Origin of the sequence: Pseudotabrizicola sp. L79 (assembly GCF_036553525.1) — a bacterium.
Classification (GTDB): domain Bacteria; phylum Pseudomonadota; class Alphaproteobacteria; order Rhodobacterales; family Rhodobacteraceae; genus Pseudotabrizicola.
Genome location: NZ_JAZHDA010000040.1, coordinates 1 through 230686, shown reverse-complemented (window position 1 = coordinate 230686; position 230686 = coordinate 1). Strand labels below are relative to the sequence as shown.

General features: G+C 60.6%; 206 protein-coding genes, 3 tRNA genes and 3 riboswitches (1 of these 212 cut by a window edge). Of the genes, 101 read left to right on the top strand and 108 right to left on the bottom strand.

Annotated elements, in window-relative coordinates; translation table 11 throughout:
* From gltB to V3C85_RS02385, 6 genes are all read right to left on the bottom strand, one after another.
* Positions 1-2580 carry the 5' portion of a glutamate synthase large subunit gene (gene gltB / locus V3C85_RS02410; protein WP_331793476.1) on the bottom strand. It extends 1959 nt beyond the left edge of the window, so only the first 2580 of its 4539 coding nucleotides appear in the window; it begins with the start codon at positions 2578-2580; its stop codon lies beyond the left edge, outside the window.
* 4 nt (positions 2581-2584) lie between these two features.
* Positions 2585-3214, bottom strand: a complete 630-nt coding sequence (locus V3C85_RS02405) for a hypothetical protein (RefSeq protein WP_331793475.1) — start codon at positions 3212-3214, stop codon at positions 2585-2587.
* Entirely contained in the window at positions 3201-3914 is a 714-nt protein-coding gene (locus V3C85_RS02400) for a hypothetical protein (RefSeq protein ID WP_331793474.1), read from the bottom strand. The genes V3C85_RS02405 and V3C85_RS02400 overlap by 14 nt, the downstream gene beginning before the upstream one ends.
* Positions 3915-4050: 136 nt before the next feature.
* The gene (locus V3C85_RS02395; RefSeq protein WP_331793473.1) at positions 4051-5487 is read right to left on the bottom strand and encodes an NAD(P)-dependent oxidoreductase; all 1437 of its coding nucleotides are present in this window, start codon (positions 5485-5487) and stop codon (positions 4051-4053) included.
* Between the two features lie 161 nt (positions 5488-5648).
* Positions 5649-6449, bottom strand: coding sequence for an undecaprenyl-diphosphate phosphatase (locus V3C85_RS02390; protein ID WP_331793472.1), 801 nt, complete (start codon positions 6447-6449; stop codon positions 5649-5651).
* Positions 6450-6452: 3 nt separating this feature from the next.
* Entirely contained in the window at positions 6453-7439 is a 987-nt protein-coding gene (locus V3C85_RS02385; RefSeq protein WP_331793471.1) for a complex I NDUFA9 subunit family protein, read from the bottom strand.
* A 171-nt stretch (positions 7440-7610) separates the two neighbouring features.
* Between V3C85_RS02385 and V3C85_RS02380 the strand changes: the two genes are divergently transcribed.
* From V3C85_RS02380 to V3C85_RS02350, 7 genes are all read left to right on the top strand, one after another.
* Positions 7611-7695: transfer RNA gene (locus V3C85_RS02380), tRNA-Leu, on the top strand.
* Between the two features lie 55 nt (positions 7696-7750).
* The gene (locus V3C85_RS02375) at positions 7751-8365 is read left to right on the top strand and encodes a ribonuclease D (RefSeq protein ID WP_331793470.1); all 615 of its coding nucleotides are present in this window, start codon (positions 7751-7753) and stop codon (positions 8363-8365) included.
* Between the two features lie 91 nt (positions 8366-8456).
* Positions 8457-9062, top strand: coding sequence for an LPS export ABC transporter periplasmic protein LptC (gene lptC, locus V3C85_RS02370; RefSeq protein ID WP_331793469.1), 606 nt, complete (start codon positions 8457-8459; stop codon positions 9060-9062).
* 35 nt (positions 9063-9097) lie between these two features.
* Positions 9098-9589, top strand: coding sequence for a lipopolysaccharide transport periplasmic protein LptA (gene lptA, locus V3C85_RS02365; RefSeq protein ID WP_331793468.1), 492 nt, complete (start codon positions 9098-9100; stop codon positions 9587-9589).
* Positions 9586-10347, top strand: a complete 762-nt coding sequence (gene lptB, locus V3C85_RS02360; protein ID WP_331793467.1) for an LPS export ABC transporter ATP-binding protein — start codon at positions 9586-9588, stop codon at positions 10345-10347. The genes lptA and lptB overlap by 4 nt, the downstream gene beginning before the upstream one ends.
* Positions 10348-10592: 245 nt before the next feature.
* Positions 10593-11168 carry a ribosome hibernation-promoting factor, HPF/YfiA family gene (hpf, locus tag V3C85_RS02355; protein ID WP_331793466.1) on the top strand — a complete coding sequence of 192 codons (576 nt, stop codon included), beginning with the start codon at positions 10593-10595 and terminating at the stop codon, positions 11166-11168.
* Positions 11169-11201: 33 nt separating this feature from the next.
* Positions 11202-11666 (top strand): PTS sugar transporter subunit IIA, encoded by a 465-nt coding sequence (locus tag V3C85_RS02350; protein ID WP_331793465.1) that lies wholly within the window; start codon positions 11202-11204, stop codon positions 11664-11666.
* Here the strand turns inward: V3C85_RS02350 and V3C85_RS02345 are convergent.
* The 7 genes from V3C85_RS02345 to cysQ all read right to left on the bottom strand — a co-directional run bounded on the left by V3C85_RS02345 (position 11663) and on the right by cysQ (position 20057).
* Positions 11663-13018, bottom strand: a complete 1356-nt coding sequence (locus tag V3C85_RS02345; protein WP_331793540.1) for a sulfotransferase family 2 domain-containing protein — start codon at positions 13016-13018, stop codon at positions 11663-11665. The two genes, V3C85_RS02350 and V3C85_RS02345, sit on opposite strands and share 4 nt — an antisense overlap.
* Before the next feature lie 42 nt (positions 13019-13060).
* Positions 13061-14758: a DUF5927 domain-containing protein gene (locus V3C85_RS02340; protein ID WP_331793464.1), complete on the bottom strand. Its 1698-nt coding sequence runs from the start codon at positions 14756-14758 to the stop codon at positions 13061-13063.
* Positions 14755-15765 carry a glycosyltransferase family 2 protein gene (locus tag V3C85_RS02335; RefSeq protein ID WP_331793463.1) on the bottom strand — a complete coding sequence of 337 codons (1011 nt, stop codon included), beginning with the start codon at positions 15763-15765 and terminating at the stop codon, positions 14755-14757. Before V3C85_RS02335 ends, V3C85_RS02340 begins: the two co-directional genes overlap by 4 nt.
* A gap of 38 nt (positions 15766-15803) precedes the next feature.
* On the bottom strand, positions 15804-17012 hold the full coding sequence (locus V3C85_RS02330; protein ID WP_331793462.1) for a glycosyltransferase family 4 protein: 1209 nt from the start codon (positions 17010-17012) through the stop codon (positions 15804-15806).
* A 5-nt stretch (positions 17013-17017) separates the two neighbouring features.
* Entirely contained in the window at positions 17018-17911 is an 894-nt protein-coding gene (galU, locus tag V3C85_RS02325; RefSeq protein WP_331793461.1) for a UTP--glucose-1-phosphate uridylyltransferase GalU, read from the bottom strand.
* A gap of 149 nt (positions 17912-18060) precedes the next feature.
* Positions 18061-19275: a glycosyltransferase family 2 protein gene (locus tag V3C85_RS02320; RefSeq protein ID WP_331793460.1), complete on the bottom strand. Its 1215-nt coding sequence runs from the start codon at positions 19273-19275 to the stop codon at positions 18061-18063.
* Entirely contained in the window at positions 19272-20057 is a 786-nt protein-coding gene (gene cysQ / locus V3C85_RS02315) for a 3'(2'),5'-bisphosphate nucleotidase CysQ (protein ID WP_445941972.1), read from the bottom strand. The genes V3C85_RS02320 and cysQ overlap by 4 nt, the downstream gene beginning before the upstream one ends.
* A 137-nt stretch (positions 20058-20194) precedes the next feature.
* Here cysQ and V3C85_RS02310 point away from each other — a divergent pair, with 137 nt between their 5' ends.
* Both V3C85_RS02310 and V3C85_RS02305 read left to right on the top strand, forming a co-directional pair.
* Positions 20195-21016 (top strand): ABC transporter permease, encoded by an 822-nt coding sequence (locus V3C85_RS02310; protein WP_331793458.1) that lies wholly within the window; start codon positions 20195-20197, stop codon positions 21014-21016.
* Positions 21013-21621 carry a COG3650 family protein gene (locus tag V3C85_RS02305; protein ID WP_331793457.1) on the top strand — a complete coding sequence of 203 codons (609 nt, stop codon included), beginning with the start codon at positions 21013-21015 and terminating at the stop codon, positions 21619-21621. The genes V3C85_RS02310 and V3C85_RS02305 overlap by 4 nt, the downstream gene beginning before the upstream one ends.
* Here the strand turns inward: V3C85_RS02305 and V3C85_RS02300 are convergent.
* Positions 21612-21755: a hypothetical protein gene (locus tag V3C85_RS02300; RefSeq protein WP_331793456.1), complete on the bottom strand. Its 144-nt coding sequence runs from the start codon at positions 21753-21755 to the stop codon at positions 21612-21614. The two genes, V3C85_RS02305 and V3C85_RS02300, sit on opposite strands and share 10 nt — an antisense overlap.
* A gap of 135 nt (positions 21756-21890) precedes the next feature.
* On the opposite strand from V3C85_RS02300, the gene dnaK reads away from it, so the two are divergent.
* The 3 genes from dnaK (at position 21891) to radC (ending at position 26063) form a co-directional block, all read left to right on the top strand.
* A complete protein-coding gene (dnaK, locus tag V3C85_RS02295) occupies positions 21891-23870 on the top strand; it encodes a molecular chaperone DnaK (protein WP_331793539.1) in 1980 nt (659 codons plus the stop codon).
* Between the two features lie 75 nt (positions 23871-23945).
* A complete protein-coding gene (gene dnaJ, locus V3C85_RS02290) occupies positions 23946-25091 on the top strand; it encodes a molecular chaperone DnaJ (protein ID WP_331793455.1) in 1146 nt (381 codons plus the stop codon).
* A gap of 204 nt (positions 25092-25295) precedes the next feature.
* The gene (gene radC / locus V3C85_RS02285; RefSeq protein ID WP_331793454.1) at positions 25296-26063 is read left to right on the top strand and encodes a RadC family protein; all 768 of its coding nucleotides are present in this window, start codon (positions 25296-25298) and stop codon (positions 26061-26063) included.
* Here the strand turns inward: radC and V3C85_RS02280 are convergent.
* From V3C85_RS02280 to secA, 3 genes are all read right to left on the bottom strand, one after another.
* Positions 26035-27552, bottom strand: coding sequence for a phosphate ABC transporter substrate-binding/OmpA family protein (locus tag V3C85_RS02280; RefSeq protein WP_331793453.1), 1518 nt, complete (start codon positions 27550-27552; stop codon positions 26035-26037). The two genes, radC and V3C85_RS02280, sit on opposite strands and share 29 nt — an antisense overlap.
* Before the next feature lie 18 nt (positions 27553-27570).
* Complete coding sequence (locus V3C85_RS02275; RefSeq protein WP_331793452.1) at positions 27571-28536, bottom strand: hypothetical protein; 966 nt, start codon at positions 28534-28536, stop codon at positions 27571-27573.
* Between the two features lie 125 nt (positions 28537-28661).
* Complete coding sequence (gene secA / locus V3C85_RS02270) at positions 28662-31373, bottom strand: preprotein translocase subunit SecA (RefSeq protein ID WP_331793451.1); 2712 nt, start codon at positions 31371-31373, stop codon at positions 28662-28664.
* 183 nt (positions 31374-31556) lie between these two features.
* On the opposite strand from secA, the gene V3C85_RS02265 reads away from it, so the two are divergent.
* Genes V3C85_RS02265 through V3C85_RS02255 form a run of 3 tightly spaced genes read left to right on the top strand, consistent with a single transcriptional unit; the run spans position 31557 to position 34212 of the window.
* Complete coding sequence (locus tag V3C85_RS02265) at positions 31557-32396, top strand: peptidylprolyl isomerase (RefSeq protein ID WP_445941966.1); 840 nt, start codon at positions 31557-31559, stop codon at positions 32394-32396.
* A gap of 29 nt (positions 32397-32425) precedes the next feature.
* Positions 32426-33817 carry a bifunctional glutamate N-acetyltransferase/amino-acid acetyltransferase ArgJ gene (gene argJ / locus V3C85_RS02260; protein ID WP_331793450.1) on the top strand — a complete coding sequence of 464 codons (1392 nt, stop codon included), beginning with the start codon at positions 32426-32428 and terminating at the stop codon, positions 33815-33817.
* Positions 33814-34212, top strand: a complete 399-nt coding sequence (locus V3C85_RS02255; RefSeq protein WP_331793449.1) for a (deoxy)nucleoside triphosphate pyrophosphohydrolase — start codon at positions 33814-33816, stop codon at positions 34210-34212. The genes argJ and V3C85_RS02255 overlap by 4 nt, the downstream gene beginning before the upstream one ends.
* A gap of 321 nt (positions 34213-34533) precedes the next feature.
* Here V3C85_RS02255 and infB read toward each other — a convergent pair whose 3' ends face one another.
* From infB to V3C85_RS02185, 14 genes are all read right to left on the bottom strand, one after another.
* A complete protein-coding gene (gene infB, locus V3C85_RS02250) occupies positions 34534-37137 on the bottom strand; it encodes a translation initiation factor IF-2 (RefSeq protein WP_331793448.1) in 2604 nt (867 codons plus the stop codon).
* Entirely contained in the window at positions 37134-37778 is a 645-nt protein-coding gene (locus tag V3C85_RS02245) for an RNA-binding protein (protein ID WP_331793447.1), read from the bottom strand. The genes infB and V3C85_RS02245 overlap by 4 nt, the downstream gene beginning before the upstream one ends.
* Positions 37779-37799: 21 nt before the next feature.
* The gene (nusA, locus tag V3C85_RS02240) at positions 37800-39416 is read right to left on the bottom strand and encodes a transcription termination factor NusA (protein WP_331793446.1); all 1617 of its coding nucleotides are present in this window, start codon (positions 39414-39416) and stop codon (positions 37800-37802) included.
* A gap of 20 nt (positions 39417-39436) precedes the next feature.
* A complete protein-coding gene (rimP, locus tag V3C85_RS02235) occupies positions 39437-40042 on the bottom strand; it encodes a ribosome maturation factor RimP (RefSeq protein ID WP_331793445.1) in 606 nt (201 codons plus the stop codon).
* Between the two features lie 171 nt (positions 40043-40213).
* Positions 40214-40450: a hypothetical protein gene (locus tag V3C85_RS02230; protein WP_331793444.1), complete on the bottom strand. Its 237-nt coding sequence runs from the start codon at positions 40448-40450 to the stop codon at positions 40214-40216.
* Between the two features lie 79 nt (positions 40451-40529).
* The gene (locus V3C85_RS02225; protein ID WP_331793443.1) at positions 40530-41180 is read right to left on the bottom strand and encodes a YjbF family lipoprotein; all 651 of its coding nucleotides are present in this window, start codon (positions 41178-41180) and stop codon (positions 40530-40532) included.
* Entirely contained in the window at positions 41177-43387 is a 2211-nt protein-coding gene (locus tag V3C85_RS02220; RefSeq protein ID WP_331793442.1) for a YjbH domain-containing protein, read from the bottom strand. The genes V3C85_RS02225 and V3C85_RS02220 overlap by 4 nt, the downstream gene beginning before the upstream one ends.
* Before the next feature lie 125 nt (positions 43388-43512).
* On the bottom strand, positions 43513-45411 hold the full coding sequence (locus V3C85_RS02215; RefSeq protein ID WP_331793537.1) for a polysaccharide biosynthesis protein: 1899 nt from the start codon (positions 45409-45411) through the stop codon (positions 43513-43515).
* 153 nt (positions 45412-45564) lie between these two features.
* The gene (locus V3C85_RS02210; protein WP_331793441.1) at positions 45565-46170 is read right to left on the bottom strand and encodes a sugar transferase; all 606 of its coding nucleotides are present in this window, start codon (positions 46168-46170) and stop codon (positions 45565-45567) included.
* The gene (locus tag V3C85_RS02205; protein WP_331793440.1) at positions 46167-46973 is read right to left on the bottom strand and encodes a sugar nucleotide-binding protein; all 807 of its coding nucleotides are present in this window, start codon (positions 46971-46973) and stop codon (positions 46167-46169) included. Before V3C85_RS02205 ends, V3C85_RS02210 begins: the two co-directional genes overlap by 4 nt.
* Positions 46966-47409: a MarR family winged helix-turn-helix transcriptional regulator gene (locus tag V3C85_RS02200; RefSeq protein ID WP_331793439.1), complete on the bottom strand. Its 444-nt coding sequence runs from the start codon at positions 47407-47409 to the stop codon at positions 46966-46968. Before V3C85_RS02200 ends, V3C85_RS02205 begins: the two co-directional genes overlap by 8 nt.
* Positions 47406-48236 carry a carbon-nitrogen hydrolase family protein gene (locus tag V3C85_RS02195; protein ID WP_331793438.1) on the bottom strand — a complete coding sequence of 277 codons (831 nt, stop codon included), beginning with the start codon at positions 48234-48236 and terminating at the stop codon, positions 47406-47408. The genes V3C85_RS02200 and V3C85_RS02195 overlap by 4 nt, the downstream gene beginning before the upstream one ends.
* The gene (gene grxC, locus V3C85_RS02190) at positions 48236-48493 is read right to left on the bottom strand and encodes a glutaredoxin 3 (protein WP_331793437.1); all 258 of its coding nucleotides are present in this window, start codon (positions 48491-48493) and stop codon (positions 48236-48238) included. Before grxC ends, V3C85_RS02195 begins: the two co-directional genes overlap by 1 nt.
* A gap of 45 nt (positions 48494-48538) precedes the next feature.
* The gene (locus V3C85_RS02185; protein WP_331793436.1) at positions 48539-49261 is read right to left on the bottom strand and encodes a ComF family protein; all 723 of its coding nucleotides are present in this window, start codon (positions 49259-49261) and stop codon (positions 48539-48541) included.
* Between the two features lie 24 nt (positions 49262-49285).
* Between V3C85_RS02185 and V3C85_RS02180 the strand changes: the two genes are divergently transcribed.
* Together V3C85_RS02180 and hemH are read left to right on the top strand one after the other, a co-directional pair.
* Entirely contained in the window at positions 49286-50104 is an 819-nt protein-coding gene (locus tag V3C85_RS02180; RefSeq protein WP_331793435.1) for an SAM-dependent methyltransferase, read from the top strand.
* 56 nt (positions 50105-50160) lie between these two features.
* Positions 50161-51240 (top strand): ferrochelatase, encoded by a 1080-nt coding sequence (hemH, locus tag V3C85_RS02175; RefSeq protein ID WP_331793434.1) that lies wholly within the window; start codon positions 50161-50163, stop codon positions 51238-51240.
* A 78-nt stretch (positions 51241-51318) separates the two neighbouring features.
* On the opposite strand, the gene V3C85_RS02170 is transcribed toward hemH, so the two are convergent.
* Together V3C85_RS02170 and V3C85_RS02165 are read right to left on the bottom strand one after the other, a co-directional pair.
* Positions 51319-51495 (bottom strand): hypothetical protein, encoded by a 177-nt coding sequence (locus V3C85_RS02170; protein WP_331793433.1) that lies wholly within the window; start codon positions 51493-51495, stop codon positions 51319-51321.
* A 146-nt stretch (positions 51496-51641) separates the two neighbouring features.
* On the bottom strand, positions 51642-52223 hold the full coding sequence (locus V3C85_RS02165) for a L,D-transpeptidase (RefSeq protein WP_331793432.1): 582 nt from the start codon (positions 52221-52223) through the stop codon (positions 51642-51644).
* Positions 52224-52399: 176 nt separating this feature from the next.
* Here V3C85_RS02165 and V3C85_RS02160 point away from each other — a divergent pair, with 176 nt between their 5' ends.
* Positions 52400-52912: a CAP domain-containing protein gene (locus tag V3C85_RS02160; protein ID WP_331793431.1), complete on the top strand. Its 513-nt coding sequence runs from the start codon at positions 52400-52402 to the stop codon at positions 52910-52912.
* A gap of 13 nt (positions 52913-52925) precedes the next feature.
* On the opposite strand, the gene V3C85_RS02155 is transcribed toward V3C85_RS02160, so the two are convergent.
* The 8 genes from V3C85_RS02155 to hslO all read right to left on the bottom strand — a co-directional run bounded on the left by V3C85_RS02155 (position 52926) and on the right by hslO (position 62104).
* A complete protein-coding gene (locus V3C85_RS02155; protein ID WP_331793430.1) occupies positions 52926-53423 on the bottom strand; it encodes a L,D-transpeptidase family protein in 498 nt (165 codons plus the stop codon).
* Positions 53424-53493: 70 nt separating this feature from the next.
* Positions 53494-54282, bottom strand: coding sequence for an ion transporter (locus tag V3C85_RS02150; protein ID WP_331793536.1), 789 nt, complete (start codon positions 54280-54282; stop codon positions 53494-53496).
* Positions 54283-54311: 29 nt separating this feature from the next.
* Positions 54312-55547: a class I SAM-dependent RNA methyltransferase gene (locus tag V3C85_RS02145; protein WP_331793429.1), complete on the bottom strand. Its 1236-nt coding sequence runs from the start codon at positions 55545-55547 to the stop codon at positions 54312-54314.
* The gene (locus V3C85_RS02140; protein ID WP_331793428.1) at positions 55544-57394 is read right to left on the bottom strand and encodes an ABC transporter ATP-binding protein; all 1851 of its coding nucleotides are present in this window, start codon (positions 57392-57394) and stop codon (positions 55544-55546) included. The genes V3C85_RS02145 and V3C85_RS02140 overlap by 4 nt, the downstream gene beginning before the upstream one ends.
* Positions 57391-59235: an ABC transporter ATP-binding protein gene (locus V3C85_RS02135; RefSeq protein ID WP_331793427.1), complete on the bottom strand. Its 1845-nt coding sequence runs from the start codon at positions 59233-59235 to the stop codon at positions 57391-57393. The genes V3C85_RS02140 and V3C85_RS02135 overlap by 4 nt, the downstream gene beginning before the upstream one ends.
* Positions 59236-59395: 160 nt before the next feature.
* The gene (locus V3C85_RS02130) at positions 59396-60535 is read right to left on the bottom strand and encodes a CCA tRNA nucleotidyltransferase (RefSeq protein ID WP_331793426.1); all 1140 of its coding nucleotides are present in this window, start codon (positions 60533-60535) and stop codon (positions 59396-59398) included.
* Positions 60532-61125 (bottom strand): CoA pyrophosphatase, encoded by a 594-nt coding sequence (locus V3C85_RS02125; protein WP_331793425.1) that lies wholly within the window; start codon positions 61123-61125, stop codon positions 60532-60534. The genes V3C85_RS02130 and V3C85_RS02125 overlap by 4 nt, the downstream gene beginning before the upstream one ends.
* Positions 61118-62104: an Hsp33 family molecular chaperone HslO gene (hslO, locus tag V3C85_RS02120; protein ID WP_331793424.1), complete on the bottom strand. Its 987-nt coding sequence runs from the start codon at positions 62102-62104 to the stop codon at positions 61118-61120. The genes V3C85_RS02125 and hslO overlap by 8 nt, the downstream gene beginning before the upstream one ends.
* Before the next feature lie 78 nt (positions 62105-62182).
* On the opposite strand from hslO, the gene V3C85_RS02115 reads away from it, so the two are divergent.
* Positions 62183-62629 (top strand): NUDIX hydrolase, encoded by a 447-nt coding sequence (locus V3C85_RS02115; RefSeq protein ID WP_331793423.1) that lies wholly within the window; start codon positions 62183-62185, stop codon positions 62627-62629.
* Here V3C85_RS02115 and V3C85_RS02110 read toward each other — a convergent pair.
* Positions 62614-63864, bottom strand: a complete 1251-nt coding sequence (locus V3C85_RS02110) for a PP2C family protein-serine/threonine phosphatase (protein ID WP_331793422.1) — start codon at positions 63862-63864, stop codon at positions 62614-62616. The two genes, V3C85_RS02115 and V3C85_RS02110, sit on opposite strands and share 16 nt — an antisense overlap.
* Positions 63865-64073: 209 nt before the next feature.
* On the opposite strand from V3C85_RS02110, the gene V3C85_RS02105 reads away from it, so the two are divergent.
* The gene (locus tag V3C85_RS02105) at positions 64074-64403 is read left to right on the top strand and encodes an Hpt domain-containing protein (protein ID WP_331793421.1); all 330 of its coding nucleotides are present in this window, start codon (positions 64074-64076) and stop codon (positions 64401-64403) included.
* On the opposite strand, the gene ilvA is transcribed toward V3C85_RS02105, so the two are convergent.
* Positions 64400-65647 carry a threonine ammonia-lyase IlvA gene (gene ilvA, locus V3C85_RS02100; protein WP_331793420.1) on the bottom strand — a complete coding sequence of 416 codons (1248 nt, stop codon included), beginning with the start codon at positions 65645-65647 and terminating at the stop codon, positions 64400-64402. The genes V3C85_RS02105 and ilvA overlap by 4 nt on opposite strands.
* 130 nt (positions 65648-65777) lie before the next feature.
* Between ilvA and V3C85_RS02095 the strand changes: the two genes are divergently transcribed.
* On the top strand, positions 65778-67010 hold the full coding sequence (locus V3C85_RS02095) for an argininosuccinate synthase (RefSeq protein ID WP_331793419.1): 1233 nt from the start codon (positions 65778-65780) through the stop codon (positions 67008-67010).
* Positions 67011-67199: 189 nt separating this feature from the next.
* A complete protein-coding gene (locus tag V3C85_RS02090; RefSeq protein ID WP_331793418.1) occupies positions 67200-67481 on the top strand; it encodes an SCP2 sterol-binding domain-containing protein in 282 nt (93 codons plus the stop codon).
* Between the two features lie 4 nt (positions 67482-67485).
* Here V3C85_RS02090 and V3C85_RS02085 read toward each other — a convergent pair whose 3' ends face one another.
* From V3C85_RS02085 to V3C85_RS02070, 4 genes are all read right to left on the bottom strand, one after another.
* Positions 67486-68202, bottom strand: coding sequence for a sulfotransferase-like domain-containing protein (locus V3C85_RS02085; protein WP_331793417.1), 717 nt, complete (start codon positions 68200-68202; stop codon positions 67486-67488).
* 65 nt (positions 68203-68267) lie between these two features.
* The gene (bchJ, locus tag V3C85_RS02080; protein ID WP_331793416.1) at positions 68268-68747 is read right to left on the bottom strand and encodes a bacteriochlorophyll 4-vinyl reductase; all 480 of its coding nucleotides are present in this window, start codon (positions 68745-68747) and stop codon (positions 68268-68270) included.
* Positions 68740-70401, bottom strand: coding sequence for a magnesium-protoporphyrin IX monomethyl ester anaerobic oxidative cyclase (gene bchE / locus V3C85_RS02075; protein ID WP_331793535.1), 1662 nt, complete (start codon positions 70399-70401; stop codon positions 68740-68742). The genes bchJ and bchE overlap by 8 nt, the downstream gene beginning before the upstream one ends.
* A 63-nt stretch (positions 70402-70464) precedes the next feature.
* A complete protein-coding gene (locus tag V3C85_RS02070) occupies positions 70465-71367 on the bottom strand; it encodes a D-amino acid aminotransferase (protein WP_331793415.1) in 903 nt (300 codons plus the stop codon).
* A gap of 153 nt (positions 71368-71520) precedes the next feature.
* Between V3C85_RS02070 and msrA the strand changes: the two genes are divergently transcribed.
* Positions 71521-72153 carry a peptide-methionine (S)-S-oxide reductase MsrA gene (msrA, locus tag V3C85_RS02065; RefSeq protein ID WP_331793414.1) on the top strand — a complete coding sequence of 211 codons (633 nt, stop codon included), beginning with the start codon at positions 71521-71523 and terminating at the stop codon, positions 72151-72153.
* 72 nt (positions 72154-72225) lie between these two features.
* On the opposite strand, the gene V3C85_RS02060 is transcribed toward msrA, so the two are convergent.
* On the bottom strand, positions 72226-74499 hold the full coding sequence (locus tag V3C85_RS02060; protein WP_331793413.1) for an NADP-dependent malic enzyme: 2274 nt from the start codon (positions 74497-74499) through the stop codon (positions 72226-72228).
* A gap of 93 nt (positions 74500-74592) precedes the next feature.
* A complete protein-coding gene (locus V3C85_RS02055; RefSeq protein WP_331793412.1) occupies positions 74593-76323 on the bottom strand; it encodes a glycosyltransferase family 61 protein in 1731 nt (576 codons plus the stop codon).
* Positions 76324-76503: 180 nt separating this feature from the next.
* On the opposite strand from V3C85_RS02055, the gene mutS reads away from it, so the two are divergent.
* Complete coding sequence (mutS, locus tag V3C85_RS02050; protein ID WP_331793534.1) at positions 76504-79125, top strand: DNA mismatch repair protein MutS; 2622 nt, start codon at positions 76504-76506, stop codon at positions 79123-79125.
* Between the two features lie 67 nt (positions 79126-79192).
* On the opposite strand, the gene V3C85_RS02045 is transcribed toward mutS, so the two are convergent.
* Entirely contained in the window at positions 79193-79726 is a 534-nt protein-coding gene (locus tag V3C85_RS02045) for a nucleotide exchange factor GrpE (protein WP_331793411.1), read from the bottom strand.
* A 32-nt stretch (positions 79727-79758) separates the two neighbouring features.
* Positions 79759-80829, bottom strand: a complete 1071-nt coding sequence (gene hrcA, locus V3C85_RS02040) for a heat-inducible transcriptional repressor HrcA (RefSeq protein WP_331793533.1) — start codon at positions 80827-80829, stop codon at positions 79759-79761.
* A gap of 115 nt (positions 80830-80944) precedes the next feature.
* On the opposite strand from hrcA, the gene rph reads away from it, so the two are divergent.
* The 3 genes from rph to hemW are packed head-to-tail and all read left to right on the top strand — an operon-like array spanning position 80945 to position 83470.
* Entirely contained in the window at positions 80945-81661 is a 717-nt protein-coding gene (gene rph, locus V3C85_RS02035; protein WP_331793410.1) for a ribonuclease PH, read from the top strand.
* Between the two features lies 1 nt (position 81662).
* Positions 81663-82271 (top strand): RdgB/HAM1 family non-canonical purine NTP pyrophosphatase, encoded by a 609-nt coding sequence (rdgB, locus tag V3C85_RS02030; RefSeq protein WP_331793409.1) that lies wholly within the window; start codon positions 81663-81665, stop codon positions 82269-82271.
* Positions 82272-82297: 26 nt separating this feature from the next.
* Entirely contained in the window at positions 82298-83470 is a 1173-nt protein-coding gene (gene hemW / locus V3C85_RS02025; RefSeq protein WP_331793532.1) for a radical SAM family heme chaperone HemW, read from the top strand.
* On the opposite strand, the gene V3C85_RS02020 is transcribed toward hemW, so the two are convergent.
* The 7 genes from V3C85_RS02020 to V3C85_RS01990 form a co-directional block, all read right to left on the bottom strand.
* Positions 83460-84377, bottom strand: a complete 918-nt coding sequence (locus V3C85_RS02020) for a ParB/RepB/Spo0J family partition protein (RefSeq protein ID WP_331793408.1) — start codon at positions 84375-84377, stop codon at positions 83460-83462. The genes hemW and V3C85_RS02020 overlap by 11 nt on opposite strands.
* Positions 84378-84386: 9 nt before the next feature.
* The gene (locus V3C85_RS02015; RefSeq protein ID WP_331793407.1) at positions 84387-85175 is read right to left on the bottom strand and encodes a ParA family protein; all 789 of its coding nucleotides are present in this window, start codon (positions 85173-85175) and stop codon (positions 84387-84389) included.
* Between the two features lie 7 nt (positions 85176-85182).
* Complete coding sequence (gene rsmG / locus V3C85_RS02010; protein WP_331793406.1) at positions 85183-85812, bottom strand: 16S rRNA (guanine(527)-N(7))-methyltransferase RsmG; 630 nt, start codon at positions 85810-85812, stop codon at positions 85183-85185.
* A 3-nt stretch (positions 85813-85815) separates the two neighbouring features.
* The gene (gene mnmG / locus V3C85_RS02005; RefSeq protein ID WP_331793405.1) at positions 85816-87678 is read right to left on the bottom strand and encodes a tRNA uridine-5-carboxymethylaminomethyl(34) synthesis enzyme MnmG; all 1863 of its coding nucleotides are present in this window, start codon (positions 87676-87678) and stop codon (positions 85816-85818) included.
* Positions 87679-87688: 10 nt separating this feature from the next.
* Positions 87689-88975 carry a tRNA uridine-5-carboxymethylaminomethyl(34) synthesis GTPase MnmE gene (gene mnmE, locus V3C85_RS02000; protein WP_331793404.1) on the bottom strand — a complete coding sequence of 429 codons (1287 nt, stop codon included), beginning with the start codon at positions 88973-88975 and terminating at the stop codon, positions 87689-87691.
* A gap of 33 nt (positions 88976-89008) precedes the next feature.
* Entirely contained in the window at positions 89009-90280 is a 1272-nt protein-coding gene (gene rho / locus V3C85_RS01995; RefSeq protein WP_331793403.1) for a transcription termination factor Rho, read from the bottom strand.
* A 123-nt stretch (positions 90281-90403) separates the two neighbouring features.
* Positions 90404-90868, bottom strand: a complete 465-nt coding sequence (locus V3C85_RS01990; RefSeq protein WP_331793402.1) for a CopD family protein — start codon at positions 90866-90868, stop codon at positions 90404-90406.
* A gap of 400 nt (positions 90869-91268) precedes the next feature.
* Between V3C85_RS01990 and V3C85_RS01985 the strand changes: the two genes are divergently transcribed.
* The 4 genes from V3C85_RS01985 to dnaQ are packed head-to-tail and all read left to right on the top strand — an operon-like array spanning position 91269 to position 94054.
* Positions 91269-91898 carry a Maf family protein gene (locus V3C85_RS01985; RefSeq protein ID WP_331793401.1) on the top strand — a complete coding sequence of 210 codons (630 nt, stop codon included), beginning with the start codon at positions 91269-91271 and terminating at the stop codon, positions 91896-91898.
* Positions 91895-92737, top strand: a complete 843-nt coding sequence (locus tag V3C85_RS01980) for a shikimate dehydrogenase (RefSeq protein WP_331793400.1) — start codon at positions 91895-91897, stop codon at positions 92735-92737. The genes V3C85_RS01985 and V3C85_RS01980 overlap by 4 nt, the downstream gene beginning before the upstream one ends.
* Complete coding sequence (coaE, locus tag V3C85_RS01975) at positions 92734-93324, top strand: dephospho-CoA kinase (protein WP_331793399.1); 591 nt, start codon at positions 92734-92736, stop codon at positions 93322-93324. Before V3C85_RS01980 ends, coaE begins: the two co-directional genes overlap by 4 nt.
* Positions 93317-94054, top strand: coding sequence for a DNA polymerase III subunit epsilon (dnaQ, locus tag V3C85_RS01970; protein ID WP_331793398.1), 738 nt, complete (start codon positions 93317-93319; stop codon positions 94052-94054). Before coaE ends, dnaQ begins: the two co-directional genes overlap by 8 nt.
* A 48-nt stretch (positions 94055-94102) precedes the next feature.
* Here dnaQ and secB read toward each other — a convergent pair whose 3' ends face one another.
* Positions 94103-94600: a protein-export chaperone SecB gene (secB, locus tag V3C85_RS01965; RefSeq protein ID WP_331793397.1), complete on the bottom strand. Its 498-nt coding sequence runs from the start codon at positions 94598-94600 to the stop codon at positions 94103-94105.
* A 56-nt stretch (positions 94601-94656) separates the two neighbouring features.
* Entirely contained in the window at positions 94657-95163 is a 507-nt protein-coding gene (locus tag V3C85_RS01960; RefSeq protein ID WP_331793396.1) for an FxsA family protein, read from the bottom strand.
* A gap of 137 nt (positions 95164-95300) precedes the next feature.
* On the opposite strand from V3C85_RS01960, the gene V3C85_RS01955 reads away from it, so the two are divergent.
* From V3C85_RS01955 to V3C85_RS01945, 3 genes are read left to right on the top strand one after another with little or no spacing between them, the layout of a single operon-like run.
* Entirely contained in the window at positions 95301-95960 is a 660-nt protein-coding gene (locus V3C85_RS01955; RefSeq protein WP_331793395.1) for a Tim44/TimA family putative adaptor protein, read from the top strand.
* Positions 95961-96018: 58 nt separating this feature from the next.
* Positions 96019-96999, top strand: coding sequence for a murein transglycosylase A (gene mltA / locus V3C85_RS01950; protein ID WP_445941971.1), 981 nt, complete (start codon positions 96019-96021; stop codon positions 96997-96999).
* 11 nt (positions 97000-97010) lie between these two features.
* Complete coding sequence (locus V3C85_RS01945) at positions 97011-97619, top strand: Smr/MutS family protein (protein ID WP_331793393.1); 609 nt, start codon at positions 97011-97013, stop codon at positions 97617-97619.
* An 88-nt stretch (positions 97620-97707) separates the two neighbouring features.
* Here the strand turns inward: V3C85_RS01945 and V3C85_RS01940 are convergent, their stop codons facing one another.
* Genes V3C85_RS01940 through hslV form a run of 4 tightly spaced genes read right to left on the bottom strand, consistent with a single transcriptional unit; the run spans position 97708 to position 101776 of the window.
* Positions 97708-98808, bottom strand: coding sequence for an alpha/beta hydrolase (locus V3C85_RS01940; protein WP_331793392.1), 1101 nt, complete (start codon positions 98806-98808; stop codon positions 97708-97710).
* 60 nt (positions 98809-98868) lie between these two features.
* Entirely contained in the window at positions 98869-100167 is a 1299-nt protein-coding gene (hslU, locus tag V3C85_RS01935) for an ATP-dependent protease ATPase subunit HslU (RefSeq protein ID WP_331793391.1), read from the bottom strand.
* Positions 100164-101219: a hypothetical protein gene (locus tag V3C85_RS01930; protein WP_331793390.1), complete on the bottom strand. Its 1056-nt coding sequence runs from the start codon at positions 101217-101219 to the stop codon at positions 100164-100166. Before V3C85_RS01930 ends, hslU begins: the two co-directional genes overlap by 4 nt.
* Entirely contained in the window at positions 101216-101776 is a 561-nt protein-coding gene (hslV, locus tag V3C85_RS01925; RefSeq protein WP_331793389.1) for an ATP-dependent protease subunit HslV, read from the bottom strand. The genes V3C85_RS01930 and hslV overlap by 4 nt, the downstream gene beginning before the upstream one ends.
* Positions 101777-101873: 97 nt before the next feature.
* On the opposite strand from hslV, the gene V3C85_RS01920 reads away from it, so the two are divergent.
* A complete protein-coding gene (locus tag V3C85_RS01920; protein ID WP_331793388.1) occupies positions 101874-102785 on the top strand; it encodes a hypothetical protein in 912 nt (303 codons plus the stop codon).
* A complete protein-coding gene (locus tag V3C85_RS01915) occupies positions 102785-103666 on the top strand; it encodes a hypothetical protein (protein WP_331793387.1) in 882 nt (293 codons plus the stop codon). Before V3C85_RS01920 ends, V3C85_RS01915 begins: the two co-directional genes overlap by 1 nt.
* Positions 103667-103755: 89 nt before the next feature.
* Here V3C85_RS01915 and trxA read toward each other — a convergent pair whose 3' ends face one another.
* From trxA to regB, 8 genes are all read right to left on the bottom strand, one after another.
* Complete coding sequence (gene trxA, locus V3C85_RS01910; RefSeq protein WP_331793386.1) at positions 103756-104082, bottom strand: thioredoxin; 327 nt, start codon at positions 104080-104082, stop codon at positions 103756-103758.
* Positions 104083-104141: 59 nt separating this feature from the next.
* Positions 104142-107492, bottom strand: a complete 3351-nt coding sequence (gene addA / locus V3C85_RS01905; RefSeq protein ID WP_331793385.1) for a double-strand break repair helicase AddA — start codon at positions 107490-107492, stop codon at positions 104142-104144.
* Entirely contained in the window at positions 107489-110470 is a 2982-nt protein-coding gene (gene addB / locus V3C85_RS01900; protein ID WP_331793384.1) for a double-strand break repair protein AddB, read from the bottom strand. Before addB ends, addA begins: the two co-directional genes overlap by 4 nt.
* Positions 110457-111161 (bottom strand): nucleotidyltransferase family protein, encoded by a 705-nt coding sequence (locus V3C85_RS01895; protein ID WP_331793383.1) that lies wholly within the window; start codon positions 111159-111161, stop codon positions 110457-110459. Before V3C85_RS01895 ends, addB begins: the two co-directional genes overlap by 14 nt.
* Complete coding sequence (locus V3C85_RS01890; protein WP_331793382.1) at positions 111140-112156, bottom strand: aminoglycoside phosphotransferase family protein; 1017 nt, start codon at positions 112154-112156, stop codon at positions 111140-111142. Before V3C85_RS01890 ends, V3C85_RS01895 begins: the two co-directional genes overlap by 22 nt.
* The gene (tsaE, locus tag V3C85_RS01885) at positions 112153-112626 is read right to left on the bottom strand and encodes a tRNA (adenosine(37)-N6)-threonylcarbamoyltransferase complex ATPase subunit type 1 TsaE (protein ID WP_331793381.1); all 474 of its coding nucleotides are present in this window, start codon (positions 112624-112626) and stop codon (positions 112153-112155) included. Before tsaE ends, V3C85_RS01890 begins: the two co-directional genes overlap by 4 nt.
* Positions 112627-112671: 45 nt before the next feature.
* Positions 112672-114249: a PAS-domain containing protein gene (locus tag V3C85_RS01880; RefSeq protein ID WP_331793380.1), complete on the bottom strand. Its 1578-nt coding sequence runs from the start codon at positions 114247-114249 to the stop codon at positions 112672-112674.
* 98 nt (positions 114250-114347) lie between these two features.
* Positions 114348-115736 (bottom strand): sensor histidine kinase RegB, encoded by a 1389-nt coding sequence (gene regB, locus V3C85_RS01875; RefSeq protein ID WP_331793379.1) that lies wholly within the window; start codon positions 115734-115736, stop codon positions 114348-114350.
* A 93-nt stretch (positions 115737-115829) separates the two neighbouring features.
* Here regB and V3C85_RS01870 point away from each other — a divergent pair, with 93 nt between their 5' ends.
* From V3C85_RS01870 to V3C85_RS01860, 3 genes are all read left to right on the top strand, one after another.
* Positions 115830-116456 (top strand): SCO family protein, encoded by a 627-nt coding sequence (locus tag V3C85_RS01870; protein ID WP_331793378.1) that lies wholly within the window; start codon positions 115830-115832, stop codon positions 116454-116456.
* A 60-nt stretch (positions 116457-116516) separates the two neighbouring features.
* Positions 116517-117071 carry an ActR/PrrA/RegA family redox response regulator transcription factor gene (locus tag V3C85_RS01865; RefSeq protein ID WP_331793377.1) on the top strand — a complete coding sequence of 185 codons (555 nt, stop codon included), beginning with the start codon at positions 116517-116519 and terminating at the stop codon, positions 117069-117071.
* Positions 117072-117147: 76 nt separating this feature from the next.
* Positions 117148-117459 (top strand): H-NS histone family protein, encoded by a 312-nt coding sequence (locus V3C85_RS01860; RefSeq protein WP_331793376.1) that lies wholly within the window; start codon positions 117148-117150, stop codon positions 117457-117459.
* 42 nt (positions 117460-117501) lie between these two features.
* Here V3C85_RS01860 and V3C85_RS01855 read toward each other — a convergent pair whose 3' ends face one another.
* Positions 117502-118098 carry an HD family hydrolase gene (locus tag V3C85_RS01855; RefSeq protein ID WP_331793375.1) on the bottom strand — a complete coding sequence of 199 codons (597 nt, stop codon included), beginning with the start codon at positions 118096-118098 and terminating at the stop codon, positions 117502-117504.
* A gap of 173 nt (positions 118099-118271) precedes the next feature.
* On the opposite strand from V3C85_RS01855, the gene V3C85_RS01850 reads away from it, so the two are divergent.
* The 7 genes from V3C85_RS01850 (at position 118272) to V3C85_RS01820 (ending at position 124026) form a co-directional block, all read left to right on the top strand.
* Positions 118272-118694 (top strand): hypothetical protein, encoded by a 423-nt coding sequence (locus V3C85_RS01850; protein WP_331793374.1) that lies wholly within the window; start codon positions 118272-118274, stop codon positions 118692-118694.
* Positions 118695-118763: 69 nt separating this feature from the next.
* Positions 118764-120149 (top strand): adenosylhomocysteinase, encoded by a 1386-nt coding sequence (gene ahcY / locus V3C85_RS01845; RefSeq protein ID WP_331793373.1) that lies wholly within the window; start codon positions 118764-118766, stop codon positions 120147-120149.
* 31 nt (positions 120150-120180) lie between these two features.
* Positions 120181-120828 (top strand): class I SAM-dependent methyltransferase, encoded by a 648-nt coding sequence (locus V3C85_RS01840; protein ID WP_331793372.1) that lies wholly within the window; start codon positions 120181-120183, stop codon positions 120826-120828.
* A gap of 114 nt (positions 120829-120942) precedes the next feature.
* Complete coding sequence (locus V3C85_RS01835) at positions 120943-121284, top strand: DUF2853 family protein (protein WP_331793371.1); 342 nt, start codon at positions 120943-120945, stop codon at positions 121282-121284.
* Between the two features lie 174 nt (positions 121285-121458).
* Positions 121459-122244: a DUF1684 domain-containing protein gene (locus V3C85_RS01830; protein WP_331793370.1), complete on the top strand. Its 786-nt coding sequence runs from the start codon at positions 121459-121461 to the stop codon at positions 122242-122244.
* A gap of 29 nt (positions 122245-122273) precedes the next feature.
* A riboswitch (cobalamin riboswitch) is annotated at positions 122274-122458 on the top strand.
* A gap of 28 nt (positions 122459-122486) precedes the next feature.
* Complete coding sequence (bluB, locus tag V3C85_RS01825; protein ID WP_331793369.1) at positions 122487-123188, top strand: 5,6-dimethylbenzimidazole synthase; 702 nt, start codon at positions 122487-122489, stop codon at positions 123186-123188.
* A complete protein-coding gene (locus tag V3C85_RS01820; protein WP_331793368.1) occupies positions 123160-124026 on the top strand; it encodes a propanediol utilization protein in 867 nt (288 codons plus the stop codon). Before bluB ends, V3C85_RS01820 begins: the two co-directional genes overlap by 29 nt.
* Here the strand turns inward: V3C85_RS01820 and V3C85_RS01815 are convergent.
* Together V3C85_RS01815 and cobO are read right to left on the bottom strand one after the other, a co-directional pair.
* Entirely contained in the window at positions 124023-125468 is a 1446-nt protein-coding gene (locus tag V3C85_RS01815; RefSeq protein ID WP_331793367.1) for a cobyric acid synthase, read from the bottom strand. The genes V3C85_RS01820 and V3C85_RS01815 overlap by 4 nt on opposite strands.
* 79 nt (positions 125469-125547) lie before the next feature.
* Positions 125548-126189, bottom strand: a complete 642-nt coding sequence (gene cobO, locus V3C85_RS01810; RefSeq protein WP_331793366.1) for a cob(I)yrinic acid a,c-diamide adenosyltransferase — start codon at positions 126187-126189, stop codon at positions 125548-125550.
* Between the two features lie 43 nt (positions 126190-126232).
* A riboswitch (cobalamin riboswitch) is annotated at positions 126233-126460 on the top strand.
* A 92-nt stretch (positions 126461-126552) separates the two neighbouring features.
* Here cobO and V3C85_RS01805 point away from each other — a divergent pair.
* From V3C85_RS01805 to cobJ, 7 genes are read left to right on the top strand one after another with little or no spacing between them, the layout of a single operon-like run.
* Complete coding sequence (locus tag V3C85_RS01805) at positions 126553-126918, top strand: DUF1636 domain-containing protein (RefSeq protein WP_331793365.1); 366 nt, start codon at positions 126553-126555, stop codon at positions 126916-126918.
* Positions 126911-127945: a cobalamin biosynthesis protein CobW gene (cobW, locus tag V3C85_RS01800; protein WP_331793364.1), complete on the top strand. Its 1035-nt coding sequence runs from the start codon at positions 126911-126913 to the stop codon at positions 127943-127945. The genes V3C85_RS01805 and cobW overlap by 8 nt, the downstream gene beginning before the upstream one ends.
* Before the next feature lie 9 nt (positions 127946-127954).
* Positions 127955-131194, top strand: coding sequence for a cobaltochelatase subunit CobN (gene cobN, locus V3C85_RS01795; RefSeq protein WP_331793363.1), 3240 nt, complete (start codon positions 127955-127957; stop codon positions 131192-131194).
* A complete protein-coding gene (gene cobG / locus V3C85_RS01790) occupies positions 131191-132339 on the top strand; it encodes a precorrin-3B synthase (protein WP_331793362.1) in 1149 nt (382 codons plus the stop codon). The genes cobN and cobG overlap by 4 nt, the downstream gene beginning before the upstream one ends.
* On the top strand, positions 132339-132968 hold the full coding sequence (locus V3C85_RS01785; protein ID WP_331793361.1) for a precorrin-8X methylmutase: 630 nt from the start codon (positions 132339-132341) through the stop codon (positions 132966-132968). Before cobG ends, V3C85_RS01785 begins: the two co-directional genes overlap by 1 nt.
* Positions 132969-132970: 2 nt before the next feature.
* Positions 132971-133723, top strand: a complete 753-nt coding sequence (locus V3C85_RS01780; protein ID WP_331793360.1) for a precorrin-2 C(20)-methyltransferase — start codon at positions 132971-132973, stop codon at positions 133721-133723.
* Positions 133720-134457: a precorrin-3B C(17)-methyltransferase gene (gene cobJ, locus V3C85_RS01775; RefSeq protein WP_331793359.1), complete on the top strand. Its 738-nt coding sequence runs from the start codon at positions 133720-133722 to the stop codon at positions 134455-134457. The genes V3C85_RS01780 and cobJ overlap by 4 nt, the downstream gene beginning before the upstream one ends.
* Here the strand turns inward: cobJ and V3C85_RS01770 are convergent.
* Positions 134430-135182 carry a cobalt-precorrin-6A reductase gene (locus tag V3C85_RS01770; RefSeq protein ID WP_331793531.1) on the bottom strand — a complete coding sequence of 251 codons (753 nt, stop codon included), beginning with the start codon at positions 135180-135182 and terminating at the stop codon, positions 134430-134432. The two genes, cobJ and V3C85_RS01770, sit on opposite strands and share 28 nt — an antisense overlap.
* On the opposite strand from V3C85_RS01770, the gene cbiE reads away from it, so the two are divergent.
* The 11 genes from cbiE to V3C85_RS01715 all read left to right on the top strand — a co-directional run bounded on the left by cbiE (position 135181) and on the right by V3C85_RS01715 (position 144950).
* Positions 135181-136359 carry a precorrin-6y C5,15-methyltransferase (decarboxylating) subunit CbiE gene (cbiE, locus tag V3C85_RS01765; protein ID WP_331793358.1) on the top strand — a complete coding sequence of 393 codons (1179 nt, stop codon included), beginning with the start codon at positions 135181-135183 and terminating at the stop codon, positions 136357-136359. The two genes, V3C85_RS01770 and cbiE, sit on opposite strands and share 2 nt — an antisense overlap.
* Positions 136356-136724 (top strand): cobalamin biosynthesis protein, encoded by a 369-nt coding sequence (locus tag V3C85_RS01760; RefSeq protein WP_331793357.1) that lies wholly within the window; start codon positions 136356-136358, stop codon positions 136722-136724. The genes cbiE and V3C85_RS01760 overlap by 4 nt, the downstream gene beginning before the upstream one ends.
* Positions 136721-137500: a precorrin-4 C(11)-methyltransferase gene (gene cobM / locus V3C85_RS01755; RefSeq protein WP_331793356.1), complete on the top strand. Its 780-nt coding sequence runs from the start codon at positions 136721-136723 to the stop codon at positions 137498-137500. The genes V3C85_RS01760 and cobM overlap by 4 nt, the downstream gene beginning before the upstream one ends.
* Positions 137497-138855, top strand: coding sequence for a cobyrinate a,c-diamide synthase (locus tag V3C85_RS01750; protein ID WP_331793355.1), 1359 nt, complete (start codon positions 137497-137499; stop codon positions 138853-138855). The genes cobM and V3C85_RS01750 overlap by 4 nt, the downstream gene beginning before the upstream one ends.
* The gene (cobA, locus tag V3C85_RS01745; RefSeq protein WP_331793354.1) at positions 138852-139571 is read left to right on the top strand and encodes a uroporphyrinogen-III C-methyltransferase; all 720 of its coding nucleotides are present in this window, start codon (positions 138852-138854) and stop codon (positions 139569-139571) included. The genes V3C85_RS01750 and cobA overlap by 4 nt, the downstream gene beginning before the upstream one ends.
* A 110-nt stretch (positions 139572-139681) precedes the next feature.
* A riboswitch (cobalamin riboswitch) is annotated at positions 139682-139900 on the top strand.
* Positions 139901-139933: 33 nt separating this feature from the next.
* On the top strand, positions 139934-140599 hold the full coding sequence (locus V3C85_RS01740) for an energy-coupling factor ABC transporter permease (RefSeq protein WP_331793353.1): 666 nt from the start codon (positions 139934-139936) through the stop codon (positions 140597-140599).
* Positions 140600-140660: 61 nt separating this feature from the next.
* Positions 140661-141419, top strand: coding sequence for a precorrin-6A synthase (deacetylating) (cobF, locus tag V3C85_RS01735; protein WP_331793352.1), 759 nt, complete (start codon positions 140661-140663; stop codon positions 141417-141419).
* 126 nt (positions 141420-141545) lie between these two features.
* Positions 141546-142436 carry a metal ABC transporter substrate-binding protein gene (locus V3C85_RS01730; RefSeq protein ID WP_331793351.1) on the top strand — a complete coding sequence of 297 codons (891 nt, stop codon included), beginning with the start codon at positions 141546-141548 and terminating at the stop codon, positions 142434-142436.
* The gene (locus tag V3C85_RS01725) at positions 142433-143275 is read left to right on the top strand and encodes a manganese/iron ABC transporter ATP-binding protein (protein ID WP_331793350.1); all 843 of its coding nucleotides are present in this window, start codon (positions 142433-142435) and stop codon (positions 143273-143275) included. Before V3C85_RS01730 ends, V3C85_RS01725 begins: the two co-directional genes overlap by 4 nt.
* Complete coding sequence (locus V3C85_RS01720) at positions 143272-144129, top strand: metal ABC transporter permease (protein WP_331793349.1); 858 nt, start codon at positions 143272-143274, stop codon at positions 144127-144129. Before V3C85_RS01725 ends, V3C85_RS01720 begins: the two co-directional genes overlap by 4 nt.
* Positions 144126-144950 carry a metal ABC transporter permease gene (locus V3C85_RS01715; protein ID WP_331793348.1) on the top strand — a complete coding sequence of 275 codons (825 nt, stop codon included), beginning with the start codon at positions 144126-144128 and terminating at the stop codon, positions 144948-144950. The genes V3C85_RS01720 and V3C85_RS01715 overlap by 4 nt, the downstream gene beginning before the upstream one ends.
* Before the next feature lie 9 nt (positions 144951-144959).
* On the opposite strand, the gene cueR is transcribed toward V3C85_RS01715, so the two are convergent.
* Entirely contained in the window at positions 144960-145349 is a 390-nt protein-coding gene (gene cueR, locus V3C85_RS01710; protein WP_331793347.1) for a Cu(I)-responsive transcriptional regulator, read from the bottom strand.
* Positions 145346-147829: a heavy metal translocating P-type ATPase gene (locus tag V3C85_RS01705; RefSeq protein WP_331793346.1), complete on the bottom strand. Its 2484-nt coding sequence runs from the start codon at positions 147827-147829 to the stop codon at positions 145346-145348. Before V3C85_RS01705 ends, cueR begins: the two co-directional genes overlap by 4 nt.
* A gap of 171 nt (positions 147830-148000) precedes the next feature.
* Here V3C85_RS01705 and V3C85_RS01700 point away from each other — a divergent pair, with 171 nt between their 5' ends.
* Positions 148001-148201 carry a heavy-metal-associated domain-containing protein gene (locus V3C85_RS01700; protein WP_331793345.1) on the top strand — a complete coding sequence of 67 codons (201 nt, stop codon included), beginning with the start codon at positions 148001-148003 and terminating at the stop codon, positions 148199-148201.
* Positions 148202-148402: 201 nt separating this feature from the next.
* Here the strand turns inward: V3C85_RS01700 and V3C85_RS01695 are convergent, their stop codons facing one another.
* The 4 genes from V3C85_RS01695 to tsaD are packed head-to-tail and all read right to left on the bottom strand — an operon-like array spanning position 148403 to position 151137.
* A complete protein-coding gene (locus V3C85_RS01695) occupies positions 148403-148822 on the bottom strand; it encodes an EVE domain-containing protein (RefSeq protein ID WP_331793344.1) in 420 nt (139 codons plus the stop codon).
* On the bottom strand, positions 148819-149091 hold the full coding sequence (locus V3C85_RS01690) for a YciI family protein (RefSeq protein WP_331793343.1): 273 nt from the start codon (positions 149089-149091) through the stop codon (positions 148819-148821). Before V3C85_RS01690 ends, V3C85_RS01695 begins: the two co-directional genes overlap by 4 nt.
* Position 149092: 1 nt before the next feature.
* Positions 149093-150049, bottom strand: coding sequence for an NAD(P)H-dependent glycerol-3-phosphate dehydrogenase (locus V3C85_RS01685; protein ID WP_331793342.1), 957 nt, complete (start codon positions 150047-150049; stop codon positions 149093-149095).
* Positions 150046-151137, bottom strand: a complete 1092-nt coding sequence (tsaD, locus tag V3C85_RS01680) for a tRNA (adenosine(37)-N6)-threonylcarbamoyltransferase complex transferase subunit TsaD (protein ID WP_331793341.1) — start codon at positions 151135-151137, stop codon at positions 150046-150048. The genes V3C85_RS01685 and tsaD overlap by 4 nt, the downstream gene beginning before the upstream one ends.
* A gap of 45 nt (positions 151138-151182) precedes the next feature.
* Here tsaD and V3C85_RS01675 point away from each other — a divergent pair, with 45 nt between their 5' ends.
* From V3C85_RS01675 to V3C85_RS01655, 5 genes are all read left to right on the top strand, one after another.
* Positions 151183-151917, top strand: coding sequence for a uroporphyrinogen-III synthase (locus V3C85_RS01675; RefSeq protein ID WP_331793340.1), 735 nt, complete (start codon positions 151183-151185; stop codon positions 151915-151917).
* Between the two features lie 74 nt (positions 151918-151991).
* Positions 151992-153278, top strand: a complete 1287-nt coding sequence (locus tag V3C85_RS01670; protein ID WP_331793339.1) for a hypothetical protein — start codon at positions 151992-151994, stop codon at positions 153276-153278.
* Positions 153279-153290: 12 nt separating this feature from the next.
* Positions 153291-154757 (top strand): heme biosynthesis protein HemY, encoded by a 1467-nt coding sequence (locus V3C85_RS01665; protein ID WP_331793338.1) that lies wholly within the window; start codon positions 153291-153293, stop codon positions 154755-154757.
* Between the two features lie 44 nt (positions 154758-154801).
* Positions 154802-154877 (top strand) — tRNA-Thr (locus V3C85_RS01660).
* Between the two features lie 200 nt (positions 154878-155077).
* Positions 155078-156910: a heavy metal translocating P-type ATPase gene (locus tag V3C85_RS01655; protein ID WP_445941970.1), complete on the top strand. Its 1833-nt coding sequence runs from the start codon at positions 155078-155080 to the stop codon at positions 156908-156910.
* A 27-nt stretch (positions 156911-156937) separates the two neighbouring features.
* Here the strand turns inward: V3C85_RS01655 and V3C85_RS01650 are convergent, their stop codons facing one another.
* The 4 genes from V3C85_RS01650 to V3C85_RS01635 all read right to left on the bottom strand — a co-directional run bounded on the left by V3C85_RS01650 (position 156938) and on the right by V3C85_RS01635 (position 162648).
* The gene (locus V3C85_RS01650; protein ID WP_331793337.1) at positions 156938-160267 is read right to left on the bottom strand and encodes an efflux RND transporter permease subunit; all 3330 of its coding nucleotides are present in this window, start codon (positions 160265-160267) and stop codon (positions 156938-156940) included.
* An 11-nt stretch (positions 160268-160278) separates the two neighbouring features.
* Positions 160279-161460 (bottom strand): efflux RND transporter periplasmic adaptor subunit, encoded by a 1182-nt coding sequence (locus tag V3C85_RS01645; protein WP_331793336.1) that lies wholly within the window; start codon positions 161458-161460, stop codon positions 160279-160281.
* A 4-nt stretch (positions 161461-161464) separates the two neighbouring features.
* A complete protein-coding gene (locus tag V3C85_RS01640; protein WP_331793335.1) occupies positions 161465-162109 on the bottom strand; it encodes a TetR/AcrR family transcriptional regulator in 645 nt (214 codons plus the stop codon).
* Positions 162110-162228: 119 nt separating this feature from the next.
* Positions 162229-162648 carry a MarR family winged helix-turn-helix transcriptional regulator gene (locus tag V3C85_RS01635; RefSeq protein WP_331793334.1) on the bottom strand — a complete coding sequence of 140 codons (420 nt, stop codon included), beginning with the start codon at positions 162646-162648 and terminating at the stop codon, positions 162229-162231.
* A 143-nt stretch (positions 162649-162791) separates the two neighbouring features.
* Between V3C85_RS01635 and V3C85_RS01630 the strand changes: the two genes are divergently transcribed.
* From V3C85_RS01630 to V3C85_RS01570, 13 genes are all read left to right on the top strand, one after another.
* A complete protein-coding gene (locus tag V3C85_RS01630) occupies positions 162792-163619 on the top strand; it encodes an FAD binding domain-containing protein (protein ID WP_331793333.1) in 828 nt (275 codons plus the stop codon).
* Entirely contained in the window at positions 163616-166282 is a 2667-nt protein-coding gene (locus V3C85_RS01625) for a molybdopterin-dependent oxidoreductase (RefSeq protein ID WP_331793332.1), read from the top strand. The genes V3C85_RS01630 and V3C85_RS01625 overlap by 4 nt, the downstream gene beginning before the upstream one ends.
* On the top strand, positions 166279-167730 hold the full coding sequence (locus V3C85_RS01620; protein ID WP_331793331.1) for a 6-hydroxynicotinate reductase: 1452 nt from the start codon (positions 166279-166281) through the stop codon (positions 167728-167730). The genes V3C85_RS01625 and V3C85_RS01620 overlap by 4 nt, the downstream gene beginning before the upstream one ends.
* The gene (locus tag V3C85_RS01615) at positions 167715-168590 is read left to right on the top strand and encodes a UPF0280 family protein (protein ID WP_331793330.1); all 876 of its coding nucleotides are present in this window, start codon (positions 167715-167717) and stop codon (positions 168588-168590) included. The genes V3C85_RS01620 and V3C85_RS01615 overlap by 16 nt, the downstream gene beginning before the upstream one ends.
* Entirely contained in the window at positions 168583-169164 is a 582-nt protein-coding gene (locus V3C85_RS01610; protein WP_331793329.1) for an amino acid synthesis family protein, read from the top strand. Before V3C85_RS01615 ends, V3C85_RS01610 begins: the two co-directional genes overlap by 8 nt.
* A complete protein-coding gene (locus V3C85_RS01605; RefSeq protein WP_331793328.1) occupies positions 169164-170567 on the top strand; it encodes a hypothetical protein in 1404 nt (467 codons plus the stop codon). The genes V3C85_RS01610 and V3C85_RS01605 overlap by 1 nt, the downstream gene beginning before the upstream one ends.
* Before the next feature lie 87 nt (positions 170568-170654).
* Positions 170655-171935 (top strand): ABC transporter substrate-binding protein, encoded by a 1281-nt coding sequence (locus tag V3C85_RS01600; RefSeq protein WP_445941965.1) that lies wholly within the window; start codon positions 170655-170657, stop codon positions 171933-171935.
* A 57-nt stretch (positions 171936-171992) separates the two neighbouring features.
* The gene (locus tag V3C85_RS01595; RefSeq protein ID WP_331793327.1) at positions 171993-172871 is read left to right on the top strand and encodes a branched-chain amino acid ABC transporter permease; all 879 of its coding nucleotides are present in this window, start codon (positions 171993-171995) and stop codon (positions 172869-172871) included.
* Positions 172868-173812, top strand: coding sequence for a branched-chain amino acid ABC transporter permease (locus tag V3C85_RS01590; RefSeq protein WP_331793326.1), 945 nt, complete (start codon positions 172868-172870; stop codon positions 173810-173812). Before V3C85_RS01595 ends, V3C85_RS01590 begins: the two co-directional genes overlap by 4 nt.
* Positions 173800-174513: an ABC transporter ATP-binding protein gene (locus V3C85_RS01585; RefSeq protein ID WP_331793325.1), complete on the top strand. Its 714-nt coding sequence runs from the start codon at positions 173800-173802 to the stop codon at positions 174511-174513. Before V3C85_RS01590 ends, V3C85_RS01585 begins: the two co-directional genes overlap by 13 nt.
* A complete protein-coding gene (locus V3C85_RS01580; protein WP_331793324.1) occupies positions 174506-175201 on the top strand; it encodes an ABC transporter ATP-binding protein in 696 nt (231 codons plus the stop codon). The genes V3C85_RS01585 and V3C85_RS01580 overlap by 8 nt, the downstream gene beginning before the upstream one ends.
* Positions 175202-177232 (top strand): hydantoinase/oxoprolinase family protein, encoded by a 2031-nt coding sequence (locus V3C85_RS01575; RefSeq protein WP_331793323.1) that lies wholly within the window; start codon positions 175202-175204, stop codon positions 177230-177232. It abuts the gene before it with no gap.
* Positions 177216-178907: a hydantoinase B/oxoprolinase family protein gene (locus V3C85_RS01570; RefSeq protein WP_331793322.1), complete on the top strand. Its 1692-nt coding sequence runs from the start codon at positions 177216-177218 to the stop codon at positions 178905-178907. Before V3C85_RS01575 ends, V3C85_RS01570 begins: the two co-directional genes overlap by 17 nt.
* Before the next feature lie 106 nt (positions 178908-179013).
* Here the strand turns inward: V3C85_RS01570 and nagA are convergent, their stop codons facing one another.
* Genes nagA through V3C85_RS01555 form a run of 3 tightly spaced genes read right to left on the bottom strand, consistent with a single transcriptional unit; the run spans position 179014 to position 181921 of the window.
* Positions 179014-180135, bottom strand: a complete 1122-nt coding sequence (nagA, locus tag V3C85_RS01565) for an N-acetylglucosamine-6-phosphate deacetylase (protein ID WP_445941969.1) — start codon at positions 180133-180135, stop codon at positions 179014-179016.
* Positions 180135-181160: an SIS domain-containing protein gene (locus V3C85_RS01560; RefSeq protein ID WP_331793320.1), complete on the bottom strand. Its 1026-nt coding sequence runs from the start codon at positions 181158-181160 to the stop codon at positions 180135-180137. Before V3C85_RS01560 ends, nagA begins: the two co-directional genes overlap by 1 nt.
* Positions 181157-181921, bottom strand: coding sequence for a GntR family transcriptional regulator (locus tag V3C85_RS01555; RefSeq protein WP_331793319.1), 765 nt, complete (start codon positions 181919-181921; stop codon positions 181157-181159). The genes V3C85_RS01560 and V3C85_RS01555 overlap by 4 nt, the downstream gene beginning before the upstream one ends.
* A gap of 271 nt (positions 181922-182192) precedes the next feature.
* Here V3C85_RS01555 and V3C85_RS01550 point away from each other — a divergent pair, with 271 nt between their 5' ends.
* From V3C85_RS01550 to V3C85_RS01510, 9 genes are all read left to right on the top strand, one after another.
* The gene (locus tag V3C85_RS01550; RefSeq protein WP_331793318.1) at positions 182193-183440 is read left to right on the top strand and encodes an ABC transporter substrate-binding protein; all 1248 of its coding nucleotides are present in this window, start codon (positions 182193-182195) and stop codon (positions 183438-183440) included.
* Between the two features lie 87 nt (positions 183441-183527).
* Positions 183528-184445 (top strand): carbohydrate ABC transporter permease, encoded by a 918-nt coding sequence (locus V3C85_RS01545; RefSeq protein ID WP_331793317.1) that lies wholly within the window; start codon positions 183528-183530, stop codon positions 184443-184445.
* The gene (locus V3C85_RS01540) at positions 184445-185284 is read left to right on the top strand and encodes a carbohydrate ABC transporter permease (RefSeq protein WP_331793316.1); all 840 of its coding nucleotides are present in this window, start codon (positions 184445-184447) and stop codon (positions 185282-185284) included. The genes V3C85_RS01545 and V3C85_RS01540 overlap by 1 nt, the downstream gene beginning before the upstream one ends.
* Positions 185281-186303 (top strand): Gfo/Idh/MocA family protein, encoded by a 1023-nt coding sequence (locus tag V3C85_RS01535; RefSeq protein ID WP_331793315.1) that lies wholly within the window; start codon positions 185281-185283, stop codon positions 186301-186303. Before V3C85_RS01540 ends, V3C85_RS01535 begins: the two co-directional genes overlap by 4 nt.
* Positions 186304-186315: 12 nt before the next feature.
* The gene (locus V3C85_RS01530) at positions 186316-187314 is read left to right on the top strand and encodes an ABC transporter ATP-binding protein (protein ID WP_331793314.1); all 999 of its coding nucleotides are present in this window, start codon (positions 186316-186318) and stop codon (positions 187312-187314) included.
* Positions 187315-187518: 204 nt separating this feature from the next.
* Positions 187519-191826, top strand: coding sequence for an Ig-like domain-containing protein (locus V3C85_RS01525; RefSeq protein ID WP_331793313.1), 4308 nt, complete (start codon positions 187519-187521; stop codon positions 191824-191826).
* Positions 191827-191892: 66 nt separating this feature from the next.
* Positions 191893-193176: a TolC family protein gene (locus V3C85_RS01520; protein ID WP_331793312.1), complete on the top strand. Its 1284-nt coding sequence runs from the start codon at positions 191893-191895 to the stop codon at positions 193174-193176.
* Positions 193177-193202: 26 nt separating this feature from the next.
* On the top strand, positions 193203-195401 hold the full coding sequence (locus V3C85_RS01515) for an ATP-binding cassette domain-containing protein (protein ID WP_331793528.1): 2199 nt from the start codon (positions 193203-193205) through the stop codon (positions 195399-195401).
* Positions 195398-196573 (top strand): HlyD family type I secretion periplasmic adaptor subunit, encoded by a 1176-nt coding sequence (locus V3C85_RS01510; protein WP_331793311.1) that lies wholly within the window; start codon positions 195398-195400, stop codon positions 196571-196573. Before V3C85_RS01515 ends, V3C85_RS01510 begins: the two co-directional genes overlap by 4 nt.
* A 41-nt stretch (positions 196574-196614) precedes the next feature.
* Here the strand turns inward: V3C85_RS01510 and V3C85_RS01505 are convergent, their stop codons facing one another.
* The 5 genes from V3C85_RS01505 to V3C85_RS01485 all read right to left on the bottom strand — a co-directional run bounded on the left by V3C85_RS01505 (position 196615) and on the right by V3C85_RS01485 (position 203963).
* Entirely contained in the window at positions 196615-199047 is a 2433-nt protein-coding gene (locus V3C85_RS01505) for a GcvT family protein (protein ID WP_331793310.1), read from the bottom strand.
* 1 nt (position 199048) lies between these two features.
* Positions 199049-199927: a phosphotransferase gene (locus tag V3C85_RS01500; protein ID WP_331793309.1), complete on the bottom strand. Its 879-nt coding sequence runs from the start codon at positions 199925-199927 to the stop codon at positions 199049-199051.
* Positions 199924-201921: an ABC transporter permease gene (locus tag V3C85_RS01495; protein ID WP_331793308.1), complete on the bottom strand. Its 1998-nt coding sequence runs from the start codon at positions 201919-201921 to the stop codon at positions 199924-199926. The genes V3C85_RS01500 and V3C85_RS01495 overlap by 4 nt, the downstream gene beginning before the upstream one ends.
* On the bottom strand, positions 201918-202952 hold the full coding sequence (locus tag V3C85_RS01490; protein WP_331793307.1) for a quaternary amine ABC transporter ATP-binding protein: 1035 nt from the start codon (positions 202950-202952) through the stop codon (positions 201918-201920). The genes V3C85_RS01495 and V3C85_RS01490 overlap by 4 nt, the downstream gene beginning before the upstream one ends.
* Before the next feature lie 72 nt (positions 202953-203024).
* Entirely contained in the window at positions 203025-203963 is a 939-nt protein-coding gene (locus tag V3C85_RS01485; protein WP_331793306.1) for an ABC transporter substrate-binding protein, read from the bottom strand.
* A gap of 230 nt (positions 203964-204193) precedes the next feature.
* Here V3C85_RS01485 and V3C85_RS01480 point away from each other — a divergent pair, with 230 nt between their 5' ends.
* Complete coding sequence (locus V3C85_RS01480) at positions 204194-204967, top strand: DeoR/GlpR family DNA-binding transcription regulator (RefSeq protein ID WP_331793305.1); 774 nt, start codon at positions 204194-204196, stop codon at positions 204965-204967.
* Here V3C85_RS01480 and V3C85_RS01475 read toward each other — a convergent pair.
* On the bottom strand, positions 204938-205561 hold the full coding sequence (locus tag V3C85_RS01475; RefSeq protein ID WP_331793304.1) for a class I SAM-dependent DNA methyltransferase: 624 nt from the start codon (positions 205559-205561) through the stop codon (positions 204938-204940). The two genes, V3C85_RS01480 and V3C85_RS01475, sit on opposite strands and share 30 nt — an antisense overlap.
* 67 nt (positions 205562-205628) lie before the next feature.
* Here V3C85_RS01475 and V3C85_RS01470 point away from each other — a divergent pair, with 67 nt between their 5' ends.
* On the top strand, positions 205629-206522 hold the full coding sequence (locus V3C85_RS01470) for a phosphotransferase (protein WP_331793303.1): 894 nt from the start codon (positions 205629-205631) through the stop codon (positions 206520-206522).
* Here V3C85_RS01470 and V3C85_RS01465 read toward each other — a convergent pair.
* Together V3C85_RS01465 and V3C85_RS01460 are read right to left on the bottom strand one after the other, a co-directional pair.
* Complete coding sequence (locus V3C85_RS01465; protein ID WP_331793302.1) at positions 206510-207970, bottom strand: hypothetical protein; 1461 nt, start codon at positions 207968-207970, stop codon at positions 206510-206512. The two genes, V3C85_RS01470 and V3C85_RS01465, sit on opposite strands and share 13 nt — an antisense overlap.
* A complete protein-coding gene (locus tag V3C85_RS01460; protein WP_331793301.1) occupies positions 207967-209691 on the bottom strand; it encodes a CHAT domain-containing protein in 1725 nt (574 codons plus the stop codon). Before V3C85_RS01460 ends, V3C85_RS01465 begins: the two co-directional genes overlap by 4 nt.
* Positions 209692-209718: 27 nt before the next feature.
* Between V3C85_RS01460 and V3C85_RS01455 the strand changes: the two genes are divergently transcribed.
* On the top strand, positions 209719-210759 hold the full coding sequence (locus V3C85_RS01455; protein ID WP_331793300.1) for a C45 family peptidase: 1041 nt from the start codon (positions 209719-209721) through the stop codon (positions 210757-210759).
* On the opposite strand, the gene V3C85_RS01450 is transcribed toward V3C85_RS01455, so the two are convergent.
* From V3C85_RS01450 to ubiG, 3 genes are all read right to left on the bottom strand, one after another.
* On the bottom strand, positions 210728-211558 hold the full coding sequence (locus V3C85_RS01450) for a M15 family metallopeptidase (RefSeq protein WP_331793299.1): 831 nt from the start codon (positions 211556-211558) through the stop codon (positions 210728-210730). The two genes, V3C85_RS01455 and V3C85_RS01450, sit on opposite strands and share 32 nt — an antisense overlap.
* Positions 211552-212796 carry a caspase family protein gene (locus tag V3C85_RS01445; RefSeq protein WP_331793298.1) on the bottom strand — a complete coding sequence of 415 codons (1245 nt, stop codon included), beginning with the start codon at positions 212794-212796 and terminating at the stop codon, positions 211552-211554. The genes V3C85_RS01450 and V3C85_RS01445 overlap by 7 nt, the downstream gene beginning before the upstream one ends.
* A 78-nt stretch (positions 212797-212874) precedes the next feature.
* Positions 212875-213615 (bottom strand): bifunctional 2-polyprenyl-6-hydroxyphenol methylase/3-demethylubiquinol 3-O-methyltransferase UbiG, encoded by a 741-nt coding sequence (gene ubiG, locus V3C85_RS01440; RefSeq protein WP_331793297.1) that lies wholly within the window; start codon positions 213613-213615, stop codon positions 212875-212877.
* Between the two features lie 59 nt (positions 213616-213674).
* Between ubiG and pip the strand changes: the two genes are divergently transcribed.
* Together pip and V3C85_RS01430 are read left to right on the top strand one after the other, a co-directional pair.
* Positions 213675-214643 (top strand): prolyl aminopeptidase, encoded by a 969-nt coding sequence (gene pip, locus V3C85_RS01435; RefSeq protein WP_331793296.1) that lies wholly within the window; start codon positions 213675-213677, stop codon positions 214641-214643.
* Entirely contained in the window at positions 214643-215614 is a 972-nt protein-coding gene (locus V3C85_RS01430; RefSeq protein WP_331793295.1) for a LysR family transcriptional regulator, read from the top strand. Before pip ends, V3C85_RS01430 begins: the two co-directional genes overlap by 1 nt.
* Here the strand turns inward: V3C85_RS01430 and V3C85_RS01425 are convergent.
* The 3 genes from V3C85_RS01425 to hisD all read right to left on the bottom strand — a co-directional run bounded on the left by V3C85_RS01425 (position 215611) and on the right by hisD (position 218708).
* Entirely contained in the window at positions 215611-216282 is a 672-nt protein-coding gene (locus tag V3C85_RS01425) for an aspartate/glutamate racemase family protein (RefSeq protein WP_331793294.1), read from the bottom strand. The genes V3C85_RS01430 and V3C85_RS01425 overlap by 4 nt on opposite strands.
* A complete protein-coding gene (locus V3C85_RS01420; RefSeq protein WP_331793293.1) occupies positions 216279-217280 on the bottom strand; it encodes a D-cysteine desulfhydrase in 1002 nt (333 codons plus the stop codon). The genes V3C85_RS01425 and V3C85_RS01420 overlap by 4 nt, the downstream gene beginning before the upstream one ends.
* Before the next feature lie 123 nt (positions 217281-217403).
* Positions 217404-218708, bottom strand: a complete 1305-nt coding sequence (gene hisD / locus V3C85_RS01415) for a histidinol dehydrogenase (RefSeq protein WP_445941964.1) — start codon at positions 218706-218708, stop codon at positions 217404-217406.
* Positions 218709-218980: 272 nt separating this feature from the next.
* Between hisD and V3C85_RS01410 the strand changes: the two genes are divergently transcribed.
* A complete protein-coding gene (locus V3C85_RS01410) occupies positions 218981-221296 on the top strand; it encodes a DEAD/DEAH box helicase (protein WP_331793292.1) in 2316 nt (771 codons plus the stop codon).
* An 80-nt stretch (positions 221297-221376) separates the two neighbouring features.
* Here the strand turns inward: V3C85_RS01410 and V3C85_RS01405 are convergent, their stop codons facing one another.
* The 3 genes from V3C85_RS01405 to V3C85_RS01395 form a co-directional block, all read right to left on the bottom strand.
* Entirely contained in the window at positions 221377-222153 is a 777-nt protein-coding gene (locus V3C85_RS01405) for a 3'(2'),5'-bisphosphate nucleotidase CysQ (RefSeq protein ID WP_331793291.1), read from the bottom strand.
* The gene (locus tag V3C85_RS01400; RefSeq protein WP_331793290.1) at positions 222140-223480 is read right to left on the bottom strand and encodes a TldD/PmbA family protein; all 1341 of its coding nucleotides are present in this window, start codon (positions 223478-223480) and stop codon (positions 222140-222142) included. The genes V3C85_RS01405 and V3C85_RS01400 overlap by 14 nt, the downstream gene beginning before the upstream one ends.
* Before the next feature lie 191 nt (positions 223481-223671).
* Entirely contained in the window at positions 223672-225168 is a 1497-nt protein-coding gene (locus V3C85_RS01395; protein ID WP_331793289.1) for a DUF2125 domain-containing protein, read from the bottom strand.
* A 120-nt stretch (positions 225169-225288) separates the two neighbouring features.
* On the opposite strand from V3C85_RS01395, the gene V3C85_RS01390 reads away from it, so the two are divergent.
* On the top strand, positions 225289-226032 hold the full coding sequence (locus tag V3C85_RS01390) for an SDR family oxidoreductase (RefSeq protein WP_331793288.1): 744 nt from the start codon (positions 225289-225291) through the stop codon (positions 226030-226032).
* Positions 226032-226655 (top strand): enoyl-CoA hydratase/isomerase family protein, encoded by a 624-nt coding sequence (locus tag V3C85_RS01385; protein ID WP_331793287.1) that lies wholly within the window; start codon positions 226032-226034, stop codon positions 226653-226655. Before V3C85_RS01390 ends, V3C85_RS01385 begins: the two co-directional genes overlap by 1 nt.
* A gap of 6 nt (positions 226656-226661) precedes the next feature.
* Here the strand turns inward: V3C85_RS01385 and V3C85_RS01380 are convergent, their stop codons facing one another.
* Positions 226662-227615, bottom strand: coding sequence for a LacI family DNA-binding transcriptional regulator (locus V3C85_RS01380; protein ID WP_445941968.1), 954 nt, complete (start codon positions 227613-227615; stop codon positions 226662-226664).
* 373 nt (positions 227616-227988) lie between these two features.
* Here V3C85_RS01380 and V3C85_RS01375 point away from each other — a divergent pair.
* Positions 227989-228065: transfer RNA gene (locus V3C85_RS01375), tRNA-Arg, on the top strand.
* Positions 228066-228339: 274 nt separating this feature from the next.
* Here V3C85_RS01375 and V3C85_RS01370 read toward each other — a convergent pair.
* Entirely contained in the window at positions 228340-229605 is a 1266-nt protein-coding gene (locus V3C85_RS01370; RefSeq protein WP_331793286.1) for an ABC1 kinase family protein, read from the bottom strand.
* Positions 229606-230686 lie beyond the last annotated feature (1081 nt).

Genomic DNA, 230686 nt, shown 5'->3' with positions numbered 1-230686 from the left:
CAAAAGATCGCGGATGTGAATCGGCGGGTTGGCCCGCATCGCAGCCGAATATTGCTTCCACAGGTCATAGCTGGCCCGGTCACAGGCCGCCTGCAACATATGCATCGTCTGCGCTTCCCAGGCGTGCTTTTCGCCCGACCGACGCGCCTTGTAGAACCCGCCAATCGGCAGCACATCGGCGCCACCCAGCCAGCCCCGCGCATGCACATCTTCCAGCTTCTGCTCAATCCCGTGCAGACCGATGCCTGAAATACGGCTGTGCATGCCGGGGAAATATTCATTCACCATGGCCCGGCTCAGACCCACGGCCTCAAAGTTCAGACCGCCGCGATAGCTGGAAATCACGCTGATCCCCATCTTCGACATGATCTTCAACAGGCCCGCATCAATCGCATCGCGATAGCGGCGGGTGGCATCGGTCAGGCTGCCATCCAGCAGGCCCCGGTTGATGCGATCCGCAATCGTATCCTGCGCCAGATAGGCGTTCACCGTGGTTGCCCCACAGCCGATCAGAACCGCAAAGTAATGCGGGTCGATACATTCCGCCGACCGCACGTTCAGCGAACAGAACGTGCGCAACCCCTTGCGCGTCAGCCACGAATGCACCGCACTGGTGGCAAGGATCATCGGCATCCCCACCTTTTCGGGGCCCTGATGTTCATCCGTCAGCACGATATGCGCCGCACCCGAGCGCACGGCATCCTCGGCCTCGGCCCGGATCCGCTCCAGCCCCACGCGCAAATCATCCAGGCTTTGCCCAACAGGGAAGGTGCAGTCGATCATCGCAACCGACTCGCCGAATTGTTTGACCATCACGGCGAATTCGGCATTGGCGATGAACGGGCTTTCCAGCACCAGAATCTCGGTCTGGCTGCTGTTTTCATCCAGCACGTTCTTCAGATTGCCAAAGCGCGTCTTCAGGCTCATCACCCGGCTTTCGCGCAAACTGTCGATCGGCGGGTTCGTCACCTGGCTGAAATTCTGCCGGAAGAAATGGCTCAGCGGGCGATACACGCTGGACAGCACCGCTGCCGGGGTATCGTCGCCCATGCTGGCGATCATTTCCTTGCCGTCTTCGGCCATCGGCGCCAGAACCTGCTCCAGCTCTTCAACCGTAAAGCCGGCCGCGATCTGGCGGCGGCGCAGCTCGGCCCCTTCAAACAGCGCGGTTTCCGGCACGTCTTTCAGCAGGCTGTTCAGATCAACAACCTTCTCGATCCACTCGCCATAAGGCTGGGCCGAGGCAAGGCGGTCTTTCATCTGGGCGTCGTGATACAGCTTGCCGTCTTTCATATCGACAGCAATCATCTGCCCCGGCCCCAAAGCGCCCTTTTCGCGCACCGTGGTTTCATCCACCGGCACCATCCCGGCCTCAGATCCCGCGATCAGCAGCCCGTCACCCGTCACCACATAGCGCATCGGGCGCAGGCCGTTGCGATCCAGCCCGCCGCAAACCCAGCGGCCATCGGTCATCGCCAGGGCGGCCGGGCCGTCCCACGGCTCCATCACCGCGTTGCAATAGGCATACATATCCTGCCACGCCTTGGGCAGTTCGCCGGTGTTCTTCGACCAGGCCTCGGGCACCAGCATCGTCTTGGCCATCGGCGCCGACCGGCCCGACCGCACCAGAACCTCGAACACAGCATCCAGCGCCGCCGAGTCAGACGACCCCGCAGGGATGATCGGCTTGATATCCTCGGCCGCCTCGCCAAAGTTGTTCGACGCCATCCTGATTTCGTGGCTCTTCATCCAGTTGACGTTGCCCTTCAGCGTGTTGATTTCGCCGTTATGGGCCAACATGCGGAAGGGCTGGGCCAGCCACCACTGCGGGAAGGTGTTGGTCGAATAGCGCTGGTGATAAATCGCAAATGCGCTTTCAAAGCGTTCGTCCAGCAGATCGGGGTAAAAGGTCGCCACCTGCTCGGCCAGCATCATACCCTTATAGATGATGCTGCGGCACGACAGGCTGCACAGATACAGCCCCTGAATCTGCGCTGCAATCGCCGCCTTCTCGATCCGGCGGCGGATGATATAGAGCTCGCGCTCGAACGCTTCTTGATCAATGTCCTTTTCGCAGCGGATCAGAATCTGCTCGATCTCGGGCCGCGTCGCATTGGCCTTTTCACCCAGCACACTCACATCCACCGGCACATGCCGCCAGCCATAGATGTAATGCCCCATCCGCAGCACTTCGGCCTCGACAATCGTGCGGCACCGCTCTTGCGCACCAAAATCCGTGCGCGGCAAAAACACCTGCCCGACAGCGATCAGCTTTTTCGTGTCCGGCTCATGGCCCGTGCGGCGCACCTGATCGTAGAAGAACTTGACCGGGATCTGCACATGAATGCCGGCCCCGTCACCCGTCTTGCCATCGGCATCAACAGCGCCCCGGTGCCAGACTGCCTTCAGCGCGTTGATCCCGTTTTCCACCACCTTCCGGCTGGGCTTGCCCGAGATCGACACAACCAGACCCACCCCGCACGAGGCATGCTCGTCATCGGCCTTGTAAAGACCGTTCGCATCCAGCCACGCGCGCTTGGCTTCTTCGGCCCGCACCCAGTCTGCATCATAGTTGGTCATGGCGCTACTCCTTGTCTGGTTTTGCCAGAAATGTCTGATTGGCCTGGGGGGCCGGCTTTTCCGCCGCATACAGCAGGCGGTCGTCAAATTGGGCCATATAGGCCTGGGCTGGCCCGGCAACGGGCTGAAAGAACGGCACGAAAAGCGGCAGATCCAACGGCGCATCCGCCAGAACACCCGCCTCTACTTCGGCCCCATCCGGCCCGACAACGCGCCAGGCGCCGGTCGCCCGCGGGCGATCAAGGGCCCCAAGACAGGCCCGGAACTCGGCGGCAAAGCGGCCAATCACCTCGGCCTTCGGCCCGGAAAAATCGCCCGCCCGATGAAAGGCCGCGGTGTTCTGGCCAGAATGCGTGATGCTGACCTGACCGCCGCGCCGTTCGCGCACCTTGCGCGGCGTCTCGCTTGGCCCCTTGATGATGTCCGGCCCATTCATCGCCACAATCATCGGCACCCCCGCATCGGCGGGGCACCAGTCAGTCGGGGCCGCCAGATAGCTGACATCCAGCACCACGGCCTCGGCCTCTTGCGCCATCGCGGCACCGGCCGGCATCAGGCAGGCCATCAAGGCCGCCCCTTCCAGGGCCGCCGCCGCCCCAAGGCTGGCACCGCTGACACGATCACAGATCGTCACGGCCCAACTCCTTTGGCGCTGGCGAAAAATTCGTCATCAGCGGATCGCAGTCAAACAACGGCTCGGTCGCCGCGAAACCGGTCTCGCCAGGAAAGATGAACTGCACGGGGCTGCCATCAATGGGCAAAAAGGTGCCATCCCCGCCATTCCATTCCGATGGCCCGGCAAAGAACAACCGCCAGTCGCGGTGAATATACTCACGCCCCCGCGACTGGCGCAGCATCGTGCCCGCCAGATCGGTTTCGGTGAATTCAAACTCCGTCTCGGCCAGCACAATGCCGTCGATCGTCACGCTGCGCCCTGTCAGCCGGTCAAACCCCGTCACCTTGGTGTTGCCCGTGTTGTCATGGGTCAACTCAAAGGCAAAGGTATCAATCTGCGTGGTCAGCAATTCGGAAAAGCTGGCCGGATCGTCGGGATTCGGCGCCAGCGTTTGCAGCGTCGGCACCGGGCCCAGATCATAGCTTTCCACCCACTGCGCCTCGCTGTCGATGCGGCTTAGAAAGAACGGCCCCTGCTGGTCGAAATCGGCCCGCCACTGGTCGCCCGCCGGATCGGCGCTGCATTTATAGTGGTTCGACACCCGGCACTGGCGCGATTGCACCGTCATAAAGGTTTCGCAGCCATCGGGGGGCACGAAAGACCCCGCCAAAGCCGGAAGGGGCAACGCCACCGCTGCTGCAAGGATCAGATGTCGCATCGTCTCTCCTTCCGTGTCTTGCGTCAGCAAGGCTGACATTTCTGTCGGGGCACATTCAGGGCGTCAGGCCGCCGAACATCTTTCGTCTGCACAGGGGGTGCACGCCCGGTGACTGTGCAATACCAGCCCCTTCGGGTCACTCGGCCGCCACAACCTCAGCCGCTTTCAGATAGGTGGCGATGGCCTCTGCCGCCTCGCGCCCATCCCGAATGGCCCACACCACCAGCGATGCGCCGCGCACAATATCACCCACGGCATAGACGCCCGGCAGGCTGGTCGCATGGGTGCGGAAATCGGCCTTGATCGTGCCCCACCGGGTCACGGCCAGTTCCGGCACACCCCACAGCGACGGGATCGCCTCCGGCTCAAAGCCCAAGGCCTGCACCACCAGATCGGCGGGTTCGACATAATCGGCACCCTCAATCACTTCGGGCGTTTGGCGGCCACTGGCATCGGGGGCACCAAGGCGCATCTTCTGCACCATCACGCCCTCAACCTCGGCACCACCGACAAAACCCTTGGGGGCCGAAAGCCAAACGAAATCAACACCTTCTTCTTCGGCATTCTGCACTTCGCGCTGGCTGCCCGGCATATTGGCCTTGTCGCGGCGATACAGGCACTTCACCGATTGCGCGCCTTGGCGAATGGCCGTGCGCACGCAATCCATCGCCGTGTCACCGCCACCAATCACCACAACGCGCTTGCCTTCGGCGTTCAACTCGCCCGAGTCGAATTCGGGCACATCATCGCCAAAGCTTTTGCGGTTGCTGGCCGTCAGATAATCCAGCGCTTTGACAATACCCGCCGCCCCAACGCCGGGGGCCTCGATCTCGCGCACCTTGTAAACGCCGGTGGCGATCAGCACAGCGTCATGTTGGCCGCGAATGGCATCAAAGCTGATGTCCACACCCACGGTGCAATTCAGAACAAAGGTCACACCCCCCGCTTCCAACTGCTCAATCCGTTGCATGACAACGGGTTTTTCCAGTTTGAAGCCGGGAATGCCATAGGTCAGCAAGCCACCGGCGCGATCATAGCGGTCATAGACCGTCACCTGATAGCCCTTGCGGCGCAGCACATCCGCCGCCGCAAGGCCACCGGGGCCGGCGCCAATGATGGCCACGCTTTCACCGCGCTCGTGCGCGGGCTTGATCGGCTTGACCCAGCCGTTTTCCCAGGCGGTATCGGTGATGTATTTCTCGACCGACCCGATGGTCACAGTGCCATGGCCCGATTGCTCGATCACGCAATTGCCTTCGCACAGGCGGTCTTGCGGGCAGATGCGGCCACAGATTTCAGGAAAGGTGTTGGTGGCCTGACTGATTTCATAGGCTTCTTCCAGACGGCCTTCGGCGGTCAGACGCAGCCAATCCGGGATGTTGTTGTGCAACGGGCAATGCGACTGGCAATAGGGCACGCCACACTGGCTGCACCGACTCGCCTGCTCGGCCGCCTTTTCGGCAGCGTATTCACGATAGATCTCATGGAAATCCTGGGCGCGCAAATTGGCCGGGCGTTTCTCGGGCATCTCTTTCGAGACGTTCACGAATTTAAGCATTTTCTGCGTAGCCACGACTGCGCCTCCCTGACGGATTCCACCGGTGCGCCTTCTTACCCCCTCGCTTGCGGGAATAAAAGTCAGCCATGCTTACCTAATTGTCACTTTCGGGGCATTCAGGTCAGTTTTTGTAACCCTTTTTGTGAATTTTAGGTCAGCAAGATTTACCTATATACCTAAAACCCCAGTGTCAGCGCCACAACCGCAGTCAAACCAACGATGATTCGCCACCATCCGAACACCGCATAGCCATGCCGGCCCACATAGCCCAACACCGCCTTGACCACGACCAGGGCTGTCAGAAACGCCACGGCAAAGCCAACGGCAATGTCAGCCAAAGCACTGAAATCAAGATCATTTCTAGACTTCAGCAGATCATAGAACACCGCCGCCCCCATCGTGGGCAATGACAGCAGAAACGAAAACTCGGCCGCTGCACGCTTTTCCACGCCCAGCATCAACGCCCCCACAATCGTGGCCCCAGACCGCGACACACCGGGGATCATCGCCACGCACTGGCACACCCCAATCCAAAAGGCCTTGCGCAACGGAAGATCCAGCGCCTGAAAATGCACCGCCCTGGGGGCAATGCGATCAATCAACAACAAGACCACCCCACCCCAGATCAGGTTGATGGCGATCAACATGGGTGTCTCAAACAGCACCGTCTTGATGAAATCATGCGCAAGCAAGCCCACAACCACGGCCGGCAGAAACGCCAGCAACAGCCCGACCAAGGCCCGCTTGGCCGCCTGATCGCTGCGGGCGGCAAGGGCCAACCGCGTCAGTTGCGCCGCATAAACCGAAAACAGCGCCAAAACCGCGCCAAGCTGGATCACCACCTCAAAGGTATTGCCGGGGCTTTCAAAGCCCAGAAAATGCCCCGCCAACAGCAGATGGCCCGTCGAAGATACCGGAATGAACTCGGTCAGCCCCTCCAGCAGGCCAAGAACAGCGGAAAGGCCAAGATTTTCCACGGATCAGACGCGCTTAAGGTTCTTTGCCGATTCCTTGATGGCCGCAAACTGACCCGAGGGCCGATAGCGCCACAGATATTCCGGCAAAACGGCATCCAGCGCGGTTGGCGTGATCCCCAGATCAGCAAAGCCCTTGGCCCCGTCTGCAACCACATTGTCACGGCCCAGATTGCGCACTTGATCACGGGTCAGCATCTTGTTTTCAATCAACCCGCCGATTGCGGCCTGCATCAGATCAAAGGCGCCACCCATGATCATGGCCACAAAACGCGGAATGTTCAGCACCAGACGACGGCGACGAATCACGCCCAGCATCTCACGCATCAGATCTCGGAATGTCGCCACGTCGGGCCCGCCCAACTCATAGACACCCGGCGCGGCCTTGCCCTGCACGCCCAGAACCGCAGCCTTGGCAACATCATCGACATAAACCGGCTGGAACCGCGTGTTTGCCCCCACCACCGGCAAGATCGGCCCCATCCGCGCCATGCTGGCAAAGCGGTTGAAGAACTGGTCTTCATTGCCGAAAATCACGCTGGGGCGCAGGATCACAGCCTTGGGAAAGGCGGCCAGAACCGCGTCCTCGCCAGCGGCCTTGCTGCGGGCATAGGCGCTGTCGCTGGCCTTGTCGGCCCCGATGGCCGAGATATGCACCAACTGGGCCACACCCATATCTGTCGCAATCCGCGCCACACGGCCCGCACCTTCGGCCTGAACCGCATCAAACTTGTTCTTGCCAACGGCATTCAAGATACCCACGCAGTTGACCACCGCTGTGGCCCCCTGCATCACGGCGCGCACACTGGCATCATCGCGAATGTTGCACAGAACCGGCTCTACCTGGCCGGGCACACCATAGGGCCGAACAAACATCGCATCATTCGGACGACGCACAGCCACGCGCACCCGCCAGCCTTCCTTGGCCAGACGCCGCGCGACATAGCGACCAACAAAACCAGATCCGCCATAAATCGTGACAAGATTGCTCATCCGAAGAACCCTTCCTCAGGCCGTGCAAAAGTTAGCTTCTCCATAGCTTTCTGCCCCCCCGTCGGCAAGGCAAAAGGCCATTTCACCCCCCGCGACAAATTTCTTCAAAGACATGCTTGACCCCCGTTGACACCCCCGCACCGCCCGCTTAAACACCGCCCCACGACATCTGCCCAGATGGCGGAATTGGTAGACGCGCTGGTTTCAGGTACCAGTGCCGCAAGGCGTGGAGGTTCGAGTCCTCTTCTGGGCACCATTCGCCAAGGGTGCGGACCGCAAGGTTCGCACCCTTTGCCTTTTCGGGGTGCGCCATGGCCATTCACCTGCACAAAAACGACCTGCCCGATGGCCTGCGCCTTGGCCCGGTCGTCGCAATTGATACAGAAACCATGGGGCTTGATCCCCGGCGTGACCGGTTATGTGTTGTGCAACTGGCCGATGGATCGGGCGATGCCCATCTGGTGCAGATCGCGCTTGGCCAGACCAGCGCCCCCAATCTGCAACGCCTGCTGGCCGACCCCAAGACGCTGAAACTGTTTCACTTTGGCCGATTCGACATTGCCGCGATGAAGCAGGCCTTTGGGGTCACCACCTCGCCGGTCTGGTGCACGAAAATCGCGTCACGCCTGATCCGCACCTATACAGACCGTCACGGGCTGAAATATCTGCTGGCTGAACTGGTGGGTGTTGATGTGTCAAAACAGCAGCAGACCAGCGATTGGGGCGCCGAAACACTGACCGAGGCGCAAAAGGAATATGCCGCGTCAGATGTGCTGCATCTGCATGCACTCAAGGCCCAACTGGAAAAGCGCCTGATCCGCGAAGGCCGGATGGATCTGGCGCAACGTCTGTTTGATTTCCTGCCCACACGGGCCGAACTTGACCTCTTGGGCTGGGATGCCCCGACCGATATTTTTCAGCACTAGGCGGGCCACCGCCGACCACGGCTGAACACTGGTTGGCCTTGGCGCGACGCGTCTATACCCTTGGACGAAAGAAGGCAGTTTCATCCGGCCCATGGCAAACCTAGACGCCCATTCCCGGCTTATCGCCTGGCTGAAGATTGCGCTGCCCTTGGCGGCCTTGGCGCTGTTATCCACGCTGTTTCTGGTGGCCCGCACGATCGACCCGGAAGAGGCCCTGCCCTATGCCCAGGTCGATATTGAAGATCGCCTGCGCGAACCCCGCATGACCGACCCGTCTTATGCCGGTGTTACCGATGATGGCGCCGCACTGACCCTTTCTGCCGCCGAGGCCCGGCCCGATGCCACCGACAGCGCGTCGGGCACGGCGCAAAGCGTGGTTGGCCTGCTGGAAACACCCGATGGCGCCAGCACCACCCTTCGCGCCGGGGCCGCCCGAATTGATGGCGCACAGCAGCACATCCTGCTGTCATCCGGGGTGACGATCACCCAGTCGAATGGCTGGCAGATCGAAACCCAAGAGATGATCGCCCGGATGGACCAGACCGAGATCACCTCAGACACCCCGGTGACAGCCACTGGCCCCGCGGGCAGCCTGACAGCCGACTCGATGCGGCTGACCGAAGATGCGCAGCAGCCGGGCCGATATCTTGTTGTTTTCAACAGCAGGGTGAAGCTGATATACCGACCGGCGAATTGATTGAACCCGCGTTGAACAGGACAGACAGGTTGCCCATGCCCAGATTGCTTTACGCCATTCTGATTGCTGCTTGCCTGTCGGGTCCGGCGCTTGGCCAACAGGCCGATGTGCGCCTTGGCGGCCTGACCCAGGACACAACCCTGCCCGTCGAAGTGGATGCCGACAGCCTGTCGGTCGATCAGGCGGCGGGCACGGCGGTATTTTCCGGCAATGTGCTGGTGAAACAGGGGCAGATGCGCCTGACTGCCGGGCAGGTGCAGGTCGAATACACGGCGGATGGGTCGGCGATTGACCGCCTGCATGCAACGGGCGGCGTCACGCTGGTCAGCCCCCAGGATGCCGCCGAGGCGCAAGAGGCCGTCTATACCATCGACTCGGGCAATGTGGTGATGACAGGCAATGTTCTGCTGACCCAAGGGGCCACGGCCATTTCGGGCGAAAAGCTGATCGTCAATTTGAAAAACGGCACCGGCACGATGACCGGCCGCGTCAAGACGATCTTCACGCCCGGGGGCACCACCCCGTGACATCCCTGCCCAAACTGTCGGTAACAGAGGGTGGCGCCGGGCTGTCCATCCGTAACCTGCGCAAAAGCTATAAACGCAAGCTGGTGATCCGCGATGTCAGCATGCAGTTGAATCGCGGCGAGGTTGTCGCGTTGCTGGGGCCAAATGGCAGCGGCAAGACCACCTGCTTTTATTCCATCGCGGGTCTGGTCACACCCGAAGGCGGTCAGGTGATCATTGACGGCAAAGACGTAACGGGCCTGCCCATGTATCGCCGGGCACGGCTTGGCATCGGCTATCTGCCCCAAGAGGTGTCGATCTTTCGTGGCCTGTCGGTCGAAGACAACATCCTGGCCGTGCTGGAAATCACCGACGATGATCGCCACAAACGGCGCGAGCGGCTGGAAGAATTGTTGTCGGAATTCTCGATCACCCACCTGCGCCGCGCCCCCGCCCTTGCCCTGTCAGGGGGCGAGCGTCGGCGCGTGGAAATCGCGCGCTGCCTTGCCGCCAATCCGAAATACCTGCTGCTGGACGAACCCTTTGCCGGGGTCGATCCGATCGCCGTGGGGGAAATCCGCCACCTTGTGCATGATCTGAAATCACGCGGCATCGGCGTGTTAATTACCGATCATAACGTGCGGGAAACGCTGGAAATTGTCGACCGGGCCTATATTTTGCACGACGGCACCGTGCTGAAAAGCGGGACCACGGATGAAATCGTGCGTGATGAAACAGTGCGCCGGGTCTATCTGGGCCAAAATTTCCGGATGACGTGACCCCCGCTTGTTAAATTGTTGTGACGATTCTGTTGACAACCCCCTGTCCCCTGTCGCCAAATACAAGGGATGCGAGCGAACCCCGCCCTGTCCAGATCCTGCCTCGCGGCCGCGTACCGGCCCCGAAGACTTGCAGTCAAACTCCCTTGCAGGATCGCCAAGGCAACCCCACCTGAAATTCAAGAACCTGCTTCTCGTGCCTTCGGGGCGAGCCGGCAGGAAAGCAGCCGCGCGGAGGAGACATCATGCGCTATCAGATCAGCGGAAAACAAATCGACATCGGCGAAGCCCTTCAGACTCATGTAAAGTCTGAACTCAGCGAGGTTGTTGACAAATATGCCCAGCGACCGACCGAGGCTGTCATCGTTTTCTCGAAATCAGCGCATGAATTTGTGTGTGAAGCCACCGTTCACCTGTCCACGGGCCTGAATGCTGCGGCCAAGGGCCATGCATCCGAAATCTATGCGGCGTTCGAATCCTGCCGCGAGAAGATGGACAAGCAGTTGCGTCGCTATAAACGCCGTATCCGCAACCACCATTCCGCCCGAACGTCACCTGTTGAATTCGGCGGCGGCTCCTCTTATATCCTCGCGCCAACCGAGGACCACGAGGATGAGGCGTCAGACACGCTCCAGCCGATCGTCATCGCCGAGATGGAAACCAAGATCCCTTCCATCACCGTCGGCGAAGCCGTGATGCAGCTAGAGCTTGGTGGGCAACGCATGCTGGTGTTCCGCAATGAAGGACATGGGGGCGTGAATGTCGTGTACCGTCGGGATGACGGCAACATCGGCTGGATCGACCCGCGTAACACCAAGTAAAAGGCCACCACGGCGGCCGGGAAGAAACCGTTGATGGAATTGTCCAAGCTACTCGCGCCCGGCGCCGTTCGCGTCGTTGGGCAACTGACCAGCAAGAAACGGCTTTTTCAGGAACTGGGCGAGATGGTGGCAGCCACCTATGGTCTGTCTGCCGCCACAGCCATCGACGGCCTTCAAGAACGCGAAAGCCTTGGCCCCACAGGTGTGGGCCATGGCATCGCCCTGCCCCATGCCCGGCTGCAAGACCTTGATCGCATCGTGGGCGTGTTCATCCGTCTGGAAAAGCCGCTGGATTATGACAGCGTCGATCGTCAGCCGGTCGATCTGATCTTTGGCCTGTTCGCGCCCAAGGATTCAGGTGTTGACCACCTTAAGGCCTTGGCGCTGGTCAGCCGCACCATGCGCGATGCGGGCACTGTGGCAAAGCTGCGGGCCAATACCGACCCCGCCAAACTGCATGCCATCCTGACCGAGGCAAAGGCCCCGCAAGCGGCCTAACGGCCCCAATCCTGAAACCCAAAGGCCATATAGTCGCGGGCATAGGCATCGCGGGCGGCAGCTTCGATTTCATCATCGTAAACCGCCGCCAGCAGGGCATCCGGCTCGGCCGCTGGCAGGGGTGGGCTGGCCTCGATCCCGATTTCTGCGGCCAGATAGGCAAGTCCCTCGGCCAGCCGCTCTTCCCGCAAGATGACATCGGGTGTCTGAAACTGGCCAAACCCTTGCAGCACCGCTGACTGGCTGGCCCAATGCGGATCAACCCTGACCCCGGTCTGGCCGGCCACATTCAGCTTCAGCCACTTCAGAAATCCGACAAACCCCGCACGATGCGCGGCAACATCGCCATAGCGCTGCCCCAAGGGCGGCAGGGCAATGCGGTGCGCCTTTTCCAACTGGGCGCGGATTTCGCGCAGATTGCCATCCAGAATCTGGCTGCAAAAGGCGTGATGCGCCCGCGCAACCGGGTGGCGCAGCACCGTAAAGGCGCGGTGGTGCGGCCGCGCGCGCTTCCATTGGCGCAACGACTTTTGCGAAAACTCGCCTTCGGTGCCGCCAAACCCCGCCAACCAGGCCGTCACCCGATCCTCGGGCCCGGCCTTGATCGGCATATACAGCAACGCCGCCCGCTGCGCCGCCACGAAGGACGGCACGGCCGGCGCCCGGCGGGGTTCAAAGTTCGGGGTGCGGGACAGATTGAACTGGTCCAGCCGCGTCAGCGCCCGTTCCATCTCATCTGCATTCACCACCTTTTGCGAAATCTCTTCGGGGTTCTGTTTTTTCAGGCTGCCATCCAGCGCCGCCAACCCCGGCACACCCAGAAAGGCGGCCAGCCCGTTCACCACATCCAGATCGTTGATGTCTTCATAGTCGATGTAAAACGCCGTCTGCCCGGTCACCTGCAACCCATGCAGAATGCGGATCTGGAAATCCTGCAAGGCCGCCAGATGGGCCTCAAATTCGGGGGCATCAAACCGGGCCTGCGCGGTTTTCAGGTTCTTGGCATTGGTCAGCTTCCACTGCCCGGTTTCCTGCGCAATCTTCCAGCTGACATAACTTTCCACCGGGTTCCGCGTCAGCACGATCTTGGCGCATTGCGGATCTTGCAACACCGGCTCAAACACCCGCGGATCGTGGTCGTGAAAATAGCGAAAGCCCGCCAGCCCATCCCCGGCCGCCCGCATCGCCCGCACCAGCGCCATCGGATCGGCCTCACGGTCTGCCAGCGAAAACCCAAGGAACGAGGTTTTGTCTTTTTGCCCAATGAAATAGGGGTTGAACACCTCTCCGTGGCAGGAAACCCCCTGCATCGCGTTCAGATTTGCTTCAAGAAAATTCGAACCCGTCCGCATTTCTGCAAACAGAACAAAACTGTCAAACAGCGCTTTCGGCACTCACTTCACCAAATAGGGGCGCCCGCGGCGCGAGGTTGAGGGCTTGGGGTCATCATGCACCGGAAAATCACCCATCAATGTCGGCTGCATCCCCTGATTGCGCAGGTTCTGCAAGAACTGCCCAAAGCCTGCCAAATCGGCCAGCCGGGGCGCCTCGGTCAATCGTCGGCCCTGCCTTGGGCCGATTTCATCAATGATCGTCTGCAACGGCTCCATCGGGTTTTCAACGAAATCGGCCAAACTCCAGATCCGCACATGCGCCTTGGCATGGGCATCGCGCAAGATGTTCAAAAACTCCTGCTCAATCTTCTGCATCCGCGCCGCCTCGCGCCGGATCTCTCCGAAATTGCGGTTGGAATGGAACAGCGGCACGGCCCATGCCCCGGAAATCACCGAGATCTGGGCGTTTCCATCCAGGGCCATGAACCAATTCAGTTTCTGGTTATCATCAGGGCCATATTGAAAACACTGCCTTTCGCCCCGCGTGTTCCAGATCAGGTTGGTCAGAAAACCGCGCGGGTTATAATCGCGGATCGCCACCGACGTGGACAATGACCCGTTGTAACACCCCTCACTGCCCGCGAAATGCACCCGATCAGGCGCGAACAGATGGCCGTGAACCCGCGTTCCGCTGGCCTTGCTCAGCCAGACTTCAAAATTCTCAAACACATCGGAAAAGCCGCAAAACACCGAATACGGCCCAGCCGTGCGCCCGTTTTCCCAGTTTTCATTGGGATAGCGGCTTTGCATATACAGGCCCGGCCGCCCCTTGGTGCGCCGCTCAACCGCTTTGGCGAACAAGCGGTCAATCTTGCCGGGGTTCGGTTCAGCCGCCGCCAACCGGCTGCGATCGCCCGACAAAAAGGCACCATACAGCTTGTCTGCCTGTGGCCAGATCTTGCGCGCCACAAAACAATCAGACCGCCGCAGCAATTGCAGATGGTCATCATAGAAAATATGCGGCTTGCCCTGAAAATCGAACTTCGACAGCGTCAAAGACCGGCTTTCAATATTCGTGGACACCTGCCGCACCAGCGTCTGAAAATAGCTTTCGTCAGGAATCCAGACCTTGCGGAAATACTGGTCGATCTGGTTCCGCTCTGGATGTTCCAGAATGGCCGACAGGGTTTGCCGCGTCAGGCACCACCACTGGCTGCCCAGATGCGGCGACAGCCCGGCCGGTATCTTGCGCCGAAAGCCAACTTGGCGTTGCAGCCAGACATAGGCATCAAAAAACAGCCGCTGCTTGCGCCAGCTGAACGGAAAGCGCAGCGTGAACCTCTCAACATCCAGCCCGCCGATCGTCCAACCCACATCCTCGGTCGTCACACTTTCGATAAAATCGGTGCGCGGGCGTTCGGCCAGATAGGCCACCAATTCCTCGACCGGGCGCAGGGGCAGGCACGAACCCGAGGCCAGATACACATGCTTGACCTGGGCAAAGTCCCGCAGCATCAGCGTCGCCGCCTCTTGGCTGGCGGCCACAATGCCCCAGGTGCCCCATTCACAGGCATGCCGCCCCAAGAACCGCACATTGCCCAGATCGGCAAGATCGGCCTTCATCTTGTCGAATTGCACCGCAGGCACGCGCCTATCCACATGCACCACCACCGGGCACTCACGCTCGGCCCAATGGCGGGCCACTTGGGCCGCGCGATCCAGGGCCGTGTGGCACAACATGATGAACCCGACGCTCATGCCCAGTTGCCCTTGGACATCAGGCCCAGAATCTCAAGCTGACGCCAGTTGATGTATTTCTCACTCCACTTGCACCACAGGTCAGGCTGCGCTTCTAGCCCGGCCTTATAGGCCTTGTATTCGGCACTGGCCGCATAATGCTGGCCCCGGCTCATTTCCTCCTCGGCCTTGGTGGCAAAGGTATCCAGAAACTTGGCGTGCAACAGACAACCGCTGGCCTTTTCGCCGCCCCATTCATCATACACCTGGTTCAAACCACGCGGCAGCAGCATATGGGTCGAGCTGACATAGGCATAGCTGCGATGCCATTTCACCAACGGGATCTTGTTCAGCGCGGGTGCCATCGCCGGCTTGTCGGCAAAGAAAGTGCGCATCCGGGGGCCACCCTGAATCCACAGATTGCCAAACCGGCTGTTGCGCTGAAACACATAGTTGCCACTGTCAAAATACTGGGCAATCTCGAACGGGTCCATCCCCTCGCGGTACGGCTGGGCGTCCAGCGGCCCCTTGGGATACATATCCAGCAGCATCGCGGGAAACGACTTGATCGACGACGAATCCAGCCAATCCGTCAGCGCCCGGATCGGCCGGGTATCGCAAAACGGGTAAACAAAGAACTCATCCGGATCGACGACAAGACACCAATGCTCATGGGCATAGCGCAGTTGCAACCAGTTCAGCCAATCTGCCCCGAACCGCGCCCGTTTATAGCTATGGGTCGTTGACCACAGGCTGACATCAGGCTGCTCGGCCAGATATTCGCGGCCACCGTCATCGCTGCCATTGTCCACGATAAAGAAATGATTAACCCCCAAATCCCGGTAGTAGCGCAGGAAATACGGCAGTCGGATTTTCTCATTCCGCAGGGTGCAGAACAGCAAGATATCATTGGGGCGCATTTTTGCCGTGCGATTGGCAACAGGCTTCAGCTCGCGCCGTTTCCGAAACGCGCGAAACAGCCAGCGACGACGCGCCAACCTAAGCCGATATCTCGAAAAAATGCCCACTCTTACCGCCCGCTTCCCCTTCGCACAGAACCATGCTTTCAGATACTTGTTAATACAATTCTCAAATGGTCAGACCAGGTCACAGAAGCCAGCCCCCCGGCCTCTGGCACCCTGCCGGATGGGCCAAGGCTGGTGTCGCGGATTGTTCTCATCCAAGAATAAACATCGGACGGAGTCAGGTAAACAGCATAGTCACCCATCACCTCGCGAAAGATCGGTAAATCCGATGCAATTACGGGTGTTTTCAGACGCATGGCCTCAATCGCAGGCAGACCAAAGCCTTCGGCAAAGGATGGAAACAGCAATGCCCGCGCCCCGGCCACCAGCGTCGCCACCGCCTGATCCCCCAGCCCCGACAGCACCTGAACGCCGGCAACGCCCCGGTCCAGCCGGGCAAACAGCGCAGGCTTGGCCCAGCCACGGTTGCCAATCACCAGCAACTTCGGCAAAGGGCCCTTCTCGGCGGCCAGGGCGTCCCAGACATCCAGCAACAGCGCGTGGTTCTTGCGCGGCTCGATCGTGCCCAGAACCACAAAATACGGCTCGCTTGGCATCAGCCCCGGCGGCAAGGCGCCCAGGTCAGGCTTGGGCATGTCCACCGCCAAGGGGGCAACAACGCCCGGCGGCACCCGCCCTGCCTTGGCCAAGTGCCGCTCATTGGCCAGACGGGTGGTATGGGCGGTGTGAATCACAACATCAGCATGGGCAGAAACCGCCGCCACACGTCGCGCAAAGACGGCAATCTGATCGGCCCGCGCATATTCGGGCGATTCCAGCGGAATGGTATCATGCAGCATCACCGCAACACGCAGCCGCGCACGGTGCAGCCCCCTCAGCACCCGCGGGGACAGGTTGGCATGACCCACGTTCAGATAAACCGTGCCGGGGGCAAGCAACCGCCGCAACCCCTGCCCCAGCAAGGCGACAGGCAGGCGTCGCAGCGCGTGGTGCCGCAACTGCGTCTCGGCCCTTGCCTGATCAGGGGCCTTGCGGCGCGCAATCCGCCCGATCAGATCAATCGGCCCCGGCAAAGGCCCACCCTGCGCCCAATCGGCAATCAGTTTCAGGGCAGAAACGGGCAAGACCAGAACACCGGCAGGCGTTCTGGTCAGACCATAGACAGGCACGTCCTGCCCCAGCAAATAGCGCAGATAGGCCAGCTCGACCCGGTCAATCCCGGTCAGGGCACCCTTCCCCAGACGCGAAACGATCCGCGTCACATCCAGCAGAAAGGCGCTTGCCGGCAATCTGGTTACTGAGCCGCCTTTTGCATGGCGCTCAGGTCATTCAGATAGGCGCTCAACTCATCACGCAGGTCGGGCCGGGCCAGACCAAAGGCCACGGTCGCCTGCAAGAACCCGGCTTTTGACCCGCAATCATAACGCTGCCCACGGAAGCGATAGCCGAAAACCTTGCTGCGCCCGATTTCTTCGGCAATCGCATCGGTCAGCTGAATCTCACCGCCAGCCCCTTGCTTGATCTTGTTCAGATTGGTCAGCACATCCGGCGACAAAATGTAACGCCCGATGACGGCAAGGTTCGACGGGGCCGTTCCAGCCGGGGGCTTTTCGACCATGCCCTTGGCCTCGACGATAGACCCCATGTCATTGCCGATATCCAGAACACCGTAAGACGAGGCTTTTTCCGGCGCGACTTCCATCGCCGCCACCATATTTCCGCCGGTTTCGGCATAGGCCTCGATCATCTGCTGCAAGCAGGGCTTTTCAGCGGCAATCACGTCATCCGGCAGCAGAACGGCAAAGGGCTCGTTCCCGATCAGACGGCGCGCGCACCAAACGGCATGGCCCAGACCCTGCGGGCGGTTCTGCCGGATATAGGCAATGGCCCCGGAATCCATGTTGGTGTCTTTCAACACCTCCAGCAATTCGGTCTTGCCCGATTTGCGCAGCGCCGATTCCAGTTCGGGGGCCACATCAAAATAATCCTCAAGCGCCGATTTGCCGCGCGACGTGACAAAGATGAACTCCTTGATCCCGGCCGCCCGCGCCTCGTCGATCGCATATTGGATCAGCGGACGATCCACCAAAGTCATGATTTCCTTGGGGATCGATTTGGTCGCCGGCAAAAACCGTGTCCCAAGACCTGCAACCGGAAATACAGCTTTCAAGACTTTCTTGGACTTCATGTTCACTTCACTTTTTTTTGCGGCCCATTTGTATGGCCTGCCCCTCGTACGACGGCAATCTAATCGAGTGCCCCATTTGATACCGTTGGATTGATATCAGAATTTTGCACAATCTGCCAGATCACCGCATTATCGTTCTCGTTCCGAAATCAACCTAGAGGACGAAAAAGGCGAAAATCTGACGAGATTGCAGTAGATCTCTGCAAAAAATTACAACCCCAAGGTGCAGGCGCCGATCTGTCAGCCCGCCCCCACAGGCCACCGACCTGTATCCAGAAACCGCGCGGATCAAAGCCAAGCCAATGCCGCCGAACACCGGGCGACAGACACAGAACCGAGACGATCTTGCCCGCGGCCACGGCTTCGGCGGCCTCAGCCTCCAGTTTGTGCCGCCGCCAACTCCACCCCGCAAGAAACACACCCGCCCCCGTCGCCCGCAGGGTCAGCGGCCGCCACGCCGCCTCTGGCGGATTCAGGCTGCGCAAATCCGGCACACCGCGCCCCAGCCCCTCGGCCCAACCCTCGGCAAGGCTGGCCATCAGCGCATGGGCCGCGCCGCGATCAATCCGGCGTGCCGCCAGATGCTGATCAACCCGCCGCTGCTGGCCCGCCACCAGGGCGGCGCGGCCCGCATCCAGATGGGCTGGCGCATGGCGGCGCAGAAAAACAGCCGTCGAGGCCGCAATCTCATGCAGGCTCAGCGGCACCCGGTCGGCCCGACGCCGCTCGGACGCCAGAAACCCATGATGCACTTGCGCCAAGGGCACCACAGCCGTGCGCCCCAAGCCTGCCATTCGCAGGTTGACATCCGTTTCATCCAGAAAAAACCGATACGACGGATCGAACCCGCCAATGCCGCGCAGAACATCGGCGCGAAAGGCGCAGTTGGTGCCTTGGGTCTTGATCACCCGGCCCGGCCCGGCATCGGGGTAAACCACCCCGCTATCAGGCACCTCAAGCGGATGATCCTGGCCCAACCTGTCCACCGCCGAACAGCGCCACTGCATCGAAATGCCATTGCGCCCGCGCACAAATCCGGTGGCCGCCACGGTCGCCCCATCCGCAAAGGGCGCCAGCACGCGCGCGGCCCAGGTGGGTTCGGGCACGGCATCATCATCGACAAAGGCCACGATCTGACCAGCCGCCACGCCCAATCCCAGATTGCGCGCGGCACTGATGTTGGCCTGATCAAAACAGATGCCCTTGATGTCATCCGCCTGCACTGAGGCCAGCCCCGCAGGATCGGCCACCACCACCAACTCGATCTGGGCACCGATTTGCTGCCGGATCGCTGTCACACAGCGGGCCAGGGCCGCCGCCCGATGGCGGCTGACCACAATCACCGAAAGGCGTGGGCCGGTCATCCGGCCTTCAGATCAACACCGGGGGCAAGCGCAATGAAGAACGGGTTGTCCCAGCCTGATTTGCCATAGGCCAAGGGCGTATGGTCATCAAACCGCACCACTTGCCCGCCAGCCCCGCGCAACACCGCATCACCTGCCGCCGTATCCCATTCCATCGTGCGGCCAAGCCGCGGATAAAGATCGGCCTCGCCCGTGGCGACAAGACAGAACTTCAGACTGCTGCCCGCGCTGGTCATGTCCTTGACGGCATATTTGGCAATATAGGCGTCCGTCGCCGCGTCGCGATGCGATTTCGAGGCCACCACCATCAAGGCGCCATTATCGGGCTTTGAAACCGAAATCGGCTTTTGAACCCCGGCCTGTGCCTTGTCAAACGGGCCCATCTCCTCAACCGCCACACCATCGGCGCGGGTATAGAACAACCGGCCCTTGGCGGGCGCATAGACAACCCCGCGCACGGGCACACCATCTTCGACATAGGCGATGTTCACGGTGAAATCGCCCCGGCGCTGCACGAATTCCTTGGTGCCATCCAGCGGGTCAACGATGATAAAGGTCTGCGCTGTCAGGCTGTGGCTGGCCGCCTGTTCTTCGGTAATCAGAACAACATCGGGAAACGCGGCCCGCAATCCCGCCGAAATCAGCGCATCCGCGGCCTCATCCGCCTCGGTCACCGGGCTGGCATCGCTTTTCGACTTCACCTCGAAATCGGGGCCATCATAGATCTCCATGATCCGGTCCCCCGCTTCCAGCGCCAGACGCCGCATCACCTCAATCAACATGGTATAATTCACAAAAACCCCCAATTCTTCAGAACAGTTGCCTCAAACTGCGCAAAGCCATATCATCGCCACAAAGGAAACGGCAAGATTTCCCGCATAATCGCTTGGGCACGCCCCTGCACGAGGTCAAGGCAAAGATGTTTCAACCGACCGTCCGAAAGACAGCCGCAGGCCGCGCGCTGTCGATCTTTGAGTTGATGTTTCACGGTGCCGTGCGATCTGTGCGGCGAAACCACGGCAATGCTGTCATCGGCCTGTTGATGAACATCTCGCAGATGGTGCTGTTCGTGGTGATCTTCTATGTGATGTTCACCATGCTGGGCATGAAAAGCAGCGCCGTGCGCGGCGATTTCTTGCTGTATATCATGTCGGGCATCTTCATGTTCATGGTGCATACCAAGGCCATGGGGGCCGTCATCGGCTCTGACGGGCCGACATCACCGATGATGAAACACGCCCCGATGAACCCGATCATCGCCGTGGGTGCGGCGGCCTTGTCGTCGCTATACCTGCAAGTGTTGTCTGCGGGCGTCGTGCTGTTTTTCTACCATGCCATCATCACGCCCATCCATTTTGACAAACCGGTGGGCACCTTGGGCATGTTGCTGCTCTCGTGGGGGTCGGGCGTCTGCATCGGCATGGTCGTCAAATCCATGTTGCCGTGGCAGCCCGAATTTTTTGGCCTGATCGCGCAGATTTATCAACGCGGCAACATGATCGCCTCGGGCAAGATGTTTCTGGCCAATTCCATGCCCACCTACATTCTGGCCTATTTTGACTGGAATCCGCTGTTTCACATCATCGACCAGACGCGGGGGCAGGTTTTCCTGAACTATCACCCCCGCTACAGCAACATCGAATACCCTATCATCATCTCGCTGATCTGCCTGGTGCTGGGTTTGATGGGCGAATTCTACACACGCAAACACGCATCACTCAGCTGGGGGGCCAAACGATGATCTTCCGTGCTCTTTGTTTTTGGCTTGCCCTTGCGGCGCCCCTGCCCGCCTTGGCCCAAGGCTACCCGGCCGCCTTTCAGGTCACAGGCGTGGCCGAAGGCGATCGGCTGAACATCCGCAACGCCCCATCGGCCAGTGCCGACATCATCGGCGACATCGGCCCCTATGGCCTGAATATCGAAGTGCTGGAAACCTCGGCCGATGGCAAATGGGGCAAGGTCGGCATCCCCGAAGGCAATGGCTGGGTCGCCATGCGCTATCTTGAGGCGACGCCCCCCGAAGACCCCTATCAGGTGCCGCGTCCGCTCTCGTGCTTTGGCACCGAACCGTTCTGGTCGGTCAGCCTGTATCCGCGTGGCGCCGAATATAACTCGCCTGAAACCGGTGTCGTGCCCATGACCGTGCTGGAAGAGGGCGTGTCCGACCGTGGCTATCTGATACGGCTAGAGGAAGGCCCGACGCTGACGCGCACCCTGATCGTCAAGCGCCAGCGGTGCGGCGACGGCATGTCAGACCGCGAGTTCGGCTTTACCACGCTGATGTTTCTGTCAGCCCCGGATGGCAATGATACCTTTACCGGGTGCTGCACCCTTGATCACCGCTGATCGGCAGGGGTGCTGTTGGCATCGCGATGATGCTCGGTGATTTTCGACGCCGCGAAAGCAACAAGGCCAACAAGGCCCAGAATACCGGCGGCAGGCAGCAATGCAGACAAGATGATCATGGCAGAGTGAGACATAGGATCCTCCGGAAATTGTTTCAGCTGATCGTCTCAGAACGAAAAAATTCAGTGAAATGCATGGTTGGTCGCGGTTGCAGGAACTTTGACCGCCTCCTATATACACCACGCATCGGGATGATGGAATAGTCTGGAATCCCACACGCTCCATGGGCAAGGGCGCCGCATCGGGCCCGCGCCGCAACATCGCCTGAAGAAAGGGATAGAAACATGGCCAAAGTCATTGGAATCGACCTTGGAACCACCAACTCCTGCATCGCCATCATGGATGGGTCGCAGCCTCGCGTGATTGAAAACTCGGAAGGCGCGCGCACCACGCCGTCGATCGTGGCCTTTACCGAATCGGAACGTCTGGTCGGCCAGGCCGCCAAACGTCAGGCCGTCACCAACGCCTCGAACACCATTTTCGCCGTCAAGCGCCTGATCGGGCGCCGTTTCGATGATCCGGTTATTCTGAAAGACCAGAAGAATATGCCGTATAAGATCGTCAACGGCGGCAACGGCGACGCTTGGGTCGAAGTGCGCGGCGAAAAGTATTCGCCCAGCCAAGTGTCGGCCTTCATCCTGCAAAAGATGAAAGAAACCGCCGAAGCCTATCTTGGCGAAACCGTCACCCAGGCCGTGATCACGGTTCCGGCCTATTTCAACGACGCCCAGCGTCAGGCCACCAAAGATGCCGGCAAGATCGCCGGGCTTGAGGTGCTGCGCATCATCAACGAACCCACCGCAGCCGCGCTGGCCTATGGTCTTGACAAGAAAGAGACCAAGACCATCGCCGTGTATGACCTTGGCGGCGGCACGTTCGACATCACGATCCTTGAAATCGACGACGGCCTGTTTGAGGTGAAATCCACCAACGGCGACACCTTCCTTGGTGGCGAAGATTTCGACATGCGCATCGTCAACTATCTGGCGGATGAGTTCAAAAAGGAACACGGCGTCGATCTGACCCTCGACAAGATGGCCCTTCAGCGCCTGAAAGAGGCGGCCGAAAAAGCCAAGATCGAGCTGTCGTCATCCTCGCAGACCGAAATCAACCAGCCGTTCATCTCGATGGACAAATCCACCGGCCAGCCGCTGCACCTTGTGGTCAAGCTGACCCGCGCCAAGCTGGAATCGCTGGTCGATGACCTGATCAAGCGCTCGATGAAGCCGTGCCAAGCGGCCCTGAAAGACGCTGGCCTGTCGATCAGCGACATTGACGAGGTGGTTCTGGTCGGCGGTATGACCCGTATGCCGAAAGTCATTGCCGAAGTGACCAAATTCTTTGGCAAGGAACCGCACAAGGGCGTGAACCCCGACGAAGTCGTGGCCGCAGGTGCCGCCATTCAGGCCGGCGTTCTGCAAGGCGATGTCAAAGACGTGGTTCTGCTTGACGTGACCCCGCTTTCCTTGGGCATCGAAACCCTTGGTGGCGTCTTCACCCGCCTGATCGACCGCAACACGACGATCCCGACCAAGAAGTCGCAGATCTTCTCGACTGCGGAAGACAACCAGAACGCCGTGACCATCCGGGTGTTCCAGGGCGAACGCGAAATGGCTGCCGACAACAAGATGCTGGGCCAGTTCAACCTTGAAAACATCCCGCCAGCCCCGCGTGGCATGCCGCAGATCGAGGTGACCTTCGACATCGACGCCAACGGCATCGTGTCGGTCAAGGCCAAAGACAAGGGCACGAACAAGGAACAGCAGATCACGATCCAGGCGTCGGGCGGCTTGTCCGATGACGAGATCGAGAAAATGGTCCGCGACGCCGAAGCCAATGCCGAGGCCGACAAGGAACGCCGCGACATGGTCGAAACCCGCAACCAGGGTGAAAGCCTGCTGCACTCGACCAAGAAGCAGCTGGCCGAACATGGCGACAAGGTTGACCCCAGCACGGTCGAATCGATCGAACTGGCCATGCAGCCGCTGGAAGAGGCGCTGAAAGGCGACGACGCTGGCAAGATCCGCTCTGGCATCCAGAACCTGTCCGAAGCCGCGATGCGTCTGGGTGAGGCAATCTACAAGTCCACTCAGGATGCCGACGACAAAGGCGATGATGCACCTCGTGACGTTGACGAAGATATCGTCGATGCCGACTTTGAGGATCTTGGCGAAAACAAGCGGAAGTAAGACCGCAGTGAACCGAAAAGGGGGCGGTCCGGGAACGGGCCGCCCCCATCCGGTTCTGGAAAGGGGTCATTGCCCATGGCAAAACGTGACTTTTACGAAGTGCTCGGCGTTGCGCGCGGGGCATCGGCGGATGAGGTAAAGAAAGCCTATCGCACCAAGGCGAAAGAGCTGCACCCAGACCGCAATTCAAGCAATCCAAATGCCGAGTCTCAGTTCAAAGAGGTGAACGAGGCTTATGAAGTGCTGAAAGATGCTGACAAGAAGGCGGCCTATGACCGCTATGGCCATGCAGCCTTTGAAGGCGGCATGGGCGGCCCGCGCCCCGGTGGCGGCATGGGCGGCGGCGGCGATTTTGGCAGCGCCTTTTCCGACGTGTTCGAAGATCTGTTCGGCGATTTCATGGGCGGGCGCGGCGGTCAGGCCCGCAGTCGGGCGCAGCGCGGGTCTGACCTGCGCTACAACCTGCGCGTCACCCTCGAAGAGGCGTTTACCGGCGCTCAGAAAACCATCAACGTGCCGGCCTCAACCGCCTGCGACACCTGTCGCGGCACCGGCGCCGAAGGCGGCGCTGAACCCACCACCTGCCCCACCTGTTCAGGCATGGGCAAGGTGCGGGCACAGCAGGGCTTTTTCACGGTCGAACGCACCTGCCCCACTTGTTCGGGCATGGGCCAGATCATCAAGAACCCATGCAAGGCCTGCGGCGGTCAGGGCCGGGTCGAGCGTGAACGTGCGCTTTCCGTCAACATTCCGCCCGGCGTTGAAACCGGCACCCGCATCCGCCTGGCGGGCGAAGGCGAGGCCGGGTTGCGCGGCGGCCCTTCGGGTGATCTCTACATCTTTATCGAGGTCAAGGATCACGCCCTGTTCCAACGCGATGGTGTGCATCTGTTCTGCCGCGTGCCGGTCAGCATGATCACCGCCTCTCTTGGCGGCGAGGTCGAGGTGCCCACGATCGACGGCGGCCGCAGCCGGGTGAAAGTGCCCGCAGGGGCCCAATCGGGCAAACAGATGCGCCTGCGCGGCAAGGGCATGCCCGCCCTGCGCGGCGGCGGCACCGGTGACATGCTGATCGAAATGGCGGTCGAAACCCCGGTCAATCTGACCAGCCGCCAGAAAGAACTGCTGCGCGAATTCGAAAAGCTGTCCGAGGAAAACAACCCCGAGGGCAAGACCTTCTTTTCCAAGGTCAAAGGCTTTTGGGACAGCATGAAAAGCTGATCCCGGCGCTGCAAAATGATCGACCCAAACCCCGCCATTCCCGTGGCGGGGTTTTTCTTTGCGGCGGCGGCACTGCACCACGCCTGTGACCACAGATGCACTACAGAAAAACCACGCTTGTCCCACGCCAAAACCACAGCGTTTCTGCGGCGCCCGGCCAGTGGTGTTAACCCTTCATTCACCATGCGCTGACACTCTGCCCCCATGGCACAGCATGGCTTTCAGGATGGCTCCCTCCCTCTCTTTGCGCCCCAGGGCGACGAAGATGAGGCCGCTTTTGCCCCCCTGCCCGAAAAGCTGCCCTCTTACATTGCCGATCACCGAAAACGGCTGCGCGAACGGTTCATGGCCGGCGGGGCCGCCGCGATGCCTGACTATGAATTGCTTGAACTTTTGCTGTTCCGCGCCATTCCCAGACAGGATGTGAAACCCCTTGCCCGGCTGTTGCTGGATACATTTGGCGATCTGAACCGCGTCATCACCGCCCCGGTTTCCCGCCTGCAATCGGTCAAGGGCGTGGGCGAAGCCGTTGTTTGTGAACTGAAAATCTTTGAATCCGTGGCCCAGCGCATGATGCGCGCACGGGTGATGCACAAGCCGGTTCTGTCGTCATGGGATGCCCTGCTCGACTATTGCCACACCACCATGGCGCACCGCGAAACCGAACAATTCCGCATCCTGTTTCTTGATCGCAAGAACACCCTGATTGCCGATGAAGAACAGGCCAAGGGCACCGTTGACCATGTGCCGGTCTACCCGCGTGAGGTGGTGAAACGCGCCCTCGAACTGAACGCCTCGGCGCTGATTCTTGTTCACAACCACCCATCTGGCGACCCGACACCCAGTCAGGCCGACATCAGCATGACAAACCAGATAAATGAGGCTTGTCAGGTGCTTGGCCTGACTCTGCATGATCATCTGATCGTCGGCAAAAGCCGTGAGGTCAGTTTCCGGTCGCAGGGCTATTTGTGAAAACCGGCCTCAGCCACACCTCTACCCGCCGATTCAACCGCCGCCCCGCCGTGGTTTCATCGCAAGCCATCGGCAGCGCCTCGCCAAAGCCGATCACTTGGGGAATCTGCGTCTCGGCCATGGTGGGGGCCAGGGCTTTCAACTGCGCCAACACCCCCGCAGCGCGATCCTGGCTTAGCGCCAGATTGGCCGCTGCCGGGCCAGAACCGTCTGAAAAGCCTGCCAGAATCAGCGCCTTGCCCTGCAACACGCCGGCCTCGATCAACCGGGCCAGATCGGCAAGGTTGTCGCGCGAATGGGCATCCAGCGTGCTTGATCCATCTTGAAAGCGAAAGGTCAGCGACAACCGATCTGCCCCATCCATCACATCAACCAACCGCTTCAAATCAGCCAGCGACGTCTCGGCCCCCGCCCCTTGAATCGCATTGATCAGCCGCAAACCGTCGGCCGTCATCGGCTGACGCTCGGGCTGACGATCAATGAACCCTGCGGCAGCAACCGCGTTCTGCGCCAGAGGGGTGGCCAGAAACTCAAGGAATTCCCGCACCATAAGGGGAAGGCGCCGCTTGGGCGTCAGAAAATAGAACGGCAGCGCCAGAGGGTAATCCTCGGCCTTGACGGCCAGAGGGCTGGGCAGCAGCGGAAAGCCGCAACTGTCGGTCATCGGCAACAACCGCACCCCCCGCGCCCCGGCCCGCACCGTCACTGCCAACCCCCAGGGATCCGCCGCCACAGCAGCGCCAAGGCTGGCCAGATCGGGGTGCACCACGGCGGGCTGCAAGGCACGCCCCAGCCGCGCCGACAGGGCCCTTTGCAGGGGTTCATCCGCTGCAAGGCCGTGCAAGACAATCGGCATATCCGGCCCACCAATCGCGGCCCAGTTCTCAACGTCTCCCGCCAGCACGCGGGCCAGATCACGGGTTGAAATTTCTGGCGTCAGATTTTCGGGCGCGACAATCGGCACCATCGCATCCAACGCCACAGCCCGCGATCCAAGGCCGGGTTCCACCGCTGCGGCCAGGGCCAGGTCAGCCCGGCCAGCCAGCAAGGATTGGCGCGCTTCTTCCAGCGTATCGGGCGAAAAGCTGATGTCGGCCAAGGGCTTTTCAGTTTCAGGATCAAGCAGTTGGGCGCGATACTGCGTCTCGGTCGATTGATCGACATAGCGCAGCCCTCGCGCCTTGGCATAGGCTTGGAACAGGGGCGGCAGCAGGGCTTCGCCCACGCCGGGCAGCCCCGTCACACGAATATCGGCACGGGGGGCTGTCAGATCGGGGCAGGCCGGGCCCTCGCAAATCACGCCCGAGGCATCGACGGTCAGCAGGCCATAGCGGCTGTCGATCCGGTAAAATTCGCCATCAAAGCCCTGCAAGGCCCCGGAAATAGACAAGCCGCCCTCGCGGGCGGTCAATGTCACATCTTGGGCCCCGGCGATCTGCGGGATGATCAGCGCGGCACACAGCACCACACTCCGAAACTTGTCCCACATAGACCTGCCAACAACCCTTTACTTTGCTGCGGCGAGTTTCATGTCCTGGACAAGGTTTTTCAATACCAGAATGTCGCCGATGGCTTCACAACCGGGCATCGCCAGCGACAAATCGGCCAGATCGACCACACCTGCCTCGGCCATAACGGTTTCGCCAATGATTTCACGCCCACAGGTCGTCTCGGTCACCGCAGCCTCTAGCACGATTTCGGCATCCTGACCGGGGGCATAGGTAAAGACTTCTGCCAGCAAGGGCAGATCGGTCGTGCTGTCGCCCAACAGGGTCATGAAGGCGCCCTGACCGGGGGTTCCGGCAAAGGCCGCCGAATAGTGGCCGGGCTGGTTGTAACCTGCCCCTGACTCAAAGGCGTGCAATTGAAAGGCATCCGCATCTTGCCACTGCACCACAAAGCGGCGCAGTTGCGCGGCTTCGGGGATGGCGAGTTCTGCCTTTGCCCGATCGCCCGAGCTGAACAGAACCTCCACCTCGGCGGTTTGTGTCAGGGCCGGAAGCGCCCCGAAATACGCCCCGCTGGCCGATGTCTTGCCCGTGACCGCCACGCCGGCATGACGCAGGACGATACGCTCTTCGCTGTGGCAGGGCGCCAGAAGCGACAGGCCGATCATCCCGCCCGCTTGCGGGATCAACGACAGTTGAACAGGGCAATCCTGCACCTCCGGCGCGGCAGCAGCGACAGGGGGCTGCATCTCTGGTGCCGGGTCTGCGGCGGCCAGCACAGGGGCTTCAGGCGCAGGAGGCGCATCCACCACCGATACAGGCAGGGGCGGCAGTTCGACTTTTGGCGCGGTGGCTGGAATTTCAACCCGGTCCGGGCCGGCCGCCACGGACGTGATTGATGATACCGTCAGATCGGGCTGGGCGGCGGCCATACGCTCGGCCGCACGCTTTTGAACGACATGACCTGCCCCAAGCGCCAAAGCGCCGGTCGCGACCAAAAGCGTCAGCTTACGTTGCAGATTCATCATTCCCTCCACCACATCGGAACAGGGCTACTTTCGGGGGGAAAGCGGGCCTTTCGGTGGCAGTTCCGGGGAATGTTTCCGCCAAGCGGGGCAGAAATGGGGCAGCCAAGGCCGCCCCACCACCATCAGGCCAAGCGGCCGTGACAATGCTTGAACTTCTCGCCCGATCCGCAGGGGCAGGCGTCGTTCCGGCCCGGATTGCCCCAGGTGGTCGGATCGCTTTCATCAAAACCGGCAAGACGGGTTGGTGCGGCTTCGCCATCGGCCAAGGCCATGGCGGGGGTTGCTGCCTCGGTCGGCGCGGGGGCCTGTTGCTGCGCGGCAAGCTGGCCCATCATGGCCTGCTGCTCTGCCTCGGTCAGCGGGCGGATCATCGCCAGCTTTTGCGTCACATCCTGACGCAGCGAGTTCAGCATCGATTCAAACAACTGGAACGACTCGGTCTTGTATTCGTTCAGCGGGTCACGCTGGGCATAGCCGCGGAACCCGACGACCGACCGCAAATGTTCAAGCCGCAACAAATGCTCGCGCCATTTGCCGTCGATGGTCTGCAACAACACCTGTTTTTCGATGTTGCGCATGGTGTCGGGGCCAAAGGCGGCGGCTTTGTCGGCCATCTGCTTTGCGGTGGCCTCTTCCAGACGTTCCTTGACCACTTCCTGATCGACGCCCTCTTCTTTTGCCCAATCCGCCAGTGGCAGATCAAGGTTCAGCTTTTCGCGCACCGCCGTTGTCAGGCCATCCGTATCCCACGAGTCGGGGTAGGATTTCGGCGGCAGGAAGTCATCCACCAGATCGTCGATAACCTGTTGGCGCATGTCTTCGGCGATTTCGCCGATGTCCTGGGTTTGCATGATTTCCAGCCGCTGACCAAAGATGGCCTTGCGCTGGTCATTCATCACATCGTCGAATTTCAGCAATTGTTTGCGGATATCAAAGTTGCGGCCTTCGACCTTGGCTTGGGCACGCTCTAGCGATTTGTTGACCCAAGGGTGAACAATCGCCTCACCCTCTTTCATGCCCAGCTTCGACAGCACGGCATCCAGTTTATCTGAGCCGAAGATGCGCATCAGATCATCTTCCAGCGACAGGAAAAACGCCGAGCGACCGGGATCCCCCTGACGGCCTGAACGGCCGCGCAACTGGTTGTCGATGCGGCGGGATTCGTGGCGCTCGGTGCCCAGAACGAACAGGCCACCAGCGGCCAGAACCTTGGCCTTTTCTTCGGCATGTTCGGCTTCGATTCTGGCGCGCACCTCATCGGGGTGCAGATGCGGATCGGCGGCAATGGCCTCCATCACCTTCATTTCGACATTGCCGCCCAGCTGAATATCGGTGCCGCGACCCGCCATGTTGGTGGCAATGGTCACTGCGCCAAAGCGGCCCGCATCGGCCACGATCTGGGCCTCTTGCTCATGGTGGCGGGCGTTCAGCACGTTGTGCGGCACACCAGCGGCCTTTAGCAGCCCCGACAGGAATTCAGACTTTTCGATGCTGGTGGTGCCAACAAGGATCGGCTGACCCTTTTCATTGGCCTCTTTGATCGACTTGACGATGCCTTCGTATTTTTCGCGCGCGGTGCGATAGACGGCGTCATCTTCATCTTTACGCTGGATCGGGCGGTTGGTCGGCACTTCGACCACGCCCAGTTTGTAGATTTCCATGAATTCTTCGGCTTCGGTCGCGGCCGTGCCGGTCATGCCGGCCAGTTTGTCGTAAAGCCGGAAATAGTTCTGAAAGGTCACCGACGCGAGGGTCACGTTCTCGGGCTGAATCTGAACGCCCTCTTTCGCCTCGATGGCTTGGTGCAAGCCATCTGACAGGCGACGGCCACGCATCATGCGGCCGGTGAATTCGTCGATCAGCATCACTTCGCCATCGCGGACGATATATTGCTGATCACGCGTGAACAGCTTGTGCGCCCGCAGGGCCTGGGTGACGTGATGCACCAGCGAGGTGCTTTCGGGATCATACAGGTTCTGCCCATCTGGCAGCAGGCCCGCTTCGCGCAGCTTGGTTTCGATGAACTCGTTGCCCTCATCCGTGTAGGTCACGTTGCGGGTTTTTTCGTCCAGCTTGAAATGCTCATCCGTCACAAAGGGGATCAGCTTGTCGACACCCAGATACAGGTCTGATCGGTCTTGCGACGGGCCCGAGATGATCAGCGGGGTGCGCGCCTCATCAATCAGGATCGAGTCGACCTCGTCAACGATGGCAAAGAAATGGCCACGCTGAGCCATATCTTCGATTGAACCCTTCATGTTGTCGCGCAGGTAGTCAAAGCCCAACTCGTTGTTGGTGGCATAGGTAACGTCGCAGCGATAGGCGGCCTTTTTCTCGTCATCCGGCTGATAGGGATAGACCACACCCGTGGTCAGACCCAACATGCCGAAAACCTTGCTCATCCATTCGGCGTCGCGCTTGGCCAGATAGTCGTTCACCGTCACGATATGAACGCCCTTGCCTGCAAGCGCATTCAGATAGGCCGGAAAAGTCGCCATCAGCGTCTTGCCTTCGCCGGTCTTCATCTCGGCAATATTGCCCTGATGCAGGAAGATGCCGCCCTTAAGCTGCACATCAAAGGCGCGCAGGCCAAGGGCCCGCTTGGCGCCCTCACGGCAGTTGGCAAAAGCCTCTGGCAACAGATCATCCAGACTTTCGCCCGACTGGGCGCGGCGCGACAGCGCCTCGGTCTTGGCTTTCAATTCATCGTCGCTTAGCGCGGCGAATTCAGGCTCTAGCGCGTTGATCTTGGCGATCAACGGGCGAACCGACTTAACCTTGCGGTCATTGGGGGTGCCAAAGACCTTGCGCGCAAGCGAACCGAGACCCAGCATATTCTCTCCGTGGGGTTCTTGACAGGATCGTGTGAGGCAAGGGCCTTGCCCGCCCCCAACGCCTTCCATAGAAAGCCCAAGAAGGCCGGCCGGCCCCGTCGCATACGACCACAGCGATTTAAGGGACAGGCCCGGGATAGTCAATGTTTGGCGGGTCGCTGGCCCGTTCAGGAGGGCGTGAAGATGACGAAAATGACAGGGTTCCTTGCGGGCGTCGCACTGTCGGGGCTGCTGATGGCCCCCGCCATGGCACAGGATGCCGGAACCGTGGTGGCAACGGTCGATGGAACCGAGATCACCCTGGGCCATATGATCGCGCTGCGCGAGCAACTGCCCGCCCAATACCAGTCGTTGCCGGATGACGTTTTGTACAAGGGCATTCTGGACCAGCTGGTGCAGCAAACCGCCCTTGCCCAATCGGTGGGCGAGCCCAGCCTGAAAGACCGTCTGGCGCTGGAAAACGATCGTCGCGGCTATCTGTCGGGCGTGGCCTTGCAAACCGTAGTTGCCTCCTCGGTCACGGATGAGGCTTTGCAGGCCGCCTATGAGGCAAAGTTTGCCGATATGGCCCCGCAGAAGGAATATAACGCGGCCCATATTCTGGTGGACAGCGAAGAAAAGGCCAACGAGCTGAAGACGCAGTTGGACGGTGGCGCGGATTTTGCCGAGCTGGCCAAAGCCAATTCCACCGACACCGGATCAGGCGCCAATGGGGGTGACTTGGGCTGGTTCGGATTGGGGATGATGGTCAAACCCTTTGAAGAGGCCGTCGTCGCCGCAGAACCCGGCAAGGTGGTTGGCCCTGTGCAATCGCAGTTTGGCTATCACCTGATCATGGTCAAGGAAACGCGCGTGGCCGAGGCCCCCAGCCTGGACGAAATGCGGGATGAGTTGGCATCAGAGATCGAGCAGGCCGCAGTTCAGGCCCATATCACCGCCCTGACCGAAAAGGCCGACGTCACGCGGCCCGGTGACAGCTTTGACCCTGCCCTGTTGCGGGATGCCACTCTGCTGGATAAATAAGGATCAGATATCCTTTGAAAGGGAACGCCATGGGCAAAACTGATTGGAAAGCCGAAGCCAAAAGCCTGAAGAAAAAGGTCAAGGCGATGAAGGCCAAGCTGTCAGAAGCCCTTGGCGACATTGTGGAAGACGTTAAGGAAGAGGCGGGCGAAGTTGCTGGCAAAGTGGCGGCAGCCATCAAACCGGCAAAGCCTGTCTCTCCCTTGGCACCCAAAGGGGGGTTCCCCACCCTGCCCGTGATCAAGGGCGTTGAATTCGCCGCCGCCGAAGCGGGTGTGAAATACAAGAACCGCAAGGATGTGATGCTGATCCGCCTTGCGCCAGGAACCGCGATGGCGGGGGTGTTCACCCGTTCTTCCACCCGGTCGGGCTGTGTGCGGGATTGTCAGGACAAGCTGGCGCTGAAAGCCCCGGCCGATACCGGCGCGGCCATCATCGTCAACTCGGGCAATTCCAACGCCTTTACCGGAAAGGTGGGGGATGTTGCGGTTTCGGCTGTCACCTCGGGCGTTGCGACGGCACTGTCGCTGCCTGCAAGCCGCGTGTTTTCATCCTCGACCGGCGTGATTGGCGAGCCTTTGCCGCATGAAAAGATCACCGATGTGATCCCGCAGCTGGTGGCCGATCTGCGCGAAGATGCGATTGAAATGGCGGCCCACGCCATGATGACAACCGACACCTTCCCCAAAGGTGCATCCGCCACGATTGAGGGCGAAGGCGGCCCCATTCACATTGCGGGCATTGCCAAAGGGTCAGGCATGATTGCCCCCGATATGGCGACGATGCTGGTTTACATCTTTACCGACGCCAAGATCACCCCGACAGCCTTGCAAAAAATGCTGTCGCGGAATGTGGATGCCACCTTCAATTCAATCACCGTTGATAGTGACACGTCGACATCCGATACACTGCTGTTGGCCGCCACGGGGCAAAGCCCGGCCGCGCCGGTCAAGGGGGCTGTGGCCAAGGCCTTTGAGGCTGCCTTGCATGATGTGATGCGGGATCTGGCCCTGCAGGTGATCCGCGACGGCGAAGGCGCGACGAAACTGGTGGAAATCGCTGTCACCGGGGCCGCCACCGATGGCGATGCGGCCAAAGTGGCCTTTGCGATCGCCAACTCGCCCTTGGTCAAGACCGCCGTGGCAGGCCAAGACCCGAACTGGGGGCGGATCGTGGCTGCCATCGGGAAATCTGGCGCCGTGGCCGACCGTGACCGGCTGACGATTCGATTTGGCGATGTGATCGTCGCCAAGAATGGCTGGCGCTTTCCAAGCTATAAGGAAGAGGATGGCGCGGCGCATTTCCGTCAGGAAGAACTGCTGATCCGTGTGGATATGGGCCTGGGCAAGGGCAAGCGCAGCGTCTGGACCTGCGATTTGACCAACCGCTATATCGAGATCAACGCGGATTACCGGTCTTGAAGATCATTCTTGTTGCTGCCGTTGCGCTGATCGACCCAGATGGCCGGGTTCTGCTTGCGCAACGGCCAGAGGGCAAATCCCTGGCTGGACTGTGGGAATTTCCAGGTGGCAAGGTGGAGGCCGGCGAAACGCCCGAGGCTGCCCTGATTCGCGAACTGCATGAAGAGTTGGGCATCGAAACCTGGCAAAGCTGTCTGGCACCCCTGACCTTTGCCAGCCACAGCTATGATAACTTTCATCTTTTGATGCCGCTGTTCGCCTGTCGGCGGTGGAATGGGGTGGTTGAGGGGCGTGAAGGGCAGTCCTTGGCCTGGGTGCGCCCCGACAAACTGCGCGACTATCCGATGCCGCCCGCAGACTTGCCGTTGATTCCAATTCTGCGCGATTGGCTGTGATTTCAGAATTGTGTCTTTTTTATACATCTTTGGTGCTATCAGCGTAAATTTTCGGTAGTCGGCGAAAAAATTTTATGTATCGTCAAGTCAGTTACGCTGATGGGGGATTGGCTGATGCTGCGGACTATATCTGTCGGAAGTTGTGTTTCGGTTCAGGGGCTGCTTGTTCGCAGCCTTTCAGACGGGATGATCGTCGTAAAGGTTGATGAAAAACTGTTCGTTGGAAGGCCCGTTTCTTCGGTTCCAAGCGCGTAACAGGGTAAAGAAAAAGGGGCTGTGTGATCATCACACAGCCCCTTTTTTTAATGTTCAGCGCCGCCCTTAGGCCAGACTGCGCTGAATTTCTTCCCGCTCAAAGATCTCAATCACGTCGCCTGCGCGCACGTCTTCATAGCGCTCAAACGCCATGCCGCACTCTTGGCCGGACTGCACTTCCTTGACCTCATCCTTGAAGCGCTTAAGCGTCTTGAGCGTCCCTTCGTGGATGACCACGTTGTCGCGCAACAGACGCACACCCGCCGAACGACGAGCCACACCTTCGGTAACCAGGCAACCCGCCACGTTACCAACGCCCGTGATGCGGAACACTTCTTGAATCTTGGCATAGCCAATAAAGTTTTCGCGCACTTCGGCCTTCAGCAAGCCCGAGGCCGCCTGTTTGATATCGTCCAGCAGATCGTAGATGATCGAGTAATAGCGGATCTCGACACCCTTTTGCTGAGCCGAGCTGCGGGCCATCGCATTGGCACGGACGTTAAAGCCAATGATCGGCGCCTTGGAGGCATCGGCCAGGCTGACGTCGCTGTCGGTGATGGCGCCAACACCATAGTGCAAGACGCGCACACGCACTTCTTCGTTGCCAACCTTTTCCAACGCCTGAACGATCGCTTCGGCAGAGCCTTGCACGTCAGCCTTCAGGATAATCGGCAGCTCTGACACGTCTTGGTCAGCCTTGGCCTTGGCCATCAACTGTTCCAGCGTCGTGGCAGCACCCAAAGCCGCACGTTTGTCTTTCGCAGCTTTTTCGCGGTAATCGGCAATCTCACGTGCCTGGGCCTCGGTATCGACGACGTTCAGAACGTCACCCGCCGACGGCGTGCCAGACAGGCCCAGAACCTCGACAGGAACCGAAGGACCAGCTTCTGTGACCGTCTCGCCCCGATCGTTGATCAAAGCGCGAACCTTGCCCCACTGCTCGCCGACGACGAAGATGTCGCCCTTCTTCAGCGTGCCGTTCTGCACCAGAACGGTTGCCACCGGGCCGCGGCCCACATCCAGCTTGGCCTCGATCACTGCGGCCATGGCCGAGCGTTCGGGGTTGGCTTTCAGTTCCAGCAGTTCCGCTTGCAGAGAGATTGCTTCCAGCAGCTTGTCCAAGCCCATACCCGTCTTGGCCGAAACCTCGACGTCCTGCACTTCGCCCGACATTGCCTCGACGACAACTTCGTGTTGCAGCAACTGCGTGCGAACCTTTTGCGGGTCTGCCGACGGTTTGTCGCATTTGTTGATCGCCACGATCAGCGGCACATTGGCCGCCTTGGCGTGATTGATCGCCTCAATCGTCTGCGGCATGACAGAGTCATCCGCAGCCACCACCAGAACCACGATATCGGTCACATTCGCACCGCGCGACCGCATCGAGGTAAAGGCGGCGTGGCCGGGCGTATCAAGGAAGCTGATCACCGCACCATTGGCAGCGCTGACCTGATAGGCCCCGATATGCTGCGTGATGCCACCGGCTTCGCCCGACACAACACTGGTCTGACGAATCGCATCCAGCAGCGAGGTCTTGCCGTGGTCAACGTGGCCCATGATCGTCACGATCGGCGGGCGCGGCTGAAGATCTTCGGCCTTGTCTTGAACGGTGTCGATCACCTGTTCAACATCGGCATCCGAAACCCGCACGGCTTTGTGGCCGAATTCGTCGATCACAAGTTCGGCGGTGTCGGCGTCGATAGGCTGGTTCATCGTGACCATCATGCCCATCTTCATCAGCGACTTGACCACATCGGCGGCGCGTTCGGCCATCCGGTTGGCAAGCTCACTGACCACGATGGTTTCGGGAAGCTGGACTTCACGAACCTGCTTTTCAGCCTTTTGGCCAAAGCCCATTGCCTTTTGGCGGGCCTTTTCCTGCTTGCGCTTCATGGCGGCCAAGCTGCGTGTGCGACCACCTTCGCCTTCCAAGGCAGCGGACAGGGTCAGCTTGCCGGCACGACGGTTGTCGTCGCCCTTGGTCTTGTTGCCGCGATCACGCTCTTCACGCTCACGGTCGGTTTTGCGTTGCGCCAACGGCGGCTTGGCAGGGCCACCCGTGCGCGAATCGTCTGCCGCAGCAGCACGCGGCGCCGCCGCAGCAGGGGCCGCTGCCGCTGCCGCGGTTTCAGCCGCCACTTCGGCAGCCTTTTCCTCGGCCTGAACCGAAGCCCGCGACCGGGTGCCCAGGATTTCTGCTTTGCGGGCCGCCGCAGCAGCAGCCTTCGCCTCTGCAGCAGCGCGGGCGGCACGCTCTTCTTCCTCGGCCTTCAGGCGCAAAGCCTCTTCGCGGGCGCGATCTTCGCGCTCTTTGGCCTCGATCTCTTCGCGGCGGCGCTGGCGATCTTCTTCGCGCTGACGCTCTTCTGCCAGACGGCGTTCGGCATCCTCTGCCTCACGCGCCTTGGCGGCGCGCAAAGCCGCCAGACGGCGTTCCATCTCGGCATCGGAAATGCCTGCGGGGCGCTTGGACGGATCGCCAAGCGAAGGCGAACCTCCGCCAGCACCACCAGCCCCGGCTGCGCCCGGTTTTGCGGGAACGACAACGCGCTTGCGCTTCGTTTCCACCACAACACTCTTCGTCCGGCCGTGGCTGAAGCTTTGCTTCACCTGACCAGAACGGGGTGCGCCACCCAGACCAAGGGGTTTCTTGCCGTCTGTATCGCTCATGCGTCCTTCGTATCCTTCCCGGCGATCAATTCGCCGACCTGCTGGCCGTCTGCCCCACGCAGACCGGCAAGCCTTGCCGCTTCCTCTACAACACGGTTGCTGAGTCCACCAGCCGCAAGCGCGGCGTGTATCGCACGTTCGCGGCCGAAAGCCAAACCCAATTCCCCTGCGCTCAGGCAGGAAATCAGGGATTCTTCACCATTCGGCGGCCGCAGCTTCTCGCGCCCGCGTTCTGATCCGTCATTGGCCTGTATCAGCACCTTAGCCTGACCTTTGACCAACCAATCCTTCACCTTTTCAAAGCCACAGACCGCGCTGCCAGCTTTGCGCGCCATCGACAACAGATCGACAACACGCCTGACCAACAAATCCTCCACCAAGGCTGAAAGCCCTTCGGGGGCAGTAACGGGCTGACGAGCAGCCCGGCTGAACAGGTTTTTCTTCACCGCCCGATCAAGGGCGGCTGTAGTCGCGGACACATAGATGCCACGGCCTGGCAACTTGCCCAACAGATCGGGAACCACCATCTGGTCAGGGCCGATCACAAACCGGATCAACCCCGCCTTTGGCTGGCTTTCCCCCGAGACAATGCACTTGCGCTCTGGGTCTTCCCGCAATTTATCCCGGCCGCCGCGTGTCAACGCGTGTCCCCGAGGCCTTGATCAGGCCTCGGCCTCCTCTTCTTCTTCGCCGTCAAGCTCTTGGCCTTCGGCTTCCAAAGCGGTCGGATCGACCCAGCCCAACAGAACACGGGCCGTCATAACCAGATGCTGTGCCTCTTCCAAACTTACGTCAAAGGATTCCAGAATGCCTTCGTCCTTTTTACGCTGCCCGTTCTCGGTCGTCCAGCCGCCAGCCAGTTCCCAATCGGCGCAGGTAGCAAAGTCCTCAAGCGTCTTGATGCCGTCTTTTGCCAATGCTTCCACCATTTGGGGTGTCAGACCATCAAATTCAATAAGGCTTTCTTCAACACCCATGGCGCGTGCGGTTTCAAGCGCCTTGCGGGCCTGCTCTTCCAGGAAGTCGCGGGCGCGGGCCTGAAGCTCTGCCGCCGTGCCTTCGTCAAAGCCGTCGATGGACAAAAGCTCATCCACCTCGACATAGGCGACTTCTTCCAGATTGGTAAAGCCTTCCGAGACCAGCAGCTGGGCCATCATCTCGTCCACATCCAGCGTATCCATGAACAGCTTGGTGCGCTCTGCGAATTCGGCCTGACGACGCTGCGATTCCTCGGCCTCGGTCATGATGTCGATATCCAGCGCCGTCAGTTGGCTGGCAAGACGGACGTTCTGACCGCGGCGACCAATGGCCAGCGAAAGCTGCTCATCCGGGACGACGACTTCGATCTTGCCCGCCTCTTCGTCGAACACAACCTTCGACACTTCGGCCGGTTGCAGCGCGTTCACAAGGAAAGTGGCGGTGTCTTCGTTCCACGGAATGATGTCGATCTTTTCGCCTTGCAGTTCGTTCACCACAGCCTGAACACGGCTGCCGCGCATACCAACACAGGCACCCACCGGGTCAATCGAGTTGTCATAGCTGATCACGGCAATCTTGGCGCGCGACCCCGGATCGCGGGCCACAGCCTTGATCTCGATCACGCCATCATAGATCTCTGGCACTTCCATCTTGAACAATTCAGCCATGAACTGCGGGTCAGTGCGCGACAAGAAGATCTGCGGGCCACGGGTTTCGCGGCGCACATCCTTGATATAGGCGCGGATGCGGTCACCGATGCGATAGGCTTCGCGGCCGATCTTTTCGTTGCGACGCAGAATGCCTTCGCCGCGGCCAATATCGACGATCACATTGCCATATTCTTCGCGCTTGACCACGCCGTTGATGATAGTGCCCTTGCGGTCTTTGAATTCGTCGAACTGACGATCACGCTCGGCCTCACGCACGCGCTGCAACAGCACCTGCTTGCCCGATTGCGCCGCGATGCGGCCCAGATCCACCGGAGGCACCTCGTCGATGACTTCATCGCCAATTTGCGGGTCGGCCAGATAGCCCTTGGCCTGCTTGACCGTCATCTGGGCGTGATGGTTTTCCATCTCTTCGTCGGCCACAACGGTGCGGACACGAGAGAACGTCGCGCGGCCCGTCTTGCGGTCGATCTTTACGCGGATGTCCAATTCGCTGCCGTAGCGCGATTTGGCGGCCCGAGCCAAGGTTTCCTCCATCGCCTGGATCACCAGATCCGGGTCGATCATCTTCTCACGCGCAACGGCCTCGGCCGTCTGAAGAAGTTCAAGCTGGTTGGCAGAAGTAATCGCCATCGGTCAACTCCCAGGCTTTCTTAGTGATTTTTCTCTTCAGCGGGATCTTCATCCTCGCCGTCGGTTTCTTCGATCTCGTCAAACTGCGATTCGTCAAAGCTGCCGCTGGCCTTTTTCTGGCGCAGCATCTCGGCGATCAGATCTTCGGTCAAAATCAGCTTGGCATCCGACAGCCAGTCGAATTTCAGGCCAATCGTCACTTCCTCGCCCGCTTCTTCCAGCAGGATCAGAACTTCGTCATCTTCCACGCCCGCCAATGCGCCCTTAAAGCGACGGCGACCGTCAATCAGCTCGGTCGTCTCTATCCGGGCCTCCCAGCCTTTCCAGATCTCGAAATCCTTAAGACGGGTCAGCGGGCGGTCGATCCCAGGCGACGACACTTCAAGCGTGTAATTGTCTTCGATCGGGTCTTCGACATCCAGAATAGCCGAAACAGCCGTCGAAATCTTGGCGCAATCATCCACTTCGATCCCGCCCTCAGGGCGGTCGGCCATGATCTGCAAAATGCGCTGCTTGCCACCCATCAGACGGATGCGCACCAGTTCGAACCCCAAGCCTTCGATGGCGGGGCCAACAATGCCGGCAAGGCGACGATCAATGGCTGTCTTTGCGATAAGGTCTGTCATGTGGTCCAGAAATAAAAAAACGGGCCCGCGGCCCGCCATGCTTTTCGGTTGTTCCGGGTGTGGACGCCGAAACCGCTGTTGGGGTTACATAGGGCGAAATCCCCTTAAGCGCAAGTGCAAAGCAAAAGGGCCCGCACAGCGGGCCCTTCGCAACCAGCCATACGGCTGAGATCAGTGGCTGCCCGACGACGAGCCAGCAGCGATAGCTGCAGCCAACAGAAGGCCGCCAACGGCAACGGCGCCAGCAGCACCACCAGCAAGCGAGCCAACCGGAGCCGACGAGGACGAGCCGTTTGCAACAACGATCACTTCGTCTTCTTCTTCAACCTGAACAGGACCACCAGCCGAAGCAGCGGTAACCGAAGCGACGAGCGAGAATGCAGCGACAAATGCAGTAATACGATTCATGATTTTCTCCATATTGAGGACATTGATTGTTGGTAGCACAAACACAGGCCAAGGAAAATAGAAAGAAGTTATTTGATCCCTAGCGCAGATCTTCGATGACGATTTGCCCAACCTCTGGGCTGACCCACTGACGCGACTTTCTGATATTGCCCGACCGGTCGATCCAGTATTGGTTATCAAAGGTGACGGTCTTGGCTTGGCATGTCTCCACAAGCTCTGTCACTTGATAAATTCTCTCAACGACTTCAATTGTTTGACCACCGTTACTGACAGTAGAACAGGTCGCCGAAACGCGAACAGGCTGATCCGAGCCGTTCAAAATGGTGTAAAGTCGGGTGTAAGCAGCGCCCCCAGCAGGCTTTAACGAGGGCGGCTGTGCGCTTGCTGCCATCAGGTCATCACCAAGCCCGCGCGTTGCAACAAGGACACCATTCCGAAGCGATATGGTCACTTTATCAACCGAACTCCAGGTTGATACGCTGCCATTTTGGGCCGTTTCAGCAACCAGCGCCTTTTGATTACGCTGTTCGATACTGATCAGTTGAATCGGAGAAAGGATATCTTTCAGGTCCGCACGCCTTAGCTTTGGTGCAGCAGGTGCCGAAGCCGCAGGAATGGTGGCCTTGGCCATTGCTTGCGCAGCACGGGCCACGGCAAAGGAATCAGTATCGTTGCCGCAAGACGCAAGCAATGACAGACCCAGAACCAACGAGATAAACGGTTTCATCATTTCCAGAACCGCCCCCACTGTTCGGTCAAGCCATCTTCACGATAGCTGCGGACGGTTTCATACAGGCGACCATCCACCTCAAGCCGCTGACCACCGTCACGACCAAACGGTCGCAGCAGCGTCGTTCGCACTTGCCGGGTGTTCTTGCCGAACAGCACCGACAGAGGCACCTCAAGGGTGATTCCCTTGTCAAAGGAACCGCTGCCAAAATCTGCTGCCGAAACGTCAGTCTTGGTCACGAATGCACCCACTCTCCAGCCGTTTTCAAATTCGCGCTTCAGCGAGAACGTGGCGCCAAGATCACCAGCAAGGTATTTGCCAACATCCAGTTGCGCGTGAAAGCCTTCGCGGAACTTGTAGTAACCGCTGACATGGCCCGTCAGCACCCGATAGCTTGACGGCCCAACCTCAACGCCCGCCGCATCCGTTTGATACATCTCTTGCGGCAGATTGAAACCAAACTGCTGATCGGGCGATCTTTGCGCAACGTAGTTCACCTCGGCCCCGAAGGCCCATCTGCGATTGGTCGGCATCCACAGCACCTCGGTCGAGATGCCACCAAACATGCGCTCCAGATAACCTGCAGAGATACGGCCATACACTTCGGGTGCAAGTTTGCGGTAATAGGTCAGCGAAAGCGTCTCAATCGCCGGGTCGCCCAACTTGTCATAGAAATAGTTGGCCGAGCGAACGGCTTGCAGTTTGCGCCCCGGAATGGGCGGACGATCATCAAGGTTGCTGGCAACCAGCTTGGTCACCTTTCCGCTTAAGATCAAACCAGGTGTAACTTCCAGCCGACCATTCAGTTGCAAGCCCACACCGGCCTTGAACGGTGAATTCTGGTCAAACAGGCGCAGACGCGCATAGGGGCCAAGTGACCATGCCAGCTTGGGATAGGTCTCCATATCGGCGGCAGCAACATTTTGCGCGGCGCCAACCGAAACGATCTGGGCGCGGGCAAGAATTTGCTCGGCACCATCAACCGCGAATTCAAGCGCTTCCAGATCAGAGCGGCGGATCACAACCTTGGAAACAGGCATGCCGCTGACAACGGGGACGATCTCAAACTGTTCAACCGAGGCCGGCATGACCCGCGCCATGGCCCGGGCTGTTCGCCCGATGGCCTGTGCCTCTGCGTCGATCTTGGTGTTGACGATCCGCACCTCGGCCACACGGCCATCATAACTGATCGAGCTTACCTCGATGCCATCATCTTTCAGACGCTTGACCAGATTCGAGCGCAAGATTTGCCCGGCATCATTCTGCGCCACCCAATCAAGCGACCAAGCATCCGGGTCAGCAGTCCGGGTGGGGCGCGGTTCGATCGAATCAGGGGCCTGCACCAGAACGCCGCCACCTGTGCGCTGCTTGGGGTTCAGCAGGAAATGCGCAGCGATGCCAACCTCGCTGCCATACATGTAATAGCCGCCGATGCGGAAACTGTCGCCACGCTGGTATTCAACGCCCAGATTAACCGGGCTTTTGCGATCAAACGTCGCTCGGTTCCCCGATTCCTCGGCATAAGAGTCAGAGGAATATTCGGCCTTGAACGTCCAATTGTCATTGATTGCCCATTCAACGCCCCCGAAAGGCGCTGCCGGGCCGCGGAACCACTGATCAAAGTTGAAATTCCCGCCCGAGCCGATCACCAAAGGTGGCCGTGTGCCAAAGGGGGAACCGATCGAGCCATAGCTGCCAAGCCGCCCCCAGCCGAGGCCCGCCGAAACCTTCAGATTTGGTGCCACACTTTTGGTGGCCACCACATATTCACCCGCCAGAACACCCGTGCCAACAAAGTCTTGCAGACCGATAGACACTGCCGGCAGATAGCGGCCCTCATCCAAGATTTGATACCGCAAGTCGAAGGATCGATCGTAATAGGTATCGAATTGATCAACGCCCGTGCAGGCCGGAAGGCAGCCGATGTTCTTGTTCCAGTCCCTGATCCCCAGAAAGCGAAAGCTGCCAGACAGGCGCGGGGTGATCTGGAAGGTCAGTGTTGTTCGACTGATCGGCCCAAAGTGAGAGGTCGTTGCCGTCAGCGCGCCGTCTGGCTGGCTTTCGCCCGACGGCATGTCGATCAGTCCGGTCGATCCATACAGGTTCAGACTGGGCCGTTGCTGCGCAACAACCGGATAAGCGGCCAGCGTCGTGCCCGCAACCAAAGCTGCGCACAGCCCCCGAAGATTGGGTGGAACAATCGTCATCTCGCCCCTCGTCTTTTTTGCCATGATACGGCGAACTGGCCGATAAACAACCGTCAGACCAAACAGAACTCCTGAACTGATCAAAAAAGATACATAATGCTTGGTAGATCAGGGCACGTTCGGGTTCAAGAAACCGCGCGCTTTATCATATGGCCGCGGTTTTGGCCGTAGCCTTCGACATAGGTTTCCATCACATGGAAGGCAGCTTCAGAATTGCCTGTAGCCACGGCGCTGCGCAGTTCCCGCAGCGCCGTTGAGACCTCCAGCGGGCTCAGGCACCGCTCACGCGCCCGTAGGATCTTTTCATGTGGTGTCGTCAGCATCCCCGGTTCGATCAGCAACTCTTCATGCAGCTTCTCTCCGGGACGCAGACCTGTGACAACGATTTCGATGTCGCCGTCGGGATTAGCCTCGTCCTTCAGGCTACACCCTGCTGCTGCAATCATGCGTTCGGCCAGATCCCTGATCTTGATCGGCTGACCCATGTCCAGAACAAACAGATCACCCGATCCTTCATTGCGATTGTCCGCCAGGCCGCCGGCAATCAGCACAAGCTGCGCCGCCTCGGCAATCGTCATGAAATAGCGCGTCACGTCTTCATGAGTCAGGGTAATCGGGCCACCCTGAGCAATCTGCTCACGAAACAGCGGCACAACCGAACCAGAGCTTCCAAGCACGTTGCCAAACCGAACAATCGAAAAATCCGTGTTGCTGGTCCTTTGGGCCAGATCTTGAACAACCAGTTCCGCCAGACGTTTTGAGGCACCCATGACGTTGGTCGGGCGAACAGCTTTGTCTGTCGAAATCAAAATGAACCGGCTGACATTCAAATGCAGTGCGGCCTCGGCCAGTGTGCGCGTGCCCAAGACGTTGTTGACAAGGCCAGCCAGGGGATTCGCCTCGACCAACGGAACATGTTTATACGCGGCCGCATGAAGGATAACATCAACGGCATGCTGTTGGCAGACTGCCCGCACCAACCGGTATTCCGTGACAGACCCCAAAACCGGAACAAATTCGATCACACCCGCGTCTGGCAGCGCCCCCAATTCCTTGTCGATCTGGTACAGCGCGTGCTCACTGACTTCGAACAGGACGATCTTCTTGGGCCGATATTTCAAAAGCTGACGACATAGTTCCGAGCCAACCGAGCCCCCCGCCCCGCTGACCAGAATACACTTGTCGCGATAACTGCTTTCCGCCTGCGGGTGCAGATCCAGAACCGCTGGGCGATTGAGAAACTTGCCGGCAGTAACAGGCACCAGTGTTTCGGCCAAAGATTCGGCACCCACCAATTGGGCAAAGGACGGCAAGGAATGAACATCCAGCCCCTTTTCCATCAGTTTCCTTGCTATCGCGCCCTGCCTTGCAGCGGAGGCAGATGGCATAGCCAACAAGATGCGCTCGACATCATGCTTACGCACCAGAGCATCCAGCTTTTCAGACCCGTACACACCCAATCCAAGAATCGTCATGCCCTGAAGTGAAGGGTTATCATCGATGAACGCGACGACCCTTACCCGGTCATGCCCACGCAAGGCAGAAGCCAATTGTGACCCCGTCGTTCCCGCCCCATAGACCAAAACATTGCGCCGCACATGGCCAACGCTGAGGATCATCAGCAAGATATGCAGCATGGCAAAGCGAATGATCACCATCGCAAGGATGAAGAGCAGGGCATAAAATGTCAGTGTCAGCATGCTCATGGGCACATTGATCGCCTTGCTTACCGCAAACAGACCAATGGCAGACAGAAGGCCGACAAGGCTGGACTTCAGGACACCGACGCCTTCGTATGATTTCAACTTGATCTTGGGAATGCCCAGAACCACCGAGCCGATCAACGCAATCGCCGTAATCGTCCCACTCATGACAGCGATGGATTCAAGCGACATCGTCCACAAGGTTCGCGGCGCCGTCGCCAGAATCGCCAGCAGCAGCGCAACCGGCGCCAACATCAAGTCTACGCCAAGCAGAATCGCCTGCTTGGCAGGACGCGTCATTTCTTCAAACAAACGACGCATGTAGATCAAGTAGCTTGCAGCGCCCAAAAGCCCGCCTCCGACTCGAGTCGCCCTCGTTCGAGATCAACAGCATACAAAAGATTGTGACACGTCGTTAGACCTTTGGAACCCTCGAAACAATTCAAATCGACCAACTTGTTGCGCGTTGCCCCTTTAATGGGCGACTTTCTGCACAGTTTTCAGCATTAGCTGCATATCCAAGCAAATATTACGGTTTTTGGCGTAGATCAGGTCCAGTTGCGCCTTTCGCGGAATGCAGCGCGAACAATAAACATCGTCAGTTTCCTGCGCCGTCTTGCAGCGCGCCAAAAGCCATTCCTCGTGGCGGTGAAAATGCAGCGTTGCCAGGCCGGTGATTCCCGGGCGTGACTTCAACACTTCTTCATATATTTCAGGAAATCGTTCCACATATTGGCGCAAGGGTGGGCGCGGGCCGACAAAGCTCATATCCCCTTTCAGCACATTCCACAGCTGGGGCACCTCATCGGCCCTGAAACGCCGCAACTGGCGGCCCATCGGGGTTACACGGTCGGCCTTGTCACCACCTGAAACGCCAGCGTCACGCGCAACCACACGCATCGTCCGCAGCTTCCACAAGGCGAAACCGCGATCGGGGCTGCGCATACGTTCAGAAACATAAAAAATCGGTCGCCCCTGACGGATCAGCAGGTAAAGAACCAAGATCGCAAAAGGGATCGCCAGCAAAGCGATCAGGACCAAGGCTATTGCGATATCCAGCATCCGCTTTGCAAAGGTCATGGCCAGCCCTTTAGCATTTTCAACTCTCCGACCAAGCCCGGTGCCGTGGCGGGCGCGACGTCACACACCGATTGCAGCAACGCAGTATCCAGATCCATCTTGGCCAGCACACCCGTCCGTTCCGGGCCAAAGCTCCAGTCCTGGTCGGTGGCTGTCACCAGATCGGCCATCGCAACCGGATTGGGCTGGGCGATATTCAGCACCGGTGGCAAAGCCTTGCCTTGCGCCAACTGCCGCAGCACAGATCCAAGCACAGCCGCAAGCGTGATTGGCCCGATATAGGATCGAATTGGCCCCCCGGTCTGTCCCGGCACGGGGTCCAGCACCACCGGAACGCCGGGGCGCAAGGTGCCAAGCAGCGCATCGGCACCTGCTACATTTCCCAATCGCAAAACGAGGGCGGACGGCAAGATCTGCCGCACCCGCCCCTCGGCCATCAGCTTTGAACGGCCATAGTCCGACAACGGCATGCAGGGGCCAGATTCAGCCATTTTCTGCAGCCCACCAGAATAAACCGCCGCCGAAGACAGATAGGCAAGGGACGCACCTGCCGCTGCCGCAACTTGCGACACGCTTTGGGCAAGGTCGGCATTGCGCGCCACATCCCCCTGGATCTGACCCGCCAGATCAAGGATCAGGTCACCCTGCCGCACGTCGGGGGGCGCACTGGAACAAATATCCCAATCTGCGCGCGACAGGAAAACGGGCCTGCCAAAACCACTGTCAAACTCGGGCCATTGATGCCGCAAAAGCCGGCCAAGGCGGCCGCCAGCACCCGTGATGAAAAGCCTGCGCTCAGCCATCGCTTTCCAGACGTATCCGCATTTCCCGCAACACCGGCACCAAGGCGCGCACCCGCTCGGCCCCAAGCGCCTGAACCACATCGGCGATCAGCGGCGCAACCGACTGCACCGCCGCATCACGCGCCGCACGGCCCGCCGGGCTGATCGCCACGAATTTTCGCCGCGCATCATCCCAATCTGGCCGGATATGGATATGCCCAGCCCATTCCAGCTTGGCCAAAGTATTGGTCATCGCACCACGCGTCACATGAAATGACCGCGCCAATTGCGCCGGGGTTCGCTCCTCATTGATGCGCGCAAGATGATTCAGCACGCCAAAGTGCGAAATCTCCATGCCTTTCGGCAGGAATTTCGAAATCCTGTTCCGGGCCAGCTGATCAGCCATGAACAATTCGCCAAAAAGCGCAATCGCGATATCTTCTGTTCTTTCCATCACGGGCCCGAAAACTCACGGTCATGCAGCAAAGACGGCACCCGCGCCCGTGCAGCCTGGACCTGGGCCAGATCAAGATCGACGACCACTATCCCCGGTTCTTGGCCCGCGTCGCACAAAACCTCTCCCCATGGGGCAACAACCAACGAATGGCCATGCGTGCGGCGGCCTTTGCCTGCGGTCTCGGGGTGAAAACCTGTTTGGGCCGGCGCCAAGACAAAACAGCCGGTTTCAATCGCCCGCGCCCTCAGCAACACTTCCCAATGCGCGGCCCCGGTCAGGTGGTTAAAGGCCGCCGGCACCGTCAAGATCTGCGCCCCTGCCTTGGCCAGACGGCGGAAGAGATGCGGAAAGCGCAGATCATAGCAAACGGTCATGCCAAGGCTTGCCTCTCCGACCTTGGCCAAAACGGCCCTGTCACCGGGGCGATAGCCTGCCGACTCGCGGTAAACCTCGGTTTCCGAGACATTCACATCAAACATGTGAATCTTGTCATAGCGCGCCACAACAGTGCCATCTGGCCCCAGCAGGAACGAGCGATTGGCAAACCGGCCATCGGCATCCATCGTCAGCAAGCCCAGAGAGCCGACCAAAAGCCAGATCCCCAAAGCTTTCGCCTCGGCCCTTAGCGCCAGCAGCGTTGGGTCGTCAGATTCATGATGAAAGACTGCCCGTTGGTGATCCCGGCTGGAGGATAGCGCATTGGTGCATTCCGGGGTCAGAACGAACTGCGCACCCTGCGCCGCAGCGGCACGCACAAACGACAAGGTCTGCGGCAGATTGCTTGCTGGATCATCCGAAACCGTAAGCTGCACCAACCCGATACGCATCAGCCCGCCAGCATGCGATCAAGTTGCTTCAGGTGGTCAAGCGCATGCAGATCGTCACAGCCACCCACATGCTGGTCACCAATAAAGATCTGCGGCACCGTGCGGCGCCCACCAGCGCGCTGCGTCATCGCCATACGCAATTTCGGGTCGGCACTGACATCGATTTCCTTGAAATCAACGCCTTTCTTGCGCAACAGGCCCTTTGCGGCATGGCAATACGGGCAAGAGGGCGTTGTATAGATTTCGACCGGTTTCATTTGCCATATCCTTAAGGCCCGCTTTCTGCGCGGAACTATAAGGATTTAGGGATTCTTCGCAACGCGCGACAGAGCCAAAACGCAGATCTGCTTTGCACCTGCGGCAAGACAAGCCTCGGCTGACGCAGCAAGGGTCGCGCCCGAGGTCATCACATCATCAACCAAAAGCACGGTTTTACCGGTGATCAGCCCGCCCCGCCTGGGGTGCAGGGCAATCGCCCCCTGCAGGTTGCGAAACCTGTCATCCCTGGTGCGGCCTTCCTGGCTTGCCGTGCGGCGCACCCGGCGCAGCAGGTCGGGCACATGAGGCAGGCCCGAAAGCCGCGCCAGTTCAGCCGCCAGCAGCGCCGACTGGTTGTAGCGCCGCTTCAGCAACCGCGTCCAATGCAGGGGAACCGGGGCCAGAACCGTGTCTGGCACCAGCATCTCGGCAGCAGCGGTGCGCAGCCATGCACCTGCTGACCGTGCAAGATCAACCCTGTCTGCATGTTTCAACTGCAAGACGATGTCGCGCGCCCGATCTTTGTACAGCATGACAGCGCGACCCTTTACCCAAGGCCGGGCGATATGCAGACAATCGTCACAATGCACCGGATGGCCCGGATCTTGGCCGGGCAAGGGTGTGCCGCACAGATCGCAAACCAGCCCGGTGATAAAGGGTGTCTCTTTCCAGCAGGTGCCGCACAATCCGAAATCTGATGTCACCCGTGCATCGCAGCAAATGCATTGCGGGGGATAGATCAGATGCAGCGCCGCTTGCATTCCCATGCTGTCGCCTCCATGTTCCGCGCCATGCAAGCGCCGCCCCTTTTGACTGACCGTTTGGCCCTGACCCGGAACCGCGCCCGCGCAACCGAGACCTTTCTGCATGATGAGGTCTATGCCGAGGTGCAGGAGAGACTGGCAGAGGTTAACAGAACCTTTACGGCACCTGCCGTAATCTCGCCTTTTCCATCGGTCTGGGCCGAGTTCGGGCATGTTCTGCCCGATGACGAAATCTTGCCCCTGCAAACGGGCGCCCAAGATCTGATTATCCACGCCTTGGCTTTGCATTGGGCAAATGACCCTGTGGGCCAGATGGTTCAGTGCCGTCACGCGCTGCGGCCCGACGGGCTGTTCATGGCCTTTCTGTTTGGGGGCCAGACCTTGCAGGAATTGCGCGCCTGCCTTGCGCAGGCCGAGGCTGATGTGACCGGGGGGCTGTCGCCACGGGTTTTGCCGATGGGTGAGATTCGGGATCTGGGCGCGCTGTTGCAACGCGCCGGCTTTGCCCTGCCTGTGGCCGACAGCTTTACCAAGACTGTGCGGTATCGTGACGCGCTGCACCTGATGCATGATCTGCAAGCGATGGGAGAAGGTAATGCCCTGGCAGCACGATTGCAGCACCCGACGCGGCGCACCGTCTTTGCCCGTGCCGCCGCGATCTATCAGTCACAATACGCTGATTCCCAAGGCCGCATTCCGGCAACATTCGAAATCATCTGCCTGACAGGCTGGGCGCCCGACGCCAGCCAACAAAAGCCACTGCAACCCGGTTCTGCGCGCCAAAGGCTGGCCGATGCGTTGAAAACGGCTGAACTTCCGCTGGGCCAAAAGGATCAGAGCGGTTGACCTGATGCGCTTTGCCTATATGTCGGGCGTAACTGTGACTTGGGAAGGTTAAGACAATGCTGGATGCAAAAAGCGGTAACATCGTGGTTCCCGGCGAGGGACGTCTCGCCCATGCCCCCGCAGACCATCCCCCCGTGCGCAAAGCCAAGATCGGGGTTTTGTTGGCCAACCTGGGCACGCCCGACAATTACGATTATTGGTCGATGCGCCGCTATCTGAACGAGTTTTTGTCAGACAAGCGCGTGATCGACTATGCATCTTGGAAATGGCAGCCCCTGCTGCAACTGATCATTCTGACAAAACGCCCGTTCAGCAGCGGCGCGAATTATAAGTTGATCTGGAACCACGATCTGAACGAAAGCCCCTTGATGACGATCACCAAGGCGCAAACCGCCAAGATCGCACAGGGCCTTGCGGAACGTCATGGCGCTGATGTCATGGTTGATTTCTGCATGCGCTATGGCAACCCATCCACCGATTCCAAGGTGCGCGCCATGGTTGAGGCCGGGTGTGAAAAGATCTTGTTCTTCCCGCTGTATCCGCATTACGCGGGCGCCACGTCGGCCACCGCGAATGACCAGTTTTTCCGCGCAATGATGAAGGAAAAGCGTCAGCCCGCCGTGCGCACAGTGCCCGAATATTTCGAGCACCCGCTTTATATCGAGGCTTTGGCGCAATCAGTCGAACAGGCCTATGCAGGGCTAGAGGTGAAGCCCGACGTCTTGGTTGCCAGCTATCACGGCATGCCAAAGCGCTATCTGATGTCAGGCGACCCCTATCATTGCCACTGCGCCAAGACCTCGCGCTTGCTGCGGGAACGCCTGGGTTGGGAAAAAGGGGCCATCGACACCACATTCCAATCGGTCTTTGGGCCCGAGGAATGGCTGAAGCCCTATACTGTCGAGCATGTGGCCGAGCTGGCAAAGCAGGGCAAAAAGAACATCGCAGTGATCGCACCCGCCTTTTCAGCCGACTGCATCGAAACGCTGGAAGAGATCAATGGCGAAATCCGCGAGGCATTTGAACATGCCGGCGGGGAAACCTTTACCTATATTCCCTGCCTGAATGACAATGATGCCCATATCACGGCCCTGTTGGCGGTGATCGAAGAAAACCTGGCGGGGTGGGTCGGCTGACCCCCTTGCTTTTCCGCCTGAAAATGAAAAAGACGGCAGGGAAACCTGCCGTCTTTTCCAATAGAAGCTTTGGTCTGATTACGACGCAGCAGCGGCGATCAGAACGAGCAGCAGCAGCGGAACAACGATGCCACCAGCCGACGACGACGTCGCAGCTTCGACAACTTCCGGTTCCATAACGGGTTCTGCCATGCCACCGGCGAAAGCAGTGGAAGCGGCGACCGTCAGAGCGGCAGCGAGCGCAAGTTTCTTCATGTTAACCTCCAGTTATCGCATACCGCCGAATATTGCAGAGGCGACGGCATGCACCCAAGACTATACCTCGTAGGACTTCATAATCAGCTTCGGTAGACTTTTGCAATCTGGCATCTGCGGTCCGTAACTGCTTGGCGCGCATATCGTCAAATTAGCAACACCTGTGTTCCAACACTGGCCAGGCCGAACAGCTCTTGAATATGTTCGTTGTAAAGCCCGACACAACCGTTGGATGATTTGCGCCCAATTTTGCGCGTATCGTGTGTGCCGTGGATCCGGTAATAGGTCCACGACAGATAAAGCGCATGTGTTCCCAACGGGTTGTCCGGCGCTCCGCCTTCAACCACATCCGGCCATTCCGGGTTACGCTCTTTCATCGAAGGTGTCGGGCGCCACGAGGGGGCGACCACTTTCTGAACAACCTCGGTCCGGCCAAGGCGGGTCAAGTCCTGCGACAAGGGAACTGATGTCGGATAGAGGCGATAGATCGACTGATCCTCTGACCAGAAATGCAAAGCGCGCGATGTGATATCAACAAGAATCGCACCCTTGCGTGTATCGGTGAAGTAGTCATTCCAGTTCAGCATCCGAAAACTGGATACGTTGTTGCGAACAGAACCACCGTTGGTTTGCTGGGCCATGGCAGGCAGCAATCCGGCCCCGATGCCAGCTGCAGCCGTGCCCATGAAAATCCGGCGGTTGAAGGGCTTGTTTGCTCCGACGCTCATCTGTCGTCTCCTTGACGGGTCGTTATTTGGGGTTTGCATACTCTTGTCGCCCCAAAGGCGCAAATCAAACACCCGTGGGTGGGCAAAGTCACGCAGAGTTGGGTTTGAATTGTCGCGGTCAGTTCTGTAAGCAGCCAGTTACAAAACGACGGCCGTGCTGGAAGGCGGATATCATCATGAACAGACGTGCAGTACTTGCTTTGGGTGCCACAGCCCTTCTTTCAGCTTGCGCCACAACGGCAAGTGTTCAGGTTGGCCCAGACGGCCAGCCACTGCCACAGGTTTACCAGATCAAACCGGGGACCGAGAATGAAATCTCGTTCCGGCTTCTTGACTCGGTCAATTCGCTACGCCGGTCGCGTGGGGCGCAACCCTTGGCCTTTAACGCCGCCCTGAACGCCGCGGCAGCCACGCATTCACGCGACATGTCGGTGCAAAACCGGCCTTGGCATTTCGGGTCAGATGGCTCCTCGCCCTTGGTGCGTGTGCAACGGGTGGGCTACACCGGCACCCTGATGGGAGAGTTGATCTCGGAAACCTTCGAGACAGAGCTTGTGACCCTCGCGGCCTGGATGAAGCAGCCCGATACCCGCGACGTTCTGCTTGATCCGGCGGCCCGCGAAATGGGCTTTGCCTGGTATCAAGAGCCTTCGGGCAAGATCTGGTGGACACTGGTGACAGGCGGCTGATTGGCCGCTTGCCTTACGGCAGGATGTGAATCGGCGTGCCGTCACGAATCATCGCATAGACGGTTTCAATCTCGCGGTCCTTGACCGCGATGCATCCTGCCGTCCAGTCACGTTGCCTGATCGGTCGCCGTGACCAGCCGTGGATGAAGATGTCGCCACCTGGGCTTTTCCCGTTCAGTTCCGCAAATTCACGATCCGCGGCGTTTGGATAAGAAATGCCCAACGACAGGTGGAACTCGGAGTTCGGATTGCGACGGTTGATGAAATAGGTGCCTTCCGGCGTTTTGCCGTCACCTTCAAACTGCTTGTGCCCCTGCGGGGCAAAGCCAAGGGCCACATCGTATTTCTTCAGCACCTTGTCATGGTGCAGCAGATACATCTTGCGATCCGCCTTATGCACCTGAACCGAGGTCACTTCGGGGCCGTTGTAGCTTTTGAATTTCGACGGCTTGCCGCAGGCCACCAGACCAAAGGCCAGAACCACCATCAGAACCAGTCGGATCAAACGCATACCACTGCCCATTGTTGTTTGGCAAAGCGCATAGCGAAAAATGCAGGCCATGCCTAGCGGCCCAAGTGCCTCAGCCACTCACAGACTTGTCATCGCCAAGTTTCGACAGTCGCGCCTCGATCGCACCAAGCCGCGCCAGAACCTCATCACGATAGGCATCCGTTTTCAGATTATCTTCTTCCGAATGCGCCGCCTGCATCGAGTTCACGATCAGACCAACCAACAGGTTCACGACGGCAAAGGTGGTGACCATGATGAAGGGAACAAAAAACGCCCAAGCATAGGGATAGGCCTCCATCACCGGGCGCACGATGCCCATCGACCAGCTTTCCAGCGTCATGATCTGGAAAAGCGTGTAGGCCGAATTGCCCAGATCGCCGAACCAGTCAGGAAAGCTGGCGGCGAACAGCTTGGTGGCGATCACCGCGCCAATGTAAAAGATGATGGCCATCAGCAGAAAGACCGAGGCCATACCCGGAAGCGCGGTCACAAATCCCTCGACCACGCGCCGCAATCTGGGTGCCACCGACACCACGCGCAGCACCCGCAAGATCCGCAGCGCGCGCAGAACCGACATGCCCTGCGCAAAGGGCACCAGCGAAATGGCCACGATCAGAAAATCAAAGATGTTCCAGCCTGATCGGAAAAACCGCAGGCCTTGAACATACAGTTTCAGCACGATTTCAACGACAAAAACGGCCAGACACGCGGCATCCAACGCCAGGATCAACGGGCCTACCGACGCCATCACGCTGGGCGAGGTTTCAAGGCCAAGGATCACCGCATTGAACAGAATTACCGCGATGATCGCGTTCTGAACGCGCACCGACCCAAGAAACGCCTCGATCCGCGCCCGCATCATTACTGCCCCCTGTGCCCGGCTGTTCGTTAGCGCTGCATATGGGGCCGCGAGAACCGCCCAACAAGTTCCACATGCGAAGACCAGCGAAACTGATCAACGACCTGTATCCAGTCCAACACATAGCCACCGGCCAGCAGAACCTTGGCATCCCGGGCAAAGGTGATCGGGTTACAAGACACCATGGCGATCACGGGCACGCCCGATTGCACCAAGGGGCCCATCTGCGCCTCGGCACCCGCACGGGGCGGGTCAATCACCACGCCCGTCACGGATTTGAACTCATCAGGTTCCAACGGGCGGCGGAACAGATCCCGCGCCTCGACCGTCACCTTTTTCAACCCGCTCGCCTGCCGTGCGGCCTTGTCCAGCGCACCGGTCATTGCGCTGTCACCCTCTACGGCATGCACTTCGGCCTCTTGGGCCAAAGGCAGGGCAAAGGTGCCACAGCCAGCAAACAGATCGACAATCCGCTTTTGTGGCCCCAAAGCCTCGGACACTGCGGCCAACAGGCTGGTCTCGCCATGTTCCGTCGCCTGCAAGAAGGCACCGGGCGGCGGCACAACCGTCGAGGGCCCCATCCGTTGCACCGGATTGGCGCGCAGGGCCACAACTTCGTCACCCCAGGTCAAACGCGCAATCCCATGCGCTTCGACCACGCGCGCCAGCTCCAGCTGCAGCTGGCCATCCAGCGGCTTGCCGCCCATCACAACCACATCAGGGCCAGCCGCCGACCGTGTGACAGTGCACGTCAACTCTTGCGTGCGTGACCCACCAATCTTGACCAAGGCCTCTAGCCCCGGAAGCGCCGCCATCAGATCGGGATGCAGCAACTGGCAGTTCGGCACCGGGATGATGACATCAGACCCGCGCGCATGAAACCCGATTAGCGCGCCCGATTTGGTTCGCCGGGCCGCCAAAGTAGCGCGCCGCCGACTTTGCGGGGGAGAGGCCTTGATGCCCCGAACCGGCGCATCAAGGCCCTGCCCGGCCAAGGCGCCCCGCACAATGCCCAGCTTCCACTCGGCCACAAAGTCATCGGCTGCGTGCTGCATCAGGCAACCCCCACAGCTTTTGGCATGGGGGCAGGGCGGTTTGACCCGCATGACACTGGGGGTCAGAATCCGAACATCGGTCAGGCGACCACCCGCCAGGGTGCCCTCAACCTCTTCGCCTGGCAACATGCCGGGAATGAAAATCGGCCCCTCGGGCCCTTGGGCGATTGCATCCCCCAAATGGCCCAGCCGTTCGATTGTCAGCTTCACTCTGCCGCTTCCTTTTCATCCGCCCCGATAAACCCGCCAGACTGGCGGTTCCAGTAGCGGGCATAAAGGCCGCCCTTTTCAAGCAAGGCGTCATGCGTGCCTTCTTCGACAATCCGCCCGTCGTCAAGCACCACAATCCGATCCATCGCCGCGATGGTTGAAAGGCGGTGCGCAATGGCCAGCACGGTCTTGCCCTGCATCACGCGCCCCAAAGCCTCTTGAATATTGGCCTCAACCTCAGAATCCAGCGCAGATGTCGCCTCATCCAGCACCAGAATAGGCGCATCTTTCAAGAATGCTCGGGCCAGGGCAATGCGCTGGCGCTGCCCCCCCGACAGCTTGACCCCACGTTCACCCAGAAACGCGTCATAGCCCTTGCGCCCGGTATGATCGACCATCTGGGCAATGAATTCATGCGCCTCTGCTGCCTTGGCTGCGGCAATGATCTCATCCTCGGTCGCTTCGGGGCGGCCATAGGCGATGTTGTCACGGGCACTGCGGTTGAACATCGCCGTTTCCTGCGTGACCATGCCAATCTGGCCGCGCAGGCTTTCTTGCGTGACCTGGCGCACATCGCGCCCATCGACAAGAACCCGGCCCTTTTCGCAATCATAAAGCCGCAAAAGCAGGGCCACGAGCGTGGATTTCCCCGCGCCCGAGGCACCGACAATGCCCAATTTCTCGCCCGCGTGAATGGTCAGATCCAGATCAACCACGCCACCCCGGCGGCGCCCATAGGCAAAGCTGGCATCGTCAAACACAATCTCACCGGCCACCTTGGGCAAATCCACGGCGGTGGTGACATCGGCCAGCTGATGGGGGGCCGACAGCGTGCGCATCCCATCCTCTACTTCGCCAACCGACGTATAGATCGACATCAGCGTAAAGCTGACCCAGCCTGACATCTGGGCAATCCGCATCGCAATCGCACCCGCGGCAGCAATCGCCCCCGCTGTTGCCTGCCCCTCTTGCCACAGAAGAACCGTGCCACCGATCAACAGAACAGGCAAAACACCCGCCAAAGTCATCAGTGACAGGCGGAACCATGTCGAGATCACCCCAAATTCAAGGCTTTTCTCGCGAAACACCTCCATCGCCTTCAGGGCCACTCGGTCCTCAAAGGCGGCATGGGCAAACAACTTGACGGTCTTAATATTGGTGATCGTATCCACCACCTGCCCGGTCACCATCGCCCGCGAACTGGCCCGTGCCGCAGAGTTTATGCGAACCCGCGGCATAAAAAACCGGATCAGCGCGATATAGGCCACCAACCAGACCGCCAAGGCCAAAGCCACGCGATAATCAATCGCAATCAGGAATACAGCCGAACCGATGACGCTGGCCAAGGCGAAACACACCGTGTTGATCACTTCGGTCGCCACATCCGTCACGGCCCGCGCGGCCTGCATCTGCTTTTGCGCAATACGGCCCGCGAAATCATTGTCGAAAAACGTAACGGCCTGACCCAAGGTCCAACGGTGCAGCCGGCTAAGCACCAAGGGCATCACATTCGGGCCAATGATGATAGAGTTCGATGCCGACGACACACCAAAGGCCAGTGGACGCAACAGCATGTAAAAGACGATGAACCAGATGATCAGCGTCCAATGATCCGCGAAAAACGTCGATGGCCCCGAGGCAACCGCGGCGTCAATCACCCATCCAAGGATCAGCGCGCTGACCACCTCGGTCGCCCCGGCCAAGGACGACAGCGCCCCCGCCACGATCAGCATCGGCCAAGACCCCTTAAGGCACCAGCGCATAAAGGCCCCAAGGCTTTGTGGCGGTGCGCCGTCCGCAGGGCGGAAAGCATCAATTGCATCGCCAAGCCGTGTCAGAACCTTCACGTCGCCGTCTCCTCAAGCCCAATGAACCCGCCCGACTGTCGGGCCCAGAAACGGGCATATAGTCCGTTCAACGCCAAAAGCGCGCCATGAGTTCCCTCTTCCGCCACTCTGCCGTCTTCCAGAACCACAATCCTGTCCATCGCAGCCAGCGTTGACAGCCGGTGCGCAATGGCAATTACCGTCTTGCCCTGCATCACGCCGTAAAGCGCGTCTTGAATGGCGGCCTCGGCCTCACTGTCCAGCGCGCTTGTCGCCTCATCCAGGATAAGGATCGGGGCGTCTTTCAAGATCACGCGCGCGATGGCCACCCGCTGCCGCTGCCCGCCCGACAGTTTGACACCCCGTTCGCCCACATGGGCGTCATAGCCCTTGCGGCCTTCGGGGTCTTCCAACGTCAGGATGAAATCATGCGCATCTGCCTTTTTGGCGGCGGCAATCATCTCGGCCTCGGTCGCACCGGGGCGGCCATACAGAATATTGTCGCGCACCGAGCGATGCAAAAGCGAGCTGTCTTGCTGCACCATGCCAATCTGGCGGCGCAGGCTGTCTTGGCTGACACCGGCAATATCCTGACCGTCGATCAGAATTTGCCCGGCTTCGGTATCATAGAACCGCAGCAACAGCTTGACGAGGGTCGATTTCCCCGCGCCAGACCGCCCAACGACCCCAATCTTTTCCCCCGGCCGCACCGTCAGCGAAAGGCTTTGCAGCCCGCCCGAGCCACGGCCATAATGGTGGCTGATGGCCTTGATCTCGATCTTGCCAGATGCAAATTCCAGCGGCTTCGCATCCTTGGCATCGACCAGCGCGATAGGATGGGTGATGGTCTCCATCCCCTCTTGCACCACACCAAGGGCCTGCACCAAAGATGTAAAGGCCCACATGATCCAATAGGTCATGTTGTTCAGCCGCAACACCAAAGCCGTCGCCGCTGCCACCGTGCCAAGGCTGGCCTGGCCGTGATACCACAGCCAAAGTGCCCAGCCGGTTACAGACACGATCAGCGCCCCGTTCAGCACGGTCAGCGCCAGATCCATCTTGGTCACGATCCGCATTTCCCGGGCAAAGGTCTGACGCGCATTTTCGATCGATTCCTTGGCATAGGCCAACTCTTGATCGTGATGCGCAAACAGCTTGACCGAATGAATGTTGGAATAGGCATCCACCACCCGCGCCGTCACAGCCGACCGGGCATCAGAGGCAGCCTTCGACGCAGGCCCGGCGCGCTGAACCGTCCATTTCACCAGATAGGCATACAGCGCGAACCACAGAACCAGCGGCACCAACAGCCGCGCATCCGCCTCGGCCAGCATGATGCCGGCCCCCACCACCGTGACGCTGGCAAAAGCCATGGCATCAAAGGTCTGAAACACCGCATCCCCCGCAGCGGGCGGCGTTTGCATGATGCGATTGGCGATCCGCCCAGCAAAATCGCTTTCGAACCAACCTACGGGCTGGCGGATCACATGGGCATGGGCGCGCCACCGGATCATGGTGCCAAAATTCGGCAAGATCGTATTGTGCAGCAGCGCCACATTCGCCACCAGCAAGATGGGCCGCAAAATCAGAATGGCCGCTGCAACCAGCAGGATTTCCGTCCCATACAGCGCCCAGGCCTGTTGCGGCCCGTTTTGCGCCAAAAGATCAACCAGCCGCCCGACATACCAGATCAGCGCCACATCTGCGAAAGCCGACACAACCGACAGCGCCCCCGTCGCGGCGAAAACCCGGCGGAAGGGGATGATGTATTCCTTTAGAAACGGCCACAATTTGCGCGGCGGCGTGTCTGATGGGACATAGGGCTGATAGGGGTCAACCAGCGTTTCGAAAAAACGGAACATGGAAAGCGCCTTTCAAATACGGGGCGGCAAGGTCAATCATGGGGTGCGGTCAGGCCGCCAAAACGGAACCGGCCTGTCAGATCAGGGGTCGCGGGGTTCCGTCGTCCATGAAGCGCTCCTTCCAGTTGCCTGTATCGCTTAGCCGGTTCTGGCCGAAATGTCACCTGAGCAGTTCGGCCTTTGGCAGCCGAAAATCAGACGCAATCCACCGCGCCTCGATCTGACGCAGGGCACGGCCCAACTCGGCCCCTTGCAGGGCAGACAGATCAGCCGCCTTGACCGGAAAGACAGCAGCAGCCCCACGGGTTACGTCGGCTTGGCCCGAAACCGGTTGCTCAAACAGCGCAGCCCGCAGTACCAAGGCATTCAACCCGTCTGTAGCCCCCAGCCGATAGCCCAATTCAGCCGCCGACATCGGCGAGCCAATCGCAGCCCGAAGAGCGGCAAGCCTGCGCCCTTCGGCCCGGCTCAGCCGCAATGCCTCGGCCGGGTTAACCCCGCCCAGACTGGCCAGCCGTGCAATCGGGTCGGGCGCTGCCCCCGCAAGCGCAGCCAGATGAACAAAGGGGCCAAGCCCCCGCACATCGGCCCCCGGCAGAACAACCGCCAACACCCCCGCCATCGCCATCGCTGCAACTGCTGGAACCGGGTCGGGGGCGGCCAGCAATTTGCGCATCTCTGACCCGACCCTTTCCTTGGAAAGCGTCTCTAATCCAGCAGAATGTGCCGCACAGGCGGCCAAGCCCTCGGGATCGAACCCTTCCGCCATATCGCCATAATGCGCGTGAAACCGAAAGAACCGCAGGATGCGCAGATAGTCTTCGCGAATACGGGCATCGGCATCACCCACAAAACGCACGCGATGCGCCAACAGGTCGGGCAGCCCGCCCAAGGGATCAATCACCAAGCCCCGGACATCAGCATAAAGGGCGTTCATCGTGAAATCCCGCCGCGCTGCATCCTCCTCTATCTTGGGTGAAAATGCCACCACGGCGTGCCGACCGTTGGTTTCAACGTCACGCCGAAAGGTTGTCACCTCAATCGGAAGTCCTTGGGCAATCACCGTCACCGTTCCATGGTCGATCCCTGTCGGCACCACCTTGAAACCTGCGTTTTTTGCAATGTTAGTGACTGTTTCGGGCAAAGCATCAGTCGAAAGATCAATGTCGTTCACGGCGCGTCCCATCAGGGCATTGCGCACGCAACCACCCACAAACAGGGCCTGATGCCCTGCATCCTCTAACGCCGTGCACAGACCCACCACACCGGGATGAGTCAGCCAATCGCCCGTGATCTTCATCGACCAACCCTTTCAGCCAACCCCCGCAAAATGCGCGCCGTTGCCCCCCAGATATAATAGGGGCCATAGGGCACGGCATAATAGCTGCGCCACTGACCCAGCCAACGACGCCGCTCGACAACAAAACGATCCGGGTTCAACACATGCGCCAAAGGCACTGTGAACACCTCGTCCACCTCTCCTGCCTCGGGTTCTGGGGTGAAATCGTCTCTGACAAGGCCCAAAATAGGGGTGATTGAAAAGGATGTAACGGTTTCATGGGTTGGCAGACTGCCCAGAACCTGCACCCGTTCAGATCGCAGACCCACCTCTTCCTGCGCCTCACGCAGGGCCGCCGCCGTGGCCGAGGCATCGCCCGCATCAACCTTGCCACCTGGAAAGGCAATCTGGCCCGGGTGGTGTTTTAGATGCGAGGATCGCTTGGTCAGGATAAGCCTTTGCCCCTCGGGGCGGTCCCAAATCGCCAGCAAAACGGCCGCGGGGCGCAACCTGCGATCTGGCGGCAAGGTGATTCCGGGATTCAGATCAAAGTCTGACGAACCGCCCGCCGGGCGCTTTAGCGCGTCCAGCAGGCGATTCAGGTCAGTCATTCTTGGCCTCGAACCCTAGTGTCGTGGGTTCCAATTCGTAATGCGCACCGCAGAACTGGCAATCGGCTGTTACCATGCCATTGTCAGCCAGCATTTTTGAGATGTCTTTCTGCGAATAGATCGACATCGTGTTGCGCACTTTTTCTTCAGAACAAGAGCAGCCAAACCGAACCGACTGGGCATCAAAGACGCGCGGCCCTTCTTCGTGGAACAGGCGCACCAACAGATCTGCCGGGGTCACCTGCGGCCCGATCAGCTCCATTTCCTCAACCGTATCCAGCAAAACATTGGCGCGGGTCCAGTTTTCACCTTCGGCCCCTGACAGGATGTCGATATGGCTCAGCAGCCCGCCTTCGCCCGACCCTACCTCGGCCGCAACGCCCATGCCGGCGCCCGGCATGTGCTGCAACATCACACCACCGCCCCGCCAATGCGTGCCGCGCCCCGGCTCGGCGCTTTGGCCAAAGGTCAGCGCGAAACGGGTGGGGATCTGTTCAGATTGCGCAAAATACGTCTCTGCACAGGCAGAAAGCGATCCACCCGTGATGGGGGTGAAGCCTTGATACGGCAGCATATCCTGACCCTGATCCAGCATAACGGCAAAATACCCTTCACCGATCTGGCTAAAGGCTGGGGCAGAACCGTCAAGCCTGTCGGCATCATAGCTGGCATAGGCGCGAATACGCGCCGGCGCGCCATCTTCGGTGGGGCCGTAATAGTCGGTTGCAATCAACCGAGCCGCCCCTTTGCCCCGCACTTGCAGGCTTAACTTCCAGCGCAGCTTGATGCTTTGCCCGATCAGCGCGGTCAACAACGCCATCTCGGCCACCAGCGCCTCTATCTGCGGTGGATAGCTGTGCTGCTTCAAGACTTGCTCAAGCACACCGTCAAGCCGTGCGACCCGCCCGCGAATATCTGAACGGTCAAGTTGAAAGGGCAGGACGGTGTCGTCCCAGGCGATATTAGAACCGGACATCATGGGATTTCCTTCGAAAGCCAGTGTTGGCATACCGTGCCAATATAGTCAGAACAACCTCAGGACCAAGGGGCAGGGCATATGCGTCGGTATGGAGAGTCGGTAAAGCGGGGGCAAACCTATCGGCCAAGGCCGGGCGTTTACGCTGTCATCCTGCAAGGATCAAGCCTTCTGGCAACGCATCAGGCAGACCCGACACCGGAATTCCAGCTTCCCGGTGGGGGCATTGACCGCGGCGAACACCCGATTGCCGCCCTGCACCGAGAGGTGTTGGAAGAAACCGGTTGGCGCATCCGCATTGACCGGCGGCTAGGGGCGTTTCGGCGGTTTACCTATATGCCCGAATACGACAAATGGGCCGAAAAGATCTGCACCATTTATCTGGCCCAACCCGTCCGCCAGATCATGGCGCCCACCGAACCCGGCCATAGCGCGATCTGGATGCCCGCCAGCCTGGGCCAACACCTGTTGGGCAATGACGGGGATAAAGCATTCTTGCGCAAGGCCATGGGTCAGATGCCGTTGTAATCAAAGATCAGGCCAGACACGTCATCGGGAAATTCATCCGACCCAAGATATTTGGCCAGGTCCCACACCAATGCCTCAAGCAATCTGCCACTGGGCATGGCACGGTGCCTGGTCAACATGGCCAATAACCCGTCTTCGCCCAGCTCCTCACCCGCAGGGTCGGGGCATTCCGTGATGCCATCTGTCATCAGAAACAACCGATCCCCCGGCAGCAGAACAAAGTTTTCGCCCGTAAAGCTCGCCTCCTCCAGCAGACCAACCGGCAACCCGCCCTGGCCCAGCCGATCAAACCCACCATCGCGGCGCAAGATGACAGGGTGGGGATGGCCCGCCTGCACCAACCGACCCTTGCCGGTCAAAAGGTCTATCTGAACATAGACCATGGTCATGTATTGATCGACCTTCAGCTCATCAAGAATGAGGCGATTGAACCGTTGCGCAACATCCTCGGGCGCCCAGGTTTCGCGCCGGGCATGGCTGGACATCACGATGGCTGCATTCCGCTCGGGCGCGGCGCCCGACAACAGCCCCGCAAGCCGGGCTGACAGCATGGCAGAGGCCACCCCATGCCCGGAAACATCAATCGAATACAGGATGACCGAGTTGGTGTTGATTCGAAACCAGCCGACCAAATCCCCCCCAACATGGCCCGAAGACTGGAACAGGATCGACACATCCCCCCCCGGAACCGAGGCGCGCCTCTCTCGCATAAAGGTTTGCTGCACGGCCCTAGCCTGCAACAAATCACGGTCCAACGCGTCGTGCACGCGCTGCAACTCTGTCAGCGTGGATCCAAGCAGCCGGTTTTTTTCCAGCAACTCGGCCTGCATGCCGATGATCCGCTCTCCTGCTCGCAATCGGGCCCGCAATTCACCCGGGGCAACCGGCTTGGTCAGAAAATCATCTGCCCCCGCCTCTAGCCCATCGGCAATTTCTGCCTTTTCAGATTTGGAGGTCAGCAAGATGAAATAGGAATAGGTATCCCCCGCCATCCGGCGCAATCGGTTACAAAACTCCAGACCTGAAATCCCGTCCATCATCCAATCAGACAGAATGATATCAAACTTTTCACGCGCGCAGGCGTCCAAAGCCTCCTCCCCGGAAGCAGCCTCGGTAACACGATACCCCCAGCGGCCCAGCAATACAGATAGCATGCGCCTTTGGGCACGGCTGTCATCCACCACAAGCAGCGACAACTCAGAACGATTGGTCGGTTCAGCCTGAAGGGTCTCCATAGCAGGTGGTGGCATGGGGCGGTCTTTCTGTTTCCTGCTGCACTGAACACCCAAAATCTTCACGAAGTCTCAAAAAGAGAATTGTCTTCATTTGCCGCAGACCCGCCACAGGCCGGGCGAGATGCCCTTACCAAAGGGGGCTAAAGTGGTGGGGTATCGGCCTCGACTCACCTCTTCGGGGCGCTGTCTTTGCATGTGGAACGAGTGAAATGATCGATTGGAACAGAGTCAGAGATCTGAGATCCGAAGTGGGCAATGATGATTTTGACGAAATCATCACCATGTTTCTGGAAGAAACCGATGCCATTGTCGCGCGCCTGTCAGCGTCTTTGCCGACAAGCCGGTTGGAAAGCGATCTGCACTTTCTGAAAGGCAGCGCGCTGAACATCGGCTTTGCCAGTTTTGCCCGGCTGTGCCAGATCGGCGAAAAACAGGCAGCCGACGTCAAGACCGATGTGCCGGTGGCCGCGATCATCACCGCCTACCGCGAATCACGGGCCGAATTGCTAAGCCATCTGGCCAAAGGGCTGGTCGCCTAGATCAGGAATTCTGACAAGATCCCGTCATTGGTGATATCGCGATAGGGAAAGGCCGCCTGATCCAGTTTGGCAAACAATGTGGTAAAGTTTTCGGGCCTTTTCGTCTCGATCCCGATCAGAACCGAACCAAAGTTGCGCGCCGATTTCTTCAGATATTCAAACCGGGCGATATCATCATCGGGGCCCAGCATCGCCAAAAAGTCGCGCAAGGCACCGGGCCGTTGCGGCATGCGCAGGATGAAGTATTTTTTCAGCCCGCCAAACCGCTGGGCCCGCTCTTTCACTTCGGGCAGCCGCTCAAAATCAAAATTCCCGCCCGAGGTGATGCAAACCACCGTCTTGCCACGAATCTGGGCCGCAAGCTCGGGCAGCACATCCACCGACAGCGCCCCCGCCGGTTCCAGCACAATGCCTTCGACATTCAGCATGTCCAGCATGGTGATGCAGACCCTGTCTTCGGGGGCCAACAGCACATGGGCGGGGTCGATCCAATCCAGCATCTGATAGGTATTGTCACCCAAGCGCGCCACCGCCGCGCCATCAACAAAACTGTTCACCTGCGGTAATGTTTCGGGGTGCCCCGCACGCAGGGCAGCCACCAAAGACGCGCCGCCCAAAGGCTCGACAAAGCGATAATCAACCGATGGGTCAGCCGCCCGCAGATACCCCGTCACCCCCGAGGCAAGGCCACCCCCGCCGACCGGCAAGATCACCAGATCAGGGGCCTTTCCCAATTGCTGCAACAGTTCCACCGCAACCGATGATTGGCCAAGGATCACATCCGGGTCATCAAAGGGCGAAAGGAAATGCGCGCCCTTTTCGGCACAAAACGCCTTGGCCGCGGCCAACGTCTGGTCGAAATAATCGCCCGTCAGAACGATCTCAACCTGCCCGGCCCCAAAGATGCGGGTCTTGTCGATCTTTTGCTGGGGTGTCGTCACGGGCATGAAAATCGTGCCCATCACGCCGAAATGACGGCAGGCAAAGGCCACGCCCTGCGCATGATTGCCTGCACTGGCACATACGAATTGCACCTGATCAGGGTGCCGTTCGCGATATTTGCGCATCGCTGTAAACGCGCCGCGCAACTTATAGCTGCGGACGGGCGACAGGTCTTCGCGCTTTAGCCAAATGTCAGCATCATACTTTTGCGAAAGGTGGTCGTTGCGCTGCAACGGCGTGGCCTCAAACAGGTCACGCAGGGCGGCAGTGGCGGCGCGGGCGTCGGATACGAATGTGCTCATCGTGACAGCCTTGGGTGAAAGCGGCAGTTTTGGCAAGATGTCGATCAAATTGTATTGGATACGTCCTGTTTCTTGCCCTTTCGCGCGTTTCCCCGTATTCCCGCGCGAAATCCGCAACGGAGCGTGTCGCATGTCGAACCCGAAAAAAGTCGTCCTCGCCTATTCCGGCGGGCTGGATACCTCGATCATCCTCAAGTGGCTGCAAACAGAATACGGCTGTGAGGTCATCACTTTTACCGCCGATCTGGGCCAGGGAGAGGAATTGGAGCCCGCGCGCGAAAAGGCGCTGATGCTGGGGATCAAGAAAGAGAACATCCATATCCTTGATCTGCGCGAAGAATTCGTGCGCGATTTCGTCTTCCCGATGTTCCGCGCCAATGCGGTTTACGAAGGGCTGTATCTGCTGGGCACCTCGATCGCGCGGCCGCTGATTTCAAAGCATCTGGTCGAAATCGCGCACAAACACGGCGCCGATGCGGTGGCGCATGGGGCGACGGGCAAGGGCAACGATCAGGTTCGGTTCGAACTGTCGGCCTATGCGTTGGACCCCTCGATCAAGGTGATCGCCCCATGGCGGGAATGGGATCTGACCAGCCGCACCAAGCTGATCGAATTCGCCGAAGCCAACCAGATTCCGATTGCCAAGGACAAACGCGGCGAGGCGCCTTTCTCGGTCGATGCCAACCTGCTGCACACCAGCAGCGAGGGCAAGGCGCTGGAAAACCCGGCAGATGAGGCGCCCGATTACGTCTATCAGCGCACCGTCTCGCCCGAGGATGCGCCAAACACGCCCGAATATGTCGAAGTGAGCTTTGAAAAGGGTGATGCCGTCGCAATCAATGGCGAGGCGTTGAGCCCGGCCACAATCCTGACCAAGCTGAACGAGCTGGGCGGCAAGCATGGGATTGGGCGGCTGGATTTCGTCGAGAACCGGTTTGTCGGCATGAAGTCGCGCGGCATCTATGAAACGCCCGGTGGCACCGTTCTGCTGGAAGCGCATCGTGGGATCGAGCAGATCACGCTGGATGCGGGGGCCGGGCACCTGAAAGACAGCCTGATGCCGCGCTATGCCGAGCTGATCTACAACGGCTTCTGGTTCTCTCCTGAACGTGAGATGTTGCAGGCCCTGATCGACAAGAGCCAGGAAAACGTGACCGGCACGGTTCGGCTGAAGCTTTACAAAGGCTCGGTCAATTGTGTGGGGCGGTGGTCGGATCATTCGCTGTATTCTGAAAAGCACGTCACCTTTGAAGAGGATGCGGGGGCCTATGATCAGAAGGATGCCGCTGGTTTCATTCGGTTGAACGCGCTGCGGCTGAAGTTGATCGCCACCCGCAATGCGCGGGTTGCGAAAAAGGGCTGAGGCCTGTCTCTGGCAGAGACGCAAGACCGGGCCAGCAGAATCAAGGGCTTGGTCTTGCGAATTCAGACCTAATTCACGAATGGGCGGCCAAGGGGCCGCCCTTTTTCATGCGGCATCGATGTGACGTAACGATCTTGTTGCCTGCAAGCGGCGTTGCTGCATTCTGCCCCCAACTGCAAGGAGTGCAAGATGCTGGACAAGATCGCCGCCGATATTCGCAAGGTGCTGGAGACCAAAAGCTTTGCCGGAAGCCTGAAATTCGATTGCGGCGACGATGGGGTGATCGTGCTGGCCGATGGCACCGCCACGACCAAAAACCAGGAAACAGATTGCACCCTGCGGCTTTCGACCGAAAATCTGATTGGCCTGCTGAAAGGCAAACTGAACCCGATGGCAGCCCTGGCCACCGGCAAGCTGAAGCTGTCGGGCAACCCGGCGGTGGCGATGGGGCTGGCGAAATTGCTGGCCTAGGCCATCACAGCCGCAGGGCGGCCAGCTTCTGATAATAAGGCATGGCCTGATCGGCCAAGTCCTGATCGCGCGCCGACAGGCTGGGCAGGGGGCCTTCGGGTTCGTCGATCCCTGTGCTGGCGTGAACGGCATTATACCAATGCGATGCCCAGACCCCATCAAAGGGCTTTGGCCCGGCGGGCCAGTGCAGCATGGAGCCGGTAAAAGGGATGCCAAGCGCCGCGCAGAGCCGTGTCAACCGGACCCGAGGGTTGGCGCGGATGTCGGCACTGTCGATGACCAAGGGCTGCGCGCCGGTGAAATCGGCAACCTGATCGAAGAGTTCGGCCTGCTGCACAAAGCCGATATCCGCCAGCGTGGGGCTTTCGCGCTTTTTGGAATAGCTGGCGATCACCCGCGCGGGATGGCGGATCAGGAACACATTGGTCAGCCCCGCCAGAAAGCTGCGATCAAAGGCAGGGATCATGTGCAGAGTCATGTGTTTTTGGTAAAACAGGCTCTGACCTTGCGGAATTGGCCCCAGACAGGCCTGCGCCACACGGGCAGCATCGGTTTCGCCTGCGGCAATGACCTGATCACGCAAGGGGTGATCAATACCCGTGGCAGCCAGATAGGCGGCGTAGAACGGTTCATCCCAAACGGCACAATCGCCGCGCGCGGCAAAGGCATACATCAGCGCCGTCGAGAGATTGCGGGGGCCGGACCACATCGCAATTTTCATCTACCACCCCCAAACCTGTGCTGCCCCCGATGTTTACAGGCGCGCGGGCCTGCCGAAAAGCCCGATCATGCCACGCGGAACAGGGTAAAACGGCAAGGGCCGTTGCCTGTTTGGGCGGCACATTCGGTTTCGACACAGCGGCAAGACGGGTGAACCAATGTGGCATAGAGATGCCCAAACACCGCCGCATGCCAGTGGCAACGCGGGGTTGAGCTGTTTTCGCCGCGCACCAAAGGGTTATTCGCAATGGCAAACCGCCAAGGGCTGTCGCGGTGAAACTGCCCCGACCCTGCAAAGGTCCAGGCGTGGGTGGCTATGGCCCGCGACAAGGCCCAGGCGGCCACGGGCGCGGGCAGGTGCTTTAGCAGCCGCTGGGCCGGCTGGGGAATACGGTGGGCCAGAATGTAATCGGCCGTGCGCCGCCCGGCCTGCGCCAAAAGCCTGTCGCGGCCTTCGCGTCCCGTGGCCTGATCCAGCACGGGCAGCAGTTGCAGGATGGCATTCGGGCCGATCAGACCCTGTGGCAACTGGGCATCTTCAGGCATCCTCCATCTGTTGATCACCGCCACCGCAGGATTTGGCCCGTGCACCATTGGGCATGACAAAGTCACGCCGCTGGTCGGCACGGTCTTTCATCTGCGCTGTCACCGCTTCGCGCCGTTCGGCAGCGCGCGCGGCACGATCGGCCGAAGCCTCCCAATCATCCAGTTGTGCCTCGGCCAGTTGGCGGGTTTCGTCAAAGTGAAAATCGACCTTGTTCTTGGTTTGCGGCCCCCAATAGCCGGCCTTGCCCAGATCATAGAAGGTGCGTTTGTAACCCGCCTTGAGAAAGGCATAGAGACAGCCCAACAGATAGCGCCGCCGAAAACCAGTGCCGCGCCACGGATAGTGGAACATGGCCTTTTTCATATAAAATCGGCGGTAATTGTTCATCACACCGTCCAGCAACTCGCCTCTCTCCATCGCGGCGGGTTTCATGATCGGGGTGACGAAATTGTATTTCGAGAAGTCGAAGATTTCGACCTGATCCTTCAGTTCCTGAAACAGCGGGGTAAAGGGCCATGGCGTATACATGGACCAGTTGGCCAGATCGGGCTGCCAATCCCAGGCCATACGGTAGGTTTCTTCCAGGGTTTCAGGGGTTTCGTTATCAAGACCCACGATGAACTGGGCCTCGACCAGAATATCTGCCTCGCGCAAGAGGCGGATGGCGGTTTTGTTTTCGTCTACCTTGGTTTCCTTGTTGAACACATCAAGCTGCATCTGCGCCGCCGCCTCGGTGCCCAGGGAAACATGGACGAGGCCAGCCTTGCGGTAGAATTTCAGCAGGTCGCGGTCGCGGTAGATGTCTGTCACGCGGGTGTTGATGCCCCATTTCACCCGTTTGGGCAGGCCCCGGTCGATCAGTTCCTGACAAAAGGCCACGAATTTCTTTTTGTTGATGGTGGGTTCTTCGTCGGCAAGGATGAAGAATCCGACGCCATGATTGGTCACCAGGTCTTCGATTTCATCGACCACATCCTTGGGTTCGCGCACGCGGTAATCGCGCCAGAACTTCCATTGCGAGCAGAACGAGCAGGTGAAGGGGCAGCCGCGCGCAAGGTTGGGGATGGCGACGCGGGTGCCAAGGGGGATGTAGATGTATTTTTCCCAGTTCAGCACCGACCAGTCGGGCTTGATCTTGGACAGGTCTTTGACGGTGCTTGCCGCCGGTGTAGAGACGATTTCGCTGCCCTCGCGATAGGCAAGGCCGTGGATCTTGCTGCGCGCGGCAGGCCAGTGGCCATCGCGGATGGCGGTCATCAGGTTGGTGCAGATTTCTTCGCCTTCGCCGCGCACGATCACGTCGATCCAGGGGGCTTCGGACAGAACTTGTTTGAACATGAAGGTGGCATGGACGCCACCCAGCATACGCACGGCGCCGGGGATGGTTTCGGACGCGATTTTCAGCACATCCTCGGCGCGGTAGATTGAGGGGGTGATGGCGGTGACGCCGATCACGTCGGGCGCGATGGCGGCCATGCGGGTGGCCAGTTCGTCATCTGGGATGTTGTCGGTCATCGCGTCGATGAAGTGAATGTCGTCAAAGCCCGCCTGTCGCAGATGGCCCGACAGATAGGCAACCCAGGCCGGAGGCCAGGTTCCGGCAATCTCGGCCCCGCCCGAGCGATAATTGGGGTGAACGAAGAGAATTCGTATGTGTAAGCTCCCAAGATGTCAACTTAGGTTTACACATGCGGGGCGGGATGGGATTGATTCAGATCAAGCGCCCACAAGGGCCTTGTAAAGATCGCGCAGGCGTTGGGTGACGGGGCCGATCTGGCCGGTGCCGATGGTGCGGCCATCAATGCTGCCCACCGGGGTTTGGGCGCCGAAGGTGCCGGTCAGAAAGGCCTCGTCTGCGGAATAGGTATCAACAAGGCTGAAGTTGCGCTCATAGACCGGGATGCCGTTGGCGCGGCAGAGGTCGATCACCTTTTGCCGGGTGATGCCGTTCATGCAATAATCGCCCGTGCTGGTCCAGACTTGGCCACGCCGGACGATGAAGAAGTTGCAGGCGTTGGTCGTGTTCACAAAGCCATGCACGTCCAGCATCAGCGCCTCATCCGCGCCGGCCTTTTCGGCAGCGATGCAGGCCAGAATGCAGTTCAGTTTGGAATGGCTGTTCAACTTGGGGTCTTGGGTCATCGGCAGGCCGCGCAGGTGCGGGACGGTGGCCAGACGGATGGGGCGCGGCAGGCTGGGGCGGCTGTGCTCCATGATGATGACCATGGTGGGCCCCTGCTGGCTAAGCTTTGGGTGCTGGAAGGGGCGCGTCTTTACCCCGCGCGTCACCATCAGGCGGCAATGGGCATCTGTTGTCATGCCATTGGCCTTTTGTGTCTCTGACACGGCGGAAATCACCTGTTCGCGGGTCATCCCGATGTCGAGATCAATGGCCTTGGCGGCCTCGAACAACCGGTCGATATGTTCGTCGATAAAAGACCAGCGGTTGTTGTAAAGCCGGATTCCTTCCCACACGCCATCGCCCAGCATGAAGCCGGAATCGTAAACGCTGACCATAGCTTGCGCCTTTGGTTTCAGCGCGCCGTTCACCCAGATCAGGATCTGGTCGTTACGGGCATCTTCTTCGGCCTGGTGGGTGGTGACGTGATCTGGTGCCATGGTTTTTTCCCTGTTTGGTGTAACGCTATTGCGCCTTTGGGCGAAGTGAAAGGGCAGAACGCTGGCCGTTTCACCCTTGCGTGATGTCACGGCAGGGTGAGTGGACGGCGGCCGCCGCCGCATGGTGGGGTTTGGCAGGAATGGAGACAGATGATGTTCAGATATATGACAATGATGGCGGGAATTGTGGTGTTGGTGATGATCGCCGCCATCCGCCCAAGCCATGCGGCCACCGAAACGGCCATTGTGGCGGGCGGCTGTTTTTGGTGCGTGGAATCAGATTTTGAAGGCGTGCCGGGGGTAAGATCGGTGGTGTCTGGCTATACCGGCGGCAAGTCGCAGAACCCGACCTATAAAGACCATGACGGGCATCTGGAGGCGGTGAAGATTACCTTTGATAATTCCCGCATCTCTTATGCCGAGGTGCTGCGCCTGTTCCTGCGGTCGGTGGATGTGACTGATGCGGGCGGGCAGTTCTGTGACCGGGGCAACAGCTATACGACGGGCATTTTCGTCTCTGACGCCGCACAAAAGGCCGCCGCCACGGCCGCGATTGCCGAGGCAGAAAAGGTGCTTGGGCAAAAGGTTGTCACCCCGGTGCGCAACGCCGGCACCTTTTGGAACGCCGAAGATTACCATCAGGATTACTACAAAAGCAGCGAGATCGTGATCACCCGTGCCGGACCCAAGCAAAAGAAGAACGCCTATAAGTTCTATCGCGAAGCCTGTGGGCGTGATGCGCGGGTCAAGCAATTGTGGGGCAAAGAGGCTGCGTTTGTGAAATAAGGTGTGGTGCGCAACCAGTGACACAGGCCCGCCAGACGGCGGGCCTTTTTCTTTGCGCCGGTCTGCCAGGGATCAGCCCACCTTGCAGGCAGCCATGACGGCCATGTTCAGAATATCGTTCACAGTTGAATTGGTGGAACAGATCTGAATCGGCTTTTTGACACCGGTCAGAATGGGGCCGATGACGGTGGCACCCGCCATTTCCTGCATCAGCTTGACCGAGATCGACGCCGAATGGCGGGCCGGCACAACCAGAATATTGGCAGGGCCGGTCAGACGGCAGAACGGGTAGTTGCGGCGCATCAGATCCTGATTCAGCGCGACATCGACGGTCATTTCGCCATCATATTCAAAATCAACCTGCCTCGCATCCAGCACCTTGGGCGCCTGATGCATTTTCGTGGCGCGTTCGGACACCGGATAGCCAAAGGTGGAGAAGCTGACAAAGGCCACACGCGGTTCAAGACCAAGGCTGCGCGCCACACCGGCCGATCGAATGGCGATGGTGGCCAGATCTTCCGGCTCGGGCCACTCCTGCACCAGCGTGTCAGAGATCAGGACGATACGCCCCTTGTGCAAAAGTGCCGTCACACCCACGGCGCCATCGGCGGCCGTGGCATCGAACACATGGTTGATCAAAGACAAGACATGCGCCGACTTGCGGGTGGCACCCGTGACCAGACCATCGCCATGCCCGTGTTGCAGCATCAGCGCCGAAAACACATGGCGATCCCGCGCAGCGAGGCGGTGGATATCTTCGCGGTCGTGCCCCTGACGTTGCAGGCGCTGGTAGAGAAAGTCTTTATATTGGTCGAGATGGCGGCTGTTGGCGGCATTCACCACTTCCAGCTCTCGGACCGCATCGGCCAGACCTGCGGTTTCAAGTTTTTCACGCACATCGGCTTCGCGGCCCACGACAAGCGCCTTGCCCAGACCGGCGCGTTGATAGGCAACGGCGGCGCGAAGAACGCGGGGATCGTCGCCTTCGGCAAAGATCATCCGGGCCTGCGCCTGACGGGCGCGGGCGTGGATGCCTTGCAGGATGCTGGCGGTTGGGTCCATGCGCGATTTCAGCGCCTGTTCATAGGCGGCAAGGTCGATGATCGGGCGGCGGGCAACGCCGGTATCCATGCCGGCCTTGGCAACAGCGGGCGGGATGACGTGGATCAGACGCGGGTCGAACGGCGTGGGGATGATGTAATCGCGGCCAAATGACAGTTTGCGGCCGTAGGCCATCGCCACCTCATCCGGCACGTCTTCGCGCGCAAGTTTGGCAAGCGCCTGGGCGCAGGCGATTTTCATTTCGTCGTTGATGGCGCGGGCGTGGATATCCAGCGCGCCACGGAACAGATAGGGAAAGCCCAGGACGTTGTTGACCTGATTGGGATAATCAGACCGGCCCGTGGCCACGATGGCATCGGGGCGCACGTCATGCGCCTCTTCTGGGGTGATTTCAGGATCGGGGTTGGCCATCGCAAAGATGACCGGGTTTTCGGCCATGGACAGCACCATGTCTTGCGTGACCGCGCCCTTGGCTGAAACGCCAAGAAAGACATCCGCCCCCTTCATCGCCTCTTCCAGCGTGCGCAGGGTGGTGTTGGCGGCATGGGCCGATTTCCACTGATTCATGCCTTCGGTGCGGCCTTGGTAGATCACGCCCTTGGTGTCGCACATGATGCAGTTGTTGTGCTTGGCGCCCATCGACTTGAGCAGTTCGAGGCAGGCAATGCCCGCCGCCCCGGCCCCGTTCAGCACGATGCGGCAATCTTCGATCTTTTTGCCCGACAGTTCCAGCGCGTTGATCAGGCCGGCGGCACAGATCACGGCGGTGCCGTGCTGGTCATCATGGAACACCGGGATGTCCATGATTTCCTTCAGCCGCTGCTCGATGATAAAGCATTCGGGCGCCTTGATGTCTTCAAGGTTGATGCCGCCAAAGGTGGGGCCCATCAGGCTGACGGCCTTGATGATTTCATCGGCATCTTCGGTATCAAGCTCGATGTCGATGGCGTTGACATCGGCAAAGCGCTTAAACAGCACCGCCTTGCCTTCCATCACCGGCTTGGAGGCGAGCGCGCCAAGGTTGCCCATGCCCAGAATGGCCGTGCCGTTCGAGATGACGGCGACCATGTTGCCCTTGACCGTATAGTCATAAGCAGTGGCCGGATCATCGGCGATGGCCTGCACCGGCACGGCTACGCCCGGCGAATAGGCCAGCGACAGATCGCGTTGCGTGGCCATCGGGGTCGAGGCAACGACATCGTATTTGCCGGGGCGGGGTTCGAGGTGATAGGCGAGCGCCTCTTCTGCGGTGACGCGGGTTTTCGACGGTGTGGTGGAGGACATGGGCCAATATGTTCCTTCGGGGATTTCCCGACCGTCTTAACGGGGCGGGGCCCACGGCACAATGGACCTGTGCCCACTGGCCGCAGGGGTGGTCTAGAGAAATTCCCGGAGCCAATCCCTGTCCTTGACAAGTTCCAGACAACGCTCGGGGAAGTCATCAGCAAGGCGTTGCACGGCCCAGGACAGGATGTCGGCTTGGCCTGCCTTGCGGGCAGCCCAAATGATCTGAACCAAGGTTTGCCAGCGGGCGGGATCGGCCTCCCACGCCAGAGTCAGGGCCATCAGTTCGGCGCTGACCTCGCCACGGGCTTTGTGAACCCCCGCCGCGGCGAGCGAGAGATCGACATCGTTGGACATCAAATCGGCATGTTTGGCAAGGATCTCGTCGGCACGGGCGCTTTGGCCTGTACGGTTCAACTGGTGGACGAGGCGCGAGACGTCCTCCCCGCGCGACAGGCGCGGCAATCGGCCAATCGAACTGGCAACAAAGGCCAGAACTTCACCCAATCCCCGACGGCCCAGTGCTACGGGGATGATCCCATCCGTGGAAAAGCGGGGATCGTTCAGGGGATCAGCACTGTTGTAATCGGCAAAGAAGCTGACATAACGGCAGCCCGACACAATGGCGAGCGGCCAGAAATCACCCCAGCGGTGGACGGCAGTTTGCAGGGTGCCCAATTCGATGACCAGTGCATCGGAATGGGCAAAGAGCATATTGGCAAAGCCCGCACCATGCGGGGAAATCATGATTTCAGCATGGGCCATGAGGGCGATCTGGTCGAGCGGTTCCAGGTCTTCAAAGGTGAGTTGCTCGAACCCGAGGGCCGAGAGCACCTCGATCAGTTCGGCCTCGCCCTTCATGTTGCGGTGGCGTGACTGGCCCGGGCGGCGGCCCACGAAAAACCGACGCGGCAGGTGACTGGTTTCGCGGCCCTCAATGGCAGCAAGGGCCCGTTTGCGCAAAAGAACAAGGCTGCTGTCGATACTGTTCATCGACAGGACCGCGCTAGAGGAGCGCGTGGCTTCGGGACCTTTCCACATTTCGTCAGAAGGCGCGAAATCATCAAGCGGTGCTGTCGCTTCGGGCGGAAGGAAATAGTGGCTATTGAACAGGCTGTAGGCCGACAGAACCCGCGCATAATCTTTGGGCGCGCGTTCAAAAAAGACGCGGCCCACGAATTCGGGAAACAGGGCAGCGACAAAGCCTGTGGTGAAGGCGCGGGTCTTTTCCGGGGCGTTCGGAAAGTGAATGAAGATGCGGCCGGAAAAGTCAGTTTCGGCCAGAAGGCAGAGGTGGCAGAGCGTTTCGGTGATGAAATGATAAAAATTGAAGGTGTTGCGACATTCGATGGCGAAATCAATATCTGGCGGGGGTGGGGCTGTCAGGCAGGGCAGGTCTTCGAGGTCATTGCAGGCCTGCCGCGCCGAGAAATAGCGCACAAGCCTGTCTTCGGGGTTATCGGGCTGATCCTGGTTCTCCCAACAATAGCGGTTGAGAAGCCGCATGCCTGCCGCACCGCTGAGCAGGCATTTCCCCCCCGCCATCGAATAGGATTTACGAAAGCTGGCATCTGACAATTGCACAAGAGCTGTCTTGAATTCGATGGCCTTGCGAAAGGTCTTATGCTGGCGGGTATAGCGCAAGAAGCGCTCGGTCCGGCTGCGGATGCTGGCGTGATCTGCGACGGAAAAACCCTCGATCCGGCCGGGAGGATGCAGGCGCCAGATGAAGTCGGGTCGCGAAAGGAAGGCAAGGCCCGGGTCGGCGAGCGGATCAAGAAACAGATCTTCGGGGGCGAGGCTGAAGTCGATCTTGTTTCGCACTGTCGGTTGCCCTTTGTCCGCGATCTTGCACCGTCTGGCCGGATTTTCCCAGTTTAGGCGCGAGAGGCACAGGGGTCCAGCAGTGGGATAGGGCTTTCGTCTGCTGGGGGCCTTTTGTAGGGTTGGCTGCAGAGCAGCAGGGGGTAAGGCGTGAGCAATCCAGAGGCCAATGTGACGCCGATGATGGCGCAGTATCTGGAGATCAAGCAGGCTAATGACGGGGCACTGCTGTTTTATCGCATGGGCGACTTTTATGAGATGTTCTTTGACGATGCCGTCGCTGCGGCTGAGGCGTTGGATATTGCCCTGACCAAGCGCGGCACGCATCTGGGCGAGCCGATTCCGATGTGTGGTGTGCCGGTGCATTCGGCCGAAGGCTATTTGCTGACCCTGATCCGCAAGGGGTTTCGCGTGGCGATTGCCGAGCAGTTGGAAGACCCGGCCGAGGCCAAGAAGCGCGGGTCGAAATCGGTGGTCAAGCGCGATGTGGTTCGATTGGTCACGCCGGGCACCCTGACCGAGGATGCGTTGCTAGAGGCGCGGCGGCACAATTATCTGGCCGCCTGGGCCGAGGTGCGCGACGAGGCCGCGCTGGCCTGGGCCGATATTTCGACCGGCGAGTTTCGGGTGATGCTGTGCCCGCTGGAGCGGCTGGGGCCCGAATTGGCACGGCTGGCCCCGCGCGAAGTTCTGGTCAGCGAAACGCGTGATCGTGAACTGGCCCCGGTGGTTGAGGATATGGGCGCGGCGATGACACCCCTATCGCGCGGGAGTTTTGACTCGGTCGGGGGGGACAAGCGGCTGTGCGATCTGTTTGGCGTGGGGTCGCTGGAGGCCTTTGGCCAGTTTAGCCGCGCGGAAGTTTCGGCAATGGGGGCCTTGGTTGACTATCTGGATCTGACGCAGCGGGGGCGACTGCCGCTGTTGCAGCCCCCGGTCAAAGAGGCATCGGGCGGGGTGATGCAGATTGACCCTGCCACCCGGCGCAATCTGGAAATCGCGCAAGCCCTGTCGGGTGGGCGCGAGGGATCGCTTTTGGCGGCGGTGGACCGGACAGTGACAGCCGCCGGGGCACGGTTGCTGGAGCGGCGCTTGGCGGCACCGTCTTGTGATCTGGCGGTGATTTCAGCGCGGTTAGAGGCGGTGGGTTACCTGCTGACGGAGAGCCGGCTGCGCGCCGACCTGCGTGACGCGTTGCGGCGGGTGCCGGATATGGACCGTGCGCTGTCGCGGCTGGCGCTGGATCGTGGTGGGCCGCGGGATCTGACGGCGCTGCGAGCGGGATTGACGCAAGCTGCTGCGTTGCGGCCCGTCTTGGCGCAGGCCCCGGCCTTGCTGGCCGAAGCTGCGGTGGCGTTGGCGGGGCATGAGCCGCTGGTTGATCTGCTGGACCGGGCGCTGGTGGCCGAGCCGCCGCTGTTGGCGCGGGACGGGGGGTTCATTGCCACGGGCTTTGATGGCGCTCTGGATGAAACGCGCAGTCTGCGGGACGAAGGGCGGGGGGTGATCGGCCGGATGCAGGCGGATTATGCCGAGCAGACCGGAATCCAGAGCCTGAAGATCAAGCATAACAATGTGTTGGGCTATTTCATCGAGACGACCTCGACCCATGCGGAAAAGATGATGTCAGCGCCGCTGAGCGAGACATTCATTCACCGGCAGACGACGGCGGGGCAGGTGCGCTTTACCACCGTGCCGCTGAGCGAGATCGAAGCGCGGATCCTGAATGCGGGCAATCATGCGTTGGAGATTGAAAAGCGCCACTTTGAGGTGTTGAGGCAAGCGGTTCTGGCGCAGGCCGGGCCGATCGGGGCGGCAGCGCGTGCGCTTGCCGAGATTGACCTGTGCGCGGCCTTTGCCGATCTGGCAGCAGCAGAGGATTGGTGCGCGCCCGAGGTGGATATGAGCCGGGCCTTTGAGATTGAAGGCGGGCGACATCCGGTGGTGGAGCGGGCGCTGAAGCGGCAGGGCGGGGCCGGATTTGTGGCCAATGACTGCGCCCTGACCAGCGGGGAAACGCCCGCGATCTGGCTGCTGACCGGGCCGAACATGGCGGGGAAATCAACGTTTCTGCGCCAGAATGCGCTGATCGCGTTGCTGGCGCAGGCCGGATCTTTTGTGCCCGCCAGTCGGGCGCATATCGGCCTGGTCAGCCAGTTGTTCAGCCGGGTCGGCGCGGCGGATGATTTGGCGCGGGGGCGGTCTACCTTTATGGTGGAGATGGTCGAAACGGCAGCGATTCTGAATCAGGCCGACGACCGGGCTCTGGTTATTCTGGATGAGATCGGGCGGGGCACGGCGACCTATGACGGGCTGTCGATTGCCTGGGCGACGTTGGAGCATCTGCATGAGGCAAACCGCTGCCGGGCGCTGTTTGCTACCCATTACCATGAGATGACGGCACTGGCTGGAAAGCTGGCCGGGGTCGAGAATGCCACCGTGACCGTCAAGGAATGGGACGGCGAGGTAATCTTTTTGCACGAGGTCAAGCAAGGCGCCGCGGATCGCAGCTATGGTGTGCAGGTGGCGCGCCTTGCCGGGTTGCCAACCGCCGTGGTGGAGCGTGCCAAGATCGTGCTGGAAGCACTGGAACAGGGCGAGCGGGAGGGTGGCAAACAGGCGGCACTGATTGATGATTTGCCGCTGTTCCGGGCCGCACCCCCAAAACCTGTGATGCGTGAGGCGGCCAAGCCTTCGGGCGTGGAGGAGCGGCTGCGGGCGGTGCACCCGGATGAGATGACGCCGATGGAGGCGCTGCGGCTGGTTTACGAATTGCGCCAGATGGCAACCAGCAACGAATGAGCCCCGGAACGTGACGGGCGGGGGAGAGGACACACCCCCGCCCGTCAGAGACGAACGCGCGATGGGCTTAGCCGACGTTCGACGAGACGCCAACCTGAGCAGGACGCAACAGGCGATCATGCAGCAGGAAGCCTTCGGCCATGACCTGAATGATCTGGCCGGCCTTGGTGCCGGGCACCGGGGCCTCAAACATCGCCTGGTGCAGTTGGGCATCGAAGGTGTCACCGACAGCAGGCGATACGGCGGTCAGGCCGTGCTTGGTCATCACATTTGTCAGTTCGCGCAGGGTCAATTCGACGCCCTCGATCAAGGCGGCGGCTTGTTCGCGGGTGTCATCGCTGGCGGCCTCAAGCGCGCGCTTGAGATTGTCATAGACAGGCAGCAAGTCGCGGGCAATGCGGGTGCCACCATATTGCTCGGCTTCGCGCCGGTCGCGATCGGCACGTTTGCGCGAATTCTCGGCATCGGCCAAGGCGCGCATATAGCGATCCCGCATCTCGTCACGCTCGGCCCGCAGGGCCTCCAGCTCGGCTGCGTCGATATAATCTTCGGTTGCCGGGTCCAGTTCGACCTCTTGCGGGGTCGGGTTTTCCTGAGCCATCATTTTCTTCCTTACCTTCGTCCAGTTCGGGATCATCCCTTGCCGCGCTCGGATACCATCCGCCCGACAAGCTGCGCTGTGTAATCGACGATGGGGACGATGCGGCCATAGTTCAACCGCGTCGGACCGATCACGCCGATGGCGCCGATGATCTTACGATCAGCGTTCATATATGGAGAGACGACCAAAGAGGAACCCGAAAGTGAGAAGAGTTTGTTCTCGGACCCGATAAAAATGCGCACGCCATCGCCTGTTTCGGTCAATTCGAGGAATTCGGCGATGTCGCGTTTACGCTCGAGATCGTCAAACAGGCTGCGAATGCGGTCAATCTCGCCGATTTCGGTGGCCGAATCGAGCAGATTGGAACGGCCACGGACGATCAGCCGTTCAGAGCGCTCGCCGGCATTTTCCCAGACGGCTAGGCCACTTTCGACAAGGCTGTGGGCGAGGCTGTCGATTTCCTGGCGGCGGCGGGTGATTTCGTGGGAAATGCTGCGCCGCAGATCGGACAAGGTTTTGCCTTCGGCCAAGGCGTTGAGAAAATTGGCAGCTTCGCGCATGGAGGAGGGGGTTTGGCCGGGGGGCGGGGTAAAGACCCGGTTTTCGACGTGACCATCGGCTGTGACCAGCACCACAAGGGCACGGTCGGGGGCGAGGCTGACAAATTCGATGTGGCGGATCGGGGCTTCGTGCTTTGGGGCGAGCACCAGCGAGGCCCCTCGGGTGATGCCGGACAGGGCAGCGCCCACCTGATCGAGCAAGCTGGACACATCCTGATCTGTCGCGCCAAAGGTGGAATCGATCCTCTCGCGATCTTCGGTCGAGACGCTGCCCACCTCAAGCAGGCTGTCAACGAACATACGCAGGCCCAGCTGGGTTGGAATGCGGCCCGCCGAAACATGGGGGCTGTCGAGAAGTCCCATGAATTCGAGATCTTGCATGACATTGCGAATGGTGGCGGCCGAAACCTTTTCGGTCATCGAGCGGGTGAGCGTGCGCGAGCCAACCGGATCACCGGATGTCAGATAGCCCTCGACCACCCGTCGAAAGACCTCTTTCGAGCGGTCATTGAGATCGGCGAGGAGTTTTGAGCCCTGCGGCATCATCTGCTGTACCATTTGTGACAGAGTATTCCAGCCAGCGGGAACGTCAATCGGGGTTGCATCCTTGTGATTGGCGCGCATATCTGGCCTGAACCCAAGAAAAAAGGACGAAATGATGCGCCCCTCTGGCCGGAAACTGGACGAACTGCGGACGATCTCGATTGAAACCGGCGTGATGGCCCATGCGGAAGGGTCTTGCCTGATCAAGATGGGGCAAACGCATGTGTTGTGTTCGGCGACGATTGAAGACAAGGCGCCGTCATTTCTGAAGAATACGGGGCTGGGCTGGGTGACGGCCGAATATGGCATGTTGCCGCGCGCGACCAACAGCCGGACCCGGCGGGAGGCAGCGGCGGGCAAGCAAAGTGGGCGAACACAGGAAATTCAGCGCCTGATAGGCCGGGCCTTGCGTGCGGGTGTTGATCGCAGTGCCCTTGGTGAGCGGCAGATTGTGATCGATTGCGACGTGATTCAGGCCGATGGGGGAACGCGCTGCGCGTCCATCACCGGGGGTTGGGTCGCCTTGAGGCTGGCTGTGAACAAGCTTTTGAAGGCTGGAACGATTGTCAGCGATCCGATCCTTGACCATGTGGCCGCGATTTCCTGCGGGATTTATGCGGGTCAGCCGGTTCTGGATCTGGATTACCCGGAGGATTCGGTCGCGGGCACCGATGGGAACTTTGTGATGACCGGGCGCGGACGCCTGATCGAAGTGCAGATGTCGGCAGAGGGTGCCACTTTTGCGCGCGATGAGATGCTGCAGCTGCTGGATCTGGCAACAGCCGGAAATGCCGCACTGGTTGCGGCACAAAAGGCGGCTATTGGTGGGTAAGATGCGGAAATTCCAAGAGAAAAGGCTGGTGATTGCCACCCACAACAAGGGCAAGCTGGAAGAGATTGAGGCGCTTTTGGCCCCCTTTGGTGTGGTTGTGGAGTCTGCTGGGGCGTTGGGTCTGCCGGAACCCGAGGAGACAGAGGCCACTTTTGTCGGGAATGCGCGGATCAAGGCCCATGCAGCAGCGCAGGCTACGGGGATGCCTGCTTTGGCCGACGATTCGGGGATTACGGTCGATAGCCTTGGCGGAGCGCCGGGTGTTTACACGGCGGATTGGGCCGAAACGCCGCGCGGTCGCGACTTTGTGTTGGCGATGACGCGGACCTGGGATGAGCTGGAAAAAGTTGATGCGCCCTATCCGCGGCGGGCCCAGTTTCGCTGCACCTTTGTTCTGGCTTGGCCCGACGGGGAAGATGCAGTTTTTGAAGGTGTTATGCCGGGCCAAGTGGTTTGGCCAATGCGGGGGAATCACGGCCATGGCTATGATCCGATTTTCCAACCCGATGGCTATGACCTGACCTTTGGCGAGATGGATCGTTGGGAAAAGAACCAGATCAGCCATCGGGCTGACGCCTTCAAGAAGCTGATCGCTGGATGTTTCACGTGAAACACTTCGAAAGCGACCCTTTACGGCTGGAGCGCTGGCAGGTTTCCGGCTTTGGGCTTTATGTGCATTGGCCATTTTGCCAGTCAAAATGCCCCTACTGTGATTTTAACAGCCATATCGCGACGGCCGTGGACGAGGCCATTTGGAAGGGCGCGATGATCGCGGAATTGCGGCGGTTGCGTCTTGAAACAGGCACACGCGCACTCAGCAGCATCTTTTTCGGCGGCGGAACGCCATCACTAATGTCGCCGAACCTTGTCGAGGCCATCATATCAGAGGCCACAAGCCTTTGGCCGTCCACGAATGATATAGAAATTACGCTTGAGGCCAATCCAACGTCGGCCGAAGTCGAGAAGTTCAAGTCGTTTCGCACCGCCGGTGTAAACAGGGTTTCTATCGGAGTGCAGGCTCTGGATGACGCGTCGTTGCGGCAACTTGGGCGCATGCATGACACTGCAGGTGCGTACCGGGCCATAGACATGGCGCAGAGCGTCTTTGATCGCTTCAGTTTTGACCTGATATATGCACGCCAAAACCAAAGCCTAGCCGATTGGGAGCGTGAATTACAGCAAGCCATCGCCATCGGACCAAGGCACCTTTCACTTTACCAGTTAACAGTCGAACCAGGCACTGTATTTGGGGCGCGTCACGCCAAAGGCCATCTGCGGGGTCTGCCGTCGGACGATCTGGGCGCAGATATGTATAGCGTGACCCAAGGGATTTGCGAAGATCATGGATTGGAGGCTTATGAAACCTCGAATCACGCGACTGCCGGACAAGAGTCACGGCATAATCTGCTCTATTGGAAGAGTGGAGATTTTGCCGCGATTGGGCCCGGTTCTCATGGGCGACTGACCGCCGCAAATGGCCAGCGTAGAGCCTTTTCCAGCCATCTGTTGCCCGAAACATGGCTGAAGGCCGTAGATAACGCAGCGACCGGCGAGGTCGAATCGGCTGTTCTGACCGACGAAGAAGTCGCGGAGGAGTTCTTGGTCATGGGACTGCGCCTTCGGGACGGGATTTGCCTGACAGAGCTTCTTGACCTGACGGGCTTTCAGATCTCAGCCAAATCGATCAAAGAGATGCAGGAAATGTGCATGATCGAGCTGGTCGGGCAGAATCTGAAGACGACAGTCCAAGGCCGAGCCCTCCTGAATTCCATTTTGACGCATCTGGAATTGGAGCGCCCTAAGCCTTGAAGTCCCGCGGGATGACCGAGAGCACCTGACACAGCATATCCAGTTGATCGAGTGTGCGGTATTGGATGCGGAGAGTTCCGCCCTCATCTGCCGAGCCGCTATGATCAATGGAAACAGCCATGCCGAGGTTAACCGATAGATCAGCCTCAATGGCCTTTGTATCGGCATCTTTCTCGAACTCTCGACCCTTGCGCGGTCTAGGCGCTGTTTTGGTTGATACTGCCCGGGCCATTTTTTCGGTCTCACGCACTGAAAGACCTTTGTTGACCACTTTGGTGGCGAGAGCCAAGGGATCACTGGCCCCGATCAAAGCCCTGGCGTGGCCGGCTGACAGTTTGCCACCGCGGATCATGTTCTGAACCGGCTCTGGCAAGGTCAACAGGCGAACGGTATTGGCGATGTGGCTGCGGCTCTTTGCCAGGGCTTCGGCAAGTTTCTCTTGCGTGTGTCCAAAGCGCTCCATCAACTGACGAAAGGCCATCGCCTCCTCAATTGCGCTCAGATCTTGTCGCTGGATGTTTTCGATGATGGCAATCTCCATCACTTCTTCATCAGTAAACACACGAACAACAACCGGAACCTGATGCAAGTTTGCAAGTTGGGCTGCACGCCAGCGCCGCTCCCCCGCGACGATTTCATATTTTGTGCTGTCAGACAGCTTGCGCACCACCAAGGGCTGGATGATACCCTTGCTGCGAATGGACTCGGCCAGTTCTTCCAGTGCTGACTGGTCAAAGTCACGGCGTGGCTGATCGGGATTCGGCTGGATAACCTCAATTGGCAGAAATGTATCTAGCCCAACCGATGGCTGAGGCGGATCAGCCTCTCCACCAGGTTTGAGGTTTACATCAGCCATCAATGCAGAGAGTCCGCGCCCAAGGCCTTTTCGATCCAACTTCTTTTCCATATCGTCCTCTCAGGCCTTTACCATGGGCTTTTTGTGCCTCGCTACCAGTTCCAACGCAAGTTTACGATAAGCCTCGGCCCCTTTCGACTGCGGGTCGTAGCTTAACACCGGAAGCGCGAAAGAGGGCGCCTCTGACACTCGCACATTCCGAGGAATTGTCGTTTCGAAGACGAGATCACCGAGGTTTTCGCGCGCATCCGCTTCGACCTGTTGAGACAATCTGTTTCGACTGTCTGCCATCGTAATGAGAACACCTTCGATCCGAAGATCAGGGTTGGCAGACTTTCGAATATCGCGGATTGTCAGCATCAGTTGCGACAACCCTTCAAGGGCAAAAAATTCCGCTTGCAGCGGAACAAGGACGGAATCGCAAGCCACCAAAGCGTTGACCGTCAACAAAGACAAAGACGGAGGGCAATCGACAATCACGAAATCATAGCGCATCGCCTGAACCTCAGCACTCCGCAGAGCGTCGTGCAAAAGGAAAGAGCGCTTTTCATTGGCGACAAGGTCTATGTCCGCTGACGCTAAATCAGAATTTGATGGGATTATCCAGACATTGGGATAAGACGAGCCCTTGATCACCTCAGCAACGCTCGCCTGCTCTAACAGAAGGTCGTAACTTGTCAGCGTTCTATCCCCCGGCGCCACACCAAAACCGGTAGAGGCGTTTCCCTGAGGATCAAGGTCGATCAACAGCACCCGATAGCCAAACTCGGCCAAACCCGCCGCAGCATTGATTGCAGTCGTCGTTTTGCCAACGCCACCCTTCTGGTTCGCAACAGCTATGATTCGCATTATCAGATTAGCTCTCTATTCTTCGTTTTAGCTGCTGAATCTCAAGCACAGCTGCGTTTGGGTCGGTCATACTTTGATGGATATGCTTATTAAAGCTCCACGACTTTTCGGCTGTGGCGATCTCTTGTGTGTGCATAGCGCCCTTGGGAAACAAGAGAACTCCCTTCGCTGCGCAGTGTGGTTCCGCATAACTAAACAGTGACTCGAGGTCTGCGAGCGCACGGGCGGAAACTACGTCGGCAACCTGATTGGTAAGGGTCTCCACGCGCTGGTTCAACACAGTCACATCCAAGTCGAGTGCACGTGCTACCTCAGAAAGAAAAACGCTCTTTCTTGCATCCGACTCGACCAAGGTTACTCGCTTCACCTGACCCCGATCACCACCCATGATCGCCACTACCAGCCCCGGAAGACCGCCCCCACTTCCCAGATCCAACCAGTGACCGACCAAGGGTGGCGCGTAAAGCAAGAGCTGTGCAGAATCAGCAATGTGACGGTCCCAGACCTGCGGGGCTGTACCCTTGGCGATTAGGTTGATGCGACGATTCCATTTCTCGAGCATCGTTACATATGTTGCAAGACGCTCCATTGTTTCACGTGAAACATCAAGCCGGATCAAGACCTCGGACGACATCATTGATCAGGCCAACTTCACAAGGGACTTACGCTGCGCATTGGCTTGAAGCAGTGCAAGGGCAGCGGGCGTCATGCCTTCGATCCGCCCTGCTTCGCCGACGGTACGGGGGCGCAGGCGCTCAAGCTTTAGCCGCAGTTCATTTGACAGACCAGAGATGCAATCATAATCGAGGTCATCGGGAATCTCGGTTGCCCCACTCCGCCTCATGCGCTCGACTTCAATATTCTGGCGTCGAATGTAGGGCTCATACAAGCCATCACAGATCACTTGCTCGATCACCAGGTCGTCAACTTTCTCGAGATCGGGCACCAAACGCCGCAACTGGGTAGCATTCAAGCCCTGCGCAGAAATCAACTCAAAGGCTGTTCGGCGACACCCGTCAGCGCTTGCCTGCAAACCACAAGCCAGCAGATCCTTTGATCCAAAATCGACTGATTTCGCAGAGGACATCACAACCGCAAGCTGGTTCGATTTTTCTTCAAACTTCCTTTGCCGAGACTCTCTCACGCAACCAAGGTCGAGCCCAAAGGGCGTCAACCTCTGATCCGCGTTGTCGGCGCGCAGATACAGGCGAAACTCGGCCCGTGATGTGAACATGCGATAGGGCTCTGTCACACCACGCGTCAGTAAGTCATCGACCATCACTCCAATATACGAAGACTCCCGTTCGAAACGAACTTGATCCAAGCCTTTAGAGAGTCTGGCTGCGTTCAGGCCGGCAACCAACCCTTGGGCAGCGGCCTCTTCGTAGCCCGTTGTTCCATTAATCTGCCCGGCAAAAAACAAGCCGGGAAGCGCGGCTACTTCCAATGACGGCCGCAATCCTCGCGGATCAAAGTAATCATATTCGATAGCATAAGCGGGTTGCAAAATAGCAACCTGCTCCAAACCTTTGATGCTGTGAACATAGGCTTCTTGCACCTCAATCGGCAACGAAGACGAAATTCCGTTAGGATAGACCGTATGATCATCAAGGCCCTCGGGTTCCAGAAACACCTGATGGCTGTTCTTCTCGGCGAAGCGAACCACCTTATCCTCAATCGACGGACAGTATCTCGGTCCGACTCCCTCGATCATGCCGCCATACATAGCTGACTTGGAAAGGTTCTTTCGCACGATTTCATGCGTTTGCTCATTCGTATGGGTTATGCCGCACGAAACCTGCCGCACGAAAGGGGCACGATGCATGAAAGAAAACACTTGCGGATCATCATCCCCTGGCTGGTGATCCAACACAGCCCAATCAATGGTCCGACCGTCAAGACGTGGCGGCGTCCCAGTCTTGAGTCGGCCACGTTCCAATCCAAGATCACCCAATCGCTGCGCCAAACGAACAGAGGGCTTATCGCCCATTCGCCCGCCCGATCGCCGCTCTTGCCCTATATGAATAACACCATTCAAGAAGGTCCCTGCCGTCATGATCACAGCATCCGCTCGCAGTTGTGTTCCATCGGCCAGGACTACGCCGGACACGCGACCTCCTCCGACAATCAGATCAACAACTTCGCCTTCTATAACACTCAGATTTGGTTCTTCCGCCAACAGACCTTGGATTGCGGCTTTGTAGAGCGCACGGTCCGCCTGTGTGCGAGGGCCCTGCACTGCGGGGCCCTTTCGCCGATTCAGCATCCGGAACTGAATACCCGCGCGATCAGCCGCACGTCCCATAATTCCGTCCAACGCGTCGATTTCACGGACGAGGTGGCCCTTACCCAAACCACCAATCGCAGGATTACACGACATTATGCCAATTCCCGCTCGATTCAACGACACCAAGGCAGTCAAAACCCCAGACCGCGCAGCGGCAGCGGCAGCTTCAGCGCCTGCATGACCACCACCGATAACAATGACCCCAAATTGTTTCACGTGAAACATCCTACTTTCCGATGCAGAAGCTGGAAAAAATCTCGTCCAACAAGGATTCAACGTCGATGCGACCCAAGAGCATTTCCATCTCAAGTCTAGCACGACGCAAATCAGCCGCTGCGAGTTCCAGATTTGCTGACCCCTGATACAACCAATTGAGCGCCGAGTCCAAAGCCTCGCAGGTTTTTTCCACAGCCTTTCTCTGGCGCTCGCGGATCAAAACACCGGCATTGGCTGATTTCTCTTCTAACCGGACCGCTATCATTTCAATCAACGCCGGCAATCCCTGCCCGGTTAGGCTTGAAACCGTTGCGCGATCAGGAAAGATATCTGCTTTCACAAATACAGTCAGATCCTCAGGCTGCAACTCTACATCAGGTGTTTCCTGTCCAGGTTCTAGCAACAACACACGCAAATCCGCTTGTGCGGCTCGATCACGCGCCAAGCCAATGCCGATCCGCTCGATCTCATCTTCTGCTTCACGCAAACCGGCGGTGTCCAGCACGGTCACTGGCAATCCGCGCAGGTCCATCCGCACCTCAATGACGTCACGGGTCGTTCCTGCAACAGCCGAGGTGATCGCTGCCATTCGACCAACCAAAGCATTCAAAAGACTTGATTTTCCGACGTTTGGCGCACCGATGATTGCAACCTCATAACCATCTCTGATCCGTTCTGCCGCCGCAGCACCAAGTCGTTGCTCCTCCAAAGACCGGCGAAGACCTAAAACCAGTTCCAAGACTTCAGGCACCATATCTACGGGCACGTCTTCATCGACAAAATCAATTGTGGCCTCAATCAAGGCCGCAGCGCGAATCAGATCTGCGCGCCAAATCTCTACTTTTCTACTTATCGCGCCTGACAGCACGCGCTGCGCTTGCCGTCTTTGCGCTTCGGTTTCCGCGTCAATCAGATCTGCAAGCCCTTCGACCTGCGTCAAATCCAGCTTGCCATTGGCCAAAGCCCGGCGCGTAAACTCACCCGGTTCTGCAAGGCGAAGGCCAGACTGCATGGACAAAAGGCGAAGCAGCCTGGAGATCACGGCCGTGCTGCCGTGAACCTGGTATTCAACCACAGGCTCACCTGTAAAGCTTGCCCCATCCGGGAAGGACAAGACCAAGGCCTCATCGATGACCTCGTCCCCCTCGCGCAGCGTCACCAGGGACGCGCGACGTGGCGCAGGGGGCGCCACGCCAAAATATGTTAGTGAGTCAACCGCAAGCGGCCCGGAAACACGAACAACTGCCACCCCCGCCTTGCCGCGCGCGGTGGCCAGCGCAAAGATGGTATCTTGCATTCTTATTCACAGGCTTTCGCCTGTGCCTCAGGGTCAGGTGTTCATCGATTCAAAGAACTCTGAATTCGACTTGGTCTGCTTCAGCTTCGAAATCAAGAATTCGATCGCATCAGTTGTGCCCATCGGGTTCAGAATCCGCCGCAACACATAGGTCTTTTGCAGGTCAATCTTTTCAACCAGCAAGTCTTCTTTGCGTGTGCCCGATTTCAGAATATCGATGGCAGGGAACACACGCTTGTCCGCAACCTTACGATCCAGCACGATCTCACTGTTACCAGTGCCCTTGAATTCTTCAAAGATCACTTCATCCATCCGGCTGCCTGTATCAATCAGCGCCGTAGCAATAATGGTCAGCGACCCACCTTCTTCGATGTTGCGCGCAGCCCCGAAGAACCGTTTGGGTCGCTGCAAGGCATTGGCATCCACACCACCCGTCAGCACCTTGCCGCTTGATGGCACCACAGTGTTGAAAGCGCGGCCCAAACGCGTGATCGAATCCAGCAAAATAACGACATCACGCTTGTGTTCGACCAACCGCTTGGCCTTTTCGATCACCATCTCAGCCACAGCAACGTGCCGGGTCGCAGGCTCGTCAAAGGTTGACGAGACAACCTCACCCTTCACGCTGCGCTGCATGTCGGTCACTTCTTCGGGGCGCTCATCGATCAGCAGCACAATCAGATAACACTCGGGGTGGTTCGTCGCGACCGAATGCGCAATATTCTGCAACAGCACGGTCTTACCCGTCCGCGGCGGCGCTACGATCAGGGCGCGCTGGCCCTTGCCGATCGGGCAAACCAGATCAATGATCCGGGCTGAGCGGTCACGGATCGTCGGATCTTCAATCTCCATCTTCAACCGTTCATCCGGGTACAACGGTGTCAGGTTATCGAAGTGCACCTTATGCTTGGCCTTTTCCGGATCATCAAAGTTGATCTTCGTGGCCTTCACCAGGCTGAAATAGCGCTCATTCTCGCGCGGGGCCTGAATCACACCTTCGATCGAATCGCCTGTGCGCAGACTGAACTGCCTGATCATCTCGGGGCTGACATAAATATCATCCGGGCCGGGCAGATAATTCGCTTCCGGGCTGCGCAAAAAGCCGAATCCGTCCTGCAAAACCTCCAGAACGCCGTCGCCGCCAATCTCATACCCTTCCTCGGCGTGTTCCTTCAAAATCTGGAACATCATCTCGCCCTTGCGCATGCTCGGGGCGTTCTCGATCTCCCACTCTTCTGCCATCGACAGCAGATCAGCAGGGGTCTTGGCCTTCAAATCGGCAAGGTTCAGGCGTTCGGTGTTCATCAAAAAGATCCTCGTTCATCAGCGCGCACTGCACAGATGATCAGGCTATGGGAATGGGAAGCACATGGGCCGGACGGCCCTGCAGATCGCCGGATAGACGCCTTGGTGTAAAAAGTCAATGAATCAGAACTTCACGATCACCGAGAAGACAATCACCAGCATCAAAACGGTCGGCACTTCGTTCATCAGTCGGTAGTGTCGCCCATCACGGCGATTGCTGCCTGCAAGAAATTCCTTGCGTCGTGCTGCCAGCCACATGTGAAACCAGGTCATCCCAAGCACAGATGCCGCCTTCAACCATGCCCAAGGGGCCGTCCAATTCACAATCCCCGGTGTCATCACAAGCAGCAGCCCGAATAGCCAAGTCGAGATCATGGCCGGGTTCATGATTGCCCGCAGCAACAACCGCTCTTGATGCTGAAACAACAGATCCATCTCAGAACCCGCCAGCACCCCCGCCTTCTTCAGGCCTTCAACGTGATAGACATACAGCCTTGGCAAGTAGAACAGCCCAGCCATCCAACTGATCACTGACACAACATGCATCGATTTGATCCAAGGATACCAGTCCGCCAAAAAACCGCTCATCTCATTGCCCTCTCTGCTTTCCCTCTTTCTATAAAGAAGAAAGAAATAAAGAGTCGATGTGGTAGTAGGCCCTGTGGAAAAAAGGATTTCCCGTCTTTTCCGAACTCTATCCACACAGTTTCACGCTGTGGAAAACACGGTGGATAGTCTGAAAATCTGTGGATAAAGTTTGAATTAATAAATAAAAACAGTAACTTGGTTATATGATCAAAACATCTTTGTCCCCAAGGTATGCCCATCTTCACCTCTTGCCTTCTCTCCATCCCCAACGTCTTGTCTCTCCTCTCCACAGCGGGAAAACTCGGGCGGTTTGCTTGACAACTCGGCACTTCACGGCACCCTTTGCGACAATCCACTGCTGACCCCTCTTTTGCCCCCGCTTCATGCCCGTGAACAAAATATGGATATCCACAGAGTCCTCCCCGATTCAACCACCCCGGCGCTGATCCTCGCCTCTACATCGTCGATCCGGCTGCAACTGCTGCAGGCGGCAGGCGTTGCAGTATCGGCGATGCCCGCCCGTATTGATGAAGAAATGATCCGTCAGGCCCTTCAATCCGAAGGTGCCACTCCCCGGGATCTGGCCGATGCCTTGGCAGAAATGAAGGCCCGCAAGGTGGCCGATAAACATCCCGATGCCTTTGTCTTGGGTTGCGATCAGGTGCTTGAGGCCCATGGCCAAGTGTTTTCCAAACCAGAAAGCCCTGAACAGGCGTTGGAACAGTTGGGCCAATTGCGCGGGCACAGCCACAAACTTCTGTCAGCTGCGGTCATCTACCATCAGGGCAAACCAATCTGGCGCCATGTCTCTACTGCGCGCCTGACCATGCGGGCGCTTTCTGACGCCTATATGCAGGATTACGTCAACCGCAATTGGCACAGCATCCGTCACTCTGTTGGTGCCTATAAGCTAGAGGAGGAGGGTGCCCGGCTGTTTTCCGCTGTTGAGGGTGACTACTTTACGGTCCTCGGTCTTCCTCTGCTGCCCATCCTCGGGTATCTCGGGCAAAGGGGGATTATTCCATCATGACGGCAGAGTTACCGCGTATTCCCTTGGCCGGGGTTATCGGCCACCCGATCGCACAAAGCCGGTCGCCGGCGCTTCATGGGTTTTGGCTAAAGCGCTATGGGCTCAAGGGGCATTATGTCCCGATGGATGTTGCCCCGGCCGATCTGGCACATGTCTTGCAAACCCTTCCGCGGATGGGCTTTGTGGGCGTCAACATCACCATTCCGCACAAGGAAGAAATTCTGCGGATCGCGGACATCATTACAGACCGTGCCGCGCTGATCGGTGCTGCCAATACCCTGATCTTCCGCAAGGATGGCCGGATTCATGCCGACAACACCGATGGTGCGGGCTTTATTGCCAATCTGCGGCAAAACGCACCGAATTGGGATCCCACCTCTGGCCCGGCTACGGTTTTTGGGGCGGGCGGTGCGGCCCGCGCTGTTGTGGCAGCCCTGATCGAGGTTGGCGCACCCGAGGTTCGTATCGCCAACCGCACCCGCCCCAGGGCCGAGGCGATCCGGTCTGATTTCGGCGCAAAGGTGGTGGTCAGCGAATGGGTGCAGGCCGCCAATATGCTTGATGGCGCGATGACAGTGGTCAACACCACCTCGCTGGGAATGTCGGGCAAGCCTGATTTCCGTGTGCCGCTTGATGGGCTTGAGCCGCGTGCAACAGTCACTGACCTTGTTTACAGCCCCCTGATGACCCAATTTCTGATCGAAGCGCAGGAAACCGGCTGCACCGTCGTTGATGGCCTTGGCATGTTGTTGCATCAGGCCGCCCCCGGATTTGAGCGATGGTTTGGCATCCGCCCCGAAGTTGATGACGAAACCCGCCGCGCGGTTCTGGGCGCATGACGGCCTTTCGCCTGGGCCTGACCGGTTCCATCGGTATGGGCAAAAGCACAACGGCCGCCATGTTCGCCGATCACGGGCTTGCCGTCTGGGATGCCGATGCTGCTGTGCACCGTCTTTACGCGCGGGATGGCGCGGCCTTCGCGGCCATTGCTGCGCTTTGCCCCAAGGCGGCGACACCGCAAGGGATCAGCCGACCTGCGTTGAAAGACTGGATCGCCACCGACGCCACAGCCCTGCCCGCCATCGAAGCGATCGTTCACCCATTGGTCGCGCAGGATCGTGAGGCCTTTGCCGCCAAAACAGGCTCTGACATTGCGGTTTTCGACATTCCTTTGCTGTTCGAAAAGGGCACCGAGGCGCAGATGGATGCGACCCTCTTGGTCACAGCCCCGCCCGCCTTGCAGCGCGCCCGTGTCCTTGCCCGCCCCGGCATGACGCCCGCCCAGTTCGATCTGATCGTGTCACGCCAGATGCCCGATGCCAAAAAGCGGGCCCGTGCCAGCCATATCGTCGAAACCTTGTCTCTTGATCAGACCCGCGCTTATGTGACAGCGCTGATCGCCCATATCAGGCAAAACCATGCGTGAAATCGTCCTTGATACTGAAACCACCGGCTTTGAACCGTCCGAAGGCCACCGCATCGTCGAAATCGGCGCGATAGAGCTGCTTAATCACCTCCCGACCGGCCGCACCTATCATCAATATATCAACCCTCAGCGCAGCATGCCAAAAGAGGCGTTTGAGGTGCATGGCATTGGCCCCGATCTCTTGGAACCACCCGGAGAGCCCAAGCCGGGGTCTGTCACCCTGCGCGACAAGCCGCTGTTCAAAGCCATCGGGCAAGCCTTTCTTGATTTCATCGGCGATGCCAAACTGGTCATTCATAACGCCGCGTTTGATATGAAATTTCTGAACGCCGAACTGCAATGGGCGGGCCTGCCGGGCCTGCCCAACAATCGGGCCGTTGACACACTGATGATGGCGCGCAGCCGGTTTCCTGGCTCGCCAGCCTCGCTCGATGCCCTCTGCCGCCGTTTTGGGGTTGATAACTCTGCCCGCGAAAAACACGGGGCCTTGCTCGATTCTGAAATTCTGGCCGAGGTTTATCTAGAGCTGATTGGCGGCCGTCAGCCTGACCTGGTTTTGTCGTCGGCCCCCGTCAGTCAAAACCGCCCTGGTCAGGCGCAAGCTTCTGATTGGCGGCCGCGCCCGCGCCCCACCCCCCTGCCGCCCCGTATCACCACGGATGAACAGCAGGCGCATGCCACCCTTGTGGCAAAACTGGGGGACGCCGCCTTTTGGGCCAAGCGTCAATAGAAAAAGGCCGGCCTCATGCGGACCGGCCCTTTCTGTCTTACGCCCGCATCAGTTCGGCTGGGCTTGGGCCGCTTGCGCCTGCTGACGGCGGGCCAGTTCCTGCCGATACAGTGACAGGTAATCCACCGTATCCACATTCAACGGCGGGAAACCACCGTCGCGCGTCACATCACTGATGATGCGGCGGATAAAGGGGAACAACAGACGCGGGCATTCGATCAGCAAAAAAGGATGCAGTTGCTCTTCCGGCACGCCCTCTACATGGAAGATACCGCCGTAATCCACCTCCAGCAGAAACAACATTTCGCCATTGGCTTTGTTCTTCGAGGTGACTTTGAATTTTTGAATCACCTCAAACTGATGGTCCTGCGACCGCTTGCGCGCGTCAAGGCTAACCGCGACCTGGATGTCAGGCTGCACCTCGCCACCGGTCAACCCCTTTTGGGCTACCATGTTCTCAAACGACATGTCCCGAATAAACTGGGCAAGCACGTTCATCTTCACCTGCGGCTGGGCCTGCGGCGTCGTCCCATTTTCCTCGGCCATTGGGTCTCTCCCTGAAATAACTTCGGACGTGTTCCTAGCAGGAGTTCCCGCTGGCCTCAATGCCGCGTCCAGCCTGACGGCCCGGATGATGGCCGATTTCGCGGGGGCGTTTCGTCCATCTCATAAAACTCGCCATCAATCACCGTGCCTTGGCCGGTTCGCGGCCCAGTGGGGCGGTCTTCCATGCCCAGATCGTCAGCCATGCCAAAGGTTTGAATCTTTACCCTTTCACCCACCCAGCCAATCACGGCGGCACGAATGGCGGGCACCATCAGCAAAAAACCGATGGTATCGGTAAAAAAGCCCGGCGTCAGCAACAGCAGCCCAGCCACAACGATCAGTGCCCCATGGGCCAAGGGCGAAAGGGGGTTTTGCAATTGCCCCATATCGCCACGCAATTCCGCCAAGACCCGCATGCCCTGCCAACGCATCAAGGCTGTTCCGATGATGCCTGTCAGCAGCACCAGTGCCAGCGTTGGCCACAGCGTCAGCCAGCCGCCAACGGTGATGAACAGGCTGATTTCAATCAGCGGAACAATCAAGAACAGGGCAAAAAGCCACATGATCACCTCCTAAAGGTGGGAAACGTGGGGCATCAGGTTTACAGGCCCCACCCTCAGCCCTACATAAGGTTCGATGGTCCAAGTTACCAACCCCTTTGCCGGGCGGAACCCCGTCAGGCGCAATATTGAGGTTCTCGATGAACTCTTCCTTGATCCAGCTTCTGGTCCTTGCCGGGGTCGCGATCTTTCTGATCCTGAAATTGCGTTCGGTGCTGGGCACCCGCGATGGTTTTGAAAAACCCCCGGTCCCGCTTGAAGATGTCCGCCCCCGCGCGCGCCGTGACTTTGAGGTGATCGACGGCGGCCCTGATCGTGATATCACTGATCACGCCCCCGATGGATCTGAAACCGCCAAGGCACTGGCTGCCATGAAACTGGTCGAGCCGGGTTTTTCGGTGAATACCTTTTTGCAAGGCGCGCGCGGCGCCTATGAGATGATCCTGATGGCGTTCGAGCGCGGTGAAATCGACGAAATCCGCGAATTTCTGGATGATGAAATCGAAGCCGCCTTTGTGCAGGTGATCAATGCCCGCGAAGAACAGGGTCTGACGATCTCGGCCAAGTTCATCGGCCTGAAAGAGCTGTCCCTGGTCGAGGCCACCTTTGATCGCGACACCAAGCGTGCCGAAGTCACGGTGCGCTATGTGGGTGAACTTACCTCGGCCGTGCGGAACAAGGCGGGTGAAATCATCGAAGGGTCGGAAAAAGAGATCAAGCGTCAGCGCGACGTCTGGACCTTTGGGCGGACCATGGGTGCCGCAGATCCGAACTGGCAACTGGTCGCAACCGGCGAATGATGGGGCAGGGGGCGTGCGCGCAGTCACTTTCCCCGCCCTTGCCCTTGCGGCGGCCTTGATGGCCGCCGTTCCTGTTCCTGCCCAAGTCCTCAGCTTTGCCGATCTTCAAGGCTGGGACAGTGACGATCACCGCGCGGCCTTGACCACCTTTCGCACCACCTGCGATCAGCTGGACACGGCCGATTGGCGGCCCCTGTGCGCCCTGGCAGCAGATGCTGTGGGCAGTGATGCCGCGGCCCGGCAATTCTTTGAACTGTTCTTTCGTCCGGTGGTTGTCGGCACGCCCCCGGCATTGTTCACGGGCTATTATGAACCCGAACTTGCGGGTTCCTTGACCCGGACGCCCCGCTTTGCCTATCCGCTTTACGCCAAACCGCCTGAACTGACGGAAGACCAGCTTTGGCATCCTCGCTCGGTGATCGAGGGCGGCATCTTGCGCGGGCGTGGGTTGGAACTTGTCTGGCTGGATGATCCGGTCGAGGTTTATTTTCTGCAAGTCCAAGGCTCGGGCCGTATTCGTTTGCCCGATGGCCGGATCATTCGGGTGGGCTATGGAGGCAAGAACGGCCATCCCTATCGCTCTATCGGTCAAGAACTGCTGCGCCGTGGGGCGTCCATGTCGGATGTGTCGGCGCAAGATATCAAGGCCTGGGTGCGCGCCAACCCTGCTGCGGGGCGAGAGTTGTTGAATTCCAACCCGTCGTTCGTGTTTTTCCGCAAATTGGCCGATCTTCCTGCCGAAAGTGGCCCCATCGGCGCCATGGGCCGGTCGATCACCACATTGCGTTCGGTTGCCATTGACCCGGCCTTTACCCCGCTTGGCGCACCAGTCTGGATTGAGAAAGACGGCCGCGACCCGATCCGCCGTCTTATGGTGGCGCAAGATACGGGCGGCGCCATAAAGGGCCCGCAGCGCGCCGATATCTTTTACGGCACAGGCTGGGATGCGGGTGAGGCGGCAGGCCGGATCAAGGACGGTGGGCGCATGGTCATGCTGCTGCCTATTGACCGGGCCTATGCTATGCTGCCCGACAGCTAGGAACGGGGCTGATGGCGCGTCATCGCAAGTTACGTCCTGAAGAAGAGGAAATCTGGCAAGCCGTCGCCCGGACGGCCCGGCCCATGCACGCGCCTGAACGCATGATCCTGCCCGGAGAGGCCGACACCCCACCCGTGGCGCCAAACCCGTTTCATCCGAAAGAGCCAGCGCAGCGCCCCGTGCTGCCGCCCTTTCGTCTGGGTGAAAAGACCCGCGGCAAGCCCGCTCATGACCTTGCCCCCACGATCAGGCAAACGCTGGCCGCCGCTCCGGTGCAGATGGATGCCAAAGCCTATGGCAAGATGACCCGTGGCAAACTGGTGCCAGAGGCCCGCATCGATCTGCACGGCATGACCTTGGCCGAGGCGCATCCCGAACTGATCGGCTTTATCCTGAACGCACAGTCCATGGGCCTGCGTCTGGTGCTGGTGATTACGGGCAAGGGCAAACTGAAGGCCGATCATGGCCCCATTCCCCAACGCGTGGGCGCGCTGCGCCATCAGGTGCCGCAATGGCTGCGCTTGCCCCCTGTTGGCCCGTCAGTGTTACAGATTTCAGAGGCGCATCTGAAACATGGTGGATCGGGCGCCTATTATGTTTACCTCAGGAAATTGCGCTGATCAGGCTTTCTAAAGCCGCCGCCCGCTTGGCAGGGCCGCGGTGTGGCAGCGCGCCATCCCCGGTGGAAATCATGGGCTGACACTGGGGTCAGCGTGCGGTGCCCACATCGGCCACAGGGCGCAGAATGATTTGTGTGGCGTTTTGCACGGTCAGCACTGCGCCCGGCAACAGACCCGTGCGGGCGGCGCGATCAGCGATCAATGCGGCATCGACCGAGGCAATCTGCTGCAACAAGGCCAACAGGGCGGGGGAGTCGCCCACATCAAAATGGCCAGCCCCTTTGGCAAAGGCGGCCGTGTCCAGAAAGGTGACCGGAAGATCTGCCACCTGCGACAGGTCAGTCAAGGTGCCCAGCCGGCTGGTCTGCCCTGACAGCCGTGCCGAAAGTTGCAGCACCCGGTCGCGGCGTGAGGTGAAGACCACAAAGGGCTGCGGCAGCTTGTCGATCGCCAGAGCCTGGGCCCGGAACACATCCACATCGATATCGGGGGAAATCAGCACCACTCCCTTGACGCGGTTCAGCACACGGTCTGATCCGCGGATGGCCAGTTGGCGCAGGGTTTCCATGGTCAGCGCACTGCCCATAGAGTGGGAAACGATGATGATACGCCGCGCCCCGGCTGCGGTGATTTCTTGCATCAGCTGTTCCAACCCATCGCGGGCAAACAGGGCCGAGTCGCGATCATGGGCATAGCCCAGCGGTTCTGCAGCCGACGGCCACGAATAATGAACAACGGCGCCCGGCAATTGCAGATCATGCGCCATTTGCGCAATGCGATAGGTGCCTTCGGCAAATGTGTTGTTGAAGCCGTGGACAAAGATCAGCGCCTCGCCCTGGTTGCGCGCCAGATCTTGCGCCAGATCGGCGCGAAAGGCAGCGCGGGCGGGGAAATCGGCCACGCGCGTCGTTACGAACTGCTTTTGCGGGTCTGCCTTGCCCGACCGGGGCGGCCAGGCGATTTCGCCAGGCTGCCGATCTGGGGGGACCGAGATGTCATAGCGCGCAAAGGACAGATGGTCTGCCCGATGGCCATCAAAGCTGCCATCAGCGGATCGCCCGCGCGTGGTGCCGATATAGACCGGGTGCACTGTGCCGATGGCTGCGGCTTCGGGCGCCATGACGATGGCGCCGCGCGGGGTGCAGGCCGTCAGCAGCGTGATCACTAGGATAAGATGAACTCGCCGCATCGCGCCCCGCCCCCGCAATCTCTCTTGGTTTTGACAGAGATGGCCTCGCTTCAAAACCCCTTACAGCACATAGCGCGACAGATCGGCAGATCGGGAAAGCTGGCCAAGGTTCTTCTCGACAAAGTCGGCATCCACGGTCACCACCTCGCCGGCGCGGTCGGGGGCGGTAAAGCTCAGCTCCTCGAAGACCCGCTCCAGAACGGTGTAAAGCCGCCGTGCCCCAATGTTTTCAACCGAGCCATTCACATCGGCGGCAATCCGCGCTAGAGCTTCGATGCCATCGGGGGTGAAATCAACCGTCACCTGCTCTGTCGCCATCAGCGCCCTGTATTGGCGCGTCAGTGCATTGTCGGTTTCCGTCAGGATGCGAATGAAATCGCCTTCGGTCAGCGCGCGCAATTCAACGCGAATGGGCAGGCGGCCCTGCAATTCCGGCAACAGATCCGACGGTTTTGCCACATGAAACGCGCCGCTGGCGATGAACAGGATATGATCGGTTTTCACCGAGCCATATTTGGTTGAAACCGTTGTGCCTTCGATCAGTGGCAGCAGATCGCGCTGCACGCCTTCGCGGCTGACATCTGCGCCACGGGCATCGGCGCGGGCGCAGATCTTGTCGATTTCGTCCAGAAACACGATGCCACTGTCTTGCACTGCGGCCAGGGCAGTCTGCTTGATCGTGTCATCATCCAGCAGTTTGTCGGCCTCTTGCCCGATCAGCAGATCATAGCTTTCGGCCACAGTCACCTTTTTTCGCACAGTTCGCCCGCCAAAGGCCTTGAACAGATCTTGCAGGCCCTGCATCTGCATTTCCATGCCATTGCCGCCGCCCATCATCGGCATCGGGCTGCTGGTATCTTGCAATTCCAACTCGATCACCGTGTCGTCCAATTCGCCCCGGCGCAGCTTGCCGCGAAACAGGTCGCGCGTTTGCTCGCGCGCGTCCTTGCCAGCCAAAGCCTCGATCACCCGGTCTTCGGCCGCCTTTTGTGCGCGGGCCTTCACCTCGTCGCGCATCCGTTCGCGCACTTCGATCATTGCCGCATCTACCAGATCGCGAATGATGCTTTCGACATCGCGGCCAACATACCCCACTTCGGTGAATTTCGTCGCCTCAACTTTCAGAAACGGCGCCTTTGCCAGCTTGGCCAGACGGCGGCTGATTTCGGTCTTGCCCACCCCGGTTGGCCCAATCATCAGAATGTTCTTGGGATACACCTCATCCCGAAGATCGTCGCCCAGTTGCTTGCGCCGCCAACGGTTACGCAACGCCACGGCCACGGCCCGTTTCGCCTCGGCTTGTCCGATGATGAAACGGTCAAGCTCGGATACAATTTCACGCGGGGTCAGGTCGGTCATGCTTTGTGTCCATATGGGGGAAGACGATCCTTGCCGGCGAAATTGGGCAAGGCATTCATGATGGCGTTGCGCAGCCTGTCCCACTGGGCACCCAGCAGAACCAGCCCAAGGCCAAGAAAGACGACAACAAGGGCAGATCCGTCAAACAATGTGAAGATCAGCCAGATTGCATAGCCGGCCCCCGACACAAGAAACGACCGCCGGTCGATCACGATGGCCACCACCGCCAAGGCCAACAAAACCGCCAGCAGCGCCAGTTGACCGGCCTGCCCATGATCCAGCAGCCGCAGGGCAATGGTGTTGATGATGGCGGGCGCGGCCATCACATGCAGCCAGAAACCAGTGGTCGAGCGTGTTGAAACCCGGTGCGGGTCGCTCATGTCAAAGCGCATCGCCAATGCAAAGCAGGCCAGCCCAAAGGCAAAAGACAGCGCCGCCACGGGGCCTTCTTTCGACAGATGCAACAGCCCAAGCGTATCGCCGGGAATAACCCCGCGCCCGGCCAGTATCGACCAAAGCGCCGCAAAGACAGACCCGGCGATGATGGCGGCATCAAAGGGCACCCGGAACACCCGGTAATGCCCCACCATGACTGCTGCAATCACCGCCCAATGCACCACTAGCGCGGCAAAGCCGTGCAAACCCGCCAGATCGGCCAAGGCCCTGCCCAACAAGCCCGCCGTCACGGCGAACATGATCGCCAAAGCGATAGAGGGCGCAATCATCCGCCGCGTGATGGTGAAATAGCGCTGCGTCAGCCAAAGTCCGGCCAAGGTGCCCAGGGCAATCAGCACCGTATCGGCACCAATGGGGGAAATGAACTCGGCCCCCAGCAGAATGCTGACACCCATCCAGCCTGTGAACAGGATTGTCAGGCCAATCACGATGAAAATCTCGTTAAAGCCTTTGAACAGGACAAAGGGTTCTTCCCCGGGTTCGACCCGTTCTCTTGCCTGCATCCGCGCATCGGCCAAGGCAGCCAGCCCTGCGGCCTGCGCTTCGGTGATCAGGCCGCGCTGCACGGCGGCCCGCAGATCCTTGTCTTCGATCATGGTGCTGAAATCTTTTCGACCGTCAGATTGCCATTGGTGTAAACACAGATGTCGGCTGCAATTGCCATTGCCTTGCGGGCCACGGATTCGGCATCCAGCTCTGTGGTCATCAACCCACGGGCTGCCGCCAAGGCGTAATTTCCGCCCGATCCGATCGCCGCAACGTCATTTTCGGGCTCTAGCACATCGCCCGCGCCAGTCAGCACGAACAGATCGCGGCCATCGGTCACGATCAGCATGGCCTCAAGGTTGCGCAGATATTTGTCCATCCGCCAATCCTTTGCCAGATCAACACAGGCCCGCGCCAACTGCCCCGGTGCGGCCTCTAGCTTCTTTTCCAGCCGTTCCAGCAGGGTAAAGGCATCTGCCGTTGATCCGGCAAAGCCGCAGACCACATCATGCCCGCCTGGCCTGATCCGCCGCACTTTGCGGGCAGTGCCCTTGATCACGGTTTGCCCCAGGCTGACTTGCCCATCACCGGCCACCACAACCTCGCCCCCGCGCCGCACCCCGATAATCGTGGTGCCATGCCAACCGGGAAACTTGTCTTCCGCCATCACACATCCTCCGTGCCTGCCCCCTATATGGACCTGTGGCCCCGCCCGAACAACCCGTCGGCTTGCCGGGGGCAACGCGCCCTGCTACCGATTTGCCATGGCACCGCTGCGACACCTGCGCATCTTTCTTGAGTCCGGCCTGCGCGCCAGTGCGGCGGCCGGAGGTCATAATTTCATCGGAAAAGTCGTATCTGTCATGGCGGCCAACGGCTTTACGACCGAGTTCTGCCTCGATGATGACGCAACCCTGCGGCGCGCTGAGGCCGAGGGGGGCTATACCCTTACCCATATGCGCCCGCCGGTTGGCCTGAACGGCCTCGTTTTCCGGCGTGTCTATCACTATCCGTTCTGGGCGATCGAGCGCAGCGAGCAGCGTTGGAATTGGCATGTGGCCGGCAGCGTTTTCGACCCCGATCAGATCGATTTCGATCAGGCCACCAGTTTTGCCCGCTTTTGGCGGAAAAAGCTGTTCAACAGCGCCCAGCCCAGCACCCGGGGCCAGGGCTTTCTATACATTCCCTTGCAAGGCCGCCTGACCCAGCACCGCAGCTTTCAGACCTGCGCGCCTGTCCAGATGATCCGCGCGGTGCTAGAGGCTGATCCGCGGCCCGTTATTGCCACGCTTCATCCGCGTGAAAGCTATGGCCCGCAAGATCATGCTGCCCTTGCGGCACTGGCGGCCCGCTTTCCGCGCCTGACGGTCACGACAGGTGGCATGGACCACTACCTGCCCGGCTGCGATGCGGTCATCACGCAAAATTCGTCGGTCGCTTTCAACGGCTTTCTTCTGCACAAACCGGCGATCCTGTTTGCCGATATCGACTTTCACCACATTGCCCTGCGCGCCGATGCCGACCCTGTCGCTGCTTTGGCGGAATTGCCGCGGCATCGGCCCTGTTATGATCGTTATCTGTTCTGGTTCTGGCAGGTCATGTCGATCAACGCCGGCCGCCCCGAGGTCGAGGCGCGCATCGCCACCACTTTGCGCCGTTGTGGCTGGCCGCTATGATGGCAGCGCCCCCCACCAAAGCCGCCGCCTTGGCTGAATTGGGTGACGCGCTGGGCGCCGATCTCGCGTTGATCCGGTGCCTGTCGCTGAAACCTGAAAGCGCGGTGTTTCTGGGCCAGATGGCAGGCCAGCCCGTCATCTTGAAACAGTTTTTCCAAGATGCCGAGGCCACCCTGGCCCGTATGCAGGATGAACTTGAATTGGTTTCCACCCAGATGCAGGGCACGCGCCATGCGATCAACCGCGTGCTGCGGGTTTTGCCCGATCTGGGCGTTGCAGTGTTGGAACATGCCGGCGACATGCGGCTGTCGGCTGCACTTGCCGAGGCAGGCGCCCAGCGCCCGGCCCTGATTGCGCAGGCGGGCGAATGGCTGGCCAGTTATATCGGGCCGCGCCACCGCATCGAAAAGTTCCGCCCCCGTCGTTGGATCGCAGATCTGCCCCAGCCCAGCTTGGGCGGCGCGCTGGGGCATCGCGTTGCCATGGCGTTTTCACACCGGGCCCGCGCCTTGCAGGGGGCCAGCTTTACCCGTGCCGCCACCCATGGCGATTTCGTGCCTGTGAATGCCATGTGGCGCGATGGCCAGATCATCGGAATCGATGTGCAAGGACAGGCTTGGTTGCCACTGGCGCGTGATCTCGCGCGATTTTTGGTCTGGCTGCACCTGACCAGCCCAACCCCAGGCCCGCTGTACCACGGAATTGCCAAAGCTGATCTGACGGCGATGCTGACAGCGCCCCTGTTGCCGCAAGACGAGGTGCAGACAATCTTGCCGTTTTTTATCGGTCAGCAACTGCTGGCTTTGGCAGAAAAGCTGACCGATCCACAGCCCCAGGCGCGCGCAATGCGGGCACTTGAGCACTGGGCAAGAGAGGCTTGAGTCAGATTCCGATCTGTACTGGACTTTTACGAAAAAACCGGGCCATCAGACCCGGTTTTCCCTATATTTCCAGTGGTTAGATCCCGATCTCAGATCGAGGATTGGATCCAGTTTGCCAGCGCCGCCTTTGGGGCCGCGCCCATCTTGTTCGACACAACCTGACCATCCTTGAACAGGAACAGCGCCGGAATGCCGCGCACACCCAGTTGCGCCGGGCTGTCGGGGTTTTCGTCAACATTGACCTTCACGATCTTGACCTTGCCCGCATATTCGCTGGCCAGCTCTTCAAGAGCGGGGCCGATCTGACGGCAAGGGCCACACCATTCGGCCCAGAAATCCACCACAACCGGAATGTCCGACTTGCGAACTTCGGCTTCAAATGTGGCATCGGTGACAGCGATGGTCGCAGCGCCCATGATCATATCTCCTGACAGGAATTGTTGGGGGCAGACGCTAGGCCCCTGAATGGCAGAGGTCAAGATATAGTGGCGCGCCCCAAGGCCGCAGTCACGATATCGGGATCAAGCCGCATCAGTTTGGGTGTTGCGGTCCAAAGAATGGCTGTTTCAATGGCCTTGCCCGGATAAATCTGTTGCAAAACATGGGCATAGGCCGCCATTTGCCGCAAAATGCCTTCGGGTACCTGATGTGGATGGTCGGGCACGACCCGGTTTGATTTGAAATCCACCGCCAGCACGCGATCTGGCATCACCAACAGCCGGTCAATCGCGCCCACGACCCGACGCCCGTTCCACTGCCCCGTTACCGCAACTTCGGCCAGACTGTCGGGGTGAAACAGCGGCGCCAAGGTGGTGTCGGCCAGCACCCCCGCGGCCTCGGCCAGCAGGGCGGCGCTGTCCATGCCTTCAGGCGTGACCGAACGGGCCACATCGGCCCAAATTGCCGGGTCGGTGGCGGGCAGATGTTCCAGCAAACTGTGCAGCGCCGTTCCCCGTGCCTTGGCAATCTCGCCTTCATCCCCCTCTCCCGGCAGGGCCTTGGCGCCCCCCAGATCCGACGGGGACAGCGATGGCAAATCGCGCGGCAGATCGGGCGCAGGCCCCGTCGCCCAGTCGGGCAGGGCCACCAAGTCCGTGGTATCATCCGCCTTTTCGCCCAATCCGGGCCAGACACCGGTTTCATGCCGCACCCGCCCGCCGGGCAAGGCCCCGCCGCCCAGCGCCTGCAACCCGGCCTGCACCTGCAAATACCAGCACCATTCGGCCCGTGGCTTTGCGCCTTTGCTGGTGTCTGTCTTTGCATCACCCGCCCCGGCCACGATCAGCCAACTGCGCGCCCGTGTCAGCGCCACATACAACAGGCGCAGGCTTTCTTCATGGGTCTTTTGCTTGCGGGCCTGTGCAATCGTGGCAATCTCATCGGGCTTTTGGTCACCCGATGGCTTCCACAGCGCCATGCGATCTTCGGCCAGATAGACCTGGGCGCGGTCGCGATTGGCGCGGTCTGTGGTATCGGGCAGTATGACGATATTCGCCTCTAGCCCCTTGGCGCCATGCACCGTCATAACGCGGATGCTGTCGCCCTCGCCGCCCAACTGGCGTTTGACCTCAACCTCATCACCCTCCAGCCAGACCAGAAAGCCGGTCAGACTGGGCACATCGGTTTGCTCGTAGACAAGGGCCTGTGTCAGCAATTCATCAATGCCATCTTCGGCCTCGGGGCCAAGACGCGTCAGCAACCGCTCGCGTCCATTGTGCTGGGTCAGAACGCGCTCCAGCAACTCATAGGGGCGCAAGAAATCGGTCGTGTTGCGCAGATCGTTCAAAACGGCCAAGGTCTCGGCCTCGGCACTGCTGCGCAACGCCTCCCATAAAAAGCCTTTGCGGGGGCGCGCCAGCCGGTAAAGCTGATCTTCTGTCCAGCCAAACAGGGGCGAGCGCAGGGCCGTGGCCAGCGACAGGTCATCTTCAGGCGTGGCCAGAAAGGCCAAAAGCGCCTTCAAATCCTTGACCGCCAGTTCTTCGCCCAGCTTTAACCTGTCAGCCCCGGCAATTGCCAAGCCGCGCTGTTTGCAGGCCCGGATGATCTGCGAAAACAGTTCCGCCCGCCGCTGCACCAAGATCAGGAAATCGCCATAGCGCACGGGCCGGGTTTGCTGGCGTTCGTCGACAATCTGCACTCCGCTATCGACCATCGCCTTGATTTCGTCGGCAATCTGCTGTGCCAACTGCACGGAATGGTGATCTTCCGATATCAGATCAACCGGGTCCCAGCCATTTTCATCCTTGGTCTTGTCGGCCTTGGGAATCAATGGCCACAGATCAACCCGACCGGGCAGGGCATCGAAAAAGGCCAGGTGGCGGGGCGCCGCCCCAAGGGCCGACGGGAAGGCATCGCCAAAGGTGGCATCCACCACCTGCAAAACCGCGCGCGCCGAACGAAAGCTGTAGTCGAGCGACCGATCCTGCATCGGCTGGCCCACCTCGGCGAATTTTGCGCCGAAATCGCCGTGCTTGGCATCAAAGGCAGAAAGATCAGCGCCCTGAAATGAATAGATCGACTGCTTTTTGTCGCCCACCACGAACAGGGTGCGCGCCTCGGCCCTCGCCCCGGCGCCAGCGGTGAACTCGGCAGCCAGCCTCTCGACCACCTCCCATTGCTGGGGAGAGGTGTCTTGCGCCTCATCCACCAGAATATGGTCGATGCCCCCATCCAGCCGGAACAAGACCCAAGCCGCAAGGGCAGGATCATTCAACAACCGCCCGGCCCGGCGGATCAGATCGTCGAAATCCAGCAGGCCCTGTGCTGCTTTGCGCGATTCATATTCGGCCAGAAACAGGCGGGCAAAGCGGTGCAGCGTCAGCATGTGCTGGGCGGCCTGAATCCCCAAACGTCGGGGGCGGGCAGATTCGACGCGCATCATCAATTGATGAAGTCGATCAAGATCGTCACCCATGGCCTGACGCACAGCCTTGCTGGAATAAGCGTCGATCTTGGCCGCATAGGGCCCGGCCTTGGCGCTTTCGCCAAACAACAGCATCGACTCCAGCTCTTGCAGGGCACGTTCATCGGGGGATGTCAGATCTAGTGCGCGAAACCGGGCCGCGTGCTTCTGGTCAGAACTGCTGCCACCCTCCAGCACCAGCGATACCCGGGCCAACAGGTCGGCTTCAGCCCCCAGAAAGACATCGGCCAAAAGATGCGCAGGACTGTCATCTGGGGGCAGACCAAAGCGGGCAAAGGCCTGATCGCGCGATAACGGTTCGGCAAAGGCAGGCGCATTGCTGCAGATTTCGACCACCAGCGACTCGATCCCCTCGGCGGGGTAGAGGCTGGCAATTTCGGCCACGGCATCAGGGGCCAGTCGGTCGGCCATGTCTTGCAAAATGTCATCGCGCAGCGCGCGGGCGGTGCGATCATCCATCTCGGCAAAGCCGGGGGAAACGCCGGCCTCAAGCGGGTAGCGGCGCAACAGCGTGGCGCAGAACGAATGGATGGTCTGAATGCGCAAACCCCCCGGCGTTTCAATGGCGCGGGCAAACAACTGCCGGGCCAAGGCCAGCCGGTCGGGCGACAAATCCGCGCCTTCGCCCAACTCGGCCAGATCTTCGCGCAGGGCTGCATCTGGTTTCATCGCCCAGACGCCCAACCGCTTGAACAGGCGGTTCTGCATCTCGGTCGCGGCGGCCTTGGTATAGGTCAGGCACAGAATGTGCTGAGGTTGCACACCATTCAGCAGCAAGCGCGCCACCCGGTCGGTCAGAACGCGGGTCTTGCCTGATCCGGCATTGGCCGACAGCCAGGTTGAAACATCGGGCCGGGCGGCGGCGATCTGGGCAAGGCTTGCGTCATGCAGCTGTGTCATAGGTCACCCCCAAGATTTTCGGGCCCAACATCTTCGGGCCCAACATCTTCGGGCACTGAGGCATCGGTCATTTCCCATTCGCCAAACCGGGCCAGATGGTCGAAATCGCCTTTGCTCTGCTCGGTCTGCACTGCCCGCCGCGCGATATATCCCTGCCCATGCGTCATGTAAGATCGGATCAGCCGCATCAGCCCGTCACGCGTTTCGGTCAGGCTTGCCTCGGTAACGGGCATGCTGGTCAGCTTTCCGTCACCCGCCAACCCGATATAGCTGATCCGTGAAACGGTCTGCGGGCCAAGACCACCAAATCCACCTGCCTCGGCCAAAAGGGCGGCAAGGTGCAACTGCTTGGCGTAAGAGGCAATCTGTGCGGCAGAGGGTGGCGTGCCGGTCTTGTAATCCATCAGATGCAGCGTGCCGTCCTCTAGCCGGTCGATCCGGTCAGGCGTGCCGAACAGGCGAAAGCCAAGCTCTTGCAAGATCAGCTCACCCTTTGTCTCCAGCCGCAGGGTGGTGCCGCCTTGGTCTGCATCGACATCAAGGAAGTGATCTGCCGCGCGCCGCATGCGCGCCGCCCACAAGATCCGCTCGGCGGGCCAAGGCACTTCGGCGGCCAGAACGTCCTGGGTCAGCGCCAAAAGACGTGTGCGCGCCGCATCGCGGGTTTCGCCTTCGGGGCGGTCGCGAACAAAGCGTTCCAGAACCTCGTGAATAACGATACCCCGGTCGCGCGCCTCGGGCATCGGTTTCAGGCTGTTCATCGGGTCCAGCCGCAGGATCTTGCTGGCATAGATGGCATAGGGGTCGCGGATCAGCAGTTCGACCCGCGTCAATGACAGTTCTTTGGGCCGATGCGCCACCGGGGGGCGTGGGGCCGGACGTTTGGCGGGGCGCAGGGCTGGGCCGGGGTTGCGCTGCGGCCGATCCACGGCGGACGCCCAATTCAGCCAGGTCTGGCCGCGTGCGCGCATCTCTGCCAAGGCCTGCGGCCCCTGTCGGTCGGGCAGCCCCGACACCAGATTGACCAACCGGTTCACCCAGCGCGAGGGCACTGTCTCGGCTTCGGCGTTGCGCAGGGCGCGCGACAGCACAACCTCAGGCGCCGCAATGGCCTGTTGGAAATCATGGGCTGCAAGGCCGATCCGGCGTTCAGGCAGCAACAACCCGGCTTGTTGGCGCATTTTGCGGTTCAGCCAAGGGTCGGCGGGTGGCAGGGCAGGCCAGATGCCGTCATTCAGCCCCGCCAACAGAACCAGATCCGCGCCTTGCACGCGGGCCTCGATCGTTCCCCAGATGCTGATCGTGGGGTGGGCCACCACGGCATCGCGCACCTCGCGGCTTGAAATCAGATCATCAAAGAGATCACGGAATTCGCCCGCCGTCAGATCACCCCCATGCTCGGCCTCGGTCTCCAACTCTGTCAGAAAGGCTTGGGCCTCTTTGCCAGCGGCTTTGTCCCACAGGCCGCCGGTTCCTTCGGCAGCAGGGCCACGGGCCAGCCGTTCGGCCATTTGGCGCAATCGGCGCACATGAGCGGCCAAAGGCAGACGCCCCGTCGTTGCCAGGCCATCAATCGCACCGGCCAAGGCTGTGGCCCAACCCAAGGCCAGGTCGCCCTTTTGGCTGCCGCCCCAAGCCAGCAGATCGGCGCCGGTTGGAAAGACCGGCCCCTTGCTGCGCAACCGCAGTTCCAGATTGCGGGTCAGCAACAGATGATCCCCCCGCGCGATGGCCGAGGCGGTCAACGGGTGTTTCAACAGGGCCAACAACCGGTCTGATGCAAGACGCTGGCAAAAAAGCCGGGTGATCTGGCGCAGGAACCGGCCCGGAGGGGATTGGTTCAAGGGCACCCCGGCACTGTCATCAGGCAACACACCCCAACGCGCCAAGGCCGCCGTCACCTGACGGGTCAGCGATCGGTCGGGCGAAATCAATGCGGCTTTGCGCCCAGAGTTAGCCGCCTGCCGCAAGATCAGCGCCAGCGCCAGCGCTTCTTGCCGTGGGGTCTTGGCCTCGATCAACGTCAAGTCGCGCAGGGCCTGGGGCAGGGGGGGCAGGTCTTGCCCCTCGACCAGCCACTGGTCTGTCACCGGGGCGGGCCGCAATGCCAAAGAGATCACGCGATTACGTTCTGGGCTAGGCGGTTGCTCGGCCGTCCAGGCGCTGATCTGGCTGGGATGCAGCCCCATCATATCGGCAAAGCGGCGAAAGCGGAATTGGGGGTGATCCTCTGATGTCAGGGCGTCGTCCAGCCTGTCCCAGACCGGGCTTGGCATCGTCATGTCGACACCCGGCAAGATCACGGCGCCTTGGGGCAATCGTGCGACGGCCTGCATGAACAGGGCAGTGGTGCCGCGCGATCCGGTAGATCCGGCCACGATCACCGGGTCAGCGGCCGGGGCCATAGCCCAAAGCCCGGCCAGATGCTGGGCCAGCAAACGCTGGCGGCCTGAACTGTCGGGCTGATCTGGGTTGGCAAAGAAGGGGGCCACGATCATCAGGAACTGACGGGTGCGTTCCCAATGGGCTGAAAAGTCAGCCACATCCAGATCGGCGATCCGGTCAGGGCTGACACCTTCAACCTGCATCTCTGCCAACAGGTCAGACAGGCTTTGCGCCAAATCTGCAATGGCGGCCCGGGGGGCCAGATCGGGTTCCTTGTCCAACAGACGGGCAATCAAAACCGTCAGTTGCAATTTTCGCCGCAAGGCGGGCACCGCCGGGGGCAGGCCGGGCAGGATGAAATCGGCACCCAGATCAGTGACCAGCCGCAGCCGAGGCAGGATGCCCGGCCCGCTGGCGGCCATCAGGTCACGCACCCGGCGCTGCATACGGGCGCTGTTCAGATACAGGGTAACGCGCCCCATCGCCTGTGGTGGCTGGCCTGCCATGCGGGCGCGCAGGCCATCGACAAGGGCGCGCGGAAAATCGACACCCGGCGGCAGGCCAAAAACGCGTGACATATCAGCGGTAAACATCGGCTTTCCTTAGTATGTCTTCGGCCTCGGCAATGCCACCGGGGTGGCCGACATCGCACCAATCACCTTGATGGATCACCCCAAAGGCCCGTCCGGCGGCCATGGCGCGGGTCCAGGGGCCGTGTAGCGAAAAGGCCTTTTCCGTCTCGGCAGCCAGAATATCTGGGTTCAGGATCTGTGCGCCCAGATACAGCACGCCTTGGCGCCCCTTGGCCCAATCGACCCGCCCCTCTGGCCCCAGCACAAAATCGCTGCGCCCGGTGGCGCTGCGGGCCACATTGGCGGGCAACAGCAGGAACAGAACGTCCATGCGCGCGCCATCCCAAGCATGCAAAAGCTGGGTCAACGGGTTTTGGCCTGTCCAGACGGCATCTGTGTTCAAAGTGGCCACTGGCCCCGGCCCCAACAGTGGCAGGGCCTGCCGCAGGCCGCCGCCGGTATCCAGAATCTGGCCCGCCTCGACCGACACCGCAACATCAGTGCCTTGCAGATGCTGAACGATCTGGTCGGCAAGATAATGCGCATTGGCCACCTGCCGCGTCAGGCCTGCCTCTGCACCCACCTGTCGGGCATGGTCAATCAGCGCCCGGCCTGCGACGGGGATCAGCGGCTTGGGCTGTGTGGCCGTTAACGCGCCCATCCGGGTGCCAAAGCCAGCGGCAAACAGCATCAGCGAGGGTTTGTGGCGCATTGGTCTTTGATCCGGTTCAGGGCCTGAGGCGTCGGGGAGGGAAGGGCAGCGTCGCAGATGGGCCTGAGATCGGCCAGCGCCTTATGCGCCAGATTTTGCTGAAGCTGCCCCCAGACACGGGGGATCAGGTCAACATAGCCGGCCTTGCCGGACACAAGGCAAAGCCGGGCGAAGATGCCCAAGATGCGCAGGACCCGCTGTGCACCCAACACGGCAAGCGAAGCCTCTAGTGTTGCGGCCTCAAGGCCCTTGCCCGCCGCAAAATGAAGGGTCATCCGTTGGGCCACAGTGGGCGAGACATCGCGCCGGGCATCTTGCAGCAACGAGACCAGATCATACCCGGGCTGACCCAGTTGGGCGAGTTGGAAATCAAGCAGGCCAACGCGCGCCACCCCGGTTCTGTCGGGCAGATCAAGCAGGTTTTCAGCGTGATAGTCGCGTAAGATCAGCACCCTTGGCCCATCGGCATGGCGGTGCAGGGCCTGGGCCAACGCATCGACAAAGGCCGGGCGCTGCACCGGATTTGTGCCGGTAATCGCGCGGGCATACCAATCCAGTGCAAAGGCGGCAGCCTCGGCCCAGTCGGCTGCGGAAAGGTTGGGTAGATGGGCCGGGGGGGCATGGTCTTGCAGATGCAACAGCACATCGGTGGCCCCGGTATATAGCCGTGACTCGTGCTGCGGGGCGGTGCGCAATTCGCGGGCGAACAGGGCATCGCCCAGATCTTCGATCAACAAAAAGCCATTCGGTACATCGCTGGCAAGGATCTGGGGCGCTGACAGCCCAATGCCCCGCAGATGCGCTGCGATGCGCAGAAAATCAGCCGGATCATCGCCACGGCCGGGCGGCGCATCCATCAGCACGGCGGTTTCGTGGCCTTGGCGCAGCCTGTCATAACTGCGGTCAGAGGCATCGCCCGCCAGAAAGTGGCGCTGGGCTGTGCCCCAGCCTGCATGATCAAGAAAGGTTTGGGCCAGCGCCTTGCGGTTTGTCATGCGCGCCATCCGTGCAAGATTTCGGCAAGGGCCGGGCGGTTGGCAAAGCGGATCTTGGCCTGCCGCCCGAACCCATCATAGGCCAAATCAACGCGTATGGCATCCTTGGGTGTCAGGTCGCCCAGTCGGTCGGGCCACTCGATCAGCGAGATGGCCGAGGAGAAGGCCTCATCCAGACCCAGCTCTATAACCTCGTCGGGGTGTGACAGCCGGTAAAGATCAGCATGCCACACGTCGCCGTCCGGGGCATCATAGGTTTGCACAAGGGTAAAAGTTGGCGAGGGCACATCCTCGGCCCGGCCCAGCCTTGCTTGAATGATTGCCCGTGCCAGATGCGATTTTCCGGCCCCAAGGGTGCCTGTCAACAAAAGGCAATCGCCGGGAGACAAGGCGCCTGCGATGGCATGGCCCAGATCGGTGGTGCTTTCCGGCGTGGGGAGGGCAAGGCAAAATGAATGTGGCTGTTTCATGCCCGCAGTTTTACTGCGCCCGCCCGCCACCGCAAGCGCAGGCTTTCAGGCGCGGCGACGGGCCGAGGTTACAACTTCTTCCACTTCGGGGCGTTCGGCAGCGATCGGGCTGAAACCAATCAGTGTCGCGCCGCTTTCCAATGGGTGCAGACGACACCGCAGCAGGCGCCCATCCAGCAGGCGCGTTTCCGCCACCCAATTATCGCGGTCACCGACGGTGGCAACATAATCGATGATCTCAGCCCAAACCGGGCTGGGTGCGCAGTGGCTGCTCCACTGCTGGGCGGCAGATTTTATACTGACATCGACGGGTGTTTCAGACGGATCATTTTCCCAAAGTGCCCCATAGGCTTGGTTTGTCATCACCAATTGCCCGGTTTCCGAAAACACGGCGACAGCCTCTGACATCGAATCGATCACGGATTGACCCAGCTCCAGATCGGCCCGGTAGCGCCGTGTCCGCGACACCTCGTTGGAAATATCTTCAAACATCAATGCCAAAGAGCCGTTGGTATGTGGCCGCCCGACCACGCGATAGGTCTGGTCGCCGGCAAGGCTCCAGATCTCGGAATACACGCCCCCAGACGCGCTTTCGTCGAGATCAACCAGTTGCTGCCGCCAGCGATGATAATCCTTTGGTTCGGGCACCATGTTACGGTCGCGCATGGCATCCAGCATCGCCACCACCGTTGGCCTGCTGGACAGAAAGTTTGGCGGCAGGCCAGTCAGGTCAAGCAATGCAGGGTTAAACATCTGCAATTGCCTTTGGCTGTCAAAAATGGCCAAGCCAACTGTCAGATGCGCGAATGTCTTGGTCAGTGTTTGCATCAGATCGCGCAGGTTTGTTTCGGCCACCACTGCGCTGTCGCAGGGCACGGCGTAAACGCGCCGTTCGGCATTCTCGGCCTTCATGGTCAGATCAAACCACCGAGTAGACCCATCTGCTGTGCGCAGTTTTTGCCGTTGCCCGGCGGCGCCCTGCGCAGAGGCCAGCCTGTCAAACAAGCGGGGAAGTGGCCAAGTCAGGTCTTGATCCGGGCCAAGGCTATCGACGGCTGCCAAAACGTATTGCGTGTTGGCCCAGATCACATCGCCATCTTCCCGCTCACGCCAGGCCATGATCGGGGCTTGGGTCATCATGCTGCGCAGGTTCGACAACTCCTCGGTCACGGCGCGATGCACCATCGGGTCGCTGGCGTGGGCCGCAACCGAAGCCGAGGCATCTGTCACGGAAATTCTGGTAATTCCGCCGCGCAACTCGGCATGCAGCAGCAGTGGCATACCTTCGGCGTCTTCACCTTCCAAGGTGATGGCACCGCGTTCGGCCAACTCGTTCAAATATCTTTCCAGATTTGGAAATTGGGTGCCCAGATGGGCCATAAGCCGCATCCAGTTATCGCCACGGGCGGGTGAGGCCGCCAACACGGCCCGCCCGCCGGGGGTGCAGTCAATCAGCCGATCGCCATCAAAAAGAAAGATGGTTCCCGACTCTTTCTCGCGAAAGATGCTTGGCTTTGAATGGGCAGATGGGCTGTGAAAGCCCAGCAAAACCAGCAAAGAGCCGAAGGCTGCAAGAATGGACGTTATTCCAAGGCCAACACCAAGGGCCAGATCAGAACCCATGCAACCCCCATAAAGAATCACCATTTCAACCTAAAGGTTATTTACTTTACAGTGCGTTAACCAGAGAACTTGGCAAAATCTGCGAAAATTAGCAAAAATTACGGATCGATACGTTCATTCTTTCCTAAGCTTTGCACAACCGGCGATAGTAGCCGATCAGCGGGCCAAGACACTTGAACGATTGCACCACTGCGCTCGGGTCGTTCTTCGGGGGTCAGGAATGGATCAGATGCATTTGCAAAGGTCAGTTCTGCACCGGTTCGCTCTAGCAGTGTCTTGGCGATGAACAGGCCCAGCCCCATGCCTTCGTATTCCGGGCGACGGGCCAGATCTTGTGCGGTCCGACGGCTGCGCACGAAGGGGTCGCCAATGCGCCCGATCACCTGGGGTGGATAGCCTTCGCCATCATCGACGATCCGCACGGAAATAACCTTGCCAGTCCACTCGCCACTGATCCACACCTTGCTGCGCGAAAAATCGACAGCGTTCTGAATCAGATTGCGCAAGCCGTGAATGACTTCGGGCCGCCGCAGCACCATGGGCTGACGTTCCGATCCGTCAGGGCCGGGGGTAAAGACGAAATCCAGGCTTTTGCCGCGTGCCTGATGGGGTTCTGCGGCCTCTTTCACCAAAGACGCAAGTGGCACGCTGCGCATGTGAAGATCATCTTTGCCAGCCCTGCCCATAGACCGCAGGATGTCGCGGCATCGGTCGGCCTGCTCTCGGATCAGCTTTGCATCGTCACGCAGGGGGTCATCTTCTTCCAGTTCCTCCATCATTTCGGAAGACACCAGCTTGATCGTCGCCAAGGGCGTGCCGAGCTCATGGGCCGCGGCCGCTATGACACCGCCAAGATCCGTCAGCTTTTGTTCCCGCGCCAAGGCCATTTGTGTGGCCAAAAGCGCGTCAGACATCGACCGTATTTCGGTCGCCACCCGGCGCGAATACAGGCCAAGAAACAGGATGCCGATGATGATCGACAGCCAGAAGCCGAATTCAAACAGAACAGGCACGGCCAAGACCCGACCATCCGCAAAGGTAAGCGGAACATGAAAAAAGGCCGTAACCGTGACCAAAAGGATGGACATCGTGCCCAGTAACAATGTCGTGCGCAGTTCAAGTGCCGAGGCCGAAACGGTGACTGGTGCAAGGATCAGCAAGGCAAACGGATTTGTCAGGCCACCGGTCAGATACAGCAGGAATGAAAACTGCGTCAGATCGAACAACAGGGTCAACATCGCCTCAAGTTCGGTCAGGCGCTTGTTCTCGGGGAAAACGAAAATAGACACCAGATTGGCAATGATAGAGGCCCCAACGGCCATGTAACACAGGCCCAACGGCAACTGCATTCCGTAATAGCGGTCGGCAACGGTGATGGCGGCAAGCTGACCGATGATCGCCATCCAGCGCAGAAAAATAAGCGTGCGCAGACGCACCCAATCGCTGCGCGTGTCGCGGGCCGTTCGTCCAAATCCGATACCGAGCATTCCGCACTCTTTCCCAGCGACGATCTTGCGCATTGTTAATCAGGGTCGTATCGCCGATCAATGCACCGACATATCGCAGGATTGGGGAAAGTCATGTCAAAAACCTATGCAGCCTTGGCCGCCGCGGCCGTTGTCGGGCTTCTTGGCGGCAGTCTGGCCTATATCTATTCCCAAGGCAGTGATGATGCCTTTGCGCAGTGCCGCGGCGGTCAGGTTGGCGGCGGTGATATCGGTGGCCCCTTCACCTTGGTCGATCCAACCGGCAAGACCGTCACCGATGCCGATGTGCTGACCAAGCCTTCGCTGGTCTATTTTGGGTATACGTTCTGCCCTGATGTCTGCCCGTTGGACAATGCGCGCAATGCCGATGCCGTCGATGTGCTTGAGGAGCAAGGGTTCGATGTTCAGCCCGTGTTCATTTCGATCGACCCCGAGAGGGATACCCCCGAGGTGATGGGTGATTTCGCCGCGAACCTGCATCCCAAGATGATCGCCCTGACAGGCAGTGAAGAGCAGACCAAAGCGGCCTCAAAGGCCTTTAAGACCTATTTCAAAAAGCAGGAGAGCGAGGACGAATTCTACCTCGTCGATCACTCGACCTTTACCTATCTGATGCTGCCAGGCATTGGCTTTGCCGACTTCTTCAAGCGTGAGGAAACGGCTGACCAAATGGCGGAACGGGTGGCCTGTTTCATTTCAAATTCAGGTGCCGCCAAGTAAAATTGACCACGGCCCCCAAACGCCCTACGTTCTCGCGCAGAGCATTGGAAGGAACGCGCGATGGCGGAAGACATGTCGGTGGACCTGGGCCCGGACAGGACCCTGCTGCTGGTTGATGATGACGAGGCATTCGTCAAGCGGCTTGCCCGCGCCATGGAACGCCGCGGGTTCCTGCCGGAAACCGCCGAAAGTGTGGCGGCCGGAAAGGCGATTGCCCATGCCCGCCCGCCTGCCTATGCCGTGGTCGATCTGCGTCTGGAGGATGGCAACGGGCTTGACGTGGTAGAGGCCTTGCGCGAACGCCGGCCCGATTGCCGGATTGTGGTTCTGACGGGATATGGCGCGATTGCCACGGCGGTGGCAGCCGTCAAGATCGGCGCAACGGACTATCTGTCAAAACCCGCTGATGCCAATGATGTGACCAACGCCTTGCTGGCCAAGGGCGAGGCAATGCCCGCCCCGCCCGAAAACCCGATGTCGGCAGACCGGGTGCGTTGGGAACATATTCAGCGCGTTTATGAAATGTGTGACCGCAACGTATCGGAAACGGCGCGCCGCCTGTCGATGCATCGGCGCACCTTGCAGCGTATTCTGGCAAAGCGAAGCCCGAAATAGCTGAATAATGGGGCAATTGTCATTCAGTGCTTCTGTGATTAATATAAGCACAGGGCCATAATGGGGAATTGCCGAAATGTTTGACTTGAACGCACTTTCGCTGAAGGAACTTAAAGACCTTCAGGCACAGGTTGCCAAAGCGATTGCCGGTTACGAAGACCGTCGCAAGAAAGAAGCCTTGGCAGAGTTGGAAGACAAAGCACGCGAAATGGGCTTTTCTCTGGCTGAATTGACGGGTGTGTCGGCTGCGCGCAAAAGGGCGCCAGCTGCGCCCAAATATGCAAATCCGCAAGATCCCGCTGATACTTGGTCGGGCCGTGGTCGCAAACCGCGCTGGTTTGAGGCGGCATTGCAAGCGGGCAAAAAGCCGGAAGATATGGCTTTGTAATTTTGTTTTGAAAAACCCGCCAGTCTTGGCGGGTTTTTCAATTCAGCCGATATCGTGCATCAACTGCTTGTGCCTGTGCAGAAAATCGGCCCGCACCAGGGCGGGTGGGCGCAGTTCTATTGCCAAGCCAGCTATGATCGCGCTTGGCGGTGGGCCAAACAGTTTGTCAGCCTCGGGCGTGCCGAAACCCGCAATATGCACGGCCTCCATCCAGGCGGAAATGCGGTCAGCCGCCTTGATGGCTTTCTTGATCGGGGCGGGCAGAATGGCAGGCAGGCCAAAGCGCAGGTGAATGGCCGCCGTCAAGCGTTCATCCAGGGCCGCATAATCCGGCCCGACTGCCGCTTTAACCGGTGAAATCATATCTCCGATCACATATTCAGGCGCATCATGCAAAAGTGCCGCCAGTTTCCATTTCGCCGCAATCGCCGGATTTTGCCGAGAAAACAGCTGTTCAACCAAAAGCGAATGCTCGGACACAGAATAGGGCCAATCGCCGCGGGTTTGCCCGTTCCAGCGGGCGACAAATGACAACCCGTGGGCAATATCCTCAATTTCTATGTCAACGGGCGTAGGGTCCAGCAGATCCAGCCGCCGCCCGGACAGCATCCTTTGCCAGGCCCGCGTCTGCCTTGCCATCATGGCCCCTTTTTACTCTTACCCCTGCCGAATATCGCGGGGTTGGCCCCCGTGTAAAGCACAGCGATGGAACTTTTCAGGTTTCAAAAACGTTTCGTTCACAATTGCGGGCCACATCATCAACGCAAGAGAACCGTGGCATCGCCAAATCAGATGACGAAAGGGGGCACCCTATGAATACCCTTCCCATTCTCGCTCTTGGCATTCTTGCTTCGGGATATGCTGTCGCGACCGAACAGCTTGACCGTCGTTTCGACACGATTGTTAGCCCGACAGTGACGGCCTATCCCGCGTCGGATGATCTGGCCGTTTACGATGTGCTGGGCCATGGTGCACAGCCAATGGATCAGCCGCATTGCGACCTGCATGCCGATTTGACCGAAACGTTGGAACAGGACTTCGCCGAGGTGCCGATTGAAGAACGGGTGGCTGCCGATGATCTGGTGATGGAACTTTGGGCGTCTGAGGTGATGGGCACATGGACGATGGTGCACCGTGGCGCTGATGGCGTGTCTTGCATCGTCAGCTCGGGAACGGGCTGGCGATCAGACTGGCAGGCGGATGAGGTTTTCAACACGATTGCGCCCGGCGTCTAGGGCGCGTTGCCGAAGCGGCTCTACAATGCTACATGGCAGCAAATCGAAATTAGTGGAGCCGCAGCCAGCATGGCCGATTACATAGTCAAAGACATCAAGCTTGCGGAATTTGGCCGCAAGGAGTTGACCATTGCCGAAACCGAAATGCCGGGCCTCATGGCCTGCCGAGAGGAGTTTGGCGCCTCGCAGCCCCTGAAAGGTGCGCGGATTGTCGGATCGCTGCACATGACGATTCAGACAGCTGTGCTGATCGAAACGCTGACGGCCTTGGGCGCGGATGTGCGCTGGGCATCGTGCAACATTTTTTCGACCCAAGACCACGCCGCAGCTGCCATCGCCGCTGGCGGCACGCCGGTTTTCGCGGTTAAGGGTCAGACCTTGACCGAACACTGGGATTATCTTGACCGCTCGTTCATGTTCCCCGAAGGCGCGAACATGATCCTTGATGATGGTGGCGACGCCACCCTGTATGTCTTGCTGGGCGCGCGCGCCGAAGCTGGCGAAGAGATCTTGCCGGTTCCCGCCTCGGAAGAGGAAGAGGTTATCAAGCGGCAGATCCACAAACGGATGAAAGAAAGCCCTGGCTGGTTCACCAAGACCAAGGCCGCAATCAAGGGCGTTTCCGAAGAAACCACCACGGGTGTCCACCGCCTGTATGATCTGCACAAGAAAGGGCAACTTCCGTTCCCTGCGATCAACGTGAACGATTCCGTCACCAAGTCGAAGTTCGACAACAAGTATGGCTGCAAGGAATCGCTGGTTGACGGCATTCGTCGTGCAACTGATACGATGATGGCCGGCAAGGTGGCCGTGGTGTGCGGCTATGGCGATGTGGGCAAGGGTTCTGCCGCCAGCCTTCGCGGTGCGGGTGCGCGCGTCAAGGTCACCGAAGTTGACCCAATCTGCGCCTTGCAGGCCGCGATGGATGGGTATGAAGTGGTTTTGCTTGAAGATGTGGTCCATGACGCCGACATCTTCATCACCACAACTGGCAACAAAGACGTTATTCGCATCGAGCATATGCGCGAGATGAAGGATATGGCGATCGTCGGCAATATTGGCCATTTCGACAATGAAATCCAGGTTGCCTCCTTGCGGAACCACAAATGGACCAACATCAAGGAACAGGTGGATATGATCGAAATGCCGTCAGGCAGCCGGATCATCCTGCTGTCCGAGGGCCGTTTGCTGAACCTGGGCAACGCCACGGGTCACCCATCCTTTGTGATGTCGGCCAGCTTTACCAACCAGGTGCTGGCGCAGATCGAACTGTGGACCAAGGGTGATGAGTATAAGCCGGGCGTCTATATCCTGCCCAAGAAGCTGGACGAAAAGGTTGCGCGCCTGCATCTGAAAAAGATCGGCGTAAAACTGACCGAGCTTCGCAAGGATCAGGCCGATTATATTGGCGTGGCAGCAGAAGGCCCGTTCAAATCTGATCATTACCGCTACTAAGCTGGGCTGAATTTGAAAACCCGCCGCTGCGATGCGGCGGGTTTTTTCATGTCGTTGCAAGTTTTTTTGCCTCTGCTATCGTGCCGCAAAATCTGGCCAAGGGGTAATCATGCCAACCGAAGAACTGGGCAAACGCGACCGTGTGCGCGGCCGTTTGCTTGAATCCTTGCCAAAAGGCGGGGTTGTTGCGGAAATCGGGGTTTGGGAGGGCGACTTCTCGCAACGAATTCTAGACATTTGCAGCCCAACAGAACTGCATCTGATCGACCCTTGGCTGTATATGCCAGAGTTCCCAAATACCGGTTTCGGCAAGAAAAAGAACGAAACCCTTATGGAAGGGCGCTATCAGAATGTTGTGGCCCGCTTTGCAAACGACCCGCGTGTAAAGATTCACCGTGCCCTATCGGATGTTGCTTTGGCAGGCTTCCCCGATAGCTTTTTTGATTGGGTCTATATCGATGGGAACCACAATGAACCGGTCATCAGCAAAGACTTGGCTTTGTCGTTGCAAAAGGTGAAACCCAACGGGATCATTGCTGGCGATGATTTTCATTGGATGTCAGACGCGCAGGCCGCCCCGGTAAAGCGTGCAGTCGAGGCAATGCTGGCTACCTTGGGCCAAATGGCGTCCTTGCGGCTTATGGCCAACCAATACACCATCACCCTTGCCCGTGCCTGACTGGGAAAAAGAGGTCACTTTTCCCTTGGTGAACGATTCTCTTTGCGCCTAGACTTCCGCCGTGATCCCATCTGATGGGATGCTGTCACAACAAACAACTGACGGGGATATAAGATGAGCAAGCGCGACGACTTGATCGCCAAATACGCGGAAGATCTGACAAACAAGTGCAAGATGACGCCAGAAATGGCCTTGCTGACCAAGGTGACCATCGGGTGTGGCCCGGCAATCTACAACGCCGACAGCTCTACCGTTGCTGGTTCTGATGCTTCTGAACTTGAGACCGTCAAGAACAACTTCCTCATCAAAAAGCTTGGCCTGTCTGACAGCCCGGCGCTGATGGAGGCGATCAATGCTGTGATCGACACCTATGGTCGGTCAGAGCGCAACAAATATCGCGCCGTTGTCTATTACATGCTGGTCAAGCATTTCGGCAAAGAAGCCGTTTACGGCTAAGGCTGCACCGCAGATATGCACACAAAACCCTGCTGTAACCGGCAGGGTTTTCTTGTTCAGGCGCCTGCATAACCCTTTTTGCGGGTCATTGGCTTGCGGTCCTTTGGTTTGGCGCTTTTCCTTTTGCAAAACTGGCCTAACCTGCACCCCCAACACAGTGCAAAGGCAGGCTGAATGACCAATCCAGATTCTGATTACTACCGCGCAGTCGATCTATGGCACGAACAGCGTCTCAGCGATCTGATGGCCGAGGATGGATGGTTGCATCTGACTGACCGGGTCGAGCTTGAACCGGGGCAATACACCCTTGGGTCTGGCCCCGGAAACGATCTGCAAATTTCATCCGGGCCCGATCATCTGGGCGATCTGCATCTTGGTGCCGATGGCCAAGCGATGCTAACGGTTGATGGGCAGACACTGGCTTTTGCGCCCACGCCCGAGGCACCCCCGCGCCTGCAAGTTGCGGATCTGTTGCTGGAAATGATGCGCATCGAAGGTCAGCATGCGCTGCGCGTGCGCGATCTGCGCCTGCCCCGCAAGGTCAAGATTTCCCGCTTTCCGGTTGATCCGGCCTGGTGCATCACCGCCAGATGGGACGTGCTGGCAGCGCCGCAGCAACTTGGCATTGATCTGGTGGGTGGCATCGCAACTTCGGTTGCTGTCAGCCATAGGGCCAGCTTTTCCCACCAAGGCTCTGCAGTCACCCTGTTGCCCACCCATTGGAAGGGCGGCAACCCGATGTTTGTGTTTCGTGATGCCACGTCGGGCCGGCAAACCTATGGCGCGTCGCGCTTTCTGATTGGTCAGGTGCAGGGTGATACTGTGGTGCTTGATTTCAACCGGGCCTTCAACCCGCCCTGTGCCTTTACCGAATTTGCCGTATGCCCCCTGCCCCCGCGCGAAAACATCTTGTCCTTTGCCATTCCGGCAGGTGAGTTGCGCCCCGGTGCCGTCCTGTAATCGGCCAATTGCCAAGCGCCCAGCCGCTGTCTAGATTGCCGGTGTCTGGTGCCTGTCATATCTGTGATGGGATAATCGGGAATGTGGTGAAAATCCGCAACGTGCCCAACGCTGTAAGGTGGATGCGGCTGCATATGCCACTGGCCGCAAGGCTGGGAAGGCGCAGCCTCAGGCGAAGCCAAGTCAGAAGACCGGCCAGACGAAACCGGGCTGCCCGATGGTCAACGGGTGGTCTGTTTCTGATGACAGGGGATTTTGTCGTGATGCCACCCGATCTGCCAGCACCCGCCGGGCCGTTCAGCCCAGAAGAACAAGCCGCCGTCTATCGTGCCATCTTCAGTCGCCGCGACGTGCGCAGCCAATTCACGCAGCGGCCACTGGACGACAGCACCCTGATGCGCCTGCTGACGGCGGCGCATCACGCGCCTTCGGTTGGCTTCATGCAGCCGTGGAATTTTGTGGTGATCCGTGATCTGGCCGTTAAAGCACGGGTTCAGCAGGCGTTTGCAGCCGCCAATGCCGAAGCTGAAACCATGTTTCCCGAACACCGCCGCCCGTTGTATTCCAGCCTAAAGCTGGAGGGGATTACCCAAGCTCCGGTCAATCTGTGCATCACCTGTGATCGCACGCGGGGCGGTGCAGTTGTTTTGGGCCGCACCCATGCCCCCGAGATGGATTTGTATTCCACAGTCTGTGCGGTGCAAAATCTGTGGCTCGCGGCCCGTGCCGAAGGCATTGGTGTTGGCTGGGTCAGCATCTTTCATCAAAAAGATCTGTGCCAGATTTTGAATTTGCCCGATCATGTCGTGCCCGTGGCTTATCTCTGCCTTGGCCATGTTGATGAGTTGTATTCCAGCCCAGAACTTCAGGCGAAAGGCTGGGCTGAACGTCTGTCGCTGCAAGACCTGATCTATCATGACGGCTGGGGGCAAGGTGCTGCCTGAACCCCAGCATTTCCGTCGTGGTGCCGCGCTGACGGTTGCTTGTCACTTTGGCGAATGGTTGCAGGGCCGCTGGGGGGGCACAGGGCCGCTTGCCCTGATTACCCTGATGCCTGATGATCTTTGCGTCAGGGCACGCCATCGCCCCGCAGGCTCTCTGGTCTGCCATGCTGTGGGCCACGGGGCTTTGCCTGCGCGCAGTCTTGTTGCCCTGCATCGCAGTCTTCATCTGCCAATGCGGGGGCGCACGGAAACGCGCCTGCCCTTTGCGCCGGGTCTGGGCACAGGCATGTCCACCGCGTCGCTGATCGCCCATGCACGATTGGCAGGCTATGCGGGCCCGCCCCTTGCCCTTGCCCGCGCGACGATCGCTGCCGAGGGCGCCAGCGACCCGTTGATGTTTGACAAGCCCGATCAGATCATCTGGGCCTCGCGTCAGGGCAGGCTATTGGCATCTGCCCCGCCCCCTTTTCGCGCCCATCTTTTGGGCGGCTTTTTTGGCCCCGCACAGCCAACACGGGCGCAGGATCAGGACTATGACGATATCAGTGATCTTCTGATCGCCTGGCCCCGTGCCCGCCAACTGGCCGAGGCGGCCGCGCTTGCCAGTGAAAGTGCCACCCGCTGCCAAAAGCGCCGGGGTGCAGCCGATGATCCGATGCCGCAACTGGTGCGTGACCTCGGTGCTTTGGGCTGGGCCAGCTCTCATTCCGGGGCGGCACGGGCCCTGATCTTTCCGGTTGGCGGCATCCCAGCCCGCGCCCCACAGCTTTTGCGCGAAGCGGGGCTTTATGGCATCCGCCCCCTTGCCACCGGCACGCGCGACTCGCACAGCCGCTAGCGCGCCAGCGCCAGCAATCCGGGCACATCCAGATGCGCCTCGACATGGTCGGCCAAGGCTTCAAGCGTTTCTTCCACCACCACCCCATGCCGCAAGTCAGAGGCTGCAATGCCCAGACGCGCCAGAAAGGCTGCCCGAAACGCATCCGATGCGAACAGCCCATGCAAATAGCTGCCCGTCACACGGCCATCGGCCCGGATCGCGCCCTCGGCCCGGCCATCGATATGGGCAAAGGGGCGCAAACAGTCGGCCCCCTCGGTTCGCCCGATGTGAATTTCATAGCCTGCGACCGACAGGCCCGTTGCATCATGCACAGCAGTGACCCGGGCCAACCGTTTGTCTGGTGTCATGATGGTGGTCACATCCAGAAGGCCAAGCCCTTCGGCTTGCCCGGCAGGGCCTTCGATGCCATCAGGATCGGCAACGATCTTGCCCAGCATCTGATACCCGCCGCAAATGCCAAGCACATGCCCGCCCTGCCGCAGATGCGCCGCCAAGTCGATATCCCACCCCTGTTGCCGCAAAAACGCCAGATCGCCCCGCGTTGATTTAGACCCCGGCAAGATTACCAGACGTGCGTCACCGGGTATGGCTTGGCCCGGCTGCACCATCACAAGGTTCACGCCGGGTTCGGCTTTCAGCGGATCAAGGTCATCAAAATTGGCAATGCGCGAAAAGGCCAGACAGGCAATGGTCACACCTTGGCCCCGCGGCCCGGAGGCAAGATCCAGCGCATCTTCGGCAGGCAACAGATGTGCCTTGGAAAACCACGGCACGACGCCAAAGCCGCGCCATCCAGTCCGGTCTTCGATCAGGCGATAACCGTCATCAAACAGACGCGGATCACCGCGGAACTTGTTGATCAGAAAGCCGGCAACCATGGCGGCATCCTCGTGGTCCAGAACCGCCTGTGTGCCGATGATCTGGGCAATAACGCCGCCTCGGTCAATGTCACCTGCTAGAACAACGGGCACATCAGCAGCACGGGCAAAGCCCATGTTGGCAATATCCCCGGCCCGCAAATTCACCTCTGCCGGGCTGCCGGCGCCTTCGACAATCACCAGATCATGTGCCGCGCGCAGTCTTTGAAAACTTTGCAGAACATAGACCATGAGTTTCGGTTTCAGCGCCGCATAGTCGCGCGCCCTTGCCGTGGTCAGGCGCTTGCCCTGCACAATCACCTGCGCGCCCACCTCACTCTCGGGCTTCAGCAAGACGGGGTTCATATCGGTCACGGGTTCAAGCCCACAGGCCAGGGCCTGCAAGGCCTGCGCCCGGCCAATCTCGCCGCCATCCACCGTGACAGCGGCGTTGTTCGACATGTTCTGCGGTTTGAAGGGCGCGACACTCAGGCCCCGCCGACGTGCTGCGCGGCACAATCCGGCCACCAGCATCGATTTACCCACATTCGACCCGCAACCTTGAATCATCAATGCAGTCATTGCGGGGCCTTTTCGGCGCCAACCGCCCATCGGTCCACAGAGAACCCGTCGGAATCTTGGCCGCAGATGTTCAACGCCATCAGAATTCAACCCCCGGTTGGCCCTTTATGCCAGACCGGAACGGGTGTTTGATCAGCGCCATCTCGGTCACCAGATCAGCGGCCTCGATCAGCGGTTCTTTCGCATTGCGCCCCGTCAGGCAAATATGGGTCAGCGGGGGTTTTTCATCGCGCAGAAAGGCAAGCACTTCGTCAAGATCAAGGTAGTCATATCGCAGGGCAATATTGATCTCGTCCAGCAACACGAACCGGATGGCCGGATCACGGATCAATTCCTTGGCTTTTTCCCAGCCGGCGCGGGCTGCGGCGATGTCACGCGCCTTATCCTGTGTTTCCCAGGTAAAGCCTTCGCCCATGGCATAGAACTGGCAAAGATCTGAGAAGTTGGCCTCGATCAGTCGGCGCTCGCCGGTATCCCAGGCGCCTTTGATGAACTGAACCACGGCACAGGGCATTTCATGGGCAATACAGCGCAGGATCATGCCAAACCCAGATGACGACTTGCCCTTACCAGCGCCGGTATGAACGATGATCAGCCCCTTTTCGCCGGCTTTGCCCGCCATGATCTTGTCACGGGCGGCCTTTTTCTTGGCCATCTTGTTGGCATGGCGCGCCAGATCCTCGGCGGTGGCATCGGGGGAAATGTCGTTTGCGTCGGTCATGGTGACGGTCCTTCTCCTTGACTCCCCCCACCCATGTGGCAAAGGAGGGAGAGATAGCGCTGGTGCCTGTCCTACGGCAGGCCAAAAGGGAATGCGACAGGTTTTACGACCCGCAAGGTCATGAAACCGAAGCGCAGCCGCCCCCGCGACCGTGACCGGAGAGGTTTGCCTGATGCCACTGGCCGCAAGGTTCGGGAAGGTGGGCAGACCGCAGGAACCAAAAGTTCCAAGATCCGCAAGCCGGGAGACCTGCCAGCGCTGCGACGAAAATGGGCGGACGGGGTGTTCCGCGACCTTCGGATAAGGGTGTGCCGCACCCCTGCCGACGGCCTCGTGCCCCCGATACCGCAAGCGGAGGGGCCTATGGGTGCTGTTCTACATGTCTGCATGACTTGCCGGGCTGGTCAGCCCGTACCAGAGGGCGAGATGTGCGCGGGCACGCGTCTGCATGCCGCCCTTGTGGCCCAGGGTGTGCCGGATGGCGTGACCCTTCGGCCGGTCGAATGTTTGTCGGCCTGTGACCATGGGTGTTCCGTGGCTTTGTCCAAATCTGGCGCGTGGTCCTATGTCTATGGCCGGATGACCGAAGCGGATGCCCCCGAAATTCTGCGCGGTGCCGCGCTTTACGCCGCCACAACCGATGGGGTGGTGCCTTGGCGCGACCGCCCCGTGATTTTCCGCAAGCAAAGCCTTGCCCGCATTCCAAGTCTGGAGCCTAATGATGTCTGATCTGACCAAGATCCCTGTTACCGTGATCACCGGCTTTTTGGGCTCGGGCAAGACCACGCTGATCCGCCATCTGATGCAAAACCCGCAGGGCAAGCGTCTGGCGGTTCTGGTCAATGAATTTGGCACCGTAGGGGTGGATGGTGACATCCTGAAATCCTGCGCTGATGAAAATTGCCCGGCAGAGAACATCGTCGAACTGGCCAATGGCTGCATCTGCTGCACCGTGGCCGATGATTTCATTCCGACGATCGAGGCCCTGATGGCCATGCCGGTGCGGCCCGATCACATCTTGATCGAAACCTCGGGCCTTGCCCTGCCCAAGCCGCTACTCAAGGCCTTTGACTGGCCCGCGATCCGGTCGCGGATCACGGTTGATGGTGTTGTGGCCCTTGCGGATGCCGAAGCCGTGGCCGCAGGTCGGTTTGCCCCCGATGTCGCGGCTGTTGATGCCCAGCGGGCAGCAGATGACAGCATCGACCATGAAACCCCGCTGTCCGAGGTGTTCGAGGATCAGATTTCGTGCGCCGATATCGTGCTGCTGTCAAAGGCCGATCTGGCGGGTGAGGCTGGCCTTGCCGCGGCCCGCGCGGTGATCGAGGCCGAGGCGCCCCGCCGCCTGCCCATTCTGCCGATGACCGACGGTGTGATTGATCCGCGAGTGATCCTTGGGCTGAATGCCGCTGCCGAAGATGATCTGGCCGCCCGGCCCAGCCACCACGATGGCCATGATGATCACGAGCATGATGATTTCGAATCCGTCGTGATCGACCTGCCGGAAGTGGCCGATATTGCCGATCTGGTGGCCCGGGTGCAGACCCTTGCACGGGATCAGAAAATCCTGCGCGTGAAAGGCTATGTTGCCGTTTCGGGCAAGCCGATGCGCCTGCTGTTGCAAGCCGTGGGCGAGCGTGTGCGGCATCAGTTTGACCGCTCCTGGGGGCAGACACCGCGTCAATCGCGCCTGGTGGTCATTGCCGAGCATGACGACATCGACGAAGCCGCAATCCGCGCCGTTCTGGGGGCCTGATCGCACGCCATGCACGTTGTCTTTCGCGAAAGCCATGGTCTGGACGAGGCGGAAACGCCCTTTGACCCGGGACAAGACCCGGCCGAACTGATCGTGCTTTCGTTTTCAGACAGCGATCTTGGCGCTTTTGCGGCGGGGTGGCACCGTGCCGGGGGTAAGCTGCCCTCGCTGCGGTTGCAGAATATCGTGGCACTCAAGCATCCGGTTTCCGTCGATACCTATGTCGAGCGCACCCTGTCACAGGCCAAGGCCATCCTGATCCGCCTGATTGGCGGCGAGGCTTATTGGGCCTATGGCATCGCCTCGATTCAAGATCTGGCGCGCAGGCAGGGTATTGCCTTGGCCGTGCTGCCAGCAGATGGGCGGCCCGATCCGGCGCTGGATGCGGCATCGACCTTGCCGGTATCCACGTTGCGTCGGCTGGCGCAATTGTGTGATGCAGGCGGGGCCGTTGCGGCGCAGGCCGCTTTGGCGCAGATGTCGCTGGCCGCGGGCCTTTATGCCGGGCCAGTGCCGGGTGACAAGCGTATGCCGGACATGGGCTTTTACGACCCGGATCGCGGCGTGATCGCCACCCCGCCCGAAGGCGATCTGGTGTTGGTCAGCTTTTACAGGTCGTATCTGACCGCGGCAGACACCGCCCCGGTCGATGCGCTGATCCATGCCTTGCGGGCCGAAGGCTTTGCCGCCTGTGGCGTCTTTGCCCCCTCTCTCAAGGCGCCGGGGTTGACGGCATGGTTGCAGCCATTGCTGGCCCAGATGCAGCCGGTGGCGATCGTGAATGCCACGGCCTTTTCGGCCAAGGCCGAGGATGGCTCGACCCCGTTTGATGGCCTTGATTGCCCTGTTTTTCAGGTGGCACTGTCCACGGCGCGGCGGCGTGATTGGGCGGTTTCAGACCGGGGTCTTTCACCTGCCGATCTGGCGATGCATGTCGTTTTGCCCGAAGTGGATGGCCGGCTGTTTGCCGGGTTGGTGTCGTTCAAATCGCCGGGCAAGCGCGACCCTGATCTGCAATTTTCGCGCTTTGCCCACCGGGCAGATGCGGGCCGCATCGCGGCGGCTGTGGCCAAGGTCAAGGCTTGGCATCGCCTTGCCGCTGCCCCCGTGGCGCAACGCAAACTGGCGGTGATCCTGTCCACCTATCCGGGCCGGGCGCATCAGATGGCCCATGCCGTGGGGATGGATGCACTGGCCTCGACCCAGGTGTTGTTGGCTGATCTGGCCAGCGAAGGTTACGGCACCACGGCGCCGGATGATCTGGCGCGTGCCTTGCAAAGCCACAGCTTTGACTGGCCCCTTTCCGAATATCTGACGGCTTTGCAAAGCTTGCCCGCAGCCCTGCGCGATGATCTGGCTGCCGCTTGGGGCCATCCGGCCGATGACCCGGCCTGCGATGGTCAGATCTTTCGTTTTGCTGCCCTGCGTCAGGGCCATGCCTTGATCGCCCTTCAGCCCGAGCGTGGCGAAGCGGTCAGCCGCGACGATGACTATCATGATCTTTCGCGCACCCCCCGGCACGGCTATGTGGCCTTTTATCTTTGGCTGCGCAGCCAGGGCTTGCATGCGCTGATTCATATGGGCGCGCATGGCACGCTGGAATGGCTGCCGGGCAAATCGGTGGCGCTGTCTGATGCCTGCTGGCCCGAGGCGCTGATCGGTGATCTGCCAGTCATATATCCGTTCATCGTGAATGATCCGGGCGAGGCGGCGCAGGCCAAAAGGCGCATTGGGGCGCTGACCCTGGGTCATCTGCCGCCACCCCTTGCGCAATCGGCCTTGCCCGAAGGTATGGCGCGGCTAGAGCGGTTGCTGGACGAATATTCCACGGCTGATGGGCTTGATCCGTCGCGCCGTGACCGACTGATGGCCGACATCCGTGCCGAGGCGCAGGCCTCGGGCGTTGAGGCCGATCTTGGCCTGCCAGCCGATGCCAGCATGGCCGAGGCGATCACCCGCGTTGATCGCTTTGTCTGCGACATCAAGGAAAGCCAGTATGGCGAAGGTCTGCATATTCTGGGCCGGGGTGCCTGTGGTGATGCTGAACGTGCCGGTGTGATGCGGGCGCTGTCGGGCAAGCGCGTGGCGGCGGGGCCTTCGGGTTCTCCGGCACGGGGGCGGTCTGATGTGTTGCCCACGGGCCGCAACCTGTTTGCCGTTGACCCGCGCGCGGTGCCGTCGCGGTCGGCCCACGCCCAAGGGGTAAAGCTGGCGGAAGAGCTGTTGCGGCGACATTTGCAGGATCACGGCGATTGGCCCAAGGGCTTGGTGATCGACCTTTGGGGCAGTGCCACGATGCGCACAGCGGGCGAAGAATTTTCCATGGCCTTGCATCTGGCCGGCCTTGCGCCTGTCTGGGATGCCGGATCGGGCCGGGTATCCGGGGTCGAGGTGGTGCCGCTGGCCTTGCTGGGGCGCCCGCGTATTGATGTTACCCTACGCGTTTCAGGCCTGTTTCGTGACGTTTTCCCCGGCTTGGCTGCCTTGTTTGAAACGGGCGCTGCCGCACTGGCCGCGCGCGAAGAATCTGCCGAAGACAACCCCTATGTTCTGCGGGCCGCGCGGGTGTTCGGGCCGCGTCCGGGCCAATATGGCCTTGGCATGGGTGTGGCGATGGATGAATTCACCGCCGAAGCCCGTGCCGCAGCCGGAGAGGCATGGCTGGCGGCCTCGGCTTGGGCGATCGGGGCAGATGGCGTGTCGCGCGATGATCGTGCTGGCATCGAGGCACGGGTGCTGGCGGCCGATGGCTTTGTGCATGCCCAGGATCTGCCGGAAAGCGATCTGCTGTTGGCCGCCGATTATGCCGCGCATGAGGCCGGTTTTGCCGCTGCCGTCGCGCGTCTTGGGGGCGATGCCCCGGCGCTGTATCACCTTGATGCCACACAGCCCGACCGCCCCCGCGCCCGCAGCCTGACCGAGGAAATCGCCCGTGTCGTGCGGGCCCGCGCGGCCAATCCGGCTTGGGCGGATGGCATGATGGCCCATGGTTTTCGTGGTGCTGCCGAGATTACAGCCACCTTGGACCACATGGCTGCCTTTGCCCATCTGGCGGCAGTGGTGCCCCCGCATCTGTTTGATCTGTATCATCAGGCCACTTTGGGCCGCGACGATGTTGTGGCCTTTATGGAACAGGAAAACCCCATGGCGCTGGCCGCCCTGCGTGATCTGTTTCAGCGCCTGCGCGATGCTGGCCTGTGGCTGACACTGCGCAATTCAATTGCCGCAGAACTGGAGGGCGCGCGATGAGCGGTGCCAGAGCCGAGTTCGTGGTTCAAGGCTGGTGCCCCGGTGCATTGCGGCCGATGATGTCAGGCGATGGGCTGGTGGTGCGGGTGCGCCCCAATGCCGGGCGGCTGACGGCGGCGCAGGCGATGGGCATTGCCCTGGCCGCGCGCCAGCATGGCAATGGGCTGATCGATCTGTCCGCCCGCGCCAATGTGCAACTGCGCGGGGTGACAGCGGCCAGCCACCCGGCCCTGCTTGATGACCTGCGCGCGCTGGGCCTGATTGATGCCGATATCCGGGCTGAGGCGCGGCGCAATCTGCTGGTCACACCTTTTGCCGATGCGGCAACGGATGATTTGGCCACCCGCTTGGGCGATGCCTTGGCCGATGCGCCAGAATTGCCGGGAAAATTCGGTTTTGCCGTTGATACCGGCCCCGCATCGGTTCTGGCTGCGGTTTCGGCCGATATCCGGCTGGAAGGGGATGGCAAGGGTGGGTTGATCCTGCGGTGTGATGGTTCAGCACATGGGGCACCTGTCGATTGGGCCACCGCCCCGCACCGGGCGGTTGCCTTGGCGCGTTGGTTTGTGGCGCAGGGTGGTGTGACAAATGGCCGTGGGCGCATGGCGGCCCTTTTGGCCCGTGGCGTGGTGCCGACCGGGCCCTTGCAGGGAACGGTTGCCCCTGCGTCTGCGGCCGCAATGCCGGGCCCCGGTCTGGTGGCGCAAGGGGCCTTGGTTGGTTTTGAATTCGGGCAGATGCAGGCTGAAACTCTGGCCCAGCTGGCCGCTTTGGGTGATCTGCGCGTGACACCGTGGCGCATGGTGCTGGTGGAAGGCGCCCGCGCGCTACCCAACCTGCCGGGGCTGATCTTGCGCGCCGATGATCCGTTGTTGCGGGTGCAGGCCTGCACGGGCGCGCCCGGATGTGTGCAGGCGCTGCGCCCTGTGCGCCCATTGGCCCGGCGGCTGGCCGCACAGGTGCCTGTGGGTCAGACGCTGCATGTTTCGGGCTGTGCCAAGGGCTGCGCGCATCCAGGCCCTGCGGCGCTGACGCTGATCGCCACAGATCGGGGATTTGATCTTGTCAAAGGGGGCTCTGCACAAGACACCCCCCATCTAACCGCCCTGCCCGAAGCGGGGCTGGACCTGAAAGGCCTTGCCTGATGCCCTATGCCTATGAAACTGATGGCGCGACCATCTATGTCAATTCTTTCGCCACCATCCGGGCCGAGGCTGATCTGGCCCGCTTTACGCCCGAAGAAGAGGTAGTGGCCGTGCGGATGATCCATGCCGCAGGCATGGTCGGGCTAGAGCGTCATGTGCAGTTTTCGCCCGGCATGGCCATTGCCGCCCGCGCCGCACTAGAGGCCGGCGCCCCCATTCTGTGCGATGCGCGGATGGTCAGCGAAGGCATCACCCGCCCCCGTCTGCCTGCCGGAAACCAGGTCATTTGCACGTTGCATGACCCCTCGGTGCCCGCCTTGGCCGCGCAGATGGGCAACACCCGGTCGGCGGCCGCGGTTGAATTGTGGCGGCCGCATCTGGCCGGTTCAGTGGTGGCTATTGGCAATGCCCCCACGGCCCTGTTTCACCTGCTGAACATGCTGGAAGATCCCGCTTGCCCACGCCCGGCGGCCATCATTGGTTGCCCCGTGGGCTTTATCGGCGCGGCCGAGTCAAAGGCCGCTCTGGCCGAGGCAAGCCCCGCCCCTTGGGTGATTGTCGAGGGGCGTTTGGGTGGTTCAGCCATCACTGTGGCGGCGGTGAATGCCCTCGCTTCTCGCAAGGAATGACCATGGCACAGACACAGGGCCGCATCATTTGCGCAGGGTTGGGGCCGGGCGATCCCGATCTTATTTCGGTGCGATCAGATCGGGTCATCCGCTCGGGCCGCCACATCGCCTATTTCCGCAAGGCGGGCCGCCAGGGGCAGGCGCGCCGGATTGTTGAGGGCATGTTGGCCCCCGGTGCCGTTGAACATGCCATGGAATACCCGGTGACAACGGAAATTCCCTTTGACAGCCCCGATTACAACCGCGCGCTGGCCGAGTTTTACGACGATTGGGCAGCGCGTCTGCATCGGTTGGTGGCCGCCGGTGAAGAGGTTGTGGTGTTGTGCGAAGGGGACCCGTTCTTTTACGGGTCGTTCATGCACCTTTATGTGCGGCTGAAAGACCTTGTGCCGGTCGAGGTGATCCCGGGCATTCCGGGCATGGTGGGTTGCTGGAACGCCACGGGCGTGCCCATCACTTGGGGCGATGATATTCTGACCGTGTTGATGGGCACATTGCCCGAAGCAGAGTTGGTGCGCCACATGGCCGGGTCAGAGGCCTTGGCGATCATGAAGACGGGGCGCAACCTGCCCCGCGTGCGTCGCGCCCTTGCCGCTGCGGGTCGGCTACAGGATGCGTGGTTGATCGAACGCGGCACGATGCCGGGGCAACGGGTGGCAAAACTCGCCGATGTTGATGCCGAGGATTGCCCCTATTTTGCGATTGTTCTGGTGCATGGCCACGGTCGCCGCCCTGTTGTGGGGGCCGAGGAATGAGCGGTTGGGTCACTGTGGCCGGCCTTGGGCCAGGCAGTGAAGCCTTGGTTACGCCCGAGGTGACGGCAGCCTTGGCCGAAGCCACGGATGTGGTCGGGTATATCCCCTATGTCGCGCGGGTGGCCCCGCGCGATGGGTTGACGTTGCATCCTTCGGACAACCGGGTTGAACTGGATCGCGCCGGTGCCGCCTTGCAAATGGCAGCCGAAGGGCGGCGTGTGGTGATCGTGTCATCAGGCGATCCGGGCGTTTTTGCCATGGCCAGTGCCTTGTTTGAGGCGCTGGAGGCCAGCCCAAACCATCAGGCAACCGATATTCGCATCTTGCCCGGCATCACGGCCATGCTGGCAGCGGCGGCGCGGGCCGGGGCGCCCTTGGGCCATGATTTTTGCGCCATCAACCTGTCAGACAATCTGAAACCCTTTAGCGAGGTAGAGCGCCGTTTGCGCCATGCTGCACGGGGTGGCTTTGCCATGGCGTTTTACAACCCGCGTTCGGCCAGCCGCCCGCATCAGTTTACCCGCGTGCTTGAGATCTTGCGCGAGGAATGCGAACCCGCGCGGCTGATCTTGTTCGCCCGTGCCGTTTCCACCCCGGATGAGCGGATCAGCACCGTGACTCTGGAAGAGGCAACCCCGGAAATGGCCGATATGCGCACCGTGGTGATTGTGGGAAATGAAGCCACGCGCCGGGTGGGGACCTGGGTTTACACGCCGCGCTCGGTGGCACCATGACGCAGCCAGCCCATGACATCCTCTTCGCTGTGAACCACCTGCCGAGCGGCCAGTGTGGGGCGGTCGATCAGGATGACGGGCACGCCAAGGGCGCGCGCGGCTGTCAGCTTGGCAGCGGCACCAAGGCCCCCGGCATTTTTGGCGACGACATGGCTGATCTGGTTCTGGTGCATCAGCGCCGTATCACCCGCCACGTCAAAGGGGCCACGCGCCAGCACGACATCGGCCTGCGGCAAAGGCAGGGGCGCCGTTGGCGGGTCAACCAGCCGCAACAGATAATGATGCTGTGGCTTGGCGGCAAAGGCAGTCAGGTTCTGCTTGCCGATTGCCAGAAACACCCGCGCGGGCTGATCGGGCAGGGCCTGCACAGCCGCGTCAATACTGGGCACGCTGTGCCATTTATCCCCCGTTTGCGGGTGCCATGCCGGGCGTTCCAGCGCGATCAGCGGGATATGCATCGCAGTGCAGGCGGCAATGGCATTCTGGCTTATTTGGGCGGCAAAGGGGTGGGTGGCGTCTACGACATGGCTGATCCCGCCCGTATCCAGATAGCGCATCAGGCCGTCAACGCCCCCAAATCCGCCTATGCGGGTGGGCAGGGGCTGGGCCACGGGCGCGTCGGTGCGCCCGGCATAGGAAAAGACGGCATCCATTTCCGCAGCGGCAAGGCTGCGGGCCAGTCGGCTGGCCTCGGTCGTGCCGCCCAAAAGCAGGATGCGCGTCATGTCTGACCCTTGGCTGTCGATCATCGGTTTGGGCGAAGATGGACTGGCAGGCCTGTCAGATGCAAGCCGCGCCGCACTGGAACGGGCAGAAATGGTCTTTGGCGGGCCACGGCATCTGGCCTTGGTCGATGCCGGCCTGCGTGGCCATCCTTGGCCAGTGCCCTTTGATCTGGCCCCGCTGCTGGCCCTGCGTGGCAAGCGGGTGGCTATGCTGGTTTCAGGTGATCCATTCTGGTTCGGTGCGGGCGGGTCGGTTTCGGCCCATCTTGCCCCGTCGGAATGGCGGGCTTTTCCGCAGGCGGGCGTTTTCTCTCTGGTTGCTGCAAGGTTGGGCTGGCGGCTAGAGGAGGTGCAGTGCCTTGGCCTGCATGCCGCCCCCTTTGCCCGTCTGCGCCCGGTGCTGGCGCGTGGGGTTCGGGTGATCTGCACCCTGCGTGATGGCGCCGCTGTGGCCGAGCTGGGCGCATGGTTGCGCGAAAACGGCTTTGCCCAAACACGCGTAACGGTGTGCGAGGCGCTGGGCGGCGTGCGTGAGCGGGTGCGTGAAGGGATCGATTGGCCGGATACCGTGGCCCCCGTCGCTGTGGCGCTGGACGGTGCCGATCTGCCGCAGGGCGCAGGTTTGCCCCGTGCCTGTGGTTTGCCCGACGATCTGTTTGCCACTGATGGGCAAATCACCAAACGCCCCATTCGGGCGCTGACGCTGTCGGCACTGGCCCCGCGACCAGGGCAGATTTTGTGGGATATCGGCGGCGGATCGGGGTCGATTTCGGTGGAATGGTGCCTTGCCGGGGGGCGAGCCATTGTGATTGAGGCAAGGGCCGAACGCGTGGAAAACATCCGCGCCAATGCAGATGCCTTTGGCGTGGCGCATCGGCAAAGCGTTGTTCAGGGGCGCGCCCCACAGGCCCTTGTCGGCTTGCCGGTGCCGGATGCCGTCTTTGTGGGGGGCGGTGGCGACCATGCGCTTTATGCCGCCCTTTGGCCGCTGTTGCCTGCGGGCACCCGGCTGGTTGCAAATGGCGTTACGCTAGAGACAGAGGCCGTTCTGGCCGCATGCCACGCAAATCACGGTGGCAGTCTGTTGCGGATTGATCTGGCCGAAGCAACGCCTTTGGGCGGGTTTCGCGGGTGGTCTGCCGCGCGGCCCGTGGTGCAGTGGAGTGTGGTGCGATGAAGGTGGCAGGGATCGGTTTTCGCAAAGGCACCCCCCTTGCGGCGTTGCAAGCCGTGCTGGCCGCGGCCGAGGAACAGGGCGGTGTGGTTGCAGCGATTGCCACCTTGCCGGAAAAGTCCACCGACCCGAACCTGGTGGCGCTGGCCCGCGACCGGCATCTGCCCATTCTGGCCGTGGCCGTGGCTGGGGTGGAAACCCCCACCCAATCTGCCCGCATCACCGCCATGCATGGCACCGGATCAGTGGCCGAGGCCGCTGCACTGGTGGCTGCGGGGCCGGGTGCGCGTATCACATTGGCGCGGATTTCCGCGCCGGGGGGCATGGCAACAGCCGCCATCGCGACAAGTTCAGGAGATCTCGCATGACCGTTCATTTCATCGGCGCTGGCCCCGGTGCGCCCGACCTGATCACCCTGCGCGGGCGCGATCTGATCGCTGCCTGCCCGGTTTGCCTTTACGCGGGCAGTCTGGTGCCCGAGGCTTTGCTGCAACACTGCCCGCCCGGGGCCAAGATCGTGAACACAGCCTCGATGAGCCTGGATGAAATCATGGCCGAGATTGCCGAGGCCAATGCGCAGGGCAAGGATGTGGCGCGGCTGCATTCGGGGGATCTGTCGGTCTGGTCAGCGATGGGAGAGCAGTTGCGCCGCCTGCGGGCCATGGGCATCGCCTATGATGTAACGCCGGGTGTGCCCGCATTTGCCGCCGCCGCTGCTGCGCTGTCTGCCGAACTGACGCTGCCCGGTGTGGCGCAATCGGTGGTGCTGACCCGCACATCTGGCCGTGCCTCGTCGATGCCCGATGGCGAGACGCTGGAAAACTTTGCCCGGACAGGGGCGGTTCTGGCCATTCACCTGTCTGTCCATGTGCTGCCCGATGTGGTGGCACGGCTGACGCCAGACTATGGTCCTGATTGCCCGGTTGCCGTGGTGTTCCGGGCCAGTTGGCCGGATCAGCGGGTGGTGCGGGCGACACTGGCCACGATCGATGCCTCGATCGGGGAAGGAGAGCGGACAGCGCTGATCCTGGTTGGGCATTCGCTTGGCGCCGAGGATTTTGACGAAAGCCGGCTATATGCGGGCGATTATGACCGCCGCTATCGCCCTGTGGGCACCAACCCCCGTTTCCCGGAAAGCGCATGACACCCCCCGGAACACCCCCCGGACTTATTGTTTCTGCCCCGGCATCGGGCACAGGAAAAACCACGGTGACGCTTGGCCTGCTGGCCGCGTTCCGGGCTCAGGGCCTGTGCGTTCAGCCGTTCAAAAGTGGGCCCGACTACATCGACCCGGCCTTTCACGCAGCGGCGGCAGGCCGTGCGTCGTTCAACATGGATACCTGGGCGATGACACCGCCCTTGCTGGCTGCGCAGATGCAGGTGGCGATGGGGGCAGATCTGATCATCGCCGAAGGCTCGATGGGGCTGTTTGACGGGGTGGCACGGCCGGGCGAGTCTGGCACCGGGGCAAGTGCCGATCTGGCCGCGCTGACGGGATGGCCTGTGGTTCTGGTGCTGGATGTCTCGGGTCAGGCGCAGACGGCAGCGGCTGTGGCAAAGGGTTTGGCGCTGTTTCGGGATGGGGTGACGGTGGCAGGGGTGATCCTGAACAAGGTCGCCTCGCCCCGACATGAGGCCCTGGTGCGGGTCGGAATGGAGGCGGCGGGCCTGCGGGTTCTGGGTGCGCTGCCACGCAAGGCCGAAATCAGCTTGCCCGAGCGCCATCTTGGCCTTGTGCAGGCCGAGGAACTGCCACGCTTGCAGGCGATCATGGCAGAAGCGGGGGCCTTTGTTGCTGCGCATTGCGATTTGGCGGCTATTCGGGCGGCAGCGGCTGTGTCGCAGATGCCCAGCCAGCCCAGCCCAGCCATCCCCGCGCCGGGGGAACGAATAGCCTTGGCCCGGGATTCGGCGTTTTCTTTTGTTTACCCCCATCTTTTGGCCGATTGGCGCGCGCAGGGGGCGACGATTTTGCCGTTTTCGCCACTGGCCGATCAGGTGCCTGATCCCTCGGCCACTGTGTGTTGGCTGCCTGGCGGCTATCCTGAATTGCACGGCCCGCGGCTGGCGGCGGCCGCGGCGTTTCGGAAGGGGTTGCAGGTCTTTGCCGAAACGCGCCCGGTGCATGGCGAATGCGGGGGCTATATGGCCTTGGGTCAGGGTGTGGTGGCAGCAGATGGCACGCGGCATCAGATGGTTGGCCTGCTGGGGTTGGAAACCAGCTTTGCCAAACGCCGCATGCATTTGGGCTATCGCATGTCCCGCCCACATCAGCCATTGCCGGGGCTGACCGGCGCGCGTGCGTTGCGCGGCCATGAATTCCACTATGCCACGATTGTGGCCCAACCCGATGCGCCATTGGCCGATGTGCGTGATGCCAATGGCGAGCCGGTGCCTGAAACCGGATCATTCCGTAACATGCCCGGCGGCGGCCGGGTGACGGGCACCTTTTTTCACCTGATTGCCCCTGCGCAGGCCCAGACCGAGACAACACCATGACCGGCTTTGTATCTTTCGTATCTTCTGGCCCCGGCGACCCGGAATTGCTGACGCTAAAGGCCGCGCGCCGCTTGGCCGAGGCAGATGTGGTGTTGTTCGATGATCTTTCGTCAGGCCCCATTCTGTCGCATGCGGGGCCGCAAACCGAGTTGATCGCCGTGGGCAAACGGGCGGGAAAACCCTCGCCCAAGCAAGACCATGTCAGCCGGTTGCTGGTTGAACATGCGTTGACGGGGGTCAAGGTTGTGCGCCTGAAGTCTGGCGACAGCGGCATTTTTGGCCGGTTAGAGGAAGAAATCACTGCCCTGACCGAGGTGGGTGTGGGGTATGAAATCGTCCCCGGCGTGCCTTCGGCCTGTGCGGCGGCGGCGGCGGCAGGCATTCCCTTGACGCGTCGGTTGACCGCGCGGCGTGTGCAATTCGTGACGGGCGCAGATGTGACAGGCGATCTGCCGCAAGGTCTGAACTGGGCGGCGCTGGCCGATGCCGGGGCCACGACCGTGGTGTTCATGGGCAAACGCACCTTTCCCATTCTGGCGCAGGGTCTGATTGATCATGGCTTGCCGCCTGAGACGCCAGCCCTGTTGGCCGAGGCCGTTGGTCACCCGCAACAGGCGCTGCATCGCTCGACCGTGGCCGAACTGGCGGCCAGTCTGGCGCAAAGCCGCGGTGATCAGCCCGCGCTTATCTTGTACGGATCTCTGGCAAGATCTTGAACCCTTGGCGTGCTGGCCGTCGTTGTGTCTCAAATGCAAAAATTCAAGGGGCGCCGTCGCAAATCATCTAAAAAGGGCGCAATTGCGCCTTGACCGATATGGCACTTTGGGCGCAACTGACGGTGTAAGGTGTCCCATCAGGCGCAAAGCGCCGGGACTGAAACGGGAATGGGGAAGGGCGGACCGAATACGGCGCCCACAGCCCCAGCCGCCCCCGCGACTGTTAGCGGTGAGCGGCCTTCGACGGCCACTGTCTGGGCAACCGGATGGGAAGGTGAAGGCTGCTATGACCCGCAAGCCAGGAGACCGGCCCTACGCGATGAAACCTGCAACGCCGTCGGGTGTGACGGTCGGAGAACGTTATGCATATTGAACACGAAGTCGTCACCGGCGCAAAACTGGTCGTAGGCTATTCCACGGCTGCCACGGCTGGCCTCTATACCCTGAAAACCGCTTGGGATGCCCTGCGCACCCAGGGCCTGATGTCGTTGGTGGCGCGCTCTGCCATGGCCACGGCGGCTGTCTTTACCTTCTTTGAAATCCTGCCGCATTATTCGGCGGGCGTTTCCGAAGTGCACTTCATCTTGGGCTCGACCCTGTTTCTGATCTTTGGGATGGCCCCGGCCGCCATCGGTCTGGCCATGGGCCTGCTGTTGCAGGGTCTGTTCTTTGCCCCGCTTGATTTGCCGCAGTATGGTATGAACGTCACCACCTTGCTGGTGCCGCTGTTCGCCTTGCATCTGGTGGCCAAGCGGCTGATTGCGCCGGGCACGGCTTATGTCGATCTGAAATACAGCCAGGCTTTGGCCCTTTCGACTGCGTTTCAGGGGGGTGTTGTCGCTTGGGTGGCTTTCTGGGCGATCCTGGGACAGGGCTTTACCAATGTCGCGGCGATCGGTGCCTTTGGCGCGGCCTATATGACCGTCATCCTGCTGGAGCCGTTGGTTGATCTGGCTGTTCTGGCTGTTGCCAAGCGGCTGAATGGCCTGCGCGGTTCTGGCCTTGTAACTCCGCGTCTCTTCGCCTGATACTGGGGTTCAAATTTGGGACATTGGGGGCCGCAAGGCCCCCCATTTGCATGAGAACCGCATGATTACGCTAACGCTTGTCGGCATCGGCACTGGCAACCCTGACCATGTCACCCGTCAGGCGCAAAAGGCGATCAATGCCTGTGATCTGATTCTGATCCCGCTGAAGGGGGATGATAAGGCTGATCTAGCGGGTTTGCGCCGGGCCATTTGTGACTCGTGTCTGACCAACCCGACCACCCGGATCGAGGCTTTTGATCTGCCGGTGCGCGATCCGGCCACGCCGGATTATCTGCGTCGTGTGCATGATTGGCACGACGCCATCGCCGACCGCTGGCAAGACGCGATCCAGCGGCATCTGGCAAATGGCGGTGGGCCGAATGTTGGCCTGCTGGTCTGGGGTGACCCTTCGCTTTATGACAGCACCTTGCGCATTGCTGAACGCGTTGGCAAACGTCTGCCGCTTAAGGTGCAGGTGATTGCCGGGATCACCGCCATTCAGGCGCTCTGCGCCGCCCATGCGATTGCCTTGAACGAACTGGGTGCCCCGGTCATCATCACCACGGGCCGCCGCCTGCGTGACGAAGGCTGGCCCGCTGGCGTAGATACTGCGGTCGTCATGCTTGATTCCGGCGGGGCATTTCAGGCGCTTGATCCTGCCGGGCTTTCGATCTGGTGGGGGGCCTATGTCGGGATGGAGGAACAGATCCTGCTGAGTGGCCCGCTGGCCGAGGTGTCAGAGCAGATCCTTGCCACCCGCGCCCAGGCCCGCGCCCGGCATGGCTGGATCATGGATATCTATCTGTTGCGCAAACATTGAGTGCAGATCGCCGCGATCACAGCTTTGTTTGCGGGAAAGAATTGAGAATGCTTCTCAATATCATTGCATGACGATCAAGACTGCCCTAGCTTTCCAGTGAACCTGCAACAAGATCGAAGGTCTGACATGAAAAACAGTGGCTTTCTGTTGGCAACCAGCCTGGCATTTCTGGCGGCAACTTCGGCAATGGCGGCAGATGACAAATTCAAGGCGGTGACCACCTTTACGGTGATCGCCGACATGGCCCAGAATGTGGCGGGTGATGTGGCCATCGTGGAAAGCATCACCAAGCCGGGGTCTGAGATTCACGGCTATCAGCCCACGCCGCGTGACATCATCAAGGCCCAGGATGCCGATCTGATCTTGTGGAATGGGTTGAACCTTGAACTGTGGTTCGAGCAGTTCTTTGCCAATCTGTCAGACGTGCCCAGCGCCACCCTGTCAGACGGGATCGACCCGATCAGCATCTCGGGCGGTGACTATGATGGCAAGCCGAACCCACATGCGTGGATGGGCCTGTCGAATGCGCTGATCTATGTTGACAACATCCGTGACGCTTTCATTCAGCACGATCCGCAAAATGCCGAAACCTATGCAGCAAATGCCGAGGCCTATAAGCAGCAGATCACCGAAACTATCGGCCCTTTGCGGCAACAGATCATGGCTGTGCCCGAACAGCAGCGCTGGCTGGTCAGTTGTGAAGGGGCCTTTGGCTATCTGACGCGCGATTTCCAGATGAAAGAACTGTATCTGTGGCCCACCAATGCCGATCAGCAGGGCACACCACAGCAGGTGCGTCGGGTGATTGATACCGTGCGCGAAAACCAGATCCCGGCCATTTTTTGCGAAAGCACGGTCAGCCAAGCCCCGGCGCAGCAAGTGGCGCGTGAAACGGGGGCCGCCTATGGTGGGGTCTTGTATGTTGACAGCCTGACCGCCGATGATGGCCCCGTGCCCACCTATCTTGATCTGCTGCGCGTGACGACCGAAACAGTGGCCAAGGGACTGACGCAATGATGGCATCACCGGGCCTCAGCGCTCAAGACGTGACCGTGACATATCGCAACGGTCATGCCGCCCTGAAGGACGCCAGTTTTGAATTGCCCACCGGCACGATCACGGCGTTGGTGGGCGTCAATGGTGCGGGTAAATCTACGCTGTTCAAGGCGATCATGGGTTTTGTGCCCGCCGCCAAGGGTGATATCCGCGTCTTGGGCCTGCCGGTAAAAGAGGCTTTGCGGCAAAACATCGTGGCCTATGTGCCGCAGGCAGAAGAGGTGGATTGGACGTTTCCGGTCTTGGTTGAAGATGTGGTGATGATGGGCCGCTATGGCCACATGGGCTTTTTCCGCCGCCCCTCTGCCGCCGATCACCGGGCTGTGCAAGATGCCTTGGCGCGCGTAAATATGCTGGACTTCCGCAAACGCCAGATTGGAGAGTTGTCGGGCGGCCAAAGGAAACGCGTGTTTCTTGCCCGCGCCTTGGCGCAGGATGGCAAGGTGATCTTGCTGGACGAACCCTTTACCGGTGTCGATGTGCAAACCGAAGATGCCATCATCGCCTTGCTGCGAGAGATGCGCGAGGAAGGGCGGGTGATGCTGGTGTCCACGCATAACCTAGGCTCGGTGCCCGAGTTTTGTGACCGCACCATCCTGGTCAAGCAAACCGTGCTGGCCTATGGCCCGACCCAGGACATCTTTACCCAGAAAAACCTGGAGCGTGCCTTTGGCGGGGTGCTGCGCCACTTTGTTCTGGGCGGTTCTGATCTGCATGATGATGATGACAGCCGCAAAGTGCGCGTGATCACGGATGATGAGCGCCCCTTTGTCGTTTACGGCGATGAGGGCGGGCGATGATCGATACCCTGCTGCTGCCGTTTTCTTACAGCTATATTTTCACGGCCATGTGGGTCAGTGCCATGGTGGGTGGGCTTTGCGCCTTTCTTTCGGCCTATCTGATGCTGAAAGGCTGGTCGCTGATCGGAGATGCGCTTAGCCATTCGATCGTGCCCGGTGTTGCCGGCGCCTATATGCTGGGCCTGCCGTTCGCGCTGGGTGCCTTTGCGGCTGGTGGCCTTGCTGCGGGGGCCATGCTGTTTCTGGGCCAGCGCACCGGTCTTAAGCAAGATACGGTGATTGGTCTGATCTTTACCTCATTCTTCGGGCTTGGCCTGTTCATGGTGTCGCTTTCACCAGCATCGGTCAGCATCGAGACCATCACCATGGGCAATATTCTGGCGATCACGCCCGAAGATACGCTGCAACTGGCCATCATTGGGTCGGTGTCTCTGGTGGTGTTGCTGGCCAAGTGGAAAGACCTGATGGTGACATTCTTTGACGAATCCCACGCCCGCACCATTGGCCTGCGGCCCGATGTTCTGAAGGTGGTGTTTTTCACACTGCTCTCGGCCTCTTGCGTTGCGGCATTGCAGACGGTGGGGGCCTTTCTGGTGATTGCCATGGTCGTCACGCCGGGTGCCACGGCCTATTTGCTGACCGACCGCTTTCCCCGGCTTTTGATGCTGAGCGTGGCAATCGGGGCAGGCACCAGCTTTGTCGGGGCCTATCTCAGCTTTTTCCTTGATGGGGCGACGGGGGGGCTGATCGTCAGCCTGCAAACCCTGATCTTTCTGGCCGCCTTTGTCTTTGCGCCCAAACATGGCTATCTTGCCGGTCGCCGCCGCGCGGCCGAAGCCTTGAGGGCATCATGATCGATACGCTTTTGATGCCGTTCCAATTCGCCTTCATGACCAAGTCGTTCTTGATCATGGCGCTGCTGTCGGTTCCGACCAGCCTGCTGTCATGTTTTCTGGTGCTTAAGGGGTGGTCGCTGATGGGCGACGCAATCAGCCATGCTGTCTTGCCGGGTGTGGTGCTGGCTTATCTTTTGGGCCTGCCACTGATCATTGGCGCCTTTGTTGCGGGTATGACCTGTGCAGTGGCGACGGGGTTTTTGTCGGGCAACAGCCGGGTCAAGGAAGATACGGTGATGGGTATTGTCTTTTCCGGCATGTTCGGCTTTGGCATCGTCCTTTACACCAAGATCCGCACCGATGTGCATCTGGACCACATCCTGTTTGGCAATATGCTGGGGGTTGGCACCGATGATCTTTGGATTGCTGGGGTGATCGGGGCTGTTGTCAGCTTTATCATCCTGGCCAAGCAGAGAGAGTTCCTGCTGCATGCTTTTGACCCGATTCAGGCGCAAGCAGTGGGTCTGCGGGTGCATTGGCTGCATTACGGTCTGCTGACCCTGATCTCGTTGACCATCGTGGCCACGCTGTCGGCCGTGGGCATCATCTTGTCGATCGGCCTGTTGATTGCGCCGGGGGCGATTGCATTTCTGTTGACCCGCCGCTTTGGTCAGATGCTGCCGATTGCTGTGGGTGTAACGCTTTTGGCATCCTTTCTGGGCCTATATCTCAGCTTTTTCATCGACAGCGCCCCTGCGCCGACCATCATCCTGATCCTGACAGGCATCTTCATCGCCGCCTTTGGCCGCACGGTCTGGCGTGCGCGGGTGGCGGGCTGACCGGGCCAGTCAGCCCGAATTGGCCAGATCTTTCAAGATCGGGCAATCAGGGCGGCTGTCGCCCGCGCAGCAGTGCACCAGATGCGCCAGTGTGGCCCGCATGGATTGCAACTGGCTGATCTTGGCATCAATCGCTTGCAGATGTTCTTCCGCCAGCGACTTGACCTGTGCGCTTTCGCGGTGCTCATCCTCATACAGGGCAAGCAGGGTGCGGCAATCCTCGATGGAAAAGCCCAAAGCGCGGGCGCGGCCCAGAAAAGCCAGCTTGTGCAGGTCACGCTCTCGAAAGCTGCGATAGCCATTGGCGGACCGCAGGGGCGTGATCAACCCGATTTCTTCGTAATAGCGGATGGTCTTGCTGGGCAGACCCGATCTTTGCGCCACTTCGCCAATATTCATGCGCCACCCCCTGTCTGTGATGTGGTTTCTGCCATGGCTGGTGCAATGCGTCGCAGGCGCAGGGCATTGCTCAGCACAAAGACAGATGACAATGCCATGGCCCCCGCCCCCAGCATGGGCGACAACAGCAGGCCAAAGGCCGGATACAGCACCCCCGCCGCCACCGGGATCAGGGCGATGTTATAGCCAAAGGCCCAGAACAGGTTTTGCCGGATATTCGCCATTGTGCGGCGCGACACCTTGAAGGCATTGACAACGCCGCGCAGATCGCCCGACATCAGCACCACATCGGCGCTTTCAATCGCAACATCGGTGCCCGTGCCAATGGCGATGCCCACATCCGCATGGGCCAGGGCGGGTGCATCGTTGATGCCATCGCCGACAAAGGCCACACCACCGAATTTGCGCAGGTCGTCGATCGCCTTGACCTTGCCATCCGGCAGCACCCCCGCCACCACCAGATCAATGCCCAGTTCGGCACCGATCACCTCTGCGGTTTCGCGCTTGTCGCCCGTGATCATCGCCACTTTCAGCCCCTGTGCCTGCAAGGCGGCAATGGCCTGGTGGCTGGAGGGTTTGATTGGATCAGACACGCCGATAACCGCTGCAAGCTGCCCGTTAATGGCTGCAAACAGCGCAGTTCGCCCGGTTGCGGCAAGCTTCGCCTCGGCTGTGGCCAGTGGCCCGGTATCAACACCGTGGCGCTGCATAAGCCGATCTGCGCCCACCAGAACCATCACGCCATCGACCATCGCCTGCACCCCAAAGCCGGTGACCGAGGTAAAGTCGGTGATATCAGCCAGATTCAGCCCCTCGGCCTTGGCCCTGCGGGTCAGGGCTGCGGCAATAGGATGCTCGGATCGCGCTTCGGCTGCTGCAACTTGGGCCAAGACCTGTGGTCGATTGAACCCGTCGGCCAAGATCAGGTCGGTCAGTTCGGGTCGGCCCGTGGTGATCGTGCCTGTTTTGTCCAGTGCCACCACTGACAGGCTGCCCAAGGCTTGCAGCGCATCGCCCTTGCGAAACAGCACGCCCATTTCAGCCGCCCGCCCGGTGCCAACCATGATAGAGGTCGGCGTCGCCAGCCCCATCGCGCAGGGGCAGGCAATGATAAGAACCGACACGCCAGCCACCAAGGCATAGGTCAGGGCCGGATCGGGCCCAAAGACAAGCCAGACGATAACGGTCAGGGCTGCCAGCCCCATGACGGCGGGCACGAACCATAGGGTGATCCGATCCACCAGCCCTTGAATCGGCAGCTTTGCACCTTGGGCCGTTTCGACCATGCGAATGATCTGCGACAGCACCGTATCGGCCCCCACGCGGGTGGCGCGAAAGGTCAGGCTGCCGGTGCCATTCACTGTGCCACCCGTCACGGCATCACCGGGGCCCTTGGCAACGGGCAATGGTTCACCGGTGATCATGCTTTCATCGACATGGCTTTGGCCTTCAGTAACCTCTCCATCCGCCGCCAGCCTTTCGCCCGGCCGCACTAGAATTTGATCGCCCAGTTGCAACGCCTCGATGGCGATCTGCACAGGCTTTCCGTTGCGCAGAACCTGGGTGGTGCGTGCCTGCAAACCCAGAAGTTTCTGTATGGCGGCACCAGTGCGGCCCTTGGCCCGCGCCTCTAGCCAGCGACCAATCAGGATCAGCACGACAATTACTGCGGCAGCCTCATAATAGACCGCGCGCACGGCATCGGGCAACGCGCCTGGCAAAAAGGTAGCCACCAGCGAAAACAGATAGGCGGCCCCAGTACCAACGGCGACAAGGCTGTTCATATCAGGTGCGCGTTTCCAAAGGGCGGGAAAGCCCTTTTGATAGAACTGTCGCCCTGGCCCCAGCAGCACCGCTGTGGTCAGCGCCCATTGAATCAACCAGCTGTTTTGCTGGCCGATGCCATGCTGGATGGCCATATGCAGGGCAGGGAACAGATGCCCCCCCATTTCCATGACGAACACCGGCAAGGTCAGCACAGCGGCAACCAATGCCTTGCGGGCCAAGACCTGCGCCTCGGCGGCCTTGCGCGTTGTCTGGCTTTGCGTTGTGCCCGATTGTGCCAAGCTGGCCGGATAACCCAGATCATGACAAATACGGATCAGGTGTTCGGGCGTGACGGCCCCTTCCAGATAGGAGATGCGTGCCGTCTCGGCGGCAAGGTTCACGGCCACATCGACCACACCCGGAACAGCGGACAGCGCCCGATCGACACGCCCCACGCAGGACGCACAGGTCATCGACTCGATGTTCAGAACCACCGTGGCTGTTCGGGCCGGATAGCCCAAGGACTCCAGCGCTTGTGCTGCCGTGCCAATGGCTTGCGGCGTATCTGCCTGAAAGCTGGCCGTTTCGCTGGCAAGATTGACCTGCACGTCAGACAGGCCCGCAACAGCCGACAGGCCACGCGCCACGCGGCCCACGCAAGACGCGCAAGTCATCCCTTCGACAGACAGGGTGATGCGAAAATGCTGGGTCATGGCCGCCTCTGGGTTATGGTTCAGCTAGGGACATAGACCTTCCAGTAACCAGAGGGTCAAGGCCACCCCGCGCCGGATGTGCAACTTTGGCGCAGTCATCAAACCGGTTCTTGACCTTCCCTTGGCTGGAACGTCTAACCTGTGCCAAACTATACCATCCGGAGCCAAGACATGAAATTCAGCATTCCCGAAATGACCTGCGGCCATTGTGTGCGGGCCATTGAAACCGCCATCAAGGCAGCCGATCAGGGTGCCACGGTGGTCTGCGACCTGCCGTCACAAACCGTTGCGGTCAACAGCAGCCTGTCGCAAGACGCGGTGGCGCACCTGTTGAAGGCCGCCGGATACGACAGCACCCCAGCTGCCGCATGATCCATTTACTGGATCGGCTGGGCACATTTTGAACTAAGATGTTTGGACTTGGCCTTTGCCGCAAGGCCGGTTCAGCGGTATACAGACAGGGCGGGACAGTATGTCCGGAACCTTTCAGAGACACGTGCGGTGCCAGGGGAGCACGTGGGGTGGATGGGGGGTTCCTTGTGGGTTTGGAATCCCCCATTTCCATGGCCACGATCAGATTTGAACACCGCCCAGTTTGCAGATGATGGCCCATTCATCGTCTGTCACCGGTTGCACCGACAGACGGCTGTTGTTGACCAGGACCATGCGTTCAAGGCCCGCTGTCACCTTGCAGGTATCAAGGCTGACAGGGGTCGCCAGTGGCGCAACGGCCTTGATCACCACGCAATCCCACTTTGGATCGTTGGCGGTGCTGTCCGGCGCGCTTTCGCGGATCACCTCGACAATCCCGACGATCTCTTTCCCGATGTTCGAATGGTAAAAGAACCCCCGGTCACCCAGTTTCATGGCCCGCATATTGTTGCGGGCCTGATAGTTGCGCACACCCGTCCATTCCTCGCCCTTGGCACCGGTCTGAACCTGTTGGTCCCAACTCCAGGCATCGGGTTCGGATTTGAACAGCCAGTGGGTCATCCGACCACCTTTTTCCATTCACGAATGTCAACGCTTTGAAACAGCCCAGCCTTGGCATAGGGGTCGGCCTTGGCCCAGTCTTTGGCCTGATCAAGGCTTTCAACCGAAAGAACAACCAGGCTACCGCACATCTCGCCCGTGGGGCTAAGGAAGGGGCCGGCCATTTCGACCACGCCACTGTCTGCAATGTGCTGCAAATGGGCAGCGCGATTTTCGACGCGCAGATGCAGATGGTCGGGTTTGTCGATACAGATCAGGGCAACACGCATGTTATTCTTCCTTAAGGGGGCGGGACATCAGGTTTTGAACGGCCTCGGCCACGCCGATCTGGCCTTGGGTTACTTTTGCCACCATTGCGGTGATGGGCATCTGGCGGACGATGCCAAACCGGATTGCCTGTTTCAACACAGCTTCTGCCGTGGCGATGCCTTCGACGGTTTGCGCGGGGTCTGGCACGGCACCAGCCCCCAGGGACAAGCCGTGACGAAAGTTGCGCGATTGATCTGATGTGCAGGTCAGCACCAGATCGCCAAAGCCGGAAAGGCCCATCAGCGTTTCGCTGCGCGCCCCCATGCGCAGGGCAAATCGGCTGAGTTCGGCAAAGCCGCGGGTCATCAGGGCTGCGCGTGCGCTGTCGCCCAAACCAGCACCGATCACAATGCCCGCAGCAATGGCAATGACGTTTTTCAACGCCCCCCCCAGCTCCGCCCCCACAACATCTGTCGATCGATACAGGCGCAATGTGCTGGTTGAAAGTGCGCCCTGAAGGCTTGTGCCGACCCCCTCATCTGCGCAGGCAAGTGTCAAAGCCGTTGGCAGCCCATGGGCGATATCGGTGGCAAAGCTGGGCCCGGTCAGAATGGCTGGCGTGGCATCGGGCCAGCGGCTGGCAAGAATATCGGTCGGCCCTTTTAACGAGGCCAGATCCAGCCCCTTGCAGCAGGCGACCAGGGCCTTGGCTGTCAGGGGAAGGTCAATCTGGGCGACAAAAGTGGCAAGGCTTTGCATCGGGGTGGCAAACAAAACGATGTCGGCCTGCGACGCCGCCCCGATTTCTGCTGTAATAGTCACGTTTTCGGGCAATTTCACACCGGCCAGCCTTGGGCTTTCGCGATGGGCGGCCAAGTGGCTTATATCGCGCGCCCACAGCATGATCGGGCGATCCTGCCCCATGCTGATGGCAAGCGCCGTTCCGAAAGCACCACCGCCAAGAATGGCAATCGTCATGCCTTGGCCCCCTTTTTGCCTGACCCGATCATGGCGGGTGCGGTCTGATCCAGCGGCCACCGCGGGCGGGCTGAAAGATCCAGCCCATCTTGCTGACCAAGGCGAAACCTTTCGATGCCGGCAAAGGCGATCATCGCGGCATTATCGGTGCACAGCCGCAAAGGGGGTGCGGTAAAGCGCAGCCCAAAATCAAGGCAAACAGTCTCTAACCTGGCACGAATGGCTATATTTGCGGCCACGCCCCCGGCCACGGCCAAGGCGGGGGCGGCGGGGGTGGCTTGCAGATAAACGGCTATGGCCCGCCGTGTTTTTTCGGCCAGAACATCGGCAACGGCTGCCTGAAAGCCGGCGCAAAGATCGCGCCTGTCTTGCACGGTCAGCCCGCCCTGATCTGCCACCAGTTGGTCGCGCGCCCGCAGCAGCGCGGTTTTCAAGCCAGAGAACGACATGTCGCAACCAGGCCGGTCAAGCAGGGGGCGCGGCAGGGCAAAGCGGCGGGCATCGCCCTGCCGTGCCTCTGCCTCGACACTTGGGCCACCCGGTTGTGGCAGGCCCAGCATTTTGGCGGCTTTGTCAAAAGCCTCGCCCGGGGCATCGTCAATGGTTCCGCCAAGGCGATGATACGTCTGAGAATCCTGAACGATCAGAAACTGGCAATGTCCGCCGGAAACCAGCAGCAGCAGATAGGGAAACGCCAGCCCATCGGTCAGACGCGGGGTCAGCGCATGGCCCGCAAGATGGTTGACGCCCACCAGCGGCAGCCCTGTCGCTGCGGCCAGCCCCTTGGCCAGCATCACCCCAGACAAAACCCCGCCGATCAATCCTGGCCCTGCGGTAACGGCAATGCCATCAAGCTGCGCCAGCGTCACTCCGGCCTTGGCCAATGCCTCTTCCACGCAGCCATCCAGCTTTTCCACGTGGGCGCGGGCTGCGATTTCTGGCACGACACCGCCAAAATCTGCATGCAGCGCCGTTTGCCCCACAACGATACTGGACAAGACCACGGTTTCCGCCCCCGCGCGCACCACCGCAGCGGCAGTATCATCGCAACTGGATTCGATTCCCAGAAAGGTAAGGGGTATGGTCATGTTCTGCCATTGCACCAAGGGTAGGTCGGAGGTAACACCACAAGCATGGCCCTGCAATCCCGCGCCATTCCCGTATTGATCACCCGGCCGCAGCCTCAGGCCAGCCGATTTGCCCAAGTTTTGCGCGACAGGTTCGGCGATGCGGTTGATCCGGTGCTGACGCCACTGTTGCAGCCTGTGTTTCTGGATCAGCCCTCGCCGATACCCACAGCAAAGGCACTGATCCTGACGTCCGAGACGGGTGCGCAGGCGGCGGCCCGACAGCGTCAGGCTGGTGCAGTTTTGCCTGACCTTGCCTATTGCGTGGGCGATCGCACTGCCAAAGTGGCGCAGGGCCTTGGGTTTTCGGTTGTCTCTGCCGATGGGGATGCCGAGGCCTTGCTGCAATTACTTCTGTCTTGCCAGAAGGATGCGCCATTCTTGCACTTGCGGGGGCAAGACAGCCGCGGTGATCTGGTGCGGCGTTTGCAAGACCGTTCTGTGCAGGCCAGTGACCGCATCACATATGCACAGCGCCCAGCCCATATCAGCCCCAAGGCCAAGGCCATTCTGGCCGAACCGGGGCTTGTGGCGGTGCCACTGTTTTCCCCACGCACAGCTGAAATCTGGTGTTCCGAACTGGCAAAAACCGCCTGCATGGCCACGTTATTGCCCTTCGCGCTTAGCCAGGCCGTCGCAGATTCTGTGCAAGCGGATTTGACAGCAAACGTGTTGATTGCAGAAAAACCGACACAAGATGCAATTGTGCATAAGATGTCTCAGGCACTGTTCGGTGCTTGAACCCCGTTCCCTTGGGGGGATAGGCTAAAGAAACTGCCTTTCACAAAAAGGGCGGCAAGCACGGGAAGGACGCCATGGCCAAGACCACTCAACCGGAAGACCCAGCCGAAACTGAAAACAAGGGCGCGGTTGAACCAGCCGAACAGGGACAGATCCCTGAGCAGCCGAAAGATCTGGCCGGGGTTGATCCTGTAAAGGCCGAACCCGTGGCGGCAGAGCCGGAGCCAAAGCCTGCCGCGGAAGACGTGCCGCCCGTGCCATCGAAAGAGCCAGAGGACCAGGTCGCCCCAGAAGAAAAAACGACAGAGCCTGAGCCACAGGTGGCTGCCTTGCCCCCAAAGGCGCCCGAGCCTGAGCGACGCGGCGGATTTCTGGGCATGGTGATTGGTGGCGCCCTTGCCGCTGCGGCCGGTTATGGTGTGGCCACCTTTTACCCCCTGCAGCAATCAAGCCCACAAAACGGCGAGGCCCTGACGGAAATCGAGGCCGCATTGCAGGCGCAGGCAGAACGCCTTGCCGCAGCCGAAGCCCGCCTGCCCAGCCTGACGGAACTTGAGGCGCGGCTGACGGCTATCGAGTCGATCGAGCCGGCAGCGCCAGCCCAGCCAGTTGATCTGACGCCCATCCAAGATACCCTCATCGCCCTTGAGCAGCGCCTTGCCGCGATCGAGGCGATGCCTGCCGATGGCTCTGGTGCCAGCTCGGCTGCCATTACTGCCGCGTTGGAGGCGATGCAGGCCGATATCGACGCGCTGAAAGGTGAAGGTGAGGCAACGGCTGCGAATATTGCTGCCGCCGCCGCAGAGGCCGAAGCACGGCTGGCAGAAGCCGAAGCGCAGGCCGCCCAGATGAAAGCCGAGGCCGAGGAAACAGCGCGCACCGCGTTGCAAGCTGCGGCCCTTGGTCGGGTGCAGGCCGCATTGGAAAGCGGCGCCCCCTTCGCCACAGCCCTTGCCGATTTGCAGGGGGTTGAAGTTCCTGCGCCTTTGTCCGCCGTAGCCGAAGGCGGCGTTCCGACTGTCAAGGCCTTGGCCGACGCCTTCCCCGCTGCCGCCCGCGAGGCGCTGGAAGCGTCACGTCGTGCCACGATGGGCGACAGCCTGACGGATCGGATGTCGTCCTTCCTTGAAACCGCCACCGGCGCGCGCTCGCTTGCGCCACGCGAAGGCGACGACCCGGATGCCGTTTTGTCGCGGGCTGAAGCGGCGGTGCAGGCGGGCGATCTGACAACGGCCATGGCCGAGATTCAATCTCTGCCAGCCGAAGGTCAGGCGGCGCTGTCGGATTGGGCCGCCTTGGCCCAGACCCGCCTTGATGCTTTGTCAGCTTTGGCAGATCTCTCTGCCGCGATTTCTGGTTAAGGGGGCCTTTGCATGTTGTGGTCACTTCTAAAGGTTGTCCTTTTCATTTTTGCCGTGGCAGGCTTGGCCTATGGGGCTGGCGTTTTGCTGGATACCGACGGCGGGTTACGCATCGCCTTTGCCGATCGCGAATTCACGCTGGGGCCGCTGGTGGCGGTGATTGCCGCTGTTGTGCTGTTGATCGGGCTTTGGCTGCTGTTGCGGATCATCGGGTTGATCGTGGCAACGCTGCGGTTCCTGAATGGCGATGAAACCGCGCTGTCGCGCTATTTCGACCGCAACCGTGAGCGTAAGGGCTATCAGGCGCTTAGCGAAGGGATGCTGGCCCTTGCCGCCGGCGAGGAACGCTTGGCGTTAAGCCGGGCGCAAAAGGCAGAGAAGTATCTGGCCAAGCCGGAACTGACCACCCTGCTGATCGCGCAGGCTGCCGAGGCCTTGGGTGACGGCAAACGAGCAAGCGAAGCCTATAAAGACCTGCTGGCTGATGAAAAGACCCGCTTCGTTGGGATCCGTGGTCTGCTGAAGCAAAAGCTGGAAGAAGGCGACACCGACACTGCGCTCAAGCTTGCAGAGCGGGCCTTTGCCATGAAGCCGCGCCATGCCGAAACGCAGGATCTGCTGTTGAAATTGCAGGCTGATCATGCCGATTGGAAGGGCGCGCGCGCCACTCTGGGCGCCAAACTGAAGGCCGGGGCCTTGCCGCGTGACATCTATCGTCGCCGCGATGCCGTTCTTGCGTTGCAAGAGGCGCGGACAGTGATGGACGACACAGCCAGCATCGAGGCGCGAGAGGCGGCGATTGAGGCGAACCGCCTGTCGCCCGACCTGATCCCAGCCGCGGCCATGGCGGCGCGGGGGTTGATGGCCAAGGGCAAAAAGAAAGAAGCGTCCCGTATTCTGAAAAAGGCATGGGCTGCATCGCCGCACCCTGATCTGGCGGCGGCCTTTGCCGAGATTGAACCCGACGAATCCCCTTCGGCGCGCGTCAAACGGTTCAAGATGCTGACCTCGATCCATCCAGAAAGCGAACAGACCCGGCTGCTGATGGCCGAGCTTTTGGTTGCAGCCGAAGACTTCCCCGCTGCGCGCAAGGCTCTGGGCAGCCTTGTTGCGGAACATCCGACGCAGCGTGCGCTGGCGATCATGGCAGCGGTCGAGCGCGGGGAGGGGCATGACGATGCCGTGGTGCGTGGTTGGCTGACCCGCGCATTGACCGCCCCGCGCGGCCCGCAATGGTGCTGTGACAAATGTCAGGCCATCCATGCCCAATGGACCCCGATTTGCGACAATTGCGGTGGCTTTGACACGCTGTCATGGCGCGAGCCGCCTGAAACAGCAGGCCCCAGCGCCACAGGGACCGAGCTTTTGCCGTTGATCGTCGGCGCCCCTGCAGCGCCCCCAACTCCCGAGGCCGAGGCACCGACCGAAATCATCGATGCCGAAATTGCAGAAGACACTGACCGCAAGAATGCAAATTAGGGCTACACACTGCCAATGAGGAATGCTAAGAGCGCGCCACCTTAGCCGGTGTAGCTCAGCTGGTAGAGCACGTCATTCGTAATGATGGGGTCGGGGGTTCGAGTCCCTTCACCGGCACCACCCTCCAAAGAGGGGGTGGTGCGTTATCGAAATCCAAAAACTCTCTTTGAAACAATGCGCTTTCGGTTTGTATCGAAAGGGCCTTTACTGTGCAAAAGACTCGGCGCGACCGATAGGGTCGGGCTGTCGAGCAGCAGGATGGGCGCGCATTGGCAGAACATACACATGATCACTCTGAAACGGGCACGCTTTTTGCCGCGGTGACGACGCTGGGGTTGATCCTGGCTGTGGCAGACCAGCTTTTGTTCAAAACTGGCCAGATCGGGGTGGCTGCCCTTGTGACGGCCTATGCGGCAGGGGCGATTCCCCCGGCGCGGTCAGCCCTTGGCAAGCTTTTTGGCCACGGCGAGTTGGACATTGATCTGTTGATGGTGATCGCGGCGCTTGCTGCGGCCCTTGTGGGGGCCCCGCTGGAAGGGGCGGTGCTTTTGACGTTGTTCTCGATTTCAGGTGCGCTTGAACATCGGGCGATGGGTAAGGCGCGCCGCGCGGTTGAGGCGCTGATGGCGCTGCGCCCTGCTGTGGCCGAGAGGGTGACTGCCAGTGGAACGGAATCTGTTCCAGTGGCGGAGTTGCGGCCCGGTGACAGGGTTATTCTGCGTCCCGGTGCGCGGGTGCCGGTTGATGGCACCTTGCGTGATGGCACGGGCAGTCTGGATGAAAGCACCATTACGGGCGAAAGCCTTCCTGTCACGAAAGGGCCCGGCGCTGCCCTGCACGAGGCTACAGTAAACCTGAATGCCGTCTTGATGATGGAAGTGCGTCATACGCTGGACGAAAGCACCGTGGCCCAAATGGTGCGGATGGTGACCGAAGCGCAGGCGATGAAGGCACCGTCAGAGCAGTTCAGCGCCTGGTTTGGCCAGCGCTATACCTGGTTGGTTCTGATCGGCTCGGCCCTGGCTTATGCCGGGTTTTTGTTGTGGGGATTGCCGAACGATCAGGCGCTGTATCGGGCAGCGACCTTGCTGGTTGCGGCCAGCCCCTGCGCCATCGTGATCTCGGTTCCTGCCGCCATTCTTAGCGCCTTGTCGGCTGCGGCGCGTGGCGGGGTGCTGTTCAAGGGCGGGGCCGCGCTGGAACGATTGGCCGATGTGCGCATCTTTGCCTTTGACAAGACAGGCACCCTGACCACGGGGCGCGCGGCCGTTACCGGTGTGGTGCCGTTGACAGGCGATGACGCGCAGCTGTTGGCCCTTGCTGCTGGGTTGGAACGGCATTCTGAACATCCGATTGCTGCCGCCATCGTGGCCGAGGCAAAGGACAAGGCGCTGCCTGAGATAGAGGTGCATGGCGTGGTTTCGGTGCCGTCCGAGGGCATCATGGGCGAAATTGATGGCAGTGTCGTCTGGGCAGGCAACCCTCGGATGGTGCAGGCGCGTGGGGCGGCGATTGACCATGGCCCTCTTGCTGATGTGCAGACGGGGGCCGAGACTGTGGTCTATGTCGGCAAAGGCGATCAGTTGATTGGCGTGATCACTGTGGCCGATGAGGTGCGTGAGACGTCGGCAAAGGGCTTGGGTGCGCTGCGTGCAGCCTCGCTCCGGCGCATTGTCATGATGACGGGCGACCGCCGCCCTGTGGCCGAGCGGGTGGCAAAAGATCTGGGGATCACCGAAATTCACGCAGATCTGCTGCCGGCGGATAAAGTCAAATTGGTTGATACATTGGCGGGTGAGGCACCGACAGCATTTGTTGGGGATGGTGTCAATGATGCGGCGGCGCTGGCCCGGTCGGATGTGGGCATCGCCATGGGCGTGGCGGGCAGCGAAGTTGCCTTGCAGGCTGCCGATGTGGCCCTGCTGTCAGAAGACATGGGTCGTCTGGCCGAGGCACACCGATTGGCCCGCCGCACAAGGCGCGTGATCCGGCAGAACCTTGGGTTTGCGATGGGGGCAATGGTGGTGCTGGTCATCGGGGGCGCGTTTTACGAACTGCCGTTGCCTTTAGCTGTGATCGGCCATGAAGGAGGCACTTTGCTGGTGGTGCTGAACGGTTTGCGCCTGCTGTGGGATCCGATCCGCACCACATGAAAATGGCAGCCCGAAGGCCGCCATTTCCTATTCTGCCGCTGCCAAAGGCGTGGCACTTCGCGGGCCTGACAGAGCGGCAACCTTGTCGCGCAACGCCCGTTGTTCGGCATCCAGCAGGGCGATACGCTCGGCCAGCACATCGGCGGGCGGGCTTTCGGGATCTGCTTCCCGCTTGCCGACAAACCGGCCAAAGACCCAGACGACCACCCGGCTTAGATCATCCATGATCAGGTAAAACGCGGGCACAACGACCAGACTCAGCACTGTCGAGACGATGATCCCGCCCATCACGGCAATGGCCATCGGCGAGCGGAATGTCCCACCCTCTCCGACCCCAAGGGCCGAAGGCAACATCCCCGCCGACATTGCGATCGAGGTCATCACGATCGGGCGCGCCCTTTTGTGCCCGGCTTCGACGATTGCCGCCACCCGACCCATGCCCTTGGCCCGCATTTCGATGGCGAAATCGACCAGCAGAATGGCGTTCTTGGTGACGATCCCCATCAGCATCAGCATGCCGATCATCACAGGCATCGACAGCGGGTTGTTGGTCAGGATCAGTGCCGCCGCAACGCCACCAATGGCCAGCGGCAGCGAGAACAGGATGGTAAAGGGTTGGATCACTGAGCGAAACAGCAAGATCAGCACCGTCAGCACCAGCAACAGGCCCATGACCATCGCGTTGACAAAGCTGCTGACCAACTCGCCCTGAATTTCGGCATCGCCACCCGGTTTGACTTGCACCGTTGGGGGCAGATCAAGCGCGCCGACGATTTCTTCAAACCGTGTCGTGGCCAGATCCAGTGGCACACCAACGGGCAGGTCGGCCCCAACGGTGGCCACGCGCTGCCGGTTCAGGCGTTTCACAGTGGCTGGGCCCTCGGCAATGGTCAGATTGGCCACAACAGACAGGGGCACAGCACCGCCATTGGCTGTCGGCACCTTAAGGGCGGCGATGCGCGACAAGTTTTCGCGCGTTGCATCATCCAGCCGCACCCGAACCGGGATCAGTCTGTTGTCGATCGACAGGCTTGCCAAGGCGGCGTCAACATCGCCGATTGTGGCCACCCGCAAGACCGACGCGATGGTCGCCGTGGTAATGCCCAGACGCGCGGCCTCTTCTGTGCGGGGGGTGATCTGGATTTCGGGGCGTGGCAATGAACTTTCGGTAGACACATTGATCAACAGCGGATCTTGCGCCTTTTCCTCTTCGCTCAGGGCCCGTTCGATCTGGGCGATGGCCGTGTTCAGATCATCTTCGCTGGTGGACAGAATGTTATAGGAAACGGGCCGCCCACCGGCACCAGCCCCGCCAAGTTTGAAGGCAAGAATATCAGGCACGCTTGACAGCCGTGCAAAGACCTCGGCTTCAATCTCGACCTGAGGACGCACGCGCCCATTGCCCTCGGGCAGCGGCACATAGGGGCCAACAACCGGCAATTTGGCTGCCAGTTCCAAAAGCTTTTTCTCTAGCCCGTTGTCCAGCCTGTCGAGCACGACAATCACATTGGCGCGGCGGATATCGACATCACCCAGCGGTGATGTCCCGCCAATGACCAGAACGCTGTCAATGCCATCAATCCCAGCGATTGCCTGCCGCATCCGTTCGGTCGTGACCGCGGTATCCTCCAGCTTTGACCCGGGCGGCAATTCCACAGAAATGGCAAACCGGCTTTCATCATCAGGTGGGAACAGGTTCCCCGGAACTTGCAGCATGAAATAAACAGAAACGATGGTCACGGCGATGCCTGCCACAAGTGTCAGGTAATAGGCGGGGAATTTCCACTTTGTGCCGGGAATTTTAGGCGAGGCGGTGGTGTGCCGCACGACCCAGAGATAGCCCTGCATGAAGGGGCCTTCCTTGTGGTCTTCTTCGACCGCGTCTTTTGCCCGCATCAGATAGGCTGCCATCATCGGCGTAATCAGACGCGCCACCAGCAGCGAGAACAGCACCGCGATGGCAACCGTCAGGCCAAATTGTCGGAAATATTGCCCCGGAATCCCCGGCATGAAGCTGACGGGAACAAAAACCGCCACAATGGTCATGGTCGTTGCAACCACGGCCAGGCCGATCTCATCCGCGGCTTCGATGGCGGCGCGATAGGGTGTTTTGCCCATTCGGATGTGGCGGGCGATATTCTCGATTTCAACGATTGCGTCATCAACCAGAATACCGGTGGCCAAAGTCAGCGCCAAAAAGCTGACAAGGTTCAGCGAAAAGCCGATCATATCCATCAGCCAGAAGGTCGGAATTGCCGACAATGGCAAGGCCACGGCTGAAATCAGCGTGGCGCGCCAATTCTTCAGGAAGGCCAGCACCACAAGAACGGCCAGAATGGCGCCCTCTATCAGGGTGCTCAGGGCAGCATCGTAATTGCCCTTGGTGTAAAAGACCGAGTCATCCACTATCGAGATATCAACATTGGGGTGGTTGGCCCGCACCTCATCCAAGGCAGCGCTGGTGGTTTCGGCCACACTGACTTCGGACGCGCCTTTAGACCGATAAACCGAAAAAACGACGATCGGGTTGCCATCGACCGTGGCAAAGGACCGGGGTTCTTCATAGGTATCGATCACAGTGCCCAGATCAGACAAGCGCACCCGTGCGCCTGAGGGCAAGGCGATAGACATGCCTGCCAGTTGCTCGACCGTGCCCTGATCGCCCAAGGTGCGGATAGATTGTTCGCCGCCCCCCAGTTCGGTGCGGCCCGAGCCGATATCGACGTTGATGGCGCTCAGCTGTTGGCTGACCGACACGGCGGTGATGCCGTAACTGCCAAGACGAACCGGATCAAGTTCGATGCGGATTTCACGATCTGCACCGCCATAGCGGTCAACCCGGCCAACGCCGGGGCGCCCCTGCAAGGCGCGGGTGATTGTATCATCGACAAACCACGACAATTCTTCCAGCGTCATTTCCGGGGCCGACACCGCATAAGTCAGAATGGCCTGACCCTCGACTTCAACCCGGCTGACGATGGGTGTTTCAATCGTGCCCGGAAGGTCGCCGCGCACCCCATCAATGGCGTCCTTTACATCCTGAACCGCCTTGTCGGTTGCAATCTCCATGCGGAATTCAACGGCGGTGGTGGACAAGCCGTCATTGACTGTTGACGTGACGTTCTTGACGCCCGTCAGGCCGGCGACGGCATCCTCGATTTCCTTGGTGACCTGCGCCTCCATCTCAGAGGGGGCGGCACCGGACTGGGCCACGGTAACCGCAACGATCGGAACGTCGATGTTGGGGAATCGGGTGATGGGCAGGGCGTTAAAGCTCTGCCAGCCCAAAACCATCAGCAGAAAGAACCCCAGCAGCGGTGCGACCGGGTTTTTGATTGACCAAGCGGAAAAGTTCATCGCCTTACCCCTTAATTTGTGGCCGGAACCGGATTGATCCGGTCACCGTCACGCACAAAAGCCCCGGCTTTGGTGACAACCGCGTCGCCCGGTTCAAGGCCCGAGGTGATCTCAACCCAGCCCTTGTCACGGATGCCCAAAGTCACAGGCACACGATTGACCATGCCATCGCTGACTTTCATCACTGTAGAGCCTTCGTCAGCCGATCCAACGGCTGTTACAGGCACGGCCAGCGTGTCGCGTTCGGCCACCAACACCTCGGCATCGACAAACATGCCCGAGCGCACCTGACTGGGATCATCCACCTCAATCCGCGCCCTGCCCAAACGTGTGGCCGGGTCGATGGTTGGTTCGACCAGACGAATGGTGCCGGTCAACCGCGTTGGTGTTCCGACCAACCGCATTTCGGTCTTTTGACCGGCCGCAATATGCAGCAGATCAACCTCTGACACGTCGGCCTTCAATTCAAGCGCGCCGTCGCGGATGATTGAGAACATCGGCGCACCGGCCGCCGAGGCGACCGAGCCGATCACCGCGTTGCGGGCCGTGATTTCACCGGCAACGGGGGCTTTCACCTCGGTCCGGTTCAGTTGCAGCTCGATATTGGCCAACTGCGCCTCGACAAGTGCCAGTTGCGCCCGCGCGGCCTCTAGCGATTGGGTGGCCACGGTCACGCGGGCCGTTGCGGCCACGGCATTGGAATTTGCAGTGTCAGCGGCGGCCTGAGAGGCCGAGCCTTGCTGGCGCAATTTGACCGTGCGTTCTGCCACCCTCTGCGCCTCATCTGCCGATGCCTTTGCCTCAAGCATCTGGGCTTCGGCTTGGGCAATCGTCGCTCTGGCCGAGGCCAGAGAAGCAAAAAACTGGCTCTTTTGCAGTTCCAGCGTGGTTTTGGAAAGAACCGCCAGAACCTGGCCTTCTTCAACGCGGTCACCCACATCTGCCAGCAATTGTTCAATGGGCTGGCCTTCGATCAGGGGCGCCACCTGAATCATCTCGACCGGCGAAATCAGGCCGGTGACAATGACGGTGTCGCGCATCAGCCGGGGCACGACCTGTGTAATCGTGATCGAAGGCAGGCTTTGCGCGGCAGAATCTGTCGCGGCACCTGTTTCGCCCGCGTCTTGGGCAAGGGCGGGCGGTTGCAATGTCAGGGCAGCAAGAACAGCAGAGGCAATCAATACGGGTCGCATCAGGTCAGCCTTTCACGGCAAGCAGAGAGATATCTTCAAGGAGTCTGTCGATCGTGCGCAACACAAGGTCTTCCAGGGCCGGCGCATCCGGTAAATCGGGGCGTTGCATCGCACAGCTTTTCACCAGCATGACCATCAGGCGCGCATGCGTCGCCCAACGGGTATTGGCAGTCGCCACGGGCATTTGGGTTGCGTGCGCAAAGACACGCACAAGATGGTTCACGATTTCATTCTCCATCTGGCAGGCAGCAGCGCCGATTTCAGGTTTGCGCAAGGACGCAGCCGTGATTTCTGCCCAAAGCTGCCCTTCCGACCTGCATTGTGCATCCCGAATGCGCACAATGATTTTACGCCGAAAGGCCGACAAAGGATCATCTTCCTCAAGAATGGCAGCAAAATCCTGCTCCATCTCGACAAGGTTCTGCTCGATCAGGGCCGATACGATGGCCGCCTTAGAGGGAAAGTAGCGATAGAAGTTACCCACACTCATCCCAGCTTTGCGGGCAAGATCTTGCATAGACGCGCCGTCAAAGCCTTTTTCCGAAAAGACCTGACGGGCGCTGTCCAGAATATCGGCCGTGCGCTGATCGGCAATCGGGATGGGGTGGCCTTGATTCATGGGCCTTCGAATCTGGGAATGAACGTTCATTCATCAGTTGTCTTGCAAAGGCGCAGGGTCAAGTAAAAATAGGTCTGATTTATGGCATTTCCCTATGTCGCATGTGAAAAATGCCGCAACTGCAAAGGGGCACATGCCCAAGATGGCCGCTAAACCAGCTTGGACAACAGGGCCAGCAGCCTGGCCCGTTCTTGCTCTGTCAACGGGGCTAGGGTCTGGTCAGAAACGGCAAGGGCCTGATCCACCATCTGCGCATAAACCTGATGGCCCGCAGGTGTCAGGGCAACGATCACGCGCCGCCGGTCATTTGGGTCGTGCGACGTTTCGACAAAACCCAGTTTCGCCAATCGGCCCACAACACCTTTGATCGTCGCCGCATCCATGGCCGTTTCGCGGCCAAGGTGATTTTGCGACATGGGGCCAAGTTCCTGCAAGCGGGCCAGAACCGCGAATTGGGTCGTGGTCACCACAGGGATTGCTTCGGAAAACAGGGCCAAATGCCGCTGCGTTGCGCGCCGCAGAATGAACCCGATCTGTTCGTCCAGTTTGTAAGGTTTGTCAGATCCCATGCAGCGGGCTTAGACTGCGGTGATCAATGGCGCAAGCATTGTGACAGATGGCGAATGCCCCGTTGACAGATGCGGGGTCGCGGCCTCAAACTGATTTGCATGCAAACAAATGCCGACACATCGGCAGATCAAGGCGAGGTCACATGAACGCCTATGCGCGCCCGCAAACTCTGGAAGAAGCCGCAGTGATTTTGCGTGGTGGGCCCAGAACGGTTCTGGCGGGCGGCACGGATCTTTATCCACAAGCCGGCCAAACGCTGGGTGGTGCGGTGCTGGACCTGACGGCCATTCCCGATCTGATGGGCTTTGATGACAGTGATGGCCTGCGCATTGGTGCCTGCACCACATGGACACAGATCGCAGAGGCAAATCTGCCCCCGTCTTGCCATGCCTTGCAACACGCGGCCCGACAGGTGGGTGGGCGACAAATTCAGAATGTGGGCACCATTGGCGGCAATTTGTGCAATGCCTCGCCCGCGGCAGATGGTGTGCCCCCCCTTCTGGTTCTGGATGCAGACGTTGAATTGCTGGGCCCATCTGGCCGGCGCAGCCTGCCCTTGGGCGAATTTTTGCAAGGGCCTCGCCAAACCGCGCGCCAGGAAAATGAGATCATGACAGCCATCATTCTGCCGGCTGCGTCTTTGTCGGGGCAGTCGGGCTTTGTGAAACTGGGCGCGCGCGCCTATCTGGTGATTTCGATTGCCATGGTCGCTGCGCGGATTACGGTTGCCGAAGGCAAGATCATAGCCGCGGCCGTGGCTGTTGGGGCCTGTTCGGGCACGGCCCGGCGTCTTGGGGCGCTAGAGGCAAAGTTGATCGGCCAAACGGTAGGTTCTGCGATTTCCGCGATATCCGAGACTGAAATCGCGGCCGCTTTGGCGCCGATCAGCGATGTGCGGGCAACGGCAGATTACCGTATGGCCGCCGCCTGTGACTTGATCCGCACCGCAGTAGCAAAGGCCTTGGCATGATCTCGTTTTCGCTGAACGGCGCGCCGGTTTCGGTTGCGGCAAACCCGACCACACGTCTGACACAGGTCTTGCGCGATCAACTGGGCAAGACCGGGACCAAGGTTGGCTGTGATGCCGGTGATTGCGGGGCCTGCACGGTGATGCTGGATGGCGCGCAGGTATGCGCCTGCCTTGTGCCCGTGGGCCGGGTGCAGGGGTGCAAGGTAGAGACGGTGGAATCCGCCTCGGAAGATCTGTCGCGCTTAAAGGCCGCTTTCCTGCGCCACGGGGCAGCCCAATGCGGCATCTGCACCCCGGGTATGCTGCTGGCGGGGGTAGATTTGTTGCGGCGCAATCCTCATCCCGATGAGACTGCGGTAAAGGATGCGCTGGGCGGGGTTTTGTGCCGCTGCACCGGGTATCGCAAGATCATTGCAGCCATCTGTGACGCGACCCCGGCGGATCAAAGCCCGTCGTCAGGCCCGGTTGGCGCTGTGTTGCCCCGAGTTGACGGGGCGGCCAAGGTGGCGGGCGATCTCTTTGGTGCCGATCAGGTGCCCGAGGGGGCGCTGACCTTGGCGGTGATCCGCTCTCCTTATCCGCATGCGGCGTTTCGCTTTGGCGATTTGGCCGCCTATGCCAAGCGCCCCGGCGTGGCGGGCATCTTCACGGCGGATGATATTCCGGGGCGCAATGCCTATGGCGCGATTCCAGCCTTTGCCGACCAACCGGCCATTGCGCAAAGCCCGGCACGGTTTCGTGGCGAATGCGTCGCCCTGCTCGCGTTCGAGCCTGGAATCGAGACGAACACAGCCGATTTTCCCGTTTTCTGGACAGAGCTGCCCGCGCTGACAGTGCCCGATCAGGCCGAGGCACCGGGGGCAGCACTTATTCATCCCACCCGAGTTGGGAACAAGTTGATCGAAGGGCTGGTCCGCAAAGGCGATGCTGCAGATGCGATGCAGTCTGCCGATCTGGTGCTTAGCGGCGAAATGGAAACCGCCTATGTCGAACATGCCTATATCGAGCCCGAGGCCGGGTCGGCGTGGATGGATGGCGACGTTCTGGTGATCCGTGCCTGCACACAGGCGCCGATCATGGATCGCGATGATATAGCGCAGATTCTTGGCCTTTCGCCTGATCATGTGCGGATCATTCCGACAGCCGTTGGTGGTGGGTTCGGATCAAAGCTTGATGTCAGCTTGCAGCCTTTGCTGGGTCTGGTCGCGCTGAAAACCGGGCGGCCTTGCCGATTGGTCTATTCACGAAAAGACAGCATGACCTCGACCACAAAACGCCATCCTGCCAAGATGGCTGGGCGCATTGGGTGTGATGCCAGTGGCCGCATTCTGGCGGTCGAGTTTGATGGCCAGTTCAATACCGGGGCATATGCAAGCTGGGGGCCGACCGTGGCAAACCGCGTTCCTGTGCATGTGTCTGGCCCTTATCTTACCCCCAATATCACCGCCCGTGCCCGCGCAATTCACACCAATGGCCCGATTTCAGGTGCCTTTCGGGGCTTTGGCGTGCCCCAGGCCGCGCTGTGGCAGGAAACGATCTATGATCGCCTGGCCGATCGCCTGGGAATCGACCGGCTGGAATTTCGCATCCAGAACGCCCTGCGCGATGGCGATGCCACGGCAACCGGGCAGGTGGTGCAGGGGGTCGGGATTCGCGATTGCCTTTTGGCCCTGCGCCCGCATTGGAAACGGGCCTTGTCAGAGACAAAACCGGGCCGCGGCGTTGGCGTTGCGGCCTGTTGGTATGGCTGCGGGAACACCTCTTTGCCAAACCCGTCCACCATGCGCCTTGGCATCACACATGCAGGCCGGTTGGTCTTGCACCAAGGGGCCACCGACATTGGCCAGGGGTCGAATACGGTCATGGTCCAGATTGCTGCCGAAGCGTTGGGCCTGCCGGTTTCAGACTTTACGCTGATCGGCCCCGATACAGCCTTGACGCCCGATGGCGGCAAAACTTCGGCCAGCCGCCAGACCTTTGTTTCTGGCCGTGCGGTCAAGGCAGCGGCCGAATCGCTGCGGGCGTTGATTTTGCGCGTGTCGAACGCAGGCGAGGGCGCAAAGCTTGCGCTGGATGGCGCACGTCTGTGTGTCGATGATGCGGGCCAACGGCATGTCGTTGACTTGGCAGGCTTGCCTGCCGACCGTTTTGGCTATGCGCTGTCGGCTGAGGAAACCTATGATCCGCCGACCACAGGGCTGGATGAAAACGGGCAGGGCAAGCCCTATGCCCAATACGGCTATGGTGCCCAGATGGTTGAGTTGCAGGTGAATCCCCGCCTTGGCACGGTTCAGTTGCTGAAGATCACTGCCGCGCATGATGTGGGCCGCGCCATCAACCCACAACTGGCCACCGGCCAGATCGAAGGCGGGATCGCCCAAGGCATTGGCTTGGCCCTGATGGAGGAATATCTGCCAGGCCGGACGGAAAATCTGCACGACTATCTGATTCCGACCATTGGCGATGTGCCCCCGATCGACAGCCTGTTGATCGAGGTGCCTGATCCCGAGGGCCCCTTTGGCGCCAAAGGTTTGGGCGAGCATGTGCTGATCCCGACCGCGCCTGCCATTCTGAACGCCATCCGCCATGCGACGGGGGCTGAAATCACACGCGTTCCGGCGCTGCCCCACCGGGTATTGGCAGCCATGGGGGCAAAGCCATGACAGATGATCTGCCCCCCCGCGCCGATGAAAAGATCCGCTGCGATGCCTGCCCGGTGATGTGCTACATCGCGCCGGGCCAGACCGGGGCCTGTGATCGCTATGCCAACGACGCAGGCCGCATTGTGCGCACGGATCCAGTGGTGATGCTGTCGCATGCTGTCGAAAGCGGTGCTCAACTTGTGCCATTTGCGGCGCGCGACTGGGATGGCAACCCCTTTCCTGACGATACCTTTGTGACGGGCATCGGGTCGGGCACCACCTATCCCGACTACAAGCCCGCGCCCTTTATCGTGTCGTCGCGGGTTGCGGGTGCCGATATGGTGACAGTCGTGACAGAAGCGATTTTTTCCTATTGCGGGGTGAAGGTCAAAATAGACACCGACCGCTTTCTTGGCCCCGAAGGCGCTGTGGTGCGGGTCGGAGGAGAGCCGATTGGCCATGTCACCACCGCAGAATATGGCAGCCAAATGCTGTCGCTGGGCGGGGTGCATCATCTGACAGGCGGCACCAAGGCCGAGGGGCGCATCACCTGTGCGGCTTTGCTGGCCCTGTGCAATGGCGAACCGGTAGAGATGACGATTGATGCAGGCTCAACCATCACTGTACAGGCCGGAAAAGCCCCGATCGTAGATGGAAGTGCCGAGCGGCGGATGCGGGTTGGCTGTGGGTCGGCCACCATTGGGATGTTCGCCAGCCAGTGGCATGGGCTGGTCGATGAGGTGGTGGTGGTTGATGACCATATCACAGGTGTGGTCAGCGAACACCAGGCCGGCAAGGTGCTTGGGTGGGAACCATCGGGCATCAAGATCAAAGGGCACCGTTCAACGCCTGGCCGCTATTTCCGCGTGTCAGAACCGGGTATGGGTTGGGGCGGCACCAAGCTGACGGATCCGTTGCAGATTTTGGGCGACTGGAACCCCAAGAAAGGCGCGCGCCCCGGCTTGCGGTTGTTGATGGTTTCGACCACGGGCGAGGAATTCGCTTATTTTGAGCTGGATCAGTCCCTGATCCCGCAAGAAAAGCCGCTGCCTGCGGCTTTGGTGCCAACTGTTGGGCTGATTGATGAAAACTGTGAACCATCGCTGTGCACGGTGTTGTTCATGGCCGGTGCGGGTGGCAGTTTGCGGGCTGGGGTCACGCAAAACCCGGTGCGATTGACCCGGTCTGTGCAATCGCGCCGCACAAGGCTGACCAGCGGCGGCGCCGAATGCTATGTCTGGCCGGGTGGTGGGATCACCTTTATGGTGGACGTGACCGAATTGCCGAAAGGCGCCTTTGGCTATGTGCCAACCCCCGCCTTGGTTGCCCCGCTGGAATTCACTTTGCCGCGTGCTGACTATCTGGCGATGGGTGGGCACGCCGATGCCGTCCGCACCTTGGCCGAATTGCGCCACGAAGGCGGCGAATACACCACAGCCGCGCGGGTCGAGCCATGGCCCAAGTTGTGACAGCACCTTGGCGCCAGCCCGCCGGGGCGCAGGTCAGGCGATGGCCCGATGGTCGGCTGCATTTGCACCACGGCCCCATCGACATCCTTGCCGAATGCTGGGGAGAGCCGACGGCAATCGCAAATGCCTATGCGCGTGCCGCCACCAGATTCGGTTCTGTTCTGGCGGAGTTGGTTGCCGAGTTGCCTGCGCTGCGGTCTGAAGGGGCAGAGATTACAGGCCAGATTGCCAATGTTATGGCAGGGGCGGTCGCCCCCTTTCGCCCCGCCTTTATCACGCCAATGGCCGCCGTTGCGGGGGCAGTGGCCGATGCAGTGCTGGCAGCAATGGTGCAACCGGGGGTCCAGCGGGCCTATGTCAACAATGGGGGGGATATTGCGGTTTATCTTGCCCCGGGTCAGCACCTGACCTGTGCCATTGCGGCGCAACCTGGTTGTCCTGATCGGCTGACACTTCGTGCGTCAGACCCGGCCCGGGGGATTGCGACCTCAGGCTGGCGCGGGCGCAGCTGGTCATTGGGGATTGCCGATAGTGTGACTGTGTTGGCGAAAACCGCAGCCATGGCTGATGCAGCGGCGACGATGATCGCCAATGCTGTTGATCTGCCGGGCCACACGGGCATTACGCGCCAACCTGCCCACAGCTTGCAGGCTGACAGCGATCTTGGTCAACGGCTGGTCACGGTGGCGGTGCCCCCGCTGACCGCCGACCAGCGCGATTTGGCCGTGGGGGCGGGCTTGGCTGCGGCCCACGCCTTTCAGCGCCGCGGGCTGATTGAAGCTGCGGCCGTTTTCCTTCAGGGTGACATACGGATGACAGGGGCTTTCCCCTTGATCTTACAAGCGGGGGCACATGGCTGAGTTCAAGATACGCAAGATCCTGACACAGGTGGAAGAAATCTATCACGAAGGTGGCCCTCCGGCCGATCCAGCCCCGATGCGTGGGGCCATTTATGCCATTTGCGCCAATCCTTTTGCAGGTCGCTTTGAACCCGACCTGCAGCCTGCCATGGAAAGCCTTAAGCCGCTTGCCCTGCAGCTGACGGATCGTCTGGTTGCGGCGCTGGGCGGGCGCGCGGGGATTGATGCCTATGGCAAGGGGGCGATCGTGGGCGAGGCCGGCGAGAGTGAACATGGCGCGATCTGGCATGTGTCGGGCGGTTATGGCATGCGCGACCGTCTGGGTGAATGCCGCGCGATCGTGCCCTCGGCGATGAAAGTGGCCGGTATGGGCGCGCAGCTGGATATTCCGCTGGGGCATCTGAACGCAGCCTATGTGCGATCACGCTTTGATGTCATCACCATCGCCTGCGAAGACGGCCCGCGCGCGCATGAGGTGCTGTTCGCCCTTGCCATGGCGCGTGGCGGGCGGGTTCACAGCCGGATGGGCGGGCTAGAGGTGGATCAGGTTACAGGGGTGGACGGCTTGCGCTGATGATGAACAAGGGGCCAAAGTCCAGCGACGGCAGTCGTCAGAAATCGTCAACGGTTCTTGGCCCCGCTTTCCTGCTGTCGGTTATCCCCGGACTGGCCTTTGCCTGCGCATTGCCGCCCAGCGTGATCCTGACCTTACCCACGGGGCACTACATTACCGGGGCGGCCCTGACCGTGTTGGTCACGGCACTGATGGGGGCCGCGATTCACCGCCTGCCCGATTTGCGGGCCATGCCCCTCATCAACCGCAGGGTCTTCGTCCCGGTTTCTGTATCATCTTATATCGCGTTTCTTGTGCTGCTGGGCTTGCTGCTGATTGGCCTGTTTGGTGCGCGTGATCCGATGCACAATCTGCTGACCTTGGTGTTCTGGACCGTGGTCTGGGTTGCCGTGCCATTGTTGTCGATCGTGTTTGGCAATTTGTGGCGGGCCATCAACCCCTGGACAGCACCAGTGCGGCTGACCCGGTCGGTGTTGGGGCGGCAGGGTGGAGTGGGCCTTTCGCGTCTGGGGCATTGGCCAGCGGTTGCAGGATTTGCGGGCTTTAGCTGGTTTCAGATGGTGTCTTTGGCCCCCGATGATCCCTTCATTCTGGCGGTCTTGCTGGGCCTGTATTGGATGCTGATCTACCTGTTGGCGGTGGCCGAGGGCGAGGCGTGGCTAAAGCAGGGCGAGTTCCTGACAGTCTTGATGACCTATCTGGCCAAGGTATCCCCCCTGTGGCTGGAAATCGCCGACAACCGGGCGCGCTTGATGTTGGGGTGGCCGGGAACCCAGATCTTGAAGATGCCACCCCTGTCGCTCTCGGCCATGGCTTTTGTCACAGTGGCCCTTGCCTCGCTGACATTCGATGGGCTGCACGAAACCTTTTGGTGGATGGCCGTGATCGGGGAAAACCCGCTAGAGCCGACGGGCCGATCAGCGGTGATGCTGGCGAACAGCCTTGGCCTGTTCGGCGTTTGGGTGCTGACGGTGGTGATGCTTGGCCTTGCGCTTGCATTGGGGCGCAAGATCGGGGGGCATGGTTTTGCGGCGGGGCCTGTCATGCTGTCGTTTCTGGCGATTGCGGCGGGCTATCACGCGGCACATTACCTTGTGACCTTGCTGACAACGGGCCAATACACGCTGGCCGCCCTGAACGATCCTTTGTTTCGGGGCGACAGTTTGCTGGGGCTGCCTGCCTTTTATGTGTCATTCGGGTTTCTGACCGATGCGCGGGGGATGTCGCTGATCTATGCCGCCCAGTTCTGCGCCATTCTGAGCGCGCATTTGTTGGCGGTGTTTCTGTCTTTGCGGCTTGTTGGTGTGGGCATGCGGTTTTCTGCGCATCTTCCGATGACGGCGTTGATGGTCGCCTACACCGTTCTTGGCCTGTGGTTGTTATCGACGGCGCGCAGTGGCTAGAAAACCATGGACTTTTTGTTTGCATACGCCCAACCTTGATCTTAGAGGCGCGCGGCAAAAGACGCGCCACCAACAGTGGAGAGAATGATGACGACCAAAATGACAGGCTTTGCGCCGTCGCGGCGTACGCTTCTCAAGGGCGCGGGGGCAGGTCTGCTGACCAGTGCTTTTGCTGCACCTGTTTGGGCGCAGGCCGCGCCAATCAAGCTGGGGTTTCAGTTGCACCGCACCGGCATTGGCGCCGCCTATGGCCGCTGGTACGAACGCACAGCCCAAGCCGCACTTAAGCTGGTGAACGAGGGCGGCGGCATCAACGGGCGCCCGGTTGAGATTGTGTTCGAAGACGATGGCACCGACCCAAAGCGCGGTGCCGAAGTGGTGGAAAAACTGACCAGTCAGCATGACTGCGATCTGATTTTCGGGCCCCTGTTTTCCCATGTCGTGATTGGCTCGGCCCCTCGTGCGGGGGAAATGCAGGTGCCCTATCTGGTCTGTTCCGAAGGCTATCACGTTGCCAGTGGAATGCTGAACCGTTGGACGATGCAGCCCGGCATCACCGATGTTCGGGCGCAGGTTTCGTCTATGGCGCCTTGGGTGCTGGCCAATCTGGGTAAGAAGGTCACAATGGTGTTTCCTGACTACGCCTTTGGCCATGATCACCGCGATTTCTTTACCGCGGCCGTGCAGGCCGGAGGCGGTGAGGTGATTGCCCAGATCGCGATTCCCCCGACGGAAACCAGCTTTACCCGCTATCTGCCGCAAATTCCGGCTGATACCGAGGTTCTTTATCATGTCATGGTCGGCCCGGCCGTTCTGACCTTTGTCAAGGAACTGGGCGAATTCTATGGCACCGGCACTCGTCCCGAAATCTTTGGGTTCATCGACTCGCTCGAGGCCGTCGATATCGCCTCGCCGGGGTTAGAGTTTCTGGAAGGCACCCATTTCTGGGAGGGCCATTGCCGCGCCAAACAGCCAGATGCCCCGGAATATGAATCCGCCTATCGCGCGGCAGTGGGGGTGGATGACACTGGCGCAAGCGTCAGTGACGCCAAAGATATCTCAACCTATGCCCATATGTTCAGCGTCTGGGAAACGCTGCATGTGATCAAGGCCGGGATGGAAGCATCAGGCTATCAGGGCACAGCTGACCGGCAAAAATTTGTCGAAGCAGTTGAGGCCATGACCGACATGCCCGCCAGCCTTGCCCATGTGCAGGGCGACAAACGGTTCAATGGCAAGACGCATCAGGTGTTTGGCCATCAGTTCATCTCAAAGGTTGAAGGTGGCAAACTGGTGCGGGTGCATACCACCAGTCTGGAAGACGGCATGTATGACGATGCGGTTGACTATACCGCGCAAAGCTTTTGATGCCATCGGGCGCGGTGGCTGACGCCGCGCCTGCCCAACTGTTTCAGGAAATGCCCTTTGGCCTTTGGACCCTTCCTCCTGCTCGCCCTGCTTGAGGGCACAACAATGGCGGCGGTTCTGGCCCTGACGGCTGTGGGCTTGTCGCTGGTCTTTGGCGTGATGCGCGTGGTCAACGTGGCGCATGGCGAATTTTACATGCTGGGCGCGGTGGTGGCCTGGTTCGTGACCTATTATCTGCCTTTTCCGCCCGCACTGGCCTGGGGGGCTGCCTTGCTGATCGCGCCCATTGTTGTGGGGGCTTTGGCGGCACTGGCTGATATTACCATCCTCAAGCGCCTGAAATACGACCCCGAAGCGACGATCGTGGCCACCATCGGCTTGCTGTATATCCTGCAACAGGCGGCGCTGACCTTTTATGGCCCCGATGCCCGCCCTGTGCCTGCGCCGTTCAACTGGCGCATTCAATTCCCGTGGTTCGGCTATTCTGGCTATAAGCTGTTTGTGGTGGCGGCGGCAGCAGCCATTCTTTTGGGGGTGTGGTTGTTCATGACCCGCACCAAGGCCGGTCTGATCATGCGGGCCACGCAGGTTGATATGGAAACCGCCCGTGCCTTTGGCATCAACGTAGATCGTGTCTATGCTGGCACTTTTGCGCTGGGCGCAGCCCTTGCGGCGGCGGCGGCAGTGCTGATCGTGCCCATTCAGCAGGCCCATTATCTGATGGGCCATGATCCGTTGTTGTTGTCGTTCATTGTCGTCATCATTGGCGGGCTTGGGTCTATTCGCGGCACGCTGATTGCGGCCCTGCTGATCGGGCTGTCAGATGGCGTCATTTCGATGTTCTACGCGCCAACATTGGCCAAGATCATCGCCACTTTGTTGGTGGCCATGGTGTTGGTCTTTCGCCCGCAGGGCCTGTTTGGGGCGCGGGCATGACGGGTGGTGCCAAGGTTCTGTGGTTGCATCTGGCCGTGGTGGCACTGCTGTTCGCGGCGCAATTCGTGTTGCCGCAGTATCATGCGACCAATCTGGCGCGGATCATGGTGCTGGCAGTCTATGCGATGGGCTATAACATCGCCTTTGGCTACACCGGGTTGCTGTCGCTGGGCCACGCGCTGTTTTTCGCGGCCGGCATGTATGCGATGGGCCTGCCGCTGTGGCATTTGGGCTGGATGCCCATTCCGGCCCTGATCCTTGGCCTTGTGGCCGGGGGGGTGGTTGCGGGGGCGGTGGGTCTTTTGGCGCTGCGCACCGCGGGCGTCAGCTTCATGATCGTAACGCTGATGTTCGCGCAGGCCGGCTATCTGACCCTGCTGTATCTGAACACGGCCACCGGTGGCGACGAAGGCTTTGTCATCGATCGCGCCAATCGCATCATCGCGGGCACTGATCTGGCCACCGACACGCCACGCTTTCTTGCGGCACTCGGTCTTTATGCCACAGCCATGCTGATCTGCCTTTGGCTGGTGCGGTCACCCTTTGGCCGTGTGATGGTGGCGATGCGCGAGAATGAAGAGCGCAGCCGGATGCTGGGCTATAATCCGTTCCAAGTGAAACTGACGGCGCTGGTCATCTCGGGCCTTTACGCCGGGGCGGCAGGGGCGGCTTACGGGCTGTTGTTTGGCTATGTCGGGGCCACATTTGCCACCATTCAATATTCCATCCTGCCGATGCTTTATGTGCTGATGGGCGGTGCCGGCACCGTTCTGGGCCCGCTGTTGGGGGCGGCAATGATGTTTTACCTGATCGACATCGCCAGCGGCTTTACCGATGCCTGGCTGTTTGTGGTCGGGGCGGCCTTGGTTGTCTTGATCCTGTTCGCGCCCAAGGGGGTGCTGGGCACAATGCGTGAAAGGGGGCTGAAATGGCTGCCCTGATGCAGACTGAACACCTGTGCCGGCATTTTGGCGGTCTGCGCGCGGTGGATGATGTCAATTTTCGTCTCGACCAAGGCGAAATCCATGCTTTGATCGGGCCAAACGGGGCCGGTAAAACCACCTTTGTCAGCCTGCTGTCGGGGCGTGTGCCCGTGCAATCGGGGCGGATTTTGTTGGCGGGCGAAGACATCACCCATCTGCCTGCCCATGCACGGGTGAAAAAGGGCATCGCCTATACGTTCCAGATTACCTCGGTCTATCCGCGGCTGACCGTGTTCGACAATGTGGCCCTTGCGGCCCAATCGGCTGGGGCCAAACCTCTGAAACCGGCGGTTGCCGCGGCGCTGAAGCGTGTGAACCTTACAGGGTTCGACGATGATCTGGCCGGAAATCTGTCATACGGCCACCAGCGCCTGCTAGAGGTCGCCATGGGCCTTGCACTTCAGCCGCGTGTGCTGATTCTGGATGAGCCGACCCAAGGCCTTGCTGCCGGAGAGATCGAGGGTTTCAAGGCTCTTGTCCGCAGCCTTGTGCCTGCCACGACGGTGCTGTTGATCGAGCATAACATGGATGTGGTGATGGATCTGGCCACCCGTATCACGGTGCTGAACTTTGGTCAGGTGCTGGCCAGCGGCACGCCGGATCAGATTCGTGCCAACCCTGACGTGCAGGACGCCTATCTTGGGGGCCATGATGATTGAGGTTCAGGGCCTGACTGCGGGCTATGGCCCCGTGACTGTGTTGCGCGACCTTGGGTTTCGGGCCGAACCCGGACAGATCACCTGTATCATGGGCCGCAACGGGGCGGGCAAGACCACATTGATGAAGGCGATCATGGGGCTGATCCCGGCCACTGCGGGCCGCATCCTGCTGAACGGCGCCGACATCACCCGCTTGCCCGCCCATCGTGTTCCCCTACAGGGGATTGCCTATGTGCCGCAGGGCCGCCGTCTGTTTGGCCCTTTGACTGTGGCCGAAAATCTGGCTGTTGGGCTGAATGCCCGCAAAAAGGGGGGCAAGACGCGTGCTGCGGTTCTTGACCTGTTCCCGCGCTTGGCAGAGCGTCTGGATCAGGTGTCCAGCACCCTGTCGGGCGGAGAGCAGCAAATGCTGGCCATCGCCCGTGCCCTCTGCCTAGAGCCCGAAGTTCTGCTGTTGGACGAACCGACCGAGGGGCTGCAACCGTCGATGATCGCACTTATCCGCGATACGGTGCTGCGTTTGCGCGATGCGGGCATGACGACGGTTCTGGTGGAACAGCGCGTGGATGCAGTGCTGAGACTGGCAGACCGGGTGGCGTTCATGGCGCATGGCCGGGTAGAGGCCGAGGTTCCCACCACCGATCTGACGGCAAAATCGTCTCTGTTTCAGCAATTTGTGGGGGTTTGAATGACGGGGCTTGTGGCCGGGGTAGATGTCGGTGGCACGTTTACCGATCTGGTGATCTTTGATCCGGCCATGGGCTCTGTGCGCTTGGCCAAGGTGCCCACCAGCCTGCCCAATCAGGCCCCAGGTGTTCTGGCGGCCTTTGATGCGGCTGGTGCCGATCTGGCCCAGATCGATCTGATCGTTCACGGCACCACCACCACCACCAATGCGGTGCTTGAGCGCGCCTTGGCCAAAACCGGGCTGATCACCACGCTGGGCTTTCGCGATGTGCTGGAACTGGGTCGCCGGACCCGCCCGCAAGCCTATGGCATGCACGGCCATTTCAAACCCATCATTCCCCGCGATCTGCGGCTTGAGGTGCCCGAGCGCATGGATGCGCGCGGCCAAGTGCTTACCGCCCTTGATGAAGAGGCCGTTGAAAAAGCGGCTCTAACCCTGCGGGAAATGGGGTGCGAAAGCCTTGTGATCCATTTCCTGCATGCCTACGCAAACCCCAGCCACGAGCGTCGCGCTGCCGAAGTTGCCGCCCGCGTCTGGCCGAATGATCACATCACCATGGGTCATTCCCTGTTGTCGGAAAGTCGTGAATACGAACGCGGTGTCACGGCGGCGGTCAATGCCAGCGTCCAGCCCCTGTTGGAACGCTACGTCTCTCGGCTGGCCAGCCAGTTGCGCGATCGTGGATATCGGCAAGACCTGTTGGTGATGAACGGCAATGGGGGCATGGTTTCGGCAGGATTGGTGTCGAAAGAGGCGGTGAAAACCGTGATGTCTGGCCCGGCTTCGGGCGTTATGGCTGCTGTCGCAACGGGCCGCCGCGCCGGTATGCCCAATCTGTTGACCTATGATATGGGCGGCACGTCAACCGATGTGGCGATGATCAAGGCGGGGCGCGCCCCCGTTTCGAATGAGATCGAGGTGGAATATGCCATGCCGATCCATGTGCCGATGGTTGATGTGCGCACAGTCGGTGCCGGGGGCGGGTCGATCGCGCGGGTTGATGCCAGCGGCATGCTGCGCGTGGGGCCTGAAAGTGCGGGCAGCACCCCGGGGCCGATCTGCTATGGCCGCGGCGGCACTCGGGTTACCATTTCGGATGCGAACCTTATTCTGGGCCGCTTGCCGGCTGAACGCTTTGGACAGGCGGCGCAAGCGGCCCATCAGGCTATGGCTGATCAAATCGGCACGCCCCTGGGCCTTGGCGTAGAGCAGGCGGCCGAGGCCGTCTTGCGTATCGCCAACACCCACATGGCCGGGGCCATTCGCATGGTCAGTATTTCGATGGGTGCTGATCCGCGTGATTTTGCGTTGTTTGCCTTTGGTGGGGCGGGGCCGCTGCACGCCGTTGCGCTGGCGGCAGAACTTGCTGTGCCGCAGGTGCTGATCCCGGCCCGACCGGGCATTACCAACGCCTTGGGCTGCGTCGTGGCCGACTTGCGCCAGGATTTCGTCCGCACGTTGAACCGCCCGTTAGACAGCGTTGATATCGGCACTGTTCACGCCATTTTGGCAGAACAACAGGCCGAAGGCCGCCGCTTGATCGGGCAAGAGCAGATTGCCCTGACCGGGGTTCATGCCGAGTATTCGGCCGATATGCAGTTCATCGGCCAAACCCACCTGCTGCGGGTGCCCCTGCCCGGCCCAACCCCCAGCCGGGATCAGTTGCAACACCTGTTCGAGGCAGCCTATCACGCACGGTTTCGCGTCGATCTGCCAAGTATTCGTGCCAATCTGGTCAATCTCAACACCTCGGTCATTGGCACCCGGCCAGAGATGGATCTGTCAACGTTGATTGATGCCTCGGGGCGTCAGGCGCGAGCGGTGCCAAAAAGCTATCGCAAGGTCTGGTTTGGGGGTTGGGTCGAAACGCCTGTCTATTGGCGCGACCACTTGCCGATCGATCTGGCACTGACGGGCCCTGCCATCATCGAACAGATGGATACGACAATCATCATCGACCCCGGTTGTTCTGTGGTCTCTGATTCCGATGGCAACTTGATCGTAACGGTGCCCCATGCCAACCAAGCTTGACCCCATCACCCTTGCCGTCATCCAGGCGGGCCTGCAGCAGGTCTGTGATGAAATGGACCTGACCTTCAGCCGCGCGGCCTTTAGCCCGGTGATCGCCGAGGCGGATGATCGGTCTGACGGCATTTACAGTGCCGAAGATGGCAGCCTGATCGCCCAAGGATCAAAGGGTTTGCCGGTGTTCGTCGGGGTGATGCAGTTTTCGACCCGCACTCTGATTCAGCGTATTGCTGCGGGTGAAACAGCGGCGCCTCAGCCGGGCGATATCTATATCGTCAATGATCCCTATCTGGGCGGCACGCATCTGATGGATGTGCGTTTTGCCATGCCGGTCTGGCGTGATGGGCGCATCTTTTGCTGGTTGTCGAATACCGGGCATTGGCCTGACACAGGCGGTGCCGTGCCCGGCGGTTTTTCCGCCAGCGCCATCAGCGCCGAGCAAGAGGGCCTGCGCCTGCCGCCTGTCAAACTGTTCAAGCAGGGCCAGCTGGATACCGAGATCTGGCAGATCATCTGTTCCAACGTCCGCGTCAGCGAACAGCGCATCGGCGACGTCAAGGCGCAGGCCAGCGCGTTGCTGGTGGGGGCCGAGCGTCTGGGCGGGCTGTTGGATCGCTATGGCGACGCGACAGTAACCACGGCAATCGCCCGGATGCGTGATCTGGCTGCCCGGCAGATGCGCGCGATGATCGGATTGATCCCCGATGGCTGCTATCAGGCCCAGGCGGTGGTCGATTCCGATGGCGTGGTGAACGAGCCACTGAAAATTGCCTTGTCTGTGACGAAATCGGCCGACCAGCTAAGGTTTGATTTCACTGGATCGTCACCCCCTTGCCTTGGCCCGATGAATTCGGTCAGGGCCACCACCTTTTCCTCGGTCTATCTGGCGATGCGCCATATTTTCCCCGATGTCCCGATCAGCGCCGGGGCCTTCGACCCACTTGCAATCACGGGCATCGCGGGCACTTTTCTTGATGCTGCCTATCCGCGGCCCGTTTCGGGCTGCGCGGCCGAGGTCAGCCAGCGCATCGCCGAGGCGGTGTTCACTGCGCTGGTGCAGGCCCTGCCAGACCGGGTGACGGCCGCGCCAGCGGGCACCAGTGGTAATTTCGGCCTTGGTGGGCACGATCCGGCCACGGGCGCAGATTATGTGATGTATCAGATCTCGGGTGGTGGCTATGGCGGTTTTGCCGGGGGTGATGGCATCGCCAACGGCTGTTCGACCATTGGCATTTCCAAGGCCCCACCGGTCGAGATCATGGAGCAGAAGTTCCCCGTTCTCTATCGCCGCTATGCCCTGCACGAAGGGTCGGGTGGCGCGGGGCAGCATCGGGGCGGCTTTGGGCTGGATTATGAGATTGAGCTGCTGCGAGGAGAGGCGCGGGCCAGTTTCGTGATGGATCACGGCCGCACTGGCCCCCCCGGCGCATTGGGCGGGCAAGATGGTGCCGTGAACCGGGTGCAGGTTTGGCGGGGCGATGCGGCATGGGTGCCGCCGCATCTGTCAAAGGCGCAGGATGTGACGCTAAAGCCCGGTGACCGCGTGCGTGTTTGCACCCCCGGGGGTGGCGGCTATGGCCCACCGATGCAGCGTGATCCTGCCCTGATTGCCGAAGATGTCAGGCTGGGGCGCTATAGCCCCGAACAGGCACGCGCCTTGTGGAATTGGCAAGAATAGGGGCTGTTGAGGCCCGGACTTGGGGTTTGAACCGCCCAGTTTGTAACCCCCTTTGGGCCCATACCTGTTGGCCCCCGGCAAGCCCCATAGACGCCGACCAGGCCTGTCAGGCCAGCTTTTGGCCAGCAGTCCACACCGCGCGCAGTGACAGATCATCAGCCAGATGCACGAAAGTGGCTGCACCACCGGGTTGGATGCGGCCCAGATCAGGCCGGCCAATCAGATCGGCGGGGATACGGGTGGCCATCGCCAGAACGCGGGGCAAAGGCACGCCCACCTCGCCCGCCAAGATCGCCATGGCCCGAGGCAACGTCAGGTCGGCCCCGGCCAGCGTTCCATCCGCCAGCGTCAAGCGCCCGTCGCGGCGCAGAATTTTGCGCCCGGCCAGAGTGAACTCGACCAGATCCGTGCCCGCCACGGCCATGCAGTCAGAAACCAGAAAGACCCCATCTGGTTTGGCGGCAAGGGCCAGTTGCATGGCCTGTGGATGCACATGAATACCGTCGGCGATCAAGCCGCAGGCCAGATGAGAGGTCAAGACCGCTCCGACAAGGCCCGGCTCACGATGGCCGATCTGACTCATGGCGTTGAACAGATGGGTGGCGCATAGCGCCCCTGCCTCTATCGCTTGCCGTGCCTCGGCCAAGGTGCACTCGCTGTGGCCCAGGCTGACAATCACACCGGCTTTGGCCAATGCGCTGATCTGGTCGGGCGTTGCCGAGGCGGGGGCCAGCGTCACCATCAGGGCGGGCAGCGCCTGTGTCGCGCGGCACAGTTTGTCAACGTCAGCCGCCTGCATCGGGCGGATCAGGGCTGCATCATGGGCACCCTTGCGGCGTGGGTCCAGATGGGGGCCTTCCAGATGCAGGCCCAGAAATCCGGGGGTGCCCTTGGCCTTTATCCCCGCAGCAATGACCTGATCCGTGGCGGCGTCCGTATCCGTGATCAGCGTTGGCATGATACCGGTGGACCCAAGCCGGGCATGCGTGGCGCAGATGGCGGCAAGGTCGGCGGCTGTGGTCGTGCCATCAACCATTTGGCCACCACCGCCATTCACCTGCAGATCGATCAGCCCTGGTGCCAGAATACCGCCGGACAATGGTATCTCGGTTGCCCCAAAGGGCACCGTTTCAACTATGTCCAAGACGACTCCGTCCTGAACCACCACCACGCCCGCCCGCAGGCTGTGCCCATCAAAAACCTGCGCTCCGCGAAAGGCCTGTAGCATCATCTTGTCTCTGTCACTTTGCGCAAATGCCTAGGAAGATCCGGGTCATAGCCGCGCTGCCGCGATAGTGTCTCGACAAAACCGTAAAATCCCACAGCCAGAACCAAGGGTGCCAACAAGGGGTGAACACCTGTCACAACTGGCAGCGTGACTGCCCTGGCGGCGTTTGCCCCCGTGAGAAACACATCGGCCCCTTGTGCGACCAACCGTTGTGCCGTGGCAACGACATGCGGCAAAGCGGCGTCCTCGATAGCAAAGGCCAACACTGGAAACTGTGCCTCAACCAAGGCAGCCGGGCCGTGCAGCACTTCGGCGGCGGAATAGGCTTCGGCGTGCAGGCCGCAAGTCTCTTTGAATTTCAGCGCTGCCTCGCAGGCGATAGCAAAGGCAGGACCGCGCCCCAAAACAAATGCCGAACTCGCGTTTTCCAACCGCTGTGTCAAAGGCGACCAATCAAGTTCAAGGGCGGCCGCAAAGGCCCGTGGCGCCTGTGTCACGGCTTGTTGCAATGCAATATCTTCTTGCCATTCTGCCAACAGTGCCAGCCCTGCAAGAATCGAGATGACAAAGGTCTTGGTCGCGGCCACGCTCTGTTCGGTTCCCGCAAGAAGGGGCAGGCAATAGGTGCTGGCCTGTGCGATCGGGCTGTTGGCGTGATTGGTAATAGCCAGCCCCAACCCGCCGGCTTGCATTGCTGCGCGCATCATCGCCACGATATCGGGGCTTTGTCCCGATTGCGAAATGCCAATGCAAGCGGCCTGACGCAGGCGCAAGGGGCGGCCATAAATGGATGCAACCGAAGGACCAACGCTTGCCACTGGCACCCCGGCCAACAGCTCGATTGCGTATTTCAGATAGCTGGCGGCGTGGTCAGACGAGCCGCGCGCCACGGTGATTACCAGATCCGGGTCGGCCGCCCGAAACGCTTCTGCAGCAGTCTGGACTGCTTCCCTTGACTCGGTAAGAAAGCGCGTGGCAGCCAGCGGGATTTCGGCAATCTCGCGCGCCATGTGAGTTCGTGTCATGCTGTTGGGACCTGTGGTGCAAGGGTTAGTTCCACGGCAAAATCATAGGCATCGCCTCGATACAGCGACCGGGTGAATTCCACCACCCGACCCGAGGGCAGATAACCGACACGTTCAATCCGCAGCCCGGCTGCACCCACATGTACGCCCAGAAGATCAGCATCGCGTGCGCCCAAATTGGCCGCAGAGATGCGCTGAACCGCGCGGACGGGGCGCAGGTCGCGCGCCTCAAGCATCTTGTACAGGCTTGATTGAACCTGCATCGGGTCAGGCAGAGCGGTGGCTGGCAGAGCCGCACATTCGATTGCCAGCGGCAGACCATCTGATCGGCGCACGCGTTCCAGCCGCGCGACGCGATCACCCGCGCCCAATCCCAGTGCCATCGTTTCTTCTGGTGTGGGGGCGGTGATCTGACGGGCCAGCCACAATGAATCAACGTTCTTGCCGCGCCGCGCCATATCTTCGGTAAAGCTGGTCAACAGCGACAGCGCCTGTTCCAGCTTTTCGACCCTTGGCGCGACATAGGTGCCTGATCCGCGCCGTTGCACCAATTGCCCGCCGGCAACCAGCGCTTGCACCGCCCGCCGGACAGTGACTCGCGAAAGGCCCGTCAGTGTGGCCAGATCGCGCTCAGCTGGCAGGCTGCGGCCGGGGGGAAGGGTGCCGTTAGCGATTGCCTCGGCAATCTGTCTTTGCAATTGCAGATACAGTGGCCCAGCGCCCGTCTCGATAAAACCTTTGGGTGAAAAGAGCGAATTCACCCTAGGCGGTCCCACCATCGCGCTGGCTGTCGCATATGCGAATCCTCCTCTGCGGCTACAGACCAATATAATACCATCTGAAAGGCATGGCGAAAACATCTGCTGTTTTCGCCTGCTAAAGGGGCGGGTGTTCAGTATTTTCTTTACTATTGGTCTTATTTTGGCATGGATTCGACAGACAAGAGGAATCAGTTGGCCCTGCCTGACCTCAAAATGAACACAACATGCCAAGGCCACAAATGGCTAAGATGCCACCAATTGGGAGAAGACCATGAAAAAGACCCCCATTCTTGCGCTGTTGGCCAGTACGGCACTTGCTGGCCCGGCATTGGCGCAAACCACGCTGACGATCGAGAGTTGGCGCAACGATGACCTGACGATCTGGCAAGATCAGATCATTCCAGCATTCGAGGCACAAAATCCCGACATCAAGATCGTTTTCGCTCCCACGGCCCCGGCCGAATATAACGCGGCGCTAAATTCCAAACTGGCTGCCGGCAGCGCGGGGGACCTGATCACCTGCCGTCCCTTTGACGCTTCGCTGCAGCTCTATACCGACGGCCATCTGGCCAATCTGTCGGATCTTGCCAGTATGGCGAATTTCTCGGATGTTGCCAAATCGGCTTGGCAGACAGATGACGGCAGCGCCACCTTTTGCGTGCCGATGGCAAGTGTGATTCATGGTTTTATCTATAACGCCGACGCTTTTGCCGAGCTAGGCCTTGAGGTTCCAGCGACTGAGGATGAGTTCTTTGCCGCGCTGGACAAGATCAAGGAAGACGGCACCTATATCCCGATGGCCATGGGCACGAATGACCAGTGGGAAGCGGCCACCATGGGCTATAACAACATTGGCCCGAATTACTGGAAGGGTGAAGAGGGCCGTCTGGCACTGATCAAGGGCGAGCAGAAGCTGACCGATGACGCTTGGGTTGCGCCCTATCGCCAACTGGCGCGGTGGAAAGACTATCTGGGCGATGGGTTCGAGGCACAAACCTACCCCGACAGCCAGAACCTGTTCACCCTTGGTCGTGCCGCGATCTATCCTGCCGGGTCATGGGAGATTTCAGGCTTTAATGCCCAAGCTGGCTTCAAGATGGGGGCGTTCTCACCGCCGGTACAGGCTGCGGGGGATGAATGCTATATCAGTGATCATACCGATATCGCGATTGGCCTGAACGCAGCCTCGCCCAATGCCGAGGCGGCGAAGACCTTTCTTGACTGGGTGGGCAGCCCGGAATTCGCCGCGCTTTACGCCAATGCCCTTCCGGGGTTCTTTAGCCTGAACGCAACACCCGTCGAAATGGCCGATCCGCTCGCACAAGAGTTTGTATCCTGGCGGCAAAAGTGTAAATCGACGATCCGCTCGACCTATCAGATCCTGTCGCGAGGCACGCCTAACCTGGAAAACGAGACCTGGAATGCCAGCGCCAATGTGATCAAGGGCACCGAGTCGCCAGAAGACGCGGGAAAGCGCCTGCAAGACGGGTTGTCCAGTTGGTATGATCCACAAAAGTAAGCGCAGTTTGCGCCTGAGGGCTCCGGTGGGGCTGACTGCCCCTCTGGAGCCCTCTAAGGATATTTGGACCAGATGGAGGGCAAAGCCATGGCGCCGCGACGGCCTTTCCGATGGCATATCGTTTTTTTTCTAGCACCGGCAGTGCTGGTCTACACGGCGATCATGATCATTCCCCTTTTTGGAACGCTAGGTCAGTCACTGTTCAACAAGGGCGAGGCTGGCGCGGTCTTTGTGGGTTTTGGTAATTTCGGCACCTTGTTCGGTGATGCACGGTGGTCGGACGCCTTTTGGAATGCGCTTGGCAACAACCTGTGGTTTTTCGCGATTCACATGATTGTGCAAAACCCGATCGGTATTGCCTTGGCGGCGATCCTCAGCACGCCGGGCCTGCGGATGGCAGCATTTTACCGAACCGCGATCTTTATTCCGACCATCCTGAGCTTTGTGATCGTGGGCTTTGTCTGGAAACTGATCCTGTCGCCGATTTGGGGCATTGCACCGGGAATGCTGGATGCCATCGGGCTCAAGGCCCTGTTTGCGCCATGGTTGGGCAAGGAAGCCTATGCGCTGACCACTCTTGCGCTTATTTCTGTCTGGCAGTTCGTCGGCATCCCGATGATGCTGATCTACGCCGCCCTGCTTTCAATTCCAGATGAGGTAATTGAGGCTGCCGAGATGGACGGTATCACCGGCATGAGCCAGTTCTGGAAGGTCAAACTTCCACTGATCCTGCCCAGTATCGGGATCATTTCGATCTTGACATTTGTGGGCAATTTCAATGCGTTTGACCTGATCTATGTCGCGCAAGGGGCTCTGGCGGGGCCTGATTTCAGCACGGACATTCTGGGCACTTTCCTGTATCGCACCTTCTTTGGCTTTCAGTTGCAGCTTGGCGATCCTTATATGGGATCAGCCATTGCGGGGGCGATGTTTGCCATCATTCTGATCGGGGTCTGTATCTATTTGTTTGGCATTCAGACCCGGCTTACAAGGTATCAGTTCTGATGGCCCGGGCACGTCTGTCACGTGTTCGCGCGATTGCGGCACATGCGGCGCTGATCACATGGACCATCATCGCGCTGTTCCCCGTGTTCGTGATTGTGATCAACAGTTTCAAGTCGCGGCGCGCGATTTTTGCCGACCCCTTGGCGCTGCCTTGGCCTAAGCATTTCGATCTGATCGGCTATACCACCGTGCTGAAGCAGGGCGATTTCTTTGCCTACTTCCAGAACAGTATGGTTGTTACTGTGGCCAGCCTGTTCTTTGTGCTGTTGTTTGGGGCGATGGCGGCCTTTGCGCTGTCGGAATATCGATTTCGGGGCAACAGCTTGATGGGCTTATACTTGGCTCTGGGCATCATGATTCCAATCCGGCTGGGCACTGTGGCGATTTTGCAGATCATGGTGGCAGGGGGGCTGGTCAACACGCTGACCGCGCTGATCCTTGTCTATACCGCCCAAGGCCTGCCGCTGGCCGTGTTTATCTTGTCAGAATTCATGCGGACGGTGTCGGATGATCTAAAAAACGCTGGGCGGATTGATGGGCTCAGCGAATATGCGATCTTCTTCACACTTGTCTTGCCCTTGGTGCGTCCAGCCATGGCCACGGTAGCGGTGTTCACCATGATTCCGATCTGGAACGATCTGTGGTTTCCTTTGATCCTTGCACCCAGCGAAGAGGTCAAGACCATCACGCTTGGATCTCAGGTGTTCATCGGCCAATTTGTTACCAACTGGAATGCGGTGCTGGCGGCGCTTAGCCTCGCTATTGTTCCTGTCCTGATGCTGTATCTTATCTTTTCGCGGCAGTTGATCCGCGGCATTACGGCGGGGGCTGTGAAATGATCCGAACTATGGTCGCGGGCCTTGGCACCATGGGGCGCAGTCATGCGCTTGCCTACCATCGGAACCCGGCCTTTGATCTGGTCAGCTTGGTGAACCGCTCAAAACCTGCGCTGGACCCCTGCTTGGCCGAGTACGAGGTTGAGCCAGACTTCAAGCAGGCTCTGGTTCGGATGCAACCTGATCTGGTGAACATCTCTACCTATTCTGACAGCCATGCCGATTATGCTGTGTTGGCGATGGAACAGGGCGCGCATGTCTTTGTTGAAAAGCCCTTGGCGACGACGGTGGCAGATGCCCGCCGCGTGGTCGACTGTGCCCGTGCCAACAACCGCAAATTGGTGGTTGGCTATATTTTACGCCACCATCCCAGTTGGCAGCGCATGATTGTCGAAGCGCGTGCCTTGGGTGGGCCTTATGTGTTTCGTTTGAACCTGAACCAACAATCCAGTGGGCCGACATGGCAGGTGCACAAGACCTTGATGCAAACCACCAGCCCCATCGTCGATTGTGGCGTGCATTATGTGGATGTGATGTGCCAGATCACCGATGCGAAACCGGTTGAGGTGCGCGGCATGGGTCTGCGACTATCTGAGGAAATCGCGCCAGATATGTATAATTACGGCCATTTTCAGGTGTTGTTCGAGGATGGTAGCCTTGGCTGGTATGAGGCAGGTTGGGGTCCGATGATGTCGGACTCGGCTTTTTTCGTAAAGGATGTCGTTAGCCCGAATGGCGCTGTATCGATCCGTATGCCGGAAAATGCGAAGTCTGATGACCATGACACCCATACAAAAACGGCGACACTCCGCATTCATCGTGTGGGTCAGCCGGATCAGGACCTGAACATGGCCGATGAGCCGGGCCATCAGGACTTGTGCGAACGCGAACAGGCCTTCATGGCCCGCGCCATCACCGAAAATCTTGATCTATCGCGCCATATGGAAGATGCAGTGCAGTCTTTGGCCATTTGTCTGGCTGCCGACCAATCGGTGCGCACCGGCCTTGCCGTGAAACTCTAAAGGGGGGGCGGCATGGGCGCGCTGGAATTGAAAGGCATCACCAAAAGCTTTGGCGTGGCCACTGTGATCAAGGGTGTCGATCTGACTGTCGCAGACGGTGAGTTCTGCGTTTTTGTTGGCCCGTCGGGGTGTGGAAAATCCACTCTTCTGCGTATCATCGCGGGGCTTGAGGATGCCACCAGGGGTGACATCCTGCTGGATGGTCAGCGGATGAACAACATTGCCCCTGCCAAGCGGGAACTTGCGATGGTGTTCCAGTCCTATGCGCTCTATCCCCATTTGACAGTGCGCGACAATATGGGGTTGGCGCTGAAACAGGCGGGTCTGCCAAAGGCCGAGATCACCGCAGCCACCGACAAAGCGGCCGCCATGCTATCACTTGATGATTTCATGACCCGACGCCCGGCCGAACTGTCGGGTGGCCAGCGCCAGCGTGTTGCCATCGGTCGCGCCATTGTCCGTCGGCCCAAGCTTTTTTTGTTCGATGAACCCTTGTCGAACCTTGACGCTGCCCTGCGTGTTGCCACCCGGATCGAGATTGCCCGGCTGCATCGCGACCTTGGGGCCACGATGGTCTATGTCACCCATGATCAGGTCGAAGCGATGACCTTGGCCGATAAGATCGTTGTTTTGCGGGATGGTCAGGTGGAACAAGTGGGCAGCCCGATGGAGCTGTACAACAATCCTGACAACACTTTTGTTGCTGGCTTCATTGGCAGCCCGCAGATGAACTTCCTGACCGCGGCAGCTTTGGGCCATCGCGGCGAAACCACTGGCATTCGGCCTGAACACATCGCCATCGGGCGTGGGCAGGGCGCATTTCCCGGCACGGTCAACCATGTTGAAAAGCTTGGGGGTGAAACCCTGATCTATGTGCGCAGCGATGTGCATGGCCTGCTGACAGTGCGCCTTTTTGGAGAACATGACTATGCAGTGGGCGAAAAAGTCAGCCTGACCCTGCAGGAAGGCCGCGCTTTTCACTTCGATTCAACCGGAAGGCGGCTTCGCTAGGGCGACGGGCCACGAAATATGGCGCTTTCGTGGCGCTTCTGGGCAACACTTAAGGATTTCAACGCAATCCGCGTCAATGCTCATCTAAAACCCTAGATTCGGGCGCGTGTTGCCTGTAGGGTTACCCCAAATGCACCCTAAAAAATTGGGGGCTGATAACAATGCGGGACCAGTAAGGGACCGCGATGAGGCGGAGTAGTAATAATGGTTTCTGCGATTAATTTCGCTGTCCGCGATTCCGTGGGCGGTCGTCAACTTGGTACCATCGCGGGCGAGGGCCAAGGCAATTTCATTCAGGTCGGAACAGGCGATCATATTTCGCTGAATGTCGCACCGCGCAGTGTTCTGGCTTATGAGCAGCAGGGACGCGACTTGGTGATCCAGCTCGCCGATGGGCGTGTGATCATTCTGGCTGGATATTTTGATGCGCCAGATGCGCAACTTTACCTAAGCGCCGACGGCACGATCACACCGGTTGACTTCACTGGTGATGGGTCGGGCGTTCTTTCGGCTCAATTCGGTCAGGTGCAGGGTTTTGAAAAATGGAGTCCTCTGGACGACCTGCGCTTTGATCAGGCCGACATGATTGCTGACAATTCCCCCGTCTCTGACGATCCGGCTACTATGGGGATCTTCGCTCCTGCTGCACTTGCTGGCATGGGTGGTGCTGGCTTGGCCGGTGCGGGTCTGCTGGGCCTTGGCTTGCTTGGCGGCGGCGGTGGTGGTGGTGGCGACACAGGCACTGGCGATGGCGACACCGGAACGGGCGGTGGTGACACGGGCACGGGCGGCGGCGATACCGGCACCGGCGGTGGCGATACCGGCACGGGCGGCGGTGACACGGGCACAGGTGGCGGTGATACCGGCACAGGTGGCGGTGATACCGGCACAGGCGGTGGTGACACGGGCACAGGCGGCGGTGATACCGGCACAGGCGGTGGTGACACGGGCACGGGCGGCGGTGACACGGGCACAGGCGGTGGCGATACCGGCACGGGTGGCGGTGATACCGGCACAGGCGGTGGTGACACGGGCACAGGCGGCGGTGATACCGGCACGGGCGGCGGTGATACCGGCACAGGTGGCGGTGACACGGGCACGGGCGGTGGCGATACCGGCACGGGTGGCGGTGACACGGGAACAGGTGGCGGTGACACGGGCACGGGCGGTGGCGATACCGGCACAGGCGGCGGTGACACGGGCACAGGCGGTGGTGACACTGGCACAGGCGGCGGCGATACCGGCACAGGCGGTGGTGACACGGGCACAGGCGGTGGCGATACCGGCACCGGCGGCGGTGATACCGTCGAGGTTTCGGTCACCGAGGGGACCGAAAGTGTTGGCCATGTCGAAAACCTGGAAGATTACAGCAACGGCGTCACGATTGGCGGCGAAGGCGAAACCGGATCGACCATCACGGTCACCATTGACGACAGCACCCAGACGACAACCGTTGGTGAAGACGGCACTTGGACAGTGACCTTCCCACCCTCAGACATTGAGGGAGGAGAGCGTTCGACCGAAGTGACGGTTACCGCAACAGGGCCGACTGGCGCGACGACGACAGTGACCGAAACGCTGGTTCTGGATACGATTCCCAACCCGATCGGCATCTCGCCTGTCACGGGTGACAATACGGTGACTGCGGCTGAATATGACGCGGGCTTTACGATCAACGGCACAACGGCTGCTGATGCCACTGTAACCCTGACTGTTGCGGGCATTACCCAAACGGTGACAGCCGATGGCAATGGCGCCTGGTCCGTGACCATCAACCCCGGCGCCATCGAGGCGGGCACCTATGAGGCGACGGTCACAGCCACCACGGTGGATGCGGCGGGCAACAGCTCTTCCTCGACGCGCACCTTTGATATCGACACCGAAGTGTCGGTGGCCTTTGCCCCGAACCCGATTGAGGGGGACAACATCGTCAATCTGGCCGAAGCGTCAGATGGTGTGACGATGACGGGCACAGCCGATCCGGGCACCACGGTGACGGTTGAATGGGGCGGCACGACGCTGCCCGCCACCTCTGCCGCCGATGGCAGCTGGACGGTGACCTTCCCGGCAGGCCAGGTGGCCGCAGATGGGAACACCACTGCCACGGTCACGGCCACCGATTCCGTTGGGAACACCACGACGGCAAGCCGCGATATTGTGGTTGATACCGTTCCGAACCCGATCAACATCGGTGCAGTCACTGCTGACAACGCGGTGTCGCAGGCTGAATATGATGCCGGGTTCAGCATTGGCGGCACCACAGCGGCGGGCGCGACCGTCACGCTGAGTATCGCAGGTGCGACCCAAACCGTAACGGCAGGTGCAGACGGCGCCTGGTCAGTCGCGTTTCCTGCCGGGTCAATCCCGGGCGGCACCTATGAGGCAACGGTCACGGCCAGCACCGTGGATGCTGCCGGCAACCCATCGTCCTCGACCCGCACCTTTGCGGTTGATACCGAAGTGACGGTGGCGTTCGCCCCCGATCCGATTGCCGGTGACAACGTGATCAACATGGTCGAGGCCAGCAATGGCGTCACCATGACGGGCACGTCGCAGGCGGGTTCGGTGGTTTCGGTTGAATGGGGCGGCACCACCTTGCCCGCCACAGCCGATGCCGCAGGCAACTGGACGGTCACCTTTACCGGTGCCCAGATCCCGGCCGACGGCACCGCAACAGCCACTGTGCGCGCCACGGATGCCATCGGCAACAGCAGCACCGCGACGCGGACGCTGGTTGTCGATACGCAAACCGATGTTGATCTGAACCGCGTTGCCGGCAATGATGAAATCTCGGGCGGCGAACGCAACGCCGGGGTCAGCATCACCGGCACGGCCGAGGCTGGTTCGGCCATCAGCGTTGTCTTCGATGGGGTGACTCACACCACCACGGCCGCCGCAGACGGCACATGGACGGTCACCTACGCCACCAACGAAATCCGCTCGGGCTTTTATGAGGCGGGCGTGCAGGTCACGGCGACGGACCCGGCAGGCAACATTGCCACCGATGCGCGCATGGTATCGGTGGATACCGAAACCTTTGTGTCGGTCAATGCGGGCCAAGTGGGTGGCGACAATGTCATCTCGGGCGCCGAACGCATGGCGGGTGTCACGCTGACGGGGCTTTCCGAACCGGGCGCCACAGTTGCGGTGACACTGGCGGGCACCACCCGCACGGTCACGGCCAGCGCAAGCGGGGAATGGAGCGCAAGCTACACAGCCGCGGAAATCCCGGCGGGCACCTCGTCGCAAACCGTTTCGGTGCGCGCAACGGATGTGCTGGGCAACACCGCGACCACCACGCACAGCATCGGAATTGACACCGAAGTGGTGCCGCTGACCCGCCAAAGCCTTGGCGCAGGTGCAGATAACGTGGTGAACCAGGCCGAGGCGCTGGGCGGGATCACCATCACCGGCACGGTTGAAACCGGATCGACAGTGATGGTGCAGTTTGGCTCTGGTGCACCGGTAGCGGCCACAGTGGCTTCGAATGGTGCTTGGTCGGTGAACATCCCAGAAGGTGATATTCCAGCGGGTGAAACCTCGGCCAACCTGACAGTCACGGCGACCGACCGTTACGGCAACACCAGCACGCATAGCGAAGCTGTGGCCGTTGACCGTGTTGTGCGCAGTTTTGGCCCGGCGAATGCCGAATTGGCAGGCGATGGCTATCTGAACGCAGCCGAAGCGGCACAGGGCCTGACCGTGAATGGCACGGCTGAACCTGGCGCAAGTGTGGTGATCCGCATCGCCAACGGTGGCACGATGACCGTAACCGCCGATGCGCAGGGAAATTGGTCCACCGTGTTCAGCGGTGCCAACCTGCCGCGGGGCGAGTTGGAAACGACTGTCAGCGTCACGGCAACCGACCATGCGGGTAACGTGGCAAGCTATAGCCAACCGCTGGTGATTGACACCATCGCCCCGGGTGCACCCGATGTGATGCAATTCACCCGCAACGCCATGGGTCTGACCCGGATCGAAACGGATGAAATCAGCGAAAGCTATGATTTCACCCGGATCGATGCCAATGGCAATGTGACCGAGATCGACGCTGTCCGCACCATTGACGAGGTGTTTGGCACCCAGAACGTCAGCTTTGGATCGTTCAACGGGAACAGCTTTACCTCGACGCCCGTGCCCGATGGCAGCTATCTGGTGGTGAACACAACCGACATCGCGGGCAATGAAAGCTCAACCCTGATGGTGGTGAACAACACCAACGCGCCGGATGTTGATCTGTCTCGCCCCGGCCTGTCGAACTTTGACCTGTCGGCAATTGATCTGACCTTTGCACCAGATGCAGCCCTGACGATCACCGAGGCGCAGATCCTGTCGTTGACCGGGCCTGACCATACCTTGGTGGTCAAGGGTGGGGCCGACGACCATGTGTCGCTGGTCAATGCCACGGCAACCGGTGCAACGCAGGAAATCGACGGCGAGCATTACAACATCTACACGCTGGGCAGCTCTGGCGCGACGGTGCTGCTTGACGACGATATCACGGTTGTTTGACGGGCCAGAGTCATGCCCAAGGGGACAGTCAGGAAAATCAGGTTCGGGGCGTTCCGCCCCGGCCTGATGATGGCGGCCCTGTTTGCACTGACGGCCTGTGTAAATGGTGCTGGTTTTGATGTTGCGAAAATGGGGTTTGGCCGCGGCGATGCCCCCTCTGATCTGCCCCGCCCTGAACTGACACGTCAGGGGCAGGTTGAATCCGTGCTGATCGCCGATCTGCGCGCCCGCCGCTCTTTGCTTGATCCTGCCGGCCCCTATGGTCAGGTCGCCTCTGCGGTGCTGGATGCCGGGGCGGGCGTGGCTGCGGCTGAATTGCGCGTGGCCCGGCTTAAGGCGCAGGCACGGTCAAAGAACTGGCTGCCCAGCATTGGGCCCGATGTCTCGCTGACCTCGCTTGGCTCTCTGGCGGCCAGCATTCTGGTCGATCAGGCCCTGTTTGATGGTGGCGCGCGCAAAGCCGAACGCGCCTATGCCGCTGCCGATGTCGAAGTGGCCGCGATCACGCTGGCCAGCGAAACCAACCAGCGTGTCTATGATGGCCTGAAACACTATCTGACCGCCCAGCGGGCGACAGATCAGGCCATCGTGTCGGAACGCTCGGTCAGTCGTCTGGCTGAATTTGAACGCATCATGCGCCTGCGGGTCGAAGGCGGCTTGTCAGATCGCTCGGAAGAGCGGGTTCTGGGGCAAAAGCTGGCGGAAATGCAGGCCATGGCCAGTGCCGACCGACAGACGGCCGCCATGGCAATGGCCGAACTGTCGGCGATGACGTCACGCCCGTTGACCGGGCTTTCTGGGCTGCAAACCCTGCCCCCCGATCAGGCCGCGCCGGAACCGCTGTCGGTGTTGCGGGCAAGGGGGGAAGGTGCGCGCACCTTGGCCGAGGCTGATCTGGCCCGCGCCCAGATGCTGCCGGGGGTTACTGCGGAGGTCAGCCTTGGCACCGAAGGCGTGGATAGCGGGCTTGGCCTTTCGGGCGGAAACTTCGGCTTTGGCAGCACGGCACAGCGTCAGGCCATTGACGCCACGCCTGATCTGGTTGCCCGCCGCGCTGCCAAGGCTGCCGAAGATGCTGACCGCCGCATCGTGACCTTGGCCTCCGAGATTCAAAGCCTGCAAAGCCGCGAAGCGCAGGGCGCCGAGGTTTTGCGCCAGACGGGGGCAAACCTTCAACTGTTCACCGAACAATACAAGGTTGGGCGCAGGTCGTTGCTGGAACTGGTTCAGCAATACGAATCCTTTGCCCATGCCGAACGCGATCAGGTGGCACTGAAATATCTGGCGGCAGATTTACGATTGCAGATCGCGCTTGAAAGGGGGGCCCTGGTGGACGGGGCAAGGATGTGACAGCAGATCGTGTCATCTCTTTCGACATGAATGCCAGCCGGGCGGCGCAAGCCAGCCCGGCTTCCGCACGTCCGGCCCCTGCCGCCCGCAAATCGCGCCCCCGCCACACCAGCCGCGCCATGAACCGCGCCCAGCTTGCCAGTGTCTATGCCGGCGTTTTGGGGGCAGAACTGGCCGTGGGCGATTTGCTGGAACATATCCAGATCGCGGCAGGCGCTGGCAAGCTGGGCTTGGATGAAATCGCCTTTGCGCTGAACGGCATGGGCCTGTCTGCGCAGGTTGGCAAGCTGACGAAACCGGCCCCCGATCATTGGCCCGCCTTGGCCGAGATGACCTCGGGCCATATCGTTCTGGTGCTGTCGCAAACCGAAGACGGCTTTGATCTTTACGACCCCTCGGTGCCCGATGCCCGCGCGGAAGTGCCCATGGCTGACTTTCTGTCGGTCTATGCGGGCCGCATCCTGCGCGCCCGCACCACGATGGCCGAGCTGGAGGCCCGCCATTCCGTCAAACAGGGCAGCCATTGGTTCTGGGGGGAATTCGCCAAATACCGCCGCGCCCTGATCGAGGTGGCGGCAGGCTCTTTGGTGGCCAACCTGCTGGCTGTGGCTGTGGCGCTGTTTTCGTTGCAGGTCTATGACCGTGTCATCCCGCATCAATCAGAGCCCACGCTTTGGGTGCTGGCCCTTGGCGCATTTCTGGCGATCTTCCTTGAGGGCCTGCTGAAACTGGCACGCTCGGGGCTGATGGATCTGACCGGCCGCCGCATCGAACTGGCGGTGCAAGACCGGCTGATGCAGCGCCTGTTGGGCATGAAGGCCAACCCGCAAGAACGCCGGCCCAGCCAGATCTTCAACGCCATGCGCGAATTCGGATCGGTGCGTGAATTCTTTACCGCCTCGACCATCGGCACGGTGGCGGACCTGCCCTTTATCCTGATCTTCCTGGCCCTTGTCGCCACCATTGGCGGCAATCTGGTGTGGGTTCTGGTCGCTGGCGGCATCTTGATGGTGGTGCCCGGCTTCCTGATGCAAAAGCGCATGGTTGCGATGACGCAAGCCACCCAAGGCGCCAGCACAAGGCAAGCCAAACTGCTATATGAAGCCGTGTTCGAGCAGGAAACCGTCGCCATCACGCGCGGCGAAGACCGCATGAAACGGCTGTGGTCTGAACTGGTGGCGCTTTCGGCCACCAAGACATCGGATCAGCGCAAACTGACCTCGCTGCTGACCTATTGGGCCCAAGGGGTACAGCAGGCCACCTATGTCGGCGCGGTGATGGTTGGCACCTATATGGTCTTTGCGGGCAATTTCACCGTGGGCACGATCATTGCCATTGGCATTCTGACCGGGCGCACATTGGGCCCGCTGTCACAGCTTTCCGCCACCATGGCACGGTGGTCGAACGTCAAGGCTGCGCTGACCGCGCTAGAGGCCATTGCCGACGCAAAACAGGCCGAGGAAGCCGACCGCAAATATCTGCGCCGCGAAAAGCTGACCGGCGCCTATGAATTGCGTAACCTCGACTTCCGTTATGATCCGAACGCCTCGCCCACAGTCGATATTCCGGCCCTGTCCATTCCGGCAGGCCAGCATATTGCCGTCTTGGGCACCAATGGTTCGGGCAAATCCACGCTTTTGCGCCTGCTGGCGGGGCTTTACGATCCAACGGGCGGGCGCGTTCTGATCGATGGTGTCGATCTGGGGCAGGTGCACCCGCGTGATCTGCGTCGCGGCATCGGCTATCTGGGTCAGGAAGTGCGGTTGTTCGCGGGCACCTTGCGCGACAACCTGAACACCACCCAGCTAGAGCGTGACGATGATCGCCTGCTTGAATCGCTTGATTTCGCGGGCCTTGGCCAGTTTGTCCGCAATCACCCGCGTGGCCTTGATCTGGAAATCAAGGAAATGGGCGAAGGCCTTTCGGTCGGCCAACGCCAATCCATCGGTTGGGCCCGCATCTGGCTGCAAGACCCGGCCGTTGCCATTCTTGACGAACCCACAGCCGCGCTGGACCAGACACTGGAAACCACGCTGGTCAGCCGTCTGCGCACCTGGTTGCAGGGCCGCACCGCCATTATTGCCACGCACCGCGTGCCCATCCTGCAACTGACCACCCGCACGGTTATCTTGCAAAACGGCAAGCTGGCGGTCGATGGCCCGCGGGATGCCGTTCTGGCCCATCTGATGAAAACGACGCCTGCAGCGGCCGGGGGCGCACAATGACCACGTTTGATCACCGCTTTGACGAAAAGGCCCGTGGCCCCAGCCTGACAATCTGGGCGATTGCTGCCGCTGTGGCCGTGTTCTTCCTTTGGGCTGCCTTTGCCTGGGTGGCCGAAATCGTGCGCGCCCAGGGTCAGATCGTGTCGTCGTCGCGGCCCCAGATCATCCAGAACCTCGAAGGCGGTATTCTGGCCGAACTGAACGTGGCCGAAGGCGACGTGGTCGAGCCGGGCCAAACCCTTGCCCGCCTCTATGGCACGCAATACCAATCGGCGGTGGATGATCTGACCGACCAGATCGCCACATTGGAAGCCCGCCGCCTGCGGCTAGAGGCAGAACTGGCGGGGGAAACCGATTTTACCGTGCCCGAAGACATCATGGCCCGTGTGCCCGCGGTTGTGGCCTCGGAACGGGCCTTGCTGACGGCGCGCATGCAGGAATCCTCGGCCCGGATCGCCGGGGCAAAGGCGGTGCTAGAGCAAGCGGCCAAGGAACGCGAACTGCTGGAAAAGATGTTCAAGCAGGAAATCGCCCCGCTGATCGAAGTGACGCGCGCCCGCAAGGCCGCGTCGGATGCCGAGGCCCAGTTGTCCGAGGCCCGCACAAAGGCCGAACTTGACCGCGCCAACTCCTATGCCGAAACCCAAGCCGAGCTGGCCTCGCTGCGTCAGCGCCTGAAGCTGAGCCAAGACCAACTGTCCCGCACCCATCTGGTGGCGCCCATGCGCGGCGTGGTCAACAAGCTGTCAATCACCACAATCGGCGGCGTCGTGCGCTCGGGCGAAGAGATCATGCAGATCATCCCGCTGGACGAAGAACTGTTTGTCGAGGCGCAGGTAAAACCGCAAGACATCGCCCAAGTCACCCTTGGCCAACCCGCCGCGATCAAGCTTTCGGCCTATGACTACACGATTTATGGCAGTCTTCATGGCGAGGTGGTCTTTGTCTCGGCGGATACGTTCAAAGATGAACGCTCTCGCGCGGCGGATGGCGACCCGCATTACAAGGTAACACTGAAAGTGGATCGCAGCCACCTGACCGAACGGCAGCGCAATCTTGAAATCCGTCCGGGCATGCAGGCAACCGTCGAATTGCAGACCGGGGGCAAAACCATTCTGACCTACCTGACAAAGCCGCTGTATAAGGCGAATGAGGCGTTCCGCGAGCGTTGATCGCGCGGCCCGCCCATTGGTGCGGCCTGTCTGTCAGGCCCTTATGCCCTGATTTTTACGCCTTCCGGGTCATACAGTGGGGTCAGGCTTAGGGTGGCAGGCGTTTCTTCCCCGGCGATCACCAGATGATAAGTGCCCGCCTCGGCCCATGCCGGTGAAACGCCGGATTCGTCTCTGATATAGCCGAATCCGATGCTTTTCCCGATGCTATAGCCATATCCGCCCGAGGTCAGATAGCCCACAGGCTTGCCATCGCGCAAAACCGTTTCGCGCCCCAGCAGCACCGCATCCGGCGCATCGACCGTAAAGCCCGCCAGCATTTTTCGCAAAGGCTGGCCCTGCGCGGCCTCAAGCGCGGCCCTGCCCAGAAACGGCATATCCCCCCGCATCTTGACCGCCCAACCCAGCCCGGCCTCGAACGGGGTGTCATTCGGGGTGATGTCGGATGACCAGGCCCGATAGCCTTTCTCCAGCCTCAGGCTTTCCAGCGCCCGATAGCCGACGGGTTTCAGATCGCCGTCAGCCGCCATCAGCGCATCATAAACGGCCGCCAATTGGCCAATCGGGCAGTGCAATTCCCATCCCAATTCGCCCACATAGGTCACGCGCAGCGCCCGCAACTTTGCCCCGGCAATCTCTATCTCTCGGGCCCAGCCAAAGGCAAACCCAGCGTTCGACACATCATCGCCCGTGACCTTGGCCAGAATATCCCGCGCCTTTGGCCCCATCAAAGACAGCGTGCCCCAGTCTTCGGTGACATCGCGGAACGCAACGCCCTTGTCTGGCAGATGATCGGTGATCCAGCCCGCATCATGGGTGCGAAAGCCAGTGCCGGTAACGATATAGAATTGATCTTCGGCCAACCGTGCCACGGTCAGATCGCATTCGATCCCGCCGCGCGAGTTCAGAAGTTGCGTATAGGTCAGCCGCCCGACATCCCGCGCCACGCGGTTGGCGCAGATCCACTCCAGCGCCTGGGCCGCCTTGGGGCCAGTGATTTCGTATTTCGCGAAACTTGACTGGTCAAACAGCCCGGCATGGGCGCGCACATGGGCATGTTCCTCTCCCACAGCGCCAAACCAGTTTTGCCGCCCCATCGAGTAGATGTCCTTGCCTTCACCCCCGGCGGGGGCAAACCAATTTGGCCGTTCCCATCCCAGTTTAGACCCGAACACAGCCCCCCGCGCCCCAAGCCGATCATACAGCGGCGAGGTGATGCGGGGCCTGCCACTGGTGTATTCCTCATGCGGGAAGGCCACGGTGTAATGCTTGCCATAGGCTTCCAGCGTGCGTTCAGCCACCCAGTCACGGTCACGGTGCAGCGCCGAAAACCGCCTGATATCAACGGCCCACAGGTCCAGCGGGGCCTCGCCGCGCATCACCCATTCGGCCAGAACCCACCCGGCCCCGCCGCCTGACGCGATGCCAAAGGCGTTAAACCCCGCGCCCACGAACATATTGGCGCATTCAGGGGCGGGCCCAAGGATGAAATTTCCGTCCGGGGTAAAGCTTTCAGCCCCGTTGATCATCTGCTTGACGCCAACCTTTTCCAGCGCCGGAACCCGGATCATGGCCTGTTCCATATGCTGGGCAAAGTGGTCGTAATCGTCACCAAACAGGCGGAATTCCCAGTTTTCGGGGATGTTTCCTGTCACCCAGCCTTGCGGGTTCGGCTCATAGCCGCCCATCACCAGCCCACCCACTTCCTCTTTGAAATAAGTGCGGCGATCCGGGTCGCGCAGGGTGGGGGCATCGGGCGACAGGCCCTCGATCCGGTCAGTGATGATATATTGGTGTTTGACAGGGTGCAGCGGCACCGCCACCCCGGCCATCGCCCCCACCTGTCGTGCCCACATGCCCCCACAATTCACGACAGTTTCGCAGGCAATGTCGCCTTGGCTGGACTGCACATGGGTGATGCGCCGCCCATCCATGACAAAGCCCGTGACTTCAACGCCCTCGACAATCCGGGCCCCATGCATCCGCGCGCCCTTGGCCAGACTTTGGGTGATGTCAGACGGGTTGGCCTGCCCATCGGTCGGCAGCCAACTGGCCCCGATCAGGTCACCCACCTCCATCAACGGCCACATCCGTTTGACTTCGGCGGGCGAGATCAGATCCATCTCCATGCCAAAGCTGCGCGCGGTTGTAGCCAGCCGCTTGAATTCGGTCCAGCGGTCAGGGGTGGTGGCCAGCCGCAGGCACCCCGTCATCTTCCACCCCGTGTCCAGGCCGGTTTCTGCGGCCAGCCCTTTATACAGATCGACCGAGTATTTCAGCACCTTCGTGATACTGGCCGAAGACCGCAACTGCCCGACAAGGCCCGCCGCATGCCAGGTGCTGCCGCTGGTGATCTGGCCCTGTTCCAGCAGCAAGACATCGGCCTTGTGATCGCGCGCCAGATGATAGGCGGTCGAGCAGCCGATGATGCCGCCGCCGATGACGATGATTTGGGCATGGGTGGGCAGGGTCATGTTACGGGCTTTCGTAGGTTTGGGTGAAATCGGCCAAAGCCGCTTCAAGTTTTGTCAGATTTTCGCGGGCATAGAGCCGATAGTCAGCCCCCGGTGCCGCAAGATGCAGATCAGAAACCATGGCCCACATCGCCTCACGCAGCAGGCTGGCGCATTGCATGGCCGCAAAGGCGCGGCGAAAGGCCGGGTCGGGGGGGTGGCCCAGATAGGCCAGCAGCAGGGCCTCGGTCTCGGCGCGGCCCATTTCGGCATTTGACGCCGCGCCCGCCAGATCGAACATGGCGGTGCCAAAGCCCGCATATTCATAATCAATCAGCCACAGCTTTTCGCCCTGTTCCAGCAGATTGGCGGGCAGCAGGTCGTGGTGCCCAAAGATGATCGGCAAGGCAATCTGGCTGCGCTGCAACCGGTCAGACAGTGCCAGAAACCGGGGCAGATCGGCGGCAAAGGGGCTGTGTCCCGCAGCAATCGTGCGGGCATAGTCACGAATGACGTGAAAGGGCCAGAACAGATAGGCCTCGCCGGTGATATGCGCGGCCATGCTGTCGTGAAACTGGCGCAACAGCGCCCCCAGCCGATCTGGCGCGGCGCGCATGTCGGCGGCTGTCCAGGTGCGGGCGGGCAGGAATTGCACCACGCACACCCCCGGCGCGGCATATTCCACGGCGGGGCCAAAGCCCGCGGCATGGGCCGCGCGGGCCGTCATCACCTCTCGCGCCCGGTTCACATGGTGAAAGGGATAATCGCGGCCAAAGCGCACCACATGCGCGCCCGCTGCATCCACCACCTTCCAGCTTTCGTTTGACAGGCCACCTTGCAACGGGCTGGCGCTGATCTCGCCCTGCCAGCAGGGCAGGGCGCGGATGGCGTGCAGACTCATGACATGCCCCCCAAGCCCAGCTTGGACCGTTGCGCCTGTGCTGCCGCTGCCAGCAAGCGGTCGGCGATGATGGCGATAAAGGCAATCGCAAGGCCGGCCACAAGGCCGTTGCCCGGATTGGCCTTGGTCAGGGCAATATAGACATCCTGCCCCAGATCACGCGTGCCCACCAAGGCGGTGATCACCAGCATCGACAGGGCAAACATGATGGTCTGGTTCAGGCCCAGCAAGATCTCTGGCAGCGCCAGCCGCAAGCGGATGCGGGTCAGAACCTGCCAACGCGTGCAGCCCATGGCCCGACCGGCCTCGATCAGCCGCGGATCAACGCCTTGCAGCCCCAGCACGGTATAGCGGATCGAGGCGACCACGGCATAAGCGACGACGGCGATCATCGCGGTGAAATCGCCCACACGGAACAGCATGACGATGGGCATCAGATAGACAAAGCTGGGCAGGGTTTGCAGCGTATCGATGACCGCCCGCGTCACGGCCCACCACCGCTCACGCTCGGCCACCCAGATGCCGATGGGCAGCCCGATGGCCATGGCGACAAGAACGGAAACGCCGCACAGATAGACTGTGATCATGGCCTTTTCCCACTGGCCTGTGGCCGCGATCAGAAATGACAGCCCGCCACACAACACCGCCAACCGCCACCCGCCCAGCCGCCAGCCCGTCAGCGCCAGCATCGCCACCACCACCAGCCAAGGCAGCCCCAGCAGAAACCGCTTCACCGGCACCAAAAGCCAAACCAGAAAAAAGGTCTTGATCGCCTCTAATGTGTCGAAAAAGGTGATGTTGATCCACTGCACCGCTGCCGCCCAAAAGCTGCTGGTCGAAAGCTGGGCACCCGGCGGATAGCTTTGAACGATCGGGAACAGCAGTGCCAAAAGCGCTGTGACAGAGACGAAAACCACCCCCGCCAGTGCATAGGGGTGGCGCCGTGCCAGCCCACCCAGGGGCAGGGCCGGGGCCGCGCGATGCGCCACGGCTTGCGACAGCCGATCCAGCGCGATGGCCAGCGCGACAATGGCAAAGCCAGCCTCAAGCCCGGTGCCGAAATCAAGGCGGCGCAGGGCGTTCAGCACCTCAAACCCCAGGCCCCCCGCCCCGATCATCGAGGCGATGATGACCATGTTCAACGACAGCATGATCACCTGATTGACACCCACCATCAGCGGCTCTCGGGCCGAAGGGATCAAGACGCGCCACAACGTCTGCCGTGGGGTGCAGCCCACCATCCGCGCCAGATCGCGGGTTTCTTCTGGCACCCGTTGCAGCGAAAGGGTGGTGATGCGGGTCATCGGGGGGGTGGCATAGATCAAGGTTGCGATCACTGCGGCAGTGGGGCCAAAGCCGAACAGGATCAGGATCGGCACCAGATAGGCAAACACCGGCATGGTCTGCATCAGGTCAAGCAGCGGGCGCAAAGCCCGTTCCAGCCAGGCGTGGCGCCACGCCAGAATGCCAAGGCCAAGGCCGATGGCAACCCCAAGCGGCACCGCCACCACAATAGAGGCTAGCGTCACCATGGCGGCATGCCACTGGCCAAAGACGGCGACAAAGCCAAAGCAGCCCGCCGTCAGGATGGCCAGCCCCGGCCCCCCGGCCCAAAGCCCGAACAGCGCAATCCCGCCCAGAACGGCCAACCAAGGCAGGGGCGGCACCAGTTGCAGCACCTGCCCGGCCTCTTGCCGTTGCACCCCATCGGCCAGCAGGGCAAGTGCCGCCTGATAGGGCAGATCAACCGCTGCGGCAAAGGCGCGGGTCAGGTCGGAAAAGGCCAGCGGGCCGATGGCGGCGTCTTTTACCAGCCATGTGATGGCATCGCCAATCCAGCGGGCGGCCGGAATCTCCCATGCCTTTGGGTAATCAAAAGCCAGGGGCACCAGGGCCTGCCCCCACAGCCACACAGCCACCGACAGGGCCACAGCCACGGCCCAGATCAGGCGCCCGTGCAAGGGTGGCGCCAGGGTGGCGGGAACAGATGTCATGCCCCACCCCCCAGCAGCAGCCGGATCACATCATCCCGCGCGACTGTGCCCAAGGGCTGGCCCGCATCTTCCACCCCAATCTGCACCGCCCCCGAGACAAAGGCCGGCGCGGCCTCGGCCACGGTTGCGCGGGCCGACAGCATGGCAAGGCCCGGCGCCACAGGGCCGGGCGTCAGCAAAGACCCCAACCGCACCACCTTGGCCTTGGGCACGGCTTGGGTGAATTCGCGCACATAATCGGTGGCCGGGTTCAGCACCAGATCTTCGGGCGTGCCGCATTGCACCACCGCCCCGTCCTTCATGATGGCAATCCGGTCGGCCAGACGGATGGCTTCGTCAAAATCATGGGTGATGAAAACGATCGTCTTCTGCAACCGGCTTTGCAGGCGCACGAACTCGTCCTGCAATTCGCGCCGGATCAGGGGGTCAAGCGCCGAAAACGGCTCATCCAGAAACCACAACTCTGGCTCGACAGCCAAAGATCGCGCGATCCCGACCCGCTGTTGCTGGCCCCCCGAAAGCTGCCGGGGATAGGCGCCTTCCCGCCCCGACAGGCCCACCAGCCCGATCATCTCGGCGGCCCGCACCTCTCGCGCCGGGCGGGCCATGCCCTGCACCTCTAGCGGAAAGGCCACGTTTTCCAACACGGTCAGATGCGGCAACAGCGCAAAGTGCTGAAACACCATGCCCATCTTGTGCCGCCTGATCTGCGTCATCTCGGCCTCGGATGCCGTCAGCAGGTTCTGGCCGTTGAACAAGACCTCTCCTGCTGTGGGTTCGATCAGCCGCGACAACAGCCGCACCAGTGTCGATTTGCCAGACCCAGACAGGCCCATGATCACAAAGATCTCACCTTGCCTGACCGTCAGATCAACGGCGCGCACAGCGGGCACCAACCCCTGCGCCAGCAGCTTTTCGGCATCGGTGCCCGCAAGCGCCAGATGTTCAGCCGCGCGCGCGCCAAAAACCTTCCACAGGTTGCGGCACACCAGGGTCGGGGGGCGGTCGGAAAGGGCAGAGATGTCAGACATCAAGGGGCACGCCGGAATGGTGCCCGGCCCTGATACGCTCATACAGGGCCGGGGGGGGGGTGACAGGTCAGATCACTTGGCGATCCAGCTGCTCCAGCGGGGTTCGTTGGCCGCGATCCAGTCGGCCACGACGGCGTCAACCGTTTTGCCGTTCAGATCCACCTCGGTGATCATCGCCCCCATTTCATCATTGTCGATGCTAAAAGCCTGCACCGCCTTGTAGGCCCCCGGCCATTTGTCTTTCATCCCGGCCCAGCCAACCTTCCAGATATCGCCAAAGGGTTTGCCGCAGTCATAGGCGGCATCGGGGTTTCCCCCCCATGCAGGGTCTGTGTAACAGGCGGCGTCATAGGTCGGGAACTCTACCCATTCGCCCTCAAACTTTGCGGGCGCCCAATGCGGCGCATAAACCCACAAGATCACCGGCGCCTGACGCTGATAGGCCGATTCCAGCTCGGCAAACAGCGCGGCATCGGTGCCGGCGTGAATCACCTCAAACGGCAGATCCAGCGCCTCGATGCGTTCTTCATCAAATCCGCCCCAAGTGACCGGCCCGCCCAGATACCGGCCCTTGGGCGCGGTTTCGGCGGTGCTGAAGGCCTCGGCGCAGGCAGGCTCTTTCAACGCCTCCCAATTCGGAAGACCGGGGCATTTTTCCTTCATATAGATCGGATACCACCATTCTTCCTTGGCCTGCATCCCGGTCGGCCCCAAAACCTCGACATTGCCAGTGGCGGTCGCGGCATCCATGGCCTCGCGCCCCGTGGTTTCCCAGATCTCCATCGCCACATGCAGATCGCCGGTTTCCAGCCCGGCGAATTGGGCCAGATAATCGGCCTGCACATATTCGATGTTGTACCCGCCCTTGCGCAACACCTCGCCCATCAGTTGCGTGGTGATCAACTGGCCGGTCCAATCATGCAGTGTCAGTTTGATCGGGTCGGTCGAATCCTGCGCCATGGCGCTGGTGGCCAGCAAAAGGGCGGGCAGCGAAAGGTGAAGAAAACGCATCGAAGAACTCCCTGTCATGGACAAAAGCCGCAGTGCGGCGGTCTGTTGGGTGGTAACGGGCGCTTTGGCGCGCAAGGGGCCTGCGCCTTCTGTCGATGCCTTCAGTAACGCGTCTTGCGGGGTGGGCTGTCAATAAAAATCAGGGGAATTTGTGGATGACTTGCCCATTTGAACCATAAAGCGCTAGAATACAGTCACAAATCACCAACAAAGCCACAGAAAGCCCAACTATGCTGACAAAGCGTCATGGCGCGATTCTTCAGGTGCTGCAGGTGCGTGGGTCGCTGTCTGTTGCGGCCTTGTCGCAAGAACTGGGCGTGTCCGGCGAAACCGTGCGGCGTGACATCCGCGCCTTGGTTGATGCCGGGGCCGTTGTCCGGGTGCATGGTGCGGTGGGTCTGGCAGGCCAGATCGGCGAAGCACCGTTTGAACGCCGCATGCGCGAAAACGCGGCGGCCAAGCGGGCCATCGCCCGGGCCATGGCCGACAGCATTGCCGACGGCGACTCGCTGATGCTGGATACCGGCACCACCACCAGCTTTCTGGCGCGCGAATTGTTGGGCCATCGCCGCCTGACGGTCGTGACCAACAGCTCTGATATTGCCCGCACGCTGGCCACGGTGAACGGCAACCGGGTGTTCATGGCCGGAGGAGAGTTGCGGGGCGATTCCGGTGCCGCGCTGGGCGCGTCGGCGCTTGACTTCATCCGCCCGTTTTCTGTGCAACACGCCATCATCTCGGCGGGTGCGGTCGATGCCAGTGGCATCATGGATTTTGATCTGCACGAGGCTGAATTTGCCCGTGCCGTGCTGGCCTGCGGTCAACGGCGCGTGGTCGTGACCGATGCCAGCAAATTCGGTCGGCGCGGGTTTATCCGGGTCGCCAGCTTTGATGCTGTCGATGCCTTGGTGACCGATGCCCCCCCGCCCGATGATGTGGCGGCTGCGCTGGCCTCGGCTTCGGTGCAGCTGTCGTTAGCTGCGCCGGGCGACAACGGCCAGTGACGGCACGGTGCCGCTTTCTCCGGGCATCGACACATAGGGGTCGGTCACTTCGACGATCGTCAGCCCCGCCATGCCCTGCAAGGCCAGCCTGAACCCGCCATCCCACAGCGTCGTCTTGACCGTCAGAACAACCGGCCCCCCCGGCGCGGTGATGCGCAGTAACTCGGGCAGGGCTTCGGCCCCGACATGGCCCGTGGTGAACACACCGGTCGAGATGACGGCGGCAAACTGGCCATCGGCAAAGGGCAACGCGCCACCCAGCGCCAGATGGTGCAGCGCGGCATAGGCCCCCTTGGCCCGCGCCTTGGCCAACATGCCCGCCGACAAATCCAGCCCATGAACCGGTGCAAACCCCAGAATGCCCAACCAATCCCCCAGCAGCCCCGTGCCGCAGCCGGCATCCAGCACCGGGCCAGTGCCGCGCGGCGCATAGCGCGCCAGCAGCGCCAACCCGACTGATGGGTGACGATAGCCCGCCCGTGCCATCTCGGCATCATAGGTATCGGCCCATCCATCATACAGCGCCGCCACCTGCTCGGGCGCCTTTGCCCCGTAAACAGCGCCCAGATGCCCGTCATGCTGCCCCGAACCCATCTGTAGACTCCTTGCCGTTTCACCCGTTAGCTTGGCCCAAGGCGGGCCATCACGCAACGGGGGCAAGATGCAGGATGATGTGGCAAAGCTGTTGGCCGGGGTGCCCGGTATCACGCCGGGGGGCACAGCGCAGCGGCTGGGTGGGCTGACCAACCGTGTCTATCGGCTGCGCGATTTCATCATCCGCGTGCCGGGCGAAGGCACCGAAACCTATATCAACCGCCAGCACGAGGCGATTGCCGCCCGCGCCGCCGCCGCCGCCGGGGTCAGCCCCGAGGTGATCCATTTCGACGAAACCACCGGCGTGATGATCACCCGCTTCATCGACAGCACCACGATGACTCCGCAGGGGTTCAAAACCCGCACCGGCAGCTCCGCGCGCGCCGCCCGTGCGTTGCGCCAATTGCACCAGTCGGGGCAAACCTTCCCGGCCCGGTTTGAACTCTTTGCCATGATTGACGACTATCTTGGCCATCTGTCGGGCAAGGATGTGCCGGTGCCCCCGGGCTATCCCGCCGTTCTGGCCGAGGCCGAGGCGGTTCGCACGGCCCTTGCCCGCAGCCCCGTGCCGCTTGCCCCCTGCCACTGCGATCCGCTGTGCGAGAATTTTCTGGATACCGGCAGCCGGATGTGGATCGTCGATTGGGAATATTCGGGCATGAATGATCCGATGTGGGATCTGGGCGATCTGTCGGTCGAAGGCCAGTTTGATGCCGCGCAAGATGCCGAAATGCTGGCGGCGTATTTCGATGGCCCGCCCACCCCCCAAGATCACGCGCGCATGGTGATCTACAAGGCGATGTGCGACCTGCTGTGGACGCTGTGGGGCCTGTTGCAACTGGCCAATGACAACCCGGCCGAGGATTTCAGGGCCTATGCCGACACGCGCTTTGCCCGCTGCCGTGCGCTGATGGCCACACCGGAATTCGCAGACCACTTGGCGCTGCTTCAGCGCCCGTAAATGATGATGCAGCCAAGGCCCTGACCGGCAGGGCGGCTGCAATCGGCCTGCCCGGTTTCCGAGTCAACCTGATGCGCCGATTGCAAAAAGGCCTCAACCAACCGCCGCGTTTGCCCCCTTTGGCCGTCTTGCCCCAATCTGGTGTCTGTGCTGCCGGAAATCTCGGCCAATCGCCCCGCCAGCGCCCTGCGCGAAAAGTCCAGCGCCTCAGCCGTGAACCGCGTTTCCAACAGGATCTGCGCGGTTTCAGACAAGATGTGCAGCGGGTCATAAAAAGTCTGCGCCGGGGTGTCGGCGCTCATCTGCCGGGTCAGGCTGATCAGCGCCTTGGCTTCGGCATCGGCCCCGGTGGTCGAAAACCGGTGCAGCGCCAGATAATAGCGCGCCAAAAGCACGGCCTCGGGGTCGCCCTTGGCCCGTGCCACATCAACGGCCTTGGCCAGCTCCGCTTCGGCCTCGGCCGGGTCCGACAGGGTATCGTGCAAGGCTGACCGGGCAAAGGCGATCGGCAAGGCGCCCAGACTGCCATCATCAAGCTGTTCAGCCATCGCAAGGGCCGGCAAGACAAGCCACAGCCAATCTTCCTCCAGCCCCGCACGGGCCAGCCAAAAGAACAATTCGGCAATGGCCTGCTGTTCGGTGCCGGGGTCAAGCTGCAACCGTGGCGCGCGCTGATTGGCCCAGTCATCGCCCGCCACGGCATCGGCCGCCCGCTTCATCACCGTCAACGCCTCGGCCCCGCGGCCCAGCCAAAACAGCGCCCGCCCTGTCTTGGCCGCCGCGGCGGCATTCACGCGGCGCACCTCCGCGTCCGGCAGGCCCGAGGCTTCGGGCAAAGTTGCGCGCGCCGCAATGGTCAGCGCCGCCCCATATTCGCCCCGGTTCAGGGCCTGTTCGGCCTTTTCCAACTCGGCCCGCGCCAGATCTGCGGGGGCGTTGTTGTAAATGGTGGCTTCGCTCTTGCCCCAGGCGGCAATCACCTGCAACAGATCATCGGCCATCTCGTCGCCCATGGTTGATCGGAACAGGGGTTCGGCCATGCGCCCGGCCAGACTGGCCTCGTCATACCGGCCCAGATCGGCCAGCGCATAAACGCGCGACACCTGCAAAAGGGCAGACAGATCCGCATTCTGATCGGCATGGGGGGCCAGATAGGCCAGCCCTTCATCGGCAAGCCGCAGGGCAAGGGGAGAGTTCTTGTCCTCGTTGCGCACAAAGTCGGAATAAGAGCCAAAAAGGAACGCCCATTCCGGGGGCAAGACATCTTCTTGCCGGGCGCGGCGGATCGCGGCACTCATGTATTCACGATAGCCGGTCAGATCTTCCGCGCTCCACAAGGCAAAGGATTCGTCCATCACAACCAGCGGATCGCGCAGCGGCACCTCTTGCGCCGTGGCGGTCAGCGGCAGTGCCAGCCACAGCATCATCACCCCCGCCCGCCACATCATCCGCCTTGCCCCACGATCACAAAGGGCGCCCAGGCGGACGGATGCGCAAGACTGGGGTCGCGCGTATCCTCCATCACCGCCAGCATTGCGGCCTGCAACGCCTCGGCCCGCCGCAGCCCGCCCTTGGCATAGGCCGACAGCGCCCCCGTCGTCAGCCGCGCCGCCGCATCATCGCGCACCGGCCAATGCGACACGACAATCGACCGCGCCCCGGCAAACAGAAAGGCGCGGGCCAGCCCCGACAGACCCTCGGCCCCCGGTTCCGCCCCGCCTGCGGTGTTACAGGCCGACAACAGCACCCAATCGGCATCCAGCTTCAGGTCGATGATCTCGGATGCGGTCAAAAGCCCGTCATCCAGTTTGCTGGCCCGGTCGGGCGGGGTCAGCACCAAGGCCGGTTCGGTCACACCCTGCACCTCGCCCGACAACAGGCCATGGGTGGCAAAGGCCACCACCTGCGCCGGACCGATGCCCTGCTTGACCGCCGCTTCGGTGGCCTGATCGCCCAGATACAGGCTGGTTTCGCTGGCCCCCAAGGTGGTGGCAATCGTCAGCAACTCGCGCCGTGTGGCGGGCAGGGGGGGCAGGCTGCGCAGGCGGTCAACATCGGCCAATCCTTCGGCCACCAGCGCCGCGCCGCGCGTCACCCCGCCCAGACTGCTGCCCCCGGCAAACACCGGGTCGCCAAAGCCCGCCAGCAGCGGCCGGTTGGGCTGGGGCGGGGGCAGGCGTTTGACCACGGCAAGGCTTTCAACCGAAGGCAGGGTGGTCAGCGCATGGCGGCGGATCATCCAGGGCGTGCCCCGCAGCGCCACCGGGTCATCATCGGCCCCGTCATAGGGGCCGGTCACGAACAGGGCAAAAGGCAGCGATGTCAGCGGCCCATCCGCCACCACATACACATGCCGGGCCTTGCCAAAAACCGGCTCTAACGCGGCCAGAAACACGTCATACAGCTGCGCTGCCAGCCGCCGGTCAAAGCTGGCCCCGCGCGGCGTTTCCGGCGCGGCCCCCTCTAGCGCCGCGGCCCCGCGCGTCACTGCGGTCGGGTCAAGCGTCTTGCGCAGTTGGGCCACGGCCTCGGCCGTCACCGCCGCACCGGCATTGACACGGTGCCACCCCGCGCGGTCGGGGCTGATGGCCCAGACAAAGGCATAGGTGTCGCCGACAAAGGTCTGGATCAGCGCCTCATCCGGGGCCAGCAGCGCCTGCACCGCCCCGATCGTCAGGGGCTGCGGGCGGGTCAGTTCGGCATAACGCGGGAAATCCTGCGCCAAGGTCCGGTCCAGCCCGGCCAACTCGGCCGTCAGCCCGTCAATCTGCCCGGCCAGCCCGATCTTGTCGGCGTCGGCCTTTGCAATCGCCGCCGAGGCATCGCGCAACCGTTCCTCGACAGATTGCCGATGGCGCACCAGCTCGGCCAGCGGGCCCGTGGTCGCCGCCGTGCGCAACCCGATCTGGCGAATGGCCGACCCGGCCGAAGACAGCATGGCCTCTTGCGCGGCGCGAAACCCCTCATCAATCAGCGTCTCTGCGCGCGCGGGCAGCGCGGCCATGACCAGCCAAAGGGAAAAGACGACACAGCGCAGCATGATGGGCCGATCATGCCAGCCCGCGCGCCGCTGTCCAATGAATTTTCCTGTCAGCGTTGTGTGCCCCAACCCGGTGCCGACAGCAGCAGACGCTTGCGCCCTGTCTTCGCCCCTGATCAGATCGCCCATCGCCAATGGTCTTGGGCAAGAGAACGAATGACCCCGCAACTCACCCGACTTGATCTGAAAGGAGAGCCCTTTGCCATCGGTCTGGGCCTTGGTCTTGTGGGGCGCAGCGCGGTTCAACGCCTGTTGCTGTCGCACCCATTGTGGGCAGAGGTCAACAGTGCCACCCATGCTAAGGCAGTGGCGCGCATGGCAGAGACGACACAGGTCCGCTTTCACTGGATCTGGGCCGAAATCGAAGGACTGGCGCAGGGCCTCGGCTTGCCACCTCTACAGGTGTTTGCCTGGAATTGCCGGGGTGATCTGTTGGCAATGGCACCCGATGGTTGCACGACGGTGATGCAGCCCGGGCCGACGATCACGCTTGCCCATAACGAAGATGGCTTTCCGTTTTTTCGTGGTCAGTGCTTTTTGGCCGACTTGGACCCAGATGGTCAGCCGGGGCTGACAAGCTTTGCTTATCCGGGGTCGATCGTCGGGCATACTTTTGCGATGACCCATGCGGGGTTGGTGCAGACTGTGAACAACATCCGCCTTGTCGGGGTTGCCCCTGAAATACCCCGCATGGTGCTGGGCCGCGCAGTACTGGCCTGCGAGACACTGGATCAGGCGGTTCACCTGTTGCAAACCAGCGGGCCGTCTGGCGGATTTCACTTTGGCTTGGCGCAAGCGGGGGATGACCGCCTGCTGTCGGTCGAGTTCGGCAAAGGCGGCGTTTCGGTTCATCGCGTGACCGCACCGATGGCCCATGCCAATCATGCGCTGCACCTGTCGCAAGGGCAGGGCCAGATCATCACCCAAAGCAGCGCCGACCGGCAGCTGCGGGCTGATGATCTGCTGCATTCCGGACATGATCCTTTGTCCATCTTGCGCGATGCGGCTGGGCCGGGGCTGCCGATCCGCCGTGATGCTCAGGATGACCCGGATGAGGAAAACACCATCGCCACTTTGTTGGCGCAGATCGGCGCTGACGGGGTTCGTTGGGCAGTGCATCCGGACAAAGGCCCCGCAATCTTGGGCCATATCCGGCCAGCGGGGCCTAACCGCCCATCATCCGCGCATAAAGGATAAGCTCGGGCCGATACTCGAAATGCATCCCGTCAAAATGGTGCCATTTTCCGCCCCAGACAAAGCCAAACCGCTCCATCTCCCGTACTAGGGACTCTGGGTATTGATTATCGTAACCGCCCGCATTGCCCTCGGTCGCACCCGACCAGCGCCAATAGCCACCCAATTCTGTATTGAAATCGACGGCGATGCCAAAGCTATGCGCACTCAGGCGCTGGGTTCCTGCGATCTTGCGCCAGTTGAAACTGCCACCGATGCCGGTGAAATAGCGATCCATCGTTGCGCCTTGCGCGGCAATGGCCTGCAAAGCCGCCTGCAATTGCAGGGCCGCACAGTGCTGCGTCGTCATTGAAAATCGGGCCTTCACGGCGCCCGGATAATCGACCCGAACAAGGGTTTTGGAAATGGCTCCTTCGGCATTGCCATAAAGGGCACGAAAGAACGCATCATTGCGGGCGCGCCCCGGATCGAACCATGGGTCAGACCGCGAGGTCAGATCAAAAGGCAGCGGATAGATCTGCACGAATTGCTCGGCAATCGAGGCATCTTCCAGCCTGGCGCGGGCGGGCCGGTCAGGTTTTTGCCCCAAGGGCAAACTCTGCCCATCCGGAAAGACCACTGTGCCCGCAGCGTCATTCACGATCACACCAGGATAGCCCAGCTCCAGCGCGACAGCCTCGGGAGAGCGGGTCAGGGGCGGCAAGGACAGCGCCAGGAAATCGCGCGCCGTGCAGGCCGATACGGGCAAGACTGGCAACAAGCCAAGCACCAAGGATAGCCCGATCAGGCGGGAAATCAGCATCCGTTAGCCTTTTCCAACGCCTTGATCCGGTCAACCTCGGCAGATTCCGAAGCCGAAAGCACTGGATTTGACGTGCTGCACTGGCTGGTGTCAAACACCGACTTGGCCTGTGCCGAGGTAAAGCAATAGCCCTTCTGATGGAAAATCAGATTGCGGGCATACCACAGCTGCGAACAGATATCCCCGCCAACAGCAGCAGGAACGGGCGTTGTCTGCTGCACAGGCGGCGCAGCCGCGGTGGCAAGGCCGGTCAGCCGTTCTTGCGCAATAGCAGCATAAATCGGGCAATCGGCGTATTTCCGGGCAAAGGCTTCGAAGGCCGCTTGGCTTTGCGTCGATTGCAGCACTTGCCAGTCTGCGCGGGCCGCATCGCAAGGGTCGGCGATTGGCGCAGGGGCCAGCTGGGGCACAGCAACGCCAACAGACGCCTCCAATGGCGCGGCACCGCGGTTGATCGTGCCATCGGCGTTAAAGGAAAACACCCCCGTCAACTGATCGTAATAGGCGGGAAACTGGTCGTGCTGCACCGACCTTGCCATTTCACGCACATCCTGGCGCACGGCAATTGCCAACTGGCTGACGATAAGCCCCGGCTCGCTCAGGCGAGGTAATAACGCCCGCGTAAAAACGGAATTCGGGTTTGTATCGCTGTTTGACAACCGATCCAGCGCAGATTGCCCGGTGCCGGCAGAAAACAGGATGAACACGCCTTCGGGTGGCTCACTCTGGGCAAGCCCGCGCTTGGTGCCAAGCGACCGCGTACCAGAAACGGGAAAGGGGTTGTCGCGGCAGGCATCAAGAATCAGCAGGCTGACGCGTGCCCCTTTCTGCTGCATCGTCTGCAGCACCCTGTCCACGGCGATGCTTTCACCCACGACATAATCTTCCTCGCCCGGTCGGGCAGCCGGAATATCAACGGGCAACAGGTAGTTGCGCCCGGCCACTTCGATCCCGTGGCCCGCGAAATAAAACACCGCCTCATCCCCCGGCTGGATGGCCGAGGCAAAGGTTGCAAGGCCCCGATTCATACTGGTGCGATCTGCATCCAGCAGCGTCGTGACGCGAAAGCCAAGCTGGCCAAGGGTCTGCGAAACGGCATTGGCATCATTGCGGGCTTTTTGCAGATGGGGCACATTGGTGTAGATGTCATTGCCCACGATCAGCGCATGACGCTGCTGCGCAAAACCTGTCATCGCACTGGCTAGAACCAAGATGATCGTCGCAAGCAATAGCCTCATCATCCATCCTTTCGGATCTGACCAAGACTAAGGCTAAGGCGAGAATGGCCTTTCTGACAAGTCAGGAATTCCCCGCGGTCAGCGCTTTACGCTGGCGGTGACGTAGTTCACGCTCAGATCGCGCGACGACAGGCTCCATGACCACGCGATGGGGTTGAACACCATGCCCTTGCGGTCCACCGGATCAAGCCCCGCCTTGCGGATCAGATCATACAACTCATCCGGGGTGATGAACTTCTTCCAGTCATGCGTGCCCTTGGGCAGCCAGCGCATCACATGCTCGGCCCCGACAATCGCCATCATGAAGGACTTGGCATTGCGGTTCAGGGTGGAACAGATCATCAGCCCACCGGGCCGCAGCAAGTGCTGACAGGCGGTCAGATAGGCCAAAGGGTCGGCCACATGCTCGACCACCTCCATGTTCAGCACGATGTCAAAGACCTCGCCCGCGGCGGCCATGTCTTCGGCCGTGGTATGGCGATAGTCGATATCCAGCCCCGATTGCTGGGCATGCAATTGCGCCACCGGAATGTTGCGCGGTGCGGCATCGGCCCCCACCACATCGGCCCCCAGCCGCGCCATCGGTTCCGACAAAAGCCCGCCGCCACAGCCAATATCCAGCAAGCGCAACCCCTTGAACGGCAAGGGCTGCGACAGATCGCGGTCGAATTCGGCGGCAATCTGGGTGGTGATGTAATCCAGCCGGCAGGGGTTCAGCATATGCAACGGCTTGAACTTGCCGTTGGGGTTCCACCACTCGGCGGCCATGGCTTCAAACTTGGCCACTTCGGCCGGATCTACCGTTGTCTGTTGGTCCATCTGAATTTTCCTTCCGAATGCCCTTTGGGTCGGCGCGTTCAGGTGTATATAGTGCAAGCATGGATCAAAGATCAGGCCAAAAGCGCGCAGTCGAATTTCTGTATCCGCCGATCGACCCGTTCGATCAGCGCGTGATGGATATGGGCGACGGCCATCGCGTCTATGTCGAACAATGCGGCCGGCCTGATGGCATTCCCGTCTTGGTTCTGCATGGCGGGCCGGGGGGCGGGTGCAGCCCGGCGATGCGGCGCTATTTTGATCCGTCGGTCTATCGCATCGTGCTTTTTGATCAGCGCGGGTGCGGGCGGTCACAGCCACATGCCAGCGTTGAAAACAACACCACCTGGCACCTGGTCAACGATATCGAGGTGTTGCGGCAAAAGCTGGGCATTGACCGCTTTATCGTCTTTGGCGGCAGTTGGGGGGCAACACTGGCCCTGATCTATGCGATCAGCCACCCCGATCACGTCAGCCAGCTGGTGCTGCGCGGTGTCTTTCTGATGACCAAGGCCGAACTGGACTGGTTCTATGGCGGCGGTGCCGGGGCCTTTTACCCCGACCTCTGGGCGCGCTTTGTCAGCCCGATCCCCGAGGATGAACGGCACGATCTGATCCGCGCCTATCACCGGCGGCTGTTTTCAGGCAATCTGATGGAAGAAACGCGGTTCGGCCGCGTTTGGGCCAATTGGGAAAATGCCCTGGCCAGCGTGCATCACGATGGGCAGTTGGGCGAATCTCCGGGCGATTATGCGCGCGCCTTTTCGCGGCTGGAAAACCACTACTTCCAGAACGCCGGCTTTCTGCAAGGCGACGGCTGGATCTTGCGCGAAAAGCACCGTATCCGGCATCTTCCCGCAACCATCGTTCAGGGCCGCTTTGATATGATTTGCCCGCCGATTTCGGCCCATAAGCTGGCGCAAGACTGGCCGAAATGCAATCTGCGGATGGTGCCTCTGGCCGGTCATGCCCTGTCAGAACCCGGCATCTCCGAGGCGCTTGTGCGCACCATGGATGCGCTGCGCCCCTGATGACCGAAGAGACGAAATCCCCCGAACTCACCCTGCGTGGCTTGCGTGTCTTTGTCGCGCTCGAAGAGACAGGGTCCGTGATCGGTGCCGCCACCCGCATCGGCGGCTCGCCTTCGGGTGTGTCGCAGCACATCACGGCGCTGGAAACGGCGGTCGGTGCCAAACTGTTCGACCGCAAGGCCAAGCCGGTCACGCTGACGCCGGCCGGGCAATCCCTGTCGCGCCACGCGCATCGCATTCTGTCTGCCGTATCCGAGGCCCAGACCGATCTGGCCGAACTCAGCCTGTCGGCCTTGCCGCAGCTCAACCTTGCCATCATCGACGATCTTGACGCCTCCCTGACGCCGGTTCTGGTGTCGGCGGTGCAGGCGCGGATGCCGCGGTGCTTTGTTCATGCCGTTTCGGGCCGGTCAGACCATGTCATCGAACGGCTCGAAGCGCGCGAGGCCGACATCGGCGTCACCGCCCAACTGCCCGAAGGGCTGGGCTATCAGATTCATCCCATCCTCAAGGAAAGCTTTGTTCTGGTCACGGCCAAGGGGGCGATCACGGGCGATCCGGCCGCCGCTTTGAACAGCCTGCCCTTTGTTCAATATTCTGAAACCATGCCCATCGGCCAAAAGATCGCCCGCCACCTTCGGCGGGTGCGTCTGAACCCCGAACGCCGCTTCGCGCTTGAGGCGACGCGCTCGGTGCTGACCATGGTGGTGCAAACCCGTGGCTGGACACTGACCACGCCGCTGAACCTGATGGATGCCGAACGGGTGCTGCCGCAGCTTGATGTGCTGCCCTTGCCCTTTGCCGGTGAAACCCGCCGGGTGTCACTTGTCGCGCGCGAAGGCGAGTTGGGCAAGCTGCCCGAAACGCTGGCCCGCGATTGCCGCACCATCGCCCGCCTGCGCATCGTGCCGCGCTTTGCTGTCATCGCGCCCGCCTTGGCCGGCGCGATAGAGGTGGTCGAGGAAGACTAGGCCCGCGCAAAGGCCACAATATCGGCCACCAGACAATCCATGCTGTCGGTCCATGTTCTTGGCATCAGACCATCGGTCAGCAGCGACAGTTCGGTGCAGGCCACCAGCAGGTGGTCGCATTCTGGCGCCAGATCCTCGGCCAGCCGCCGCAAAGCCGCGCCCCCCGCTGGCCCTGCCGTCACTTGCCCCGCCTTGACCTGCCGGATCAGCGCCAGAACCGGCGCGTCGTCCTTGGGCCAGACAGGCACCAGCCCCGCCGCATCGAACTGGGCCTGAAACGCCCCCGTCAGCCGCACAGCGGGCGAGGCCAGCAACCCGATCCGTCCCTTGGGCAAGGCGCGCACCGTGGCTGCGCGCATATCCAGAAACGGCAGATCGCTGGCCGCCAGGATCTGCGGCGCATAGGCATGGGCCGTATTGCACGGCATGGCCAAGGCCTGCGCGCCCGCCCGTGTCAGATCGCGCGCCATGCCCGCCAACACTGGGCCCGGGTCGTCGCCCACCCCGTCGATCAGCCGACGGATCCGGCTGGGAACGCCGGGGTTCTGATGCACGATCAGCGGAATATGATCGGCATCATCCTGCGCCGGAACGGCTGCCAGAACCTTCTGCATCAGCAGGATGGTGGCCTCTGGCCCCATCCCGCCCAGAATGCCGACCGGTCTCATGGCTTGGGCAGCACATGGGTATAGCCGGTCAGGCCGATGGCCCCGCCGGTGTGCAGGAACACGATCCGTTCGCCTTTCTTGAAATGGCCCTTGCGCACCAGATCAATCAGCCCCGCCGCGCCCTTGCCCGAATAGACCGGGTCCAGCAAGATCGCCTCTTGCCGGGCGAACAGGTCAATCGCCTCCAGCGTGCTGTCCGCCGGAATGCCATAGCCCGGCCCGACATAATCGCAATTGGCCACCACATCCGCGCGCGAAACCACACCGCCCAGCCCCAGCTTGGCCTCGGTCGCCTGCGCCAGTTTGAAGACGTTTTCTTCCTGCTTGTCCTTGGGCGCCCGCACCCCGATCCCCAGCAGCGGCAGTTGCGCATTCAGCGCCTTCAGCCCGACGATCAGGCCGGCATGGGTGCCCGCCGATCCGGTGGCCGTGACCATATGGTCAAACACGATGCCCCGATCCACCATCTGCCCCAGCAATTCCAGCGCACAATTGACATAGCCAAGCGCCCCGGTGGCATTCGACCCGCCGCCCGGAATGGCATAGGGCTTGCGCCCCTTGGCGCGAAATTGCTCGGCCACCGCCAGCAATTCGGCATTCATATCCAGCCCCGGCCCGCGATGCTCGATCGTCGCCCCGTGCAGCACATCCAGCAGCACATTGCCGTTGCTGCGGTAATTCGGCTCGTTATAGCCGGTGCGGTCCTCCAGAATGATATGGCAATCCAGCCCCAGCTTGGCCGCCGCTGCCGCGGTCTGGCGGGCGTGGTTCGATTGCGTCGCCCCTTGGGTCAGCACCATATCCGCGCCTTCGGCAACAGCCTCGGCCATCAGGAATTCCAGCTTGCGCGTCTTGTTCCCCCCGGTGGAAAGCCCGGTGCAATCATCGCGCTTGATCCAGATCTCTGGCCCGCCCAACAGGGCCGAAAGGCGCGGCATCGGCTCCAGCGGGGTGGGCAGGTGGCCAAGACGGATACGGGGGAAACGCGAAAGCTGCATGGACGGTCCTTTAGTCTTCATCTGTTCATAAATATCCCACGGGCACCGTGGATCTGCCTGCAAATCCGCCCAAGGGTGTGAAACCCCGATCGCCGGGGCATAGGCTGCGCCAGCCAGCCGATCTCAGCTGTTCTGCCCAAGACGTGCAAGCCGAATATCGGCGGTGCGCGCATGGCCTTCCATCCCTTCAAACCGGCTGATGCTGGCGGTCACGGCGGCCAGCCGGGGCAGGGCGCGGTGATCAACCTGTTGCCAGGTGACGGTTTTCAGAAACTTGTGAACCGACAGCCCGCCCGTATAGCGCGCCGCGCCGCTGGTCGGCAGAACATGGTTCGTCCCGGCAGCCTTGTCGCCAAAGGCCACAGTCGAATCTTCGCCCAGAAACAGCGACCCGTAACAGCAAAGCCGCCCCTTCCACCAATCCAGATCCGCAGCCTGCACATGCAGATGTTCCGGCGCGATCCGGTCGGCCTCGGCGGCCATCTCGTCGCGGTCCTTGCACAGGATGATCTCGCCCAAACCGTCCCAGGCCGCCTTGGCGGCGCTGCGGTTGGGTTCGGGCAGTTCCTCGGCGCACAGCGGGGCCAGGCGCGCAACCTCGGTAGCCAGTTCGGCAGAATCGGTCACCAGCCAAACCGGCGAATTCGCCCCATGCTCGGCCTGCCCGATCAGATCCCAGGCCACAACCAGCGGGTCTGCCGTGCGGTCGGCAATCACCAGCGAATCTGTCGGCCCGGCCACCATGTCGATGCCCACACGGCCATAAAGCAGGCGCTTGGCCTCGGCCACATACTGGTTGCCTGGCCCCACCAGAATATCGGCGCGCGGCAGACCGAACAGGCCAAAGGCCATGGCGGCCACGCCCTGAATACCGCCCAAGGCCAGAACACGATCCGCCCCGCACAGGTTCAGCGTGTATAAAATCGCATCCGGCACCCCGGCAGGCGCATCGGCCCGTGGCGGCGAAACGGCGGCGATATGCGGCACACCGGCAATCTTGGCCGTGGTCACCGTCATCATCGCACTGGCAATATGGCTATAGCGCCCACCCGGCACATAGCAGCCCGCCGCCTGCACCGGAATCAGCCTTTGGCCCGCCACAAGGCCGGGGCGCAATTCAACCTCGGTTTCACGAATGCTGTCGCGCTGGGCCTGTGCGAATCGAGCAATGTTTTCCTGCGCCCAGGCAATATCGTCCTTCAGCTTTTGTGGCACCCGCTTGCAGGCGGCGGCAATCGCCTCGTCGCTGACAACGATGTCACCTTCAAACCGGTCCAGGTCGCGGGCCATGCGCTGGGCCACGGCCTCGCCGCCTGTTTCCAACTCGGCCAACATACGGGCGACCGAGTCTGACAGGGCGCGGTCCTGTTCAACGGCATGGGCGGCAGAGCGTTTGATGAAATCAGGAGCAGACATGGGTGCAGACATGGGGCCTCCGGTCACGGACTGGCCTTCTTGTCGGGTGAGTCAGGCCCTTTCGGCAACGGAAATGCCCGCGCTTCAAGAAAATGGAAGACTGGCATTGTGGGCCGTGAAAGGTGCAATCTGCCCGCCCCCCCTATACAGCGCGCCCTGTTTGCTTTATGCGCCCACCCAACGGCGCGAGATTCCGCAGCCCGGGCGAGGGGGCCCGGCCAAGGGGATGGGTGGTGCCGTCAGGCTTACCGGGTGCAAAAGCACCCCCCTTTGGGAAAGATCACATGAACGATATGAACTTGGCCGCGCCCTTGGCGCAGGCCTTGACGAACAAGGGCTATGAAACGCTGACCGCGGTCCAGACCGCCGTTCTGGCCGAAGGGCTGGAAGGCCGCGATCTGCTGGTTTCGGCACAAACCGGGTCGGGCAAGACCGTTGCCTTTGGCCTTGCCATCGCGCCCGAAGTGCTGGGCAACTCCACCCAGTTGCTGTATGCAGACAAGCCGATTGCGCTGGTCGTGGCCCCGACGCGCGAACTGGCGCTTCAGGTCAAGCGCGAGTTTGAATGGCTTTACGAAATCGCCGGCGCCAACCTTGCCTCTTGCGTGGGGGGCATGGATTACCGCGCCGAACGCCGCGCGCTGGAACGTGGCGCCCATATCGTCGTCGGCACCCCCGGCCGTCTGCGCGATCATATCGAACGTGGCTCGCTGGATCTGTCGGAATGCCGCGCGGTGGTGCTGGACGAAGCCGATGAAATGCTGGATCTGGGCTTTGCCGAAGATCTGGAATTCATCCTGTCCGCCGCCCCCGAAGACCGCCGCACCCTGATGTTCTCGGCCACCGTGCCGAAAGAGATCGAAAAGCTGGCCGGCAGCTTCCAGCGCGATGCCATGCGCATCATCGCCAAGGGCGAATCGCGCCAGCACGTCGATATCGAATACCGCGCCCTGTCCGTCGCCGCGCGTGACAAGGAACATGCGATCTTCAACCTTCTGCGGTTCTACGAGGCACAGACCGCCATCGTGTTCTGCAAGACGCGGGCCAATGTGAACCACCTGTTCGCCCGTATGGTGAACCGGGGCTTTCAGGTTGTGGCCCTGTCTGGCGAACTCAGCCAGACCGAACGGATGCATGCCCTGCAGGCGCTGCGCGACGGGCGCGCCCGCGTCTGTATCGCCACCGACGTGGCCGCCCGCGGCATCGACTTGCCGGGGCTGGAACTGGTGGTCCATGCCGATCTGCCGTCCAATTCCGAAACCCTGCTGCACCGCTCGGGCCGCACCGGGCGGGCGGGCAACAAGGGCGTGTCTGCCCTGATCGTGCCCCCGGCCGAGGCGAAAAAGGCGCAGCGTCTGCTTGCGGGTGCCAAGATCACCGCCGAATGGGGCAAGGCCCCAAGCGCCGATGAAGTGCAGGAAAAAGATGACCAGCGCCTGTTCGAACATCCTTCGCTGAACGAAGGTGTGGGCGAAGATGGCGATATGGCCAACCAGCTTTTGGCCAAGTTCGGCGCCGAAACCGTGGCCGCTGCCTTTGTGCGCCAGTGGCGGGCCAACCGTTCGGCCCCGGAAGAGCTGTCCGACAGCATGCCGCCGCCCGCCGCCCTCCCCCCGCGTGAGCGTGGGGAATTCGGCCCGTCGGTCTGGTTCACCGTTTCGGTCGGCCACACCGGCCGCGCCGAGGCCCGCTGGCTGCTGCCCAAGATCTGCGAAGCAGGCGGCATCGCGAAAGACGGCATCGGGGCCATCCGCGTCAAGCAGGATGAAACCTATGTCCAGATCGCAGCCCCCTTGGCCGAACGCTTTGGTCAGACGGTCGAGCTGGATCGTGAACTGACCATGACCCGCATGGACGGCGAGCCTGAATTGGAACGCCCCGGCCGCCCCGCCCGCGAGGATCGGCCCAAGCCAGCCTATGTGAAAAAGCCGTCGCGTTTTGTCGAAGACGATGCCGCCACCCCGGCCGCCCCGGCGGCCGAGCGCAAGCCTTACGCCAAGCGCGACGACACCGAACGCAAACCCTACGCCAAGCGCGATGATGCCGAGCGCAAACCCTACGCCAAGCGTGACGATGCCGAGCGCAAGCCTTACGCCAAGCGGGAAGATGGCCCGCGCAAGCCCTATGCCGCGCGGGAAGACGGGGATCGCAAACCCTATGCCAAGCGTGACGACGGCGATGCCCCGCGCAAGCCACGGTGGTCGCCCGATGATCGGCCATCAGATCGCCCCGCCGCCCGTGCGGACAAGCCCGCCTATAAATCGGCAGGCTTCAAAAGCCACGGTGGCAGTTCCGACAAACCCGCCCGCGCGGCAGGATCGAAAAGCCACAAATCAGCCGAGGGCAGCTTTGACCGCCCCCGCCGCGACGCCTCGGGCGACGACAAGCGCACCTTTGCCCCCAAAGGCGATGACGCGCGCCCCTTTGTGAAACGCGAAGGCGGCAAGTTTGCCGGCAAACCGGCTGGCAAATCCGGCGGGTTCAAAAGCCAGGGGTCTGACAGCAAAAAGCCCTATGCCGCCAAATCGGCACCGGCCAAGCCCAGAACCGATGCCCGCGACACGTCCAAGCGGTTCGTGCCGCCAAAGGCCAAGCGCTAACCTGAAAAAGGCCGGAAAACACCCCGTTTTCCGGCCTTTTTCAACTGTGCCCATCTGTGCCCATCTGTGCCCATCTGTGCCTAGGGGCGCAGCCTGTGCATCAGCGCCTCATGCAGCCCGGCTGCGGTGGCAAGAACCCCATCCGTTTGCGCGCCCGGCCTGTTGAACCGCAACGGCGCGCCCCGGCGATCTGTCACCTTGGCCCCGGCGCAGGCACAGATCAGTGCCCCGGCGGCAATATCCCATTCCCATGTCGGGCGAAACGTCAGCATGCCGTCATAGCGCCCTTCGGCGGCCAGACACAGCCGATAGGCCAACGAAGTGCGAAAGCTGCGTTGCAGATCCGGCACGCCGCCCGGCCAATACTCGGTGGCCATGTTCGCCTTGGTGGCCAGAACATGCGCGCCGTCCAGACGATCCAGCCCCGAAGCCGTGATCACCGCCCCATCGCGCCGCGCTACCCCGCCTTTTTCGCCCGTATAAAGCCGGTTTTTCGCAGGCAGCAGAACGGCGCCTGCAATCACCTCGCCCGCGTCGGCCACGGCAACCGAAATGGCGAAATTCGTCTCGCCCGCGATAAAGGCCCGCGTGCCATCAATCGGGTCAACGATGAACACCCGCTGGCACGACAGGCGCGCGGCATCGTCGGGGGTTTCTTCCGACAACCAGCCATAGTCGGGCCGCGCCGCCCGCAGTTGATCTTTCAGAAAGCTGTTCACCGCCAGATCGGCCTCGGTCACCGGGCCATGCTCTCCGCCCTTGTCCCAGACCTGCGGATTGGCGCGGAAAAAGCGCATGGCGATGCGCCCCGCCTCTGTCACCGCCTGTGACAGCAGGTCAAGATCACGCGCCGGCAAGGGTCATCCCGTCAATCAGCAGCGATGGCACGCGGGTGGAAAGATGCGCCCGCGCGTCATTGGCCGGAATGATCCGCAACAGCATGTCGCGCAGATTGCCCGCGATGGTGCATTCGTTCACCGGATGGCTGATCTGCCCGTTTTCCACCCAAAAGCCCGCCGCCCCGCGCGAATAATCACCCGTCGTGGCGCTGATGGTGGACCCGATCATCGAGGTCACCAAAAGCCCGGTGCCCATCTGGGCGATCAGATCATCGCGGCTGACGCTGCCGGGCGTCAGATCGATGTTCGACGTGGCGGGCGAGGGCGGCGATGAAACACCCCGCGCCGCATTGGCGGTTGACGACATGCCCAGCTTGCGTCCGGTGGCAAGGTCAAGGGTCCAGCCCATCAGAACGCCGTCTTCCACAATCATCCGCCGCGCGGTTGGCAGGCCCTCGCCGTCAAAGGGGCGGCTGGCCGAGATCCGGGGGCGGTGTGGGTCTTCGATGATGCTCAGCCCCTTGGGCAGCACCTGCGCCCCCAGCGCATCGCGCAGCCATGTGGCCCCGCGCGCCACTGCCGCCCCATTGGCCGCCGACAAAAGATGCCCGATCAGGCTTGACGCAACGCGTTCGTCAAACAGCACCGGAAAGGTGCCGGTCTTGGGCTTGATTGCCCCGGCCCGCTGCAAGGCGCGCTCGCCCGCCAACTGGCCAATGCCTGCCGCCCCCGGCATATCGGCGGCAAAGATGCGGCCTTCGGCGGCCCAGTCCCGCTCCATCCCGGTGCCCTGGCCGGTAAAGGCCACAGCCGACAACGAATGAGACGTGCGGCCATAGCCCCCTGAAAAGCCGTTCGATGCCGCCAGATGCATGGCGCGGCGCGAATAGGCGCCCGAGGCTTCGACCTGCGTCACACCCTTGACGGCCATGGCCGCCGACTCAACCTCTCGGGCTGCGGCTTCCAGTTTTGCGGCCGTGGGTTCGGCGGCGGGGTCCGCCATTTCCAGCGCGTTCAGATCCCAGCTTTGGGCAATCTGGCCCGGCTCGGCCAACCCGGCATAGGGGTCAGCGGGCGCCTCACGCGCCATTGCCACGGCGCGTTCTGCCAGGGCCCGCACCGTCGCATCCGAAATATCCGAGGCCGAGACACAGGCCTGCCGCCCGCCGATCAGCACCCGCAACCCGATTTCAATGGCTTCTGATCGTTCGGCGGTTTCCAGTTTGCCCGCACGAATGTCGATGGCGACCGAGGTGCCAGACACCGCCAGGGCATCGGCCTGATCGGCCCCCGCCGTTTTGGCTGCGGTCAAAAGGGCATCGGTCAAGCGGGCAAGATCGGTCATCGCACCATCCTTTTTGTTCCCGTAGCAGGTAGTGCGTCACACCCATGGGTGCAAGCCATCACGTTTTCCTGTCCGGGGGCCTCTCGGCGCGTCTGTCTGCACGGGGGGTGTACGCAAGGTGTACGGGTGGTGCGGGGGGGCTGACAGCCCCGAACCCCCCCCGCTGAACCCTGTGCCGGGTGGCTTTGCCCTTATTGCAGACGCTGGCCGTTGGCGTAAAAACCCTTGTCCTTGAACTCCAGAACCGATGTCAGCACATCAGGGTTTTCCCCCGGTTTTGCCAGCATCGCCAACATCATCCGCATCCCCATCGCCTCTTCCGACGGGATCAGCCCCATGGCCACCAGCTTGTCCAGCAACCCATTGCCCCCCGACAAGGTCAACTCGATCTTGCCGGTCGGCGCAGGGATGCCGTCAAACGTAGTCAGGTCATTGTTATCAAACGTAAAATCACCCATTCCCGTCAGCGCCGCCCCTGCCGCTTTGGCGGTGATCTGGGTCAGCGTCAGCGCATGAAGATCACCCGGAGCAGCCTCGCCCAAGGCCTCCATTGCGGCCTCGTCGAACAGATCGGTGGTCAACTGCACCTTGCCTTTGGCATCAACAATCAGCGTTGCCGGATCACGCGGCAGGGTGCCGGTCGGGTCCATCATCCCCCAGATCTCGTCTGATACGGCCAGATCCACAATGCGGGTCAGCAGGCTGAAATCAACCGGCACAGCCGTCTTGGCAACCGGGATCATCATGTCAAAAGCGGCTTCCCCATAGCTGACCTTGACCTGCGGAAACGGTATATCCCCCCCCGAAAGCGTAAGGTTCATCCCCGTTCCACCAAGACCATATCGCAGGGTTTCCCCATTCAGCGCAAAGTCAAAACGGCCGCTTTCATTGGTGGCCAGAACAGTGGTTGGCACCCCGCCTTCGGTGCCGTTGATGTCAAAACTGCCTGCCCCATAGCTCAGCGCGGTGGTGAACGACATGCCGTCCCGCAGCGCCTTTGGCAGGTCTTCCATCGCCTCGATGCCAAGGAACGTGCCGCCACTGGCCAGCTTCAGTGCGGCGATATTGCCTGTAAGTTCAAAGGTGTCGGCCTTGTCTTGGGCCGAAACAGCAAAACCCAGCGTTTGCATATCCATCGCCAGATCGGCCTTGATGACATCGGCCGCCGTCGTAAACCGATAGAGCGCGGTCAGCCCCGCAGCCTTGGCGGTGATATCGGCCAGGGCCACCCCATTTTCCAAAGCCTGAATGGCCAGCGACATATTGGGCAGATCATAGGTGTAAGACGTCTCGGGGCCATTGCCCGCAGCGATCACACGCATGCCCGGCTGACTCAGCGTGATGTTCAGGCTGTCGGCGGTGCCATCTTCTGCGGGCATCACGACTTGCATCACATAGCTTTCTGACGCCGTCGCCTCGACCGTGCCGTCCCCCAGATCGCGGAACCGAACCTCATCCAGCGCCCCTGTCATGGTGGCGCCATCTTGGGCCATGCTGGTCTTGACGCCCTTGACCACCAGCGTATCGCCTTGGCGCGTGACACTGTCAGCGACAAGGGCCTGACCATAGCTCGCGCTCAGTTTTTGCCAATTCTGCCAGACTTGTTCCGGCGTCACCTGCGCCTGCGCCATGGCGGCACCGAACAAAGCGACCAGTGCTGTGCTGGTGGCCAATCTCAACTGTGCCATGATCTGTCCTTTCCCTCGCATGCTGCGACATATCCTTTACCCGTGGCCGGTGTCGGTCAAGGCTTTCCCAAGGCGGTTGGAATGCGGTAACCAACAGGAAATGCCAAGAGGGAGCGCGTGATGACGATGAAAGTGGTGGCGATCACGGGGGCAAGCCGCGGCATCGGGGCCGCAACCGCGCGGGAATTTGCGGCGGCGGGGTGGCGTGTGGCCTTGATGGCGCGCAGTGAAACAGACATTGCCAAGATCGCCGATGATCTTGGCGATGCGGCCATGGCCCTGCGCTGCGACGTGGCCGATTACACCAGCGTGCAAGCTGCCCTGCAAACCGTGGTGGCCCGGTGGGGGCGGCTGGATGCCCTGATCAACAACGCTGGTGTGATTGATCCGATCTGCCGGATTTCCGAGGCAGACCCAAAAGACTGGGGGCGCGCCATCGATATCAACCTGAAAGGCGTGCTGCACGGGCTGCGCGCGGCCTTGCCACAGATGAAGGCGCAAGGCGGTGGCACGATCATCACCGTCAGTTCGGGGGCAGCGCATAACCCGCTGGAAGGCTGGAGCAGCTATTGCAGTTCAAAGGCGGGGGCGGCCATGCTGACCCGTGCTGCCCATCTGGAGGAAGCCGCGAATGGCCTGCGCATCATGGGCATGTCACCCGGAACCGTGGCGACCGAGATGCAGGTGAAGATCAAGGCCAGCGGCATCAACCCTGTCAGCCAGCTTGACCCCGCGGTGCATATTCCCGCCGATTGGCCAGCCAAATGCCTGTTGTGGATGTGTGGGCCCGGCGGGGATGACTGGTTGGGCCGCGAGGTCAGCCTGCGGGACGAAGCCATCCGCCGTGCCATTGGGGTGATCTGATGATTGACCAAAGCTTTGAAAACGGCTTGCTGACGCTGACGCTGAACCGGCCCGAAAAAGCCAATTCGTTGACCAAGGTGATGCTGGAACAGTTGGACGCCGCGATTGCCGATGCAGGCGCCGCCCGGGCGATGATCTTGACCGGGGTGGGCAAGGTGTTTTCGGCTGGGGCGGATCTGGAGGAAGCGCAGGCCGGTTTGGCCACCGATCCGGTGTGGGAGAGGCTATCAGCCCGCCTTGCAGCGCTGCCCTGCCTGACCATTGCGGCGCTGAATGGCACCTTGGCAGGGGGGGCGATGGGGATGGTTCTGGCCTGCGATCTGCGCATCGCTGTGCCAACGGCCAAGCTGTTCTATCCGGTGATGAAGCTGGGCTTTTTGCCGCAACCTTCTGATCCGGCCCGGATGTCTGCCCTGATCGGCCCGGCCCGCACGAAGATGATTTTGATGGCAGGGCAAAAGGTTGAGGCGGCCGAGGCGCTGTCTTGGGGCCTGATTGATCGCATCACCCCGCCCGAGATGTTGCTGGAAACGGCGCAGGCACTGGCCGCTGACAGCCTTGCCGCGACGCCTGCGCATGTGGCCGGGATCAAGCATCTGGTTCCGGGCCTCGCCAAGGGCTAGCGGTGGTCAGGCCTTGCGGATCGTATCGCCCAGATCAATGGTGGGGGTCAGCTCGATCACCTCGCCACCAATCACACCCGGATGCTTGCCCGAGATGATTTCAGCCGCCGCGCGCCCGATTTCCAGACGACAGGCATCCATCGTGGCAAGGCGGCGCGGCAAACCTGCCAGCAGTTCAACCCCGTTAAATCCGGCAAGACCCACCTTGCCGGGCACATCAATGCCAGCGTCCAGGCAATACAAAAGCCCGCCTGCACCGATCATGTCATTGGAGTAATACAGGAAATCGACATCGGGTGACCGGCGCAACACCGCCTCGGTCATCTCGCGCCCCTTGAGTAGTGCCGAGCCGCCAGAATAGAACTCTTGGTCAACAAGGGCCAATCCGGCCTTGGCCAAAGCCTCTTCAAACCCTTCAAGCCGCTTTTTGGCGCGATGGTCATTGGGCATCTGGGTGCCCAGAAAAGCAATCCGGCGATAGCCCGCCGCGATGATGGCCTCGGCCATCTGCCGCCCGGCCCTGCGGTGCGAAATGCCAACGGCCGAGTCGACGGGCGTGCCGTCGATATCCATGATCTCGACAATTGGCACACCGGCCTGCGCCAGCATCGCATGGCTGGCCTCGCTATGTTCAAGACCGGCCAGAATCACACCCGAAGGCCGCCAGCTGAGCATTTCATAAAGAACCGATTCTTCACGCTCGGGCAGGTAATTCGTGACACCAACCACCGGTTGCAGGCCGGTATCTTCCAGAACGTCTGAAATGCCGGTCATCACCTCGGGGAAGACCATGTTCGACAGCGAAGGGATGATGACACCCACAAGATTGACGCGCTGGCTGGCAAGTGCGCCGGCGATCTTGTTTGGCACATAGCCAAGGTTGCGGGCCGCTTCCAGAACCCGTTCCCGGGTGGTTTCGCTGACATCGCCACGATTGCGCAAAACCCGGCTGACCGTCATCTCGCTGACGCCCGAGGCTTCGGACACGTCACGCAATGTCAAAGGGCGGCGGGGATCGGGTGAACTGGGTTTGGCGCTTGTCGGTTTGGACACAGGGCGGGCCTTTGGTTGGGCAGTTGTCACATTCGTTGTTAGCGCCAAAGCCCCCCCTTGTCCAAGCCAAGTTTTTGCGCTATGTTATCGCTAACAATCTGTGCAGACCCAGTGCAGACCCAGTGTCGGCACAGTGATCCGATCCAAAGCGTCCTGCAAGCTCTCAACCCAGACGCAATGGACCAAAGGGGGGAGTGGTGGGCCAAAATTCACTCCCCCTACACCTTTTCAGACCAACCCTGCTTGAAGTGGCGCCAGAATTTGCCCATGAAGAAGCTGTGGTCCCGTGGCTCAACTGGATAGAGCAGCCCCCTCCTAAGGGGCAGGTTACAGGTTCAAGTCCTGTCGGGATCACCAACAAAAACCCATATGTTTACAAAGACATATTTGCAAATTCGCACACTTGCATCAAAGGTCTGGGCGAGATGCTGCTGCTGCGCATATCCTGTCATCGACTCGCGTCCTGCTGTTTTAAGCGTTCTCGTGCCCGTCGGATGACCGGCACGACAGCTTTGGCCCTACCCTCCGGTCAAAACTGCAAGCTGCGATTGGGTGCGCAGAGCAGGTCTGCGCGGCAGGATTTGTTTAGGTTCACGGCAGAGCAGATTCCGGCCAGCCCGGTGACAGCGATTCAACGTGGCGGCAGAGAAGTGTCGCAATAGCGCTCGACCATCGGGCGAAGCGCGATGCAGGCGCGCAGCTTCGTCGCCATCAGATACATTCCGGCGATCTTGCGATGCAAGAACAGCGTTGCAGCGGGGGGCACATGCGCAAGCTCTCGATCGCTACCGATGGCAAGGCCCATGTGGCGCAGACGCTGCAACAGCTCGCTTTGCCCAAAGTCGAATGGGCCTTGTTGCCGCAACGGGCCCATAGCGAATTGAAACATAGACTGGATCAGGTCTTGATGATGCGGTGCCGTGGTGCTGTCAAAATAGCCGATACGCAGCATTGCGTCGCGAGTTTCGGCCGCATTGCCGTTAAGCGCTACCCGTGCAAGCGCGCGAAAATCTGCGGCCAGTTCGGGCGAAATGGGTTGGACTGCACCGAAATCGAGAAGCACAATGCGGCCAGTCGTGGGGTCGAAACGGTAGTTGGCAAGGTTGGGGTCGGTCTGCATCGCGCCAAAAACGAACAATTCGCGCAGCACCAGATCAATCAGCGCAGAGGCAACACGATTACGTGCGGACTGCGGGGCATCGACCAAACTGTCGAGCGGTGCGCTTTCCATGTAGTCCATGGCCAACACCTGCGGTGTGCAGAGTTCCTTGTGCAAGACAGGCAGGACAAAGGTTTCAGAGTTTTCCAGCAAGGTCGCGAACCGGGCCAGATGGTCAGCTTCGGCCAGGTAGTCGGCTTCTGCATGCAGTTGGCGTTTAGCCTCGGTCAAGACGGGGGTAATGTCCATGCCGCGTGGAAGGATCCCCGGAAGGCGCAAGAGGGTGGCCACATTGTTGACATTGCTGTCGATGCTGGCCTGTACGCCGGGATATTGCACCTTTATCGCAAGCTCTTGGCCATCGTGGGTTATGGCACGATGCACCTGCCCGATCGATGCCGCCGCAAAGGGGCGCACGTCGAACCGGGCAAAGCGGCCATACCAACCGGTTCCCCATTGGGCATTTAACACGGTTTGAAGCTGTTTGGGGGGCATGTGACGTGCATCATCCCGCAGTCGCCCCAGAATGACCGTCAACTCATCAGGCAAGACAAGCCCAGTATCCATCGACAGCATTTGCCCAAGCTTGAGTGCTGCACCCCGAAGATGTGACAGCCCGTCTGTCAGCCGCAAGGTGTTGGCTGGCGTCAGAATCAGTTGCGCCAGATCTGGACGTCTGCCGCTTGCAAGCGCCCGCAGCCCTCCAGCCGCAACATCGCCTGCGATTCCAGAAGCCATGCTACCAAACCTGAGAAGTCGGCTTGCACGACCAGTTGGCACCGCAGCGCCTTTGTCGCTCTTGTTCTGAGACATGGCTCGTTTCCTGTATCCGTTCGGGCCATAGCTAGTCCTGCGGTTCCACTGTGGCAGGTGGTGAAGATAGAAAAGACGGCAAAAGGAATATGTGCCGTGATCTTTTCAAAGCCTGTCCAGATTCCGTTTTGGGATGCTCAGTAATTCTTGGGTTAAAGCAGACGACTATCTCTGAACGCTGGATGAGGCACAGCTTCTCTGATCGGTCTTGCCCAGAACCCTCGGAGTGACTTTGCCTCCTTGTGGCCTGTGCCCAAGGCAAGAGATGTGTTGGCCAGGTTCGCGAGTGTTGCGAGACCGAGACAGCATTATTGCGCTGCCCACCATGCACGCGCGACACTGCACTATAAGGCTGCGTATGAGATTCTCCCTTTGCTCTGCGAGTGGCGGAACGAATTTTCCAAGATCCGGCGCCAGAGGCGAAGTGTTAGCCGTCGAAGCAAGGCCGTTGAAGCAAGAACGTATCGCAACAAGACTGCGATCGCGGTGGACAGTCGTCGTTGTTGTTCAGATTCGGTCCAGCTCTGTCGGACGCAGAGGATCTTTCACCATGCCCGTGCGTCTTTGATCGTCCTTTTGGAAATCTGTCCGATGGCTGCCGATAACTTGGACAAACAAGAAATGACCAGCGGACGAGGGCCGCTCTGAACGAAGCCGAATCTGGCGAAAGATCCTGGTATTGGTCGAGATTCGGCTGCAGACGCGGGAGGATTCGCACGCTGCGAGGTGAGATACGGAGGCATGTGACTGCTAAAAGGCAGCGGATTCAGTTTATTCATAGGCGTTTTTCCCAATAAAACTTGGGGTTCGCAAATTTTTTTTGCCTTTCGTGCTTTTTCCTCTGGCGGCTCCCGAAAACTACGCCTAAACACCGCCTCACCGAAGCGGACGGGCTGACGGAAGTTGGACTGGACGGTGAGGCGGCGGCGGGATTGGTTGGATCTGATCTTGGTGCTGGACGATCTGGAGGCAAGGCGGCTCGGGAAGCGCTAGGAGACTGGCGCCT

What these genes read in the sequence shown, in the direction of transcription:
- V3C85_RS02400 (WP_331793474.1), bottom strand. Translation starts at nt 3,914, where the DNA reads ATGCGACATCTGATCCTTGCAGCAGCGGTGGCGTTGCCCCTTCCGGCT.
- V3C85_RS02385 (WP_331793471.1), bottom strand. Translation starts at nt 7,439, where the DNA reads ATGAGCAATCTTGTCACGATTTATGGCGGATCTGGTTTTGTTGGTCGC.
- V3C85_RS02375 (WP_331793470.1), top strand. Translation starts at nt 7,751, where the DNA reads ATGGCCATTCACCTGCACAAAAACGACCTGCCCGATGGCCTGCGCCTT.
- lptC (WP_331793469.1), top strand. Translation starts at nt 8,457, where the DNA reads ATGGCAAACCTAGACGCCCATTCCCGGCTTATCGCCTGGCTGAAGATT.
- lptA (WP_331793468.1), top strand. Translation starts at nt 9,098, where the DNA reads ATGCCCAGATTGCTTTACGCCATTCTGATTGCTGCTTGCCTGTCGGGT.
- hpf (WP_331793466.1), top strand. Translation starts at nt 10,593, where the DNA reads ATGCGCTATCAGATCAGCGGAAAACAAATCGACATCGGCGAAGCCCTT.
- V3C85_RS02350 (WP_331793465.1), top strand. Translation starts at nt 11,202, where the DNA reads ATGGAATTGTCCAAGCTACTCGCGCCCGGCGCCGTTCGCGTCGTTGGG.
- V3C85_RS02345 (WP_331793540.1), bottom strand. Translation starts at nt 13,018, where the DNA reads ATGCGGACGGGTTCGAATTTTCTTGAAGCAAATCTGAACGCGATGCAG.
- V3C85_RS02340 (WP_331793464.1), bottom strand. Translation starts at nt 14,758, where the DNA reads ATGAGCGTCGGGTTCATCATGTTGTGCCACACGGCCCTGGATCGCGCG.
- galU (WP_331793461.1), bottom strand. Translation starts at nt 17,911, where the DNA reads ATGAAGTCCAAGAAAGTCTTGAAAGCTGTATTTCCGGTTGCAGGTCTT.
- V3C85_RS02320 (WP_331793460.1), bottom strand. Translation starts at nt 19,275, where the DNA reads ATGACCGGCCCACGCCTTTCGGTGATTGTGGTCAGCCGCCATCGGGCG.
- cysQ (WP_445941972.1), bottom strand. Translation starts at nt 20,057, where the DNA reads ATGTTGATTGAGGTGATGCGGCGTCTGGCGCTGGAAGCGGGGGACCGG.
- V3C85_RS02310 (WP_331793458.1), top strand. Translation starts at nt 20,195, where the DNA reads ATGTTTCAACCGACCGTCCGAAAGACAGCCGCAGGCCGCGCGCTGTCG.
- V3C85_RS02305 (WP_331793457.1), top strand. Translation starts at nt 21,013, where the DNA reads ATGATCTTCCGTGCTCTTTGTTTTTGGCTTGCCCTTGCGGCGCCCCTG.
- V3C85_RS02300 (WP_331793456.1), bottom strand. Translation starts at nt 21,755, where the DNA reads ATGTCTCACTCTGCCATGATCATCTTGTCTGCATTGCTGCCTGCCGCC.
- dnaJ (WP_331793455.1), top strand. Translation starts at nt 23,946, where the DNA reads ATGGCAAAACGTGACTTTTACGAAGTGCTCGGCGTTGCGCGCGGGGCA.
- radC (WP_331793454.1), top strand. Translation starts at nt 25,296, where the DNA reads ATGGCACAGCATGGCTTTCAGGATGGCTCCCTCCCTCTCTTTGCGCCC.
- V3C85_RS02280 (WP_331793453.1), bottom strand. Translation starts at nt 27,552, where the DNA reads ATGTGGGACAAGTTTCGGAGTGTGGTGCTGTGTGCCGCGCTGATCATC.
- V3C85_RS02275 (WP_331793452.1), bottom strand. Translation starts at nt 28,536, where the DNA reads ATGAATCTGCAACGTAAGCTGACGCTTTTGGTCGCGACCGGCGCTTTG.
- secA (WP_331793451.1), bottom strand. Translation starts at nt 31,373, where the DNA reads ATGCTGGGTCTCGGTTCGCTTGCGCGCAAGGTCTTTGGCACCCCCAAT.
- V3C85_RS02265 (WP_445941966.1), top strand. Translation starts at nt 31,557, where the DNA reads ATGACGAAAATGACAGGGTTCCTTGCGGGCGTCGCACTGTCGGGGCTG.
- argJ (WP_331793450.1), top strand. Translation starts at nt 32,426, where the DNA reads ATGGGCAAAACTGATTGGAAAGCCGAAGCCAAAAGCCTGAAGAAAAAG.
- infB (WP_331793448.1), bottom strand. Translation starts at nt 37,137, where the DNA reads ATGAGCGATACAGACGGCAAGAAACCCCTTGGTCTGGGTGGCGCACCC.
- nusA (WP_331793446.1), bottom strand. Translation starts at nt 39,416, where the DNA reads ATGGCGATTACTTCTGCCAACCAGCTTGAACTTCTTCAGACGGCCGAG.
- rimP (WP_331793445.1), bottom strand. Translation starts at nt 40,042, where the DNA reads ATGACAGACCTTATCGCAAAGACAGCCATTGATCGTCGCCTTGCCGGC.
- V3C85_RS02230 (WP_331793444.1), bottom strand. Translation starts at nt 40,450, where the DNA reads ATGAATCGTATTACTGCATTTGTCGCTGCATTCTCGCTCGTCGCTTCG.
- V3C85_RS02225 (WP_331793443.1), bottom strand. Translation starts at nt 41,180, where the DNA reads ATGATGAAACCGTTTATCTCGTTGGTTCTGGGTCTGTCATTGCTTGCG.
- V3C85_RS02220 (WP_331793442.1), bottom strand. Translation starts at nt 43,387, where the DNA reads ATGACGATTGTTCCACCCAATCTTCGGGGGCTGTGCGCAGCTTTGGTT.
- V3C85_RS02215 (WP_331793537.1), bottom strand. Translation starts at nt 45,411, where the DNA reads ATGCGTCGTTTGTTTGAAGAAATGACGCGTCCTGCCAAGCAGGCGATT.
- V3C85_RS02210 (WP_331793441.1), bottom strand. Translation starts at nt 46,170, where the DNA reads ATGACCTTTGCAAAGCGGATGCTGGATATCGCAATAGCCTTGGTCCTG.
- V3C85_RS02205 (WP_331793440.1), bottom strand. Translation starts at nt 46,973, where the DNA reads ATGGCTGAGCGCAGGCTTTTCATCACGGGTGCTGGCGGCCGCCTTGGC.
- V3C85_RS02195 (WP_331793438.1), bottom strand. Translation starts at nt 48,236, where the DNA reads ATGCGTATCGGGTTGGTGCAGCTTACGGTTTCGGATGATCCAGCAAGC.
- grxC (WP_331793437.1), bottom strand. Translation starts at nt 48,493, where the DNA reads ATGAAACCGGTCGAAATCTATACAACGCCCTCTTGCCCGTATTGCCAT.
- V3C85_RS02185 (WP_331793436.1), bottom strand. Translation starts at nt 49,261, where the DNA reads ATGGGAATGCAAGCGGCGCTGCATCTGATCTATCCCCCGCAATGCATT.
- V3C85_RS02180 (WP_331793435.1), top strand. Translation starts at nt 49,286, where the DNA reads ATGCAAGCGCCGCCCCTTTTGACTGACCGTTTGGCCCTGACCCGGAAC.
- hemH (WP_331793434.1), top strand. Translation starts at nt 50,161, where the DNA reads ATGCTGGATGCAAAAAGCGGTAACATCGTGGTTCCCGGCGAGGGACGT.
- V3C85_RS02170 (WP_331793433.1), bottom strand. Translation starts at nt 51,495, where the DNA reads ATGAAGAAACTTGCGCTCGCTGCCGCTCTGACGGTCGCCGCTTCCACT.
- V3C85_RS02165 (WP_331793432.1), bottom strand. Translation starts at nt 52,223, where the DNA reads ATGAGCGTCGGAGCAAACAAGCCCTTCAACCGCCGGATTTTCATGGGC.
- V3C85_RS02160 (WP_331793431.1), top strand. Translation starts at nt 52,400, where the DNA reads ATGAACAGACGTGCAGTACTTGCTTTGGGTGCCACAGCCCTTCTTTCA.
- V3C85_RS02155 (WP_331793430.1), bottom strand. Translation starts at nt 53,423, where the DNA reads ATGCGTTTGATCCGACTGGTTCTGATGGTGGTTCTGGCCTTTGGTCTG.
- V3C85_RS02150 (WP_331793536.1), bottom strand. Translation starts at nt 54,282, where the DNA reads ATGCGGGCGCGGATCGAGGCGTTTCTTGGGTCGGTGCGCGTTCAGAAC.
- V3C85_RS02135 (WP_331793427.1), bottom strand. Translation starts at nt 59,235, where the DNA reads ATGTTCCGTTTTTTCGAAACGCTGGTTGACCCCTATCAGCCCTATGTC.
- V3C85_RS02130 (WP_331793426.1), bottom strand. Translation starts at nt 60,535, where the DNA reads ATGAAGATCACGGGCGATTGGCTGACTCATCCCGGTGTGGTGGGTCTG.
- V3C85_RS02125 (WP_331793425.1), bottom strand. Translation starts at nt 61,125, where the DNA reads ATGACTGACCTGAATCGCCTGCTGGACGCGCTAAAGCGCCCGGCGGGC.
- hslO (WP_331793424.1), bottom strand. Translation starts at nt 62,104, where the DNA reads ATGATGTCCGGTTCTAATATCGCCTGGGACGACACCGTCCTGCCCTTT.
- V3C85_RS02115 (WP_331793423.1), top strand. Translation starts at nt 62,183, where the DNA reads ATGCGTCGGTATGGAGAGTCGGTAAAGCGGGGGCAAACCTATCGGCCA.
- V3C85_RS02110 (WP_331793422.1), bottom strand. Translation starts at nt 63,864, where the DNA reads ATGGAGACCCTTCAGGCTGAACCGACCAATCGTTCTGAGTTGTCGCTG.
- V3C85_RS02105 (WP_331793421.1), top strand. Translation starts at nt 64,074, where the DNA reads ATGATCGATTGGAACAGAGTCAGAGATCTGAGATCCGAAGTGGGCAAT.
- ilvA (WP_331793420.1), bottom strand. Translation starts at nt 65,647, where the DNA reads ATGAGCACATTCGTATCCGACGCCCGCGCCGCCACTGCCGCCCTGCGT.
- V3C85_RS02095 (WP_331793419.1), top strand. Translation starts at nt 65,778, where the DNA reads ATGTCGAACCCGAAAAAAGTCGTCCTCGCCTATTCCGGCGGGCTGGAT.
- V3C85_RS02090 (WP_331793418.1), top strand. Translation starts at nt 67,200, where the DNA reads ATGCTGGACAAGATCGCCGCCGATATTCGCAAGGTGCTGGAGACCAAA.
- V3C85_RS02085 (WP_331793417.1), bottom strand. Translation starts at nt 68,202, where the DNA reads ATGAAAATTGCGATGTGGTCCGGCCCCCGCAATCTCTCGACGGCGCTG.
- bchJ (WP_331793416.1), bottom strand. Translation starts at nt 68,747, where the DNA reads ATGCCTGAAGATGCCCAGTTGCCACAGGGTCTGATCGGCCCGAATGCC.
- V3C85_RS02070 (WP_331793415.1), bottom strand. Translation starts at nt 71,367, where the DNA reads ATGGCACCAGATCACGTCACCACCCACCAGGCCGAAGAAGATGCCCGT.
- msrA (WP_331793414.1), top strand. Translation starts at nt 71,521, where the DNA reads ATGTTCAGATATATGACAATGATGGCGGGAATTGTGGTGTTGGTGATG.
- V3C85_RS02060 (WP_331793413.1), bottom strand. Translation starts at nt 74,499, where the DNA reads ATGTCCTCCACCACACCGTCGAAAACCCGCGTCACCGCAGAAGAGGCG.
- mutS (WP_331793534.1), top strand. Translation starts at nt 76,504, where the DNA reads ATGATGGCGCAGTATCTGGAGATCAAGCAGGCTAATGACGGGGCACTG.
- V3C85_RS02045 (WP_331793411.1), bottom strand. Translation starts at nt 79,726, where the DNA reads ATGGCTCAGGAAAACCCGACCCCGCAAGAGGTCGAACTGGACCCGGCA.
- hrcA (WP_331793533.1), bottom strand. Translation starts at nt 80,829, where the DNA reads ATGCCGCAGGGCTCAAAACTCCTCGCCGATCTCAATGACCGCTCGAAA.
- rph (WP_331793410.1), top strand. Translation starts at nt 80,945, where the DNA reads ATGCGCCCCTCTGGCCGGAAACTGGACGAACTGCGGACGATCTCGATT.
- rdgB (WP_331793409.1), top strand. Translation starts at nt 81,663, where the DNA reads ATGCGGAAATTCCAAGAGAAAAGGCTGGTGATTGCCACCCACAACAAG.
- V3C85_RS02020 (WP_331793408.1), bottom strand. Translation starts at nt 84,377, where the DNA reads ATGGAAAAGAAGTTGGATCGAAAAGGCCTTGGGCGCGGACTCTCTGCA.
- V3C85_RS02015 (WP_331793407.1), bottom strand. Translation starts at nt 85,175, where the DNA reads ATGCGAATCATAGCTGTTGCGAACCAGAAGGGTGGCGTTGGCAAAACG.
- rsmG (WP_331793406.1), bottom strand. Translation starts at nt 85,812, where the DNA reads ATGATGTCGTCCGAGGTCTTGATCCGGCTTGATGTTTCACGTGAAACA.
- mnmE (WP_331793404.1), bottom strand. Translation starts at nt 88,975, where the DNA reads ATGCAAGATACCATCTTTGCGCTGGCCACCGCGCGCGGCAAGGCGGGG.
- rho (WP_331793403.1), bottom strand. Translation starts at nt 90,280, where the DNA reads ATGAACACCGAACGCCTGAACCTTGCCGATTTGAAGGCCAAGACCCCT.
- V3C85_RS01990 (WP_331793402.1), bottom strand. Translation starts at nt 90,868, where the DNA reads ATGAGCGGTTTTTTGGCGGACTGGTATCCTTGGATCAAATCGATGCAT.
- V3C85_RS01985 (WP_331793401.1), top strand. Translation starts at nt 91,269, where the DNA reads ATGGATATCCACAGAGTCCTCCCCGATTCAACCACCCCGGCGCTGATC.
- V3C85_RS01980 (WP_331793400.1), top strand. Translation starts at nt 91,895, where the DNA reads ATGACGGCAGAGTTACCGCGTATTCCCTTGGCCGGGGTTATCGGCCAC.
- coaE (WP_331793399.1), top strand. Translation starts at nt 92,734, where the DNA reads ATGACGGCCTTTCGCCTGGGCCTGACCGGTTCCATCGGTATGGGCAAA.
- dnaQ (WP_331793398.1), top strand. Translation starts at nt 93,317, where the DNA reads ATGCGTGAAATCGTCCTTGATACTGAAACCACCGGCTTTGAACCGTCC.
- secB (WP_331793397.1), bottom strand. Translation starts at nt 94,600, where the DNA reads ATGGCCGAGGAAAATGGGACGACGCCGCAGGCCCAGCCGCAGGTGAAG.
- V3C85_RS01960 (WP_331793396.1), bottom strand. Translation starts at nt 95,163, where the DNA reads ATGTGGCTTTTTGCCCTGTTCTTGATTGTTCCGCTGATTGAAATCAGC.
- V3C85_RS01955 (WP_331793395.1), top strand. Translation starts at nt 95,301, where the DNA reads ATGAACTCTTCCTTGATCCAGCTTCTGGTCCTTGCCGGGGTCGCGATC.
- mltA (WP_445941971.1), top strand. Translation starts at nt 96,019, where the DNA reads ATGGCCGCCGTTCCTGTTCCTGCCCAAGTCCTCAGCTTTGCCGATCTT.
- V3C85_RS01945 (WP_331793393.1), top strand. Translation starts at nt 97,011, where the DNA reads ATGGCGCGTCATCGCAAGTTACGTCCTGAAGAAGAGGAAATCTGGCAA.
- V3C85_RS01940 (WP_331793392.1), bottom strand. Translation starts at nt 98,808, where the DNA reads ATGCGGCGAGTTCATCTTATCCTAGTGATCACGCTGCTGACGGCCTGC.
- hslU (WP_331793391.1), bottom strand. Translation starts at nt 100,167, where the DNA reads ATGACCGACCTGACCCCGCGTGAAATTGTATCCGAGCTTGACCGTTTC.
- V3C85_RS01930 (WP_331793390.1), bottom strand. Translation starts at nt 101,219, where the DNA reads ATGATCGAAGACAAGGATCTGCGGGCCGCCGTGCAGCGCGGCCTGATC.
- hslV (WP_331793389.1), bottom strand. Translation starts at nt 101,776, where the DNA reads ATGGCGGAAGACAAGTTTCCCGGTTGGCATGGCACCACGATTATCGGG.
- V3C85_RS01920 (WP_331793388.1), top strand. Translation starts at nt 101,874, where the DNA reads ATGGCACCGCTGCGACACCTGCGCATCTTTCTTGAGTCCGGCCTGCGC.
- V3C85_RS01915 (WP_331793387.1), top strand. Translation starts at nt 102,785, where the DNA reads ATGGCAGCGCCCCCCACCAAAGCCGCCGCCTTGGCTGAATTGGGTGAC.
- trxA (WP_331793386.1), bottom strand. Translation starts at nt 104,082, where the DNA reads ATGGGCGCTGCGACCATCGCTGTCACCGATGCCACATTTGAAGCCGAA.
- addA (WP_331793385.1), bottom strand. Translation starts at nt 107,492, where the DNA reads ATGACACAGCTGCATGACGCAAGCCTTGCCCAGATCGCCGCCGCCCGG.
- addB (WP_331793384.1), bottom strand. Translation starts at nt 110,470, where the DNA reads ATGTTTACCGCTGATATGTCACGCGTTTTTGGCCTGCCGCCGGGTGTC.
- V3C85_RS01895 (WP_331793383.1), bottom strand. Translation starts at nt 111,161, where the DNA reads ATGCGCCACAAACCCTCGCTGATGCTGTTTGCCGCTGGCTTTGGCACC.
- V3C85_RS01890 (WP_331793382.1), bottom strand. Translation starts at nt 112,156, where the DNA reads ATGACAAACCGCAAGGCGCTGGCCCAAACCTTTCTTGATCATGCAGGC.
- tsaE (WP_331793381.1), bottom strand. Translation starts at nt 112,626, where the DNA reads ATGAAACAGCCACATTCATTTTGCCTTGCCCTCCCCACGCCGGAAAGC.
- V3C85_RS01880 (WP_331793380.1), bottom strand. Translation starts at nt 114,249, where the DNA reads ATGGGTTCTGATCTGGCCCTTGGTGTTGGCCTTGGAATAACGTCCATT.
- regB (WP_331793379.1), bottom strand. Translation starts at nt 115,736, where the DNA reads ATGCTCGGTATCGGATTTGGACGAACGGCCCGCGACACGCGCAGCGAT.
- V3C85_RS01870 (WP_331793378.1), top strand. Translation starts at nt 115,830, where the DNA reads ATGTCAAAAACCTATGCAGCCTTGGCCGCCGCGGCCGTTGTCGGGCTT.
- V3C85_RS01865 (WP_331793377.1), top strand. Translation starts at nt 116,517, where the DNA reads ATGGCGGAAGACATGTCGGTGGACCTGGGCCCGGACAGGACCCTGCTG.
- V3C85_RS01860 (WP_331793376.1), top strand. Translation starts at nt 117,148, where the DNA reads ATGTTTGACTTGAACGCACTTTCGCTGAAGGAACTTAAAGACCTTCAG.
- V3C85_RS01855 (WP_331793375.1), bottom strand. Translation starts at nt 118,098, where the DNA reads ATGGCAAGGCAGACGCGGGCCTGGCAAAGGATGCTGTCCGGGCGGCGG.
- V3C85_RS01850 (WP_331793374.1), top strand. Translation starts at nt 118,272, where the DNA reads ATGAATACCCTTCCCATTCTCGCTCTTGGCATTCTTGCTTCGGGATAT.
- ahcY (WP_331793373.1), top strand. Translation starts at nt 118,764, where the DNA reads ATGGCCGATTACATAGTCAAAGACATCAAGCTTGCGGAATTTGGCCGC.
- V3C85_RS01840 (WP_331793372.1), top strand. Translation starts at nt 120,181, where the DNA reads ATGCGGCGGGTTTTTTCATGTCGTTGCAAGTTTTTTTGCCTCTGCTAT.
- V3C85_RS01835 (WP_331793371.1), top strand. Translation starts at nt 120,943, where the DNA reads ATGAGCAAGCGCGACGACTTGATCGCCAAATACGCGGAAGATCTGACA.
- V3C85_RS01830 (WP_331793370.1), top strand. Translation starts at nt 121,459, where the DNA reads ATGACCAATCCAGATTCTGATTACTACCGCGCAGTCGATCTATGGCAC.
- bluB (WP_331793369.1), top strand. Translation starts at nt 122,487, where the DNA reads ATGACAGGGGATTTTGTCGTGATGCCACCCGATCTGCCAGCACCCGCC.
- V3C85_RS01820 (WP_331793368.1), top strand. Translation starts at nt 123,160, where the DNA reads ATGACGGCTGGGGGCAAGGTGCTGCCTGAACCCCAGCATTTCCGTCGT.
- V3C85_RS01815 (WP_331793367.1), bottom strand. Translation starts at nt 125,468, where the DNA reads ATGACTGCATTGATGATTCAAGGTTGCGGGTCGAATGTGGGTAAATCG.
- cobO (WP_331793366.1), bottom strand. Translation starts at nt 126,189, where the DNA reads ATGACCGACGCAAACGACATTTCCCCCGATGCCACCGCCGAGGATCTG.
- V3C85_RS01805 (WP_331793365.1), top strand. Translation starts at nt 126,553, where the DNA reads ATGGGTGCTGTTCTACATGTCTGCATGACTTGCCGGGCTGGTCAGCCC.
- cobW (WP_331793364.1), top strand. Translation starts at nt 126,911, where the DNA reads ATGTCTGATCTGACCAAGATCCCTGTTACCGTGATCACCGGCTTTTTG.
- cobN (WP_331793363.1), top strand. Translation starts at nt 127,955, where the DNA reads ATGCACGTTGTCTTTCGCGAAAGCCATGGTCTGGACGAGGCGGAAACG.
- cobG (WP_331793362.1), top strand. Translation starts at nt 131,191, where the DNA reads ATGAGCGGTGCCAGAGCCGAGTTCGTGGTTCAAGGCTGGTGCCCCGGT.
- V3C85_RS01785 (WP_331793361.1), top strand. Translation starts at nt 132,339, where the DNA reads ATGCCCTATGCCTATGAAACTGATGGCGCGACCATCTATGTCAATTCT.
- V3C85_RS01780 (WP_331793360.1), top strand. Translation starts at nt 132,971, where the DNA reads ATGGCACAGACACAGGGCCGCATCATTTGCGCAGGGTTGGGGCCGGGC.
- cobJ (WP_331793359.1), top strand. Translation starts at nt 133,720, where the DNA reads ATGAGCGGTTGGGTCACTGTGGCCGGCCTTGGGCCAGGCAGTGAAGCC.
- cbiE (WP_331793358.1), top strand. Translation starts at nt 135,181, where the DNA reads ATGTCTGACCCTTGGCTGTCGATCATCGGTTTGGGCGAAGATGGACTG.
- V3C85_RS01770 (WP_331793531.1), bottom strand. Translation starts at nt 135,182, where the DNA reads ATGACGCGCATCCTGCTTTTGGGCGGCACGACCGAGGCCAGCCGACTG.
- V3C85_RS01760 (WP_331793357.1), top strand. Translation starts at nt 136,356, where the DNA reads ATGAAGGTGGCAGGGATCGGTTTTCGCAAAGGCACCCCCCTTGCGGCG.
- cobM (WP_331793356.1), top strand. Translation starts at nt 136,721, where the DNA reads ATGACCGTTCATTTCATCGGCGCTGGCCCCGGTGCGCCCGACCTGATC.
- V3C85_RS01750 (WP_331793355.1), top strand. Translation starts at nt 137,497, where the DNA reads ATGACACCCCCCGGAACACCCCCCGGACTTATTGTTTCTGCCCCGGCA.
- cobA (WP_331793354.1), top strand. Translation starts at nt 138,852, where the DNA reads ATGACCGGCTTTGTATCTTTCGTATCTTCTGGCCCCGGCGACCCGGAA.
- V3C85_RS01740 (WP_331793353.1), top strand. Translation starts at nt 139,934, where the DNA reads ATGCATATTGAACACGAAGTCGTCACCGGCGCAAAACTGGTCGTAGGC.
- cobF (WP_331793352.1), top strand. Translation starts at nt 140,661, where the DNA reads ATGATTACGCTAACGCTTGTCGGCATCGGCACTGGCAACCCTGACCAT.
- V3C85_RS01730 (WP_331793351.1), top strand. Translation starts at nt 141,546, where the DNA reads ATGAAAAACAGTGGCTTTCTGTTGGCAACCAGCCTGGCATTTCTGGCG.
- V3C85_RS01725 (WP_331793350.1), top strand. Translation starts at nt 142,433, where the DNA reads ATGATGGCATCACCGGGCCTCAGCGCTCAAGACGTGACCGTGACATAT.
- V3C85_RS01720 (WP_331793349.1), top strand. Translation starts at nt 143,272, where the DNA reads ATGATCGATACCCTGCTGCTGCCGTTTTCTTACAGCTATATTTTCACG.
- V3C85_RS01715 (WP_331793348.1), top strand. Translation starts at nt 144,126, where the DNA reads ATGATCGATACGCTTTTGATGCCGTTCCAATTCGCCTTCATGACCAAG.
- cueR (WP_331793347.1), bottom strand. Translation starts at nt 145,349, where the DNA reads ATGAATATTGGCGAAGTGGCGCAAAGATCGGGTCTGCCCAGCAAGACC.
- V3C85_RS01705 (WP_331793346.1), bottom strand. Translation starts at nt 147,829, where the DNA reads ATGACCCAGCATTTTCGCATCACCCTGTCTGTCGAAGGGATGACTTGC.
- V3C85_RS01700 (WP_331793345.1), top strand. Translation starts at nt 148,001, where the DNA reads ATGAAATTCAGCATTCCCGAAATGACCTGCGGCCATTGTGTGCGGGCC.
- V3C85_RS01695 (WP_331793344.1), bottom strand. Translation starts at nt 148,822, where the DNA reads ATGACCCACTGGCTGTTCAAATCCGAACCCGATGCCTGGAGTTGGGAC.
- V3C85_RS01690 (WP_331793343.1), bottom strand. Translation starts at nt 149,091, where the DNA reads ATGCGTGTTGCCCTGATCTGTATCGACAAACCCGACCATCTGCATCTG.
- V3C85_RS01685 (WP_331793342.1), bottom strand. Translation starts at nt 150,049, where the DNA reads ATGACGATTGCCATTCTTGGCGGTGGTGCTTTCGGAACGGCGCTTGCC.
- tsaD (WP_331793341.1), bottom strand. Translation starts at nt 151,137, where the DNA reads ATGACCATACCCCTTACCTTTCTGGGAATCGAATCCAGTTGCGATGAT.
- V3C85_RS01675 (WP_331793340.1), top strand. Translation starts at nt 151,183, where the DNA reads ATGGCCCTGCAATCCCGCGCCATTCCCGTATTGATCACCCGGCCGCAG.
- V3C85_RS01670 (WP_331793339.1), top strand. Translation starts at nt 151,992, where the DNA reads ATGGCCAAGACCACTCAACCGGAAGACCCAGCCGAAACTGAAAACAAG.
- V3C85_RS01665 (WP_331793338.1), top strand. Translation starts at nt 153,291, where the DNA reads ATGTTGTGGTCACTTCTAAAGGTTGTCCTTTTCATTTTTGCCGTGGCA.
- V3C85_RS01650 (WP_331793337.1), bottom strand. Translation starts at nt 160,267, where the DNA reads ATGAACTTTTCCGCTTGGTCAATCAAAAACCCGGTCGCACCGCTGCTG.
- V3C85_RS01645 (WP_331793336.1), bottom strand. Translation starts at nt 161,460, where the DNA reads ATGCGACCCGTATTGATTGCCTCTGCTGTTCTTGCTGCCCTGACATTG.
- V3C85_RS01640 (WP_331793335.1), bottom strand. Translation starts at nt 162,109, where the DNA reads ATGAACGTTCATTCCCAGATTCGAAGGCCCATGAATCAAGGCCACCCC.
- V3C85_RS01635 (WP_331793334.1), bottom strand. Translation starts at nt 162,648, where the DNA reads ATGGGATCTGACAAACCTTACAAACTGGACGAACAGATCGGGTTCATT.
- V3C85_RS01630 (WP_331793333.1), top strand. Translation starts at nt 162,792, where the DNA reads ATGAACGCCTATGCGCGCCCGCAAACTCTGGAAGAAGCCGCAGTGATT.
- V3C85_RS01625 (WP_331793332.1), top strand. Translation starts at nt 163,616, where the DNA reads ATGATCTCGTTTTCGCTGAACGGCGCGCCGGTTTCGGTTGCGGCAAAC.
- V3C85_RS01620 (WP_331793331.1), top strand. Translation starts at nt 166,279, where the DNA reads ATGACAGATGATCTGCCCCCCCGCGCCGATGAAAAGATCCGCTGCGAT.
- V3C85_RS01615 (WP_331793330.1), top strand. Translation starts at nt 167,715, where the DNA reads ATGGCCCAAGTTGTGACAGCACCTTGGCGCCAGCCCGCCGGGGCGCAG.
- V3C85_RS01610 (WP_331793329.1), top strand. Translation starts at nt 168,583, where the DNA reads ATGGCTGAGTTCAAGATACGCAAGATCCTGACACAGGTGGAAGAAATC.
- V3C85_RS01605 (WP_331793328.1), top strand. Translation starts at nt 169,164, where the DNA reads ATGATGAACAAGGGGCCAAAGTCCAGCGACGGCAGTCGTCAGAAATCG.
- V3C85_RS01600 (WP_445941965.1), top strand. Translation starts at nt 170,655, where the DNA reads ATGACGACCAAAATGACAGGCTTTGCGCCGTCGCGGCGTACGCTTCTC.
- V3C85_RS01590 (WP_331793326.1), top strand. Translation starts at nt 172,868, where the DNA reads ATGACGGGTGGTGCCAAGGTTCTGTGGTTGCATCTGGCCGTGGTGGCA.
- V3C85_RS01585 (WP_331793325.1), top strand. Translation starts at nt 173,800, where the DNA reads ATGGCTGCCCTGATGCAGACTGAACACCTGTGCCGGCATTTTGGCGGT.
- V3C85_RS01580 (WP_331793324.1), top strand. Translation starts at nt 174,506, where the DNA reads ATGATTGAGGTTCAGGGCCTGACTGCGGGCTATGGCCCCGTGACTGTG.
- V3C85_RS01575 (WP_331793323.1), top strand. Translation starts at nt 175,202, where the DNA reads ATGACGGGGCTTGTGGCCGGGGTAGATGTCGGTGGCACGTTTACCGAT.
- V3C85_RS01570 (WP_331793322.1), top strand. Translation starts at nt 177,216, where the DNA reads ATGCCAACCAAGCTTGACCCCATCACCCTTGCCGTCATCCAGGCGGGC.
- nagA (WP_445941969.1), bottom strand. Translation starts at nt 180,135, where the DNA reads ATGCTACAGGCCTTTCGCGGAGCGCAGGTTTTTGATGGGCACAGCCTG.
- V3C85_RS01560 (WP_331793320.1), bottom strand. Translation starts at nt 181,160, where the DNA reads ATGACACGAACTCACATGGCGCGCGAGATTGCCGAAATCCCGCTGGCT.
- V3C85_RS01550 (WP_331793318.1), top strand. Translation starts at nt 182,193, where the DNA reads ATGAAAAAGACCCCCATTCTTGCGCTGTTGGCCAGTACGGCACTTGCT.
- V3C85_RS01545 (WP_331793317.1), top strand. Translation starts at nt 183,528, where the DNA reads ATGGCGCCGCGACGGCCTTTCCGATGGCATATCGTTTTTTTTCTAGCA.
- V3C85_RS01540 (WP_331793316.1), top strand. Translation starts at nt 184,445, where the DNA reads ATGGCCCGGGCACGTCTGTCACGTGTTCGCGCGATTGCGGCACATGCG.
- V3C85_RS01535 (WP_331793315.1), top strand. Translation starts at nt 185,281, where the DNA reads ATGATCCGAACTATGGTCGCGGGCCTTGGCACCATGGGGCGCAGTCAT.
- V3C85_RS01530 (WP_331793314.1), top strand. Translation starts at nt 186,316, where the DNA reads ATGGGCGCGCTGGAATTGAAAGGCATCACCAAAAGCTTTGGCGTGGCC.
- V3C85_RS01525 (WP_331793313.1), top strand. Translation starts at nt 187,519, where the DNA reads ATGGTTTCTGCGATTAATTTCGCTGTCCGCGATTCCGTGGGCGGTCGT.
- V3C85_RS01520 (WP_331793312.1), top strand. Translation starts at nt 191,893, where the DNA reads ATGATGGCGGCCCTGTTTGCACTGACGGCCTGTGTAAATGGTGCTGGT.
- V3C85_RS01515 (WP_331793528.1), top strand. Translation starts at nt 193,203, where the DNA reads ATGAATGCCAGCCGGGCGGCGCAAGCCAGCCCGGCTTCCGCACGTCCG.
- V3C85_RS01510 (WP_331793311.1), top strand. Translation starts at nt 195,398, where the DNA reads ATGACCACGTTTGATCACCGCTTTGACGAAAAGGCCCGTGGCCCCAGC.
- V3C85_RS01505 (WP_331793310.1), bottom strand. Translation starts at nt 199,047, where the DNA reads ATGACCCTGCCCACCCATGCCCAAATCATCGTCATCGGCGGCGGCATC.
- V3C85_RS01500 (WP_331793309.1), bottom strand. Translation starts at nt 199,927, where the DNA reads ATGAGTCTGCACGCCATCCGCGCCCTGCCCTGCTGGCAGGGCGAGATC.
- V3C85_RS01495 (WP_331793308.1), bottom strand. Translation starts at nt 201,921, where the DNA reads ATGACATCTGTTCCCGCCACCCTGGCGCCACCCTTGCACGGGCGCCTG.
- V3C85_RS01490 (WP_331793307.1), bottom strand. Translation starts at nt 202,952, where the DNA reads ATGTCTGACATCTCTGCCCTTTCCGACCGCCCCCCGACCCTGGTGTGC.
- V3C85_RS01485 (WP_331793306.1), bottom strand. Translation starts at nt 203,963, where the DNA reads ATGCGTTTTCTTCACCTTTCGCTGCCCGCCCTTTTGCTGGCCACCAGC.
- V3C85_RS01480 (WP_331793305.1), top strand. Translation starts at nt 204,194, where the DNA reads ATGCTGACAAAGCGTCATGGCGCGATTCTTCAGGTGCTGCAGGTGCGT.
- V3C85_RS01475 (WP_331793304.1), bottom strand. Translation starts at nt 205,561, where the DNA reads ATGGGTTCGGGGCAGCATGACGGGCATCTGGGCGCTGTTTACGGGGCA.
- V3C85_RS01470 (WP_331793303.1), top strand. Translation starts at nt 205,629, where the DNA reads ATGCAGGATGATGTGGCAAAGCTGTTGGCCGGGGTGCCCGGTATCACG.
- V3C85_RS01465 (WP_331793302.1), bottom strand. Translation starts at nt 207,970, where the DNA reads ATGATGTGGCGGGCGGGGGTGATGATGCTGTGGCTGGCACTGCCGCTG.
- V3C85_RS01460 (WP_331793301.1), bottom strand. Translation starts at nt 209,691, where the DNA reads ATGGGCGATCTGATCAGGGGCGAAGACAGGGCGCAAGCGTCTGCTGCT.
- V3C85_RS01455 (WP_331793300.1), top strand. Translation starts at nt 209,719, where the DNA reads ATGACCCCGCAACTCACCCGACTTGATCTGAAAGGAGAGCCCTTTGCC.
- V3C85_RS01450 (WP_331793299.1), bottom strand. Translation starts at nt 211,558, where the DNA reads ATGCTGATTTCCCGCCTGATCGGGCTATCCTTGGTGCTTGGCTTGTTG.
- V3C85_RS01445 (WP_331793298.1), bottom strand. Translation starts at nt 212,796, where the DNA reads ATGAGGCTATTGCTTGCGACGATCATCTTGGTTCTAGCCAGTGCGATG.
- ubiG (WP_331793297.1), bottom strand. Translation starts at nt 213,615, where the DNA reads ATGGACCAACAGACAACGGTAGATCCGGCCGAAGTGGCCAAGTTTGAA.
- pip (WP_331793296.1), top strand. Translation starts at nt 213,675, where the DNA reads ATGGATCAAAGATCAGGCCAAAAGCGCGCAGTCGAATTTCTGTATCCG.
- V3C85_RS01430 (WP_331793295.1), top strand. Translation starts at nt 214,643, where the DNA reads ATGACCGAAGAGACGAAATCCCCCGAACTCACCCTGCGTGGCTTGCGT.
- V3C85_RS01425 (WP_331793294.1), bottom strand. Translation starts at nt 216,282, where the DNA reads ATGAGACCGGTCGGCATTCTGGGCGGGATGGGGCCAGAGGCCACCATC.
- V3C85_RS01420 (WP_331793293.1), bottom strand. Translation starts at nt 217,280, where the DNA reads ATGCAGCTTTCGCGTTTCCCCCGTATCCGTCTTGGCCACCTGCCCACC.
- hisD (WP_445941964.1), bottom strand. Translation starts at nt 218,708, where the DNA reads ATGTCTGCACCCATGTCTGCTCCTGATTTCATCAAACGCTCTGCCGCC.
- V3C85_RS01410 (WP_331793292.1), top strand. Translation starts at nt 218,981, where the DNA reads ATGAACGATATGAACTTGGCCGCGCCCTTGGCGCAGGCCTTGACGAAC.
- V3C85_RS01400 (WP_331793290.1), bottom strand. Translation starts at nt 223,480, where the DNA reads ATGACCGATCTTGCCCGCTTGACCGATGCCCTTTTGACCGCAGCCAAA.
- V3C85_RS01395 (WP_331793289.1), bottom strand. Translation starts at nt 225,168, where the DNA reads ATGGCACAGTTGAGATTGGCCACCAGCACAGCACTGGTCGCTTTGTTC.
- V3C85_RS01390 (WP_331793288.1), top strand. Translation starts at nt 225,289, where the DNA reads ATGACGATGAAAGTGGTGGCGATCACGGGGGCAAGCCGCGGCATCGGG.
- V3C85_RS01385 (WP_331793287.1), top strand. Translation starts at nt 226,032, where the DNA reads ATGATTGACCAAAGCTTTGAAAACGGCTTGCTGACGCTGACGCTGAAC.
- V3C85_RS01380 (WP_445941968.1), bottom strand. Translation starts at nt 227,615, where the DNA reads ATGACGGTCAGCCGGGTTTTGCGCAATCGTGGCGATGTCAGCGAAACC.
- V3C85_RS01370 (WP_331793286.1), bottom strand. Translation starts at nt 229,605, where the DNA reads ATGGCTTCTGGAATCGCAGGCGATGTTGCGGCTGGAGGGCTGCGGGCG.